We start from the raw sequence: 228422 nt of genomic DNA, 5'->3' as shown, positions 1-228422 counted from the left end.
TGTCCCACGCGGCGGGCGTCCAGACGAGGATCGCGTCCTGCATCGCCGGATCGAGGCTGTCCCAGAGCACGCGCGGAAGGTCGCCGCCGCCGAAGAGATACGGTGCGGGGAACATCGCCGCGAACGGCCACAACGCCGATAGCCCGATGACATACGCGCCGTGCCGCTCGAACCACGTGAAGCGGATGCGCCTCAAAAGGCCGCGATCGAGCAGCGCGCTGGTCGCGGGCGCGATCAGCACGCCGCCGACGAGCGCACCGAGCGCATTCGCGCCGAGATCGAGGTTCGACGACACGCGCGTCGGCAGATAGGTCTGGATGGACTCCATCACGCCCGACAACAGCCCCCCGCCGACGAATGCGGCGCACACCGCCGCCGATCCCCGCCAGCGCGGATACAGCGCGAGCACGATCAGCGCGCCGAGCGGCATATAGCCGAGCACGTTCGTGACGACGTCGAATGCCGTCAGATATTGCGGAAGCGGATCGGTGAGAAACGCGAAAGGCCCGATGCCGAGCGATCGCCAGCCGGAAAACGGATAGAGCGAGCCGTACACGACGAGCGCCGCATACGCGATGAGCGCCTGCCGCGAAAACGCCGACGGGCGGCGCTGCCATTGCTTGATCGTCATGAGCCGCCCGAGCGCCTCCGTTCGAGCGAGGGTGGTCGAAGTGTCGATGTCATCGTGACGCGGCGAGCGGCTGCGCGTCGAGCCACGCGCTCAGTTGTGCGATCAGATCGTCGGATGCTGCCGCGAGCGCGCGCGCGCCGCCGGCTGCATCGGCGCTCGGCGCGGGGGCGCTGGCGGCGAACACGCGCTGTGCGACGACGCGGCCTTGCTGCGTCAGCGTCGCGCGCACCGACACGGAGCCGTGGCTCCGCTCGGGCGCATCGAAGACCTGCTCGAAGCCGGTCAGTTCGAGTTCGAGCAGCGGCGCGCGTACCGGATCGGCGCCCGTCAGCACCGGGCCGCGCGCCGACAGCGCCGCGCGCAGGCGCTGGGTCAGCAGTTGCGCGGGCGGCATCGTCCAGTGGCTGTTCGCGTAGGCGCCGGTGCGCTGCGCGTCGGTGTAGCTCATCCGGTAGACGAACGCGTCGGTTTCCAGGCTGCGCGGCGCGCCGACGGCCAACACCTTCACGGGCGGCATCGCTTTGGTTTCGCCCGATGCAGGCGGCGCGCCGAGGTCATAGCGCGCGTCGGGCGCGACGCTGCCGTTCGATGCGCAGCCGCCGAGCATCGTCATCCCGATGAATACGAGCGCGAGCGCCGTGCGGTTCAACTCTGTGTATGCCATGAGATTCCTTTTCAACGCGCGGGATTCGCCGGCCAGACGAAACCCGGCTCGCCCGGCCCCGGCGGCATCGACGGCGCACCGAACAAGACGCTGCGCGGGCTCGCGCTGAACGTATCGGCGGCGCGGTCGACGGAACGCGCGGCGCCGGCCAGATCGTCGGTGAACGAGTAGAGACGCGGCAACGCCTCGAAGCCGACGCGCGCCGTCATCTCGCGCAGCGATTCGTTCATGTCCGCGAGCGACGTGGCCGCCTGTTCCGCCGCGTTGCCCGCCTTGTTCAGGTTCGTGAGGAGCGGCCCGTTCTCGCGGTTCAGATTCTGGATGAACGCATTCGTCGATGCCAGCGTGCGGTCGAGCTGCTGCAGCGTCTGCGGCAGGCGCGACGTCGCGGGCCCTGCCTGACTGGCCAGCGATGCGATGCCGTCGGCCGCGCCCTGCAGGCTCTTTGCGGTGTGCATGAGCTGATTGCGCACGTCGTCGGAGAGGAATTTATCCGCATCGTCGGATAGCCGCTCGAACCGGCGCAGGATCACTTCGCCGCGCTCCTGCAACTGCTCGAAGAGGCCCGGACGCATCGGCACTTCGGCGACGTGTTGCGGCGACGAAGCGAGCGCGGCCGTGTCCTTGCCGGTGTCGTCGAGCTGCACGAACGCGATGCCCGTCACGCCCTGAAAGCCGAGCGTCGCGAACGTGGAGCGCGTCATCGGCGCGTTCTTGTCGACGAGGATGCGGATGCGAATCTGCCCCGGATGCGACTTGTCGAAGCGGATCGACTCGACCTTGCCGACGCCGAGACCGCGGTAACGCACGGCGGCATCGGTGAACAGGCCGGTCACGTTGGTGCGCGCGATCAGGTCGTAGGGCACGCGCACCGTGCGATCGACGTTGAAGAAGAACGCCGCGAACGCGATCGCCAGCACGAGCACGATGGTGAACAGCCCGGTCCAGAACGCGTGTGATTTGTTTTCCATCGGCGGGTTCCTTCTCTCTCTTGGGCGTGGCGTCGGCTATCTGATGGTGGACGAGGCGTCGTCGAGCGCGACGGCGGGCAGCTTCGCGCGTCGCTCGGGCGGCAGCGCGGCGAGCGCACGCCGTCCGCGCCGCCCCAGAAAATACTCGCGGATGAACGGATGATCCACCGCCACCGCCTCTTCCACGGGCGCGGCAACCAGCACGCGCCGGTCCGCGAGCACGGCGACGCGCGTGGACAGCGCGACCATCGTATCGAGATCGTGCGTGACCATCACGACCGTCAGGCCGAGCGCGCGATGCAGCGTTGCGATCAGATCGACGAATTCGTCCGATGCCTTCGGATCGAGACCGGCGGTCGGCTCGTCCAGGAACAGCAGTTCGGGTTCGAGCGCGATCGCCCGCGCGATGCCGACGCGCTTCACCATGCCGCCCGACAGTGCCGACGGCATCTTGCTCGCGTGCTTGCACGACAGCCCGACCATTTCGAGCTTGAGCATCACGAACTCGCGGATCAGATCCTCGGGAATCTTTCCGAGTTCTCGAAACGGCTGTGCGATGTTGTCATACACCGTCAGCGACGAGAACAGCGCGCCTTGCTGAAACATCATGCCGGAGCGCGTGCGCAGCATCTTGGCGGTTTCGTCGTCCATGCGCGCCCATTCTTCGCCGAGCACGCGGATCGTGCCGGATGTCGGCGATTCGAGTCCCAGAATCTGCCGAACGAGCGTGGTCTTGCCCGAGCCCGAGCCGCCGAGCAGCGCGACGATTTCGCCGCGCCGCACGTCGAGGTTCAGGTGCTCGTGGATCACCGTTCTGCCGTAGCGCTTGGTGACGTCGCGCACTTCGATGACCGGCTCCGCGATGACGGGCGGCGGCTGATGGCGTACGGCGGTGGCGAGCGTCGTCGACATGTGCGTTATAGGCCCACGTTCTGGAAGAGGATCGCGAAGACGGCGTCGGCGAGGATGACGATGGTGATCGACGTGACGACGGAAGTCGTCGTGCCTTCGCCGAGACTTTGCGAATTTGCCTTGATGCGAAAGCCGAAGTGACAGGCGGCGAGCGCGATCAGCATGCCGAACACGACGCCCTTGCCGAGCCCGATCCACAGATTGGCGATCGGCACGACGGATGGCAGGGAGCGGATGAAAAACGAAATGTCGATGGACAGCACGAGCTTCGCCGCGAGCGCGCCGCCCACGAGCGCGATGATGTTCGTCCACATGACGAGCAGCGGCATGGCGATGCCGAGCGCGATCACGCGCGGCAGGACGAGCCGCAGACCGTGCGGGATGCCCATGACCTGCATCGCGTCGAGTTCTTCGGTGACGCGCATCACCCCGATCTGCGCGGTGATCGCGGAGCCGGAGCGCCCGGCGACGAGAATGGCGGACAGCACGGGCCCGAGCTCGCGTATGACGGACAGCCCGAGAATGTTCACGATGTACTGGTTCGCGCCGAACATGCGCAACTGCTGCGCGGACAGATAGCTGAGCACGATGCCGATCAGGAACGCGACGAGCGCGGTAATGGCGAGCGCCTGCGCGCCGGCGCTGTAGATGTTCGCGGAGATTTCGGTCCACGGCGTGCGATTCGGACGCCGCACGATCGAAGCGAGATCCATGAGAAAGCCGCCGAACATCGAGAGGCCGCCGTGCAGATGATCGAGGAACGCGAAGATCAGTTGTCCGAGCCGTGTGACGGGATCGGTGCGATCGACGGGTTCGGGTTCTTCGCGCTCGGCGTCGAGCAGCGCGACGCGCTCGAAGATTTCGCGCTGCGTGTCCGATAGCGCGATGGTCGCGGGCATCTTGCGGCCCCAGATGCGCCAGAGCGCCTGTCCGCCGACGTGATCGAGCCGCTCGACGGAGAGCAGGTCCCACTGGCTGATGGCTTCGCGCCCGATGGCGCGCAGCCGCCGCGTGACGCCGCTTTTGGCGCGATCACGCGCGAGCGCGAGCGCGGTCCATTGGCCCGAAAGCCGGACCACCTTGCCTTGCTGACCGGCTTCCACTCGCAGGCGGGGCGGCGTGTCGAAGTTCAAGGGTGTTGGGGCGGGGGTGGGAGGGAGAGGACATTGTAGCGAAGGTTGTGCGGGGGGCTTGAGTCCGTGAGGTTCGGGGCAATGTCATCCCGCTATCGCGAGCGGACGAATTCCCGGAGGCAACGCGACACAACACTCGTCGCAGGTCAACGCGAGCCGCTATACGAACGGTGACACCGCCCGCCTGCTTTCGAACCCGGAAGTGAAGGCCGCTTACGACGCGCTGGAACCCCGGTACGCCGCCGTGGAAGCCCTCTTGCTGGCGCGCAAGCAAGCCGATCTTACTTAAGCTCAGATTGCCGCCCGCATGGGCGCCACTGCATCCGCCGTCGCACGCCTCGAAGCATCGCTGATCAGCGAAAGCCCCCGCCCTCCATCGCCACCCTGCGCAAATACGCGGCGGCCTGCGGCAAGACGCTTCACATCGCCTTCATATGACCGCAGCGGAGACAAGCACGCCGATACCGCCCCGCTACAATATCCCGCATGAACCCCTCCGCCTCCTTCGCCCCCGACGCCCCGTGGCGCATCGATCGCAATCGGCTCGCGACGCTCGCCGCGCGTCCCGCGCATGACTGGGACATCGAAATCGTCGATGAAACGGGCTCCACCAACGCCGATCTCATCGAGCGGCTGCGCGCCCTCCCGCGCGACAACACGCCGGGCGATCCGCCCGCGCCCATCGTCCGGGTCGCGTACTCGCAGACGGCGGGCCGCGGCCGGCGTGGCCGCGCATGGCTCGGGGAGCCGGGCAACGCGCTGCTGATGTCGGTCGGCTATGTGCTGCGGCGTCCTATCGAAGCGCTGTCGGGATTGAGCCTCGCCACCGGCGTCGCCGTGCTCGACGCACTCGCGCGCCTGCCGCTCTCGCCCTCCGCGCGCCCCGCACTCAAATGGCCGAACGACGTCCTGCTCGACGACGGCAAGCTCGCCGGCATCCTCATCGAAACCGCATGGAGCGCGCCCGGTGCGACAGCCGTGGTGATCGGCATCGGCATCAATCTGCACGGCGCGGAACAACTGTCCGCTCAGGTCGATGACGCCAATCGCCAGGCCGCGTCCGCCGTTCCCGGCGCGACGCCCGCCACGCTCGCCCGCGCATGGCCCGACGCGAACCTCACCGACACGCTCGCCGCGCTCCTCAACGCCCTCGACGCCGCCCTCCCGCGCTTCGAGACCGAAGGCTTCAAGCCGTTCCGCCAGCGCTGGACGGACGCCCACGCCTACGCCGGCCGCGAAGTCGTGCTGATCGATCAGGGACAGGAAATCACGCGAGGCGTCGCTTCCGGCGTCGACGATAGCGGCCAGCTGATGATCGACGCGCCCGAAGGACCGCGCACCGTCGCCACCGGCGAGCCGAGCTTGCGCCTCGCGAAGGAACGTCCGTGAGGCACACGCCGAACCTGCTGATCGATGCGGGCAACAGCCGCATCAAGTGGTCGCTCGTCGATGAAACCGGCGCGGCTATCGCGAGCGGCGCGTTAGAGCACGAGCGCGAGACATCGCAACACGACGACCCGGCGCTCGGCGCATGGTCATCGCTGCCGCATCCTGCCGACGCGTGGATGTCGAACGTGGCGGGCGCATCGGTACAGGAGCGGATCGAGCGTCTGATCGACGCGCACTGGCCTGCGTTGCCCCGCACCGTCGTGCGGGCGAAGCCGCGTCAATGCGGCGTGATCAACGGCTACTCGGAACCCGGGCAGCTCGGCAGCGATCGCTGGGCCGGCCTGATCGCCGCGCGCGCCGCGTATCCGGGCGAGAACGTGCTGATCGCCACTTTCGGCACCGCAACGACGCTCGAAGCCTTGCGCGCGAACGGCGTCTTCACGGGCGGCCTGATCGCGCCGGGCTGGTCGCTGATGATGCAATCGCTCGGCAGCCGCACCGCGCAACTGCCGACGCTCGACGCCACCGCCGCCAAACGCGCGCTCAATGCCGCCGCCGAAAAGCCGCACGGCGTCTTCGCGATCGATACCGCCGCCGCATTATCGTCCGGTTGCCTGCTTGCGCAAGCGAGCCTCATCGAACGAGCCTGGCGCGACCTGCGCGACGACTGGAAGGCGGATGTGCGCCTCGTGCTGAGCGGCGGCGCAGCCGATGAAATCGCGGGCGCGCTCGACGCGCCTTACACTCGCCACGATTCACTGGTGCTGTCGGGACTCGCGCTCATCGCGCGCGACGCGGCGGCGCTTCACTCTTTATGATTCTGATCGACTGACGGAGCCCAAGAATGCTGCGCTGGCTCATCGCCATTTTGACCCTGGCCAACCTTTTGATGTTCGCGCTGGTGCACGGCACGTTCGGCCCGCTGCCGGCTGCCGGCGCGCGCGAGCCGCAACACCTGATGCAGCAGGTGCGGCCCGAAACGCTGAGCATGCGCCCGCTACATCCCGAGGAAGCCGCCGATCAGCCGCAGGTCGGCGGTCCCGCGCCCGCCGCCAAGGTTCAGACGTCGCCGCTAGGCCAGTAAGGCCGGATCACGACTGCGCGCGCACTTTCCTGAGCAGCGCGGTCGTTGAGCGGTCATGTTCGAAGGCGATCGCCAGCGCCTTGCCGCCCCAACCCCGCACCAGCGCCGATTCCGCGAGCTTGTCCATGTCGTAATCGCCGCCTTTCACGAGCACATCGGGATGCACGGCGTCGATCAACTGCAGCGGCGTCGACTCCTCGAACTTCACGACGAAGTCCACGCTCTCGAGCGCGGCGAGCAGCGCCATGCGATCGTCTTCGTGATTGATCGGGCGATCGTCGCCCTTGCCGAGCATGCGAACGGAGGCATCGCTGTTGACGCCGACAATCAGCGTCGCGCCGAGCGCCTTCGCATCGGCGAGATAGGTCACGTGTCCGCGATGCAGGATATCGAACACGCCGTTGGTGAATACGACCGGCCCGGCGAGCGTCGGACGGAGCGCGGCGAGCGCGTCGCGCGTGGTGATCTTGCGTTCGAAAATGGCGGGCATGGCGACGCTCGGTGCAGTGGTCCAGGAGCGCGCATTGTGCCACGGCGACCCGCGCCTTCCGCGCGCTGCTCTGGACGTCCGGGTGCGAAAAAAAACGGCCCGTCAGTTCACTGACGGGCCGCTTCCTTCAAAAGGGGCTTTCGACGATCAGGCCGGCTGCTGCCCGGCCGCGCTGCCCGCCGCTTGCAGACGCTGCACCACTTCCTTGCGATAGCGGTTGAGCTCCTGCGCGGTGACGAACGAGCGCTCGAAGAGAATGGACAGGTTATGCAGAATGCGTTCGACGACCTTCTTCTCCCAGCTGTCGTCGAAGCGGATCTGGTCGTCGAGCCAGCGCTCGAGCCACTCCGGATCGGGCAGACGGGACTGCACGGTATCGCGCGGGAAAAGCGCCTGGTTCACGTGCAGATTCGTGGGATGCAGCGGCTTTTCCGTGCGACGCGCCGACGCCATCAGCACGCCGATCTTCGCAAACGCGGCGCGCGCGGAATCGCCCGCATTCGCGAGCGCCTTCTTCATGTAGCGCAGGTACGCGCCGCCATGACGGGCTTCGTCGCGCGAAATGGTTTCGTAGATGTGCTTGATGACCGGCTCGGTATGCCATTCCGCCGCCCGGCGATACCAGTGGTTCAAGCGGATTTCGCCGCAGAAATGCAGCATCAGGGTTTCGAGCGGCGGCGCCGGATCGAATTCGAAGCGCACCGCGTGCAGCTCTTCTTCCGTCGGCACGAGTTCGGGCTTGAAGCGGCGCAGGTATTCCATCAACACCAGCGAATGCTTCTGCTCCTCGAAAAACCACACGCTCATGAAAGCGGAGAAGTCGCTGTCGTGATGATTGTCACGCAAGAACATTTCCGTTGCGGGAAGAGCGGACCATTCGGTGATCGCGTTCATCTTGATGGTCTTCGCCTGCTCGTCGGAGAGCAGCGACGCATCGAACTTGTCCCACGGGATGTCCTTCTCCATATCCCAGCGAACGGATTCCAGCGATTTATAAAGTTCCGGATAAAGCATGGTGTTCATAGTCCACCCCTGATGCCACTTATGCGACGTTATATCTATAAGACTCTCGGCCCGAGCGTGCGCATAACGCTGCGCGCGAGCAACCAAGCTTTCAATTTTACGCGGGATTCGAGCGGTTACAGACGAAAACCGACAACAAAGCGCCATATTCAGCGCCGCGGCAACGCATTTCAGCCGCGCCTGACAGCCGTGCGATGTGCGGATGCACGCAGTGTGCGTCTTGTCTACCGTGGGTGAGGAGCGAAACGTGTGCCTGAGGTAGGGCCGGCTTTTCGCGCGGCGTGCTGCGCGGCTTACAGCGTGGCCTGCGCTTGTGACAGCGCGATGTTGCACTGGTTCGCGCACGCTGCGGCCCGAAGCGCGGCGAATGCCGTTCAGCCCGCGGGCCCGCTTCAGCTCGCCGTCTGAGACTGCTCCGGCAAGCCGGCCGATGATAGCACGGAGGCCGAACGCCAGGCCGCGACGGATTCTTCGATCGCGGTCAGGCCGGGCAGCTGATCGACGCCCTCGTGAATTTTCCGGCGCAGCGCGGGACTACTGCCTCCGACCCACATTCGCACGTGCGCCGGCAGCATGCTGCGCAGCTCCGTCAGCACATTGGCGATGACTTGCGCCGGCAGCACCGACGTGAACGACAGCGCGACGACATCGATTTCGTGCGCCCTCACCGCACTGGCGATATCGTGCAGCGGCGTCTGCAGCCCGAGCTGGATGCACGTGCATTCCGATAGCGTGAACATCGCTTCGGCCATCAGGATGCCGAGACCGTGGCCTTCGCCGGACAGCGTCGTGAGCAGCAGGCGCGGACGTCCGCCGCGTGCGCGCACCGCATCGGAGAGCGGGCGCATCAGGCTGCGCAGCGTGACCTGCAGCGCCTCGCTGAAGAGATGCTCGTGATAGACCTGCAGCGTGCCCGACGCCCACGCGTTGCCGACTCGCGCCGACAGCGGCGCGGCCACGTCGAGAACGAAGCGTTCGAGGCCTTCACGCGTCGCGCGCTTGAGCAGCCCGAAACGGAAGTCTTCGTAAGCGCCATTGCGCAGCAACGCGACCATCTGGTCGAGTTCGACATCCGGCGCGTCCTGGCCGATACCGGACGACTGCGCGAGTTGCTGCAATTGCTCGACCGGCTGCGCGAGCACCTTGCTCGGCCGATGCCCCGCGTCGAGCAGGCGCTTGACGAGCCGCAGCTTCGACACCTGTTCCTGCGGATACAGCCGTTCGCCGCCGGGCGAGCGCAGCGGTTGGGGAAAGCCGTAGCGGCGCTCCCATACGCGCAGCGTGTCCTTCGTCAGCCCGATTTCCTGGGCGATGGCGCCGATACCGATGCCCGTCAGCCCGCTCTCGAAGCCGTGCGATCGCGCCGGCTCGGCGGCAGCGTCGCCCTGGGCTGTGTCGCCGGCATCCTCGTCCGGGACCGGGCTTTCGTTCGATGAGTTTGTCATGGACAGAGTGAAAATGAATCACACTCATCGACGGTGCACGGAGCGTGCCTGATAAGCCGGGTGGACAAAGCGCGGGTAAGCGGGTGCTTAACGATGGACAGAACCAGGCCGGAGGCACTCTGCGCCTGGCGCAGAAGCCAGGGAAAACGCCCGGCGGCTTTTCAGCCGGCGGGCGTCGCGCAAAGCGGATTGCGTCGAACCGACGCTCACTCGCCTTTCTTTCGCGGCGGCGATTTTTTTACAGCCGCCTTTCGGGCTGCGGCGGCATCGGGCTTGGATTCGGCGCCGCCAGCGGGATCGCCAGGGGCAGGTGTCTGCGCCGCCGTTTCCGCCGAAGCGTCCTGCTGCCCGGGCGCGCCGGTCATGCCGGGCTGGATCATCGCGAGATGGGCGAGCTGGTTGAACTGCGATTGCAGCACGTTCCACCAGCCGCTCGGATCGAAGCCCGGTGGCAAGTTCGCGGACTGCGCCGCGTCGTCCGTGGCCGACGGTTGCGGTCCGGTTTCCTGCTTCGGGCCGTCAGGTGTGGCCGCGCCGCCCATCGGCCAGCGGCCGGCCGCCTTTTGCGTATCCGCCGCCGCGTTCTTCGCGCCTTCCATCGACGTCTGCGCGAACGCGCCGAACGAGCGCAACGTCGCGAGCGTGGCGCGCTGCACCTCGAGCGCCTGGATGGCCGATTGCAGCATGTTGAGATTCAGCTTGAGCCATTGCTCGACGGCGCGCATGTCGGTGACGCGCTTGTCGAGTTCCTCGATGTTCGTGAGCGGCGCGAGCATGTCGGACATCATCGACAGCGACGGTCCCACGCCCTGCGCGCCGCCCGGCATCGCAGCGGCGAAGGGGTTGAGCCGCATCATTTCCCACATCTTGCCCATCATGTCGGCCTGGCCGAATCCGGGGAAACCGGGAATCGAAAACGGCGGGGTGCCGCCAGTGTTATCGGTCATTCGACGCTCTCCATGATTGGTTGATCCACGCGTTTTTGTCGCGAGGTCGTTCAGAACGGCGCGCCGCCCGGGAAATCCGGCGCGCGGCGCTCGCGCAGCGAACGCATGCCTTCATGCACGTCCGGCCCGGCGAAGCCCATGAATTCGAGCGCGAGCGATGTATCGAACGTGGGCCCCGCCATGCGCAGCCAGTTGTTCAGCGCGTACTTCGTCCAGCGAATCGCGGTCTGCGATCCCTGCGCGAGCCGGTTCGCGACTTCGATCGCCCGCGGCATCAGTTCGCTCTCTTCCACCGCGAGCGATACCAGCCCGATGCGCTCCGCCTCCTCCCCGCTCACCGGCTCGCATAGAAGGAGATAGTACTTGGCCTTCGCCATCCCGCACAGCAGCGGCCACACGATCGCCGCGTGATCGCCCGCCGCGACGCCGAGCCGCGTATGTCCGTCGATGATGCGCGCCGTCTTCGATGCGATCGAGATATCCGCGAGCAGTCCGGCGACGAGCCCTGCGCCGACGGCGGGACCGTGCATCGCGGAGACGATCGGCTTGCTGCAGTTGATGACGTTGTAGACGAGATCGCGCGCCTCGCGCCACACGCGCGCGCGCACATCGAAGTCGTTCGCCATCTCTTCGACGAGCGCCAGATCGCCGCCCGCCGAGAAGCCCTTGCCCTCGCCGCGAATCAGCGCGACGCGCGTCTCGGGATCGCGATCGATGTCGCGCCAGATATCCGCCAGTTCGCGGTGCATGTTGGCGTCGGCGGTGGAGAGGCCGCTCTTGTTCGCGCCCGCGCCGGGCATCACCACTTCGAGCACGCCGTGCGCGTGACGGCGCAGTTGCAGCGACGTGTAGCCGGAATAAAGAGAAAGGTCGCTCATGTCGATCGCGTGTGATTTAGCGCGGCTGATACACCCACTTGCCGTCGCGTATCTCGACCATCACGCGGGCGCGCTGATCGAGGCCGATGTGATCGTTCGCCGTCATGTTGACGACGCCATTCGTATCCGCGAAGTTCTTCGTGCCTTCGAGCGCATCGCGCAATGCGTTGCGGAACGCCGGCGTGCCGGGCGCGGCGGCCTTCAGCGCGATGGGCGCGGCGCGTTCCAGCAGCATCCCCGCATCCCATGTGTACGAGCCGAACGCCGACACCGTCCCCGTGCCCTGCTTCGCTTCGTACAGTTTGATGTAGTTGAGCGCGAGCCGTTTCGCCGGATGATCGTCGGGCAATTGCGCGGCGACCAGCACCGGGCTCGTCGGCAGAAACGTGCCGTTGCAATCCGCGCCGCACACGCGCAGGAAGTCGCGGTTGCCCACGCCGTGGTTGTGATAGACGAGGCCCTTGTAGCCGCGCTGCGCGAGCGTTTTCGGCGGCAGCGCAGCGGGCGTGCCGGCCGCGCCTACTACGACCGCATCCGGCTTCGCGGCGAGAATCTTGAGGATCTGCCCGGTCACGCTCGGGTCCGTGCGGTTGAAGCGCTCGTTCGCCACCACGTTGATCTTGTGAAGCTGTGCGAACTTCGCGACTTCCGCGTAAAAGGTCTCGCCGAGGGCATCGGCCTGGCCGATGTACGCGAGCGTCTTCACGCCGTGATTGCTCGCGTGCTCGGCGATGGCGGAGGCCATCATCGCGTCGGTTTGCGGCGTCTTGAACACCCAGCGGCGCTTGTCGTCCACCGGTTCGATGATCTTCGACGATGACGCGAGCGAGATCATCGGCGTCTGTCCTTGCGCGACGACATCGATCATCGCGAGCGAGTTAGGCGTGATGGACGAACCGATGATCGCATCGACCTGATCTTCGGTGATGAGCTTCTTCGTGGTCTGGACGGCTTGCGTGGTGTCGGAGGCGTCGTCGAGCACGATGTAATCGACCGGCCGGCCGCCCATTTCCTTCGGCAGCAGCGCGACGGTATCGCGCGCGGGAATGCCGAGCGATGCGGCGGGCCCTGTCAGCGACAGCACGAGGCCGATCTTCACATGCGGCGTCTCTGCGAACGATGCTGTCGCCAGCATCAACGATACTGCCGCCGCCATCCACTTTCCGCCGCGCATCGACATCTCCTTGTACGTGTTGTTGTCGTCGTGCGGCGTGGGCGCCGCAACGCCCGGCAAGTGTACGGTGGCATGCGCCCTCGACGCATCGGGCGAAACCCGTTGCGTCTTCGGTGCGTCTTCAATGCTCCAGTTGCACGACGGCCTGATCGATCGCGCCGAAAATCGACTTGCCGGCTTCGTCGAAGATTTCGATGCGCACGCTGTCGCCGAACTGCATGAAGCCGGTTTGCGCCGCGCCATGTTCGATGGTTTCGAGGCACCGCTTCTCGGCGATGCAGCAGTAGCCGCGCGTCGCGTCCTTGTTCGAGATGGTGCCCGAGCCAACGATCGACCCCGCGCGCAGATTGCGCGTCTTCGCCGCGTGCGCGATCAACTGGCCGAAGTGGAAGACCATGTCGACGCCGCACTGCGGCTGACCGACCTTCTTGCCGTTCCAGTGCACGATCATCGGGCGATGCACGCGGCCTTCGCGCCATGCGTCGCCGAGCTCGTCGGGAGTCACGGCCACCGGCGAGAACGCGGTCGCGGGCTTGCTCTGAAAGAAACCGAAGCCCTTCGCGAGTTCCGCGGGAATCAGGTTGCGCAGCGATACATCGTTGACCAGCATCAGCAGGCGCACGCTTTTCAACGCTTCGTCCGGCGTGGGGGCCATCTCCACATCCGACGTGATGACGGCCACTTCCGCCTCGAAGTCGATTCCATACGATTCCGACGCGCACACGATATCGTCGGCCGGTCCGAGAAAGTCGTCGCTGCCGCCCTGATACATCAGCGGATCGGTCCAGAATTCGGGCGGCATTTCCACGCCGCGCGCGCGCCGCACGAGCTCGACGTGATTCACGTACGACGAGCCATCGGCCCACTGGAAGGCGCGCGGCAGCGGCGCCATGCACGCTTTCGGATCGAACGAAAACGAATGGCGGGCGCGGCCCTGATTCAGCGCGTCGTACAGCTCGATCAGCTGCGGCGCATAGAAGGTCCAGTCGTCGAGGGCGCGTTGCAGCGTCGTGACGATCCCGTCGGGGATGACTGCCGTGCGCAAATCGCGCGAAACGACGACGAGCTGGCCGTCGCGCGTGCCGTCCTTCAGCGTGGCGAGTTTCATAAGGCGGAGGCGGTGCTGAGATGACGTTAAAGGAAATCTATTTTACGATGGTGAATCGCCTGCCATCCGGCTAATTCCGACGCTTTCCATGCCCTCGCCCCTTCCCGCCACCGCCGACGACGATATCGACGCTTCCGAAGAGAAAGCGCGCTCGGGCATCCAGTCGATCGAAGTCGGCTTTCGCCTGCTCGACGTGCTGACGCACGAGCCGCGCGCGATGATGCTGCGCGACCTCGCGCACCGCGCCGGCATGAGCCCGGCGAAGGCGCATCGGTATCTGGTGAGCTTCGTGCGGCTGGGCGTGGTATCGCAGGACCCGCTTTCCGGCCGTTACGAACTCGGCGGCTTCGCGCTGCAAATGGGACTGGCGCGGCTCGCGCGCGTGGACGGCGTGAGGCTCGCGCGCATCGCGCTCGCCGGCTTGCGCGACCGGCTGGACCAGACCGTGGGCATCGCCGTGTGGGGCAATCAGGGGCCGACCGTCGTGCACTGGATGGAGTCGAGCTATCCGGCGAAGGCATCGCTGAAACTGGGCGATGTGATGCCGCTGCTGTCGTCCGCGACGGGCCTGCTGTTCGCCGCCTATCTGCCGCGCAGCAAGACGCAGCCGATGCTCGACCGGGAACTCGCTGCCAACAAGCAGACAATCGCCGATATTGAGCCGCTGCTCGCCGATGTCCGCGAACACGGTGCGGCGCGTGTCGAAGGCATGCTGCTGCCGACGATCCACGCGTTCTGCACGCCGGTCTTCGATTCCACCGGCGATCTGGCGCTCGGGTTGATCGCGCTCGGTCACGAAGGCGCGTTCGATACGCGCTGGGGTGGCGAAATCGACGCCGCGCTTCGCGAGTGCGCGCGCGGCCTGTCGTACGAACTGGGGTATCGCGCCAGCGATGCCCCGGCGCACTGAGGAACATCGAATCGGCGCCGCCTGTCTTAACCGTTTGTCCCGTTCGCCGCACGCGCTCGCCTTTTGCTTCCCTGTTTCGATGCCCTTGTCTGACTTCCGCCGTCCTCGCCCCATGTCGGGCGAGCCGTTCTCCGCCGCGTCCTCAAACGCCCCGCCTCGCCGCTGGACGCGATGGGGGCTGGCCGCGCTCGTCGTCGCCGGCTTGCATTTCGGCGCGATGCGCTGGATCGAGTTCGCGAAGCAGCCGGTCAATCCCCCGCCGATGGAAAAGCCGCCGGTGCAAGTGGAGTTGCTCACGCCGAAGCCCGTCGCGCCGCCGACGCCAGCGCCTGCAAAGCCCGCGACGCTCAGGCCCGCGCATCCTGCGCCGAGAGCGCAACCGGCGCCCGCGCCGGTGCTGAGCGCCGCTACGCCGCAACCCGCTGCGCCCGCGACGGAATCGACGGAAGTGGCGAGTTCGGCCCCCGTGGAGGCGTCCGCGCCGCCGCCCGCAGCCGAGCCGCCTGCACCCGCCGCCGCATCGGGCGACAAAATCGACGTCCCGCCGACCGGCGAGTTGCGCTACGACACCCTCGTGAACGGCGTGATGAACCAGACCGGCACGATCCACTGGACCAACGACGGCCAGCGCTACGAGATGGTGGTCTCGATACCCCTGCCGTTCGTCGGGCCTTTCGTGTATTCGAGCAAGGGACATATCGATGCGTTCGGTATCGCCCCGGAACAGTATTCGGAGAAACGCGGCCGCCGCGCCGCCGATATCGCCATCTTCAATCGCGATACGAAGCAGATCGTCTATACGCGCACGCCGAACAGCCAGCCGCTCGCCGACGGCGCGCAGGACCGATTCAGCGTCGTGATGCAGTTGACGAGTCTCGTGCGCGGCGCACCGGACCGGTACAAGCCCGGCGTCACGCGCCAGTTCAGCGTCGCGGACAACGACAGCAGCGAAATCTGGCCGATGGAAACCGTCGGCGATGAAACGGTGGAAGCGCGCGGCGGATACGTCACCGCGCGGCATTTCACACGCCTGCCGCGCCGCGAAGGGGACCGGCGCAGGCTCGATGTGTGGCTTGCTCCGGCACTCGGATGGCTGCCGGTTCGCATTCTGCAAACCGAGCCGAACGGCATGCAGGTTGAAATGCTGTGGGCGGGCAACATTCAGTCGCCGTCCGCTGCGGCGCAGCCCGAGGCTCCGGGCACGCGGGATGCATCTGAAGAAACCGCGCCCGCCCCGAGTCCTCAGATCAGGCCCTGATGGCGGCGCGTCGAAGCGCGCATCCACACGCGGACAAGCTTTTCTCACGGAGCCGATATGCAGTTGAACATCAATGGCATCGACACGCGGTACGTACTCGACAACGAAGGCGGCGGTCCCTGGCTCACGTTCATCCACCAGTTGGCGGGCGATCTGTCGGTCTGGGACCAGATGGCCGGTTATTTCCGCAACAGTTACACCGTGTTGCGTTACGACTTGCGCGGCCACGGACACACGGCGGTGTCGCCGGATGCCTTCACCATCGACGATCTTGCCGATGACCTCTCGGAACTGCTCGACCGCCTCGGCGCGCCGTGGACGCATGTCGTCGGGTTGTCCATCGGCGGAATGGTCGCGCAGAAGTTCGCGATCAGGCATGCGGACAAGGTCGATTCACTGACGGTTGCCGGCGCGCCCGCCTTCATCCGCGAGGAAGCGCGTCCGACGTTTGCGCAACGCGCCGCGTCCGTGCGCGAAAGCGGAATGGCAAGTATCGTGGAACCGACGCTTGCGCGCTGGCTCACTGCGGATTTCCGCAAGGCGCATCCGGAGGTCGTCGAGCAGATTGCCGAAACCATCGCCCATACGCCTGCCGAAGGTTTTGCGCGTGCAGCCGAGGCATTGAGCCGCTTCGATGCGCGCGCCGGGCTGGCGTCGATTGCGAAACGCACGCTGGTCGTGGCTGGTGAACTGGACAATGGCACGCCGCATGCTGAATCCAAAGTGATCGCGGACACGGTGCCGGGCGCGCAGTTCGAGTTACTGAATGCGGCACATCTGTCTCCGGTCGAGGTGTCACAGCGTTTTTGCGCATTGCTGGATGCGTTCTTGCGCGGGCCCGCCTGAGCTTGTATCACAAGAAATAGCCTCGATAAAACCGGCATCACGTCGAGGCCACCCCTTGAATTCCCACCCCGTCGCTCCACTTAGGATGCAGGTTTGCCAGGAGCAAAAGGAATAAGGAGTGTCGCCATGCAAATGATCTACAACAGCCCTAACTATTGCGTCGTCGAGTTTCCGCCGCAGGACAACCATCTCGCGATGATGTCGGGCGGTTACGAAATCGTCGACAAGAACACGCAACGGGAGATCTTCATCGACGGTGCGCTTGCCGAGAAGTTTCGGGAGCATGTGCAAAAGCTGATCGAAGAAGAACCATCGCTCGAGGATGTGGATGAATTCCTCGGCCAGTTCGACGTTTTGATGACCCAGCCGGTCGTGCTTCACTGATTTACCGCGCGGGCGCATCACGCGCCTCGCGCCGCCACTGCTTGCCGGCGCTCAGGCGAGCCATGCAGCAAGGCAAACAAGCGACACGCCAGAAAGACCCCGTCCCTTATCGGCGGGGTTCTTTTTTTGTGCGTCGGGACTTTGCGTCCGCCGTCCCGCGCGGAGCGATTGCGCTTGGCTGCGGCTACAATGACGGACTAATTCATCATCGGGTACAGGGCCTGTCCGTCATGAACCAGAACGCCTATCCGAGTCCGTCGGGCGCGAAGTCGCCCGCGCGCGAGTACACGCGCGGCGCCGCGCTGCCTGCGCTTTTGCAACGACGCATCCTGATTCTCGATGGCGCAATGGGCACCATGATCCAGCGCTACAAGCTCGACGAAGCCGCGTATCGCGGCGAGCGTTTCAGGGATTACGAGCGCGATATCAAGGGCAACAACGAGTTGTTGTCGATCACGCAACCGCAAATCATCCGCGAGATTCACGACAAGTATCTGGCTGCGGGCGCGGACATCATCGAGACGAATACGTTCGGCGCGACGCGTGTAGCGCAGGCCGACTATGGCATGGAAGAACTCGCGGCTGAAATGAACCTCGCATCGGCGAGGCTCGCGCGCGAAGCCTGCGATGCCTTCTCCACGCCCGAGAAGCCACGCTTTGTTGCCGGCGCGATCGGACCGACGCCGAAGACCGCGAGCATTTCGCCCGACGTCAACGATCCGGGCGCACGCAACGTCACCTTCGACGAGCTGCGCGACACCTATTACGAGCAGGCGAAAGCGCTGCTGGATGCGGGCTGCGACCTGTTCCTCGTAGAAACCATTTTCGACACGCTGAACGCAAAGGCTGCGCTCTTTGCGCTCGATGAGTTGTTCGAGGACACCGGTGAACTCGTGCCGATCATGATTTCGGGAACCGTCACGGATGCATCCGGGCGCATCCTGTCGGGGCAAACGGTCGAGGCGTTCTGGAACTCGCTGCGTCATGCGAAACCGCTGACGTTCGGGCTGAACTGCGCGTTGGGCGCGGCGCTGATGCGTCCGTATATCGCCGAGCTGGCGAAGCTGTGCGATACCTATGTTTCGTGTTATCCGAACGCGGGCCTGCCTAACCCGATGAGCGATACGGGCTTCGACGAAACGCCGGACGTAACGTCGGGATTGTTGAAGGAATTCGCGGAAGCCGGGTTGGTGAATCTTGCGGGCGGGTGCTGCGGGACGACGCCGGAGCATATCGCGGAGATTGCGAAGGCGCTGATGGAAGTGAAGCCGCGGAAGTTTCCGTCGCAGTATCGGGATGCCGCCTGACATCAAAGAGACAAGAATATGACCGATCACACGATGCGTCTTTCCGGCCTCGAGCCGTTCAACGTCACCGACGGCTCGCTTTTCATCAACGTCGGCGAGCGCACGAACGTGACCGGCTCGAAGGCGTTCGCCCGCATGATCCTGAACGGCCAGTTCGACGAAGCCCTGGCCGTTGCCCGCCAGCAGGTCGAGAACGGCGCGCAGGTCATCGACATCAATATGGACGAGGCCATGCTCGATTCGAAAGCCGCCATGGTGCGCTTTCTGAATCTGATCGCGTCGGAGCCGGACATCGCCCGCGTGCCGATCATGATCGACTCGTCGAAGTTCGAGGTGATCGAAGCGGGCCTGAAGTGCGTGCAGGGCAAAGCCATCGTCAATTCCATCTCGCTGAAGGAAGGCGAAGACGCGTTCCGTCATCACGCGAACCTGATCCGGCGTTACGGCGCGGCCGCCGTCGTCATGGCCTTCGACGAGCAAGGCCAGGCCGATACCTTCGAGCGCAAGACGCAAATCTGCAAGCGCTCCTACGACATCCTCGTGAACGAAGTCGGCTTCGCGCCCGAAGACATCATCTTCGACCCGAACATCTTCGCCATCGCGACGGGCATCGAAGAGCACAACAATTACGCAGTCGATTTCATCAACGCCACCCGCTGGATCAAGCAGAACCTGCCGCACGCGAAAGTGAGCGGCGGCGTCTCCAACGTGTCGTTCTCGTTCCGGGGCAACGATCCGGTGCGCGAAGCCATCCACACCGTGTTCCTGTATCACGCGATTCAGGCCGGCATGGACATGGGCATCGTCAATGCGGGGCAACTCGGCGTCTATGCCGATCTCGACGCCGAACTGCGCGAGCGCGTGGAAGATGTCGTGCTCAATCGCCGCGACGACGCGACCGACCGTCTGCTCGAAATCGCCGACAAGTTCAAGACCGGCGCAGCGAAGAAAGAAGAGAACCTCGAGTGGCGCAACCAGCCGGTGGAGCAGCGGCTTTCGCATGCGCTCGTGCACGGCATCACGAACTTCATCGTCGAAGATACCGAGGAAGTGCGCGCGAAAATCGAAGCCGCTGGCGGCCGGCCGATCAACGTGATCGAAGGTCCGTTGATGGACGGCATGAACATCGTCGGCGACCTGTTCGGCGCGGGCAAGATGTTCCTCCCGCAAGTCGTGAAGTCGGCCCGCGTGATGAAGCAGGCGGTGGCGCACCTCATTCCGTTCATCGAAGAAGAGAAGAAGCGCATGGCGGATGCCGGCGCGGACGTGCGCTCGAAAGGCAAGATCGTCATCGCGACCGTCAAGGGCGATGTGCACGACATCGGCAAGAACATCGTGTCGGTGGTGCTCCAGTGCAACAACTTCGAAGTCGTCAACATGGGCGTGATGGTGCCCTGCGCGACCATCCTCCAGAAGGCGAAGGAAGAAGGCGCGGATATCATCGGTCTGTCGGGGCTCATCACGCCGAGCCTCGAAGAGATGGCTTACGTCGCGTCCGAAATGCAGCGCGACGAATATTTCCGCAGCAAGCAAACGCCGCTTCTGATCGGCGGCGCGACGACCTCGCGCGTGCATACCGCCGTGAAAATCGCGCCAAACTACGAAGGGCCGGTGGTCTATGTGCCGGATGCGTCGCGTTCGGTGTCGGTGGCGTCGAGCCTGTTGTCGGACCAAGGCGCGGCCCGCTATCTCGACGAACTCAAGAGCGATTACGAGCGCATCCGCAATCAGCACGCGAACAAGAAAGCGCAGCCGATGGTCACTTACGCCGAAGCGCGCGCGAACAAGACGAAGATCGACTGGAACGCGTACACGCCGAAGAAGCCGAGCTTCATCGGTCGGCGCGTGTTCAAGAACTATGACCTCGCGGAACTGGCGAACTATATCGACTGGGCGCCATTCTTCCAGACCTGGGACCTCGCCGGCCCGTATCCCGCCATTCTGAACGACGAGATCGTCGGCGAATCGGCGCGGCGCGTGTTCTCGGACGGCAAGTCGATGCTTTCGCGCATCATCCAGGGCCGATGGCTGACGGCGAACGGCGTCGTCATGCTGCTGCCGGCCAACACGGTCAATGACGACGACATCGAGATCTACACGGACGAATCCCGCTCGCAAGTGGCGATGACATGGCGCAACCTGCGTCAGCAGAGCGTGCGTCCCGTCGTCGACGGCGTGATGCGCCCGAACCGCTCGCTGGCGGATTTCATCGCGCCGAAGGAATCGGGCGTGAAAGACTACATCGGTCTGTTCGCGGTGACGGCCGGACTCGGTGTCGACAAGAAGGAGAAACAGTTCGAAGCCGACCACGACGACTACAGCGCGATCATGCTGAAGGCGCTCGCGGATCGTTTCGCGGAAGCATTCGCCGAAGCCCTGCATGCGCGCGTGCGCCGCGAACTGTGGGGTTACGCAGCGAACGAAACGCTCGACAACGACGCGATGATCGCGGAACAGTACGTGGGCATTCGTCCGGCGCCCGGCTATCCGGCGTGTCCGGATCACCTCGTCAAGCGCGACATGTTCGAAGTGCTCCAGGCGGACGAACTCGGCATGAGCCTCACGGAATCGCTCGCAATGTTGCCGGCCGCGAGCGTGTCGGGCTTTTATCTGGCGCATCCGGACAGCACGTACTTCTCGGTCGGCAAGATCGGTGACGACCAGGTGCAGAGTTTCGCTGAACGCATGGCGATATCGTCGTCGGATGCGCAACGGGCGCTCGCTCCGCTTCGCTGATTGCGCACACGCAACATATCCCGCGCCTGATAGCCGGAAACAGGCAGGCTTTCGGCGGGAATATTTTGATTTCCGTAGACTTGTAGCCGCGATAGGCCGTCACGATGACGGCCACGCATTCTTTTCGTCACGGAGAAAGTCGCATGAAGAAGATGACGTCCGCCATAGCCGTTTCGATCGCCGCGGCTGTGTTCGCAGCGTCCGGTTCGGCTGCCTTCGCACAGGCCAGCAGCACGGAGGCTTCGTCCTACTCGCCGCCACAAACGGAGCACAAGAAGAAGCCGAAGAAGGCAAAGAAGCCGACGACGGCCAAACCGGCGCCCGCGGAAGGCGGCCAGTCGCAGTAAGCGCCCGCTTCACAGCAGAAAAAAAGAAAACCCGCATCGCCGTTGCCGATGCGGGTTTTTTCGAACGTCAGGCGCTTCTCAACGAGGCTTACACACCCCAGAGAATGTCCTTGTTCTCTTTCTGCGCGAGCCGCAGCATGTCGAGAAACGGGTAGGCGCGCTGCGCGAGTCCGATGGGGATCTCATGCGGGTCGTGACCGGCCTCGCCTTCGTGGAAATGTCCGTCGTGCTCGGCACGTTCTCGCTTGTCGGTCACGATGGCCGCTTCGAGCTTCTGAATGGCGGCGGGCAGTTCTTCCTGCGTAATGACGCCACGTTCCGTCAGCGGCTTGCCGATGATGCCGAGCAGATACTCCGCGAGGTTATCGAGCATCATGACATCGGGTGCAGCCATGGTCTTGAATGTAATCAGCATGGGAAGGTCCTTTTCCTTTTGTTGGATGACAGCCGGTCTTCGATGCAAACCTTGTTGCAAGCGCGCCGACGAGCCTGTTCTTCGCTGACAGCCACCCTCTTTAGACAGTTTAGCATTTGCTAAACTCCCGGTTTAGCAATGTCTCACGCCCGAATCGCGCGTGCTTTCGCGTCGTTTCGCGCGGCTTTTCACTCGCGGTAGGCCTTGACGCCGCGTCGCACGGCGTGTCGCTTCGCCTTCATCCATCGCATCCGCATCCGCTTCACTGGATCACATTCAGCATGCTGCCCGCACACAAAGAAATCCTGGAAACGCTCCTCTCCGACGCGGTCAAGCAGGTCGCGCAATCCACGCAAGGCGCCACCGAAGCCGCCTTCGTCGCGCCCGCGATCGTCCTCGAACGGCCGAAGGTCGCGGCTCACGGCGACGTGGCGTCCAATGTCGCGATGCAGCTCGCGAAGCCGCTGCGCGCGAATCCGCGCCAGCTCGCCCAGCAGATCGTCGATGCCGTCCTCGCGCATCCGCTGGCGAAGGGTCTGGTCGAGAGCGCCGAGGTCGCCGGTCCAGGCTTCATCAATCTGCGTCTCGCCGCGAAGGCCAAGCAAGACGTGATCCCGGCGGTACTGAAGGAAGCCGCCGCGTTCGGCCGCTCGACGCGTGACGCGGGCAGGCACGTGCTCGTCGAATTCGTATCGGCGAATCCGACGGGACCGTTGCACGTCGGCCACGGCCGTCAGGCCGCCCTCGGCGACGCGCTTTCGAACCTGCTCGCGACGCAGGGCTACGATGTGCATCGCGAGTTCTATTACAACGACGCGGGCGTGCAAATCGGCAATCTCGCGATTTCGACGCAGGCGCGCGCCCGCGGCTTCAAGCCCGGCGACGCCGAGTGGCCGGAAGCGGCGTACAACGGCGAATACATCGCGGATATCGCGCGCGACTACATGGCGGGCGCGACCGTCGCGGCGAAGGACGGCGAGCCGGTCAAGGGCCGCGGCGACGTCGAAGATCTCGAAGCCATCCGCACGTTCGCGGTCGCTTATCTGCGTCACGAACAGGACATGGACCTGACCGCGTTCGGCGTGAAGTTCGATCAGTTCTATCTCGAGTCGTCGCTGTACAAGGAAGGGCGCGTCGAAGAGACGGTGCAGGCGCTGATCGATGCCGGCAGGACCTACGAGCAGGACGGCGCGCTCTGGCTGCGCACCACCGACGACGGCGACGACAAGGACCGCGTGATGCGCAAGTCCGACGGCACCTACACCTACTTCGTGCCGGATGTCGCCTATCACGTCACCAAGTGGCGGCGCGGCTTCACGAAGGTCATCAACATTCAGGGCTCCGACCATCACGGCACGATCGCGCGCGTGCGCGCCGGCTTGCAAGGGCTCGGCATCGGCATTCCGAAGGGCTATCCCGATTACGTGCTGCACAAGATGGTGACCGTCATGCGCGACGGCCAGGAAGTGAAAATTTCGAAGCGGGCGGGCAGCTACGTCACCGTGCGCGATCTGATCGAATGGTCGGGCGGCATGACGCCGGGCAGCGAAGCCGCGCCCGATCAACTGGATGCCGACATGATCCGCCGCGGCCGCGACGCCGTGCGCTTCTTCCTGATCTCGCGCAAGGCGGACACCGAGTTCGTGTTCGACATCGACCTCGCGCTCAAGCAGAACGACGAGAATCCGGTGTACTACGTGCAATACGCGCACGCACGCATCTGCACGATCCTGAGCGACTGGAAGGACCGCTACGCAGGCGACATCGCGCAGGCCGCGAATGCCGATCTCTCGCCGCTCGCCAGCGATCGCGCGATGGCGCTGCTCAACAAGCTCGCCGAGTTTCCGGAGATGCTCGCGCACGCCGCCGACGAACTCGCGCCGCACGCCGTCGCGTTCTATCTGCGCGACCTCGCTGGCGAATTTCACTCGTTCTACAATGCCGAGCGCGTGCTGGTGGACGACGAAAAAGAGCGCACCGCGCGCATCGCACTGCTCGCGGCCACGCGTCAGGTGCTCGAGAACGGTCTGGCCACCATCGGCGTGTCCGCGCCGCAGAAGATGTAGGCGCATTTCCGAGCCTCCGCGCGCGCCTGTAACTTTGTGACTCTTCGGCGTGCGCGGACGCCAGCATGGCGCGGGCTCGCATGACGCGACCGCTATAATCGTCGGCCAACTCGAAGACTTTTTGCAGGTGATTCATACGATGGCAAAACCACGCCGCACGTCGAAGCAGTCGCAATCGAAGCAAACGGGGGGAACCTTTCTCGGCATCGTGCTGGGTCTGATCGTCGGACTCGCGATCGCCGTGATCGTCGCGCTGTACATCACCCGCGCCCCGACGCCGTTCGTGGCGAAGGTCGCGCCGCCGGCATCGGATACCTCCTCCGCGCCCGCTGCGCAGCCGTACGACCCGAACCGTCCGCTGCAAGGCAAGACGCCCGGTCAGCCGGTGCCGCAAGCCGCGCAACCCACGCCTCCGAACACCGCTCCCGGCCAGAGCAACAACCAGACGCAGTCGTCGGGCGTGCTCGACGAACCGCAGATCGTCGAAGTGCCGCCCACTATTGGCCCGACGGCGTCCGCGCCGAAAAGCGGCAGCGCGGCCATCGTGAAGAAGCCCGAGCCGGCTCCCGGCACGAACGGCACCACGCCGCCGACCGCCGCCACGCCGCCGAAGGCCGGCAGCGCCCCGCCCGCCACCGCGAAGACCACGCCGCCCGCTCCGGGCGATGTGAACACCGGCTATTTCCTGCAAGTCGGCGCATACAAGACCCAGTCCGATGCGGAGCAGCAGCGTGCGCGTCTCGGCTTCCAGGGCTTCGAATCGAAGGTCACGCAGCGTGACGCCGGCGGCGTGACGTACTATCGCGTGCGTATCGGACCGTTCGCGAAGTTCGAGGACATGAACACGGCGCGCCAGCGCCTGTCCGATGCGGGCGTCAACACCGCCGTGATCCGCTTCTCGAAGCAATAAGCCGTACAGGCATGACCTCGCCCGCGCCGCCGCACGACGGCGCGGGGAGACGAAGCGCGGCGCGCAGCCTTAAGCCTGGTTTAAGCGTCGTATGTCCCACTTATGGCCTTTTACGCGGCTGCTACGTTGCCCTCACTTGCTCCTTCGCTCTCTTTCCGATCATGAAAAAACTGTTTAGCGCCTTCGCCCTTTCCCTCGGCATCGCCGCCGCGTCGTTGAGCATCGCGGACGTGGCGTCCGCCGCTCCCGCCGCAGGCAAGGACTACACGGTGCTGCAGGCCCCGCAGCCGGCGGGCGCCGAGGCAGGCAAGATCGAAGTCATCGAATTCTTCTGGTACGGCTGCCCGCACTGCAACGAATTCGAGCCGTATATCGAGGCGTGGGAGAAGAAGCAGGGCCCGGACGTCGTATTCAAGCGCGTGCCGGTGGCGTTCCGCGACGACTTCATCCCGCATTCGAAGATGTATCACGCGCTCGTCGCGCTCGGCGTCGCGGAGAAGGTCACGCCGGCCGTCTTCAACGAAATACACGTGAAGAAAAACTATCTGATGACGCCCGAAGCGCAGGCGACCTTCCTCGCGACGCAAGGTGTCGACAAGAAGAAGTATCTGGACGCGTACAACTCGTTCTCGACGCAAAGCGACGTCAAGCGCGACGCCAAGCTGCAGCAGGACTACAAGATCGACGGCGTGCCGACGGTCGTCGTGCAGGGCAAGTACGTCACGGGTCCGGCGCAGACGAACAGCCTGCAAGGCACGACGCAGGTGATGGACTACCTTGTTCAGCAAGTGCGCGCCAAGAAAATGTAACTACGCAAGGCCGGTATGAATGCAGTCCCGTTGAAGGTTTTCATTACCGGCGCGTCGAGTGGAATCGGTCAGGCACTGGCCGAGGAATACGTGAAGCGCGGGGCCGTGGTCGGCCTCGTCGCCCGACGCGCCGAGTCTCTCGCAGCATTGGCCGCGCGCCATCCCGAAGCATCCCTCTTCCTTTATCCCGCCGATGTCCGCGATCCCGAAGCAATCGCCGATGCCGCGCGCCGCTTCATCGCCGAGCACGGCACGCCGGACATCGTGATCGCGAATGCGGGCATCAGCCAGGGCGCGCTCACCGGCCACGGCGAGCTCGAGACGTTTCGCGCGGTGATGGACGTCAATTATTTCGGCATGGTCGCGACGTTCGAGCCGTTCGTCGCGTCGATGACGGCGGCGCGGCGCGGCACGCTCGTCGGCATTGCGAGCGTCGCCGGCGTGCGCGGGTTGCCGGGATCGGGCGCATATAGCGCGTCGAAATCCGCCGCGGCGAAGTATCTCGAGTCGTTGCGCGTGGAAATGAGACCGCAGGGCGTCGCGGTCGTCACCATTGCGCCGGGCTACGTGCGTACCGAGATGACGGCGCACAATCCGTATCGCATGCCGTTCCTGATGGACGCCGACCGCTTCGCCGCAAAAACCGCCGATGCGATCGCCCGCAAAGTGCGCTACGCGACGTTCCCGTGGCAGATGCGCATCGTCGGCATGTTGCTGCATGTGCTGCCGCGCTGGCTCTACGACGCGGCCTTCGAGCGCGCGCCGCGCAAACCGCGCGCGGGCAATTGAACGGCGCGTAAAAAAATCCGGCCAGAATGGCCGGATTTTTTTTGTCCGCTGCGGGCTGGCCGGCTCGATCGGAAGCCGCCCAGTCCGCGGGATCAGAACGCCACGTACGGCCCGCTGTTCGGCAAGTCGTATCCGACGTACACGTGCCGTCCGAAGAAGAACGGCAAGCCGAAATCGAAATAGCCGCTCATTCCGAGCTGACCCGCGAGGCTGTTGAACGCGTACTTGCCGCCGCCCGACGTCAGCGTGCGCGCGCTGACGACGCTGAACGGCACCGTCGCCGTATTGCCTTCGCTGCCCTTCACCGTCGCTGAAAGCGACTGCTCCGAGCTCGGGCAATAAAACACGCTCGAACTGGAACACAGCGGGAAGTTGTCCTGGAAGAAGAGGCCGTTCGATCCCGAATCGAAGAACGTCTGAAGCGTCGCGCCCTTGTACGTCCCGGTGAGGTCGCCGTAGGTATCGGTGCCGAGCTTCGTCACGCCGGTAAGCGCGTTGTTGCTCTGCGTGCCGATGCCGAACACCAGCGTGCCGCTCGCGCTGGCCGCGCCGGTATCGGGAACCGGCGGCAACTGCAGGATCACGCCGTTGTTGTTCACCGAGAACTTCCTGACCGGATTGGTGACTTGCTGCGCCACCGGCACGACCGTCCCCGTGCAGTTCGTGCCGTTCGCGCACGAGAAGTACATGCTGTTGAGCGCGGTCGTTGCGCAGTTGGTGCCGCAATCGTAAGTCGCCGGTCCGATACCGAGAATGCCGTTCGCGCCGATATCGGCGGTGGAGTTCTCGTCGTTGCCGGACGGACAGCCGTTCATGCCCGTTGGCGCCGCCGATGCATCGAGATCGCCGATGATCTGCACCGGCACCGCGCTCGCCACTTCCGAGCCCATGCGGACGTCCGCCTGCCGGATCGTGCCCCACGTATAGCCGTCCGCGAAACCGGCGCATTCGGCAAGCTGCCCGCCGTTCGCCGCCTGCACCGTCGGCAGGCTGCCGAGGACCGACTGCGCCGCCGAATTCAGGATGCGCAGCCCGAAGGAGGCGGTATCGAGCTGAATGTGATCGATGGTCTGACAGACGTTGGTGCCGGGCGCGCACACCGTCACGGAGACGTTGGGGATGTTGACGAAATTGGCGACGCCCGCGTCAACGGTGATCGGCACGGCGTTCGTGCCGTTCGGGGCGATGGGCTGTGCGCTCGCCGCGCTGGACGAGCCGCCGCCCGAGCCTGAACCGCCCGAGGAGCCGCCGTTCGAGCTGGAATGATCGTCGCCGCCGCCGCATGCGGCAAGCGTCAGCGCGAGAAACAGTGCGCTGAACCAGCGGACTGTATTGCCGGCGCGCGATGAGGAAGCCGCACCGGGGCCGAGTGTCGTTCTACGCATGTCGGATTCTCCGGTCGCTTACTGAATGTCGCTGGCGGACACGCCGGCGGGCAAAGACTGCGGCAGGTACGCGCTTCCCGCGAACGAGCCCATATGGCCGCCGGAATTCACGACGAGGCCGGGGTCCTGGACGCTTACCGGGCCGCGCCCGCCGCGGGCGGTGCGCTGCGCGAGCAGGCCTTGCTGATACTGCGGGAAGTAGCTGCCGAGCAGCGTCGCGAGGTCCGGCATGCGCGGCCCGCGCCATGCGATGCCGAACACCGTGCCAGCCGACGATACGTATTCGTTGACGACCGTTCCGCTCGCGAGCGTGGTCGTGCGGACGGTGTAGTCGGATGCAGCCGATGCCGATGCGCCCGATGCGGCGGCATGCACGACCGCCTTCGCGGTGGTCGCACCTTGCGGCGCGCTCAGCGGATCGCCGCCGAGTCCGGCGTGCGCGGGCACGACGGCGCATACGCCGACCACGCCCGCAATCAAGGCCAACGACGCCTTGAGATGCCCATGACGAGCTTGCTTCAGTGCCTTCACTGGGCCTCCTGTCTGTCCTGTGAATGTGTGCCTTGCGCAGCCTTCGAAGGCCGCGCGGGCGTCTCATTGTCGCGGCGCTTTCGCCGCTTTCGCGCGCACCGGTATGGACGCTCTAGCCATCAGTATGCCAAACCCGCGAAAACGAGTGCCGGCAGGCATCAGAGATGCGGCGGATGAGAGTGGAATCGTAAGACAGGGAAAAGTTCCGTGTCGATCGATGCTTTGCGAAACGCAAGCATCCACGGAACGGACAGGCGCGACGAAGCGGAACGCATCGAACGATGCGCTCCGCTTAGCGTCGTTGCGGCCGGCAGGACGTCTCAGAATCCGAGGCTGGCGAGCAGATCGTCAACCTGCGACTGATCCTGCACGACGTCGCTGCGTCCTTGCGGGTTGATCTGCGGGCCGTTGAGCAGCGATTCCGGGCTGCCGCTCGCCGACACCAGCGCCGCCGCCGATGCGGCGAACTGCTCGCGGCGCTCCGGCGCGATGTTTTCCAGGAGAACGCCCAGCAATTGCTGCTCGATCAGATGCACGACGTCCGTGATCTTCTTGATGACCTGCCCCGTCAAGTCCTGGAAGTCCTGCGCGAGCATGATCTCCAGCAGTTGCGCGTTGGTCGCCTGCGTCTTCTCCGGCACGCCTTGCAGAAAACTGCGCGTCTGCGCGAGCAGTTCCGCCGCTTCGCCCTGCGCGAGCGGCGCGCCGTACCATTGCGCCCAGCGCGCGTCGAGCGCCTGCGCTTCGGCCTGCATCGCTTCCTGCATCGGCTTTGCGAGTTCGATCGCATTGAGCGCGCGATCCGCCGCCTGCTCGGTCATCGTCGCGACATACTTCAGGCGATCGCGGGCGTCGGGCACGGCTTCCGCCGCCGCTTCGAGCTGCTTGTCGAGCCCGAGCTCGCGCATCGAGTCGCGCAGCGTCCGCGTCAACTGGCCGATGCGCGCGAGAATGCGGTCGCTCGACTGATCGCCGTCACTCTCGACACTTGCCGCAGCGAATTCAGTGGTCAGATCGTTCACGATCAGCTCCCGGTTTTGGCCATCTTCTCGAGAATCTTGGTGAGCTTCTCGTCGAGCGTGGCAGCCGTGAACGGCTTCACCACATAACCATTCGCGCCCGCCTGCGCCGCCGCGATGATGTTCTCCTTCTTCGATTCCGCCGTCACCATCAGCACCGGCAGATGCGACAGCGCCGCGTCCGCGCGAATCTGCTGCAGCATCGAGAGGCCGTCGAGGTTCGGCATGTTCCAGTCGGAAATCACGAAGTCGAAGCCGCCGCCACGCAGACGCGCAAGACCCGCCGCGCCGTCTTCCGCTTCGTCGACGTTCGAATAGCCGAGTTCCTTCAGCAGATTGCGCACGATACGACGCATCGTCGGAAAATCGTTGACGACGAGGATCTTCATGTTCTTGTCCATCACTACTCCCTTGTGTTCTTCAACGCGGCGACGCCGCACATTCAATCGAAAAAATCAGACGCGCTGTACGCGGTCGCCCATCGACGCCAGCCGCGCCATCACGCGGCGGCTCATTTCAGACAGCGGCGCGATTTCGCTCGCGCCGCCCATTGCAATCGCTTCGCGCGGCATGCCGAACACCACGCAACTCGCTTCGTCCTGTGCGAGCGTGTACGCGCCCGCCTGCTGCATCTCGAGCAGGCCCGCCGCCCCGTCGCGGCCCATGCCGGTCAGGATCACGCCGATCGCGTTCTTGCCCGCGTGCTGCGCCGCCGAACGGAACAGCACATCCACCGACGGCCGATGCCGGTTCACCGGCGCCGCATCGGAAAGATGCGCGACGTAGTTCGCCCCGCTCCGCGCGAGCACGAGGTGCGCGTGGCCCGGCGCAATATACGCATGGCCCGGCAAGACGCGCTCGCCGTGCTCCGCTTCCTTCACCGCGATGCGGCACAGCCCGTTCAGGCGCTGCGCGAACGACTTCGTGAAGCCCGGCGGCATGTGCTGCGCGATCATCACGGCAGGCGCATCGGGCGGCAGCGGCACGAGCACTTCGCGGATCGCTTCCGTTCCGCCCGTCGATGCGCCGACGATTACGAGCTTCTCGGTCGAGACGAGCGGATTGTTCAGATGCGGCGATGCCTTCGGCGCGGCATGCGCCGATGCGGCGGCCACGTGCGTCGTTTGCCGCACGCGCGCCCGCGACGCCGCCCGCACCTTGTCGGCGAGTTTCTCGGCGTAGTCGAGCATGCCGTCGCGAATGCCCACCTTCGGCTTCGTCACGAAATCCACCGCGCCGAGTTCCAGCGCGCGCAGCGTGATTTCGTTGCCGCGCTCGGTCAGCGACGACACCATGACGACCGGCATCGGCCGCAGGCGCATCAGCTTCTCCAGGAAGTCGAGGCCGTCCATGCGCGGCATTTCGACATCGAGCGTCAGCACATCCGGGTTGTGCAGCTTGATCAGTTCACGCGCGACGAGCGGATCGGGCGCGGTCGCGCACACGTGCATGTCGGGCTGCGAGTTGATGATTTCCGTCATCAGACTGCGCACGAGCGCCGAGTCGTCGACGCACAGCACCTTGATCTTCGGGGTGTTCGGCGTGCCGTTCATGCTTCCTCCGTCGTCTTGATGCCGCGCAGAACGCTCGATGCGCCGAACAGTTCGACACGCGGCTTGCGCACCGTCGGGCTCGCAGCGCTTGCTGCATTCGCGCCGAAAAGCTCGACACGCGGCTTGCCCTTCGTGCGATCGACATTGAACAGTTCGACGCGCGCACGCGCTTTCGCGAGCCGGTCGGCGCGCTCTTCCGGCGTGCGCCTGACGAGCGCCTGCTCGCGTTCGACGACGACCGGATCGTGCTGCGTCTTCAGCTTCTTGACCATCACCTGGCCCGTGCGCGGCATGAACGCGACCTTGCGCGGATACATGCCCTGCAAGTCCTCGGCGACGATGCGAATCTTCTCCAGCGCGAGATAGCGGCGCACGAATTCCGAGTTGCGATCGCCGATGTTGATCGTCGTCATGCCCGCGAGCACCGCGCCGCCGCCGAATACCTTGGCTTCGAAACGCTCGCGCCGCCCGCCGCGCTTGATGAGTTCGTTGATGAGCACTTCCATCGCGTAGGCGCCGTAGCGCATCGAATCGGACGATGCGTGCGACGGATCGGAGCCGTCGTCGGGCAGCATGAAGTGATTCATTCCGCCGATGCCCGCCGTGCGGTCGTTGATGCACGCCGCCACGCACGAGCCGAGCACGGTCACGAGCACCATGTCCTCGCTCGTCATGTAGAACTCGTTCGGCAGGAGCTTCACGCCCGGCTTCTTGAAGTGGTTGTCGAAATACAGATTCGACGCGATCGGCAGCCCGCTCATGCCGGCTCTCCGGCGAGCACGCGCGCCGGCTTCGCCACCCCGGCCGGCTTCGTGTCGCGCGTCAGTTCGTAGACGGTCTGTCCGCGCAGCCTGAACGCCTGCGACACATACGTGAAGTTCTCCGAATGGCCCGCGAACAGCAGGCCGCCCGGCTTCATCAGCGGCTCGAAGCGCGAAAGCACCTGGCCTTGCGTCGGCTTGTCGAAGTAGATCATCACGTTGCGGCAGAAGATCGCGTCGAACGGACCTTTGACGTCGTAGCGCGCGTCGGTCAGGTTGACGCGGCCGAAGTTCACCATCGCGCGCAACTCCGGGCGCACTTTCACGAGCCCCGCTTGCGCGCCCTTGCCCTTCAGAAAAAAGCGCTTGAGACGCTCCACGGGCATCGCCTTCACCTGATCGAGCGAATACACGCCCGCATCGGCCCTGGCGAGCACCTGGCTGTCGATATCGCTCGCGTACACCGTGCAGTGACGCGCGGCCTGTTCGCCGAGTGCTTCGACGAGCGTCATCGCGATCGAATACGGCTCCTCGCCCGTCGATGCCGCCGAGCACCACACCGACACCGGCTGCTGCCGGCGCTTCGCGAAGTCCGCGAGGATCGGAAAGTGATGCGACTCGCGGAAGAACGCGGTGAGGTTGGTCGTCAGCGCGTTGACGAAGGCTTCCCACTCGGCGCTGTCGTCGTTGGATTCGAGACGGTCCAGATACTCCTTGAAGGTATCGAGACCGCATGCGCGCAGGCGGCGGGCGAGCCGGCTGTAGGCCATGTCGCGCTTGTGGTCCGACAGCGAGATGCCCGCGCGGCGATGAATCAGCTCGCGGATGCGGGCGAAGTCGGTCACGGTGAATTCGAAGTCGCGCTCGACTTCCGGACCGCGTATGCCCCCGGCGAGTTCGACGCGTGCCTTGTTTGCGTTCGGCGTTGCCATGATGATGTCTCGTGCTTTACTGGCGTCGTCATCGACGCTTGCCTGAGGCTTGCTCGACGCTCGCCTCTTTACCGCGCGCCGGGGTCGTTCGCTTGCTTGCCTTGCTGCAGCGGTGATGCCTCAGAAGGTTTCCCAGTCGCCGTCGTCGGCGGTGGCGGCCTTCGCGCGCGGCGCGTTTGCAGCCGGTGCGCTTGCTCGCGGCGCGGGTTTCGCGACGCTCGCGGGCTTGCTTGCATCGCGGCTCTTATCCTTGATAACGGCCGTATCCGCCGCGACGTTAGGCTCTTGCGAAACTTTTGCGGCGACCGGCGCTTTCACCGGCTTTGCGGCCGCGGCCGGCGCAGCAGCAGCCGACACCGGCTCCACGCGCGCCGGCTTCGTCGCAGGCGATGCCAGCCGCGACGCCGCCACGGATGCGCTCGGCCGCGCCGGCACCGCCGCGCCGTCGATGCGCCATTGCCCGACGACGCCCTTCAGCTGCCGCGTCTGCTCTTCGAGCGATGCGGCAGCCGCCGCCGCCTCTTCGACGAGCGCCGCGTTCTGCTGCGTCACGCTGTCCATCTGCGTGACGGCGCGATTGACCTGCTCGATGCCGTCGGACTGCTCTTCCGATGCCGCGCTGATCTCGCCCATGATGTCGGTCACGCGGCGCACCGCCTGGACGATCTCGCCCATGGTTTCGCCAGCGCGCGTGACGAGTTCCGAGCCGCTTTGCACCTTGTCGGCGGAATCGCCAATCAGCGCCTTGATTTCTTTCGCCGCCGCCGCGCTGCGTTGCGCGAGCGATCGCACTTCGCCCGCGACAACCGCGAAGCCGCGTCCTTCCTCGCCTGCGCGCGCCGCTTCGACCGCGGCGTTCAACGCGAGAATGTTGGTCTGGAACGCGATGCCTTCGATCACGCCGATGATGTCCACGACCTTGCTCGAACTCGACGCGATGGCGTTCATCGTATCGACGACCTGCTCGACGACCTGGCCGCCGCGCGACGCGATATCCGATGCGTTCACCGCGAGCTGGCTCGCCTGACGCGCGTTGTCCGCGTTCTGCTTCACCGTGCTCGTGAGTTCTTCCATGCTCGACGCCGTTTCCTGCAGCGACGCCGCCTGCTCTTCCGTGCGCTGCGACAGATCCGTGTTGCCGCTCGCGATTTCGTGCGCGCCGACATCGATCGATTCCGCGCCGCGATGCACCGCGCCGACCATCGTCGTGAGATTGGCGCGCATCTGTTCGATGCCCGCGAACAGACGCCCGATTTCGTTGTGGCTGTCCGAATGCGCGGCTCTCGTCAGGTCGCCGCGCGACATGCGCTCGAAGTGCTCGACGGCTTCGTTGATCGGCTTGACAATGAGCCCGCCGAGCGCGAAGCGCGTGCCGATCAGGATCAGCACGGACAAGCCGAGCAGCCCGCCGATGACGACGATCAGCGTCGCGTTTTCCGCCGATGCGCTCGCGCGGGATTGCTCCGCATGTTTCTGCTGGAACGCGACTGCGGCGGTCATGGCCTGATCGAACGCGACGAACATCGGGCTGATCTTCGTGTCGGCGATCGCGTGGTACGCGGCCATGTCGTTCGCGCGGATCGCGGCGAATTCCGGTTCGACGCCGGTTTTCATCAGCGCATCGTGCTGCGTGACGAGCGCATCGAGCGTCTCTTTCGGCAGCATCGGCTTGTTCGTGCCCAGGTACAGCTTCCAGTTCTCATCGCTCTTGTCGAGCAGATACTGGCCGCGGTCCAGGGCCTTCTTCGCTTCCGCCTCGTTGCCCGCTTCGGCGAGCGAGCGCACGCGATCCAGCGTGATGCGCGCGCGCAGCAGGTACGACGACGTTTCCGACAACGCGCGCATGGCGACCATGTCTTCCTGCGCGAGCGACGCAAGCGAGGCGCTCGCGGAACTCAGGCCGACGAGCGACAGCGCGCCGATGATGGCCGAACAACCGACGAACAACAGACCGACGAGCGTGAGCGTCGTGCGGATCGACAACTTCTTGAGCATGGCTTCTTTCCTTGGCCCGCGACGCGTGCGAGTGCTTTACTTACGCGGCGACGGAGTCGATCAACTCCATCTCGCGGCTGGTCATGAGCTTTTCGATATCCATCAGGATCAGCATGCGGCCATCCACCGTGCCGAGCCCGGTGAGATATTCCGACGTGAGCGTCGCGCCGAATTCCGGGGCGGGCATCACCTGCTCCTGCGTGAGCGTGAGCACGTCGGACACGCCGTCGACCACCATGCCGACCACGCGATGCGCGACGTTCAGGATGATGACGACCGTCTGGTTGTCGTACTCGACGCGGCCGAGATTGAACTTGATACGCATGTCCACGATCGGCACGATGATGCCGCGCAGATTGATCACGCCCTTGATGAACGCCGGCGCATTCGCAATGCGCGTGACGCTGTCGTAGCCGCGAATCTCCTGCACCTTCAGGATGTCGATGCCGTATTCCTCGGCGCCCAGCGTGAACACGAGGAATTCCTGTCCCGCTGCTTCGGCGTGCTGCGCATCGCGGCGCGAAAGAGCGGCTTGAGTCGATTGGATGTCTGCCATGAGAATCCCCAGAGTCGGTCGTATGTTTAGTGGGTATGCGAGTGCTGCGCCCGCGATTCGCGATTGAGCGCGGCGACGTCAACGATCAGCGCGACGCTGCCATCGCCCAGAATGGTCGCGGCGGAAATGCCGTGCACTTTGCGGTAATTCGTTTCGAGGTTCTTCACGACAACTTGCTGCTGGCCGACGAGTTCGTCGATCAGCATGGCCATGCGCCGTCCTTCGGTCTGCAGGATCGTGACGATGCCCTGCGTCGGCTCCGTGCGCGCGCCTTCGACATCGAACACCGAATGCAGCGCGACGAGCGGCAGGTATTCACCGCGCACGCGCACCACGCGCTCGCCGTTGGCTACCGTGTAGATGTCCTCGGCGACGGGCTGCAGCGACTCCATCACGAAGTTGAGCGGCAGAATGAAGATTTCGTTGCCGACCTTCACCGACATGCCGTCGAGAATCGCGAGCGTGAGCGGCAGCACGATCTTCGTGGTCGTGCCCGCGCCCTGACGCGACATGATTTCGACGTGGCCGCCCATCGACTGGATGTTGCGCTTCACCACGTCCATGCCGACGCCGCGCCCGGAGATATCGGTGACCTGCTCGGCGGTCGAAAAGCCCGGCATGAAGATGAGCTGCCACACTTCTTCGTCGCTCATCGATTCGCTGACCTGCATGCCCTGCTTCTGCGCCTTCGCGAGAATCTTGTCGCGGCGCAGGCCCGCGCCGTCGTCGCTCACTTCAATGACGATGTTGCCGCCGTGATGCGCCGCCGACAGCACGAGCTGCCCGGTCGCGGGCTTGCCCGCCGAGCGGCGCGCTTCCACGGTCTCGATGCCGTGATCGAGCGAATTGCGCACGAGGTGCGTGAGCGGATCGATGATGCGCTCGATCAGGCTCTTGTCGAGCTCGGTCGCCTGACCGAACGTGACGAGTTCCACATCCTTGCCGAGCTTGCCGGCAATATCGCGCACGAGGCGCGGGAAGCGGCTGAATACGTAGTCCATCGGCATCATGCGGATGGACATGACGGCCTCTTGCAGATCGCGCGCGTTGCGTTCGAGCTGCGCCATGCCGTTGAAAAGACGGTCGTGCAGGGCGGGGTCGAACGCGCTCGTGGTTTCCGCCAGCATCGCCTGCGTGATGACGAGTTCGCCCACGAGGTTGATGAGCTGGTCGACCTTCTCCACGCCGACGCGAATCGAGCTGCCTTCCGCCGATGCCGCCGCGGCCGGGCGCGCCTTCTTCTCGGCGTCGCCCGATGCGGTCTTCTGTTTTTCGCTCGATGACGGGATGGCGGCGGCCACGTTCACCGCCGCCTTCGCCGTTTCCTCGTCCTTCTGCTCTGCCGCGGATGCGGGCGCGTCCTGCGCCTGCGATACGACCGGCTGAGCCCGTGGCGTCTGCTGCTCCGCGGCCGGAGGCGCGCTTTCGTGCGCGTCGCCCCGGCCGATCGTGATCTGCGATTCATCGATCACGAAGCAGCACACAGCCACGATGTCGTCGGCGGAGACGTCTGACTCGAGCCATAGCACGAGTTCGGCGTCCGTCTTTTTCTCTCCGACGATGCTGCCCAGGTTCCCCAGCTCCTCGGTCAAAGTCGCCAGGTCCTTCTCGCCCACCCCCCGTAGCGTAATTTTCAGGTGGGGTCCTGCTGCCGCAGCCGATGCATCCGCTGCGGTTCCTTCATTCGTCGATCCCGTCGCGCCGTCGGCGAGTTCGAATGCGCCATCCCAGTTGCCGTCGTCTTCGATCGCTTCGGCGGCCTGTGCCAGCACGTGCGCAGGCGGTGCGTTCGGGCCTTCGTAAGCCGGCGCCGGTTCTGTTTGCGAAAGCGCTGCCAGCGCTTGCGGTTCCGCGACCGCGCCGCCTTGCTGCCCGGCGTCTTCGTTCTTGAGCCGTTCGAGCTTCGCGCAGATCGCGGCGGCGGCGGCCGCATCCGGGTCCTCGCTCGCGCGATACGCGGCGAGCTGATCGGAGAGCACGTCCTTCGTCGCGAGGAAGGTGTCGATCATGTCGCGGCGCAGAACGAGCTCGTTGTTGCGTGCGCGATCGAGCAGCGATTCGAGGATGTGCGTCGTTTCGGTGAGCGCCGTGAAGCCGAAGGTCGCCGCGCCGCCCTTGATGGAATGCGCCGCGCGGAAGATCGCCGCGAGATCCTCGGGATCGGGATTCGCGATATCCAGAACGAGCAGCAGTTGCTCCATCTGCGCGAGCAGTTCATCGGCTTCGTCGAAGAAGGTTTGATAGAACTGGGTAATGTCGAGTGTCATGCTTGTGTCACCATCGGCGCGTGCGTGCGCGGGTTGTCTTCTGCTTTCGCTTTAGTGCTGCGTGTTCTGCGAGATCGCCGCGACCACTTCGGTCAGCAGGTCCGGATCGAGCGGCTTCTCGATCCAGCCCGTCGCGCCCGCGGCCCGCGCCGCGTCCTTGAACGGCTCGCCGTCTTCCGTCGTGAGCACGAGGATCGGCGTCGCCGTGTAAGCGGGATTCGCCCGCAATTCGACGATCAGATCGAGCCCGCTCTTCTTCGGCATGTGGTGGTCCGTGAGCACGAGATCGAAGCGCTCGGCGAGCGCCCATTCGAGTCCTTCGTTGCCGTCCGACGCCACGGTCACCTCGTAGCCCGCTGTCGTCAGCGTGGCGGAGAGGATTTGCCGCATGGCGGCGGAATCGTCGATTGCCAGAATGTTCTTGATCATGTGTGTGTCTCGCGGTCTTGCCCTGATGACGGCCAAAACGTGTGGAGTCTTGAGCGTTTTTTTGACGCGATAGCGCTTAATTCGCGAGCTTGCCGACAAGCGGCGCGGCGCCCGGTTTCGCCGGGGCGTTGTCGAATACCGCGCCGGGCGCGCCGTCGTCGCGCAGCATCGCGGCTTCGGACCGGTGATTGAGCACGATCACGCTGATGCGCCGGTTTTCGGGATCGAGCGGATTCTGCCTGTTGAGGTTCTGCGTCGATGCGAGGCCGAGCACGCGCAGCACTTTGGCTTCGTCCATGCCGCCCGCGATCAGCTCGCGCCGCGACGCGTTCGCGCGATCCGCCGACAATTCCCAGTTGCTGTAGCCCTTTTCGCCGCCCGCGTACTTCACGGCGTCGGTATGTCCCTGCACGACGATGCGGTTCGGCACGTCGTTCAGCGTGCGGCCGATTTCGCGCAGGATGTCGCGCATGTAGGGCTGCACCGTATCGCTGGAGAGTGCGAACATCGGGCGCTTCTGGGTATCGACGATTTCGATGCGCAAGCCCTGCTGCGTCGATTCGATGCGTATCTGCTGCTTGAACTGCTGCAGCGTCGGGTTCGCTTCGATCGCCGCCATCAGCTTCACCTGCAGATCGTGCAGGCGCACCTGTTCGCGCCGCTCGAGCTCGGTCGTCGCCTGCCTGAGCGCTTCGTCGTCCGGTTCGGCGCGCGGCGTGCGGCTGTCGGTCGTGCGCATGGTGCCCGCCTCCTGGCTGGACAGATCGCGCCCGCCGCCCTCGATGATGCTGTTGTCCATGCCGACAGTCTTGCCGCCGACCATCGCCGCCTTCAGCGGCATGTTGAAGTACTCGGCGATTCCTCGACGCTGCACCGGCGACGTGGACGACAGCAGCCACATCAGCAGGAAAAACGCCATCATCGCGGTCATGAAGTCGGCATAGGCGAGCTTCCACGCGCCGCCGTGATGCCCCTTCGCGCCACGGCCGACGACACGCTTGATGAAGATCGGGCGATCCTTTTCGCTGCTCATGATGTCGTCACTTCGCCTTCACGCGGCGCACGTGTTCTTCGAGTTCGGAGAACGACGGGCGCTCCGTCGAGAACAGCACCTTGCGGCCGAACTCGACTGCGATCGCGGGCGCGTAGCCGTTGAGGCTCGCGAGGATCGTCACCTTGATGCACTGGAACATCTTCGTCTGCTCGGCGACGCGCTGCTCCGCGATGTTCGCGAGCGGCGCGATGAAGCCGTACGACAGCAGGATGCCGAGGAACGTGCCGACGAGCGCCTGCGCGATCATCTCGCCGAGAATCGCGGGCGGCTGATCGGCGGACGCCATCGTGTGCACGACGCCCATCACGGCCGCGACGATGCCGAACGCGGGCATCGCATCGCCCACTTTCGAGAGCGCCTGCGCGGGTGCTTCGCCTTCGACGTGATGCGTTTCGATCTCCTCGTCCATCAGGCTCTCGATTTCGAACGCATTCATGTTGCCGCCGACCATCAGGCGCAGATAGTCCGTCATGAATTCGACGATGTGATGGTCCGCGAGAATCTTCGGGTACTGGCTGAAGATGGGGCTCTTGCCGGGATCGTCGATGTCGGCTTCGAGCGTGAGCGTGCCTTCCTTGCGCGCCTTGGCGAGCAGCACGTACAGCAGGCCCATCAGCTCCATGTACACGTCCTTGTTGTACTTGGAGCCCTTGAACAGCGTAGGAATGACGAGCAGCGTCGCCTTGATCGTCTTCATTCCGTTGCCGAGGATGAACGCGCCGACGCCGGCGCCCGCGATCATCAGGATTTCGACCGGCTGCACGAGCGCGCCGAGGTGGCCGCCTTCGAGCGCGTAACCGCCGAAAACGGACAGCAAGGTCACGAGCGTTCCAACAAAGATCAGCACGGGCAAGTCCTCGGGTTCTGATGCGGATGACCGGCGTGAGTGCGCGGTTAAGGATGTTTACGGCATGAGGGAAGAAAACTTTGAGGCGGGGGCGCCGCGAGGCGTGCGGCGCGATGGCGCGGCGGTGCGCGCGCCGTCTTGCTGTCGGCGCGGCGGTGCGTTCAGGCGATGTGCGCGACGGGAGCGTCGGCGGGTTGAGAAACGGCCGCCGCCTTTCCCTTGTCCGCGAGCGAAGAGAGCACCACGTGATCGTCGAACCGGAAGCGGCACAGCAGATGGCTCCACGACGCTACCTTCAGCGCCTGCGCCGGCGTCAGCGCCGACAGGACTTCGGCGACGCGCTCCGACAAGCCGAGGCGAAACATCGCCGCGACGCGATCTTCCTGCAGCAGCCGCTGCGCGAGCAGCAAGTACGACAGATTCACCTCGCGGATCTCCGCGAGCACGCCCGTATTGGTGGCCGTCATCCTCTTCCCCGAGTCGATTCGTGGCTGGTCAGGCCGGCGGGAAACGTTTGCTCGAATGCGTCAAAAAAACGGCGCATCCGGCCCCGCAATAATGTGTCGGCCGATTGTCGCCCGGCGCGGCTCACTCGCATATCGGACATACATACCGACCGGCTGACGGAATATCGCTCGCGATCGTGTAGGAAAAATTCGTACAGAAGCGTGATGCTTGCTGGTCGGCAGAGGGTTTATCGGCGGAAAACTAAGCGAACTTGAGGGCGTTATCCGGGAACAGAACGTGCTATGGAACGCCTCGCCGCGCTCCTTGCGTGTCGTCTGCATCCCGACCGCTTCGGGCCGGTGCAATTTCTCACTTCGTAACAGCCGTTGTTTCGCGCTGTAACAACGTTAAGCGATTGAAAAATGACGTGAAATGCCGCTCTCGATCCCGATAATGAACGTAAGGGATAACCCGGTCGAGAGCCGGAACCGATTTCGGGTGGTCTGAGCGGCGAACTTGCCGCAGCCGCGCCGCCCGTCCGAAAGGCATGCGTCCATCGTTCGACCGGCTTCATCGCATGTTCATACGAATGCTTTGCACAGGGCCGGAGTCACGCCGGAAACGCCACTCCGCCGCTGCCTTGCAAGGACCGCCGAGGCGTCGAACCGCCAGCCGCGGACCACACTGGAGAACCACGATATGCGAATCGCACAAATTGCACCGTTGCACGAAGCAGTCCCCCCGAAGTTCTACGGCGGCACTGAGCGCGTGGTGTCCTATCTGACGGATGCGCTCGTCAACCTCGGCCACGATGTAACCTTGTTTGCAAGCGGCGATTCGCAAACCCGTGCGACCCTCGAAGCGGCCTGGCCGCGTGCGCTGCGACTCGATCCGACCATCCGCGATCCGCTCGCGCCGCATATGCTGCTGCTGGAAACGGTCCGCCGCCGCGCGCATGAGTTCGACGTGCTGCACTTCCACCTCGACTACATGCCGTTCCCGCTGTTCTCGCAGATGGATACGCCGTTCGTCACGACGCTGCACGGCCGCCTCGATCTGCCCGAACTTCAGCCGATCTTCAACACGTTCACGAACGCGAACGTCATTTCCATCTCGGATAATCAGCGTGGCCCGCTGCCGCAGGCCAACTGGCTGAACACGGTTTACCACGGTCTGCCGGACGACCTGCTCACCCCGCAGCCGCACAAGAAGCCGGAATATCTCGCGTTCCTGGGCCGCATTTGCCCCGAAAAGCGCGCCGACCTCGCCATCAAGATCGCGGCGCAAAGCGGCCTGCCGCTGAAGATCGCGGCGAAGGTGGACAAGGTCGACCAGGACTATTTCAAGTCGACCATCGAGCCGCTGCTGTCGCAGGCGCACGTCGAGTTCATCGGCGAGATCAACGAGGCGCAGAAACCGGAGTTTCTGTCGGGCGCAAAGGCGCTGCTGTTCCCGATCGACTGGAACGAGCCGTTCGGCCTCGTGATGATCGAATCGATGGCTTGCGGCACGCCGGTGATCGCTTTCAATCGCGGGTCGGTGCCGGAAGTGATCGATCATGGCGTGACCGGCTTCATCTGCGAAGACGTGCAAGGCGCGGTGGGCGCGCTGCACCGGATCGACGAACTGTCGCGCACCGAGATTCGCGCGCAATTCGAACGCCGTTTCAGCGCGAAGACGATGGCGCAGAACTACGTCGACACCTACACGTCGATGCTGCAGGCCGCGAAGCGCCCGGTGTTGCGCCAGGTCGTGGGCTAAAGCCTTTCCGCTTTCGGCATCACTCTGGAATGCCGCCCGATTCGGGCGGCATTTTCTTTTTGTACCGACAAACCGCGCGCCCTGTGATCCGCGCAACGATCGACCATTTTTGACAGTTGGAGAAAAGAGCCGCGCTTAAACTGCGCTCCGCAGAAGCAGTCGGCTTTCTTGCGTTAAATCAACGATCTTCATCTTTCACAGGGCTGGATCATGCAATTGTCGAAGCGTCTCGGCGCTGAAGTTTTCGGTACTTTCTGGCTCGTGCTGGGCGGTTGCGGCAGCGCCGTTCTGGCTGCGGCCTTTCCTCATGTCGGCATCGGGCTGGCTGGCGTGTCGCTCGCCTTCGGCCTCACCGTGCTGACCATGGCCTACGCCATCGGCCACGTTTCCGGCTGTCACCTGAACCCGGCGGTCAGCATCGGCCTCACGGTCGCGGGCCGGTTTCCGGTGCGCGATCTCGCGCCGTACATCGTCGCGCAAGTCGTCGGCGCGACGCTCGGCGCGTTCGTGCTGAAGCTCATCGCGACGGGCGCGCCGGGCTTCGATCTGTTTGCAAGCGGCTTTGCGGCAAACGGCTTCGGCGAGCACTCGCCGGGTCATTACACGATGTTCGCGGCGCTCGTCTGCGAAGTCGTGATGACGTTCTTCTTCCTCTTCGTAATCCTCGGCGCCACCGACGACCGCGCCCCGAAAGGCTTTGCGCCGATCGCCATCGGCCTGTGCCTGACGCTCATCCACCTGATTTCGATTCCGGTCACGAATACGTCGGTGAACCCGGCGCGCTCGACGGGCCAGGCGTTCTTCGTCGGCGGCTGGGCATTGGATCAGCTCTGGCTGTTCTGGATTGCGCCGATCGTGGGCGCGGTTATCGCCGGCATTGTTTATCCGCTGCTGACTTCTGAATCCGAAGCGCGCAAGGTCGGTGCAGTCGCGCAGTAAGCTGCTTTAGCCATTCGACGAAACGGGCGCTTATGCGCCCGTTTCCTTTTGCGCGTGACTGTCGCGCACTTCGCATTAAAAGCGCGCGACAGATGTAATGGCGCATTACGCAATTCGCTTAATAACTTCACCGCAGACATTGCGCTTCATCGCCGAAGGCCCGCCAGACAAGGCGCTCGCGGCTTCACGATCGGCATCTGCGCCCTTACGCGCGGCTTGCACACGGTAACAAGTCGTCGAAGCGTGTAAGACAGCGGGCGCTTACATTGGACTCGTGCGACACACGTCGCCTTCCAGGAGAAACACCATGAAGCGCATCGTCATTCAAACGCTCGTTGCAACCGGCCTTGTCGCAGGCGCCATCGGGGCCGCTCAGGCGCATACGGATCTTCACGTCGGCGTGTCGCTCGGATCGCCGGTCTATGCGGCGCCCGCGCCGGTGTATGTGCGTCCCGCTGCGCCGGTGTATCGCTCGCCGGTGTGGCGACATGAGGAGCCGCGCTGGCGTGGCGACTACGGTCGCCACGGCCATGACAACGGGCGCTGGAACCGCGCGCGCTGGGATCATGGCCGGCCGGGCAACTGGGACCGCCGCGGCTGATCGCGCGAAGGTCCGGGCGAAGCGGCCGATTGCCGGCCGCTTCGCGAAGCATCACCGCGGCGAAGCGATTGCGTCGCGGATATCGAACAGCTTGCGCAGCTGATGCGCGACGCCCGCTTCGAAGTTGTTGCCGATGCGCGGCACCTTCGGCAAGCGCGCGATCAGGTCCGGATTCGCGTTGTTCATCATGAACGGATGCCCGGCTGTTTCGAGCAAGTCGATGTCGTTCATGTTGTCGCCGAACGCGACGCACTGCGCGGGATCGATATCCAGCCGCTCGAGCACGTAACGCAGTGCGCGGCCTTTGGATACATCCGACGTCATCACTTCGAGGCAGTCCGGCAGCGAGTACGTGACGTACAGGGAATCGCCGAACTCGCGCTTCAGATTCGCGGCGGTGTACGCGAGATCCGCCGGCTCGCCGATGTAGAGCACCTTCGCGATGTTCTCGCCGTCGTGCTCGCGCAGGTTCATCACCTCGTACTTGAAGCCGGAATCCTGATGGAAGACGAGCAGCTCCGGCGCGTGGCGGTCGATGAGCCAGGCGTCGTCGGCGAACAGGTTGACGATCACGCGTCCGTGCTCGCCCACGACATCCGGCTGCACCAGACGACGCACGAAAGCCGGCGCGAGATCGCGCGAGTAGATGTTTTCGTCGCCGGGTGCGTGCACGCGCGCGCCATTCGACGTGATCAGGTACGCGTCGACGCCGAGCAGGTCGCGTATACCGGCGACATCGCGATAATGCCGTCCCGTCGCGATGATGACCGGCACGCCGCGCGACGCGAGTGTGCGCAGCGTTTGTGCGGTGAAAGGATCGAGCTGGTGGTCGCTGTTGAGAAGCGTACCGTCGAGATCAGTTGCGATGACCGAATACATGGCTGCCCTGTTTGAGCGCGAAGCTGGCTATTTTATCGCGGCGCGGCCGCCTGTCCGCGCGACCGTGCCCGGCGACAACGATGCGCGCCGCGCCAGTTCCAGCGCGCCCGCGACGGAATCGGCGCGGGGCTTGCGCAGCCGTTCACGAACGAGCGCCGGCACGAAAGGTTCGTATGGCGCGGCCAGTCCGCCGCACAGCGCAACCGGCAGCGTGCCGGCCGGATCGAGCGCGGCGACGAGGAGTTCAATTTCGCGCCCCGCCTGTTCGAGCAATCGGGCAGCTGCCGGATGATGCCTGTACTCGAAGACGCTCGGCGCGAGCGTTGCATACGCCGTCTGATTCGACGCGCACAGCCAGACGACGAGACTGTCGCGATCCGTCGCGCCGGTCAGCGCGAGCAGCGCGCGGGACCAGTCGTCTGCGGGGGCGCGGCCGTCGAGCACCTGCTGCAGGTGGACGACCGCGCGCAGGCCGAGCCACGCGCCGCTGGCTTCGTCGCCGCTCGGAAAGCCGTAGCCTCCGGCGATATGGCAGACGCCGCCCTCGTCCAGCGACGCCGCGATGCTGCCCGTCCCGAGCGCCACGACAACGCCCGGCTCGCCCGCGTGCGCGCCGATGACGGTCGTGTACGCGTCGCTTTCCACGCTCAGCGCGTGCAACGGCGGCGCGATGTCGAGAAACGCCGCGAGCCATTGCGCGTTGTTGACGCCCGCGAGCCCGCAGCCCATCGAGCAGGCGCGCCAGTCGAAAGGCAGCGCGGCGGCTTCGAACGCGCGCTCGCAGGCATCGCCGATGGCGTGCCACGCCCGTTCGACGCCCAACCCGAGCCCCGACGGGCCGCCGCTCGCACGGGCCAGTTCGACGCCGTTTGCATCGGCGAGGATCACGCGCGTGCCGCTTCCGCCGCCGTCGATGCCGAGCAGAAATCCATTGAATTGCGAAGTCAGTGTGTTCATGGGCGCAAGCATAACGGCGCGAATGCGGCGCGCCAATTAGCCGAATGGCAAAGGGCATGCGGCAACGGCGTTCGGCTATGCTGGCGCAGTCAAAAAACGAGGATTCCCAAATGACCGACACCGAACCGATCCGCTGCGCCTGGGCCATGACGCCGGCCATGGCGCACTACCACGACACCGAATGGGGCGTGCCTTCGCGCGACGACCGCCACCTCTTCGAAATGCTCGTGCTGGAGGGCGCTCAGGCCGGCCTTTCTTGGTCGACCATTCTTAATAAGCGCGACGGCTATCGCGCGCTGTTCGCGGATTTCGACATCGACACGGTCGCGCGCTTCACCGATGCCGACGTCGAGCGGATCGTCGGCGACGCGCGGATCGTTCGGAATCGCGCGAAGATCCAGTCCGCCGTGCTCAATGCTCGCGCGGTGCAGCGTATCCAGGCCGAACACGGCTCATTCGCGGCGTTCGTGTGGTCGTTCGTCGATGGCGAAACGATCGATACCCCGCGCGACGCCAGCAACCCGACGCCCGCATCGACGCCGGAATCCGACGCCATGAGCCGCGCGCTGAAGCAATACGGCTGCAAGTTCGTCGGCACGACCATTTGCTACGCCTTCATGCAGGCAACCGGCATGGTCAACGACCACGCCGCCGACTGCGTGTCGCGTGCGAAAGCTAGGACAAAGCGCAAAGCGGCCGCCGGGGCGGGACATTAGGCCGCGTCCGATCCTACAAATTTTTGCTTTTTGGCAACATGCGAGACGCTAAAACGCGTCGTGAGGGAAAGTCCTGATAGCACGTGTTTTATTGCACTGAAGCAAGGCGAGACCCGCGCGCAGTCAGGCGCCTCGTCTGCTTCTGCGGCGCTGCACGATCGTGCGCGTCGTGTAAAAATGGCGTCCTCGCGTGCGTTGCCGCACCTTTTTACCGAGCCGAACCGTTATAACTGACGGTGTGCGGATCGTTCACTGAGTGGAGAGATCCGCCGCGAGTACAGGACGCTCGAAGTGGTCGTTAGTGTCCAAGGCCGGGAAAACCATCGTGCTCGAAGCAGTAGCCGGACGGCAATGTCGCCGCCCGGACACCGCAGGTGCAGGTTGCTCGAAACTCAACGCATGGCCGCTGCGCAGGGGCGCAGGGGAGAAAGATCATGAAAAGCCTGAACTTCCTGACGCATCAGGAGATTTTCAACAACGCGGTACAGCATCTTTTCGCGCAGGGGCAGGCCGCTTTGCTGCCTCGCGGCGGCGGCGCTTATCGCGGATACTGCGGCGGCTGCCCGATAGGCACGTACATCAAGCCGCGCGATTACGTCACGGCGATGGAAGGCGTGCCCATCCGCTACCTTGCAAAACCGCCCGAAGCGGTGCCGGCCTACATGGATGCCGGCGTCGCGGCGCTCAAGCGTGCGCTGCTGCGCGCGCGCATCAACGTCTTCGATCCCAATACCGTCGAACTGCTTTCTTGCCTGCAGAACGTGCACGACGTTTTCGGCAAATGGGAATGGCGCGAGCGCCTCACGTCGATCGCGCGGCAATTCGGTCTGTCGGCCGAGCTCCTGAAAACGGCTGCATAAGCGCACGGGTGCCGTATGTTGAGCCCTATCCGGATGCTGAGCCCGCAAGACATCTACGAACGCGTCACTGCTCATCTGCTCGCGCAACGCGCGGTCTCGGAAGATGACAACGGCTCCTGCCGTCTGCGCAGTCCGCACGGCCACAAGTGTGCGATCGGCTCGCTAGTCCGCGACGACGTCTATGAGGCCGAACTCGAAGGCGTCGGCATTTCGTACTATCGGCATGCGCGGGACGGCAAGCTGCTGCGCGCGCTCTATGCGTCGAATGTGAATGCGTACGATCCCAACGTCATCGATCTGCTGATCGAACTGGAGCAGGTCCACGACGACGCGAGCGTCGAGGAATGGCCGCATCTGCTGGCGGCGCTGGGCAGGCGGCACGCGTTCGTCTGACGCGCTGCCGGCAGCGAATAACGCCGCAAAAACGAAACGGCGGTGCGCCCTCTCGGGTCGCACCGCCGTTTTGCCGTTCCGGTCAGGGTTTCAGCCCGGCCCCGGCGATGACGCTTTAGTGCATCTTCTTCGGCAGCATCTGGCTACGCAGGCGCTTGCGCAGACGCGAAACAGCCGCGGCCTTCTTGCGCTTGCGTGCGGTGGTCGGCTTTTCGTAGGACTGGCGCTCGCGCAGTTCCGCGATCAGGCCGTTCTTTTCGATCGTACGGCGAAAGCGACGAATCGCGACATCGAACGGCTCGTTTTCTTTGAGGACGATAGTGGTCATGTGAATCCTGTTTGCTAAACGTATTTTCAAGTGCGCAACGGAAAAACCGCCGCGCGCCGGCACTCCGATCGTCCGCCGGACATGACGCACCTCGAAGGCGCGACGGGCGGACACGAGCAAAGCGGCCACGGAGGCCGGAAAAGAGAGAGTTGAGATTCAGCCGCGAGAGCGGCATGCGTGTTCGCGGAAGCTACCTGAACGCGCATTTCTGAGCCGTTCGCCGCCAGCTTTTGACGTTGTCATATTCAGCGGCGAAGGCAAAAATCGGGCACATTTCTCGATTCGGGCGCGATGTTACCAGAACACCGCGCCCCTGCCAACTCTTCGAAGCACGCCAAGCCTTTGATGCAACAGATTTATTTCTGCCAGGCGCTGGCTTCGTCAAGGGTTTTAAGGTCTTCCGCCGAGAGCAGCAGCTGCGTCGCGGCGGCGAGACTCTCCAGTTGGGTGACCGACGTCGCGCTGGCAATCGGCGCGGTCACGCTCGGCCGCGCGATGATCCACGCAAGCGCGACAGTCGCGGGCGTCGTGCTGTTGCGCGTGGCCACTTCGACGAGCGCATCGACGATATTCAGCCCACGATCGTTCAAATACTTCTCGACGCGCGAGCCGCGCGCCGCCTGTGTCGTATCTTCCTTCGACCGGTATTTGCCCGACAGGAAGCCGCTCGCCAGGCTGAAATACGTGACGACCGCAATCTTGTGTTTTTCCGCGACCGGTTCGAGATCGGTTTCATAGCCTTCGCGGTCGTACAGGTTGTACTCCGGCTGAAGAATCTGATAGGCGGGCAATCCTGATTCCTTCGAGACCCGCAACGCCTCTTCCAGCCGCTCGCCCGTGTAGTTCGACGCGCCGATCACGCGCACCTTCCCCGCCTTGACGAGCTTCTGATACGCGTCGAGCGTCTCGTCGAGCGGCGTCTTGTCGTCGTCGAGATGGGAGAAGTAGACGTCGATGTAATCGGTCTTGAGGCGGCGCAGCGAATCGTCGACGGCCGCCGCGATGTTCGCCGCCGAGAGCCCCGCACGCGTGCCGAGCATGCCGACCTTGGTGGCGAGCACGATCTTGTGGCGCTTGCCGCTTTCCCTGAACCACTTGCCGATGATCGCTTCGGACTCGCCGCCCTGATGCCCGTCAACCCATGCGGAATAGACGTCCGCCGTATCGACGAAGTTGAGGCCGTGATCGACGAAGGCATCGAGGATGGAGAACGACGTGCGCTCGTCGGCCGTCCAGCCGAAGACGTTGCCGCCGAATACGAGCGGCGCGACTTTGATATCCGATGTGCCGATGCTGCGCGTTTGCATGGGTCCTCTCTCCGTTGGAAAAGTGCGTCAGCCGATGATACATGCGGCCCTCGCCGCCTGCAGGCATGCGCCGTCAGCCGGCAAACGTAAAACTAAAACGAAAACTGAGGGGAAAAGCGGCCCCTTTTCGAGACTTTCGTTTGCGGGGCTTCACCTAACATCGCTTCAGTCCAGAAAAGTCTTCCGAAGCCCGAACGCCCTTGCACATGAGCAATTTGCTGATTTATTCGATGGCCGAGTTCGCGCCGATCACCGTTCCACTCCTCGATATCTGCGCGCCTCGCAAGATCGCGGAAATCGGGCTCGAATTCGGCGGCAACACCCGCATTCTGTCCGACTGGGCCGAAGCCCACGACGCCACGCTCACCTGCATCGATCCGACGCCGCGCCCGGAAGCGACCGCGTGGATCGAAAGCACGAGGCATATCGAGTTGCAGCGCGCGACGAGCCATGACGCGATCCCGCGCATCGCCGATGTCGACGCATGGTTCATCGACGGCGATCACAACTGGTACACGGTCTTCAACGAATTGCGGCTGATCGAAGAACGCTCGCACGCCGACGGCAAGCCGGTGCTCGCTTTCATGCACGACGTCTGCTGGCCCGCCGGCCGTCGCGATCAGTACTACAACCCCGCCGCGATCCCCGCCGAGTTCCGCCAGCCGTATAGCTATGGCAACGGCGTGACGCTCGGCAATCCGGGCAAGGTGCGTGGCGGCTTCGGCTCGCCGGAAGGATCGTTCGCTTATGCCGACCACGAAGGCGGCCCGCGCAATGGCGTCTTGACCGCGCTCGAAGATTTCATCGCGCAGTCGGATACCGACTATGTGTATGCGGTGATTCCGCTCGTGTTCGGCCTCGCCGTGCTGATCGAGCGCACGCATCCGTGCATCGAGGCAATCGCGCAGATTCTCGCGCCGTATCACAACAACCCGCTGCTGGCGCGCGTCGAAGAGAACCGCCTCGCGAACTATCTCACCGTGATCGCCGCGCACGCGCGCTGATCCGTCCACCATTCCAACGCCCGCACGCGTCAGAGGAGCATCCTGAACATGACCGACCGCAACATACCGGCCGCAGACCTGATGGCGGCCTGGTCCGCCAAACTCGACGGCCGCAAGGTCGCCACTTTCGACTGTTTCGACACCATCTTCTGGCGCGGCGTGGCCGAGCCGATCGATGTGTACTACGCGCTCGCCGAAGACCCGCTGTTCGTCGCGCATCGCATCGGCGCTCGTGTGCGCACGCAGGCCGAAGCCACTGCGCGCACGAACCGCTCGTTCAGGAACGGCACGTTCGAAGCATCGCTCGAAGAAATCTATGCGGTGTGCGCGCCGCACGCGGACGAGTCCACCGTTCGCGAACTGGCCGAGCGCGAAGTTCAGAAGGAGATCGAAATCGGCTTCGCTTTCGAGCCGGTGCTCGCGCTGATGCGCGAAGCGAAGGCGCGCGGTCTTGCCGTCGCGATCGTCAGCGATACTTACTATAGCGAGGCGCAACTGCGCCGCATCCTGTTCGCGACCGCGCCTGAACTCGAAACGCTGCTCGACCACGTCTTCTGCTCTTCCGAATTCGGCTTCGGCAAGTCGAACGGGCTGTGGCCGAAGATCATGGCGAAGCTGGGCGTGAGCGCCGCGGACATCCTGCATACGGGCGACAACCCGGTCGCCGACTATGCCGCGCCGATGTCGCTCGGCATCGGCTGCGTGCATCTCTTACAACGCGACGAAGATACGTCGAAGGCCGAGCGTCAGCGCCTCATCGCAGCGCGCCTGCTGTTTCCGGCCATCCGCTCGACGCAGGCGGCCCCGAGCCTCTATCACGGCCTGAAGGCGCAGCAACTCACGCGCAGGCAGGACCCGAACGAGCGCGTCGGCTACTGGGCGCTGGGCCCGATCGTCTACAGCTTCGCGCGCTTCATCCTCGACGAGCGCCGCACGCTGAACGCGACCGGCAAGCCGCACAAGTTCGCATTCCTCATGCGCGACGGCCATTTGCTGCGGCTTGCGTGCGAGGTCATGTCGAACGAAGCCATGAGCGATCCGGTCTATCTGAGCCGCTTCACCGCCGTGGCCGTCTCGTTCGATAGCGGCGAGAGCATCCAGCGCTACGCAGGCAAGCACGCGGCATCGCATCCGCTCTATGTCATCTGCGATCAGATGCTGATGCCGCCCGAGCTCAAGAAGAAAGTGCTCGCACGCGCAATGAAGGCGAAGGACCCGGCGCACGAGTTCCGCAGGCTGCTTGCCGAGCGCGCGACGCAAAAGACCATCGTGAGCCAGTCCAACGCGCTGCGCGCACGGCTTTTCCGCCACCTGCAGCGCACCGTCGGCCTGGAACGCGGTGACACGCTGGTGCTCGCGGACCTCGGCTATTACGGGACGATTCAGCACGCCATCCGCGATGTCTTCAAGCGCCATTACGACGTGGATGTCATCGGCCGATACTTCGCCTCGCTCGATTCGCCGGGATCCCATCTCGACCGCCGTGCGCTGATCGATGCAAGCTGGACCGAGGAGAACGTCGTTGAAACGCTTATCGCGCATATTGGCGATTTCGAGCAGATGTGCGCGATCAGTTGCGGCAGCGTGATCGCCTACGAACAGGACGGCACGCCGATTCTCGCCGACGTCAAGAAAGGCAGCATGCAGCTCGAAACGACGCACGCGATCCAGCAAGCGTGTCTGCAGTTCATTCGCGATGTCGAGGCGACGCCCGCCATTCATTTGCCGGCGCTCACGCCCGAACGGCTGCGCGTGGTCGCGGCTATCGAACTGGCGCGGCTCGTCTATCTGCCCGAGCACGAGGAAATCGAGCGCAGCGCGAGATCGCTCTTCGAGCTGAACGTCGGCACCGATATCGCGTTCGATGTAGCCAACGTCGACGCGGGCATCAAGGGCCTGCGCCAGCGCGGCCCGTTCTATATGCGCAGCATCGGCAAGGGCTTCCGGACCGGGTATCCGTCGGAGATGCGTTACGCGGGCATCGACCAGGCGATCTTCCTGATGTCGATTCGCCGTCACCGCCTCGACTTCACGGTTGACGATACCTCGTACCGGCGCATCGATGTCCCCGCGCTGTTCGTGCGCGGCAACGAAAGCGCGACGCAGAGCGTCTCGGCGCGCGCGACTTACGACGGCTTCTATTCGGTCGTCCTGCCGCGTTCGCAATTCGACACCGCGTTGATGATCGGCCGCGAGCTGAGCTGGATGCAGCTCGAATCGGCGACGACATTCTCCGCCGAGTATCTGGATTCGAGTTCCGAATTCGATCGCCAGCGCGCTTTGGAAGCCGGCACCGAGATCATTCTCGACGGCATGGAAGAACGTGAACCGGGCATTTATCAGGTTTCACCGAACGGACTTATTTATCTGCCGGCGGCAAAGGAACAATCTCAGCAAGTGGTACGGCTGATTTTCCGTCCGCTTGCTAAAGCCGCCGCCACGCAAATGGCTCACGCTTCGTAGTTTTTATTCGTCGACCGCAGTCGGGAAAGCCGTCGCAAGAAGGCCAAAAGCCTTGTCGCGCAAGCCTTCCCGGCCGATCGAAAAGACCCGGTGCATAAGCCCTAAAGTTTTTTTCGGGCAGCCCGATAACCTAAGGTAAGGCGGTCAGCGTAAGTTCCAAAACAGCGCGACGCCGTAACTGATGTAGGCGTTAAAGACGCCATACTTTAAAGAGGGAAAACAAGCCATGTTGAACATCAATACCAACACGCTGTCGCAAGCTACGCAAAAGAACCTGGCTGGTTCGCAAAGCGCCCTGTCGTCGGCAATCAACCGCCTTTCGTCGGGCAAGCGCATCAACAGCGCGGCTGACGATGCAGCAGGTCTCGCGATTTCGACGAACATGACGTCGTACGTCAACGCGCTGAACCAGGGCGTGTCGAACGCAAACAACGCAATCTCGATGATCCAGACGGCATCGGGCGGCCTCAGCTCCACGACGGACAACCTGCAACGTATCCGCCAGCTCGCCGTTCAGGCTGCTGACGGCTCGCTGTCCGACACGCAGCGCGGCTACCTCCAGACGGAAGTGAGCCAGCGTCTCGGCGAACTGGATCGCGTCGCGAACCAGACCACGTTCAACGGCCAGGCCATGCTGTCGGGTTCGGTTTCGTCGGTGTCGTTCCAGATCGGCGCAGTGGCGAACCAGACGCTGAGCGTCGACTTCGGCAGCGTTTCGATGGGCTCGACCGGCCTGTTCGGTTCGGTGAGCGTGGACATCTCGACGGCAAGCGGCGCGCAAAACGTGATCGGCTATGTCGACACCGCGCTCGACACGGTCAACACGCTGCAATCGACGCTCGGCGCTGAGCAGAACCGCTTCACGTCGGCTGTCTCCAGCCTGCAATCGCAGTCGACCAACCTGAGCTCGGCACAATCGGCGATCACCGACGCAGACTTCGCACAAGAAACCGCGAACCTGTCGAAGGCGCAAGTGCTGCAGCAAGCCGGTATCTCGGTTCTGGCGCAAGCGAACTCGATGCCGCAGCAAGTGCTGAAGCTCCTCGGCTAAAGCACCTTCACTCACCCCGCTGCGTTCTGGCGGGGTTCAGTGCGCGACTGGGAGGCTTGCCTCCCAGCTTTCGTTAGCGGCGCGCAAAGACGTACCCCGCGCCGCTCACGAAAGCTCGCAACATATAGGCAGTCCGTCCGGAGCATCCGATGACCACCACCACCTCGACCACGAGTTCGACCGACATCAGCGCCACGCTGGCCGCTGCCGCGCAGTCCATCATCAGCGGCGCGACCAATTCCTCGCTCGACGTCTCCACGCTCGTCTCCTCGATCGTCACCGCCAAGACGACGGGCCAGGCCACGCAGATCGCGAAGAAGACGGCGAGCGACAACACGCTGTTGTCCGCCGTGTCGCAGATCAAGTCCGCGCTCTCCTCGCTGCAATCGTCCCTTTCCAGCCTGTCCGACGGCACGGGGCTCGCAGCGTACACGGCGACGGCCAGCGGCAGCGGACTGACCGCCACCGCCGGCACGAGCGCGGTCGCCGGTTCGTATGAGATCAAGGTCAACAACGTGGCGAGCGCGCAGAAGATTTCATCGACGGCGCACGCGGCCACCGACACCTTCGGCGCCGGCACGCTCACGCTGAGTCTCGGATCCAGTTCGATGAACGTCACGCTCGACGGCACCAACACGCTCGCGAGCATCGCATCGTCGATCAACTCGGCGAACGACAACCCCGGCATCAGCGCGACCATCGTGACCGGCACGGACGGCCAGCACCTCGTGCTCGCCTCGAAGACCACGGGCGCGGCGAACACGATCTCGGTGACTGCGGGCGCGGGCGTCGATTCATCGCTTTCGTACAGCGCGGGCAGCAGCAATTTCACGGAAACGTCGAAGGCGCAGGATGCGTCGCTGACGGTTGACGGCACCGCGGTCACGAGCTCGACGAACACACTCACGACGGCCATCGGCGGCGTGACGCTCAATCTCGCGTCGGCTGCGGCGGGCAGCACGCAAACGCTGACCGTGGCGTCCGACACGACCACGGAAAAGAGCACGATCAAGGCGTTCGTCGATTCCTACAACTCCTTCGTGAGCCAGGCTGCGGCGCTGTCCACTTTCGACTCGACGAAAGCCGCCGGCTCGCAAGGCGGCGCACTGCTCGGCGATTCGATGCTGCAGACGATCAGAAGCACGCTCGCGAACATCGTCACGAGCGGTGTGACGTCCGGCTCCGGATCGACGTCGACGACCACGAACCTGGCTTCGATCGGCATCGACCTTCAGGACGACGGCACGCTGTCGATCGACGACTCCAAGCTCTCGACCGCGCTCTCGAACAGCCCGACGCGCGTGCAGCAGTTGTTCAGCCAGACGAACGGCATCGGCAAGCAGCTCAGCTCGAAGATCACGACGTTCCTGCAGACGGGCGGCGTCATCGACACGCGCACGACGGCGCTCAACGCCGACCTCAAGAGCCTGACCGATCAGACGGCCAAGCTGCAGACCTACGCCGACAGCCTGACCTCGCAATACAACGCGCAATTCACGGCGCTCAACACGCTGATGGCGACGATGCAGAACAACACCGCGTATCTGACGCAGCTCTTCGGCGGCACGAACAGCGCGGGCGCGCTGGCGACGAACAAGTAACCCGCGACGCACGGAGACGGATGTGAGCCAACACGAATTGCTGACGAACGCAGTGACGCTGACCCGCGCGATGGCCGCGGCGGCCGCCGCTGGCGACTGGATCGAAGCCGCGCGCGTGGCCGAACTGCGCTCGCCGGTCATCATGCAGTTGCAGAACGACCGCGATTCCGCGACGCTGCAGGCGGCTCGCGACATTCAGGCGCTCGATGCCTCGCTGATGCAGACGGCGGAAGCGGCGCGCATGTCGCTCGGCGAGGGCTTTCGTGAAGCCACCGCTCGCATCGACGCGGCGAGCCGCTATCAACAGGCCGCGCGCCTCTAAAGTTTTCCGGATCGGGGCCGATAAACAAACAACAACAAGAACAACGCGTCGATGTCCGACGCGCCGCCTGAACATCGATGCCCGCCTCGCGCGGGCATTTTCTTTTGCGGGCTCAGTGCGCGCCTAGCGGCCGAGGGTCAGCGTCAGATAGGCGGCGTACAGCACGCCATTGCCCAGCAGCGCCCAGAGCGCGACGCCATTGCCGCGTGCATGAAAACGCAGCCACGCCGCCGCCGCAAGCGTGATCAGCACGCCGGTCAGCACTTCGATTCGCGGCTCCCACGGCGTCAGCATGATGCCGATAGCGGGCAAGAGCGTCCCCTGAAACACCATCGCGCCGGTGATGTTGCCGAACGCGAGCGTGTCCTTGCCGCGCCGCGCCCACAGGATGCTGTTCACCTTCTCGGGCAGCTCCGTAGCGATCGGAATGATGATGAGCGACAGCAGCAGCGCCGATACCCCGAGCGCCTGCGACACGCCTTCGACCCCGTGAATGAAGCCCTTCGCCCCGCCGACGAGCAGCACGATGCCGGCGAGGAACTGCAGCATGATGGACCCGAGGCTGGTCTTCAGGCCGAGACGCGAGATAAAGAGCGTTTCGGGTGCTTCCGTGCCGTGCCCGCTTTCGACGAGATTCGCGGAAGCGCGGAACGTCGCGACGACATAGATGATGTACAGCACGACGAGCCCGCCCGCGAACAGCGCGCGCACTTGCCACGCATGATGCGGCACGAACATCGCGCCTGCCGCGATCAAAAACGCCACGAGGAAGAAGTTGAGGTCACGCGTGAAGCCGCTGCGCTCGGGCGTGATGACGCCGCGCAAGCCGCGCGACTTCACGATGGCGAGCGTCATCAGGCAGGTGGAGAGTGTCGCGAGCATCAGCGGTGCGCCGAGAATCGCGCCGACGCCGATTTCTTCGTTGACCGCGCGGCTCGCGGTGCCGCCCAGGAGCGCGATGATCGGCACGGTGGTCTCCGGCAATGCCGTGCCGACCGCCGCGAACAGCGAACCGGTGACGCCTTCCGAGATGCCGAGCCGTTCGCCCAGATGTTCGAGCGCGTTGGTGAAGAGTTCGGATGCGATCAGGATGATCGCGAGCATGAATGCGAGTTCGAGGAAGAGCATCGTCATGCGGCACCCCGCATCGAACGATGGAAAGCGGACGCGGCGCCAGTGCGAATGCCAGCGCGGGTGAACAATGAATATTGTGATTGTGGGGACACGACGATGATTCCACGGCCGGACGTCAGCGAACCATGATGCGCCACGCCCGTCCGACCAGGAACGACATAGCGCATCAATGGTCTCGCCAAACCGGACCGGTCGAACGCGCCACGGCAGAGAAAGCCGAGGATGTTGACGCGTTCTCCTTCGCAAGACGAAGGAAGGCTACTCCCCAAAGACGGGGGCCAGTGTAGCGTGACGCGCACGGTTCGGCAAGCCGCGCGCCCGCGCGAGGCATAACGGTATGCGCAATGCTTCGTTGTGACGGCTCGCGCCGTTGGATAAGCTGTCGCGCGGGCGCGGCGCTTGCACGCGTCGCCGTGCCCGGTAGATCCCGAGCAACAAGAAAACCGATGTGTGACCGAGAGTCACGGGAGAATCCATGCGCCTCAACCGCTCCAAAGTCCGCGCCACCGCCGCGCTCGCAGCCGCCCTCGTGGCCGCGCCGATCCTCGCGATGTCGAAGCCGCTCACCGTATGCACGGAATCGAGTCCGGATGGCTTCGATGTCGTCCAGTTCAATTCCCTCGTGACGACGAACGCATCGGCGGACGTCGTCTTCAATACGCTCGTCTCGTACGACGAGGCCGCGAAGAAGGTCGCGCCATCGCTTGCGCAGAAGTGGGACGTATCGAGCGATGGGCTCACGTACACGTTCCATCTGCGCCCGAACGTGCAATTCCAGACCACCGACTACTTCAAGCCCACGCGCCCGCTCAACGCGGATGACGTCGTTTTCACGTTCGAGCGCATGCTGTCGGACAGCAATCCGTGGCACAAGGTGGCGGGCGCAAGCGGCTTTCCACATGCGCAGTCGATGGGCCTCGTGAAGCTCATCAAGGCTGTAACGAAGGTCGACGACCAGACGGTGAAATTCCAACTGAACGAGCCGAACGCGACCTTCGTGCCGATCCTCACGATGGGCTTCGCATCGATCTATTCGGCCGAGTACGCGGACCGGTTGCTGAAGGAGAACAGGCAGCTCGACATCAACAGCAAGCCCATCGGCACGGGCCCGTTCGTGCTCAGGAGCTACACGAAGGATGCGGTCATCCGCTACGACGTGAACCCGTCGTACTGGGGACCGAAGCCGAAGGTCGATCGCCTGATCTATGCGATCACGCCCGATGCCTCGGTGCGCGCGCAGAAGATCAAGGCGGGCGAATGTCAGATTGCGCTGTCGCCGAAGCCGCAGGACGTGCTCGATGCGAAGAGGGACAAGTCGCTCGAGGTGAGCGAGACGCCGGCGTTCATGACGGCCTTCGTCGCGCTGAACACGCAGAAGAAGCCGCTCGACAATCCGAAGGTGCGCCAGGCGCTGAACATGGCGTTCGATCGCACGACGTACATGAAGACCGTGTTCGACAACACCGCATCGCCGGCGGTGAATCCGTATCCGCCGAATACGTGGAGCTACGACAAGAGCGTGCAGGCTTATCCCTATTCGACGGATCGCGCGAAGAAGCTGCTTGCCGATGCGGGCCTGCCGAACGGCTTTGAGACGACGATCTGGGTGCGTCCGAATGGCAGCGTACTGAATCCGAATCCGAAGGCAGGCGCGGAGTTGCTTCAGGCCGATCTGGCGAAGATCGGCGTGAAGGCGCAGGTGAAGGTGATCGAATGGGGCGAGCTGATCAAGGAAGCGAAGCAGGGCCAGCACGACATGCTGTTCATGGGCTGGGCCGGCGACAACGGCGATCCGGATAACTATCTTTCGCCGCTATTCAGTTGCAATGCGGTGAAGTCCGGCATCAACTTCGCGCGCTTCTGCGATGCGCAGCTCGACAAGCTGATCGCGGATGGCAAGGCGACGCCCGATGTCGCGAAGCGCACGAAATCGTATGTCGACGCGCAGAAGATCATCCACGATCAGGCGCTGTGGATTCCGCTCGTGTATCCGACGGCCGCGGCGCTGACACGCGCGAATGTCAGCGGGTATAACGTGAGTCCGTTCGGGCGGCAGAATTTCGGGGCGGTTTCGGTGCAGTAAACGGAGACGTCACGCCGGCGCGAACCGCATCACCCCATCCGCGCCGGTCCGACGCTTCAACGCGCCCTCGAGCCAGAGCAGATTCAAATGCGCGAGCGCCTCCCCGAGCGCGAACGTCATCTGGTGAATATCGAGCTGGCGCTTGAACATGATGGGCACGATATCGGCGGCGCTGCAGGGCTTCGTGGCGCACGCCTCCCGCACTTCCGCCAGCCGCGCGCGATGATGCTCCCTCAGTTGCCCGATGCGCGTCTGCACGCCGCGAAACGGCTTGCCGTGCGACGGAAGCGCGAGGACATCGGCGGGCATGGCTTCATAGCGGCCGAGCGATTCCAGATACAGCGCAAGCGGATTGCCTTCCGGCTCGATCGCGAACACCGACACGTTCGTCGAGATGCGCGGCAACACCATGTCGCCGGAAATCAGCAGCGTGTCCGATGCGCAATACAACGCGCTATGTTCGGGCGAATGGCCATAGCCCGTCACCACTTCCCATTCTCGCTCGCCGATGCGCAAGCGATCGCCATCGCGGATACGGCGAAACTCACGCGGCACGGAAGGCACGAGCGTCGGGTAATAGCTGTCGCGCTTCTTGAGCGCTTCGAGCGATGCTTCATCGGTCAGGCCGTGCGTCGCGAAATGCCGCGCCGCGCGTTCGCCGCCAGCGTTGGAACCGTCGCCTGCGGCCATCACGCGGCCCATCGCGTATTCGCCGAGCGAGATCCAGAGCCGCACGTTCCAGCGTTGCCGGTCGCCGCCATTGCAGAGCCAGTCGGCAAGACCGAGGTGGTCGGGATGACAATGCGTGACGATCACGCGCAACACGGGCAGGCCGTCGAGCACGGTATCGAAGACACGCTCCCAGCTCGCGCGGATGCCGTCGTTTGCAATGCCGCAATCGATGACCGTCCAGCCTCGCACGCCGTCGATCTCATCGCGCAAAAGCCAGAGATTGATGTGATCGAGCGCGAACGGCAGCGGCATGCGCAGCCAGTGGACGCCAGGCGCCACTTCCTTCACGCCGCCCGGCTCGGGCAATTCGTCGGCGAATACATAATCGAGCTGGTGTTCGAGTGCGTTCATCGTTGTGCCTTAGGGATTTTCGCCGCATTGCAATCCGGCGAGGTTGACGATAACGTAAACGTCATTCTATCGTTGGACGCCTGTCCGCGCGTCGCGCTTTCCAGATGACTCAGCCCACGCATTACACGATCACCGAACTGGCGCGCGAGTTCGACGTCACGCCGCGCGCCATCCGCTTCTACGAAGATCAGGGCCTTCTCGCACCGCGACGCGAAGGCGCGAACGGCCTGCGCCGCGTGTATTCGCCGCGCGACCGCACGCGGCTGAAGCTCACATTGCGCGGCAAGCGGCTCGGCTTCACGCTGTCGGAAATTCGCACGCTGCTCGATCTCTACGATTCCCCGACCGGCTCGGCGACGCAACTGCGCGCGTTCATCGACACCATCGCCGCGCATCGGGAAGTGCTGCAGCGTCAGCTCGAAGACCTCAACACCACGCTCACCGAACTGGCCGCTTACGAAGAGCAAGGCCGCGCGCTGCTCGCGGCCGGCATCGACAAGCGGACGCGCCGGTCGAAAGCCGCCTGATGCGAGCCGACATGAACCACTTCCCCAAGCTGCTCTCGTCGCAAATCGGCTTCGATGTGGCGCAGACGCTGCTCGAAGGGTTCGACCGGCACTACCGCGTGTTCCGCGAAGCCGCGGTCAAGGCGAAGACGCTGTTCGAGCAAGGCGACTGGCACGCGCTCTCGCAGCTTGCGCGCGAGCGCATCACGTCGTACGACGAGCGCGTCGACGAATGCGTGGCGCGGCTCGAAGACGAGTACGACGCCGAGAACATCGACGACGACGTGTGGCAGCAAATCAAGCTGCATTACATCGGCCTGTTGACGACGCACCGCCAGCCGGAGTGCGCCGAAACCTTCTTCAACTCGGTGTGCTGCAAGATCCTGCATCGCTCGTACTTCAACAACGACTTCATCTTCGTGCGGCCGGCCATCTCGACCGAGTACATCGAGAACGACGAGCCCGCCGCGAAGCCGACATACCGCGCGTATTACCCGGACAAGGACGGCCTGGCCGCCACCCTCGAACGCATCGTCACCAACTTCCAGTTGCAGCCGCCGTTCGAAGACCTGACGCGCGACGTGCAATGCGTGATGCAATCGCTGAGAGACACCTTCGGCGACTTCGCGCCCGCGCCGAATTTCCAGATTCACGTGCTGTCGTCGCTGTTCTTTCGCAACAAGGCGGCGTATATCGTCGGGCGCATCATTCACGGCGATTCGCTGCTGCCTTTCGCCATCGCCGTCCGTCACACCCGCCCCGGCCTGCTCGCGCTCGATACGGTGCTGCTCGAGCGCCAGCAACTGCTCATCATCTTCAGCTTTTCGCATTCGTATTTTCTCGTCGACATGGAAGTGCCGTCGGCCTACGTGCAGTTTCTGGGCAGCATCATGCCGGCGAAGCCGAACGCGGAAATCTATACGTCGCTGGGGCTTCAGAAGCAGGGCAAGAACCTCTTCTATCGCGACCTGCTGCATCACCTGAAGCATTCGAGCGATCAGTTCATCATCGCGCCGGGCATCAAGGGTCTCGTGATGATCGTGTTCACGCTGCCGTCGTTTCCTTATGTGTTCAAGCTCATCAAGGATGCGTTTCCGCCGCCGAAAGACACCACGCGCGCGAAGATCGAGGACAAGTACCTGCTCGTGAAACGCCACGACCGGCTGGGCCGCATGGCCGATACGCTCGAATATTCCAGCGTCGCGCTGCCGCTCGCGCGGCTCGATCATTCGCTGATCCGCGAACTGGAGAAGGAAGCGCCATCCATGATCGAATACGAAGGCGACAAGCTGGTCATTCGACATGTGTATATCGAGCGGCGCATGGTGCCGCTCAACCTTTTCCTGCAGAACGGCAACGCCGATGACATCGATCACGGCATCAAGGAATTCGGCGATGCGATCAAGCAGTTGATCCAGGCCAACATCTTTCCCGGCGATATGCTGTACAAGAACTTCGGCGTGACGCGTCATGGCCGCGTGGTGTTCTACGATTACGACGAGATCGAGTACCTGACCGATTGCAACGTGCGCCGCGTGCCGCCGCCGCGCAACGAGGAAGACGAACTGTCGGGCGAGCCGTGGTATACCGTCGGGCCGCACGATATCTTTCCCGAAACGTACGGCACGTTCCTGCTCGGCGATCCGCGCGTGCGCGAAGCATTTATGCGTCATCACGCGGATTTCTTCGACCCTGCGCTATGGCAGCGTCACAAGGAGCAATTGCTGCGAGGCGAACTCGCCGATTTTTTCCCCTACGACGGAGCCATCCGTTTCTGCGTCCGTTACCCGGACCGATTCGACAAGGCATCCGCACGCGCCGCGTGAGTCGCGGCGCATCCTCGAAACATGCAACACGCAACACAGCAAACGAACATGACTGACCGAAACAACGACGCCGCTCATCCCCTCGCCCATCTCTTGGACAACAACCAGAGCTGGGTCACGCGCAAGCTCGCCGAGGACGCGGAATTCTTCGAGCGGCTCGCGCATCAGCAGGCGCCGGAATACCTGTGGATCGGCTGCTCCGATTCGCGCGTGCCGGCCAACCAGATCATCGGCTTGCCGCCGGGCGAAGTGTTCGTGCATCGGAATATCGCGAACGTGGTCGTGCACTCGGACCTCAACGCGCTGTCGGTGATTCAATTCGCCGTCGATCTGCTGAAGGTGAAGCACATCATGGTCGTCGGCCATTACGGCTGCTCGGGCGTGGGCGCGGCGCTCGTCGGACGGCGCGTGGGTCTCGCGGACAACTGGCTGCGTCACGTGGAAGACGTGCGCGAGAAGCACGCCGCGCTGCTCGACGAATGGCCGATGGGCGAAGCGCGGCATCGCCGGCTCGTGGAATTGAACACCATCGAGCAGACGCTGAACGTATGCCGCACGACCGTCGTCAACGACGCCTGGGCGCGCGGACAGGACCTCACGATTCACGGCTGGACCTACGGCGTCCACGATGGCCGTCTGCGCAACATGGGCATGATGATCAGTTCGCATGAAGCGGTGGACCCGACATATCAATCGTGCCTCGCCGCGTTGACGCGCGACGGCGCACACGCAGCGGAGAACGACGTGATCGCGTCGGATGCGGCGCGGCTCGGCGATGTTCCCGCCGTCATTCAGGGCGTCATCAAGGAGCTAAAACATGAGTGAGACAGGTAACGATGCAGTCGTCATCGTCGCGGCTGCGCGCACGCCGATGGCCGCGTTCCAGGGCGACTTCGCTGCAATGACCGCGCCGCAGCTCGGCGCAGCGGCGATCGGCGCGGCAGTCGAACGCGCGGGCCTCGCACCGGAGGAGATCGACGAAGCGATCATGGGCTGCGTGCTGCCCGCGGGCCAGGGCCAGGCGCCCGCCCGCCAGGCGGCGCTCGGCGCGGGCTTGCCGCTGTCCACCGGCTGCACGACGATCAACAAGATGTGCGGCTCCGGCATGCGCGCCGCGATGTTCGCGCACGACATGCTGCTCGCGGGCTCGGCAAACGTGATCGTCGCGGGCGGCATGGAAAGCATGACGAACGCGCCGTATCTGCTGCCGAAGGCGCGCGGCGGGATGCGCATGGGACACGGCCAGGTGATGGATCACATGTTCCTCGACGGCCTCGAAGACGCCTACGAAAAAGGCCGGCTGATGGGCACGTTCGCGGAGCAGTGCGCGTCGTCTTATGCGTTCTCGCGTGAATCGCAGGATGCGTTCGCGGTCGAATCCCTGCGGCGCGCGCAACGCGCGAACGAGGACGGATCGTTCGAATGGGAAATTGCGCCGGTCACGGTGCAGGGCAGGAAGGGCGAGACACGCATCGCGCGCGACGAGCAGCCGTTCAAGGCGAACATCGAAAAGATTCCGTCGCTCAAGCCCGCGTTCGCGAAGGACGGCACGGTGACGGCGGCGAATTCATCGTCGATATCGGATGGCGCGGCGGCGCTCGTGATGATGCGCGAATCGACCGCGAAGCGCCTCGGCGCGACGCCGATTGCGCGTGTCGCCGGGCACAGCACGTTCGCGCAGCAGCCCGCGTTGTTCACGACGGCGCCCGTCGGCGCAATCGCGAAACTCTTCGAAAAGAACGGCTGGCGCGCGAGCGATGTCGATCTCTACGAGATCAACGAGGCATTCGCCGTCGTGACGATGGCCGCCATGCGCGAACACGATCTCCCGCACGACAAGGTCAACGTGAACGGCGGCGCTTGCGCGCTCGGGCATCCGATCGGCGCGTCGGGCGCGCGGATTCTCGTCACGCTGATCGGCGCGTTGCGCACGCGCGGGCTGAAGCGCGGCGTGGCAACGTTGTGCATCGGCGGCGGCGAGGCGACGGCGATGGGTATCGAACTGATCTGAGGCCACCCACTGACCACCACCATGAAGACCGCTCTCATCATCGGCGCATCGCGCGGCATCGGCCATGAGTTCGCGCGCGAGTATTGCCGCGACGGCTGGCGCGTGCTGGCCACCGCGCGCGACAAATCCGCGCTTTCAGCGCTGGACGCGCTCGGCGCGCAAACCTTCTCGCTCGATGTCACGCAGCCTGAGCAGATCGCCGCGCTCGCGTGGCAACTCGACGAAGAGCGGCTCGATGTCGCGATCATCGTGTCGGGCGTGTACGGCCCGCGCACCGAAGGCGTCGAAACCCCGAGCAACGACGATTTCGACGATGTGATGCACACCAACGTGCGCGGCCCGATGCAACTCATCCCCGTGTTGCTGCCACTCACCGATGCCGCGCATGGCGTGCTCGCCGTCGTGTCGAGCAAGATGGGCAGCATCAGCGAGGCGAGCGGCACGACCGGCTGGCTGTATCGCGCGAGCAAGGCGGCGCTCAATTCCGCGATCAAGGTGGCGTCGCTGGAGTCGCGGCACTCCGCGTGCATTGCGCTGCATCCCGGCTGGGTGCGAACGGAGATGGGCGGGCCGTCGGCCGCAATCGACGTGGCGCGCAGCGTCACCGGCATGCGCGCGGTGATCGCCGAAGCGCGCGCACTGCGCGACGACTTCAACGGCCGCTTCATTCAGTACGACGGCACGAAGCTCGACTGGTAACTTCACTCAATCGGAACTCATCGAATGACCTATCACGTGCACGGCGTCTCGGCATCCGGCAACTGCTACAAGGTGCGGCTCGCCCTCGAACAACTGAACTTGCCGTACGCCTGGCATGAAGTGGACATGATGCACGGCGCCACGCGCACCGATGAGTTCAAGAAGCTGAATCCGAACGGCAAGGTGCCGGTGTTGTGCATCGACGAGACGACGACGCTTTCCGAGTCCGACGCCATTCTCTGCTATCTCGCCGATGGCACGCCGCTCATGCCCGACGATCGCCTGCAACGCGCGCAAGTGCTGCAGTGGATGTTCTTCGAGCAGTACAGCCATGAGCCGTATGTGGCTGTCGCGCGCTTCATCCTCCAGTTCCTGAAGCAGTCCGACGATCCGCGCCTGCCCGACAAAACCGCCGGTTCGTATCGCGCGCTCGACGTGATGGAACAGCATCTCGCGACGCGCACGTTCCTCGTCGCCGAACGCTATACGGTCGCGGACATCGCGTTGTTCGCTTACACGCATGTCGCCGATGAAGCCGGTCTCGACCTGTCGCGCTATCCGTCGATTCGCGCGTGGCTCGATCGCGTGCGCAGCCAGCCGCGCCACGTCGCCATGCCGGGAGTCGATGCATGAAGCCGGTCGAGTGTCCGTGCGGCGGGGCGTCGCCGGCGGCGGGACCGAACGCGCGCGCGCCGCGCTATGCGGACTGCTGTGGCCGTTTCATCGACGGTCACGCCGCGCCCGCAAACGCGATGGAACTGATGCGCTCGCGCTATACCGCCTACGTGCTCGGCAACACGGCGTATTTGCGCGCAACGTGGGACGACTCAACCTGCCCGCCCGGTCTCGATGCCTCCGATACCGCCACCCGCTGGCTCGGCCTGCAGATCAAACGCCACACGCCGATCGACGCGGATCACGAGGAAGTCGAGTTCGTCGCGCGGTACAAGGTGGACGGACGCGCGCACCGGCTGCACGAGGCGAGCCGATTCCGGCGGGCAGAAAACGGCCGATGGATTTACATCGACGGCGAAATAAAAGAAAAGTAAATGCTTTCTTAATACAAGCAACGAATTAGACGGTATTAATTTCCTTAAAATCCCCTTCCAGATTAAGCTGTTACGGGGTTTCCTTTATTGTGCAGTGCATTTTTGAACGGGTAATCTCTCTTAACGCCAGCGCAATGTCATGTTCGCGCCGGGCAAAGAGCGGCGCTCCGTTTCAAAGCCTGTTCGAAGCCATTCGTCGTGCCTTCTCGAGGCGCGACTCCCGAAACCAGCATTCGATACTGCTCCCCGCGAGCAGCGACAGGTTTGTGACTTCGATCAGCGCAGGGTTCGGACCGCGCCGCGTCAACATCGATGGGATGCAGTCGGAGTACACGGATGGCGATCACTAACTGGTTGGTCGGATGCAGCATGGTGTGCTCGCTCGCGACGGCGTTCGTCGCGTCCGCCGCGCGCGCCGAACCGATCGGCGGCGTGCGTCAGTCCGAAGGGCTTTCTGCCCCGGTCTTCGGCAAGATTCCCGATGCGCTCGATCCGAACCTGCCGGTTGTCGCCAACGGTCTGAACGAGACCGTCATCGGCGTGCCGGAAGACGACATCGCGCTCGAAACCACGGTGTTCAAACCGGACGGCGCGGGTCCGTTCCCGATGATCGTCTTCAATCACGGCAAGCTTCCCGGCAACGCGCACGCGCAGCCGCGCAATCGGCCGATCGCGCTGGCGCGTGAGTTCGTGCGTCACGGCTATGTGGTGGTCGTGCCCAATCGTCGAGGCTTTGCGAGTTCGGGCGGCGACTACACGGGACACGGCTGCAACGTCGAAGCCAATGGCTTTGCGCAGGCACGCGACGTGGCGGCGACCGTCGCTTACATGAGCGAGCAGCCGTATGTTGACAAGACGCACATCGTCGTCGCGGGCACGTCGCACGGCGGCCTGACGACGATCGCCTACGGGGCGCGGGATGCCGTCGCGGCGCCCGGCGTGCGCGGCCTCATCAATTTCTCGGGCGGGCTGCGTCAGGACGAATGCGCGGGCTGGCAGAAGAATCTCGTCAATGCGTTCGGCGCCTACGGCGAGCACGTCCGCCTGCCGTCGCTCTGGCTCTATGGCGACAACGACTCGGTCTGGCAAGGCGATCTCTCCGCGCAGATGTACGGCGCGTTCGTCGCGCACGGCGCGCGCGCGGACATGATGGATTTCGGCACGTACAAGAGCGACGCGCACCGGCTCGTCGGCGATCGCGACGGCGTGCAGGTCTGGTGGCCGCGCGTGAAGACGTTCCTCGCGCAGATCGGCATGCCGACCTCGGTGCAGTATCAGGTCGCCGAGCCGCGCGCGCCGCAGGCATCGGGTTACGCGAGTCTCGATTCGGTGCAGTCGGTGCCGTATGTCGACGAAAGCGGGCGCGCCGGGTATCGCAATTTCCTGAGCCAGTATTCGAGCCGCGCGTTCGCCGTGTCCGATTCGGGCGCGTGGTCATGGGCCGAAGGCGGCGACGATCCGATGTCCGTCGCCATCGCGGGCTGTCAGAAGCAGAGCAGCGATCCGTGCCGCCTCTACGCGGTGGACGACGCCGTCGTGTGGAAGGGTGCCGGTGGGCAAACGCAGACGGCATCGCGCTGAACGCCTTTACGATCGCATCGGGAACGCCGGCCACGTGCCGGCGTTTTTGCATCTTGCGCCGCGATCTTTTCTGTACGCGGCGCGATCGGCGAAGATGCACGCGATAACGCGTTGCCGCCTATCCGATGCGCGCGTCCGCCCGGCGCAAATGTCCGTCGAAAAGGGAAGCCCGCGCGCATTTTCGGGATAATTGGAGCGCGCGATGTCTCGCGCGTTTTCCTCGAAATGCGCAGGCCCTGCGGCCTGCCCGATGTACCGGCTCGCGTCACGCGCGGGCCTGGGAGCCGTTTTTGAATACAGAAGCGAATCAAGACTGGGTTGCGCGCTCGCTCGCCGCCGTATGGCATCCGTGCACCCAGATGAAACACCACGAGCGCGTGCCGCTCGTGCCGATCGCGCGCGGCAAGGGCGCGTGGCTCTACGATCACGAAGGCAATCGCTATCTCGACGCGATCAGTTCGTGGTGGGTCAATCTCTTCGGCCACGCGAACGACGACATTAACCGCGCGCTGAAAGATCAACTCGACACGCTGGAACACGCGATGCTCGCGGGCTGCACCCACGCGCCCGCCGTCGAATTGTCCGAACGTCTTTCCGCGCTCACGCAGCACACGCTCGGCCATGCGTTCTTCGCGTCGGATGGCGCGTCGGCGGTCGAGATCGCGCTGAAGATGAGCTTTCACTACTGGCGCAATCGCGGTCAGAACGAGAAGCGCGAGTTCGCGTGCCTCGCGAACAGCTATCACGGCGAGACCATCGGCGCGCTCGGCGTGACGGATGTCGCGCTTTTCAAGGACGCTTACGATCCGTTGATTCGTCACGCGCACGTGGTCGCATCGCCGGCGGCGGCGGGCGTGGACGAGGCCATCGCCGCGATGCGATCGCTGTTCGAAGCACGCGCCACGCAGCTTGCCGCCGTGATCGTCGAGCCGCTCGTGCAATGCGCGGCGGGCATGGCGATGTACGACGCGTCGTATCTCACGCGTCTGCGCGCGCTTTGCGACGAGTTCGGCGTCCACCTGATCGCCGATGAAATCGCGGTCGGCTGCGGCCGCACGGGCACGTTCTTCGCCTGCGAGCAGGCGGGCGTGTGGCCCGACTTCGTGTGCCTGTCGAAGGGCATCAGCGGCGGCTACCTGCCGCTATCCATCGTCCTCACGCGCGACGAGATTTACGCCGCCTTTTACGACGACGACGTAACGCGCGGCTTCCTGCATTCGCATTCGTACACGGGCAATCCGCTCGCGTGCCGCGCGGCGCTGGCGACGCTCGATCTGTTCGACAGCGCGAACGTGCTTGCCGCGAACAGGCGCAAGTCGGCGTTGCTGCGCGAAGCCTTGCAGCCGCTTATCCGGCATGATCGCGTGCGCAATCTGCGCGAGCGCGGGACCATCTTCGCGTTCGATGTCGATATCGACGACAAGACGTTCTCCCGCCGCTTCTTCGCCAATGCGCTGAAGCGCGAGCTGCTGATGCGGCCCATCGGCAATACGGTGTACATGATGCCGCCGTACATCCTCACCGACGACGAACTGCTCCTGCTCGCGCAACGCACGCGCGACACGCTCGACGCCACGCTTATGGAGCATGCCGCATGAGCAACACGTCGCAAGCGCTCTTCGACGCGCTGAAACAGGGTCTCGCCGATATCGACGCACGCGGTTTGCGCCGCCGCCGCCGCACCATCGACGGCGCGAACTCCGCGCACATGACCGTCGATGGCCGCGCGATGATCGGCTTCGCCAGCAACGACTATCTCGGCCTCGCCGCGCACGGTGCAATCCGCGCGGCGCTCGCGGAAGGCGCGTCGCGGTACGGCGCGGGCAGCGGCGGTTCGCATCTGCTCGGCGGCCACTCACGCGCCCACGCGCAACTGGAAGACGATCTCGCCGCGTTCTCGGGCGGTTTCGTTGACGATCCGCGCGCGCTCTACTTCAGCACCGGCTACATGGCGAACCTCGCCGTGCTGACGACGCTTGCCGGCCGCGGCACGCTCGTGTTCTCGGATGCGCTGAATCACGCGTCGCTGATCGACGGCGTGCGGCTTTCCCGCGCGCAGACGCAGATTTATCCCCATGCGGACATCGACGCGCTCGACGCCATGCTGGACGCCTCGCGCGATGAAACCGCGACGAAGCTGATCGTCACCGATTCGGTGTTCAGCATGGACGGCGACATCGCGCCGCTCGCGCGCCTCGTCGACGTGGCGCAGAAGTACGGCGCGTGGCTCGTCGTCGATGACGCGCACGGCTTCGGCGTGCTCGGTCCCGAAGGACGGGGCGCGCTCGCGCACTTTGCGCTGCGCTCGCCGCATCTCGTCTATGTCGGCACGCTCGGCAAGGCGGCGGGCGTCGCAGGCGCGTTCGTCTGCGCGGATGCGACCGTCATCGAATGGCTCGTGCAGCGCGCGCGGCCGTATATCTTCACGACGGCGTCGCCGCCTGCGGTCGCGCATGCGGTATCGGCGAGTATCGGGATCATTGCAAGCGATGAGGGCGATGCGCGACGGGCGCATCTTGCATCGCTCGTCGATACGACGCGCGCGATGCTGAAACGCACGCGCTGGCTGCCGGTCGAATCGCAGACGGCGGTGCAGCCGCTCGTCATCGGCGGCAACGATGAAACCGTCGCGCTCGCCGCCGCCCTCGATGCGCAAGGGCTATGGGTGCCGGCGATTCGTCCGCCGACGGTGCCCTCGGGCACGTCGCGTCTGCGCATTTCGCTTTCGGCCGCGCATACCGACGATGACCTTGCGCGCCTCGATCACGCTTTGAGTACGCTATGACCGCTTTATCCTTATTCGTCGCCGGAACCGATACGGAGATCGGCAAGACGTTCGTTTCGTCGGCGCTGCTGCACGGCTTGGCGCGCGCGGGCCTGCGCGCCGCCGCGATGAAGCCGATCGCCTCGGGCGCAGCCATGCGCGACGGCGTCCTTCACAACGAGGACGCCGATCAACTCGACGCCGCCGCCAACGTCGCGTTGCCGCCTCACATTCGCACGCCGTTCATGATGCGCGAGCCGATTGCGCCGCATATCGCCGCGGCGCGTGAAGGCATCGCGCTGGATATCGGGCGTATCGTGGAGGCGCATCGCTTCGCGGTGACGCAGGCGGATATCGTCGTGGTGGAAGGCGTCGGCGGCTTTCGCGTGCCGCTCGACGATAAGCACGACACCGCCGATCTCGCCGTCGCGCTGAACGTGCCGGTGGTGCTCGTCGTCGGCATGCGGCTCGGGTGCATCAGCCATGCGCTGCTGACGGTGGAAGCGATCACGTCGCGCGGGCTGACGCTCGCGGGGTGGGTCGCGAATCGCGTCGATCCCGACATGCTGTATCCGGACGAGAACGTTCGGACGCTTGAACAACTCATCGATGCGCCGCTCATCGGCGTCATCCCTCATATCGCACCGGCCGATGCGTCGCGCGCCGCCGATCATCTCGACGCGCGCCTTCTGCTCGACCGGCTTCAACCCAAGGACTGAACTCATATGACGCAGACCATGACTGCTGAAATCGCAAAGCCTATCGAAGTGCAGACGCAGACGCCCGCGCGCTGGCGCGTCGCCGATGTCGTCGCGCTCTACGAGCTGCCGTTCAACGATTTGCTGTATCGCGCGCAGACGGTGCATCGCGAGCATTTCGATCCGAACGCGGTGCAATTGTCCACGCTGTTGTCGATCAAGACTGGCGGCTGCGAGGAAGACTGCGCGTACTGTCCGCAGTCGGTGCATCACGAAACGGGCGTGAAGGCCGACAAGCTGATGGAAGTCGATGCCGTGCTGAAGGCCGCCGAGACCGCGAAGGCGAATGGCGCGACGCGGTTTTGCATGGGCGCGGCGTGGCGCAATCCGAAGGATCGACATCTGGAGCCGATCAAGCAGATGATTCGCGGCGTGAAGGCGATGGGCATGGAAACGTGCGTGACGCTCGGTATGCTGGAGGCGCATCAGGCGCAAAGCCTGCGCGATGCGGGCCTCGATTACTACAACCACAATCTCGATACGTCGCCGGAGTTCTACGGCCAGATCATCTCGACGCGCACGTATCAGGATCGGCTCGATACGCTCGAGCATGTGCGCGATGCGGGCATCAACGTGTGCTGCGGGGGGATCGTCGGGATGGGCGAATCGCGTCGCGAGCGCGCGGGACTGATATCGCAGCTGGCGAATATGGAGCCGTATCCGGAGTCGGTGCCGATCAACAATCTCGTGCAGGTCGCGGGCACGCCGCTGACGGGCACGGAGGCGCTCGATCCGTTCGAATTCGTGCGGACGATCGCGGTGGCGCGCATCACGATGCCGAAGGCGATGGTGCGGCTGTCGGCCGGGCGCGAGCAGATGGACGAGGCGCTGCAGGCGCTTTGTTTCGCGGCGGGCGCGAATTCGATCTTTTATGGCGACCAGTTGCTGACGACGAGTAACCCGCAAGCCGAGGCGGACAGGAAGCTGATCGGGCGGTTGGGGATGCGGGCGGAAGCGGCGGGGGATGTGAGCGCGAGGTAGGGAATGCGCCGGGCTCGCTACCTCGTCGCGAGCCCCGATGCGCGGCGCCATTCCAAAGCTGTTGCCTGGCCGCGCGCGAACGCAGTGCATGACCGGAAGGCGCTAATTCCGCGCGTTCCGCTTCGCTTCTCATGCCATCAGGGCAAGATGGATGCTCGTCGACCGATGCAGTCTTACGCAGCGGATTCAGTGGAGGCTTGGGCAATTAACACCGCGCCACACGTCGTTTTGTGGCCTTCGAGTGGGATAGGTTCGCCGAAGTCCAGGCTATCTTCACAGCCTTCAGCTATCGTGAAGACATGCGGATCGCACTGAGGACACGTAACCTTGTCGCCCTTGCGCGCGATAGGAATCTCGGCGCGGCTCCAGGTTGACGATGGGCTGCCTGAAACAACCTTGCCGCCGTGACTCGTCGTGTCGCCAACGACGATTTGGGCTCTGCCGTTCATCGTTGCTCGTTCCATTCAGCTTCCTCGTTGCGTGTCGCTGGCAGGAGACTGGAGGGATTTGATCGGCGGGTCCTGGTAGGTTGTGTCAATCGTGTATCCGGTTGCGCGAAGTTTCGCTTCGGTCGCAAGGCGATCCTTGTGATAGCGGGCGAGTTCCGGAGCAATGAGATCCTTCCAGTGCATGATCTTCTCCCTTTTGCCAGAAAAGAATCCAATTCCATAATTGGAGAATTCACTCTGCGCCTTGACACTAATCAGATAGGTACTCTTGCCAACGAAGCCGCCCATATTGCTTCGTGAAACGACAACCTCAAGGTACACGCCGTCTGCCTGAAATTTCCATCTGGGACCGTACCGTGTTGCAGCAGTCCATTCGTCAAGTGTAGGTGTGTAGGAAGAGTCGAGTGAGTAAAGGCCCAAGCCATCGGGGTCTGTGCCGTACGTCCACGCTTGTCTTCCGAGTAAGCGCGGGTCCAGTACATCGATGTAACGCTTCCATCCAGCAGCACGCAGCATGGCGAGGAAGCTCATCACCCGGGCGCGAGCCGCTTCATCGGTGTCGGCCTGCTGCGGGCTGACACCGAAATTGACGTTCCACTTGAAGATTCCTTCCGGAACGTCTTGATCTGCGGTACCGAGTATGGACAGAACATTTTCTACCGTAAAGCTGTGCGGTCCATGCGAGAACTCCACGTTTCCAAGTTCGCCTCCTACCCAACTGCGTTGATAAAAGGCCATGCCCGTAGGATGATTGTCAACGCTTGCGCCCGGTGCATCGATGTCTGAAAGCTGCGGGTTGCCCAGTCGAATAATGGTGAGAGGCTGAGGCATGCTGTTATCTCGTTTTGCCAATGCTGTATGAAAGTTCGAGAACGTTGCGGCCAGACCGCACACAAATATTGTTGCAAGGAGGACAGCGAAGAGCGGTGTCCGTTTCATGGTGCCATCTCCTCATCGCCCCAACTCTTGATTTCTTTCAGAAATCCGAACATCTTGTCGGTGTGTTTGCGCATAAGGTCGTCATACTTGGTCGCGGCGTCTGTGATCCACGCCATGCGTTGCTGATAGTCTTCGAGCACGAATCGATCTGGGGTATCCAACCTGAACTCGATGTCCTTCGCGTACGACACCATTCGGATACCGAGCTTGTCGGCGAAGAAGCGGATCGCCTTGCGCGCCGATGCGAAGATGTTGCCACCCGCACTGGTCGCGACGTGCCCGCCCGTGCTTTGCCATTCATCGTTGCTCGTTCCATTCAGCTTCCTCGTTGCGTGTCGCTGGCAGGAGACTGGAGGGATTTGATCGGCGGGTCCTGGTAGGTTGTGTCAATCGTGTATCCGGTTGCGCGAAGTTTCGCTTCGGTCGCAAGGCGATCCTTGTGATAGCGGGCGAGTTCCGGAGCAATGAGATCCTTCCAGTGCATGATCTTCTCCCTTTTGCCAGAAAAGAATCCAATTCCATAATTGGTGAATTCACTCTGCGCCTTGACACTAATCAGATAGGTACTCTTGCCAACGAAGCCGCCCATATTGCTTCGTGACACGACAACCTCAAGGTACACGCCGTCTGCCTGAAATTTCCATCTGGGACCGTACCGTGCTGCAGCCGTCCATTCGTCAAGTGTAGGTGTGTAGGAAGAGTCGAGGGAGTAAAGGCCCAAGCCATCGGGGTCTGTGCCGTACGTCCACGCCTGTCTTCCGAGTAAGCGCGGGTCCAGTACATCGATGTAACGCTTCCAACCAGCAGCCCGCAGCATGGCGAGGAAGCTCATCACCCGGGCGCGAGCCGCTTCATCGGTGTCGGCCTGCTGCGGGCTGACACCGAAATTGACGTTCCACTTGAAGATTCCTTCCGGAACGTCTTGATCTGCGGTACCGAGTATGGACAGAACATTTTCTACCGTAAAGCTGTGCGGTCCATGCGAGAACTCCACGTTTCCAAGTTCGCCTCCTACCCAACTGCGTTGATAAAAGGCCATGCCCGTAGGATGATTGTCGACGCTTGCGCCCGGTGCATCGATGTCTGAAAGCTGCGGGTTGCCCAGTCGAATAATGGTGAGAGGCTGAGGCATGCTGTTATCTCGTTTTGCCAATGCTGTATGAAAGTTCGAGAACGTTGCGGCCAGACCGCACACAAATATTGTTGCAAGGAGGACAGCGAAGAGCGGTGTCCGTCTCATGGTGCCATCTCCTCATCGCCCCAACTCTTGATTTCTTTCAGAAATCCGAACATCTTGTCGGTGTGATTGCGCATAAGGTCGTCATACTTGGTCGCGGCGTCTGTGATCCACGCCATGCGTTGCCGATAGTCTTCGAGCACCAATCGATCTGGGGCATCCGACCTGAACTCGATGTTCTCGGTTTTGTAGTCCGAAGTTAAGACCAACTGAAGGCCGGGAACCAACGCTCGGATAACGGGTGAAAGCGCGATATCGGAGCCGTTGGACAGACCATATTGCATGCGGTCGATCGATTGATTGATGGCCGTGTCGTCCGAAGTCCCCAAAACGGCCCGCTGTAATCCGAGCCAGCGTGCGAAGCTTGGATCATCATAGATAAGGCCCTGAAGCACCTCACCCTGTTCGTGCTGTGCGATCAGAAGCAGGTGCTTTAGAGCAATAGCGGGTCTCCTGATGTCAGTGGCAGCCTCCCATTCGCTGACCGCCCGGAAACCGTCCCTAACAATAGGCGTGCACATCAAATAACCAAGCTCAACTTTCTTAACCCCCGTCGCACCATCAACCTCATAAGGCACCTTGTTAATCGATTCCGCATACCCCTTTTGCCGCTGAAAATTAGCCTTCACTTGGGAAACGAAGTTCTCGCTGTTGCGCGATGCTGCGCATTTCTGGAATGTATCCGCGCCTGCGGCGTAAGCATAGAACCATGCGAGTACATCATTGAAGAGCCAGAGGTTCCCACGGCCCAAGCCTTCATGCAAAGCCGACCACGGCACCGCTTTCACCTGCCATTGGTGAAACGTAGCCGCCACTTGTTTGGAAGCAAATGCCCCCAGACCCAGCCAGTAGAACCGGCCGATCTTGTCGGGCTGTCCCAAATGAAAGTCTTCCAGAAACACGCGCGCATAAGCTGCCGCAATGCGTCGCGCCCGGACTTCGTAATTGCTGACGAACTCCGGCGTTTTGCTTTCCATCTGCCGATTGGAAACGTGAGGTTCACCCTCTCGATAATCCGCCATATGATTGTGCGACGGCGCACGCGTCACGAGTTGGCGCATAGCAAATTGCTGCGCGAGAGACCAAATGATGTCGCAGCTGCACCGCGCATCGACGCAAGTGTCCGATTCGGGATTAGTCGTACCGCTTACCGCGAGATTTGCTGTCACGAGAGTTCCGTTTATCGTTGTTGTTGTGTGGCCGAGTTTGCCGCCGGGCCGGAAGCACTGGCGAAATCGTCCCAATGCAGGCTGAAGTCCACGTTGTCTTGCTGCGGGGTGTTCACGCGAGGGGAGCGTCCGACGGCGTCGGTGCGGAACACATGTCCGCCCGAGGCTCCCTGAATTACATAGTCCACTCCGGGCAGCGGTTGACCCGTTGGAGAAAGCACGCGGAAAACCTGGTCGTTCGCCTGCACATCCGGCGAACCCTGCGGATTCACCCCGATGGGTTTGGGCGGCATGTTCTTAGCCTGTGCGTTAACCTCATACACGGAACCGCCCACGGTGATCTTGCCGCTCTTCAAGCTGATGTAGCTATCACCGCCCTGGATCGTCACTTCTTCGCGAGCCTTGATCGTGATGCGATTGGCCGTCTGCGTGATATCGAGCTTCGCCAGCAGATTGATGCTTTTCTTGAGCGCCTGGACGTCAATGTCCTCCGCGTACGACACCATTCGGATGCCGAGCTTGTAGGCGAAGAAGCGGATCGCCTTGCGCGCCGATGCGAAGATGTTGCCACCCGCGCTGGTCGCGACGTGCCCGCCCGCAGTCATCGTGGTATCTGCACCGCTATGCACATTCACATGACTCGCAGCGGTCTGTGCGATGTCGGCGGCTGAAGCCACGAGCACATGTGGCTTGCTCGAGCCTGCGACCGGATTAGATCCCCGAGAAGCCGCATGTTGCATCTCGGCGATCTGCGTCTTCAAGGTCTGCGTGATGTAAAGCCGATCTTGCATGTCTTGTGCATATGCCTGCACTGCAGCCTGTGCCAGCACGTCTTGTTGCTCGTTGGCTTGCGTTAAACGCTGGATTGTCTCGCCCATGTCGGCTGCAGGCGAACTCGCGCCACTACGCGCCTCCGTCGTGATCAGCATGCCTTGATTGGCCCGCAGCACGCCCCACGCATCGGTGGCCAACTCCCAGCCCAGCCCGCGCGCCTCCTGGCGCCCTTTCTGATAGACGATTCGCGTGTTGTAGCCGAGCACGAGCCGCGAGTTCGCCTGATCGCTTGCTACCTGCACCTGCTGCTTGCCGGGCGTGTCATCGGTGACGACGTAGTTGTGCCCCTGCCCTTCCAGCGCCTTGCTAACCAAGCCCGTCAGCGCCATGTTCCGCGGCAACTCGAACGGCGGCGGATTGAACTGATTGACCTTGCTCGCCATCACGAACGGCTTGTCCGGATCGCCTTCGTGATAGCCGATGGTCACTTCATCCCCGATGCGCGGCACCGAAATAAAGCTATGCGGCCCGCCATGCCACGGCAGCGACACCCGCACCCAGCAGCTCGAATTCTGGTCCATCTGACCGAGCCGGTCCCACTTGAACTGGATACGCACGCGCGCGTAGCCATCGAGCCACAGCGGCTGCTTCTCCGGCCCGACGACCACCGCGGTCTCCGGGTGCGCGCGCGGCTTCTCCATCGGCATCAGCTTGAAGAACACATCGGCCGGCTGCAGCACCATCTCTGTCACGCAGTGATACTGTGCATCGCTGCCGGGGGTGGCGGTGAGTTCATCCGGATTCTGGATGTCGATGGACGTCGACACCACCAGATACCTGTTGTTCAGCGTGCGCTCGGGATGGCCCTCGATCCTCAGCGTCCGCCCCATCGCGATGCCGCGCGCGTTCGCCGTCGCGTGAAGCCTGAAGCCCTCGCTGCGCAAGGCCTCGACTCGCACACGCGCCAGATAATCGCCTTCGTTACGATGATCGTTCGGCTGGCCGTCCAGCCCCATCGCGCCCGCGAGCGGCTGCGTGTAGTCGCCCCAGTGATACTGCGCGATGTTGTCAAACGAGGACTCGCTATGGCGCTGCTGATTCAGATCGAACGAGCCGTTCGACAGCGTGTAGTCGTAGTCGTTGACCGTCACATCACCCGGCGTGATCTGCCGCAGCACCTTCAGACTATGGATGTGCTCTTCGTCAATGCGTTTGCCCTCGGGCGAGTGATACAGTACCGAGTCGTACGCATTGCCGTGCTTCTTGTGCGAGCCGGGCGAATCGCACAGCATGAGTTTCATGCCATCGAAGTAGTAATACAGCCCCCACTCGCTCCACAGTTGCTTTAGAAATTCGTAGTCGCTTTGCCAGAACTGTCTGATGAAGTCGCGCTTCGGAAAGACATTGTTGTTCAGCGCGACGGCGGCCAGGCGCTTGTCCCACGGGAACGTGTAGCTCTTCAGCACCGCCTCCGTGACGTCCAAGACGCTCACGTCCTGGAACACCCGATTATCTCGATTTTGCGATGCCAGCCAGAGCCAAGGTCTGACCGTGAACCGGTAATAGACGCGCCGCTCATCGCTGCCGGTCTGCTGCACTTCAGTGATGAGGCCGTTGATCCTGCGCACGCCTGCGCCGACGTTGCCTGCACCCAGATTGCCGGGCAAGCCCGGAACGAAGGTTCCCTTGCCCTCAAATTCGACCTGTATTTCGATCGGTTTGCCGACCAGTTCATCGGGTTTGACGAGGTCGCGCGCATTCCAGATGCGAAACGTCGGGCTGTCGACCGAGGCCAGATCGACCTCATAGTGAAAGAGCTCCCCGAGCGCCTCGACACCTTTAACGCGCTGAGGGATGAGGATGTCGGCGCCGCCCCAGGTGGGCAGCGCCTGGCACTCGATCTTCAGCGTGCGGCTTTGCAGCGGATTGAACATCTGTTACTGCTCCCTGATTATTTTGATTAGGTCACGGTGCTTGCCGTGCAGGAATGATTTGGACGGGTTTGCTAGCGCGTTAGCCACACAACGGATCTACGCCCTGCTTTTCCAAGCGCAGTTCAAGTTCGCAAGTTCGGAGACCGGCATGCAAACGCGCGTGGGGCGACTCGCCTCGAAACCGCGCCTCAACACAGGCAGTCACGGCGGATCCGCATGCCCGGGATGCGCCGTGGCGACGGATGACTGTAATAGGGAACGAACATAGACAGGTGCCCAACTTAGCAGTGCACCCCGTAATCAGATAGAAGAATTTTCTTAAAGTGGCCGGCTTTGTGCGACGCTTCGTTAAACCAACGAATGTCAACTGTCAGTCATCTCGCGGCGCGTCGACGCCCGGGCATCGATGCAGATGACTGCTTGATAGCAACATGACGGGACTCGATCGTTTTCAGCGCGTGCGACACGACCAAACATAGAAAGGGTGATCGCCCCGCTGCTGCGCGAGCTACTCTTCCAACAGGCGTACACGGCGGCCTGCGCTTCACCCTGCGCATCGGGAAGTTTCAAGCTAGTGTGATCACTCCGCCGCCACCGTGCGACACCTTCTTGCTCGATGGTTTCTCACGCCGCATCATCGCGGCTTCAATAGGCCTTGCTCGCGAGCGAAAGAAAAATCGTAAGCAGCGGTGTGACTGTCCATGAACTCGACAGACAGGACACTCGTTGCAATTTATCAATGGCCAATTGTCTACCCGGAACGAATGGACAATGCGTCGCACTGCTTGAGGTGACGAAATGAAGTCTCTACTGCTGTCGCTACTGACACTACTAGCGCTTCGGCTCTGCCTAGTATCGATTCCAGCCAACGCCGTCCAGCCCAAGGAGCCGCCACTCATGTGCGGCGATTTGCTCAGTGAGATGAAACTGCAACGCAGCGATATCGAATTCGTACGTTGCGAGTACCAGTCCGGGGACGGCGCCGATGGCCTCAAAGCGACCTACCGCGTAGCAGGCAAGGACATCCTCAACGTCGAGAACTGGTTGATCCGCTCGGCAGGCGTCATGAGATTGCGCTTCGCCTGCTGCGGATGGGAAACAAGCGATGGCGTCATCAAAGACCGCAAAGGATCGACTTACTACATCGGAATGGGCGGCGAAGCGTATTTCGATGGCCACATGTACGACACCCGAAAAGAACTAACCAGGATGCCCTACATCAATCTATACGTGACTCACTATTTTTATTGACTCACCGTGCCGCCCACTGCGGGTGCCTAGCCGACTTCGCCGCACCCGCGAGCCGTTTCACAGACTCACTTCCTGTCCACCACCACCTGATCGAACGTCCCGCCATCGGCGAAATGCGTTTGCTGCGCCTTCTGCCAGTTCCCGAACATCTCATCCACGGTAAAGGTCTTCAGCGGCTTGAACTCGCTCGCATGTTTCGCGAGCACTTCCGCATTACGCGGCCGCAAGTGATGCCGCGCGATGATCTCCTGCGCCTGCGGCGTATAGAGGAACTCGAGATAAGCCTGCGCTTCCTTGCGCGTGCCGCGCTTGTCCACCACCTTGTCGACGATCGATACGGGCGGCTCCGCCAGCAAGCTCGCCGACGGATACACCGCATCGAAATCCTTCGCGCCCGCGCCGCTTTCGATCAGCCCGACTTCGTTCTCGAACGTCACGAGCACATCGCCGATACCGCGCTGCGTGAATGTCGTCGTCGCGCCGCGTCCGCCCGTGTCGAGCACCGGCACGTTGCGGAAAATCGCTTTCTCGAAGTCCTGCGCCTGCGCATCGGTGGCGCCCTGCTGCTTCTTGTATCCCCATGCCGCGAGATACGTATAACGCCCGTTGCCCGATGTCTTCGGATTCGCGATGATCGCCTGCACGCCGGGCCGCGCCAGATCGCTCCAGTCCTTGATGTTCTTCGGGTTGCCGTGGCGCACGAGGAAGACCATCGTCGTCGTGTACGGCGCGCTGCCGTTCGGAAGACGCGTGCGCCAGTTCGCCGGCACGAGCTGGCCGCGCTCGGCGAGCAGGTCGATATCGTTCGGCTGGTTCATCGTGACGACATCCGCCTGTAGCCCCTGCATCACCGATAAAGCCTGCGCGCTCGATGCCCCATGCGACTGCCGCACGGACACCGTCTCGCCCGTGCGCTTCTTGTAATCGGCAACGAAGGCCGCATCGATATCCTTGTACAGCTCGCGCGTCACGTCGTAAGACACGTTGAGCAAGGTCGTCTCCGCCTGAGCGGCGCCCGCCGCCATGCACCACGCCGCGCCCGCCGCGAGCGCGAGCTTCCTGAATGCCGCCATGTGGTTCCCCGAAAAAGCCGTTGCGTTAAAGAAGCGAAAGGCCGCGCGAAGGCGGCCATCGAGTGTATCGGACCGCGGGCGGCGCGCGTCATCCATACGCGTGCTCGCGCAGGAACAGGTCCTCCGCGCCGCGCTCCGCAGGCGGCGCCCAGTGCGCGAGGGTATCGACGAGATACTTCGCATGCGGCCACGGCCCATAGCCCGCCGACGTGTTGATGTGCCCGGCGTCGCCGAGATTCACAAACGCGCTGCCCAACTGCTGCGCGAGATCGCGCGCGTCGCCGAGCGGCATCCACGGATCGGTTTCGCTGCCGACGAGTATCGACGGCGCCGCAAGCCGCATCGGCTCGAAGCGGCCGGCGAGGCGAAACTTGGCCGGGCTCGCGGGCGCGACGAACAGCACGCCGACGACGTTCGCCCGCACGCGCCCGCGCAAGAGCGCATGCGCCGTCGAGAGACAGCCGAAACTGTGCGCGGCCAGCACGACAGGCCGCCGCAAATCGTCGAGCCGCGTTTCGACCGCGCTCGCCCAGGTGTCGAGCTGCGGCGCATCCCAGTCCGCCTGCTCGACGCGCGACGCCTCCACGTATTGCCGCTCCAGCCAGCTTTGCCAGTGCGCGCCCTCGCTGCCGTGCAGTCCCGGCACGGTGACGAGCATGGGCCGCCCGGATGAATCGTCGATGTTGTGCATGCCTGCCTCGCGCACCGTTTCGGTCATTCGTCATTCTCCCGTGACGCATCGCGCGCGCGAACGATTCAATCGTCATTTCCATATGCGCGATGTGAACGCTGCGTGTATCCGCACGTAGAATGTCCCGAACCATCACACGGAGGCCGTATGTCCGATCTGCCCGACGAATCCGCCGACCGCTTCGAGCACGCGGATCATTCGCGAACGCAGCGCACGCTGCAACCGTTCCACCTCGCCTTCCCCGTCACGAGCCTGGACAACGCCCGCGCGTTCTACGGCGAACTGCTCGGCTGCCCGGAAGGCCGCAGTTCGCCCGACTGGGTCGATTTCGATTTCTTCAGTCATCAACTGGTCGCGCATCTTTCGCCGGACGAGGCGCGGCCCGCCGCGAAGAACGCCGTCGACGGCGACGACGTCCCCGTGCGCCACTTCGGCGTCGTCCTGTCGATGAGCGACTGGCGCGCGCTCGCCGAACGCCTCGAGGGCGTGGGGACGAAGTTCATCATCGAGCCGCATGTCCGGTTCAAGGGCGAAGTCGGCGAACAGGCGACGATGTTCTTTCTCGACCCGTGCGGCAACGCGCTCGAATTCAAGGCGTTCAACGACATCGGCCAGCTCTTCGCCAAATGAGCCGCATGAAGATCATCTTCTACGAACAGAACACCGACACCGGCGCCTGGCTGCGCGGTTTCGCCCGCGAGCTGCCCGGCGCGGATGTTCGCGTATGGGAACCCGGCGATACCGCGCCCGCCGACTACGCGATCGTCTGGCGCGCGCCGCGCGCATTGTTCGCCAACCGGCCCGACCTGAAGGCCGTGTTCAACCTCGGCGCGGGCGTCGATGCGATTCTCGATGTCGAGCGCAAGGAGCCGGGCCTGCTGCCGCCCAACGCGATGCTCGTGCGCCTCGAAGACACCGGCATGGCGCAACAGATGGCCGAGTACGCGACTTATGCGGTGCTGCGCTTCATGCGCCGCTTCGACGAGTACGAAGCGCTGCAGCGCGCAGGCCGCTGGGAAAAGCTGACGCAACATGCGCGCAAGGACTTCACGGTCGGCGTGCTGGGCCTCGGCGTGCTCGGCGGCGAAGTGGCGCGGAGTCTCGTGAATCTTGGCGTGCCGGTGCGCGGTTATAGCCGCACGGCGAAGGAGATCGAAGGCGTCGCGGTGTACGCGGGCCCCGGTCGGTTCGACGCCTTTCTCGACGGCGCGCACGTCCTCATCAATCTGCTGCCGCATACGCCGGATACCGAAGGCATCCTGAATGCGCGCGCGTTCGGCAGGCTCGCGCGCGGCGCCTATCTGGTGAACGTCGCACGCGGCCCGCATCTCGTCGACGCCGACCTCATCGATGCACTCGACAGCGGCCAGCTCGCCGGCGCGTTGCTCGATGTCTTCCACACCGAGCCGTTGCCGCAGGAGCATCCGTTCTGGCGGCATCCGCGCATTGGCGTGACGCCGCATATATCGGCGGAGACCTTGCGCGAAGAAAGCATCGTGCAGATCGCCGCGAAGATCAAAGCGCTCGCGCGCGGCGAGACCATCAGCGGTGTGGTGGACGTCGAGCGCGGATACTGAACGCGACCAGCACATTCGAAGGAGACAAGCATGATCCCATCCAGAGTCAAGATCGTCGAAGTCGGGCCGCGCGATGGCCTGCAGAACGAAAAGACCTTCGTGCCCACGGAAACCAAGATCGAGCTCGTGAACCGGCTCGCGCGCGCGGGCATCGTCAATGTCGAGTCAACGTCGTTCGTCTCGCCGAAATGGGTGCCGCAAATGGCCGACGCCGCCGCGCTGCTCGCCGGCATCGAGCGCAGGGCGGGCACGATCTACTCCGTGCTGACGCCGAACATGCGCGGCTTCGAAGGCGCGCTCGAAGCGAAGGCCGACGAAATCGTGATCTTCGGCGCGGCGAGCGAAGCGTTCTCGCAAAAGAACATCAACTGCAGCATCGCGGAGAGCATCGCGCGATTCGAGCCGGTCGCGAAAGCGGCGAAGGACGCGGGCATGCGCTTGCGCGCCAGCATTTCCTGCGCGCTCGGCTGCCCGTATCAGGGCGAAGTGAGCGTCGCATCCGTGGTCGATGTCGTCGAGCGCATGAAGGCGCTCGGCTGCGACGAAATCGATATCGCCGATACCATCGGCGTCGCCACGCCCGGGCGCACGCGCGAAGTCGTCGCGGCGGCATCGAAGGTGTTTCCGCGCGAGCGCCTCTCGGGACATTTTCACGATACGTACGGCCAGGCCATCGGCAATATCTATGCGGCGCTTCTCGAAGGCATCGAGATTTTTCATGCGTCGGTGGCGGGACTCGGCGGCTGTCCGTATGCGAAAGGAGCGACCGGCAACGTCGCGACCGAGGACGTCGTGTATCTGATGAACGGACTCGGCATCGAGACCGGCGTAAATCTCGACGAACTCGTTGAAATCGGCGACTTCATTTCCAGCGCGATCGGCAAGCCCAGCGCATCGCGCGCGGGCAAGGCGCTGCTCGCGAAGAAACGCGGCGAGCAAGCGTGCGCATGAAAGGACAACGACGATGATCGAACCCACTGAACTCGACGCCCTCCCCGATTCCGCGCGCCGCGTCGCGCTGCTGCTCAGGGAGCGCGGCCATCCGCATCCGGTCGTGATGCTGCCGGAGACGGGCAAGACATCGGCGGAAGCGGCGGCCGGCCTCGGCTGCTCGATTGCGCAGATCGCCAAGTCGATTCTTTTCCGACGCCGCGCAGACGACGCGCCCGTGCTCGTGATCGCAAGCGGCGCGAATCGCGTCGATGAAGCGAAGGTCGCGGCTCGCGTGGGCGCACTGGCCCGCGCGGACGCCCGGTTCGTGCGCGAGAAGACCGGCTATGCGATAGGCGGCGTCTGCCCGATCGGTCATGCGGTCGAGCCCCTCACGCTGATCGACGAAGACCTCCTCGCGCTCGAAAGTCTATGGGCCGCGGCCGGGCATCCGCATGCGGTGTTCAACCTGTCGCCGCGCGAGCTTGTCGAGCTGACGCGCGCGCCGGTCATCGACGTCGCGTTGCGCGAGACAGCGTGATGAACGGCGTGTCGTCGCCTTGCGTCAACGTGTGCCGCATGAACGCGGAAACCGGCTTCTGCGATGGCTGCCTTCGGACCATCGATGAAATCGCCGCATGGTCCGCATATGACGACGACGCGAGGCGCGCCGTGCTCGATCGCGTCGAAAGCCGCCGGCATGGCGCGCGCGTCGTGAGAATCGGCGAAGCGTTCGAAGGGACGCTTTCGCTGCCGCCCGATTCCATTCGCCAATTCGCGACGCTCGTCGATGACCGTAATCCGCTGCATCACGACGACGCCTACGCGCGCGCGAGCCGCTTCGGCGCGCTGATCGCATCCGGCACGCAGCCGACCGCGCATCTGATGGCGATGATCGCCACGCATTTCTCGCAGTACGCGCAGCCGCTGGGGCTGGAATTCGGCATCAAGCTGACGCGGGCGGTGAAAGCGAACGACGTCATCACGATGCGCTGGCGGGTCGTCGAAGCGAAGTGGAAAGCGAGCTTGGGCGGCGATCTCGTGAAGCTCGAAGGCGGCGCGGTGAATCAGGCGGGCGAAACGGTGATGAAGGCGACGGCAACCATTGTCGTGATGCCATTATGAAGACGCTCCCCGGCTCGATGACCGTCTTCGAGCGCGGCTGGCTCTCGTCGAACAACGTACTCTTCACGAGCGATGAAGGTACGGCGCTCGTCGATACGGGTTACGTGTCGCACGCGCCGCAAACGCTCGCGCTCGTGCAGCGGAAGCTCGGCGCGCGCCCGCTCGATCTCATCGTGAATACGCATCTGCATTCGGACCATTGCGGCGGCAATGCGCTGCTCCAGGCGACCTACGGCTGCGAGACGCTGATTCCGTCGGGCGAAGCGGAAGCCGTTCGCAACTGGCGCCACGACGCGCTGACCTTCGACGCAACCGGCCAGCGCTGCGACCGCTTCGGTTTTACCGGCGTCATGGAAAACGGTGCGGCGCTCAGGCTCGGCGGCGCGTCGTGGTCGGTCCTCGGCGCGCCCGGCCACGATCCGCATTCGCTGATGCTTTATTGCGCCGACGCGCGCGTGCTCATCAGCGCCGATGCGTTGTGGGAAAACGGCTTCGGCGTGATCTTTCCGGAGCTCGAGGGCGAGAGCGGCTTCGCGGAAGAACGCGCGGTGCTCGAACTGATCGCGCGGCTCGATATCGACATCGTGATTCCCGGCCACGGCGCGCCTTTCAGCGATGTCGCGCGTGCGCTCGATGTCGCATCGTCGCGGCTCGATTACTTGCAGGCCGATCCCGCGCGCAACGCGAAGAACGCGCTCAAGGTGCTGATGGTCTTCAAGCTAATGGAAGTGCGCGCGATGACCTTCGACGCGCTCGTCGCGATGACCACGCGCGCACGCGTCATGCGCGCCGCCGCCGATGCGCTCGCCCCGCCGAACGAGCGGCGCGCGTTGATCGAAAAAGTCGTGGGGGAACTGGCGAAGGCGGGTGCGGTGACGGTCAGCGCCGGTGTCGTATCGGCCAAATGACGTGAACGCGAAGCACAAAAAAGAAAGCCGCTTGTCAGCTACGGCAAGCGGCGAACATAGACGTGATCAACGTCGGGAATCATCCTAACCCGGCGCTATCGGGCGTGCATCGGTGCTTTCCCTACAGAAGTTTAACGGTCCGTTAAAGACCGAATGACGCTCCGTCTTCTTTACCGATTTCACCTCATGACGCCTCCGCTTTGAAGAACGCGAGCATCTCTTCGACGAGCATCGCGGGCTCCTCCTCGGGGATGTAATGACCGCACGGCAGGGCCCTGCCGCTCACATCGCGGGCGACGCGCCGCCATTCTTCGAGCGCGTCGAAACATCGCTCGATCACGCCTTGATTGCCCCACAGCGCGCGCAAGGGACACGCGATTCGCGCACCGCGTTCGATGTCCGCGCGATCGTGCGCGAGGTCGATGCCCGCCGACGCGCGGTAGTCCTCGCACATCGCGAAGACGGCGCCGGGCTGCGCGAGCGCATCGCGATACGCCTGCAACGCATGCGGCGCAAACGGCGCGAGGCCGGCGTGACGATTGCCCATCACGCGATCGATGTACGCATCCGGATTGCCGCCGATCAGCAGTTCCGGCAGCGGCGACGGCTGGATCAGCAGGAACCAGTGGAAGTAGGCAGTGGCGAATTCGCGGTCCGTCGCTTCGTACATCGCGAGCGTCGGCGCGATGTCGAGCAGCATCAGCCGATCGACGGCGTCGGGGAAATCCATCGCCATGCGATGCGCGACCCGCGCGCCGCGATCGTGCGCGCAGACGAGGAACCGCTCGAAGCCGAAGTGCCGCATCACCGCGATCTGGTCGGCGGCCATCGCGCGCTTCGAATACGGCGTGTGATCTTCGTCGCTCGCCGGCTTCGACGATGCGCCATACCCGCGCAGATCCGTCGCGATGACGGTGAAGTGGCGCGCCAGCACGTCGGCGCACTTGTGCCAGATCTCGTGCGTTTGCGGATGGCCGTGCAGCAGCAGAAGCGGCGGACCGTCGCCGCCCTTCGTCCCGGCGATGGCGACGCCGGCATCGCCAGCATGGATTCGAAACGGCTCGTAATCGGCGAAAGACATGATGTGTTCTTGTTGTTGCGCTGGGCTCATTGTAGGCGTGGCGTTCCGACTGCTTCTCTTCGATGGCGGCGTTCGCCCCGAAACCGAAGAAGTCCTCGGGATTTGCCGGATCGCACCGAGACGCGCCATGCCTATAATCGAACGATCGTTCTGAAGCGGCGGTCCGGTGCATGCTTATAGACGCCGCTTCGGGGGCCGCAAGAACATATGTCTGGAGACTCGCGCATGGCACTCCCCGCCGTCCTGCAGAACCTCGCGTTGCCGGTCATCGGCTCGCCGATGTTCATCGTCAGTTATCCCGATCTCGTGCTCGCGCAATGCAAGGCGGGCATCGTCGGATCGTTTCCCGCGTTGAACGCGCGGCCCGCCGAGTTGCTCGACGAATGGCTCACGCAAATTCAGGCGTCGCTCGCGGCGCATCGGGCGGCGAATCCCGATGCGGTCATCGGGCCGATCGCGGTGAACCAGATCGTGCATCAGTCAAACGCGCGGCTCGAACACGACGTGCGCGTGTGCGTCAAGCATAAGGTGCCGATCTTCATCACGAGCCTGCGCGCGCCGGTCAGGGAGATGATCGACGCGGTGCATTCGTACGGCGGGATCGTGCTGCACGATGTCATCAATCTGCGTCACGCGCAAAAGGCGCTGGAAGCCGGCGTCGATGGACTGATTCTCGTCGCGGCGGGCGCGGGCGGACACGCGGGCACCACGTCGCCGTTCGCGCTCGTCGGCGAAGTGCGGCGCATCTTCGACGGGCCGATCGTGCTTTCGGGGTCCATCGCGAATGGCGGATCGATTCTCGCCGCTCAGGCGATGGGCGCGGACCTGGCCTACATGGGCACGCGCTTCATCGCGACACGCGAGGCGCACGCGCTCGAAAGCTACAAACAGGCGATCGTCGATGCCAACGCGGCCGATATCGTCTATACGAACCTGTTCACGGGCGTGCACGGCAATTACATCCGCCAGAGCATCGTGAACGCGGGGCTGGACCCGGAGGCACTGCCCGCATCCGATAAAACCGCGATGAATTTCGGCGACGGTTCCAGCAAGGCAAAAGCGTGGAAGGACATCTGGGGTGCGGGCCAGGGCGTCGGCCTGATGAACGACGTGCCGAGCGTCGCCGAACTGGTCGCGCGGCTGAGGCGCGAATACGACGACACCAAGGCGCGGCTTGCCATTCGGTGACGCGTCCTTCGTCGTCCGCATGAAAGAAAACACCGCGTACTCGACGCGGTGTTTTCGTTTGGAGCCTGCGTGAGTTAGAACTTCGCGCGGACGCCGACGCCGAAGGTATCGCCCGTCGAGATGCCCGAGTACTTGTCGTTGAGGTAGGCCGCGTAGACGTCGGTGCGCTTCGAGAGCGGATAGTCGTAACCGACAGCCCAGCTCTTGTGCGTCTGGTCGAAGCCGCCGTTGCTGCGCGAGTACGCGTAGGACGCCATCACCGTGCCCGGCCCGACCGGCACCGTCACGCCGCCCTGCCCCGTGTTGACGTGGAACGAAGTCGGCTCGATGTCGTTCTTCGTGTACATGTACTGCGCGAAGAACTTGACGTACTTCATGTCGTACGACGCGCCCAGTTGCGCGACGCTCTGGCTCTTGAAGCCCGGCGTCACGAACGCGTTCGATGTGGGCAGGTCGCCCGGCGTCGCGTTGAAGTTGACGTACTGGTACACGCCGGTCGCCGCGAACGGGCCGTGGAAGTACAGGAACTGCGCGCTCCACTTCTTCGAGCGGCCATCGCCCGCGTTATTGCCGAACGCGTACATCGCGCTGCCCGACAGGCCGTTGAAGTCCGGCGTCGTGTACTGGACCGCGTTGTTCCAGCCGGAATCGCCCGTCACGCCCTGATCGGTCCTGTACGTCGGGAACGTGCCCTGGCCGAGGAACACGTGGGAGACCATCGGCGAGAATACGTACGAGTCGACGAACGGGTTGAAGAGAATCGTCGAGACGAAGAGTTGCGTGGTCAGACGGCCAGCGGTGAACGTGCCGATGGGACCTTGAATGCCGACATACGAGTTACGGGCGAAGAACGTGTCGCCGTCGAAGCGGCCGTAACGGCCGTTCTGCGCGCGAAAGAAGCTCTCGAGGGTGAAGATCGCCTTGTAGCCGCCGCCCAGGTCTTCTGCGCCCTTCATGCCCCAGTACGACGTCAACATGCCGCCGCCGCTCACGTTCCAGGCGCGTTCGTTGCCCGGAAACTTCGTTGCGCCGACCCATTCGTCGACCTGACCATAGAGCGAAACGCTCGACTGCGCATGAGCGGCGCCTGCCGCGAGAAAGCCGATCATCGCTGCGACGACGGTCGCCTTGACCGTTGCTTTTGCCGCTTTCTGCGTCGCACGGTTGACGGTTGGCTTCATGGACTCTCCTGTCTTTGTCAAAAATTAAAAGCGTGGCGGGCGAGGGACGTTAATCGCCATCGTCTGACCGGCGTGATGGGCTTCTGGCCGAGGGCGTCGCGTGGGGAGCGGCACCATCTTTACGGACCATTTATCCGGTCAAAAATATTTCTGGTTATCGCGGGTATAGCGGTTTCAGTACTCCCTCGCGCAATCGTCGGTGACGTCGCGGCTTCGCACTCCGATTCGCGCGATGCAACGACGTGTTTTGCCGCACCGGAGCATTGAACCGGCGGGCCTGAGGACGCGATGAAAGGAGTTTGGAAACTACTGGATACACGCAATCAGCCGAAGGCCGCATTGTCCTTGCGCGCAAAAAGGAGGGGAATGTCTGGCAGGAAATGTGACGCGTCACTGTGGCGTGATTACGTCACCGTGACGCGCGCGCTGGACGCGGCTTTTATTTTTAGATAACTGCTTGCCGCCAGTTATTGCCGCTGCTTTCAGTTCCGAAAGTTGGCATTGGCCGGCGCGCGGCCATCGTCGGACGGGCGGCCCTGCGAACGCGGGATGCTCCGCTCCTGGTTGTAGCGCGTGATGTCGGCGCGGATGGAGCCTGCGCCACGGAACGGCGCGGCCTGCTCGACTTGCGGAACCGGGCGCACTTCGGCGCTGACCGGCGTGAGCCCGTCTTTCGCGGCCACCGGGGTGTAGTGAAGCGACTGACGGCTGGCCGGCGAATCGGCATATACGGCGGGCGATACCCACTCGACGCGCGGACCCGCGAGCGCAAACGATCCCGCGACCGCCAGCGCAGCGAGCGCGGAAGATGCCAGAAGCCGAGTGGTTTTGCGAATGCCAGTGAGCGCCATGTCGAAACTGCCTGCATCCAACACGAGTCTTCGACCGCGCATCGAACGTGAACACGATTCGATGACGCGCGACACCGGCCGCCGTTGGAGCACGCAAGACACGGCATCGACCGATGCACCGTCTCGCCGACCGGAGTATCCACAATTTATTTCGGCGGGCCGCAGCCGTCGAGCCAAAAAGTGTTAGGCCGCCTCAATGGTTGTAACACCATGTTACGTCAGAGTTTTTTCGCTTCGCGGTCCTGAACGCGCTTGACTTTCCTAGGACGAAACGTCGTACCGGCGGCGGCATTCCTGCACGGTCTGAATGTTGCTCCACACCGCTTGGCTCCGCGACATGCCGAGATTCATGCCGAAACGGAATCAATCGAGCGAAGAAATGAATTTGCCAATTCAATCGAGTGCGAGCCAAAATCATGGTTTTCCCTGACGCGACGCAGGTTCTGGCTGCATGTGCCGCCCGGCGATCGCCCGAGTGCGAGAATTTCTGATGGCCCGGCCAAAATATCTCCCAGACAATTTCACGCTGGCGCTCGTCGGCACTGTCATCATCGCGAGCTTCCTGCCGTGTCGCGGCAGCGCGGCGGTCGCCTTCAACTGGATCACCAACGTCGCCATCGGGCTGCTGTTCTTCCTGCACGGCGCAAAGCTATCGCGGGAGGCCATTGTCGCCGGCGCGATGCATTGGCGGCTTCACCTGGTCGTGCTGCTCAGCACTTTCGTGATGTTCCCGCTGCTCGGTCTTGCACTGAAGCCCGTGCTGAGCCCGCTTGTCACGCCCGCGCTGTACGGCGGCATCCTGTTCCTTTGCACCTTGCCTTCGACGGTTCAGTCGTCCATTGCTTTCACGTCGATGGCCAAGGGCAACGTGCCCGCCGCCGTTTGCAGCGCATCGGCGTCGAGCCTGCTCGGGATCTTCATCACGCCCGCGCTCGTCGGTCTGCTGGTGAGCGATCACGGCGCGGCGAGCGGATCGCCGTGGCATACCGTCGGGAACATCGTGCTGCAATTGCTCGTGCCGTTCGTTGCCGGCCAGTTGCTGCGACCGGCCATCGGCAAATGGGTGGACCGCCACAAGGCGATGCTCAAGTTCGTCGATCAGGGCTCGATTCTGCTCGTCGTCTATGTCGCGTTCAGCGAAGCGGTCAACGAAGGCATCTGGCATTCGATCCCGCTGTCGGCGCTGGGCGGCCTCGTTGCGGTGAACATCGTCCTGCTCGCGGTTGCGCTCCTCATCAACGCGTTCGCCGCGAAAAAGCTGGGCTTCAGCCGTGCGGACCAGATCACCATCATCTTCTGCGGCTCGAAGAAAAGCCTCGCGTCGGGCATTCCGATGGCGAAGGTCATCTTCGCCACGCACGCGGTCGGCGCAGTGGTGTTGCCGCTCATGTTGTTCCACCAGATCCAGTTGATGGTCTGCGCCGTGCTCGCACAGCGCTGGGGCTCTCGCAAGACCATGGCCGAGCCGGTGCGCGACAGCAAGACCGTCGGCGCTCCGGCGCGCCGCTGATACACGCAGCATCGTTGCGCTCCCCCGCTTCAGCAAAGGCCGCCTCGTGCGGCCTTTTGCCATTTGAGCGCATCCGTATTGCGCCGTCGATTCAGCCGGACGTCATAGGCCAAACAAGCTGCTCATCGGCAGTGTTACGGCGCCGGGAAACTTCGTTCGACGCTTTCGCCTATGTCCTTCGGCCGAATGGCGCTCGGGAACGGCCCTTGCCACACTTGGTTCCATGCACGCGGACACCGCGACCCACACGAACCAGCCTGGAGGACGCCTCGCATCATGCCGATTGCCTCGTCGACCGAACATCGCGCGATTTCATCCGCGCGGCGCGTCTTTGCCTGTGATCGTTCCGATCGGCATGGTCTCGGCAGGGGTGCAGGCGAGCGATCGTCCTCGCGGCTCCATGCGGCATCGCGCTTCCATGCGCCCGCGGCCGCGCGTTCCGCCACCGCAGTGTGGAGCGCGCCATGGCACGCGTGACGACGCGCAGTCCTTCCACGCGACGCGCCGAAGGCGGCGTGGCCCATCGCGTCATGCCAGGAAACGGCACGCTCGAGTCAACATGGCAAGGCTGGCCGCGCCTCGCCGCGCTGCCCGAGGTCACGCCCGGGGAACTGGTGCCGTCCGGAGGCCGCGCGGTAGTCATCGCACCGCACCCGGACTATGAAGTGCTCGGCACTGGCGGGCTGCTCGCACTGCTTTCCGAATTGAACCGAAGCGTGCTGATCGTCGCGGTCACGGACGGCACCGCGAGTCACCCGCATTCCACCGAATGGTCGCCCGAACGGCTCGCCGCGGCGCGGCCGCTCGAAACTCGCGAGGCATTGCAGCGGCTCAACCTTCGGCAGGTTCAGGTCGCGCGGCTCGGCTTGCAGGACGGCGCCGCCGAACGCATCGAGCCGGGCCTGTTAGGCGGTCTCTCGAAGTGGCTTCGGTCCGATGACATCGTGTTCGCACCCTGGCGTTACGACGGACATCCCGATCACGAAGCCGTCGGGCGGGCGGCCTGCCTCGCAGCGGATGCGCTCGGCCTGCCGTTCGTCGAAGTGCCGCTCTGCGCGTGGCACTGGGCGTCGCCCGACGACGCACGCGTGCCCTGGAGCCGCGCCCGCCGTATCGTGCTGGACGATGCAACGCACGCCCGCAAGCTGCTCGCAGTGCAGGCGTTCAGGAGCCAGCTGGAGCCCGATAAAACGGCGGGGCGAGCGCCGGTGCTCGAAGAACACGCGCTGGCACGGCTGACCCGAGCTTTCGAAGTCGTGCTCATCTAAGCCACGGAGCAGCGTCTGTTCTGCGGCTTTTACTAAACACAGACCATCCACTCGAGCCTTTTCGAGACAAGGCTTTACTGGTTTCCTCTAGTCCTGCCGGACGTGTTTTCGCGATTCTTTACTATACAATCCGCGAATCAAGCGAACCCCGCGCGTGCGATAAACAACGCGCCCCGGCTTCAGGACAGAAAACATCACGATGGCCACTACCATCCGCGACGTCGCCCGTGCGGCAAGCGTTTCGATCGGGACGGTTTCGCGCGCGCTCAAGAATCAGCCGGGCTTGTCGGAAGCCACGCGCGTGCGCGTCGTCGAAGTGGCGCAGCGGCTCGGTTACGACTCCGCGCAACTGCGCACCCGCATTCGGCGCGTCATGTTCCTGCTGCATCGTCAGCACAACAACTTCGCGGTCAGCCCGTTTTTTTCGCAAGTGCTGCACGGCTTCGAGGAGGCGTGCAGCGAGCGCCGGCTCGTGCCGTCCGTGCTCACGGCTGGTCCGACGCAGGATCTCGCGCAGCCAATGCGCCTGCACGCGCCCGACGCCATCGCGGTGGCGGGCTTCGTCGAGCCGGAACTGCTCGTGCATCTGCAATCGCTGGCGCGGCCCATCGTGCTGATCGACCTGTGCGCGCCGGGCTTCCGCTCGGTGAACATCGACAACGCGAAAGGCGCGTCGCTCGCGATGGCGCATCTCTTCGCGACGGGCCGGCGGCGCATCGCGTTCATCGGCGGATCGCTTGCGCATCACAGCATCGCGCAACGGGCGCTCGGCTATCGCAAGGCGTATTTCGATGCCGGCCTGCTGTTCGATCCGACGCTCGAGATCAACGCACAAGCCGGTCTTCCTGCGGATCTCGCCGCCGCCGACGCGATGGAGCGCCTCATCGCCGATGCCCGCGTGCGATCGAATCCGCTGCCCGACGCGGTTTTCGCCTATAACGATGCAGCGGCCCTCGCCGCGATGCGCGTCTGTCTCGCGCACGGCCTGCGCGTGCCGGAGGACATCGCGTTCGTCGGTTTCGACGACATCCCCGCCGCCGCGCACAGCATGCCGCCGCTCTCGACCGTGGCCGTCGACAAGGAAGCGCTCGGCCGACGGGGCGTGGAACTGCTGCTCGAAGATCATTCGAACCCGCTGGCCCAGACCGATTCGCTGATGAGCGTCGAATTCATCGCTCGCGCGAGTTCGCGCAAGAAAGAGGACATCCGCACGCCATGAACCTGACCGCCTCCCCCGCCATCGCCGCTGCAAGCGAGCAGGCAGTGGATCAGAACATCGACTTCCGCAGCCGCGAGTTCCTGCTCTCGCACGTGCGCGACACGCTCGCGTTCTATGCGCCCGTCGCCCGCGATCCGTCCGGCGGCTTCTTTCATTTCTTCAAGGACGACGGCACGGTCTACGACCGCACGACGCGTCACCTCGTGAGCAGCACGCGGTTCGTCTTCAACTACGCGATGGCGTACCGGCATTTCGGCGACGCAGCGTATCTGGACGACGCGCGCCACGCCTTCCGCTTCCTGCGCGACGCGCACTGGGACGCCGTGCACGAAGGCTACGACTGGGAGATCGAGTGGCGCGACGGCCAGAAGCGCACGCTCGACGGCACGCGCCATTGCTATGGCCTGGCCTTCGTGCTGCTCGCGTGCGCGCATGCCGCGATGGCGGGCATCGACGAAGCCCGGCCGATGATCGACGACACCTTCGCGCTGATGGAGCGCCGCTTCTGGGACGCCGGCGCCGGCCTCTACGCCGACGAAGCCACGCCCGACTGGCGGCTTTCCGACTATCGCGGGCAGAACGCAAACATGCACGCGACCGAAGCGCTGCTCGCCGCATACGAGGCCACCGGTCACGTGCTCTATCTGGATCGCGCCGAGAAGATCGCGGGCAACATCACGCTGCGGCAGGCGGGGCTGTCGAACGGGCTCGTGTGGGAACACTTTCACCGCGACTGGTCCGTGGACTGGCATTACAACGAATCGGACAGTTCGAATATCTTTCGTCCGTGGGGATTCCAGCCCGGCCATCAGACCGAATGGGCGAAGCTGCTGCTGATTCTCGAACGTCATCGCGCGCTGCCCTGGCTTGCCTCCCGCGCCATCGAACTGTTCGACGCGGGCTTTTGCCGCGCGTGGGACAACCGTCATGGCGGTCTCTACTACGGCTTCGGGCCGGACGACAGCATCTGCGATCACGACAAATACTTCTGGGTGCAGGCCGAGAGCTTCGCGGCCGCCGCGCTGCTCGGCGCGCGCACCGGCAGCGAGCGCTTCTGGGACTGCTACGACGAACTCTGGCGTTATAGCTGGGCGCACTTCGTCGATCATCGGTACGGCGCGTGGTATCGCATCCTCACGTGCGACAACCGCAAGTACAGCGACGAGAAAAGTCCCGCCGGCAAGACCGACTACCACACGATGGGCGCGTGCTACGAAGTGCTGAACGCGCTCGGCTCCCCGAACAACGCACGGTGAACACGATGCCGACCGATCAAATTCCTTTCCCGCAGTTCGTCTCCGCCGGCGACATCCTCACGGACATGATCCGCACGGGCGAATCCAGCTGGCTGTCGCGTCCGGGCGGCGCGGGCTGGAACGTCGCGCGCGCGGTCGCACGGCTCGGCCTGCCGACCGCGTGCGCCGGATCGATGGGCGTCGACAACTTCTCCGACGATCTGTGGGAAGCGAGCGCCGCCGCCGGTCTCGACATGCGCTTCATGCAGCGCGTGGAACGGCCGCCGCTGCTCGCCATCGTCCACAAGACGCAGCCGCCGACCTACTACTTCATGGGCGAAAACGGCGCGGACCTCGCGTTCGATCCGTCGAAGCTGCCGCAAGGGTGGATGGAACGCGTGAAATGGGCGCACTTCGGCTGCATCAGTCTCGTGCGCCAGCCGCTCGGCCGCACGCTCGCCGCGCTCGCCGCCCAACTGCGCGAGCACGGCGTCAAGATCAGTTTCGATCCGAACTACCGCAACCTGATGGAGCACGGCTACGAGCCGATCCTGCGCCAGATGGCGGGCCTCGCCGATCTCATCAAGGTTTCCGACGAGGACCTGCACATGCTGTTTCGCGGCATCCCGGAAGAGGAGGCGCTCGCCCGCATCCGCGCGATGAACCCGCAAGCCACCGTGCTCGTGACACGCGGCTCCTCGGAAGCGACGCTTTTCTCGGGCGATCAAAGCTATAGCGCCCGCCCGCCCGCCGTGGAAGTCGCCGATACCGTCGGCGCGGGCGACGCCTCCATCGGCGGTCTGCTCTACAGCCTGATGTCGCGCCACGGCGGCTGGCCGGATCATCTGAAATTCGCGCTCGCGGCGGGCGCGGCGGCATGCCGTCACTCGGGCGCGCATTCGCCGACGCTTTCCGAAGTCGAGGAACTGCTGCGAGGCTAAGGACGAAACGAAACGCGCCGACACACGCATCGCATGACTGCGTGCTAGCATGAATTCGATGGTTACGTTCCGGCCTCGAGGCGAATCGATCATGGAAGACACGACGTACACGAAAGGCATCTACACGGCGACGATCGGCGTGCGCGCCATCGATGACGGCAAGTTCCAGGGCCTCGTCTCGCTTGCCCGCGACGACGGCGAAGCGGCCGACGCGACGCTCTACGAAGTCGAGGCCGCATCGGAAAACGAGCACGAAGCGCTCGACGAAGCGCGCGCGCTCGCGCATCGCATCCTCGGGGAAATCGAACTGTAGGGCTGGCGCGGCCGGACTGCAGGCCGAACGCATCGGAGGAACATCATGGCGGAACAGGTCTTCCTTTACGGCGTCTATTCGATCCACGTGAGACCCATCGAGCTGCAAGGCTCGCGATGGGACGCTGAGTACGAGATTCGCCATCTGGATCACGCGGTGAAGACGTGGACGACCGTCGGCGGCGACGATGGCCTGGTTAATCCCGCCGATGCCGTCAAGCTGGCGCACGAACGCGCGGTAGCCGACATCGAAGCCGGCGCGGGCATTCCGAAGCCGCGCGCGTTTCCCTAATCCACCGCTTTCGCGTGCGGTCTGAGGCCGAGCCGCTCCGCTTCCAGACGATCGATCGTCGCGGCGCGCTCGTAGCCGTCACGGGCGATCGCCCGCTCGACGTAATCGAACAGCACGCCTTGCGGTTCGATGATGCGCGCGAGAAATCCGATCTGCAGCGTGCTCGCGAGCAGCAGGTCCGCCGCCGTGAACTGCTCGCCGAGCAGCCACTGGCCTTCTTCGAGCGCGCTCTCGATCGCATGCTCGACGCGCGCGAGATCGCCCCATCCGAAGCTCACCGTATTGCCCTCTGCGCCTGTCATTCGCTCGGCCATCGCGGGTTCGAGGCATGAGCCGGTGAAGAACATCCATTGCAGAAAGCGGCCGCGCGCCGGATCGCCAAGCGGCATGCCGAGCCGCGCCTGTGGATAGCGGTCCGCGAGATACAGCAGCACCGCGCCGGATTCGGCGACGCGCACGAGGCCATCTTCGAGCGCGGGCAGCTTCGCCATCGGGTTGACGCGGCAGAACGCGCTGTCGTTCTGCGCGCCGGCGCGGATGTTGACGCGCACGAGTTCATAGGGCACGCGCATTTCTTCGAGCATCCACAGCGCGCGAAAGGCGCGCGTCTTCGGCCAGTAGAAGAGCTTCATCGCCGTCCTTTTCCAGTCGTCGCTCCAGCCGATCAGGTTAGTCCCAAATCGGCCGGCGACACATGCGGGCCGGCTCCGGGTTTACGTGAAGCGCGCCCGAATCGAGAAGATTTCGCTCGCTTGTCCCGGAAATCATCCGCTTGCGTTTCGATGCGGCCGGAATTGAAGCAAGTGCGCAAAAACATTCCGATATCGTCGGCGAAGAATGGCGTATCGCTCTCATCTCAAAAGAGACACGCCCATGAACGCACGCGTCCCTGCTTCGACTTTTGCCCCTGCGCTTTCGGACTACCAGTTGAGCGACAATCTCGCCGCCACCAGCGGGCGCATCTTTCTGACGGGCACGCAGGCGCTCGTGCGCCTCGTACTGATGCAGCGCGCGCTCGACCGCGCCGCAAATCTGAACACGGCCGGCTTCATCAGCGGTTATCGCGGCTCGCCGCTCGGCATGGTCGACCAGCAACTGTGGAAGGCGAAGAAACTGCTCGCATCGCACGACGTGCGCTTTCTGCCCGCGATCAACGAGGAACTCGGCGGCACCGCCGTGCTCGGCACGCAGCGCGTGGAAAGCGATCCGGAGCGCACCGTCGATGGCGTCTTCGCGATGTGGTACGGCAAGGGGCCGGGCGTCAACCGCGCCGGCGACGCCCTGAAGCACGGCAACGCGTACGGTTCGTCGCCGCATGGCGGCGTGCTCGTCGTCGCGGGCGATGACCACGGCTGCGTGTCGTCGTCGATGCCGCATCAGAGCGATCAGGCGATGATCGCGTGGCACATGCCGGTGGTGAATCCGTCGAACATCGCGGACATGCTCGAATTCGGCCTTTACGGCTGGGCCCTCTCGCGCTTTTCCGGCGCGTGGGTCGGCTTCAAGGCGATTTCGGAAACGGTCGAATCCGGCTTGACGGTCAACCTCGACGCGTTGCAGACGATCTGGAAAGCACCCGACGATTTCATCGCGCCGGCCGGCGGCCTGCACAACCGCTGGCCCGACCTGCCGAGCCTCACGATCGAAGCGCGGCTGCACGCCAAGCTCGACGCGGTGCGTCACTTCGCGCGCAAGAACAGCATCGACAAGTGGATCGCGCCGAGTCCGCGCGCGAACGTCGGCATCGTGACGTGCGGCAAGGCGCATCTCGATCTGATGGAAGCGCTGCGCCGCCTGGAACTCACCGTCGACGATCTCGATGCCGCGGGCGTGCGCATTTACAAGGTCGGGCTGTCGTTTCCGCTCGAAACGACGCGGCTCGACGCCTTCGTCAACGGGCTTTCGGAAGTGCTCGTGATCGAAGAGAAAGGGCCGGTCATCGAGCAGCAGATCAAGGACCATCTCTACAACCGCACGTCGGGCGCGCGGCCTGTCGTCATCGGCAAGGCGACGCAAGACGGTACGCCGCTGCTGCCCGCGCTCGGCGAACTGCGGCCGTCCCGCGTGCTGCCGGTCTTCGCGCAATGGCTCGCGCGCCACAAGCCCGCGCTCGATCGCCGCGAGAAAGTGGTCGATCTCGTCGCGCCGCAAATCCTCTCGAATATCGCCGATGCCGTGAAGCGCACGCCCTATTTCTGCTCGGGCTGCCCGCACAATACGTCAACGAAAGTGCCGGAAGGATCGGTCGCGCAGGCGGGCATCGGCTGCCACTTCATGGCGTCGTGGATGGAGCGCGATACCACCGGCCTTATTCAGATGGGCGGCGAGGGCGTCAACTGGGCGTCGCACGCGATGTTCACGAAGACGCCGCACGTCTTCCAGAATCTCGGCGACGGCACCTACTTCCATTCCGGCATTCTCGCGATCCGCCAGGCCGTCGCCGCGAAAGCGAACATCACGTACAAGATTCTCTATAACGATGCCGTCGCGATGACGGGCGGCCAGCCGGTCAACGGCAGCATCTCCGTGCCGCAGATCGCGCGGCAAGTCGAAGCGGAAGGCATTGCGCTGCTCGTCGTGGTCAGCGACGAACCCGAGAAGTACGACGGCCATCACGACCGGTTTCCGAACGGCACGACGTTCCATCATCGCGGCGAACTCGATGCCGTCCAGCGCCGCCTGCGCGAGACGCCCGGCGTGACCGTGCTCATCTACGACCAGACGTGCGCCGCCGAAAAGCGCCGCCGCCGCAAGAAAGGCGAGTTCCCCGATCCGGACAAGCGGCTCTTCATTAATGAGGCGGTGTGCGAAGGCTGCGGCGACTGCGGCGTGCAGTCGAATTGTCTTTCGGTCGAACCGGTCGAGACGGAGCTTGGAAGAAAGCGCCGCATCGATCAGTCCTCGTGCAACAAGGACTATTCGTGCGTGAACGGCTTTTGCCCGAGCTTCGTCACGCTCGAAGGCGCGAAGCTGAAGAAGGCCGAAGGCCATGCGTTCGATTCGGCCGAACTCGCGCGCCGCGTCGATGCGCTGCCGATGCCGCACGCGCATCTCGATCACGCGCCGTACGACATTCTGGTGACGGGCGTGGGCGGCACGGGCGTCGTGACCGTCGGCGCGCTGATCAGCATGGCGGCGCATCTGGAAGGCAAGAGCGCATCCGTGCTCGATTTCATGGGCTTCGCGCAGAAAGGCGGATCGGTGCTGTCGTTCGTGCGCTTCGCCGCCACCGATGCGCTTCTGAACCAGGTCCGCATCGACACGCAGCAGGCCGACCTGCTGCTCGCCTGCGATATGGTCGTCGGCGCGAGCCCGGAAGCGTTGCAGACGGTGCGGCACGATCGCACGAAGATCGTGGTGAATACGCACGCGATTCCGAACGCGACGTTCGTGCAGAACCCCGACGCGAATCTCCATGCCGATGCGCTCATCGACAAGATGCGCCACGCCGCCGGTCCGAACGCCGCCGACGCGCTTCGCACCTGCGATGCGCAATCGCTCGCGGCGCGCTTTCTCGGCGATACCATCGGCGCGAACATTCTGATGCTCGGCTTCGCGTGGCAGCTCGGGCTCGTGCCCGTGTCGCACGGCGCGTTGATGCGCGCGCTCGAGCTGAACAACGTTGCGGTGCCGGCGAACAAGCTGGCGTTCGCAATTGGCCGGCTCGCGGCGGCGGACATGAGCGCGCTCGATGCGCTGGCGGCATCCGCGCAGCCGAAGCGCGTCGCGATGGAGCAGATGCCGCTTGCGGACCTCGTTCGCGATCGCGAGGAACGGCTGCTGGCATATGGCGGCGAGAAGTACGTGAAGCGTTATCGTTCGCTGCTCGACAAGGCAGCCGCGAATGACGAGGTGAAGCGCGCCATCGCCATCACGTTCTACAAGCTGCTCGCGGTGAAGGACGAGTACGAAGTCGCGCGCCTGCACGCGGACCCGGCGTTTCGGGCCGCGCTCGCGGCGCAGTTCGAAGGCACGGCGGGCGACGACTACACGGTGAAGTTCAACCTCGCGCCGCCGGTTCTGTCGCACGGCGGCGTGCCGAAGAAGAAGACCTTCGGCCAGTGGATGTGGCCGGTGTTCCGCGGGCTGTCGAAAGTGCGTGCGCTGCGCGGCACGGCCCTCGATCCGTTCGGCAAGACGCTGGAACGCCGCATGGAACGGCAGTTGGCGAACGACTACGAAATCACGATGCAACGCGCGCTCGCCCGACTCGACGCCCGCAACGCGAAGGACGTGCAAGCGCTCGCCGCGCTGTTCGAACGCGTGCGCGGCTACGGTCACGTGAAGCTCGCCAATCTCGCGATGATCAAGCGCAGCGAGCGCGATATCGCCGCGCGTCTCGGCATCGAAGCGGCGACGGGCGATGCGGTGCGCGCCGCCATCGACACGATGAAGGGCGCATCGTCGCTAAAGGGGATCCCGGTGGTCGTGGCGAAGTGATCAGTCGTCGTCGGGCAGCCAGTCGATATCGCCGCACAGGACGCAGCGCTTGCCGCCCGAACGCGTTTCGACCGACAGCGTGACGCACGGCATCGCTTCGTTGATCGACAGATACGGCTTCGTCACGTGCACGCGCTCGGGATCGCCGAGCGCCGCGCGAAAGTACGGACGGCGCAGCCAGTTGGCGCCTTGCGCGTCGACGAGCGGAAGGAAGCGCGCTTCATGGGCGGCGCGATCGGCGCGCAGCACGACATTGCGGCCCGACTGCCGCCCGTTCTGATCGAGCAGGAAACAGCGCGCGGCGTGATCGAGCGCGAGGAAATTCCAGCACACCTCGTCGAGCGGTTCGCCCGCCGCGAGCCGCTCGGCGGCGCGTTCGAACGCGCGAACGTAGGGCTGAAGCCGCGTCGCCACGCGCCGCTCGCGCGCTTCGGTCTGGAATCGATAACGCTCGGTGAGATCGCTGATGATGGTTTCTGCGTGCGCGCCATCGGCCAGCCCCGGATGCGGCCGCGCGAAGAAGAAGCCCTGCACGAAGTCCGCGCCGCTCGCGAGCGCAAGCTGCGCCTCGTGCTCCGTCTCGACGCCTTCGATCAGCACGAGCTTGCCCGCTTCGTGCAGCAGCGAGACGATGCCCGACAGCACCGCCTCCATGTTGCGCCGCTGCTTCACCGTGCGCGCGGACAGCGGCGCATGGACGTTGTGTCCCGCGTGCGCGAGCATCACGCGATCGAGCTTGACGATATCCGGATCGAGCTGCCAGATGCGTTCGATGTTCGTATGCCCCGCGCCGAAATCGTCGAGCGCGATGAGAAAGCCGTGATCGCGGAACTGCTGCACCGCCTGCGCGAGACCTTCGATATCCTCGGCGCTCTGCTCCAGCACTTCGAGCACGACGCGTCGCGGCTCGATATGCAGCCGCTTCAGGTTCGCGAGCAACGCCGCCGCGTGATACGGCTCGGTCAGCGCACCGGGATGCACGTTGAGAAAGAGCCATTCGGTCTGGGCGCCCAGCATCTTGAAGTTCTCCAGATGCAGCGCCTGCGCGAGCCTGTCGATCTGCAGCGCTTCCCCGACGCGCGCCGCCTGCCCGAAGACATCGACGGGCGATACCGGGCGATCGAGCGCATCATGCGCGCGCAACAGCCCTTCGTAACCGACCGCCCGCATATGCGACAGGCTGAACACCGGCTGGAACACGCTCGACAGCGTCCACTCGCCGTGCTCGACGGAATAGCGGTCGAGTCCCGACATCACGCCAAGCTCGAAACTGCGCGGGGAAATCGTCGTCTTTTCGGGGTTGGCGATCACCATGTCGATGCCCTCCCACATGCCGTATGCTCCGGTCGCGCGCCGGTCCCGCCTGATACCGTTGTCATAAGAACAGCCCTCGGTGGTAACGCCGGGAGTCTCGTGTCCCGTGGCTGTCGATAAAGCAATGTCCATGCGCGCGATGCCCTCGTATTTGTCGGCGTTTAGCGCGTCCGATGCACCGTCGGCAGGCGATTCCCGCACTTCGACGCACCGCATCGGTGCGCCTCGCAAAATGTCATCGCAGGCGCGACCGGCTAAACTTTTGCGTCAACCCTGTCTCCCGAAACGAACGGACATCGCGCGGACGCCGCGCGCGTCCCGCATTCTCATTGCCTGCATGGAAATCGTCTTCACCGTTCTCATCCTGCTGATGATCGTCGCGCTGTCGGGCGTCGGCCTGTCGCTGCTGCCCATCAAGCTGCCGCTTCCGCTGATTCAGATCGCCATCGGCGCGATGCTCGCGTGGCCCGGCTTCGGCCTGCACGTGACGTTCGATCCCGAACTGTTCATGCTGCTGTTCATTCCGCCGCTGCTGTTCGCGGACGGCTGGCGCATTCCGAAGCGCGAGCTGTACATGCAGCGCCGCGCGATTCTCATGCTGGCGCTGGGGCTGGTGTTCATCACCGTCGGCGCGCTGGGCTATTTCCTTCACTGGATGATTCCGGAGATGCCGCTGCCCGTCGCGTTCGCGCTCGCCGCCGTGCTCTCGCCGACCGATGCCGTCGCGCTGACGGGCATCGCCGGGCGCAATCGCATTCCGGCAAACCTGATGCATGTCCTCGAAGGCGAAGCGCTGATGAACGACGCGTCCGGTCTCGTCGCGCTGAAGTTCGCCATCGCGGCCGCGCTCACCGGCATGTTCTCGCTGCGCGAGGCGGCGGTGAGCTTCGTGGTGATCGCAGTGGGCGGGCTCGTGATCGGCGCGGCGATCAGCTATGCCGTCACCGAAATCCCGGCGCGCATCCTCAAGTTTTCCGACGAAGACGATCCCGCCGCCGGCGTCATCCTCACCGTGCTGATCCCGTTCGCCGCGTACGTCATCGCCGAGCGCGCGGGTTGTTCGGGCATTCTGGCGGCGGTATCGGCGGGGATGATGATGAACATCCAGAGCCTGCGCGACAGCATTCCGAGCGCCGTGCGCGTGCGCATGACGAGCACCTGGACGATGATCGAGTTCGTCTTCAACGGCATGGTGTTCCTGCTGCTCGGGCTGCAATTGCCGCACATCATCGGGCAGGCGCTGGTGGAGGCGCATCACGACGGCAACGCGCGAGTCGGCATGCTGATCGGCTATGTGCTTGCAACGGTGATCGCGCTGTACGCGCTGCGCTTCGTGTGGGTCTATTGCCTGCGCTGGTTCGCGAGCCGCAGCGCGGCGAAGTCGGGCCTCGAAAGCGCCGCGCCCGGCATCCGCACGCTCGCGATGACGACCATCGGCGGCGTGCGTGGCGCGGTGACGCTCGCGGGCGTGCTGTCCTTGCCCGTCACGCTCGATAACGGCGCGCCGCTCGCCGGACGCGACCTCGCGATCTTCATCGCGTCGTCGGTGATTCTGGCGTCGTTGACGGTGGCGGTCGTCGGCTTGCCGGTGATGTTGCGCGGGGCGAAGCGCGAGCGCAATCCGCACGCCGCCGAAGAGCGCATGGCGCGCCTGCGCGCGGCGCAAGCGGCGATCCGCGCCATCGACGATACGCATGACGTGTTGATCGAAGAAATGGACGAAGCGGCGTCCGCCCGTTGCGCCGATACGACCGCGCGCGTGATGAGCGTGTACCGGCGCCGGCTGGCATCGCTCGGCGACGATGAAGCGCCGCGCGCGGCAGCGAAGAAAAGTGAAATCGTGGAGACGCGGCTGAAGATGGCGGCGCTGCGAGCCGAGCGCGCAGAATTGCTGCGGCTGCGAACCGATCAGGCAATCAACGACGAGACGCTGAACAAGCTGATGCGGGAGATCGATCTTTCGGAGACGGCGATCGTGAACCGGAAGCGCGGCATGGCGGGGTGATTCGCCGAAAGCCCGCGCGATGCGGGCTTTCGGCAGGGCGACGACTCAGACGACGCCGGAGCCGCGCCGGCGCAGGAGCGCATAGAAAATGATCGCGCCGAACGTTGCGGTCCCGATGCCGCCGAGCGCAAAGCCGCCGAGCCTGAGCGTGAAGTCGCCTGCGCCGAGCACGAGCGTGACAGCCGCCACGATCAGATTGCGGTTATCCGAGAAATCCACCTTGTTGACGACCCAGATGCGCGCGCCCGTCACCGCAATCAGCCCGAAGACGACGATCGACACGCCGCCGAGCACCGGCCCTGGAATGGTCTGGATGACCGCGCCGAACTTCGGCGAGAAGCCGAGCACGATGGCGAACAGCGCCGCGATGACAAAAACGAGCGTCGAGTAGATCTTCGTGACCGCCATCACGCCGATGTTTTCCGCGTACGTCGTCACGCCCGTGCCGCCCGCGAAGCCCGACACGATGGTCGCGAGGCCGTCGCCGATGAACGCCCGGCCGATGTACTTGTCGAGGCTGCGTCCGGTCATCGCGCCGACCGCCTTGATGTGGCCGAGATTCTCCGCAACGAGAATGATCGCGATGGGCGCGAGCAGGGTCATCGCCTGTGCGTTGAAGACGGGCGCGGTGAAATGCGGCAGGCCGAACCACGCGGCGTTGGAGACGATCGAGAAGTCGATCGGCTTGCCCATGCTCATGCCGTTGGTCAGCACCGCATAGATGACGTACGCGATTGCAAGGCCGATCAGGATCAGCAGCCGCTGCGCCATGCCTCGCGCGAACACCGCGACGCCGCCGACGCACAGCACGGTGACGAGCGCCATCCACGAATCGAAGTTGCTGCCGCTCACGCCCTTGACCGCGATGGGCGCGAGATTCAGCCCGATCACGCAGACGATCGAACCGGTGACGACCGGCGGCATCAGCGTTTCGATCCATTTCGTGCCGATTGCTGCGACGATCAGCCCGATGATCGCGTAAGCCACGCCGCACGCGATGATCCCGCCGAGCGCGACCGGGATATTCATGTTCGGCCCGTGTCCGCCGTAGCCGGTGATCGCGATTACCAGCCCGATGAACGCGAAGCTCGAGCCCAGATAGCTCGGCACCCGTCCGCCGACGAGCACGAAAAACAGCAGCGTGCCGATGCCCGACATGAAGATGCACAGATTCGGATCGAAGCCCATGAGCAGCGGCGCGAGCACGGTCGAGCCGAACATGGCGACGACGTGCTGCACGCCCATGGCGATCATTTGCGGCCAGTGCAGCCGTTCGTCGGGCGCGACGACGCGGCCGCCTTGCGCATCCGGCTGGACCGGCCAGCGCGGGAAGTATGAATCGGACATGGCAACGCTCCTTCTCGGCGATCTTTGAACAGGCGCGAGTGTACGGAGTGGGTCGGGCAGTGGCAAGCGAAGCGAAATTACGTGTGGCTTACGGGATGATCGGGGATTTTGCGGGCCGATTCGGTGTGGTAAGCGCAGCCCGCGTCCATATCGCGACCTGCGACCCGCGGCCCGCTGCGCCGTTGCGCTGCCGGGCGCGTTCGACAAGCGCGCGCGCCAAGGCTGAATTGGTCGATGCCCGCGGCAGGTAATATCCACGCCGCTAGCGACGCGCGCCCTTGACGCTTCGGCGCGCTTCTTGGCCGCGTCCGCCGACATGGGGCTACGCCGGGCGAGGGAACGGCCATCGCCCGCAACGGACGCGAGGCGGCACTAGTCCGCGCCCGCTACGACGTCCGCATGCTGCGCTAGCAGCTGAAAGGCGATGCCCTTCTTTTGCGCAATGTTCTCGGTCAAGCTGCACGCCCCGCGAGGCGGCATTCGCATGGACCAGATGACGCCAATTTTGAGCGCGGGATGTGGGATGTGGGGAACGAAGCGCACGGCTCTCGAACGAATTGCCGCCGCCGTTTGATTGACTAGAAGCAATCAATTAGGAAGCGTCCTAGTTTTAGGAAAAGTCGTATGTAACGGGTGACGCGCGCCACGTATGCTGTCCGTGTGCGTATCCCCATGTATATGCACGAAGTCGTTGCAACTCTCCGATTACCGCCCTCGTTCCCCGGCTTGGGCGGTTCTTTTTTTTCTGCCTCGTTTAGTTTCTCCTTCCCGGCCGCGTCCGCGCGATCATCGCCTCCATCACGGCCGCAGGTCGCGCAAGACGCCCCTCTTCCTTCAAGGCTTTACTGTCGCACCGGCTTCTTCGCCAGCTTCCGCTGCAAGGTGCGCCGATGCATGTTGAGCGCGCGCGCCGTCGCCGAGATGTTGCCGTTGTTTTCCGCGAGCGCGCGCTGGATGTGCTCCCATTCCAGCCGCGCGACGGACAGCAGCGTCGGGTTCTCGATTGCTTCCTCCGCCGTCTGCTCGCTCGCCTCTTCGTGCAGCGCCGCGAGAATCGATTCGACATTCGCCGGCTTCGCAAGGTAATTGTCCGCGCCGTCCTTCACCGCCTGAACCGCCGTCGCGATGCTCGCGTATCCCGTCAGCACGAGAATGCGCGCGTCCGGTTGCAGGTCGCGCAGCGGCGCGACGAGGCGCAGGCCGGAATCGTTGCCGAGATGAAGGTCAACGGTGATCTGGCCGAACTTGTGCTGATTGGCGAGCTTCACCGCTTCGTCGGCATTGTGCGCCTGATGCGGGGTGTAGCCGCGCCGTGCGAGACCGCGCGCCAGGATGCCTGAGAAAACCTCGTCGTCATCGATGATCAAAAAGTTCGTATCGCTCATTTTCGTTTCTCCTTGTTGACCGCCACCGGCATATCCGCGCCCGCGCGGTCCCTTTCACTATTTCGATTCCTGCATGCGGCTCAAACTGCGCCGCTCGATTCCGTCCGCGCGGCCTGGCCCGCCGCCGTCACCGCCCCGCGATCCGGCAATCGCAAGACGGCGCGGGTGCCGCGCGGCTCGCCCGGCAACAGTTCGATCGCCCCGTCGAGCCGCGCCGCGGCCTCGAACGCCAGATAGAGTCCGACGCCATGACCGCCCTGCGTGCTGTCAACCGGCCCCGCGCCCAGCGATGCGCGCAGCGCGGGCGGAATTCCCGCGCCGTGATCGCAGACTTCGAAACGCACGTACGGCGCGCGATCTACCTTTTCGGTCACCGTCTGCAGCGAGACGAACTCGCTGCTCGCGCGCGCGGCGTTGTCGAGAAGGATCGTGAGAATCTGACCGACGGCGACGGCATCGTCGATGGATGCGCCCGCCGGGGTATCGCCGACCTGCCTGAACTTCACCTGCGGATGACGCAGCCGCCACTGCTCGACGAAGCTCTTCAGCCATTCGTCGAGCGCCTGCCGGCTCGACGGCCCGCTTGCCCGGCTGCGCAGGCGCGCGAGCGCCGACGTGCACAGCCCCATCTGCTGCTCGAGCAGTTCGAAATCGGCGGAATACGGCGCGAGGTTACGGTCGTGCGCGGCGGCATCGCGGAGCTCTTCGGAGAGCATCGCGATAGTGGAAAGCGGCGTGCCCATCTCATGCGCGACGGTCGCCGCCTGCACGCCGAGCGCTACCGCCCGTTCATCGCGCAGATGGCGTTGCTGGGCATCGGCGAGCGCGGCGTCGCGCAGGCGCAGTCCGCGCGACATGCGCGCGACGAACCAGCCGATCAGCCCCACGCTCACCATGAAATTGACCCACAGGCCGGTGCGGAAATAATCGAAGAGATTCGCCGGATTCTCGATATTGAGCGGCACGTAGTTGTAGCTGAGCAGCGCATAACAGGCGACGGCGAAGAGCGCGAGGCAGGTCATCATCGCCCAGGGAAGAATGGCTGCGGCGATTGCGAGCGAGGGCAGATAAAGCGTCACGAACGGATTCGTCGCGCCGCCGGAGAGAAAGAGCAGCGCGGAAAGCGCGCCGAGGTCCACGCACATCTGGCCGAAAAGCTCGAGATTCGTCTCGGGCCGCGCCCGCGCGACGCGCAGCCACGTCAGCCCGTTGAAGATCATCTCGAGCATGATGACGAGGAGCATCGCCGGCAGCGGGAGCTTCGCGCCGTAGAAGATCTGCACGACGGCGATGGTCGACAACTGGCCGATGATCGCGAGCGAGCGAAGCCAGAAAAGATGGCCCAGGTTGACGCGTCCGGTATTGGTTATGCGGTGCATGTTCCGTCGATTGCGTGCCGGGCCGCGCAAGCGCCGCCGGGCGTTTCGTGTTCCATGCGGCATTATCCCGCTTGCGCGCACCCCGGAACCGCCGATGGCGCGATTTGTCGCACCTTGCGCGGCACACGCTCTGCTATTCGATGTCGGCGGCGCGCGTCTTTTCGATCAGCGCAACGAGGCACGCGCGGCACAGGCAAGGCTCGTCTGGCTGCAGGAGATCCGCCGGCAGCGCGGGAAGCGCGGCGCACCAGCAGGTCGAGTCGCCCGCGAGCGAACCGCATCGGAACGGCGCGCCGCAACGTGCGCAGACGGGTGCGCCGTCCGTGCGCTGCCCGCGTGTGGATTCGATGTTCATCGTGGTGACGTGTTGATGACAACAAGGAATATCGCCGATGATCGCACGCCGGCCGCCGAGCCGGAAAACGCGGCGGCGTCGCGGGAAAACCATCCTGTTGCGCTGCCTCAGTCCTGTACAATCCGGCGTGTTTAAACGCTCTTTGCCTCAACTGCCGCCATGTCCGACCTTCCCGACCTCACGCAGATCGCGCCTACCCTGAAGGCTGAAATTCTGGCCGAGGCGCTGCCTTATATTCGTCAGTATCACGGCAAGACGGTCGTGATTAAATACGGCGGCAATGCAATGACCGAGGAGCGCCTGAAGCAGGGCTTCGCGCGCGACGTCATCCTGCTGAAACTGGTCGGCATCAATCCGGTGATCGTCCACGGCGGCGGCCCGCAGATCGATCAGGCGCTGAAGAAAATCGGCAAGCAGGGCACCTTCATTCAGGGCATGCGCGTCACCGACGAAGAGACGATGGAAGTCGTCGAATGGGTGCTCGGCGGCGAAGTGCAGCAGGACATCGTCACGCTCATCAATCACTTCGGCGGTCAGGCGGTCGGGCTGACGGGCAAGGACGGCGGCCTTATCCACGCGCGCAAGCTGATGATGCCGGACCGCGACAACCCCGGCCAGTTCATCGACATCGGGCAAGTGGGCGAAGTCGAGTCGATCAATCCGGCCGTCGTGAAGGCGCTGCAGGACGACGCGTTCATTCCCGTCATTTCGCCTATCGGCTTCGGCGAAGACGGCCTGTCGTACAACATCAATGCGGATCTGGTCGCGGGCAAGCTGGCCGTCGTGCTGAACGCGGAAAAGCTCGTCATGATGACGAACATCCCCGGCGTGATGGACAAGGAAGGCAACCTGCTGACGGACCTTTCCGCGCGCGAAATCGACGCCCTCTTCGCCGATGGCACCATCTCCGGCGGCATGCTGCCGAAGATTTCGTCGGCGCTCGATGCCGCGAAGAGCGGCGTGCGCTCGGTGCACATCATCGACGGGCGCATCGAACATTCGGTGCTGCTCGAGATCCTGACCGAGCAGCCGTTCGGCACCATGATCCGCTCGCACTGAGCTTCTTCCCGTCACAACGCCCGCCACCGCGCGGGCGTTTCTTCGAGCGCCATGAATTCGCAACGCCCTTTGCGCCGCCGTCGCGTCGAACCGCGCGGCCCCGTCTGGCTCTTCGACCTCGACAACACGCTGCATCACGCGTCGCATCAGGTTTTCCCGGCCATCAATCGCGCGATGACGCAGTACATCATCGACCGCGTCGGGGTGGATATCGACGAGGCGAACCGGCTGCGCGTCGGCTATACGGTGCGTTACGGCGCGGCGCTGCTCGGGCTCGTCAAGCATCACGGCGTCGATCCCGCCGACTTCCTGCATGTGGTCCATACGTTCTCCGATCTTCCGTCGATGCTGCGCGCCGAACGCGGCATCAAGCGCATGCTGCACGCGTTGCCCGGACGAAAGATCGTGCTGACCAACGGGCCGTCCGTGTACGCGCGGGCAGTGCTCGCGGAACTGGGCATCGACAGGCTGTTCGAGCGCGTGATCGCGATCGAGGACATGCGCGCAGGCGACCGATGGCGCGCCAAGCCGGATGCGCCGATGCTTCGCCAGGCGATGCGCCGCGCGCACGTGCGGCTCTCCGATGCGATCCTCGTGGAAGATACGCGCGGGCATCTCAAGCGCTATCGTCGGCTCGGCATCCGGACGGTGTGGATCGTCGGGCATCTGCCGGTGGCGCGCACGTCGAGCGGCTCGGTGTCGGTGCGGCTGCCGGGCGCGGGGCGGCCGCACTATGTGGATCGCACGGTAAAGTCCGTTCGCGCGCTTTCGCTCGGACTTCGCGGTCGTGCGTTCGGGCGGCCCGATCCGAAGGTGTAAGCGGGCGCAAGTCCTTCGCCGTCCGAAGGGGCATCGCGCATACCGGCGACTTGTCCGCTTTTATTACGTTTTCCGCTATACTTCACCGCTAATCTGAATTGAACACGCGCCGATTTGCTGACTCGATTGCGGGCGCGCGAACCCAGGGCCGAAGCCCGGTTCACTATAAATGCGGCTAAAGAGGTCGTCAGCCGCGCCCATGCTCCGCGCACAGCCGACACCGTTTAGCCGCTTCGTCAAAGGCGGAATGAATGGAATCGATCGGCATCGTCAGTCCCCAAACCCTGCACTTCAAAGAGCCGCTCGTCCTGCAGAGCGGCAGTTCGCTCGGCGACTATGAACTCGTCGTGGAAACGTATGGCGAGCTCAACGCCGCACGCTCGAACGCGGTGCTCGTGTGCCACGCGCTCAATGCATCGCATCATGTCGCGGGCGTCTATGCGGACGACCCGAAGAACGTCGGCTGGTGGGACAACATGGTCGGTCCCGGCAAGCCGCTCGATACCAATCGCTTCTTCGTGATCGGCGTGAACAATTTCGGCTCGTGCTTCGGCTCGACGGGTCCGATGAGCATCGATCGCACGACGGCCAAGCCCTACGGCGCGAGCTTTCCCGTCGTGACCGTCGAAGACTGGGTGCATGCGCAGGCGCGCGTGGCGGACCGCTTCGGCATCGAACGATTCGCCGCCGTCATGGGCGGCAGCCTCGGCGGGATGCAGGCGCTCGCGTGGAGCATCATGTATCCGGAGCGGCTCGGGCACTGCATCGTGATTGCGTCGACGCCGAAGCTGTCCGCGCAGAACATCGCGTTCAACGAAACGGCGCGCTCGGCGATCCTCTCCGATCCCGACTTCCACGGCGGCGATTACTACGCGCATGGCGTGAAGCCGCGCCGCGGCTTGCGCGTCGCGCGGATGATCGGCCACATCACTTATCTGTCGGACGACGACATGGCCGTCAAGTTCGGCCGCGCGCTGCGCCGTGCCGAAGGCGCGCTCGATGCGTACAACTTCAACTTCGACGTGGAGTTCGAAGTGGAGTCGTATCTGCGCTATCAGGCCGACAAGTTCGCCGAATACTTCGATGCCAACACGTATCTGCTCATTACCCGCGCACTCGATTACTTCGATCCCGCGAAGTCCCACGACGGCGATCTGACCAGAACGCTCGCCAGCACCAAGGCGAAGTATCTGATCGCGAGCTTCACCACCGACTGGCGTTTCGCGCCCGCGCGCTCGCGCGAAATCGTGAAGGCGCTGCTCGACAACAAGCGCACGGTGAGTTACGCGGAGATCGACGCGCCGCACGGCCACGACGCCTTCCTGCTCGACGACGCGCGCTATCACAACCTGATGCGCGCCTACTACGAACGTATCGCCACGGAGGTCGGCGCATGAACCAGAACACTCTCGATTCCCTTGCGCTGCGCTCGGACTTTCGCGCGATCGCGCGCTGGGTGGAGCCGCGCGCGACGGTGCTCGATCTCGGCTGCGGCGACGGCTCGCTGCTCTCGCTGCTCGGCGAAGAGCTCGAAGTGAACGGCTACGGCATCGAAATCAACGACGCCGGCGTGCTTGCATGTGCGCAGAAAGGCGTGAACGTGATTCAGCAGAATCTCGAGGACGGCCTGCGTCTCTTCGAAGACGACAGCTTCGACTTCGCGATCCTCTCGCAGACGCTGCAGACGATCCACCAGACCGCCGCGATCCTGCGCGAAACGGTGCGCGTCGGGCGTGAGTGCATCGTTTCGTTTCCGAACTTCGGCTACTGGCCGCATCGGCTGGCGGTCATTCAGGGGCGCATGCCGGTGTCGAAATCGCTGCCTTATCAATGGCATAACACGCCCAACGTGCGCGTGCTGACCATCAAGGATTTCGAGGCGCTCGCGCCCGAAGTAGGCATCGAGATCCTGGACCGGGTGGTGCTGCATGGCGGGCAAACCGTCCGTTGGGGCGCGAACTGGCGTGGTAGTCTTGCGGTCTATCGCGTGAAGCGCCGGTGATTCGTCCCGGCTTCATCGCATCGACAACGCTTTTTCATCATCGACATGCCCGACACGCCACACGAGGCGCCCGCTCTTACTGCTCACGAAGATGATCCCGATTGGCACGCGTTCCTGAACAAGCGCATTCTGATCTGCATCGTTCTCGGTTTCACCTCCGGTCTGCCGCTTTTCACGCTCGTCAATCTGATTCAGGCGTGGCTCACGACCGAGCACATCAACGTCAAGCAGATCGGCCTGTTCGCGCTGATCGGGCTTCCCTATACGTGGAAGTTCGTGTGGGCGCCGCTGATGGACCGCTACGTTCCGCACCTGCCGTTCTGGCAGCCGGGCCGGCGGCGCGGCTGGATGCTGCTCACGCAAGTGCTCGTGGCGCTCGCCATCGGCGCGTTCGGCTTCTTTTCGCCTGCGCAGAATCTCTGGACCGTCGCGGGCATCGCCCTGTTGCTGGCGATCTTCAGCGCGAGTCAGGATATCGTCATCGACGCATACCGGCGCGAATTGCTCGCCGATACCGAGCAAGGTCTCGGCAACGCGGTTCACGTCAACGCGTACAAGGTGGCGGGCCTGGTGCCGGGATCGCTCGCGCTGATTCTCGCCGGTTTCCTGCCGTGGAAAACCGTTTTCGTCGTGACCGCGCTGTTCATGCTGCCCGGCATCGTCATGACGCTTTGCATCAGGGAACCGGAAATCCACGGCGCGCCGCCGAAGAACCTGCGCGACGCGATCATCGAGCCGTTCCATGAATTCGTGACGCGCGACGGCTGGCGCACCGCGCTGCTCGTGCTCGGCTTCATCTTCCTCTACAAGCTCGGCGACACGATGGCGACGGCGCTCGCCACGAAGTTCTTCCTCGATATCGGTTTCACGATGCCGCAGATCGGCGTGATTGCGAAGACAGTCGCGTTCTGGACGAGCATCGCGGGTGGAATCATCGGCGGCGTGTTTCTCGTGAAGATCGGCATCGCGCGCGGACTGTGGATTTTCGGCGTGCTGCAGATCGTCGCGACCATCGGATTCGCCTGGCTCGCGAAGATCGGGCCGTCGCCGCTCGCGCTCGGCGTGCTGTACGGCTTCGAGACGTTCGCGACGGGCCTGACGCTCGCGACGTTCACCGCGTACATCGCGAGCACAACGGACCCGCGCTACACCGCGACACAGTTCGCGCTCTTCACGAGCCTTGCCGCGGTGCCGCGCACGGTGGCGGCGTCGGCGAGCGGGTTCATCGTCGCGCAGACGGGCTGGTTCGAGTACTTCCTCGTGTGCGTCGTGCTGTCGATTCCGGGCATGTTACTGTTGCCGTTGATCGCGCCCTGGAGAACGAAACGATGACGGTGCGGAACTTCGCCAATCGTGCGCTGGCCGGCGTGCTGGCTGCGGCGTCGCTTGTGTCGGTCGCCTCGCTGACACCGCTCGCCGCCCGCGCGCAGGACGAGGATCGCGCGCCGCCCGCCTACACCGCGCCGAACAGCCAGGTCCGCTTCGGCAATACGGCGCTCTTTCGGAATCTGATTCCCCCCGCGACGCTCGAACAGCAGTCCGCCGACGAATATGCGCAGATCGTTCGCGAGGCGGAGCGCAACAAGCTGCTGCTCGCGAGCGACAATCCGCTCGTCAAGCGCGTGCGCGATATCGTGAATCACGAGGTTCCGTTCGCGCTGAAGTGGAACGACCGCTCGAAGGCGTGGAAGTGGGAAACGAGCGTCGTCAGGTCGAACGAGATCCGGATGTACTGTCTGCCGGGCGGCAAGATCGTCGTGTATAGCGGACTGATCGAGAAGATGCGGCTGAACGACAACGAGATCGGCATGATGGTCGGCCACGAGATCGCTCACGCGCTGCGGGAACATGCGCGCGAGCGGCTCGGACGGCAGCAGGCCGCACAACTGACCGCGGGCACGATGCCGCAGCTTTTCGGCTTCGCGGACGTCGGCTCGACGCCGCTCGGCATCGGCGATCAGTTGCTCGCGATGCGCTACTCCCCCGCGGACGAAACCGAAGCCGATGTGATCGGCAGCGAGATCGCCTCGCGCGCAGGTTACGATCCGCGCGCCGCCGTCACGCTGTGGAACAAGGTCGATACGGCCACGCGTCGCGCCGACAACGGCTTCATCTGGATGCATCCGTACGGCCCCGATCGCCGGCAGGACTTGCTCAAACGCATGCCCGACATGATGCCGCTCTATGCGAAGGCGATCGGCAAGAACATCGATCAGCTGCCGGCTTATGCCGGCATGGGGCGGTTCAAGAAAACGGGGCGCTGACCGCGCTTACTTCTTCGCGAGCTTCCAGTCGTAATCGACCGTCAGCGGCGCGTGATCGCTGAACTTGATATCGCGGTACACGGAAGTGCGCTTCGCGGTCGCGGCGACTTCCTTCGTCGCGATCTGATAATCGATGCGCCACCCGACGTTCTTCGCATACGCCTGGCCGCGATTGCTCCACCACGTGTACTGTTCGGGGCGCGTGTCGAGCGTGCGGAAAACATCGACGTACCCGACTTCGTCGAACAGTTTCGTGAGCCATTCGCGCTCTTCGGGCAGGCAACCGGAGTTCTTCTGGTTGCTCTTCCAGTTCTTGATATCGATTTCCTTGTGCACGATGTTCACGTCGCCGCACACGATCACTTCGCGTTGCTTCGACAGTTCCGCGAGATGCGGCATGAACTCGTCCATGAAACGATACTTCGCCTGCTGACGTTCTTCACCGCTCGAACCCGACGGCACGTACACCGAAATAACCGACAGCTTGCCGAAGCGCGCTTCCACGTAGCGTCCTTCGGGATCGAACTCGTCGCTGCCGAAGCCGATGATCACATCGTCAGGCTCATGGCGCGTGTAGACGCCCGCGCCGCTATAGCCCTTCTTGACCGCGTGCTGAAAGTAGCCTTGAAAGCCGTGCGGCGCGAGAAACTCGGGCGTCAGATCGTCCTGCGAGCACTTGATTTCCTGCACGCAGACGACATCGGATTGTTGTTCGCCGAACCAGTCGAAGAAGCCTTTCTTGGCGGCCGAACGAATGCCGTTCAGATTGGCGGTGATGACGCGAAACATATGCTTCCTTTTATTGGTGTCCTGATTATTCGACCTTGATGCCCTTGAGCGATTCCTTCGCCGGCGGGAATTCCAGCTTCATGCCCTGCATGATGCGCAGAAGCAGTTCGGCGACCATCAAGTTTCGATGCGTCTTCGAATTGCCGGGGATGATGTACCACGGCGCGTATTCCGTCGATGTCGACCCGAGCGCCACTTCATACGCATGCCGGTAATCGTCCCAGAGCTTGCGGGCCTCGAGATCGGAGACATCGAACTTCCAGTGCTTGGTCGGATCGTCGATGCGCGCCTGCAGACGCTCGCGCTGTTCGTCCTTCGAGATGTGCAGGAAACATTTGACGATGGTCGTGCCGGTATCTGCGAGCAGCGCTTCGAAATCGCGGATATGTCGATAGCGTCGCTCGCACTCGTCGTCGTCGATCTGCTTGAGCACGCGCGGCACCAGCACGTCTTCGTAGTGGCTGCGATTGAAGATCGCGAATTCGCCGGCCATCGGTGCTTGCGCGTGAACGCGCCACAAGAAGTCGTGCGCGGCCTCGCGTTCGGAGGGCGCGCGAAACGGCACGATGCGCAGGCCGAGCGGATCGACGTCGTGAAAGACCGCGCGGACGGTGCCGTCCTTGCCGCTCGTGTCCATGCCTTGCAGCACGAGCAGCACCCGCCGATGCCGCTGCGCATGCAGGCGTTCCTGCAGGTCGTCGAGCAGCGTGCCGATTTCCGCGAGGCGCGCGCGGTCATCGTCTTTTGCGCCGGTGGAAAACGGCTTCGCAGAGGGATCGACGGAGCTTAGATCGAATGGCTTGAGCTTCTTGCCGCCGTCGAAGAATGGGACGCGAAAATCGTCGAGCTCGGGGGTTTTTGCCATGTCTCTTTTCGCCTTATCAAATAAAAACGGGCTGCTGCCAGGCTTTGCCGGCAACAGCCCGTAAATGTCCGTTCAGACGCTCAGGATAATTTCTTTTTCAAAAGCTCGTTGACCTGCTGCGGATTCGCCTTCCCCTTGGTCGCCTTCATCGCCTGGCCGATCAGCGCGTTGAACGCCTTCTCCTTGCCCGCGCGGAATTCGTCCACGGACTTCTGATTGGCGGCGAGCACTTGGTCGATGATCGCTTCGAGCGCGCCGGTATCCGAAATCTGCTTCAGCCCCTTCGCTTCGATGGTGCGGTCCGCCGCGCCCTCGTCCGTTGCCTTCTCTTCCCAGATCGACTGAAAAATGTCCTTCGCGATCTTGTTCGAGATGGTGCCGTCCGCAATGCGCTGCAGAATCAACGCGAGCTGCGCCGCCGAAACCGGCGATTCGCCAATCTCCAGCGACTCACGGTTTAGTTGGGCGGAGACATCGCCCATCAGCCAGTTCGCCGCGATCTTCGCCTGCGCCGCGCCCGCCTTCGCGACGACGGCCTCGAAGTACGCTGCCATCGCCTTCGACGAAGTCAGGACGCCCGCGTCGTACGGCGTCAGACCATAGTTCTCGGCGAAACGCTTCTGCATGCCCGCGGGCAGCTCGGGCATATCGCCCTTCACGCTTTCGACCCACGCCGAATCGATCACGAGCGGCATCAGATCGGGATCGGGAAAATAGCGGTAATCGTGCGCGTCTTCCTTGCTGCGCATCGAGCGCGTTTCGCGCTTGTCCGGATCGTACAGACGCGTTTCCTGCACCACAGTGCCGCCGTCTTCGATCAACTCGATCTGACGACGCACTTCGTACTGAATCGCCTCTTCCAGAAAGCGGAACGAGTTCAGGTTCTTGATCTCCGCACGCGTGCCGAACTCTTGCTGGCCGACCGGGCGCACCGACACGTTCGCATCGCAGCGGAACGAGCCTTCCTGCATGTTGCCGTCGCAGATGCCGAGCCACACGACCAGCCCGTGGAGCGCCTTCGCATAGGCGACCGCTTCCGCCGCGCTGCGCATTTCCGGCTCCGTGACGATCTCGAGCAGCGGCGTGCCCGCGCGATTCAGGTCGATGCCCGTCATGCCCGCGAAGTCTTCGTGCAGCGACTTGCCGGCATCCTCTTCGAGGTGCGCGCGCGTCAGGTTGACGGTCTTCTCGTACGCATCCTTGCCGGCCTTTTCGTTCGCCGGCACCTGAATGGTAATCTGACCGCCCTGCACGACAGGAATCTCGTACTGGCTGATCTGATAGCCCTTCGGCAGATCAGGATAGAAGTAGTTCTTGCGCGCGAAGATGCTGCGCGGCGCGATGTGCGCGCCGATCGCCAGCCCGAAGCGGATCGCACGCTCGACCGCGCCGCGATTCATCACGGGCAGGACGCCCGGCAACGCGAGATCGACGGGACAAGCCTGCGTATTCGGCGCAGCGCCGAATTGCGTCGGCGCGCCGGAAAAAATCTTGGAGACGGTGGACAACTGCGCGTGCGTTTCCAGACCGATGACGACTTCCCACTGCATGTTCACACTCCCGATGCCGATGGTGCCTTCTGGTGCCAGTCGGTCGCGCGCTGGAACGCATCGGCGACCTGGAGCATCCGGGCTTCGTTGAAATAGTTGCCGACGATCTGCAAGCCGACCGGGCGATTCGCGTTCGCGCCCGCGCCGAAACCGCACGGCACGCTCATGCCGGGCAGGCCCGCGAGGCTGACCGACAGCGTGTAGATATCGGCGAGATACATCTGAACGGGATCGTCGGTCTTCTCGCCGAGATTCCAGGCCACCGACGGCGCGACCGGCCCCATGATGACATCGCACTGCTTGAACGCTTCCTGAAAGTCGCGCGCGATGATGCGGCGAATCTTCTGCGCCTGCAGATAGTACGCATCGTAATAGCCATGCGAGAGCACGTAAGTGCCGACGAGAATCCGGCGCTTCACTTCCGGCCCGAAGCCTTCGGCGCGCGACTTCTTGTACATGTCGAGCAGATCGGTGTAGTGCGCGGCGCGATGACCGTAGCGCACGCCGTCGAAGCGCGACAAATTCGACGATGCTTCAGCAGGCGCAATGATGTAGTACACCGGAATCGAAAGCTCGGTCTTTGGCAGCGATACATCCACGAGCGTCGCGCCGAGCGTTTCGTAGGCTTTCAGCGCGGCTTCGATGGAGGCGCGCACGTCGTCGGCGAGGCCCGCGCCGAAGTACTCCTTCGGCAGGCCGATGCGCAGGCCGGCGAGCGGCTTCGCAGCGTCGTCGCCACTCCACGTTGCGCCGAGATGGCGCGTGTAATCCTCGTTCTCGCGCTGCAGGCTCGTGGAGTCGCGCTCGTCGAAGCCGGCCATCGCGTTGAGAAGCAGCGCGCAGTCGGCTGCGGTTTGCGCCATCGGGCCGCCCTGATCCAGCGACGATGCAAACGCGATCATCCCGTAGCGCGACACGCGGCCATACGTCGGCTTGATGCCGGTGATGCCGGTGAACGACGCCGGCTGGCGAATGGAGCCGCCCGTGTCCGTGCCTGTCGCGGCCGGCGCGAGACGCGCGGCCACCGCCGCCGCCGAGCCGCCCGATGAACCGCCAGGCACCGCGCTGGCATCCCACGGGTTCTTGACCGGGCCGAAGTATGAGTTCTCATTGGACGAGCCCATTGCGAACTCGTCCATGTTCGTCTTGCCGAGGCACACCATGCCGGCGCGCTTCAGGCGCTCGACGACGGTCGCATCGAACGGGCTCGCGTAGTTCTCCAGCATGTGGGAGCCCGCCGTCGACGACCAGCCGCGCGTGACGAACACGTCCTTGTGCGCGATGGGCAGGCCGGTCAGCGCGCCCGCGCCTCCTTGCGCGATGAGCGCGTCGGCGGCGCGCGCCTGCTCGAACGTCAGCTCGCGATCGACGCCGATGAACGCGTTGAGGTCCTTCGCGGCCTCGATGCGTTGCAGATACGACTGGGCCAGCTCGACGGCGGAGATTTCCTTCGAGTCGAGCGCGGCGCGCAGTTCGGTCAAGCTTTTCTGATGCATTGCAGTTCCCTGATGTACGCGGCGGCGTCACGCCGCGCGCAATATCGATGTTTCGACGCGCGTCCGAGCGATGCTTATTCGATCACCTTCGGCACCAGATACAGGCCGTCCTGCACGGCGGGCGCCGAACGCTGGAACTCTTCGCGTTCGACCGGCTCTGAGACTGCGTCGTCACGCAGTCGCAGCGCGACGTCCTCGATCGCGTCGATGGGATGCGCGAGCGGCTCGATGCCGGCGGTATCCACAGCCTGCATCTGTTCGACCAGTCCGAAGAAATCGTTGAGCCGAGCAAGCGTCGGTTCGGCCTCGTCGTCGGGCAATTCGAGCCGCGCCAGATGGGCGATGCGTTTTACGTCGGTCAGGGTCAAAGACATGGGATCACCGGAGAAAAACATGAACAACTCACACGCCAAAAACGTTCGCTGCAACAGACAGTTACGATCTGGGCGGAAAGCCGTCGAAGCGGGGCCGAGGATGGCAAAAAGTGCCGTCCTTTTCCTATAGAAACCCCCAAATTATAAGGTATCATTACACGTTCGACTCACATCCGGATCGACCTGTCAGCGGCTTTCTCCTTGCTTCGATGCTTTGCGAGAAACGTTTGCGTGGCACGTTCAACTCCGCGGTAGATTTCTGCTCGGATTTGCATTCACGGCGGGCCTTATCGCCGTCCCCGCAAACCGTTATTTTTTCCGCTGCCGTCCCCGGCGCTCTTAACGAGGCACGGCTACCCAGCGAGACAGGATTTTTGAATGTTCGGCTTTTTGCGCAGCTATTTTTCCAACGACCTGGCGATTGACCTCGGAACCGCCAACACGCTGATCTACATGCGCGGCAAAGGAATCGTCCTCGACGAGCCGTCAGTCGTCTCCATCCGCCAGGAAGGCGGCCCGAACGGCAAGAAGACCATTCAGGCTGTCGGCAAGGAAGCAAAGCAGATGCTCGGCAAGGTGCCGGGCAACATCGAAGCCATCCGCCCGATGAAAGACGGCGTCATCGCCGACTTCACCGTCACCGAGCAGATGATCAAGCAGTTCATCAAGACTGCACACGAATCCCGCATGTTCTCGCCGTCACCGCGCATCATCATCTGCGTGCCGTGCGGCTCCACGCAAGTCGAGCGCCGCGCCATCAAGGAAGCGGCACACGGCGCGGGCGCATCGCAGGTGTATCTGATCGAAGAACCGATGGCCGCTGCGATCGGCGCAGGCCTGCCGGTTTCGGAAGCAACCGGCTCGATGGTCGTCGACATCGGCGGCGGCACGACGGAAGTCGGCGTCATCTCGCTGGGCGGCATCGTGTACAAGGGTTCGGTGCGCGTCGGCGGCGACAAGTTCGACGAAGCCATCGTCAATTACATCCGCCGCAATTACGGCATGCTGATTGGCGAGCAAACGGCTGAAGCCATCAAGAAGGAAATCGGCTCGGCGTTCCCCGGCTCCGAAGTGAAGGAAATGGAAGTCAAGGGCCGTAATCTGTCCGAAGGCATTCCGCGCAGCTTCACTATTTCGAGCAACGAAATCCTCGAAGCACTGACTGACCCGCTGAATCAAATCGTGTCGTCGGTGAAGATCGCGCTGGAACAGACGCCGCCGGAACTCGGTGCGGACATCGCGGAACGCGGCATGATGCTGACTGGCGGCGGCGCACTCCTGCGCGACCTCGACCGCCTGCTCGCGGAAGAAACCGGCCTGCCGGTGCTCGTCGCCGAAGACCCGCTGACGTGCGTCGTGCGCGGCTCGGGCATGGCCCTCGAACGCATGGACAAGCTGGGCAGCATCTTCTCCTACGAGTGATGTCGGCCTTCAGCGTCCTTGAATCCACGCGACGCTGAGACGACACTCACAACATCCGCGTAACGCAACGCGCGCACGGCCCGGCAATCGCCCGGGCCGTTGTCGAAAATTAGCGCAGGGCAGGTCCCGCCTCTAGCGGCAAAGCCTGCAGCATCGATCCACCCGCTCACGCCCTCGGCGCCGACCATGGAATACAGTCCGCCGCCACTTTTCAAGCAAGGCCCTTCCGCGCTCGCGCGCCTGATCTTCTTCGTGGTGCTGGCCATTGCGCTGCTCGTCTCCGACGCGCGCTTCAGTACGCTCGAGATCGTGCGCGGGATGCTCGGCGCCGGGCTTTATCCGCTGCAGCGAGCGGCGCTCGTGCCACGCGACATCTTCATGGGCGCGGCCGATCTCGCCGTGACCAGCGCTAACCTGCGCAGCGAGAACCGCAAGCTCGCGGACAAGAATCTCGAACTGTCCGTCAAAGCCGGCGACGCCGCGCAACTGACGATCGAGAACGCGCATCTTCGGGCGCTGCTGAATCTGCAGAACCGCGCGACGACGCAAACCACCCCCGCCGAAATCCAGTACGACACACGCGATCCTTTCACGCAGAAGGTCGTGATCGGCAAAGGCTCGCAGCATGGCATCCAGGATGGCGCACCGGTCGTCGATGAAGAAGGCGTCATCGGCCAGGTCACGCGCGTCTTTCCGCTGCAATCGGAAGTCTCGCTTCTTACCGACAAGGACCAGGCCGTTCCCGTGCAGATCGCGCGCACGGGGTTGCGCAGCGTCATCTACGGCACGCCGAAGGGCGACACGCTCGATCTTCGTTTCGTGCCGATCAGCGCGGACGTGCAAGTCGGCGATCAACTCGTGACGAGCGGACTCGACGGCGTTTATCCGCCGGGGCTCGCGGTGGCCAAGGTCTTGCGCGTCGACAAGCAGGCGGATACCGCATTCGCACGCGTGGTTTGCGTGCCGGTCGCGGCGGTGCGCGGCGCGCGCCAGTTGCTCGTGCTGCATTACAACCTGAACGTGCCGCCGAATCCGGTGGAAGTCGAAGCCGCGGCGGCTGCCAAAGAAGCGAAGGAAAACAAGGGCAAGAAGAAGTTGACATCGAAGGCGGCTGCGGCAGCGGGAGCCAGCGGTGCATCGGCGGCGGCTTCCGCCGCGCCGGCGGCTGCGGCAAGCGGGTCGTCGGCCGCAGCAGCGGCCGCAGCGCCCGCCACGCCCAAGCCGGCATCCAGTGCGGCAGCGCCGAAACACAGCGGAAGGGCGCACGCGCCGAAGCCCGCTTCATCGGGAGCCGCGCGATGAATCGCCCGCAATACATCCTTCAGCCGGTCAATCCGTACTTCATCACGTTCAGCCTCGCGGCCGCGTTCCTGCTGAACCTCGTGCCCTGGGGCCGTCTCGTCGGCGTTCCTGACTTCGTCGCGCTGGTGCTGCTGTTCTGGAACGTCCAGCAGCCGCGCAAGGTCGGCATGGGCATCGCGTTCCTGCTCGGCATCCTGATGGACGTCCACAGCGCCAATCTCCTCGGCGAGCATGCGCTGGCGTACACGCTGCTGTCCTACGGTGCGATCACCATTCACCGGCGCGTCTTGTGGATGTCGCTGCCCGTGCAGATGCTCGTCGTCGCGCCGCTGCTCGTCGGCGCGCATCTCGTGCCATTCGTGATCCGCCTGATGACGGGCGCCGCGTTTCCCGGCTGGAGCTATCTCATCAACGGATTCGTCGAAGCGCTGCTTTGGCCGATCGCGAGTTTCCTGCTGCTGATGCCGCAACGGCGCGCAGCCGATCCCGACGACACGCGCCCTATCTGAGCGCTGCCGCGCGTCGAGCGTCGCCTGAACGCTCGCGCGCGGACTACACTTGAATCGCGATACATCGCGAAAACCTCGCGAAACCTGCATGACCGAAATCAAGAACACCGAGCAACAGTTGTCGAAGTTCCGCCTGCGCGTCGCGGCGGCGGGACTGTTCGTGTTCGTCTGCTTCGGGCTGATCGGCCTGCGCTTCCTCTATCTGCAGGTCTGGCACTTCAGCAAGTACTCGCTGCAGGCAAACGAAAACCGCATCTCCGTTGCGCCGATCGTGCCGAACCGCGGCATCATTACCGATCGCAACGGCATCGTGCTCGCGAAGAACTATTCCGCGTACACGCTCGAAATCACGCCGTCGAAGATCAACGGCACGCTCGACGAAGTCATCGACAACATCTCGCAAGTCATTGCCGTCGATGCGCGCGACCGCCGGCGTTTCAAGAAGCTGCTGGAAGACTCGAAGAATTTCGAAAGCCTGCCGATCCGCACGCGCCTGACCGACGAGGAAGTCGCCAGGTTCACCGCGCAACGCTTCCGCTTTCCGGGCGTCGAAGTCCGCGCGCGTTTGTTCCGCCAATATCCGCTCGGGACGACCGCGGCGCATGTGATCGGCTACATCGGCCGCATTTCCCAGCGCGATCAGGAGCGCATCGACGATGCGAGCGACGCCAACGACGCCGCCTCTGATCATTACGATCCGCGTCTCAACGCGGACAACTACAAGGGCACGGATTACGTCGGCAAGATCGGCGTCGAGCAGAGTTACGAGACGGAGCTGCACGGCCTGACCGGTTTCGAGGAAGTCGAAGTCACGGCGGGCGGGCGTCCCGTGCGCACCATGTCGCGCACGCAGGCGACACCCGGCAACAACCTCGTGCTGTCGCTCGATATCGGCTTGCAGCAGGTGGCGGAGCAGGCGTTCGCGGGCAAGCGCGGCGCGCTCGTCGCGATCGAGCCGTTGACGGGCGACGTGCTCGCGTTCGTGTCCGCGCCGAGCTTCGATCCGAATTCTTTCGTCAACGGCATCGATCAGCAGACCTGGGACGCGCTCAACAATTCGCCGGATCATCCGCTGTTGAATCGTCCGTTGCACGGCACGTATCCGCCCGGCTCGACCTATAAGCCGTTCATGGCGCTCGCGGCACTGACGCTTCACAAGCGGACGCCGGGCTGGGGCTTCCAGGATCCGGGCTACTTCACGTTCGGCGGCCACACGTTCCGCAACGACGTGCGTTCGGGCCAGGGCTGGGTGGACATGAACCGCGCGATCGTCGTGTCGAACGACACGTACTTCTACATGCTCGCGCGCGATCTCGGCGTGAACGCAATGGCCGGCTTCATGAAACCGTGGGGCTTCGGGCAGATCACCGGCATCGATATCGCGGGCGAGGCGCGCGGCATCCTGCCGTCGACGGAATGGAAGCGCAAGGCGTATCGGAAGCCGGAGCAGCAGCGCTGGTACGAAGGCGAAACGATCAGTCTCGGCATCGGCCAGGGCTACAACTCGTTCACCATCCTGCAACTCGCGCACGCCACGGCGACGCTCGCGAATAACGGCGTCGTGATGAAACCGCACCTGGTGCGCGATATCGAGAACCCCATCACCAAGGCGGAACGCACGGTGGTGCGCGATCCCAGCGACAAGATTCCGGTGCGCCAGCAGGATGTTGACTTCATCAAGCGCGCAATGGAAGGCGTGATCACCAACGGCACGGCAGCGAAGGTGTTCGCCGGCGCGCCTTATCTGGCGGCGGGCAAGACCGGCACCGCACAGGTCTATTCGCTGCAGGGCGCGAACTACAAGGGACACGCCACCGCCGAACACCTGCGCGACCACGCGCTCTTCATCGCGTTCGCACCGGCCGAGCAGCCGAAGATCGCGGTCGCGCTGATCGTCGAAAACGGCGGCTGGGGCGCGGAATCCGCCGGTCCCATCGCGCGAAAAGTTCTCGACTATTACCTGATCGACCGCATGAAGCCCGGCGCCGAAGCGGCCGCCGTGGCCGCCGCGGCATCCGCGACGGAAGACGCGGGCGTGCCCGTGATCGGCGGCGTGCAATCGCCGGCTGCGGCGGCGTTGCCGGCATCGGTTGCGAATCGTTCGCCGGCGTTTTCGCCGTCGGCGGCTTCCGATCCGGCCGTCGCGAAGGCGGCGTCGGCGCCGCCCGTTCCGGCGTCATCGCCGTCCGCGGCGAAGCCGAAAGCGGCCTCGGCGCCGTCGGCTGCGCTGCCCGCGTCGTCACCGACGCCGGCCCCCGCCCGCAAGCGCGGACAAAAGAACGCACCGGCCGAGCCGGCTCCGACGATGACGCGCGGTCCCGGAAACGACGGCGTTCGCACTTTCGTGCCGACCGGCGGCATCGACGAATAAAGGAAACCGGCATGCAAATGCATATGCAATTCGACAAGCACGCGTGGATCGAGCGCGCGAAGCGCATGTTCGCGGGCTTCGATCGTCCGCTCGCGCTGATCGTTTTTCTGCTGCTGTGCGTCGGTATCGTCACGCTGTACAGCGCGAGTCTCGACATGCCGGGGCGCGTGGAAGACCAACTGCGCAACATCATGCTGACCTTCGGCCTGATGTGGGTGCTCGCGAATATCCCGCCGCCCACGCTGATGCGCTTCGCCGTGCCGCTCTATACCGTGGGCGTCGCGCTGCTGGTGGCGGTCGCGGCGTTCGGGCTGACGCGCAAGGGCGCGAAACGCTGGCTGAACGTCGGCGTCGTGATCCAGCCGTCCGAAATCATGAAGATCGCGATGCCGCTGATGCTCGCGTGGTACTACCAGCGGCGCGAGGGCAACATCCGCTGGTGGGATTTCATCGTCGGGTTCTTGATTCTGATGCTGCCGGTCGGCCTGATCGCCAAGCAGCCGGACCTCGGCACGGCGGTGCTCGTATTCGCGGCGGGCGTGTTCGTCATCTACTTCGCCGGTCTGAGTTTCAAGCTGATCGTGCCCGTGCTGGCGGCGGCGGTGATCGTGGTGGCGAGCATCGCGGTGTTCCAGGACCGCATCTGCCAGCCGGCAGTCAACTGGCCGATGATGCACGATTACCAGAAGCATCGCGTCTGCACGCTGCTCGATCCGACGTCCGATCCGCTCGGCAAAGGCTTCCACACCATTCAGGCGGTCATCGCCATCGGCTCGGGCGGCACGCTCGGCAAAGGCTGGCTGAAGGGCACACAGGCGCACCTCGAATTCATCCCGGAGAAGCACACGGACTTCATCTTCGCAGTGTTTTCGGAAGAATTCGGGCTCGCGGGCGGGCTGGTGCTGCTCTTCCTTTATATGGCGCTGATCGCGCGCGGGCTGTTCATCGCGGCGAACGGCGCAACCTTCTTCGGGCGATTACTGGCCGGATCGCTCACGCTCGCGTTCTTTACCTACGCGTTCGTCAACATCGGCATGGTGAGCGGAATTCTGCCGGTCGTGGGCGTGCCGCTGCCATTCATGAGCTACGGCGGCACCGCGCTGACGACGCTCGGCGTCGCGGTCGGACTCATCATGAGCGTCGCGCGGCAGAAGCGGTTGATGCAGGGCTGAGCGCATCCGCCAGAGAGCCGCTTATTGAGGCTTCTGCCGCTCGAGTTCCGCGCTCAATTGCTGATACTTCAGCTTCGCCGCCGGATCGCCCTGAGCGGCCGCCGCCGCGTAGTACGCACGGGCGACGTTGAGATTGCGTTCGACGCCGTCGCCTCCGCGCTCGTAAAACGATCCCGCGACGTACTGCGCGGTCATGTCGCCGCCCTGCGCGGCCTTCTTGTACCAGGCGAACGCCTGCGTGTTGTCGCGCGCGGTGCCGCGTCCATCGAGAAACTGATTCGCCAGCGCGAGTTCCGCCTGAACGTGGCCCTGACTGGCCGCGCGAAGAAACCACCGATGCGCCTCCGCCGGGTCTTTCTCGACGAACTCGCCGTCGTCATACATCTTGCCGTACACGTACTGCGCGTGCGTCATGTTGGCGTCCGCCGCGCGACGCAGCCACTTCTTGCCTTCGTCGACATCGGCGGGGCCGCCTTCGCCGTTCAGCAGCATCATCGCGTAATTGAATTCCGCGAGGCGGCTGCCCTTCTCCGCCGCGCGGCGAAACTCCGAGCGCGCCGCGACGAAATTCCCCGCGTTGTAATCGGCGACGGCGTTCTGCGTCGCCAGGTCGGGCGTCTTCGGCGCGCCTTGTGCGTGCGCGCCGCCGCAAACTAGACACAGCGCAGCCGATGCCGCCGCCACGCCGCCACGCCATGCGCGTTTCATGCTCTTGCCTCCTGCAACGCCTGCCGCGTCGCCTTCAGCAGCCACATGACATCGGCTGCGATCGACACGAGCTTGATCCCCGCCTGCGCGTATTGCCGCGCGCTCGCGACATCCAGCGCAAAGATGCCGCTGGCGATACCCGCGCGCTTCGCCGCATCCGCGATTCTTTCGATGGCCGCGTGCACGTCCGGATGTTTGGCGTCGCCGAGATGCCCGAGACTCGCGGCCAGATCCGCCGGGCCGATGAACAGGCAATCGACGCCCGGCGTTGCGGCGATTTCATCGACGGCTTCCAGCGCCGCCACCGATTCGATCTGCACGATCGTCGCCACCTGCGCGTTCGCGCCCGCCACGTAGTCGCGCCGCATACCGTATGCCGCCGCACGGACCGCGCCCGCGACGCCGCGCAGTCCATCGAGTTGCGCTTCGGTCGGGTATTGCGTGAGCCGCACGACACGCGCGGCATCGTCGGCCGATTGGACGTTCGGGAACATCAGCGTGCGCGCGCCTGCATCCAGCACGCGCTTGACGAGCCAGCCCTCGGCGAACGGCACGCGCACGATCGGTTCGGTCGGCAGGTGCGCCGCCGCGATCGCGCGGAGTTGCTCGACGACATCGCGGCTATCGTTCGGGGAATGCTCCATGTCGATGCACAGCCAGTCGTAGCCCGCGTGCGCGAGCGCTTCGGCGGCATCGGCGCTGCATAGCGACAGCCACAGTCCGAACAAGGGACCGGGTTCGCTCAGGCGCTGCTTGAGGGGATTGGTGAAGGTGCTCATCGCGCGGCTCCGTGTGAGGCGCGTGCGCGCGATGCGAGGGACGACTGAAGAGATGACGGCATGCTCGCGCTCCATTTCTTGTCGACCGGCGTGGGCCGGATGCAGGAGGATGCGGTCGCCTGCGAGGGCGACTCACCGGGCGATCATACCGTGTTCGCGTGCTTACTCGCGTTCGACGTCCGCCCAGCAATTCGGCGTCTCGTAGAGGCGCAGGCGCTTGAGCTTGAGATTGACGCCGTAATGCGCGTCGTACACGTCGGCAAGAATGCGGAACGCGACGGCCGCCATGTTTTCGACGGTCGGGATGCGGTCGAAGACGACGGTCTTGTGATCGGCAAGCGACTGCAGGAATTCGCGCACCTTCGCGTCGCCTTCATAGACGATGAACGCGTGATCCCACTTGTTGACGAGATGCTCCATCGCCAGGGATTTGACGTCGGCGAAGTCCATCACCATGCCGCGATCCGGCGCGCCTTCCACATCGACGAGGTCGCCTTGCAGGGTAATCTCGAGCACGTAACGATGCCCGTGCAGGTTGCGGCACTGGCTGCGGTGATCAGGGATGCGGTGGCCCGCATCGAATTCGAGTTTTCGGGTAATCGTCTGCACGTCGGCTCGATCGTCTTTCAGGGGATATTCAGATATTTGTGCGTCTGCATCGACAGGCGCCACTTCGGATGCCGCTTGCACCAGTCGACCGCGAGCTTCGTGTTGATATCGCGGGACGGGCCGTCCATCGGCTGCACGAGAAAATATTCGAAGTCGAGCTTCTCGTAGTCGGCCAAGCGCTGGTTGTCCTGCGGCACGACCACTTTCAGTTCGTTGCCCTTCGTGACGACCAGCGGCGCGTCCGCCTTCGGGCTCACGCAGATCCAGTCGATGCTGTCGAGCACCGGCATCGAACCGTTGGTTTCGATCGCCATTTCGAAGCCGGCCTCGTGCAGCGCGTCCACGAACGGCTGATCGATCTGCAGCATCGGCTCGCCGCCCGTACAGACGACGAACTTGTGCGCCTGCCCTTCCGGCCAGAGCGATGCGATCTTCGCGACGAGTTCCGCCGGCGTCCGATACTTGCCGCCGTTCTCGCCATCGGTGCCGACGAAATCGGTATCGCAGAAGCGGCAGGCCGCGTCCGCGCGATCCTCTTCGCGTCCGGACCAGAGGTTGCAGCCGGCAAAGCGGCAAAAGACTGCCGGGCGGCCCGCATTCGCGCCTTCGCCCTGCAGCGTGTAGAAGATTTCCTTTACCGCGTACGTCATGACTGCTTAAACCGGTTCGGTGATGACTTGCTCGCCCGCGCGATACGCCTCGTATCCACGCTTGCGCAGTTTGCATGCCGGGCACTGGCCGCAGCCGTAGCCCCATTCGTGCAGTTCGGCGCGCTCGCCGACATAGCAGGTATGCGTCTCGACGCGAATCAGTTCGACGAGCGCCTCGCCGCCCAGCGTTTCCGCGAGACGCCATGTATCGGCCTTATCGAGCCACATAAGCGGCGTTTCGAGCGCATAGCGCGTTTCCATGCCGAGATTCAGCGCGACTTGCAGCGCTTTCATCGTGTCGTCGCGGCAATCCGGATAGCCGGAGAAATCCGTCTCGCACATGCCGCCGACAAGCACCTTCAACCCGCGCCGATACGCCACGGCCGCCGCGATCGTCATGAACAGCAGATTGCGGCCCGGCACGAACGTGTTCGGCAGGCCGTTCGCCGTCGACTGGATTTCGATTTCGCGGGTCATCGCGGTGTCGCTGATCGCGCCGAGCACGGACAGGTCGATCATGTGATCGTCGCCGAGCCGCGACGCCCATTGCGGAAACTGGCGCGCGACTTCGGTTCGGAAGCCGCTGCGGCATTCCAGTTCGACGCGATGACGCTGGCCGTAATCGAAGCCCAGCGTCTCGACGGTCTGATAGCGTTCGAGCGCCCATGCGAGGCACGTGGCCGAGTCCTGGCCGCCGGAAAACAGCACGAGGGCGCTGTCCTTCGCGTCTATCCGAGTCACCGTGAAAACTCCGTGTATGAGATGGGCGTCACGCGCCGCGCGAGCGCAACGACCGGCGTTGGCGATGTGAAAGTCCAGTATAGGCCGGCCGGCTTTTTTCGAACGCGCGCGCCCTTTATGACTCCGATAGCGGATCGGCGGAAGATTGGCCGCCCGTTTGCGCGTTGTTCGGGCGCGATTCGGAGCATCGAAAAGAAAAGGACTTGCGGTCCGAGGACGAGGCAAGTCCTTAATTCGGCGCGAATTTTAGCATGTCGGCACGTTGTTCGCCGAGCTGCGGACGGGCCATGCAGACGCCCGTGCGCCCAGCCAACGAACACGGATGCACGCCCGCAAATGAAAAAGCCCGAGAGCGATTAACTCTCGGGCTTCTTGCATTCTGGTGGCCTGGGACGGAATCGAACCATCGACACGCGGATTTTCAATCCGCTGCTCTACCAACTGAGCTACCGGGCCAACGAAGAGGTGAAACTATATCAGACGGATGCCTGACGCTCAAGCCTTTTTCCGCAATTTTCTCGCTTTCGTCGAAACTGGCGTCCACGCACGCCTTAAACCTCGTTCTTGTTCTTCCCGAGGTCGACACCCAACTGCTTGAGCTTGCGATACAGGTGCGTGCGTTCCAGCCCCGTCTTCTCCGCGACGCGCGTCATGCTGCCGTTCTCGCGCGCAAGGTGATACTCGAAGTACGCGCGCTCGAAGGCATCGCGGGCATCGCGCAGCGGGATGTCGAACGAAATCGATGCCGTCTGTCCCGCGTGGCCCGACGCCGCGCCGCCCGCGCCCGCATCGCCGGCCGATGCGTTCAGCGCGGAAGCGGTCGGCAGCGCAGCCGCGATCGGCACGCCCGACGCGCCCGCGTTCATCGCCGGCTTGAGCGTAGCGGTCACGGCCGGCGCGGCGGTGCCATGCGCGAGCCCTTGCTCGACCGCCTTCAGCAGCTTCTGCAGCGCGATGGGCTTTTCCAGGAAATTGAGCGCGCCGATCTTCGTCGCCTCGACCGCCGTGTCGATGGTCGCGTGACCCGACATCATGATGACCGGCATCGTGAGCTTGCCCTGCGCGGCCCACTCCTTGAGAAGCGTGACGCCGTCGGTGTCGGGCATCCAGATGTCGAGCAGGACGAGATCCGGCGTCTGCTGCAGGCGGTACTCGCGCGCATGCTGCGCGTTCTCCGCCACATCCACCACGTGGCCCTCGTCGCTCAGGATCTCGGAGAGCAGTTCCCGGATCCCCATTTCATCGTCTACCACCAGGATGGTTGCCATTTAAGCTGCCCTTGTCTGCACTGTTGCTTTTGTCGTTCCGTGTTTCGCGGCGGTCGCGGATGAAGGCGTCGCGCCGTCGGCGGCGGTTTCATCCGCGAGCTGAAGGAACAAGATCGAGATTTGCGCGCCTTCCACGACGTCGCCCGTCCTGGACCGGTTTCGAATGTCGATGCGCGCGCCGTGCTCGTCGACGATCTTCTTCACCGTTGCAAGTCCCAGACCCGTGCCCTTCGCCTTCGTCGTCACATAAGGCTCGAATGCGCGCGACAGAATGCGCGCCGGAAAGCCCGCGCCGTTATCCGATACCGTGAGCCGAACCGCGACGCGCGCATGCCCCGACGCATCCGGTTCGCCATATTCTACTGTCCTCGTTTCGAGCAGCACGCGCGGCTCGGGTACATCGGCGACGGCGTCCTGCGCGTTCTGCAACAGGTTATGGATGACCTGACGGATCTGCGTGGCATCGCCGCGAATGACCGGCAGCTTCGCGAGGTTGACCTTGATCGGACTCTTGCCTTCCTCGATGCCGTAGAGGGTCAGCACTTCGCCGACCAGATCGTTCAACTGCAGGTTCGCGAGCACCGCGGGCGGCGTGCGCGCGTATTCGCGGAAGTCGTCGACCATGCGCTTCATCGCCTGAACCTGATTCACGATGGTCGTCGATGCGCGCTTGAGCACGTCCGCGTCCTGCGGCGCGAGCTTGTCCGCGAGCTTCATTTGCAGGCGCTCGGCGGAAAGCTGAATGGGCGTGAGCGGATTCTTGATCTCGTGCGCGAGACGCCGCGCCACTTCGCCCCAGGCGACGGAGCGCTGCGCGGAAATGACGTCGGAGATGTCGTCGAAAACGACGACATAGCCGGTTGTTTCGGTGTCTTCAGTATCGCTTTCGGTGCTCGCGAGCAGTTGCGTGCCGCGCACGAGCAAGGTCAGCGGATCGTTCTCGCCCGGCACCGTCACCGCGACCTGCTGCTGCCAATGCCCGCGATCGCCTGCCGGATGGCCGCTGCCGATCGCCGCCGCGTCGCGCTCGGCGAATGCCTTCTTCACCATGGCGCCGAAATCGGCGAGCACGTCGATGCTGTCGAGCGGCTGATTGATGAGCGCGCCGAACGGCTGACGGAAGATGCGCGCCGCGCCGCGATTCGCGGTCGTCAGCCGGAACTGCCGGTCGAACACGAATACGCCCGCCGTCAGATTCGCGAGGATGCTTTCGAGATACGCCTTCGAGTGCTCCAGCGCGATGCGGTTGTTTTCCACCGCCGCGCGCGCCTCCGATAACTGCCGCGTCATCGCGTTGAAAGACTGCGTGAGAAAGCCCAGTTCGTCGCGCGAATTGATCTCGCGTTTGGGCGTGTAATCGCCCTCGGCCACTTCCTTGGTGCCCTGCGCGAGCAGGAACAACGGGCGCGCGAGCTGGTTGCCGAGCGCGAGCGCGAGCATCATCGCGATGAACGTCGCCAGAAAGAGCGCGAGCGTCAGCGTGCCGATATACATCTTCCGCAAGCCGGTGCGCCCGAGCCGCTTTTCCTGATACTCGCGATACGCCCGCTGCACCGCATCCGCATTGCGCGCCAGTTCCTGACTCACGGGCTGCTCGATCTGCAGGAAGCGATCGACGTGCTGGAATTCCGTGGTCGTCGTCGGGTCGGGGATCTTCGTGATGACGCGCAGCCGCAGCGCGCCCTTCGGCCCGTTCGATGACGGATCGCCGTCTATTTCCCCTTCTATCGCGCCGAACGGACGATCCTGCGCCGCTTTCAGCATCGCGCCGCTCGGCTCGTTGGTCGGCAGCAACGCATAAATGTTGCCCGATGCCTGCGCGACGGTCCGCAAGCCGGGCACGCGCAGTGTTCCACCGCCCGCGCTCAGGTCCTCGCGATTGTATTGATCGCGCGGACGCTCGAACACGACGGCGTCCTGCACGCCGTATTGATCGCGCAGGCGCAGAAGCGACAATGTGAGGCTCGACGGATCGGCGCTCGCCAGTTGATCGCTCATCTGGCGGCCGCGGTTCTTGAAATCCGCAAGCGATGTTTCGAGCATGCCGCGGCCGAGCGTGAGGCCGGAAGTCAGCGCGGTCTCGACGTTCACGTCGAACCATGATTCGATGCTTCGCGAAACAAACTGATACGACACGACGTAGATGATCGCGCCCGGCAGCACGCCGACGAGCGCAAAGATCAGCGCGAGCTTGGCGAGGAGCCGGGTGCCGAAGCGCCCTTGCCTCACCCTCGACACGATGATGAGCGTGAGCCCGATCACGATCAGCATGAACACGCACGCCACCGCTACGTTCGCGGCATAAAGCCAGCCGTAATAGCGGTCGAAGAACTCCGTGTTCGCGCTCGCGAGCGCGAGCATCACGAGCAGCAGAACCGCCGTGAGCGCAACTGTCGAGACCAGCAGCCGGACGACAAGACTCTTCATGTCCGTGCGGCCGCGTCGAAATCTATTTCGCACGTTCTGCCGCCGTAAAAGTGAATCGCTTCCAGTCCGAGGACAGGTTCCAGTCGCGGTTGTTGACCGCGTCGATCTGGAACGGCTTGGGCATCAGCGCGATGTCGAGTTGCATGCGCACCGATGCGTTATACGTTTCTCCGCCATGCACCTGATTCCGGTCGATGACATGCCACGACGCGACGTGCTTGATGACCGCCAACGCTTCGTTCAGCGATGCAAAGCGCAACTGCAGCCCGCCCGTCGATACACGGTATTCGTTCGTCAAAGGTTGATACGAAAGGCGGATGCTTTGCGACACGTTGACGGGCTCTTCGTCGAACCAGTACCAGCGCGGCCGCGACAGCGCGAAGTCGATGGTGAAGTAGAGCGGCACGCTGCGATTCACGGCTTCTTCGAGACTGCTGTTGAGATCGAAGTCGAAATGCGCATCGAGACTCCAGCCGTTATTGTCCGCCTGCAACGACGCGCGCTGCACGGAGATCGTCTCGGCGAGCGCGGGTTCCGCTGCGGCGAAGCTCAGCCAGAGCGCCAGCGCAGTCCAGATGACGGCCGCGAGCCGAAGCGGAAGAATGCGTTTTATCGTCACCGTTTCTGAAAGCGCGCGTAGAAGAATCCGTCGTGGTCCGCGATGATGTCCGCGTTCCGGTTCGATGGCGTGCTTGCGCCCTCTGCATCGCCCGGACCGTGGCGTTCGACAGCTGTACCGTCCGGTGACTCCTGCACCGCACTCGCGCTCGCGCGCGCCGCCGTCGGCAGCAGTTGCCCCGGCGCGTCCAATCGTACCGCATCTTCATGGGTCGCTTCAAACCAGCGGGCCTGCTCTTCGCCCTCCTCCGGGAAGATGGAACACGTCACATACAGCAGTTGGCCGCCCTTCGCGACGAGCGGCCACAGCGCCGAGAGAATGCGTCGTTGCTCGTCGACGAGCGCCGCGATATCCGATGGCCGGCGCAGCCAGCGAATGTCCGGATGACGCCGCACGATGCCCGACGCCGAGCACGGCACGTCCGCGAGAATGCGATCGAAGGGCACGCCGTCGAACCAGGGCGAAGGCTCTCCGGCATCGCCGACGCGCACATCGGCCGAGAGTTTCAGGCGCTCGAGATTCTGCCCGATGCGGCTTGCGCGGTCCGCGTCGCTTTCGAGCGCGACGAGGTTGACATTCGCGAGTTCGAGAATGTGGCCCGTCTTGCCGCCGGGCGCGGCGCAGGCGTCGAGCACGCGCATGCCGTCACGGGCATCGAGCCATTGAGCCGCGAGCTGCGCGCCCGCATCCTGAACGGACACTTCGCCTTGCGCGAAGCCGGGAATGCGATCGACGGGCATCGGCGTTTCCAGGCGCACCGCGTGCAGACCGACCGCTTGCGCGTCGATGCCCTCGGCCTTCAGGCGATGGACGTAATCATCGACATTCGTGTGCCGCGCATTGACCCGCAGCGTGAGCGGGCCTTGTGCGTTGCCCGCGTCGAGAATGCGTTCCCACGCTTGCGGCTGTGCGCGCCGAACGGCGTCGATCCACCATTGCGGATAGTTCCACCGCGCAACGGGGTTCGTCCTCGCATCGTCGATGAGCGTGTCGCGTTCGCGCAGGAAGTTGCGCAGCACCGCGTTCACGAGTCCCTTCGCGAACGCGAATTCGCGGCGCGCGGCGATTGCGCTCACGGCCTGATCGACGACCGTGAACGGCGCGTAGGCGGCGTGGGCTTCGTTGTCGGTGAGGAGCGCGAAGGCGCACGCCAGAATGTTGCCGACGTGCGGGGGCGGTGCTTTGCGGACGAGCTTGTGCAGGAGCGCATCGGCGAGTGCGAGGCGGCGCATCGTGCGATACGCGATGTCCTGGATCGCGCCGCGCGCCGCCGCATGCTTGCCCGACGCAACCACCGTCTGGATCGCGGCGGGCAACGCCGAACCCGCGCGCACCGCGCCGACGGCGTGCGCCGCGCCATCGAGCGCGAACGCGAGCGAATCGGGCGCGAGATGCAGCGCGCTCATGCGGGACGGTCCGCGCGTCGGCTGGTGCGCGGCGTCGAGCCGCCGGGAAGGCTTGTCGGTCATGTCGGGAGGGATCGGCTTCGCACAAACGGGAATTGTAACGTGCGATGAAACGCGGTCCGAACGCGCGGGCGAGCGCGCCGGGAACCGCGGGAGAACGCCATACGAAAAAGGCCGCCCCGATGACTCGGGACGGCCTTTCGAACCGACGCTCGGCGGATTACATCCGGCCTGTGCGCGCCATCTCCATCAAGCGCGCGACGCGCTCTTCGGTTGCCGGGTGCGTCGAGAACCAGTTTGCGATGCTCCCGCCGGATAGCGGATTCATGATCATCATCTGCGCCGTCGCCGGATGGGCCTCCGCTGCCGGGAACGGCACGCCCGACGCATACGCGTGAATCTTCTCCAGCGCGCTCGCGAGCGCTTGGGGATCGCCCGAAATCTGCGCGCCGCCGCGGTCCGCCTCGAACTCGCGGGCGCGGGAAATCGCCATCTGGATCATCGCACCGGCGATGGGCGCGAGAATCGCCACCGCGATGCTCGCGATGGGGTTCGAGGGACGGCCTTCTTCATCGCGTCCGCCGAAGAACATTGCGAAGTTGGCGAGCGCGGAAATTGCGCCGGCCATTGTCGCCGAGATGGTGGAGATGAGGATGTCGCGATGCTTCACGTGCGCCAGTTCGTGCGCCATCACGCCGCGCATCTCGCGCTCGGACAGCACGCGCAGAATGCCCGTGGTCGCCGCGACTGCCGCGTGCTCGGGATTGCGGCCCGTGGCGAACGCGTTGGGCGCGTCCTCGTTGATCAGATAGACGCGCGGCATCGGCAACTGGGCGCGCGTCGCGAGCTCGCGCACCATGCGATAAAACTGCGGCGCAGTGGTTTCGTTCAACTTCCTGCGCGTTGTACATGCGCAGAACCATCTTGTCCGAGAACCAGTACGAGAAGAAATTCATGCCGAGCGCGACGAGCAGCGCGAGCATCATGCCCTTCGATCCGCCGATCATGCCGCCGATCACGACGAAGAGGGCCGTGATCGCTGCCATCAGCATCGCGGTTTTGACCCAGTTGAACATATGCGGAGCTCCTTCTCCCTAATACGATGCGCAATTCGCGCGGTGGTCCCGACCTAGGCGGCCGGGACAGCCATTGTAAGCAAAATGTTAGATAGGGTCATCCGCGAATAATTCAACTATCTGTGCGACGTCGCCAATTTGATGCCGAGGCCGACGAACGCACCGCCCACGCCGCGATCGAGCCACTTCTTTACGCCGGGCTTGCCGGAGAACCGCTCGGTGACGCTGCCCGCGATCCACGCGACGAAACTGTTCCAGACCGTGCTCATCGCGATGAACACGAGGCCGAGCGCGAGAAACGCGAGGGTTTTGTGCTGGCTGTCGGCGGCGACGAATTGCGGGAAGAACGAGACGAAGAACAGCACTACCTTCGGATTCAGCACGTTGGTGACGAAGCCCTGCGTGAAAAGCTGGCGGAGCGACTTCGGCGCGGACTTCGCGCTGGGCTGTGCACTGGCGGCGTCGGTGATGTCCTCGTGCTTCGCGAAAATCAGCCGTACGCCGAGATAGATGAGATAAATCGCGCCCGCGATCTTCACGACAGTGAACGCCGTCGCGGATGCCGCGAGAATTGCCGTCAGCCCGAATGCGCAAGCAAGCGTGTGCACGATGCAGCCCGCCGAAATGCCGAGTGCGGAAACGATGCCCGCGCCTCGTCCCTGCGCGACGCTGCGCCCGACGATGTAAGCGGTGTCCGGCCCCGGCGTGACGTTGAGCAAGAAAACCGCGACCAGGAAGAAGGCAAAACCGGTGATGCCAAGCATGAGAAGCCTCCAGGCGGGCTTGTGAGCGATCTCTTTATTCTAAGCCGCGCTCATCGCCCTGAACGGCAAACCGCTGTCCTTTCGACAAAGCTGCGCCGGCAAGGAACTCGCGCACCGGCAGACGCTTGCCGCCAGGCTTTTGCAACTGCGTGAGCCTGAGTGCACCGCTGCCGCACGCGACGACCACCCCTTCCGGCGATACATCCACGATCGCGCCCGGCTCGCCGCTCACGCCGCTCAGAGGCTGGGCGGCCCAAATCTTGATGGCCGCATCGCCGAGCATTCCCGCCGCGCCCGGAAACGGGTCGAAGGCCCGCACCTGCCGCACGAGTTCCTCAGCCGGCCGGCGCCAGTCGAGCGCCGCTTCGTGCTTGGCAATTTTTTCGGCGTAAGTCGTGCCGTCGTCGGGCTGGGGTATCGACGGGAGCGAGCCGTCGCGTTCGAGATCGCGCAAAGCCGCGACGATCAGGTTCGCGCCCATTTCCGCAAGACGGTCGTGCAGCGTGGCAGTGGTGTCGTCGGGACCGATGACGGTGCGCGCTTCGCGGATCATCGCGCCGGTGTCGAGGCCGGCGTCCATCTGCATGAGCGTGATGCCGGTTTCGGTGTCGCCCGCTTCGATCGCACGATGGATCGGCGCGGCTCCGCGCCAGCGCGGCAGCAGCGACGCGTGGATGTTGATCGCGCCACGCGGCGGAATATCGAGCACTTCCTGCGGAAGAATCAGCCCGTAAGCCGCGACGACCATGACATCGTGCGGCGTGGCGCGCAGCAGGTCGATGGCGTCGGCTGCTTCCTGCGGATACTTGCCCGCGCGCCTCAGCGATGTCGGCTGCGCGACCGTCAGCCCATGTTCGAGCGCGAAGCGTTTGACCGGGCTCGCGGTCAGCTTCATGCCGCGTCCGGCGGGCCGGTCGGGCTGAGTCAGCACGAGCGGAACCGTAAATCCGGCCGCATGGATGGCCGCAAGCGCGGCGGCGGCGAATTCAGGTGTACCGGCGAAAACGACGCGCAGCGATTGAGTCATCGATGAAAACTACCTTCAGGCTTACCAGCAAAAAACGTGAATCCAGTGCGTCTTAAAGCGCTTTTTCGAGCTTTTTCATTTTGCCGCGAATGCGCGTCTGCTTCAGCGTCGACAGATATTCGACGAACACGTGCCCCGCCAGATGATCCATCTCGTGCTGGATGCAGACTGCGAGCAGGCCCTCGCAATCCAGTTCGAACGTCTCGCCCTTCTCGTTCAGCGCCTTGACGCGAACCTTGTCGGGACGCTCGACGAAATCGTAAATGCCCGGCACCGAAAGGCAGCCCTCTTCCCACTCCTTCTTGACTTCGCTCGCCCAGACGATCTCCGGGTTGATGAACACCATCAACTGATCGTGGGTGTCCGACACGTCGATGACGATCACGCGCTCGTGCACGTCCACCTGCGTCGCCGCGAGGCCGACGCCGGGCGCGGCATACATGGTCTCGGCCATGTCCGCGACGAGCTTGCGGATGCGGTCGTCCACCACGGCGACGGGCTTCGCCACCTTGTTCAGCCGCTTGTCCGGGTAGTTGAGTATGTTGAGCAGAGCCATGATTCGGATTATCTACGCGCGCTGCGACGCGTGTGAAGTCGGCCATTCGGCCAGGTTGCGGGTAGTTGGCGGCATGCCGAAGATATGCGGGCGAATCCGACGGATTCAACGCCGCCGGCAAGCGGCCGGACAGCGTCGCTACGGTCCGGAAAGCGCGGCCGGGCGACGATTTTTTATATGTACGGGATTAAAAATCTTAACATGACGACCGCCACCCTGCCGACCGATACCGCCGCTCCCGAAACCGTCGCCCCGCCGTCCGGCGCCGATGCCGACGAACTGCGCGCGTGGTTGCGTCTCGCGCATGCGAAAGGGCTGCGGCCGCTGGCGTTGCGCACGCTCCTCGGCGCGTTCGGCGGGCCACTGGAAGTGTTGTCGGAGAGTTTCGCGTCGCTCGCGCAGGTTGCCGGCGAGAACGCGGCGAACGCCGTCGTCGCGCCGCCCGGCGATATCGAAGGCGTGTCTTTCGATGACTATATGGAACAGGTCTGCGAATGGCTGTCGGAGCCGGGCAACCGGATACTGACGCTCGCCGACGCGGACTATCCGCAAGCGCTGCTGACGATGCCCGACCCGCCGCCGCTGCTTTACGCGAAAGGACGGCTGGACGTGCTTCAGACCCGCGCCGTGGCGATCGTCGGCAGCCGGCACGCTTCGCCGCAAGGCGCCGAGGACGCGCGCCGTTTCGCGCGGTCGCTGTCCGACGCGGGGCTGGCGGTCGTGTCGGGGATGGCGCTCGGCATCGACGCGGCTGCGCATCGCGGGGCGCTCGACGGTCGCGTGGGGACCATCGCCGTCATCGGCACGGGCGCGGATCTCGTCTACCCGGCGCAGAATCACACCCTCGCGCATGAGATCGTCCGCGGCGGCGCCATCGTGTCGGAATGGCCGCTCGGCACGCCCGCGCGGTCGGCGAACTTCCCGCAGCGCAACCGGCTGATCGCGGGATTGTCGGGCGGCGTGCTGATCGTGGAAGCAGCGATGCGCTCCGGATCGCTCATCACCGCGCGGCTCGCCAACGAAATGGGGCGCGACGTCTTCGCCATTCCGGGGTCGATTCACGCGCCGCTGTCGCAGGGTTGTCATCGGCTCATCAAGCAAGGCGCGAAGCTCGTCGAAACGCCCGAAGACGTGCTCGAAGAGTTCGGTTTTCCGGCTGCGCGCAGACGCAGAAGCGGCCGCACGGCAGACCTGAAACCCCGACCGGCGAGCGCGTCGTGGGCATCGGCGCGGCTGCCCGGGGCTCAGCCGCCCGCCGACGCCGAACGCGTGCTCGCCGCGCTCGGTCACGCGCCCGCGACGCTTGAAATTCTCGCCGCGCGGACCGGTCTCGACGGAGCCGCGATCCAGGCCGCGCTACTGCAACTCGAACTGGCGGGCGTGGCGACAGCGCTGCCGGGCGGTCGATACGCCGCCCTCGAACGCTCGTGAACTCGCCTCGTGCTACATTCGCGGAAAATCAGCCTGTCACGCCCCCGCTCCACGAAGGATTCGTCAAACGCCATGTCCGCGCTCAATCTCGATACCGATGCCGATCAAATCGCCGAGCGCATCGCCGAGTCCGGCACGCTGTTCGTCGCATGCCTGTGCGCGGAGTGGTGCGGCACGTGCCGTGAGTATCGCGAAGGCTTCGACAGGCTCGCCGCCGCGCATCCGGACATCTGTTTCGCGTGGATCGACATCGAGAATCATGCAGACCGTTTCGACGACCTCGATGTCGAGAATTTTCCGACCATTCTGATCGAGGATTCGGTCACGACCCGCTTCTTTGGCACGGTGCTGCCGCAAGTGTCGATCGTCGAGCGGATGCTCACCGACCTGACCGCGCTGCCGAACATGGCAGGCGCACCGAAGCTGCGTCCGGCGCTTGCTGCCGCGTAGACAAAACCGGGGCATTGCGGGACCCGAAACGGTCGGAAACCGCCGGTTCGGTAAGCGTCCTTATCGACGCCTCGGCGCGCATCGCGCAAAGCCTGTGCTATAAAGCGGTCGTTATGCGGTCCAAACGGGGCCGCTGCCAGACCACAACCCTATTGAGTCATGTCCAAAGCCCTGATCATCGCTGAGAAGCCCTCCGTCGCGAACGACATCGCGCGCGCGCTGGGCGGCTTCACGAAGCATGACGAGTACTACGAGAGCGACGACTACGTCCTCTCGTCCGCGGTCGGCCACCTGCTCGAAATCGCCGCGCCGGAGGAATACGACGTCAAGCGCGGTAAATGGAGCTTCGCGAACCTGCCCGTCATCCCCCCGCATTTCGACCTGAACCCGATCGCGAAAAGCGAATCGCGGCTGAAGGTCTTGACGAAGCTGCTGAAACGCAAGGACATCGACCGGCTCATCAACGCCTGCGACGCGGGGCGCGAGGGTGAGCTGATTTTCCGCCTCATCGCGCAGCACGCGAAGGCGAAGCAGCCGGTCCAGCGCCTCTGGCTCCAGTCGATGACGCCCGCCGCCATCCGTGAAGGCTTCGCGCATCTGCGCAGCGACGCCGACATGCAACCGCTCGCCGACGCCGCCCGTTGCCGTTCCGAAGCCGACTGGCTGGTCGGCATCAACGGCACGCGTGCGATGACCGCGTTCAACAGCAAGGGCGGCGGTTTCTTCCTGACGACAGTTGGCCGCGTTCAGACGCCAACGTTGTCCATCGTCGTCGAACGCGAAGAGAAGATTCGCCGCTTCGTGCCGCGCGACTATTGGGAAGTGCGCGCCGAATTCATCGCGGCGAAGGGTATCTATGAGGGCCGCTGGTTCGATCCGAAGTTCAAGCGCGTCGAGAACGATCCCGAGCAGCGCGACTCGCGCCTCTGGAGCCTCGCGGCGGCGGAATCGGTGGTCGCGGCGTGTCGCGGCAAGACCGGCATCGTCACCGAAGAGTCGAAGCCGTCGACGCAAATGTCGCCGCTGCTCTTCGACCTGACGAGCCTGCAGCGCGAAGCGAACAGCCGCTTCGGCTTCTCGGCGAAGAACACGCTCGGCCTCGCGCAGGCGCTGTATGAAAAGCACAAGGTCCTGACCTACCCGCGTACGGATTCCCGCGCGCTGCCGGAGGACTACCTCGGCACGGTCAAGGAAACGCTGACCATGCTGAAGGAGAGCAACAACTACCTGCCGTTTGCCAAGCAGGTGCTCGATAAGGGCTGGGTCAAGCCGAACAAGCGCATCTTCGACAACTCGAAGATCAGCGATCACTTCGCCATCATCCCCACGCTGCAGGCGCCGAAAGCGCTGTCGGAGCCGGAACAGAAACTGTATGACCTTGTCGTCAAGCGCTTCCTGTCGGTGTTCTTCCCGGCGGCGGAGTACCTGGTGACGACGCGCATCACCGAAGTCGCGGGGCATCACTTCAAGACGGAAGGCAAGGTGCTCGTCGAGCCGGGCTGGCTGCAGGTCTACGGCCGCGAAGCTGCGGGCGAAGACGGCAATCTCGTGCCGGTGCAGAAGGACGAAAAGGTCGATGTCGAGAAGGTCGCCGCGCAAGCGCTCGTGACCAAGCCGCCCGCGCGCTACAACGAAGCGTCGCTGCTCTCGGCGATGGAAGGCGCGGGCAAGCTCGTCGAAGACGAAGAACTGCGGGATGCGATGGCCGCGAAGGGTCTCGGCACGCCGGCGACGCGCGCCGCGATCATCGAAGGGCTGCTCGGCGAGAAGTACATGGTGCGCGAAGGCCGCGAGCTGATTCCGACGGCCAAGGCGTTCCAGTTGATGACGCTTCTTCGCGGCCTGGGCGTTGAAGAGCTCACCGCGCCGGAACTGACCGGCCAGTGGGAGCACAAGCTGTCGCAGATGGAGCGCGGGAATCTGCATCGCGATGCGTTCATGCAGGAAATTGCGCGCATGACGCAGACCATCGTGAAGCGTGCGAAGGAGTACGACTCCGACACCATCCCCGGCGATTACGCGACGCTGGAAACGCCGTGCCCTCATTGCGGCGCGCAGGTGAAGGAGAACTATCGCCGGTTCGCCTGTACGAAGTGCGAATTTTCGATTTCGAAGATTCCGGGCGGGCGTCAGTTCGAGATTCCGGAAGTCGAGGAATTGCTGCGCGAGAAAACCATCGGGCCGCTTTCCGGCTTCCGCAGCAAGATGGGGCGTCCGTTCTCGGCCATCCTGAAGCTTTCGTTCGACGACGAAATCAAGAACTTCAAGCTGGAATTCGACTTCGGTCAGGACACCGGCGGCGAAGACGGCGAACCGCCCGATTTCTCGGAGCAGACGCCGGTCGGCGCGTGCCCGAAGTGTCAGTCGCGCGTATTCGAGCACGGCATGAGCTACGTCTGCGAGAACTCCGTCGCGAATCCGAAGACCTGCGATTTCCGCTCCGGCAAGGTCATTCTGCAACAGGAAATCGGACGCGAGCAGATGGAAAAGCTGCTGAACGGCGGCCGCACGGATCTGCTGACGAATTTCAAATCGTCGCGGACCGGGCGCAACTTCAAGGCGTTTCTGGTCAAGCAGCCTGACGGAAAGATCGGCTTCGAGTTCGAGAAGAAGGAAGCCAAGCCGGGCGCGAAAACGGCGGCGAAGCGCGGGGCCGCTGCGGAGCCGCAGACCGATACCGCCGACGATGGCGATAGCGATGTCGCCGTAGCCGCGAAGACGACGCGCGCGAAGGCCGCGACGAAGACCGTAGCCGCGAAGAAAGCGCCGGCAAAAAAGGCGGCTGCGAAGAAGGCTGCGACGCGGAAGGCAAGTTGATAGCGCGCCGCCGCGCTAAACGTCCCTGATCGAAAGCACGAAGCCCGCGAAGCGATTCGCGGGCTTTTTTTCTGCTGCCGCCAGCCAGGAAGCACATAGCCCGCGAAAGCAAATCTTGCGGGCCTGTCTCAGCTGAAAAAACTAAAACGGCGACGCCGCCGGCACCCGCCCTCGCGTCCGCGACGGCTTCGACAATTTCGGTCCCAGTTCGCCGTCCATCGAACGCGAGCGCGGCGCGGGGGGCGGCGCTTGCGGTTCATCGGCAGGCTCGTACTGCGCGCTGCCGGCAGCCGGCTTGCCCATGCCGTCGCGAATCCATTGCTCGCCAAGCTGATGATTCGGCGTCTGGCTGAAATGCTCGACGAGGTGATCGATGAACGTCCGCACCTTCGCCGGCAGATGCCGCCGGCTCGGATACGCGACGTTGATCTCGACCTGCGGCAACTGATAGTCGCTCAGCAGGCGCACCAGCTGGCCGCGTTTCATGTCGTTGCCGATCAGGTAGCTCGGCAAAATTGCGATCCCCATGCCGAGCAGCGCAAACTGCCGCAGCATCTCGGTATTGTTGGCGATGATCACGTTCGACGGCCGTACGCGCACCTCGCCTTCCGGGCCGGTGAACACGCGTTCGTCGCCCCAGTATTCGGACGGCAGGCTCAGGCACGGATGTTCCAGCAGATGTTCCGGCCGCGTCGGCGTGCCGTGCTTTTCCAGGTACGCCGGCGTGGCGCAGACGGTCATGCAGCCGGTCGTCAGCCGCCGCGTGACGACGCTCGCACTCTTCACCTGCCGCGCAATGACGATGCCGACATCGAAACCTTCCTCCACCAGATCGACCTGGCGGTCCACGAGCGTCACATCGGGGATGACTTTCGGATAGCGCTGCGCGTACGTCTGCAGGACGGGCGCGAGATTGTGAAGACCGAACACGACCGGCGCGACGATGCGCAGTGAGCCGAGCGGCTCATGATTGCGCGCGACGACCATCTGTTCGACGTCCTCGAGTTCATCGAGAATCTGGCGCGCTCGCTCGAGATAGACCTGACCGGATTCGGTAAGCGAAAGGCTGCGCGTGGTGCGATTGAGCAGGCGCGTGCCGAGGCGGCTTTCGAGATCCGCGACGTGCCGCGTCGCGACCGCGTTCGAGATGTCCATCGCGCTCGCGGCCCTGGCAAAACTGCCGAGATCGGCCACGCGGACGAACACTCTCATCGACTGCAAATGATCCATGGGACAACTCCTGCCGCCAGGCGGCTCACAATTCTGCTGCAAGGCAATTCAGAATTATCCTAGGACTGGCGAAATCGTGCAGAAGTTGCGGTTGGCGATTGCCTTTTCGAAAAAAATCGTGGACGAAGCGCGCTCGGCGGGGAAGATACCTTTCCCGCCGACCGCCTTTCAGAACGTTGCATCGACGAGCGATGCACAAGGTTGAAGCATCACGCGGCCAGTCGCTTCTCCATGCCGGCCTTCGCTTCGGGCAGCGCGTCCGGCAGCCCTCGCTGCAGGCGGCTGAACAGTTCGTCGTGCAGCGCGAGTTCATCGCGCCAGGCGGCGTCGTTTACCGAGATGACCTGCTCGAACTGGTCGCGCGTGAAGTCGAGCCCGCCCCAGTCGATGTCCTCGTAACGCGGCGAAATGCCGAACGCGTGCTCTTCACCGCTCGCGGTGCCTTCGATACGGCCGACCATCCAGTTCAGCACGCGCATGTTTTCGCCGAAGCCCGGCCAGACGAACTTGCCGTCGTCGCCCTTGCGGAACCAGTTGACGCAGAAGAACTTCGGCGCCTTCGCGTTCAGCGCTTCGAGGCGTTCGCCGATCTTCAGCCAGTGACCGAAATAGTCGGTCATGTTGTAGCCGCAGAACGGCAGCATGGCGAACGGATCGCGGCGCACGACGCCCTGTTGCCCGGCGGCGGCGGCGGTGGTTTCGGAGCCCATCGTCGCGGCCATGTAGACGCCTTCTTTCCAGTCGCGCGCCTCGGTGACGAGCGGCACGGTCGTCGAGCGGCGTCCGCCGAAGATGAACGCGTCGATCGGCACGCCTGCCGGGTTTTCCCAGTCCGGATCGATCGACGGACATTGCGACGCCGGCGCCGTGAAGCGCGCGTTCGGATGCGCGGCCTTCGCACCGGTTTCCTTGGCGAGCTCGGGCGTCCAGTCGCGGCCCTGCCAGTCGATCAGATGCGCGGGCGGCGAGTCGGTCATGCCTTCCCACCAGACGTCGCCGTCATCGGTCAGCGCGACGTTCGTGAAGATCACGTTCTCCTTGAGCGTCGCCATCGCGTTGAAGTTCGTCTTTTCGCTCGTGCCCGGCGCAACGCCGAAGTAGCCGGCTTCGGGGTTGATCGCGTAGAGGCGGCCGTCTTTACCGGGCTTGATCCACGCGATGTCGTCGCCGATGGTCGTCACCTTCCAGCCGTTCAGGTCTTGCGGCGGGATCAGCATCGCGAAGTTGGTCTTGCCGCACGCCGACGGAAACGCCGCCGCGACGTGATGCTTGCGGCCCTCGGGCGACGTGACGCCGAGAATGAGCATGTGCTCGGCGAGCCAGCCTTCGTCGCGGCCCATCGTCGATGCGATGCGCAGCGCGAAGCACTTCTTGCCCAGCAGCGCGTTGCCGCCGTAGCCGGAGCCGAAGCTCCAGATTTCTCGCGATTCCGGGAAATGCACGATGTACTTCGTGTCGTTGCACGGCCAGGGCACGTCCTTGCGGCCATCGACGAGCGGTGCGCCGACCGAATGCACGCAAGGCACGAATTCGCCTTCCTCACCGAGCACGTCGTAAACCTCGCGGCCCATGCGCGTCATGATGCGCATGTTCGTGACGACGTACGGGCTGTCCGACAACTCGACGCCGATATGCGCGATCGGCGAGCCGAGCGGGCCCATCGAGAACGGCACGACGTACATCGTGCGGCCGCGCATCGCGCCTTCGAACAGGCCGTCGAGCGTCGAGCGCATTTGCTGCGGGTCGATCCAGTTGTTCGTGGGGCCTGCGTCTTCGGCGCGCTCCGAGCAGATAAACGTTCTGTCTTCGACGCGCGCGACGTCCGAGGGATCGGAGCAGGCCAGAAAGGAATTGGGGCGTTTCGCGGGATTGAGCTTCTTCATCGTGCCGGCGGCGACCATCTGTTCGCAGAGGCGGTCGTATTCGGCTTGCGTGCCGTCGCACCAGACGACGCGATCGGGTTTAGTCAGCGCGGCGACGCGTTGAACCCATTCGATCAATCGTCGGTGCCGGACATGGGCCGGCGCGCCTACATCGACGACGTTGTTTTTATTTTCTTCGGCTACTGCGGGCTGGTTCATCGAGCTGTCTCCGTTTCTGCAATGAAAACCGTGAGCCCGGACGCTGCATGCGAGAGGCGTTGGGGCCGGAACCGCCGTGCATTTCGGGAGTAATTCGTCGCACAAAAGACGGTTCCGTTGCCGATTGCGGCGTCATCGGGCCTGATCCCTGCGACGCTGGGCCGTGGCGGCTTGCGTCGCTAAGGAACAAACTGTTAAAAAGAGATACTAAGCGGCCTGTCCCCTTGCGGATTACCGTGTTTTCCGCAATGGCGCCGCGCTTTCTCGTTTTCCAAGCAATCGTCTGCCCGGAAACCGGGAAATCAGCATAACACCGTCATGCCGCGCCGCCTTGATGTCGGGCAGCGAAGATCCATTTCGTGAGATTTAGAGCGGTTTTCTCGGTAATTACCCGAAGTTAATCCGCTCCATTTACGCGAGTCGAACAGATAATGCAGCACGTTTGATGCCTACAAAAAGCCAATCAATGCCCATGAAAATCGCCATTCTCGACGACTACCAGGACGCCGTAAGGAAGCTCGACTGCTTTCATCTTCTCGATGATCACGAAGTGAAAGTCTTTAATAACACGGTGCGTGGACTCGGACAGTTGGCTAGCAGACTGTCGGAAGTGGATGCGCTGGTGCTGATCCGCGAACGCACGCGCATCAGTTCGCAGCTCCTCGATAAATGCCCGAAATTGCGCATGATCAGCCAGACGGGCCGCGCGGGCGGCGGGCATATCGATATCGACGCATGTACGGAACGCGGCATCGCCGTGCTCGAAGGGACCGGATCGCCGGTCGCGCCGGCCGAACTGACGTGGGCGCTGATCATGGCCGCGCAGCGGCGCATTCCGCAATACGTCGCGAATCTGAAGCAGGGCGCGTGGCAGCAGTCGGGGCTGAAGACGTCGGCGCTGCCGCCGAACTTCGGCCTCGGGCAAATGCTGCGCGGGCAGACGCTCGGCATCTGGGGCTACGGAAAGATCGGCCAGCTTGTGGCGGGTTATGGCAAGGCGTTCGGCATGAACGTGCTCGTGCATGGCCGCGAGCATTCGCTGGCGGCGGCGCGCGAGGATGGCTTCGCTGTCGTTGAGAGCCGAGATGCGCTCTTCGAACAAAGCGACGTGCTGACCGTGCATCTGCGCCTGACCGACGAAACGCGCGGCATCGTCCGGACGGATGATCTGATGCGAATGAAGCCGACCGCCCTCTTCGTCAATACGAGCCGCGCCGAACTGCTCGAAGAGAACGCGCTCCTGAACTCGCTGCATCACAACCGGCCGGGGATGGTCGCGGTCGACGTGTACGAAAGCGAGCCGATTCTTCAGGGTTACGGCCTCTTGCGCATGGAGAACGTGATCTGCACGCCGCACATCGGCTACGTGGAGCGCGAGAGCTATGAGCTTTACTTCAGCGCGGCGTTCGGCAACATTCTCGCGTTCGATGCCGGCGATACGTCGAGCGTGTCGAATCCGGAAGCGCTGCAACACGCGCGCCGCCGATAAGCGCAGGCTGCGTCAGGCCGTCGACACGTCGATCGACGGTTCGCAGCGCACCGGAAAATTCACCGAGTTCGCGATGAAGCAGAAGCGGTGCGCCTCTTCGTGCAGGCGCGCCGCGAGGGCCGTATCGCCGCCCGCGCCGATGGTCACGCGCGGGCGCAGCATGACATCGGCGAAGCGGCCGCTTCGGTTGGCGTCTTCCTGCATGATGCCGACGGCGTCATCGACATAGCCGGTCACGACGATCTTGTTGACCGCGCACAGGTGCAGATACCACAGCATGTGGCACGACGACAGCGACGCTACGAACAACTCTTCCGGATTGTGGCGCGCGGCATCGCCGCGAAACGCGGGATCGCTCGATGCCTCGATCGCGGCCTTGTTCGCGACGCGCACGACATGATCGCGCGAGTAGGCATCGTAGGCGGACGTGCCGGAACCGCGATTGCCCGTCCATGCGATGGTGAGTTCGTAGGTGTGCTGCTTCGACACGGCGCGCTCCTTTGTTCCGCTAAGCAACGTGCGATGCGGTCTGCATCAGTCGCGGAAGGCGTTCGAGGAAGTCTTCGCCATCCGCGCGGCCCAGGTCGTAAGCATGCTGCATCTGCGACGGGCTCGTATAGTCCCAGCTCGATATCGGCACCTTGCGCGACGGCTGCACGTAGATGCGCCGCTGCTCGCCATGCGGCACGACGAAGGTGCGCTCGCGCGGATACAGCCGCGTGACCATGACGAGCACCATCCCCGGTGATGCGTCGAGCGCGGAGACCGGGACGTTGTCGACCATGCCGCCATCGAGAACCGGGCGGCCGTTGCGTCGGAGGATCGGCGTGAAAGGCGGCGTGCTCGACGATTGCAGGATCAGATCGGCGAGGTCTTCTATCGTCGCGCATTCCTGCGCCCGCACGAATTCAGGATGGAAGCCGAGCGCCTGACCGAGCGTCGGATGCAGCGTCTTGCGCACGTACTTTTCGATGTTGTACGCGATTAGCCCCGCCGCGACCGCGCTGCGCGCGCCGAGCCAGCGAGGCAAATGCGATACGCCGATGCGGATCTCCGGCGCGGAAGCCAGCTCGTGAAAACGATCGGCGAAGATGTCGAGCAGCGCCTGCCGATAGATGCGGTAATGCGGGAAGACGGACTGCCCGCGCAGCAGGTTGCCCCAGTACGCGTTTTTCGTGTTGCCGCGCAGGGCTTGCGCGTAGTAGTCCATGACCCGGCGCGCGTCGTTCGTGTAGAGCATGCACGCGGTGGCCGCGCCCGCCGAGATGCCCGCGATGATGCGCGGCCTGAGCTTCAATTCCGGCTGGATGACGTCCCAGAAACCGGCTTGCCACCAGCAGCGATTGCCGCCGCCGGCGAATACGACCTGATCGAACATTTATTTGCTAAGGAGCGCGTAGGTTGTCGTGGCGTGGGCGGCGAGGTCGCCGCTGGCGTCGTGCATGTCGATTTCGCCGAACACGAGGTTGCGACCGCGACGCATGACGCGCGCGGTGACGAGCACGTCGCCGGATTTCACCGGGCGCATGAATGTGGTGTTGAGCGAGACGGTGGTCATCGGCGAGAAGCCGCCCATCGTGTGTGAGATGGCGACGACCATCGCGGTATCGGCGGCGGCCATAAAGACCTGGCCGCAGATCACGCCGCCTGCGTGCCGCAGGTGCGCCGAATATGGCAGACGCAGGGTGACGCAGTCATCGCCGATGGATTCGGGGGCAAGCGACAACTCGCGAACCCAGGGCGCCAGGATCTCGTCGAGCAACGCTCGGATGGCGGCTTCGTCCATTTGTTTGGCTCGTGCGGTGAGTGGAGGCGTCATGATACCGGCTCGGGCCTGCGTGCCTTGCGGTCCGCGCGTCATCGCGAGCGCAAAATTTTTCGCGATAGACGCTTGCGCTTTTCGAAATACTCCCGCTATAATTTCGCTTCTGTTGGGGCGTTAGCTCAGTTGGTAGAGCAGCGGACTCTTAATCCGTAGGTCGAGTGTTCGAGTCACTCACGCCCCACCAAAGAATTCGAAAGGCCGGTTAGCGAAAGCTGACCGGCCTTTTTCATTTCCGGCATGTCTTCTTACCCTCGGCCCCTGCCTTAGCGAAACTGTCTCGGTCGACGGCTCTCCATCCCTCCGCTCCCTTCTTTACCGACGCACCCGCCCGCGCCGGGTTTTTCAGACCCGTCCGAACCCCTCGCCTCCTCGAATCGCCTGACAATCGCCTCCCTTCGCCGTCTTGAGTCAGACAAGCGAGCCGATCAACTGCTCATCAACAGTTTTCCATCGGCCAGCAACGCTGCACCACATCGAACCGACGGCGTCTTTCCAGAGGCCAATCCATGAAGTCAATCAAAGCGCGCACAGCGCTCATCACCGCTTCTGTCATTGCAGTCCTGAGCGGTTGCGCGACAGAAGCATCGCGTTCGTTGCCGGTTCCCGAAGTGAGCAGCGCGCGCACGCCGTACGCCGGCAAGCCCGTTGCCGTCTCCATCGGCAAATTCGATAACCGCTCGAGCTACATGCGCGGCGTCTTTTCGGATGGCGTCGATCGCGTCGGCAGCCAGGCAAAGACCATCCTGCAAACGACGTTGCAGCAGAGCCGCCGCTTCACCGTGCTCGACCGCGACAACCTCGGCGAGATCAAGCAGGAAGCCGCCATCGGCAACAAGAGTCAGGCGCTGAAAGGCGCCAACTACGTCATTACCGGCGACGTGACGGAATTCGGCCGCAAGGACGTCGGCGATCATCAACTGTTCGGTGTCCTCGGCAGCGGCAAGACCCAAGTCGCCTACGCGAAGGTCAGTCTCAATATCGTCGATACGACCACCTCCGAAGTCGTCGCATCCAGTCAGGGCGCGGGCGAATACAGCTTGTCGAACCGCGAAGTCATCGGCTTCGGCGGCACCGCGAGCTACGACTCGACGCTCAACGGCAAGGTCCTCGATCTGGCGGTCCAGGAAGCAGTCAATCACCTCGTCGAAAAAGTCGACGCCGGCGCGCTTGAAGCCGCCAAGTAACCGCATCACTCACCAGTCCATTCAAACATGCTTCACAAGAATCACTTTCTGACCGGCCTCGCGCTGCCGGTCGCGGCGGCGTGCGCGCTGCTGACCGGTTGCGCCACGCAGGGCGCTGCGCCGCTGTATCAATGGGACGGCTATCAGCCGCAGGTCTACGAATACTTCAAGGCTCAGAAGAGCCCGACCGAGCAGATCGACGCGCTCGAGAAGGCACGCCAGCAGATCCTCGCGAAGGGCAAGGCGCTGCCGCCGGGCTTCCACGCGCATCTCGGCACGCTGTACGCAAGCATCGGCCAAACCGATTCAGCGCGCCAGGAACTGACCGCCGAGAAAGAACAGTTCCCCGAGTCGTCCGTGTATATGGACTTTTTGTTGAGCCATCTCAAGTAAGCGCCGACCAACCATGACCATGAATTTCTCACGCCGGCTTTTCGCCATGCTCGCCGCATTGCTGATGCTGAGCGCATGCGCCTCGCGCGCACCGCAACAAGCCGACTACACGGCATTCCGCAACAGCAAGCCGCACTCGATTCTCGTGCTGCCGCCCGTCAACCAGACATCCGATATCAACGCGACGCACGGCATGCTGGCGCAAATGACGATGCCGCTCGCCGAAGGCGGCTATTACGTCGTGCCCGTAGCCGAGATGGAGGAAACCTTCAAGCACAACGGCCTGACCACGCCGACCGACATCCAGAACACCGCGCCCGCGAAGCTCCGCGAAATCTTCGGCGCGGATGCCGCCCTGTACACGACCGTCACCAGCTACGGCTCGAAGTTCGTCGTTATCGACAGCAAGACGGTCGTCGCTGCAAATGCGAAGCTGGTCGACCTGCGCTCCGGCGACGAACTCTGGAAGGGAACGGCGACGGCGAACGGCAGTGAAACGGGCTTCAACGTCGGCATGGGCAACGGCAGCCTCGTCGGCATACTCGTTCAGGGCGTCGCGAAGCAGATCACGAATTCGCTGACCGACAAGTCCTTCGATGTCGCCGGCCTCACGAGCCAGCGACTGCTCGCGACAGGTGGCAAGACCGGGCTGCTTTACGGCCCGCGCTCGCCGAAGTTCGGCACCGACTAAAGCGCTGGCGATGGACGCCGTTCATGCGTCCATCGCCCGCCTTCGTCACAGCACTTCCGCTCCCCTCTTCGCCAGCAGTTCCCGCAGCACGGACCGATGGCATCGCGCCTCGTCCTCGCAGTAACACCCCACCGACAGATTCGCCGTATGCGAAAGCGCCGCCAGCAGATCCAGCGATTTGCTCGCGTCCGGCTCCGCCATCTGCGACTTGAACTTCCTCACGAAGTCGCGCCACGCCTTGTCGCTTTCCGCGTGCAACGCCTCCGCCACCAGTTCGGCCGACGGCGACAGGTTCGGATACCACACGTCATAGAAATCGCGGCTCGCGAACTCGGATTTCGGCACGCCGCGCGGCGGACGGCGAACCGTGCCGATACGCAAGCCCTCGTTGTCCGCGCGCGGTGAGCCGAGCCGCACGATTCGAATCGCCATTCGTTGTCTCCTTCCGATCTCGTCGGCACAGCATAACCGCCGCCGATATGCCGATGAAAGCATCGTCGAGCGCGATGCTTCGGCTTCCCGTATCGTGTCGCATTATTCTCCTTCCGCTTAACTACGGAACCGAACGTGTCCGCCGATACCGCTTCCCCGACGCCCCGCGACCCCGACGCGCCGATGACCCCGCTCGAGCGCCGCGGCATGGCCGCGCTTCTGCTCGCCGTCGCGATGGCGACGCTCGACACCGCCATCGCCAATACCGCGCTGCCGGCCATCGCCGCCGATCTTCACGCGACGCCCGCCGCGTCGGTCTGGATCATCAACGCATATCAGCTTGCAATGGTCGCCACGCTGTTGCCGCTTGCCGCGCTGGGCGGAATCGTCGGACATCGGCGGGTTTATCTCGGTGGACTGATTCTGTTCACGATCGCGTCCGCCGTTTGCGCGTTCTCGTGGTCGCTGCCGACGCTCGTCGCGGCGCGCCTTCTGCAAGGGCTCGGCGCCAGCGCGATCATGAGCGTCAACACGGCGCTCATCAGCGCGATTTTTCCGCTGCATCGGCTGGGACGCGGTGTCGGGCTGAATGCGCTGATCGTCGGCACCGCGTTCGCTGTCGGGCCGACCGTCGCGTCGATCGTGCTCTCGCTCGGAACGTGGCCGTGGCTCTTCGCCGTCAATCTGCCGGTCGGCGCGCTCGCACTCTTCATCGCGTGGCCCGCGCTTCCGCAGACGAAGCGCAGCGCGCATGGTTTCGACCGCGTCGCTGCCGCGCTCAACGTGGTCACGTTCGCGGCGCTGATTTTCGCGTTGGGCGAAGCGGCGCAGCGCGCGCCGTCGCGAACCGTGCTGGCGTCGCTCGGCGTGGCGCTCGTCGCGGGCGCGTTGATGCTGCGTCGGGAGCGCGGACACCCCGCGCCGATGCTGCCCGTCGATCTCTTTCGACGCCCGATGTTCGCGCTATCGACGATGACCGCCGTTTGCTCGTTCGCCGCGCAGGGTCTCGCGTTCGTATCGCTGCCGTTCTACTTCGAGGGCGTGCTCGGCCGGACGCAGGTCGAAACCGGCTTCCTGATGACGCCCTGGTCCGTGCTCGTCGCGCTGATGGCGCCGATCGCCGGCCGCCTCTCGGATCGCTATCCGCCCGGTCTGCTCGGCGGGATCGGCCTGGCCATTCTCTGCGCGGGAATGGTGTCGCTCGCGGCGCTGCCGGCGGACCCACATGCGCTCGATATCTGCATTCGCATGTCGATTTGCGGCGCGGGCTTCGGCTTCTTCCAGTCGCCGAACCTGAAAGCGTTCATGGCGAGCGCGCCACGCGAACGCAGCGGAGGCGCGAGCGGCGTCGTTGCCACTGCACGGCTGATTGGTCAGGCGCTCGGCGCGGCGCTGGTGGCGTTGTGTTTCGGGATCGCGGGCAAGCACGGGCCGGGGCTGGCGCTTTCGCTCGGCGCGGGCTTCGCGGGGGCGGCGAGTGTGGCGAGCGGCTTGCGGCTCGTCACGCGTGATCGGAGCGAGGCGCCGGTGAAGATGGCGCGGGAGTGAATGAAAGCGCTGGCGGGTTACACGCGCTTGCGCCGGGTGTCAGTGGCGGGGAGCGCTGGATCAGCCGCGCGAGCTTGCGTGCCGTGCGCGCGACACCGTTCGCGACTTGCGCCGCGTGTCGCCGGCGGAAAGCGCCGGATCGGTCGCGCGACGTGCGCCGTGTCGTCGAGCGAACTTGCAAGCGACTGAGCAGATGACGCTGGAGTGAACAGAAGCGCTCGCGTGTTGTACGCGCTTGCGCCGGGTGTCAATGGCGGAGAGCGCTGGATCAGCCGCGCGAGCTTGCAAGTCGATCCAGCAGATGACGCTGAAGTGAATGAACGCCCTCGCGTGCCGTGCGCGTGACGGTTAGCGGCGCGCGTCTGCGCCGTATCGTCGAGCGGGCTTTCATCGTTAGCGAAGGCTCTATCTTTCGCGGATACCGCCGCTGTCCACGCACGAGCATGCGCCGCCGCGCGACTCACATCCGCCGGACCTTGACCTTGCGTCCCTTGAGCTTCCCGGCGCCCAGCTTGCGCACCGCGTCCTCAGCGACGCCTCGCTCGACTGCGACGTAGGTCACCATATCCATCACGTTGATCTTGCCGATTTGCTCGCCCTTGAAGCCGGCCTCGCCGGTGAGCGCGCCGAGCACGTCGCCGGGGCGGATCTTGTCTTTGCGGCCGCCGAGAATCTGCAGCGTCGCCATCGGCGGCTTCAGGTGCCCCGGTTCCGCCGACGTGAGTTCCGAGAGCGGATGCCACTCCACTTCTGCCCGCTGCGCTTCCTCGATTGCACCGACGCGCCCCATCTCGTCCATGCTCGCCAGCGACAGCGCCCAGCCTTCCTCGCCCGCGCGCCCTGTCCGGCCGATGCGATGCACGTGCACCTCGGGATCGGGCGTCACATCGACGTTGATGACGGCCTCCAGTTGCGCGATGTCGAGCCCGCGGGCGGCGACATCCGTTGCGACGAGCACCGAGCAGCTGCGATTGGCGAACTGCACGAGGACCTGATCGCGCTCGCGCTGATCGAGTTCGCCGTGCAGGGTCAGCGCTTCGAAGCCTTGTGCGCGCAGCACATCGAGCAGATCGCGGCATTGCTGCTTCGTGTTGCAGAACGCCAGCGTGCTGACGGGGCGATAGTGGTCGAGCAGCAGGCCGACCGCGTGCAACCGTTCGTGATCCTCGACCTGATAGAAACGCTGCTTGATTTTCGCGTTGCTGTGCTGCTCGGTGAGCTTGACCTCGCGCTGATTGCGCAGGAACTGCTGACTCAGTTTGACGATGCCTTCGGGATATGTCGCCGAGAACAGCAAGGTCTGCCGATCCTTCGGACATTGCCGCGCCACCGATGCGATATCGTCGAAGAAGCCCATGTCGAGCATGCGATCGGCTTCATCGAGGACGAGCGTGCGGACGGCATCGAGCGAGAGCGTCTCCCGCTGCAGATGGTCCATGATGCGCCCCGGCGTCCCCACGACGATATGCGCGCCGTGTTCGAGGCTCGCGATTTGCGGACGCATTGGCGTGCCGCCGCATAGCGTCAGCACCTTGATGTTGTCTTCCGCGCGCGCGAGGCGGCGGATTTCCTGCGTGACCTGATCGGCGAGTTCGCGCGTGGGGCAAAGCACGAGCGCTTGCACCGCGAACTGGGCGGCGTCGAGCCGGGCGAGCAGCGGCAGCGTGAAGGCGGCGGTTTTGCCGCTGCCGGTTTTGGCCTGCGCGATGAGATCGTGTCCCGCGAGCGCGTGCGGCAGGCTGGCGGCCTGGATCGGCGTCATCGACGTGTAGCCGAGTTGTTGCAGGTTGGCCTGCATCGCTGGCGTGAGCGGCAGGCTGGCAAAGGATGATTCGGTCGTCATGGTGTTAGCGCTTGCCGTAGGGCGGGATTTCGGTGACTTGCTCGTACGTGGTTTCGCCTTCCTTTGTCTGGTGGCGTGTCACGTAGTTGCGTGCGCCGCACATCGGGCAGCGGAATAGCAGGCCCTGGCCTTCGTTGTGAATGTCAACGTCGGAGAGCTTCCAGTCTGCGCCGCAGGACTGGTTTCGGCAGGTGAACATGGTGGGGGCGCGTGGCGCGATGAAGTGGGGTAAAGCGAGAGTGTACGCGGGTCGGACGATGGTGCGGTCCCGGCTGGGGGCAAGCCGACTGCGTGATGGTGCGTCCGTGGTCAGCCTTGGCGCGCGGGCGCGACGATAGCCGCGCGCCCGCGCACCGGCCCGAACGATGTCAGATGCTCATCGGTCAACTTGGTCGGTCACTGGAGACAACGACTCAGCGAGCTTCGTCAGTCTCACGAACTCGGCACGATAGCCAAATTCATCGCTTGCCTTGGCCGCGTTCGCCCACTTGGCGATGGAAGACCACGGCGTCGATGTCAACGCCGGATTACCGCGCAGCTTTTGACCATATGCGGCCACCGCGGCGAGAAAGCGCGTCTCGCTGGAAGCGCTGTCGAACGATGCGCGAAGCGCCGTCTCGTCGAGCGGCAGTGAAACCAGGTTACTGCGGCTGCCAGCCGGACTCTTCCAGCGCAGTTTGAGATAGGCGAGTTCCGAGCCGTGACTGCCCGAATCGCGCTTGTCCGCTTGATAGCGCGATGGATCGATGCTCGGCTGTTGCCCCTTCAACGTTAGTTCGTACAGCACAGTGACGCGTTTGCCTGCGCCGATATCGCCGGCATCGACCTTGTCGTCGTTGAACGCTTCGTTGGTCAACTGACGCTTCTCGTAGCCGATCTGGCGATACTCGATCACCTGAGCGGGATTGAACTCGATCTGCGCTTTCACGTCCTTCGCGACGGTCACGAGCGTCAACTGCATCTCGTCGTGCAGCACCTTGTTCGCTTCCGACAGCGAATCGATGTAACTGTAGTTGCCGTTTCCTGCGTCCGCGACCTGCACCATCATCGCGTCGTTGAAGTTCGAATCGCCGACGCCCAGCGTCAACAGAGTGACGCCCGACTCTCGTTCGTGTTTGATCATGTCGGTCAGCGCCTCGGTGCTCGTGACGCCGACATTGAAGTCGCCATCCGTCGCGAGCAGCACGCGATTGACGCCGCGCTTGATGAACCCTCGTCGCGCCATCTGATAGGCCAACTGCAGGCCGGACGCGCCCGCCGTTCCTCCGCCAGCCTCCAATCGATCGATCGCGGCTTCGATCTTGTCGATTTCCGTGCCCGACGTCGGCTCGAGCACGACCTGCGTGCCGTCCGCGTACGTGACCAGCGAGACGGTGTCCTTAGCGCGCAATTGCCTCGTCAGCAACTTGAGTGCGGACTTGATCAAAGGCAGACGTTCGGCGGAATTCATGGAGCCGGACACGTTGACGAGAAAGACGAGGTTCGATGCCGGCACGGACTGTTTGCCGTCGTTCAACGCTTGCACGTTGACGCGGAGCAAGGTCTTGCCACTGTTCCATGGGCTAGGCGCGAGTTCGTAGTCAACGGCGAAAGGAGAATCGCCCAGCCGCTTGCCGGCGCCGCCTTCCGACGGGAAGTAGTTGACGAGTTCCTCGACGCGGACGGCGTCTGCGGGAGGCATTTGGCCTTGATTCAGGAAGCGCCGGACGTTGGCATAGCTGCCAGTATCCATGTCGAGGCTGAACGTGGTCAGGGGATGCTCGGCGACCTGCCTGATGCCGTTGTCGTCGTAGCGTTTGTATTGTGCGGTGTCTTGCACGGCGGGGCTGACGTACGCGGGCGGCGACACAAGCTTCATCGCCATGATGACAGGCGGCTGAGGCGGAGCGGGGCTTACTGCTTGCACCGCTGATGGAGCGGGAAGTGGCACTTGAGCCTGGGGTAGAGCGCTTCGCTGCTGCGCGACCTGCCTGTCTGCCGGCTGCGTGCCGCAACCGCTCAGCCATGTGACGATCGCACAAACGAGCCAACCGTATCGAGTTATTTTTCTCACGATGCTTCCTAGAATGATGCCCGGCATTGCACGGACGGAATTCCCGCTTGCGACGCCTTTTCGAAGGACAGCAAGCGAAACGACCCGGGATTAAACGGGGCAGCATCAGAATGGGAAAGCGGAATCGTCTGAAAAACGAAGACGTGGTTACGGATAGCGGCGGGTCGTGTCCGGGGACGTTAGCGCCGCGTGGGGCTTGCGACGCCGCAGGGAGCGGTGGCTTGGAAGGCTGATGCGGTTGGGAGCGCGAGGTGGCAAGTCATCGCTCCACTGAGGCAAGTCCATTCGATGCGATTACTTGTCGTCCTGCTGGCGAGGATAGCTCAGAGAACTCGTGTACGAATTTTGATGCAACGGCCGCGCCTTGCTATGGCGCGGCCCCGGGGAAAGTGATCTATCGATTCATTACCGACTGATCGTCGATCTTCGCTTACCCCTCAAACATCAATATTCCCCGCCCGCAACGCATTGCTCTCGATAAACGCCCGGCGCGGCTCCACGTCATCGCCCATGAGCGTCGTAAAGATGCCATCCGCGGCAATTGCATCTTCGATCTGCACGCGCAGCAGCCGCCGCACATTGGGGTCCATCGTCGTTTCCCAGAGTTGCTCGGGATTCATCTCGCCCAAGCCCTTATAACGCTGCTTGGAAACGTTGCGCTCGGCATCCGCGATCAGCCACTTCATCGCGTTCTTGAAGTCGGACACCGCCATCGACCGTTCGCCGCGCTTGATCAGCGCACCTTCGCCGATCAAACCCTTGAACGTATCCGCCGTCGAAACGAGCTGCTTATAGTCCGCGGTCAACTGAAGGTCTTCATCGAAAACAGAAACCTTCACATTGCCGTGATGACGCCGCTTGATATGCAGCGAGCGCACTTCGCGCACCTGATCGTAAGCCGACTCGACGCTGACCTCCGGCTTGAGCGGATCAGCACGCAGCCGCTCCTCCAGCCGCTTCGCCGATGCCTCCGCCAGTTCCTGCGACGAAAGATCGATCACCACGCCATCCATCACCGCTTCGAGCGCGGCGGCATCGTAGATACGGCTCAGTCGATCCACCACCGCCTGCGCCAGCAAATACGCGCGCGCAAGTTCGCCGAGCGCATCGCCGCTGATGCCTTCCGCGCCTTCACTCGGAATCAATTCCGAGCCGTTCAGCGCCAGCTTCAACATGTGCTGATTGAGCTCGTGCGCGTCCTTCATATACCGCTCGTCCTTGCCCGCCTTGATCTTGTACAGCGGCGGCTGCGCGATGTAGATGTACCCGCGCTCGACGATCTCGGGCATCTGCCGATAAAAGAACGTCAGCAGCAGCGTGCGGATGTGCGCGCCGTCCACGTCCGCATCCGTCATGATGATGATGCGGTGATAACGCAGCTTGTCCAAGTTGTAGTCGTCCTTACCGATGCCACAGCCCAGCGCCGTCACCAGCGTCACGATCTGCTCGGACGAAATCAGCTTGTCGAAGCGCGCCTTCTCCACGTTCAGCACCTTGCCGCGCAACGGCAAGATTGCCTGGAACTTGCGGTCGCGTCCCTGCTTCGCCGACCCGCCCGCCGAGTCGCCCTCGACGATATAAATCTCCGACTTCGCCGGATCCTTCTCCTGGCAATCCGCGAGCTTGCCCGGCAAGCCGATGCCGTCGAGCACGCCCTTGCGTCGCGTCATTTCGCGGGCCTTGCGCGCGGCATCGCGCGCACGCGCGGCATCGACGATCTTGCCGGTGATGATCTTCGCGTCGTTCGGCGTTTCCTGCAGATAGTCTTCCAGCGCCTTCGCGACGACCTCCTCCACCGGCGCGCGCACTTCCGACGACACCAGCTTGTCCTTCGTCTGCGAGCTGAACTTCGGCTCGGGCACCTTCACCGACAACACGCACGACAAGCCCTCGCGCATGTCGTCGCCGGTCGTCTCGACCTTCGCCTTCTTCGCAATCTCGTTGTCCGTGATGTACTTGTTGATGACGCGCGTCATCGCCGCGCGCAGGCCGGTCAGGTGGGTGCCGCCATCGCGCTGCGGAATGTTGTTCGTGAAGCAGAGCACGCTTTCGTTGAAGCTGTCGTTCCACTGCATCGCCACTTCCACGGTCACGTTCTCGCGCTCGCCGGTCGCGTGGAATACGGTCGGATGCAGCACTTGCTTCTGCTTGTTGATGTATTCGACGAAGCCCTTCACGCCCCCCGCGAACGCGAAGTCATCTTCCTTGCCCGTGCGCAAGTCCGTCAGGCGGATACGCACGCCGTTATTCAGGAAGGACAGCTCGCGCATGCGCTTGGCAAGAATGTCGTAGTGAAATTCGACATTGCCGAAGATGGTCGCATCCGCCAGAAAGTGCACCTCGGTGCCGCGGTTTTCCGTATCGCCGACGACGGGCATCGGCGAATACTGCACGCCGTCTTCCTCGACGATCTCGCGGTTCTGCACGACGCCGCGCGCAAATTCCATGAAATGCTTCTTGCCGTCGCGGCGCACCGTGAGGCGCAGCCATTCGGACAGCGCGTTCACACACGACACGCCCACGCCGTGCAGGCCGCCCGACACCTTGTAGCTGTTCTGATCGAACTTGCCGCCTGCGTGCAGCTCCGTCATCACGATCTCAGCGGCGCTGCGCTTCGGATCGTGCTTGTCGTCGCGCTTCAGGCCCGTGGGCACGCCGCGGCCGTTGTCCGTCACCGAGATGGAGTTGTCCGCGTGAATGGTCACGTGGATGTCGTCGCAATAGCCGGCGAGCGCTTCGTCGATGGAGTTGTCCAGCACTTCGAAGACGAGGTGATGCAGACCGGTGCCATCCGACGTATCGCCGATATACATGCCAGGGCGCTTGCGCACCGCTTCCAGACCTTCGAGGATCTGAATGGACGATGCGCCGTAGCTGTTGTCGGGCTGCGAATTTGTGTTTTCAGTCATGGATTTCTTCCGGTTCTGCGTCACTGCTTCGGTTACTGCTCGAACTTTTCAAAACACCTTAAAAACGCCAAAGGGGCGCGCCGCCCCTTGGAGTGTCATCGGTATCGGCGCGCGTCAGATGCGCATCGGCATCACCACGTACTTGAATTCCTCGTTCTCGGGAATCGTAATGAGCGCGCTGGAATTGGCGTCGCCAAGCGCGACTTGCAGCGTGTCGACCTTCAGATTCGCGAGCACGTCGAGCAGGTACGTGACGTTGAATCCGATGTCAACGGTATCGCCCTGATATGCGATCTCGAGTTCTTCCTGCGCCTCTTCCTGATCCGCGTTAGTCGACATGATTTTGAGCTGGCCCGGCTCGATCAGGCAGCGCACGCCCTTGAACTTGTCGGAGGTCAGAATGGCCGCGCGCTGCAGCGAGCGCTGCAACTCCTCACGGCCGATTTCGAACGTGTTCTTGTGCGACTTCGGAATGACGCGCTGAAAGTCCGGGAACTTGCCTTCGACCAGCTTCGACACCAGTTCGACCTGGCCGAAGGTGAACTTCACCTGCGTCGCGGCGATATCGATCTTGAGCGTGTCGTCGATGTCCTCCAGCAAACGCTGCAGTTCCAGAATGGTCTTTCGCGGAATGATGACTTCCTGACGCGGGAACGCGCCGCCGTCGATTTTCATCGACGAGAACGCGAGGCGGTGGCCATCCGTTGCGACGGCCATGAGCTGGTCGCCATCCACCACGAGCAGCATGCCGTTCAGGTAGTAGCGAATGTCCTGCTGGGCCATCGCGAAGTACACCATGCCGAGCAGCTGGCGGAACGTCTTCTGCGGAACCGACAGGCTCGCGCCGAAGTCAGTAGCCTGGTTGACCGTGGGAAATTCGTCTGCGGCGAGCGTCTGCAGCGCGAAACGGCTCTTGCCCGAGCGCACCGTGAGGCGCTTGTCGGAGAGGTCGAGCGCGACTTCGCCGGAGGGCATCGCGCGCAGAATGTCGAGCAGCTTGCGCGCAGCGACGGTGGTCGCAACCTGATCGCCGCCGACGCCGAAATCCGCGCGCGTGGTGATCTGAAGTTCGAGGTCCGTCGAGAGGAACGACACGTCGGCGCCGTTCTTGGTGATGAGCAGATTCGCGAGGATAGGCAACGTGTGGCGGCGTTCCACGATACCGCTCACGGTTTGCAGCGGCCTTAGAAGATTATCTCGTTCGGTCTTGACCAGTTGCATAGAGTTCCTTCATTGATGTGACGGCCTGTCCAGCGGTTTGCCACCGCTGCTTCGTCCTGCACCGCCGGACAACCTCGTAACACGCGTTGCCGGCCCCCCGCCGGTCACTCGCGAAAGCTTGCGCTCGAGAACCGCCCAGGCCAACGGACGGCAAACCTGTATTGTGCCTGAAAACGGAACCACTCCCTAAAAATAGGGGCGTTTTCGCCAATAAACAGGCCCGCGGCACGCGCTTTTCGAGGCGTGCGTTCCTGATCCGCGCAGCGCGCGGCTCAACCCTTGAGCGTCTGCTCGAGCACGTGCAGTTCGTGATTCAACTGGGCATCGTTCGCACGCTCGGCGGCGATCTTGCGCACCGCATGCAGCACGGTCGTGTGATCGCGCCCGCCGAACAGCTCGCCGATTTCCGGCAGGCTCTTCTGCGTGAGTTCCTTCGCCAGATACATCGCGATCTGGCGCGGTCGCGCGATATTGGCCGGCCGCTTCTTCGAGTACATGTCGGCGACCTTGATGTTGTAGAAATCGGCGACGGTCTTCTGGATGTTCTCCACCGAAATCTGCCGGTTCTGCACCGTCAGCAGGTCTTTCAGCGCCTCGCGCGTCAGTTCGATGGTGATTTCGCGGCCGTGGAACTTCGAATACGCGAGGATCTTGCGCAGCGCGCCTTCGAGTTCGCGCACGTTCGAGCGCAGATGCTTCGCGACGAAAAACGCCACGTCTTCCGACAGGCTCACGCCTTCGGAGAACGCCTTGCGCATCAGAATCGCCACGCGCATTTCGAGTTCGGGCGGCTCGATCGCGACCGTCAACCCGGAGTCGAAGCGCGAGATCAGGCGATCGTCGATGCCGGAGATTTCCTTCGGATACGTATCGCTCGTGATGATGACCTGCGCCTTGTTCGCGACGAGCGCCTCGAACGCGTAGAAGAACTCTTCCTGCGTGCGGGACTTGCCCGAGAAGAATTGAATATCGTCGATGAGCAGCAGATCGAGCGAGTGGTAGTAGCGCTTGAAGTCGTCGAACGCCTTGCGCTGGTACGCCTTCACCACATCGGAGACATATTGCTCCGCGTGGATGTAGCGGATGCGCGCGCCGGCCTTGTCCATCAACAGCTGATTGCCGATGGCGTGGATCAGGTGCGTCTTGCCGAGGCCCACGCCGCCGTACAGAAAGAGCGGGTTGTACGAGATGCCCGGATTGTCGGCGACCTGAATGGCCGCCGCGCGCGCCAGCTGGTTCGCCTTACCGGTCACGAAGTTGTCGAACGTGAGGACCGGATTGAGCTTCGAGCGCTCGAACGCGGAATCGTTTTCACCGCCCGCCGACGGCGCGCCGCCCGGCCGCCACGTGCGCCGGCCAGCGGCGGCTTCGTTGGCGTCGAGGCTCGGGAGGTCCAGATCGGCCTGGTCTTCGTGCATCGCCTGCGCCTGCTGCGCGGCCTCGGCTGCGAGCGCGTTCACGTGCGCGGCGGCGTTCGCATGTGCGACGACGGTCGGCGCCTGCTGCGCGGGCAATGGCGCCGACGGCGCCGGCGGACGGGGCGCGCTCACGCTCGGACGCGGCGCCGCATTCGGGCCGCCGCCGATCGCGCTGCGCGCGGTGGCTTTCGGATCGAGAACGAACTGTACGTCGATGGGCGCGCTGAAGAACTCGCGCGCCACATCGGCGATGCGGCCGGAGAACTGGCTCTTCACCCAGTCGAGCTTGAAGCGATTGGGAGCGGCGATGCGCAGGGTGCTCGCGTCGGCATCGAAGTCGACCGGGGTTAGCGGCTTGATCCACGTGACGTACTGCTGGGGCGTGAGCTCGCGCTCCAGCAATGCGGAACAGTGTTCCCAGAAATCGTTCATCGAATGCGGTCGTTATGGTTGCTGCGCGCACCTGCGGCCATGCTTGCCAAAAATTGCGGCAAGTCCCGGCACGGCCAAGCAGGCATGCTCCGGAGGCTTACGCCGCAAGGGTTTGCGGGCGAACGGCGGGCCGAAGCAGCGGGCGGATATTTGGGAGTAAGGCGAGATTCTAACGCCAAACCCGCAGAGCGCGCGAGTTATCCACAGGGTCAAATCAGCGCGACGATGGGTGGCCGGCGACGGCCGATGCCTCGCGTATCGGCGCTAAAGTATTGACGGTCAATAGGAAAACGGTTTAAATAGCGGGTTCCGCGAAATCAGAATTCCTGGAACCTCCGGCCATCGCGCTTGCAGTGACCACACTGGAGCCAAGCCCGCGCGGTCAATCAACTCAAGTGAGAGCACCATGAAACGTACTTACCAACCTTCCGTGACGCGCCGCAAGCGCACCCATGGCTTCCGCGTTCGCATGAAGACCGCTGGCGGCCGCAAGGTCATCAACGCTCGCCGCGCGAAGGGCCGCAAGCGCCTGGCAGTCTAAGCTGCCAAGTGTACGCTCGCGGTTGGGCATTGCACTCGACGGCGAGCCGGTCACGCGCCGCACAGAAGTCTTGAGACAGGACATCGTTCAGTTGCCGGCGCACGCCGCGTTCCCCAAGGCCGCAAGGCTGCTGAAAACGGATGAGTTCTCATCCGTTTTTCGTTTGCGCCCCTGGCGACGCTCGCCGCACTTCGTCCTGTACGGCAAGCCCACGGGCGGCGAGGCGCGGCTGGGGCTCGTCATCGGCAAGAAACAGGCGCCGCGCGCGGTCACGCGTAACCTGATCAAACGGCTCGCGCGCGAGGCGTTTCGTCTGCGACGGGAACAGTTGCGCGGATTCGACATTCTCGTGCGGCTGCACGCGAAAATCGACCGCAAGGCGATGCCCAGCGCCAGTTCCCCGCCGCTTCATGCGTTATGCCGCGGCGAACTGGAAGCATTGTTCGACCGTGCCGTGCGCGAAGCCGCGCGCCGCGCAGCCGAATCCGTGACGCGGCCGCCGAGCGCGCCCGCTGTCGACGACTCATCCGGCCCTTCAGGGTCATGAAGCGCAGGCTTCGTCAGGTTTGGCCCTCACGGCGGACATGACGCGCGGCGCGAAGCTTATGCAAACGGCACTCATCGCGTTGTTGCGCTTCTACAAGGTTGCTGTGAGCCCTCTGCTCGGCAACCGGTGCCGCTTTTACCCTTCCTGTTCCGACTACGCGCGCGAGGCAATCCAGTATCATGGCGCCGCGCGTGGCACATATCTGGCCGCGAGAAGGCTTTGCCGCTGTCATCCGTTCTCGGCAGGCGGCATCGATCTCGTGCCGCCGCCCGCCGGGCGCACCGACTTTCCCGACCCGCACGACCCGCCATCGGCTGGCTCCATGGCTCGGGAACCGGCAGCGGAAGCCGCTCATAAAAAGCATTCACCACTAAACGGCGCGTAAGGCGCTTTTCGATCGACACTGAGACAACGCATGGATATCAAACGCACCGTCCTATGGGTCATCTTCTTCGTGTCAGTTGTCATGCTGTTCGACAACTGGCAGCGCGACCACGGGCGCCCGTCGATGTTCTTCCCGAGCGCGACGCAGCCGGCCAAGACCGCCAGCAATCCGGCACCGGGCTCGGCCACGCCGGGCGCGCAGCCGTCCGAACTGCCCAGCGCGCCGGCCGGCGCCGCTCCCGGCACGGCCACGCCGCCCGCCACGGCGGCATCGCAACTGGTCAAGTTCACGACCGACGTGTACTCGGGTGAGATCGACACGCGCGGCGGCACCCTGTCGAAGCTGTCGCTTCTGAAGGAAGGTGACGGCAAGCAGCCCGACCTTTACATCACGCTGTTCGATCACACGGCGAACCACACGTATCTCGCACGCACGGGCCTGCTCGGCGGCGACTTCCCGAATCACAACGACGTCTTCACGCCGGTGCCCGGCCAGACATCGCTGTCGGGCGATGCAAAGACGCTGACGCTCGCGTTCGAATCGCCGGTGAAGGGCGGCGTGAAGGTCGTGAAGACGTACACGTTCACGCGCGGAAGCTACGTGATCAACGTCGATACGAAGATCGAGAACGTCGGCAGCGCGCCGGTCACGCCGAAGCTCTATATGGAACTCGTGCGCGACAACACGCCGGTGGAAACGCCGCGCTTCTCGCACACGTTCATCGGGCCGGCTGTCTATACGGAAGCGAAGCACTTCCAGAAGATCGATTTTTCGGACATCGACAAGAACAAGGCCGACTTCGTGCCGTCCGCGAACAATGGCTGGATCGCGATGGTGCAACATTACTTCGCGTCCGCCTGGATTCCGAAGGAAGGCGTGCAGCGTGACATCTACGTGCAGAAGATCGATCCGGTGCTGTATCGCGTCGGCGTGCAGCAGCCGGTGCAGACGATCGCGCCGGGACAGAGCGTGAACGTCGATGCTCGCCTCTTCGCCGGTCCGGAAGAAGAGCGCATGCTGGAAGGCATCGCGCCGGGCCTGGAACTGGTGAAGGACTACGGCATGGTGACGATCATCGCCAAGCCGCTCTTCTGGCTGCTGGAGAAGATTCACGGCTACGTCGGCAACTGGGGCTGGGCGATCGTGCTGCTCACGCTGCTCATCAAGGCCGTGTTCTTCCCGCTGTCGGCGGCGAGCTACAAGTCGATGGCGCGCATGAAGGAAATCACGCCGCGCATGCAGCAGATTCGCGAGCGCTTCAAGAGCGATCCGCAGAAGATGAATGCGCAGCTGATGGAGCTGTACAAGACGGAGAAGGTGAATCCGTTTGGCGGCTGCCTGCCGGTGGTCGTGCAGATTCCGGTGTTCATTTCGCTGTACTGGGTGCTGCTGTCGTCGGTGGAGATGCGCGGCGCGCCGTGGATCGGCTGGATTCACGATCTGTCGCAGCAGGACCCGTATTTCATCCTGCCGGTGCTGATGGCCGTCTCGATGTTCCTGCAGACGAAGCTGAACCCCACGCCGCCGGACCCCGTGCAGGCCAAGATGATGATGTTCATGCCGATCGCGTTTTCGGTCATGTTCTTCTTCTTCCCGGCGGGTCTCGTGCTGTACTACGTGGTGAACAACGTGCTGTCGATCGCGCAGCAGTACTACATCACCCGAATGATGGGACAGAGCAGGAAGAAGGCGGCTTGAGTTTCGGCTGATCAGGTTTGAATGTGAAAACGCCCGGCTTTGCCGGGCGTTTTTGTTTTCAGGGCTATCGCTTCATCGCGCCATAAAACTGATCGATAAGCTCCTCGAGCAAATATCGATGATGCGGCGATAGCGCCTCGATCTTCGACGCCAGTTCCAGCGTCTCCTCCGATGCCGGATATTTCTCGTCGCGCGCCAGCGGTTTCGGCGTGGTCTGGGCGCTGCCGCTCGGTGGCGGGCCATAGTGCAGCCAATGCAGGTCGACCTTCAGCCACTCGGCGAGCGTCTGCAGTTTGTCGACTGTCGGAATGGAGCGCCCCGTGAGCCACTTGTGGGCGGTTTGCGGCGAGACCGGTTCGCCGCGGAAGCGCAGGTTGAATTTGTTCGCGAGATCGGTAGCGCCTCGCATTCTTTCGGGCGAACGGGCCATCGAGAACTTGAGTCGTTCCGAGAAATCGGCTTTTTCTTGTGGTGTAGGCATGCTTTCGATTGTGCAAGGCAATCGCTGCCATGTAGTCAACCATGCGGGCGATATATCGCGGAAGTCGGACGTTTTTTATCCTGCGCGCGCGTTTGAAATTGCTGCTCAAAAGCAAGCAAAATGGCGCGCGAAACGCTTGCCCCACAAGCCATCCATCTTTTTCACAGCCGCCCAGCCAAACCGAGTCAGAACCAGAGGCGTATCTTGTTTAAGATAATGCAAGAATAATCCTAATGAGAGGCGGACGATCCCGCGCGATACAATGCCGGCACTCCCATCACCTCCGACGAGCCGCCATGCTGAGCAACGACACCGATCCGATCGTCGCAATCGCCACCGCGCCGGGGCGCGGGGGGATCGGCGTCGTGCGGTTGTCGTTCGGGCGTGCGGGAGAAGCGGCCGCGCAGCAGGCGATGCTCGCGTTATGCGGACAGGCACTTGCGCCGCGTCACGCCAGCTACGTGCCGTTCATCGACGGCAACGGAGAAGCGCTCGATCGCGGCATCGCGCTGTACTTTCCCGCGCCGCACTCGTACACGGGCGAGCATGTGCTGGAGCTGCAGGGCCACGGCGGCCCGATCGTGTTGCAACTCGTGCTGCAACGAGCGATTCAAGCGGGCCGCGGCTTCGGCCTTCGGCTCGCCGAGCCGGGAGAATTCACGCGCCGCGCATTCCTCAATGACAAACTGGATCTGGCGCAGGCGGAGGCCGTCGCGGATCTGATCGAAGCAAGCACGGAAGCCGCCGCGCGGTCGGCCGGCCGCTCGCTCGAAGGCGCGTTCTCGCGCGAGATTCACGCGCTCGTGGAAGACGTCATCACGCTGCGGATGCTGGTCGAAGCCACGCTCGACTTCCCCGAAGAGGAGATCGACTTCCTCGAAGCTGCCGACGCGCGCGGCAAGCTCGCCCACATCCGGCAGCGGCTGGACGTCGTGTTGAGCGAAGCGCGTCAGGGGGCGCTGTTACGCGAAGGGATGTCGGTCGTGCTTGCGGGAAAACCGAACGTCGGCAAATCGTCGCTCTTGAATGCGCTGGCGGGTGCGGAACTGGCCATCGTCACGCCGATCGCCGGCACGACGCGCGACAAGGTCGCGCAAACTATCCAGGTCGAGGGTATTCCGCTGCATATCATCGACACGGCAGGACTGCGCGAAACCGAGGACGAAGTCGAGCGTATCGGTATCGAGCGGACGTGGGGGGAAATCGAACGCGCCGACGTCGTGCTTCATCTGCTCGATGCGCGCGCCTCGCTCACGCCTGAAGACGAGGCAATCGCCGCGCGGTTCCCGCAAGACGTGCCGGTCGTGCGCGTGCTGAACAAGACCGATCTGGCAGGTGCGCCCGCAGAGGTACGCCACAGCGACGCGCACGCTCGCGAAGTGAACTTGTCGGCGAAGACTGGCGACGGCATTGCGCTATTGCGCGGCGAGTTGCTGAAGATTGCCGGTTGGCAAGCAGGCGCGGAAAGCGTCTATCTCGCGCGCGAACGGCATCTGATCGCGCTGCGCGAGGCACGCGATCACCTCGCGCTCGCAGCCGACCACGCGACTCAGCAGTCGCAGGTGCTGGACCTTTTCGCCGAAGAACTGCGTCTCGCGCAAGACAGCCTCAACGCGATCACCGGCGAATTCACATCCGACGATCTGTTGGGCGTCATCTTCAGCCGGTTCTGCATCGGCAAATAATTACGCGCCTTCGGGCTTTCCGAGCGCGCGCAATTCCGCGGTGAGTTTCTCTGCCTCCTCCGGCCGTCCGTGAAAAGCGGCCGGCGTGTTCTGGAACATCTCGATGCGATACGTGCCGTCGCAAAGCGATAGTACGAGCGTCTGCATCGCGTTCAGCCGGTCGTCGAGCGCGGCTGCATTTCGCGGCCACATTCCGGCGACCGCGCGCAGCAGCAGCGTCTGCCCTGCAGCCAGCCGCCTCACCTCACGCACTTTCGCGACGAAAAGCGGCGTCGGATGCTGCGCGAAGATCGGCGCGAGATGTGCCTCGATGCATGTGCGCCCGTCGATCGCGCTGCCGTCGAAGCCGATCAGACTGCCGCGCTCCGTGAACCGCGCGGCCATGCCGACGGCGTTCTGGCGATTCCAGTCGTCGAGCAGCGCGAAGTACTGTTGCCGGGCGCTCGTGGCCCAGTCGTCGAGTTCGCTCATGCCGCTTTCTTCCAGGCCGCCGCGAACACGCCCGCGCCCATCAGCAGCGCGCCGCCCGTCCGGTTCACCACGCGTTGCACCGACGGCTTCCGGATTGCGCGACGCGCGCCCGATGCGAGCAGCGCGTAAGCCAGTGCGTTCGCTGCGGCAAGACCGACGAACGTCCCCTCGAAGATCGCGATTTGCGAGACGCTGGCCGCGTGCGGATCGATGAATTGCGGCACGAATGCGACGAAGAAAATGATGCTCTTGGGATTGAGCGTGGTGACGGCGTAGGCATGCGCCAGGATGCGCCCCGTGCGCAGGTCGTCGCTGGCCGTGATGGCGTCTGGATCGATGACCGGCGCGCGCCACAGCTTCACGCCCAGATACACGAGGTACGCCGCGCCGATCCACTTGACGACCGTGAACAGCTCGGCCGATGCCGCGAGCACCACACCGAGGCCGAGCATGGATGCGGTCATCGCGGTGAGATCGCCGAGCGCAACGCCGATTGTCGTCGCGAGCGCGTACTTTCGGCCGTGACCGAGCGCGTAGGACACGACGAGCAACACGGTCGGCCCGGGAATCGCGACAAGAATGGCGGATGCGATGGCAAACGGCAGCCATTGAGCGAAGGTCATGTTTTCTCCTGAGGTCTCCTGATAGGAAAGTCGATTTATCCACGAACGGCGGGTTATGGCAATAGGCCGTTCGGCCAGCTATCAGGAAGACGTTCGGCCTCCTAGAGTGAAGTTTCATGCGCTGCACAAAACGGCGCAAAGGATAATCCACTGTGCAGGCGCCTCCTGAAAGCACCATATATTTCCGCGAAGCGCAAATGCCCGCATTAGCCGTTCTTTTCATTCATGCGGCGCATCCGGGTCGGAGGATGCGACATTCTGACGTGTTGCGCTCGCACACAACATGTGCTTGCAAGTTTCCTGCGCTCATCTAGCATCAGTCTTGCGGTCGCACCGCTTTTAAATACATAGCTAATGTCGAATCGTTTTGTTTGGAGGCCGAGTATATGAAGAAATGCGCCACTGCTCTCTTCGTCGCGATGGGCTTTTTTGCCGTCGTCTCCTCCGCGCAAGCTCAGGATAGTGTGATTCAGCCTCAGCAGACATTCAAGTTCAGGCCGGATTCATACGGCTGCTTGTCCAAAGATAAATTCGATTCAGCCGATAAACACGCGAGAGCCGGCGAGCATCAGCAAATGCAGCAGTTTTTCGAAGGCTATGAATGCATATCGACGCCGGTCGATTCGCATTTCAGGGTATTGCGAGTTGTCGGGCATGACGTCGAATTCGTGAATGCCGCCAATAACGATACGCAGGGCATGTGGACCACGGATCGGTTCATCGATCAATAAACGAATGAGTTCTAGTCGTCGATAAGCGGCGCGATTCCCGATCGCGCCGCTTCGCGTCACGCCCGATGTTTCGCCTTCGGGCTTCCATTTCCGCATCGATTCGCCGCACAATATCGGACTTGCTTGCGTCCGCCGTGCGGTGCTCCGCTCCGCCGTGCCGCTCCCCTCCAACTCATTCGCCGGGCGAAAGCATCGGCGCCATTGCTGCATGGCTCTCAAATCCACGATTTATAAGGCCGACCTCCAGATTGCCGACATGGATCGCCACTACTACGGCGATCATTCTCTGACCATCGCGCGGCATCCGTCCGAGACCGACGAACGCATGATGGTGCGTGTCGCGGCGTTCGGCCTGTTCGCCGGCGAGCGACTCGAATTTTGCAAAGGCCTCTCGGATACCGACGAGCCCGATCTCTGGCAAAAGGATCTGACCGGGCAGATCCAGTTGTGGATCGAAGCCGGCCAACCGGACGAAAGGCGCATCGCGAAGGCGAGCGGGCGCTCGGAGCGCGTGGTGATCATCGCGTATGCGGGCAGGACGGCGGATATCTGGTGGCAGGGCGTGAAGGGCAAGGTCGATCGCCTCCGCAATGTGACGGTGTGGTCGCTCGAGGATGGCGTCGCGGACGCGCTCGGCAAGCTGGCCGAACGGACGATGCGGCTTCAACTCATGGTGCAGGACGGCGAGGCATCGCTGGGAAACGCGACGGTCGATCCGGTCGCGATCCGCTGGAACGTGCTTAAAGCGTCGGGAGCGTGAGCGAGCTTAGGCTTCGGGCGGTCCTTTCAGTTCGATCATGTTGTTCTCCGGATCGAATATGTAAAGCGACGTGCCGAAGCCTTCGGCGCCATAGCGCCGCGCCTCTTCGCCGATGCGTGCGCCGTGCTGTTCGAAGTGAGCGCGCAGGGCGTCGGCATCGAATGGCTCGACGCGCAGGCACAGGTGATCCACGTTGCGGCCGACGCCCGGTGCGCCGTTTTCCGGACGATCGATTGATGCGCCCTCGGCCAGCAGGTCGATGAGCGACCGGCCGGCGCGCATCTGCACGAGGCCGATCTCGCGCTGCTCTTTCTCGATGGGGCAGTGAAGCGCCGATTGGTAGAAGTGGATCATGTTGTCGAGATCGATGCAGCGAATCACGACGTGATCGATTTCGCGGATGCTGAAGTGCATGTTGCCCTCGCATGAGGATGGAGGCCGCAAATGGAAAGGGCTTGGCGCGAAGCCAAGCCCTTTTGGGTCGTGGTGGAGAGGAGGAGGATCGAACTCCCGACCTTCGCATTGCGAACGCGACGCTCTCCCAGCTGAGCTACCCCCCCAACGAAACAAAATTGTACCACAGCCCTCTCAGCACCAAGCAAGCGCGCCCCGAGCCGTAGACCACGCTACTTCTGCGGCGCCCCGGCCAGCACCCACGCGACGACCGTCTTGATATCGCCGTCTTTCATCGCTGGATGCGAAGGCATCGGAATCGAACCCCAGACGCCCGCGCCGCCGTCCTTCACCTTCTTGGCCAGCTTCGCATTCGCCTGCGCATCGCCCTTGTACTTCTGCGCGACCTGCTGAAACGACGGCCCCACCAGCTTGCGATCCACCGCATGACAGCCCATGCACGCGTTGCTGCGCGCGATCGCGATCGCATTCTCCACCGACACCGGCTGCTCCGCCGCGAACGCCGGCATCGACACCACCATAGACGACAACGCCATCACGAGCGCGCCGCTCACACTCCTTGCTTCAAACATCGTCGACACCTATCACTTGCCCGTAGTAGAACCACCCGGATGCACGTCCGAGTTCTTGACCGGCGCAGGCGACTGCTGATCCAGCGGCCGCGCCGTCACCGATGAATCCGGCACCGCGCCCACCGTCGCATCCGTCGACGACGACGCTGCAGCCGGCGCACTCGCGCCCGACGCAGCCGCCGCTTCCAGCGCCTTCGCCTCGTCCGGCTTGATGTACTGGAACACCTTCACGACCTGCTCAACGCCCGGCACCCGCGCCGCGACATCCGCGCCATGCGCGCCTTCGTCCTGCGTCACGAGTCCCATCAGATAAACAATGCTTCGCTCGCACACGACCTTGTAATAGTTCGCCGACAGATCCTTCTCGCCAACCATCGCAGTCTTCACGCGACCTTCGAGATACGAATCGTTGGCCCGCGACGAATACGTGCTCGCGGGCTGCACCGCCAGTTCATTGACGATACCGCCCACGTTGTTGATATCGCGCACCACCGCTTCGGCGCGCTGCTTCGACGCGTCGTCGGGCACCTCGCCCGTCAGCAACACGCGCCGGTTGAACACGGTCACGTTGACATGCGCCTGATCCGACACGTTGTCCTTGATGCGCGAAAGCGCCTTGACCTGAATCTCGCGATCCTCGGTCTGCGCGCCGAGCGTACGGCGATCCGTGGCGATCAGCGTGCCGCCCGCCGCCGCGCCGACAACAGCGAGCGCACAGCCCTGCAGCGTCAGCGCGACGCCCGACAACAGGCTCACCATCAGCGTGGCATTCGCCAGCGCCGCCTTGACGCGTGTCTTCTTCATCAAATCCGTTCCCCTTTTGAAGTTCAGTCTTCGCCCAGCAGCATCGCGTCGATGCCGTCGCACAGGCAATGGATGGTCAGCAGATGGATTTCGTGGATGCGCGCGGTCCGCTCGGACGGCACGCAGATGTGGATGTCGGTATCGACGAGCACCTCGGACATCGCGCCGCCGCCGTTGCCAGTCAGCGCGATCACGATCATCTCGCGCTCATGCGCCTCCTGAACCGCGGCAAGCACGTTCACCGAATTGCCCGATGTGCTGATCGCGAGCAACACGTCGCCTGCCTGACCCAGCGCGCGCACCTGGTTCGAGAAGATCTGCTCGAACGCATAGTCGTTGCCGATGGCCGTCAGTATCGACGAGTCCGTCGTCAGCGCAATGGCCGGCAAGCCCGGACGCTCGCGCTCGAAGCGGCCGATCAGCGACGCCGCGAAGCGTTGTGCATCGGCAGCCGAACCGCCGTTGCCGCATACGAGAATCTTCGAACCGTTCGCGAGCGCGCTGAAGAGCGTGTCGACGGCGGCCGCGATCGGGACCGCGAGCGAATCGAGTGCTTCGAGCTTGAGCGCGGCGCTGTCGCGGAATTGCTGTTGGATTCGTTCGACTGACATCGACTCTCGGTTCATCGGCCGCGATGCGGCGTTCGTTGCATAGGACGTTGGACGCAAGGCGCGCGTGCGCGCGTCGAGTGTGCGCAGTTTACCGCATGCATCATGCGGCCGACCGTGGCTCAGGACTCGTCGGCGCGAAAGGCGTCGCGAAGCCAGCGGATACGGCCCGCATCGAACGCGACGACGTCGAACCGGCACGCGGGCAACGCACCGCGCCATGTCGTCAGGTAGTGCTGCGCGGCGCGCACGAGCCGCATGCGCTTCGTCACGCCGACGCTCGCCGCCGCATCCGCGAAGCGCCGGCTGCTGCGCGCACGCACTTCGACGAAGATCAGCGCGCCGCGTTCATCGAGCATCACGAGATCGATCTCGCCGCCGCGGCATCGCACGTTGCGCGCAACGAGCCGCATGCGTCGCCGCTGCAGAAATTCGAGCGCGCGTGCCTCGAAAGCATCGCCGAGCGTTTTGGACATGGGCTTCCCGCTAAAGTTGTCGGCCACGCGCGTGGCAGAATGTCGTCCTTTACCCTGCACGTCCGCGCACATGCTTCAGATCTCCGAATTAGCCGACGGGCAGCAGTATCCGACGGGCGCGCTCTATGTCGTCGCGACCCCCATCGGCAATGCCGCCGACATCACCGTGCGCGCGCTGCACGTGCTCGGTCTCGTCGATCGCATCGCCGCCGAAGACACGCGCAACACCGCACAACTGCTCGCGCGCTACGGCATCTCGAAGCCGTCGATCGCCGTGCACGAACACAACGAGCGCAGCGCGGCCCAACGCGTGATCGAGCATCTGCAGAGCGGCCAGCGCGTCGCGTGCGTATCGGACGCAGGCACGCCCGGCATCTCCGATCCCGGCGCGCGTCTCGTCGATGCCGTCCGCGAAGCCGGCCTGCCCGTGATTCCGCTGCCGGGCCCGAGCGCGGTCGTCACTGCATTGAGCGCAGCCGGCGCGTGGGTCGAGGGCTTCACGTTCGTCGGCTTTCTGCCGGCCAAGCCGAAGCAACGCGCGGCGCAGCTTCGAACGCTCGCGAATAATCGAATGGCGCTGGTGTTCTATGAAGCGCCGCATCGCATCGTCGAGACGACGCGCGCACTCGGCGAAGCGTTCGGCGGCGACCGGCAACTGCTGATCGCGCGAGAACTGACGAAGTTACATGAGAGCCTGCATCGCTGCACCCTGGCCGAAGGGCCAATGTGGCTCGAAGGCGATGCGAACCGTCAGCGCGGCGAGTTCGTGCTCGTCGTCGAAGGCGCGCCGGAAGCGGAAGACGCGGAAGACGCGCACGATGCCCTGCTTGCCACGTTGCTGGACGAACTATCGGTGAAGAGCGCGGCGCGCATCGCAGCGACGTTGACGGGTGCGTCGCGCAACGCGCTTTACGATCGAGCGCTTCGGCTCAGCAAGCAGAAAGAAGAAGAGTAGAAAAGCAAAGGGCCGTCGATGACGGCCCTTCGTATGTCGAACACGCGCTGAACGCTCAGTTCACGTTGTCGTCGGCGAGCGATTGCGACTGTTCGCGCGCGGCACGCGCTTCTTGCTGCGTGAGTCCTTCGATCTTCACCTTCTGCGTGCCGACGCTGCGCATGCCGAGCGCCGAAGCGGCCGCATAAGAAAGATCGATCACGCGATTACCCACGTAAGGACCGCGATCGTTGATTTTCACGACGACGGTCTTGTGATTCGACTCGTTCGTCACCCGCACCCACGACGCCAGCGGCAGCGTGCGATGCGCGGCGGTCATTGCGTTCATGTTGAACTTCTCGCCGCTCGCCGTCTTGCGGCCGTGAAAGAGGCGGCCATACCACGAGGCCTTGCCCTTCTGCTCGAAATTGCCAACGTCCGGCCCGGCCGTTATCGGCTCGGCGTCCGCGAGCGACTGCCCTTTCCCGGCATCCTGCGACGGAACCGCATTGAGCTTGGTATCGAATGCGAGCGGCGTATCGGCGGAGCGGGCATTGCTCGTGCTGGTAGAGCCTGCCGTCTGATGATACGACGATGGCGGCATCGTGGAAGCAACATCGCCCGATCCCGGTGCGGCGCAGCCGGCCAGCACCCCAACGGCTAGCAGGCTCGCGATATGTCGAATGTATCGAACATCCATAGACGTGTACCAACGGTAAAGAGGCCACCGCGTCGCGCTGATGAGCGCGCGCAAGGCAGCCAAAGGCTTTGCCGTGCAAGACAGCGCGCCGTTCCAACGAGCGAACGGCGGACTGATGCCCGGATGCGGCGTACGTGTGCCGCAAACGCCCGGTTATCGTTCACGTCTGGCGCAACCTGTCCCCGGCAGCCTGACCAGACCCCACAAGCCGCCATCGAACGTTGGCATCACGCTCGTGCGCGTCTCGGCAGGAGACGGCGCAGGAACGGCGGCGTAGGCCCCATCCAGCGTGACGGCGCGAAGACCATCGGACGGACGCGCGGCGCCCGGCTGGACAAGACGTGTGCACCTACGAGAAGGTGCGTTGAGTTGCAGTTGCGAGGCTTTTGGCCCCTAACAGCGTACTGATGGCGATTGTAAAAACGCACTGGCGTTCCAACGAATCACCCATTGACGGCATGGTGAAACCGATGCACAAGTGAGCCCATTATACAAAAAAATCGGGGTTCGGCTGGCGGGACTGCGGAAATCGCCATTGATTCTGACTATGAGCGTAAGAATTTCCGTATTTTTGAGCCATTCGCGGGTCTACACGCGCCTTCGTCGATGCAGACCCGCCCCCGGTACAATGAGCGTTTTTACACGCGCGTCAGCATCATCGACAGACCCATGAAAGTCATTCTTGTTCCCGTGACGCCATTCCAGCAGAACTGCTCCATCGTCATTTGCGAAGCGACGCAGCGCGCGGCCGTCGTCGACCCGGGCGGCGATATCGAGCGGATCATCGCGGAGGTGCAGAAGCAAGGCTTGACCGTCGAGAAGATCCTGCTGACGCACGGCCATCTCGACCATTGCGGGGGCGCGAAGGCGCTGGCGAATCACTTCGGAATACAGATAGAAGGTCCGCACAAGGAAGACGCGTTCTGGATCGATCAACTGCCCGCGCAAAGGCAGCGCTTCGGCTTTTCGAATGCGGAAGCGTTCACGCCCGACCGCTGGCTGGAAGACGGAGACACTGTTCGTTTCGGCGAGGAAGAAATGGAGGTCTACTTCTGTCCCGGCCACACGCCGGGTCACGTGGTGTTCTTCAGCCGGACGCATCGACTCGCGTTTGTCGGCGATGTGCTGTTCTCGGGCTCCATCGGCCGCACGGACTTCCCACGCGGCAATCATGCGGAACTGATCCGCTCGATTCGCGACAAGCTCTGGCCGCTCGGCGACGATGTCACCTTCGTTCCGGGTCACGGCCCGGCATCGACATTCGGTGAGGAGCGTCGCAGCAATCCGTTTGTCCGCGATGGAGTCGCAGCATGAACGCGATCCCCGAAATCTACGTCAGCACCGATGTCGAAGCCGACGGCCCGATCCCCGGCCCGCACTCGATGCTGAGCTTCGCATCGGCGGCCTACACGGCGGACAAGCAGCTCATCGGCACGTTCTCGGCGAATCTGGAAACGCTCGAAGGGGCTGCGCCGCATCCTGTGCAGGCAGCGTGGTGGAAAACGCAGCCGGAAGCGTGGGCCGCGTGCCGCATCGACTTGCAGAAGCCAGAAGTCGCGCTGGTGAAATACGTCGAATGGGTCGAGGCGCTGCCGGGCAAGCCGGTGTTCGTCGCGTACCCGGCGGGCTTCGACTTCACCTATATGTTCTGGTACATGATGCGCTTCGCCGAGCGATGCCCGTTTTCATGGTCCGCCCTGGACATCAAGACGCTTGCCTTCGCGATGACCGGCCTGCCCTATCGCAAGGCAATCAAACCGCGTCTGCCGAAGCACTGGTTCGATGAACTGCCGCACACGCACGTCGCACTCGACGACGCCATCGAGCAGGGCGCGCTGTTCTGCAATATGCTGGCGGAACTGCAGGCATCGCATGCGGCGGCGGCAAAAGCGGCTGAAAGCGCGGCTGAAAATGCCGGGTCATCGGCCGAGGATCATCTGAAAGGTAAAAACGCGCCGTCTAGCCGGTGAGTAAGGGAAACTACCTCATTGCACCGGCGTTGCATTGCCTTTCTTTTCTGACACCACTACTATGAGAGTTAAATCGCGACCGAACGGAGGCGCAGTTGACTCTCGACACGTTCTCACAAAAAATCCTGCGTCTTCTGCAACTGGACGCCCGGCGCTCCGTTCAGGAAATCTCCGATCAGGTCGGCCTCTCCAGCACGCCGTGCTGGCGGCGGATCAAGGACATGGAACAGTCCGGCGTCATTCAGCGTTATACCGCGCTGCTTGATCGAGAAAAGCTCGGCCTGCATGTCTGCGCACTCGCGCATATCCATCTCACGCGGCATACGGAAGGCGGCGTCGAGCAGTTCGAACGCGAAATCGCTACGTGCCCGGAAGTGACCGAGTGCTACAGCACGACGGGCGAATCCGATTACATCCTGAAGATCGTCGCGCCCGATATCAAGGCGTACGACGCTTTCCTGCACGACCGGATCTTCAAGATTCCGGCGGTCGCGCAGGTTCGCACGAGCGTCGTGCTTCGCGAGATCAAGTTCGATACGCAACTGCCGTTGTGAATCGACGCAGCGCGTGTCAATCGGCGGCGTGTTGCGGTGGTTGATGCGCGGCGCGCCTGATTGACTGAGCTACGCGAATCTCCCGCGCGCCGAGCGTCTGCCTGAGCGCTTCAAGATCGACTCTGGCGAGGCGGAATTCCGTATCGCCCGATTTCGCCTGCAGCACCAGAATCTCCACGTCGAAGCCGCGCTTCAGATAATGAAGATTGAGCGCATCGACGGATAAACCCTCTTCGGCCAAAGCCGCGCGCACGGCCTCCGCGACGGTCGAGCGCAGCGGGTAATTGCCGGGCAGCGGATTCGCGGCATCGCTTTCCGGATCGACGTGAATGAGCGCGTCGATCACGCGCGCGTCGGTGAGAATATGCGCCCGCGCCGATTCCGCGATGAAATGCCCTTCGGAAACCGTAATGAGCGGATCGACGAGGATATGCGCATCGACGATCGCCAGGTCGCCCATTTTGCGCGTGCGCAAATCATGCACATCGCGCACGCCGGGCGTGTCGAGCAAAATGCCGCGTAAATCGGCGGTTGTCGCTTCATCGAGCGCGCGGTCCGACAGGTCCTGCAACGCATCCCAGGCAAAGCTCCAGCCCATTTTGCCGATCATGAAACCGACGAGCGCCGCCGCAATTGGATCGAGAATACGAAAACCGGCGAGACTGCCGATGATCCCCAGCGCAACCACCAGCGAAGAGGCCGCATCCGAACGCGCGTGCCATGCATTCGCGACCAGCATTGCAGAACGCACGCGTTCCGCAGCCCGCAACATATATCGAAACAGCGCTTCCTTCGAAAGCAGCACGATAATGGCGACGGCCAGTGCGCTGGCATGTACTGGCGGAATATCGTGAAGATGCATGATGCGCGTCCCGGCGCGCCACAACATTCCCGCGCCGACAACGATCAGCAATCCGCCGAGGAAAAGCGAAGCGACGGTTTCATACCGGCTGTGACCGTAGTTGTGATCGATATCCGGAACCGCAGCGGCCTTTCGGTTAGCGATCAGTACGACAAAATCCGACACGATATCGGCCAGAGAGTGCACGCCGTCCGCTATCAACGCCTGCGAGTGCGCAATTACACCCACGACTAGCTGGCCTGCAGTCAGGCCGCTATTAAGCACGATACTCGTCCACGTCGTCCGGACAGCCACCGCCTGCTTTTCCGCCGCATCCGCCACTGAAAGTGACATGTAATTCGCCTCGTGTCGTCGAGGTATGATTTTATCAGCGCGGCGCGATGCGATCGCGCCCCGTCCGATGCCAACCTCGTTGAGAATCAGCAGGTTATATCGCGAGGCGGTCGACGGTACCGGCCAGCCTGGGGACCTGCGGCTTCAGCGGTCGCCAAAAGAAAAGCCGCGCACAAAGGCGCGGCTTTTCTGCATCTTCATATCCGGGCCGGCTTATTTGCCGATCAGGAAACTGTCACGATCCTGGCCTGCGATCCACTTCGGCGGCTTGCCACGGCCCGACCAGGTGCTGCCGCTTTCCGGGTCGCGATATTTAGGCGCGACGCCCGAACGGCCACGCGACGATGCCTTGGCGGATTTGCCGCCTCGCCCGCCCGCCAATTCCTGAAGCGTGATGCCATAATCCGCCATCTTCTGTTTGATCTCATTAAGTACTTCGGCGTATTCGCGCGACTTCGCTTCTTCGATCTGACGCTCGAGAGACTCGCGTTGTGCGAGGAGTTCCTTGTATGAAGGCATGGCAATTCCTTAAGTGGTGTGCTGTATTGCGAGTCAGGCGCCCGCTCAATCAGTTATCAGTATAGCCTCGGACTGGTCCGGAGATTAACACAAAACCGATTATCGCGGCGGGTCGCATTGACATTAACGGGTTTAGATGTATTGCCTCGTAACATTTGCCGGCATTGCGGGGCATTCACGCTGTCGCTGTTTGTTGGAATCTGACGACTTCCGCGAACTCTTCCGCTGTCATGGAATGAAAGCACCCATAGTCGCCAGTCAGGAAATTCCCATCACATGGCAACTTTCCAAGCCAGCTTCATTCCTGCGGACCGGATATCGCTCCGGTCGCATATTCTGAGCCGGTGTTCACGTCTGACGCTCGAAGCAATCGATAACTGCGGCTTTCAAATCGTCCATCGTGAGCTTGGGTTTATCGAATGTAAAACGATTGCGAGTTCCGTCACCGAGGAAATCGCAACCGTAACGATCAATCCCTAATAAATCGACATTAGTGGGCCGGCGCGCATAAGTATCGAAAAAGGCGCATAGCGACGACTCATCGGCGGCGCAGATGGGTTCCAGCGGATCGATTTCGTCGCCTCCGAGCCAGCCCATCGCGCCGAAACCGCCGATAAAGCGCATTCGTTCGGGCTTCATTACCCAGAACGCAAAATCGCCTAGCTGGAGATAGCGCTCGGCGTCCGGGTGATAACGCAAATAACGCTGCGCCAGTTCGTCGCGTTCGTGTTCGTCCGCCGGCGCGAACGTGCCGAGCAAGGTCAGCCGCTGTCCCTCGAGCACCTGGCCGTCCGTTGCGTGAGCGACCAGAAAACCGGCGCGCGCATCGGCCTGAAGATTGCGGGTGTGTTCGGCGAGACGGCTGATGAGCAGCATCGGCGCATGACGCGCGGTCGGCGCGAACGGCAACGCGGTCGGATATGGAAACCCGTGAGGATCGCGCGAATGCGTGGCGAGCGTGCCTTCCGATACGCGATGGATCAGATGCAGCGGCGCTTGTGGCGGAATATGCATGCGGGTTCTTCCGGAATGAGCATCGGAAAATGGTAATGCACCGTCAGCGAGCGTGTCTCCTGGCCGTTCGATAGAATCGTAAGCTTGCGCGCCGGACGGCATCATCTCCGGTTCACAGGCGCCCCTCGCAACCGCGGCATTCGCCCACTTTCTCCAACGGCCTTTTCGTGTCCGACTCGACTACCGCCTCCTCTGCCCGCGAGTCCAATCCGTCGCTCGCACTGCATCGCAGCCTGCCTCACGCGACGCGCCAGCGCGCCCGTTACGCGACCATGGCCGTCTTCTTCATCGCCGGCATGATGTACGCCTCGTGGGGCGTGCATGTCCCGACCGTGCGGGACAAATTCGCGCTCAGCCCCGGCATGCTGTCGCTCGCGCTCTTCGCCGTCGCGGGGGGGTCGATCTTCGCGATGCTCACCACCGCGTCGTGGATCGCCCGCGCGGGATCGCGCACGGCCTGCATGGCGGGCGGCATCACGATGAGCGTATGCGGCGCGCTGATCCTCGTCGTGCCGAGCTTCTGGCTGCTGCTGCTCGTGCTCGCGATATTCGGCTGCGGCATGGCGACCCTCGACGTCGCGATGAACGCCGAAGCAAGCGCGGTCGAAGAAGCGCTTGCGCGGCCGATCATGTCGTCGCTGCACGGCATGTTCAGCATCGGCGGGATGGCGGGCGCGGCAATCGGCGGGGCGCTGATCGCGCACGGCCTCGCGCCCGCGGCGCATCTCGCGCTCGCGTCGGGGGCCAGCGTCATCGTATTGCTCGCGTCGGTGCCGTCGGTGCTGCCGCACGTGCCGCATCACGAAGCGCACGCGAAGGCGTCGTCGTCGAACCGCTGGCGTTCGGGCGCGCTGTGGGCGCTCGGCGGCCTGGCGCTCGTCGCGTTGATCGCGGAAGGCGCGATGTACGACTGGGCCACCGTCTATATGCGCGATGTCGTGCTCGCCACGCATTCATTGTCCAGCGCCGCTTACGCCGCGTTCTCCGGCGGCATGGCGGCCGGGCGCTTCGGCGGCGATGCGGTGCGCGCGCGTTTCGGCGCGCCGCAGCTCGTGTTCAGCAGCGCGGGGCTGGCGTTCGTCGGCATGGTGATGGCGCTCGTCTTTCCGAACGCCATCGTCACGATGACCGGCTTCACGTTGATGGGCCTCGGTCTCGCGAACATGATGCCCGTGCTGTTCGCAGCGGCTGCGCGCGTCAAGGGCGTGACGGCGGCCGAAGGGCTCGCGCAGGTTGCGGGCCTCGCGTATTTCGGCTTGCTGCTGGGACCGGTGCTGATCGGCGGCGTCGCGCAGGTCAGTTCGCTGCCGGTCGGCTTGTGCATCGTCGCCGCGTGTTGCGCGGGCGTTGCGCTCATCGGTCCGCGTATCCTCAGGCGGCTGAAGATATAAAAAAACGCGCGGACCTTCGAAGTCCGCGCGTTCTTCAGGACGAATGTCCCGCAGCGATTACATCTTGACCACGTCGAGCAGCGTCTTCTTGCCCTTCTTGTAGTCGTACAGCGAGATCACGCCGTGCTTCAGGTCGCCCTTCGAGTCGAAGGTGGTCTGGCCGATCACGCCCTTGTAGTCCGTATTCGGCATCGCGGCGAGAATCTTCGCCGGATCGGCCGAGTTCGCGCGCTTCATCGCATCGACGATGATGTACACGGCGTCATACGTGAACGGCGCGTAAATCTGGATCGGCTGGCCGTAACGCTTCTGGAACTTGGCCGCGAAAGCCTGACCGCCTTCCATCTTCTCGAGCGCCATGCCTGCTTCCGAGCACACGACGTTGTCGGTTGCGTCGCCGGCCAGGTCAGCCAGCTTTTCCGTGCAGACGCCGTCACCCGCCAGCACCTTCGCGCGCAGGCCGAGCTGCTTCGCCTGCTTGGCGAACGGGCCGCCGGTCGCGTCCATGCCGCCGTACATCACGGCGTCGGGGTTTTCGCCCTTGATCTTCGTGAGAATTGCGCGGAAGTCGACGGCCTTGTCGTTCGTCGCGTCGTGCGACACGACCTTCAGGCCCAGCGACTTGGCGGTCTTCTCGAATTCGTTCGCGAGACCCTGGCCGTATGCGGTCGAATCGTCGACCACGGCGACCGTCTTCACCTTCAGGCTCTTAGCCGCGTAGTTGGCGAGCGCCGGGCCTTGCTGCGCATCGGTCGCGACGACGCGATACGTCGTCTTGAAGCCTTGCTGCGTGTAGGCCGGGTTCGTTGCCGACGGGGAAATCTGAACGATGCCCGCGTCGCTGTAAATCTTCGATGCCGGGATGGACGTACCGGAGTTCAGGTGGCCGACGACTGCGACGACCTTGTCATCGACGAGCTTCTGCGCGACTTGCGTAGCGGTACGCGGGTCGGCTGCATCGTCTTGCGGGTCCAGTTGCAGCGTGATCTTTTGACCGCCGATGGTGAGACCCTTTGCGTTGATCTCTTCGACTGCCAGCCGCGCGCCGTTTTCGTTGTCTTTGCCCAGGTGAGCGATACCGCCGGTCAGCGGTGCGACGTGACCGATCTTGACGACCTGGTCGGCTGCTGCGGACGTTGCCAACGTAGCGAACAGCACGGCTGCGGCGCTGATCGGCAACACTTTGTGAAGCTTGGTGTTCATGTAAGTCTCCAGTTTCGGTCCAAAACAACGACAACGTAATCGCCCTGTGCCCCGTCTTTCATCACGATCGCTCAGTCCCGTGGACGACCACGCCGGATGCATCGTCATGCACTTGGCAAGTCCTTCCGGCCGGCCGTTCGTGGCGGCCGCCATCCGCACTGCGCGCAAGTGTAGGGTTGTCAAATTAATTTAGGGAAGTTTTTTAAGATAGTGGTGTGACTACCGATTAACGCCCGGTTGAGAAGCCTGCGAACTTGTGCTGGCAATTCCGCTGGCAAGCAATGTTCATGGGGGTTTCCGGGGCATCGCGCGAGGCGGGCTTGTTGCGCGCTTCAAGTTCGCCGCGCGCGCGCCGATAATCCGCCGCTCATCTTCATTAGCCAGTTTTAAAAGGCCGTTTTCACGATCCGTTCAGGCACGCGCCTCTAAAAATGCGCCGGCGCGTCAAAGCGCGTGCCAGCGCGCGCTCAGGCGACTGAAAGGGAAAGCTGGCACACTCACTCGCCTGCGTTTCTCACCGAACAAACAAGGAGCTTAGACGTGACCGTTTCCGTGACTTCCCGATGGATCGACATTCCCGCCGACGGCGGCAGCTTCCAGGGCTATCTTGCGTTGCCGAAGACCGGGACCGGGCCCGCGGTCATCATCCTGCAGGAAATCTTCGGCGTGAATTCGCACATTCGCAGCGTCGCGGATCAATATGCGGCCGATGGCTATATCGCACTCGCCCCCGATGTTTTCTGGCGCACGCAGCCGCGCGTCGAACTGGGATATGAAGGCGCGGATCGCGACAAGGCGATGGAACTGCTGCAGAAGACCCATCTCAATTCAGCCGTCGCCGATGTCGGCGCGGCCGCGAAGGCGCTGCGCGCGCTGCCGGAAGTCAACGGCAAGGTCGCGGCGATCGGCTACTGCTTCGGCGGACGGCTCGCGTATCTCGCTGCGGCGGAAGGCTCGGTGGATGTGGCCGTGGCCTACTACGGCGGCGGCATCCAGAACCAGCTCGACAAGGCCGATCAGCTGAAGGCGCCGATCCAGTTCCACTACGGCGAACTCGACGCCCACATTCCCGCCGATGCCGTCGACGCCGTGCGTCAGCGCTTCGCGGGCCGCGCGGATGCCGAAGTCCATGTGTACCCCGGCGCCGATCACGGCTTCAATTGCGGCGAGCGCGCGTCGTATCACGCGAAGGCGTCCGCGTTCGCGCACGGACGCACGCTGGCGTTCCTCGGCGAACATCTGTAAGACGCGCGGACCTCGCGCCCGATGACGTCGCCGTTGCGGCGTCATCGTCATATCAGCGCGGGTAAGCCCTCCACGAGCAGGAACGCGACAAGCACGCCGACGAGCGCGCCGAACGCCCTGAGCACGTTGTTCTTGAAGTGCGAAGCGCATGGAATGGCCCCGAGAAACAGCGCGCCTGCAAGCGCCATCGGGATGACCAGAATGAAGTCGCCGATCGTGAAATACGTCATGGTGCGTCTCCCATCGTCCTGCTTTTCGTTCTCGATGCGCTCCTCGCGAGAACGCCATCGACGATTCGAGTATAGGCCGCAAGAGACGGGGCGTTGACGGGCGACAGCTGGCCGGAAGGCGACCCCAGCGTGCGGAGCCTTGCGCCGCAAGGCCCGCGCAGCCGCGCTATTAAGCGGACGCGGTAAAACCCTTAGTTTCCTCAGATTTCATTCGGCTTGCACGACGCGCTCGCGGCCATGCAGATAAGCGGCGGCCGCGAGCCCGATAAGCAGCAGTCCGCCGATCAGGCCCGCCACGCCCGGCCATCCGAACGCGGTCCAGAAATGCCCGCCATACGATCCGACGAGGCTCGACCCCAGGTAGTACGCGAGGAGATAGAGCGCGGCGGCCTGTCCTTTCGCCTGCGCCGCGAGACGTCCGACCCAGCCGCTCGCCACCGAGTGTCCGGCGAAGAAGCCGAACGTCAGACACGCAATGCCGCCGATGATCACCGGCAGAGACATCGACAGCGTCAGCGCAATGCCGATCATCATCAGCACGAGACTCGCCATCAGCACGCGGCCGCGTCCGAAAACATCCGCCATCTTGCCCGACCACGGCGAGGCGACCACGCCCGTCAGATAAACGGTGAAAATGGCGCCGATCTCGGTCTGACTGAGGCTGAACGGCGCGCCGAGCAGCCGATATCCGACGTAGTTGTACAGGGTGACGAAGCTCCCCATCAGCACGAAGCCGGTGAGGAACAGAAACGGCAACCCGCGATGTCGCAGATGCCCCGCAAGCGAGCGCCGATGATGATGAAACCCGACGCCGCGCCGCGGTTTGAACCGTCGCGACGGCGGCAGGAGCGAGCGGAACGCGAACGTTGCGAGCAGCCCCAGCAGGCCGATACCGCCGATCGCCACCCGCCAGCCGAAGAAATCCGCGAGCACGCCGCTGATGACACGTCCGGCCATGCCGCCTATCGCCGTCCCGCCGACGTAGAGGCCCATCGCGAGGCCGAGTCCTTCCGGATGCACTTCCTCCGCGAGATACGCCATGGCTACAGCCGGCACGCCACCGAGCGCGAAGCCTTCGAGCGCACGCACGATCAGCAGCGCGTGCCAGTCAGGCAGCAAGGCCGCGATCACCGTGAGCACGGACGACGCGAGCAACGATAGCGTCATCAGCCGATGCCGGCTCCAGCTCTCGGACACGAAGCCGGCAATGAAGATTGCGACGGCCAGCGCCGCCGTGCTTACCGACACGGCCAGTGCGCTCACGGCCGGACTCACGCCAAACGATCGCGTGAATTCGGGCAGCAGCGGCTGCACGCAATAAAGCAGCGAGAACGTCGCATAGCCGGCGAAAAGCAGCGCGAGCGACGCGCGCCAGTATGCGCGCGAGCCGCGTTCGAGATAGGCCGTTGCGTCGTCGGCTGAAGCATTCACGGGTAAGTCTCCGCTTAAAACATCAAACGCGTAACCATACGCCGTTCCCTAGGGTTTTGCCTGATGCAGCGGCGCATTCGACGTGCCGCAGTACGGGACTGACGCTTGCGATACCTGCGTGAGGCAACAATTCACGGCGAAGAGCATCGCATTCGCGCGCCGCCATGCGCTAAAGTAAGCGCACAATCGTTCATGAAAGCCGCGCATGTCGCGCTTCACGCAACAAAGACGCGGCGATTGTCGGTGCACGAGCCGTGGAAAGCCTGGCGGGTGCAACACTTCGCCGGCGCATCGTTTGTCGATCGCCGGCACGTAAACGGGGATTCATCATGCAAATCGGTTCGATTGTCCGCTCCGTGCATATTGCCGTGCCTCAGGGCGCGCGCGGCATCGTCATGCGCATTCTCGGCGACATGGCAATGGTCGCTTGGTACGCAGGCGAACCCGGCGTCACCAAGCTGCTCAATACCGAGCCCTTCTTTCTCGAAGACCTGATCGATACGGGCGATGTCGTGCGCCCGTCCAACACGGTCGTCCATTGAAGACGCTGCGCGGCGGCTGACAAAGCGTCGCCGTGCCGGTGACCGGAAGGCACGGCACAATGTCGGAATGAACTCATTTCATTCCGATTCTGCCGATGCGTCCGCCGCCGACGCTCCGCCCTTCGCCGGCCTCACGCCCGAGCGCGTGCTCGATGCCGTCGATGGTCTGCTGATGCCCGCAGGCGCGCGCACCGACGGCCGCCTGTTGCCCCTCAACAGCTACGAGAACCGCGTGTATCAGGTCGGCGTCGAGGACGGGCCGCCCGTGATCGCAAAGTTCTACCGCCCGCAACGCTGGTCCAACGAAGCGATTCTCGAAGAGCATGCGTTCGTTGCGAGCCTCGTCGCACATGAGATCCCGGCGGTGCCCGCTCGCGTCTTCGAAGGCACGACGCTGCACGAGTTCGACGGCTTTCGCTTCTCCGTCTTCGAGCGGCGCGGCGGGCGCGCGCCCGACCTCGACCGCCGCGACACGCTCGAATGGCTCGGGCGCTTCATCGGGCGCATTCATGCGGTGGGCGGGATGGCGCCGTATCGGGAACGGCCGACGCTCGATATCCAGACCTTCGGCTATGAGCCGCGCGAGTTTCTGCTGGCGCATCGCTTCGTCCCCGACGATGTTCGCGAGGCTTACGAGCGCGTCGTATCGCTGGCGCTGGAAGGCGTCGCGCAGTGCTTCGAGCGCGCGGGAGATATCGGCCAGTTGCGCATGCACGGCGATTGTCACCCGAGCAACGTGCTGTGGACCGATGCGGGTCCCCACTTCGTCGATTTCGACGACAGCCGCATGGGCCCCGCGATTCAGGATTTATGGCTGCTGCTGCCCGCCGGACGCGCGGAAGCGTCGCGCGCGCTCGCCGACCTGCTCGCGGGCTATGAAGACTTCCGGGAATTCGATCAGCGTGAGCTGCATCTGATCGAAGCGCTGCGCACGCTGCGCCTGATTCACTACTCCGCCTGGCTCGCGCGCCGCTGGGACGATCCGGCTTTTCCCGCCGCGTTTCCGTGGTTCAACACGCAGCGTTACTGGGAAGACCGCATCCTCGAACTGCGCGAGCAGGTCGGCGCGATGCAGGAAGGCCCGTTGTGGCCCGTTTGAAATGTTTCGTAAATAACGCCGATCGTCAGGCAATCGCAAAAGATTGTGCTGCGCATTCATGCGTGTAATGATAACAATTCTCATTTGCCCGCCTATGCTCGATCGCAGCGTGTAACCCGCGATCAGGGCGTGGCTTTGCCTACGAACCGCCCGATCCGGAGAGACGCGTGAACGCGCCTGACACACTCAATCCCCAGCCGACGAACGGCTCGGCCCAATATCGCCCGCATGGACGCCTGATCGACGACGCCGAGCAACTCGTGCGCAAGAATCGCTCGCGCCGCTCGACGTTTCTCAAGTGGCTGCGCAAGGTGCACGGCTGGGTCGGTCTGTGGGGCGCGATACTCGGCCTGCTATTCGGCGTCACCGGCTTTCTGCTGAATCACCGCGCGCCGCCGATGCGTATCTCGACCGGCGAGCCGCAGGTATCGCAGATGCAGCTAGCGTTGCCGGCAGGCGGGTTCAAGTCGCCGCGCGACATGGGCGTGTGGCTCAAGCAGGAACTGAAACTCGACGGCAACCTGGGCCGCACGCGCCGCGAGCCGGCGCATCCTGTCGGCTGGGGCGACAAGAGCACGATGCAGCCCGAGCAATGGTCGGCGATGGTCTCGACGCCGGGCAGCAGTGTCATGGCGGAATACTGGGTCGGCAACAACTTCGTCTCGGTGAAGCGGACGGAAAACACCTTCCTCGCGATGATGACGAACCTGCACAAGGGCGTCGGCCTGAGCGTCGGCTGGGTGCTCCTCATCGATACGCTCGCCGGCAGCCTGATTCTGCTTTCGCTGACCGGCGTGCTGCTATGGACCGAGTTGAACAAGCGCAAGACGGCCGGCGCGGCGATCGTCACTGTCTCGCTGATCGCGATGGTCGTCTGTGGCTTGATGTAAGTCAGCGCGCCGCCGACGCCCAGCGCTTTCGCGGGTTATGCCGCGTCAGCCAGAGATAGAGGCCGCTTCCGAGTACGACCACGGTCAGCACGTCGAACGCGGCCCAGAAAATCTTGAGCGGCATGCCGCCGAAATCGCCGAAATGCAGCGGCTGCGAGCCGAGCAGCACTTTCAGATACCACGGCAATTCGCGTGAATCGGTGAGCGCGCCGGTGGACGCATCGACGAGCACGGGCCGGAGAATGCGCGTGGTCAGAATGCCGTCGCCGCGCATCCACACTGCATAGTGATGCGGACTGCTGAAGCGCGTACCCGGAAACGCGACGAACGACGGAATCATGTCCGGCGCGAGCCGTTGCGCGGTCTTCACGGCATCGTCGATAGAAGCGCGCGCCACCGACGGCGGCTGTCCCTGATACGGGGCGATCATCCGTGCCAGCTGATCGTTGCGCCACGCTTCGAGCATGAGATCGGCGAGCGTGTTGATGGAACCCGTCGCGCCCACGAGCAGCGCCCACGCGAGCGTCAGCATGCCGATGGCGTTATGCCAGTCCAGCCACACGATGCGCCGCTTCTTCTTGAGTCGCACGCGCCCCAGTCCCACTTTGCGCCAGAACGGCAAGTACACGACGACGCCCGATACGATCGCCGCGAGAAAGACCACGCCCATCGCGCCGAGGAAGAGCTTGCCGAAGAGTCCGGCGAACATGTCGACGTGCAGCTTCAGCAACACGAATTTCAGCGATCCTTTGCCCGGCGGCATGCCGAGCGGCTGCGCGGTGCGGGCATCGACGGTTGTGCTGAGCGTGTCGTCGGGTGGCGTGTCGGCGCGCGGCGCCGTGACGACGATCGGCAGCAGCGGCTCGTCCGGCTCCCAGATCATGTATTGCGGCACATGCCCGCGATGTTCCTTCAGCGCGGCGCCGAGCACCGCGTCGTAGCTCGCGCGCGCATTCGCCTGCGATGCAGGGAGCGCCGGCGCTTCGATCGCGTCGCCCGTCAGGAGATCGAGTTCGTGGCCGAACACGAGCGGCAGGCCCGTCAGACACAGCAAGAGCATGAAGGCTGTGCAGACCAGACTCGTCCAGCGATGCACGATCGACCAGATGCGCAATGCGCGCTGGCTCATGGCGCGACGCTCGCGGGTGGCGTCGGCGTGCAACGCGGCTGCGCGTGGACCGTCGCCGGTCACGAATTTGCCGGGCATGGAAAACGATGGAAAGAACAAGCGGCTGCGCCGGCCCGACGACGATTCGCCGGGTGCGCAAATGAGAACGATTATTATAAGCGGCAGACGTCAGGCTTTTGTAATCAAACGCCGCAAGCCTCGCCGGTGCCGGCTATTTCGCGTGCCGCCTTCGCGCCCTCGACGCGCAACAACTCGGGCAGCGAAACGCCGTTCTTCGCGGCGGTGACTTCGGCGAGGATCGAGACGGCGATCTCCGGCGGCGTTCTGCTGCCGATGTAAATTCCGACCGGTCCGTGGAGCCGCGCGAGTTCGGCGTCGTTGAGATCGAATTCCTTCAGCCGCTCCCGCCGCGCCGCGTTATTGCGCCGCGACCCGAGCGCGCCCACGTAGAACGCGGGCGTTTTCAGCGCCTCCATCAGCGCAAGATCGTCCAGCTTGGGATCGTGCGTCAGCGCGATGACGGCGCACCGCTCGTCGAGCTTCATGTCCATCACGGTGTCGTCGGGCATGGTACGAACGATGGTGGTGCCGGGTACGTCCCACTCGTCCGTGTACTCGACGCGCGGATCGCATACGGTCACGTGATAGTCCAGCCCGACTGCGATGCTGCACAGATACCGCGACAACTGCCCCGCCCCGATCACCAGCATGCGGTAGCGCGGGCCGTGAATGGTCAGCAGGGTCGCGCCGTCGAACGCGACGCCATCCGTGGCCTGCGCGGGCTCGAGCCGCGCGGCGCCCGTCGCCATGTCGAGCGTGCGCGCGACGAGCCGTCCGCTTTCCACCGCCGCGCACAGTTCCGCAATGCCGCTTTCGCGCGTGAGCGGCTCCAGCACGAGCTGAATGGTGCCGCCGCACGGCAGCCCGAAGCGATGCGCTTCTTCCGCGCTAATGCCGTACTTCACCGCTTCCGGCTTCGTCTGCTCGATGCCGCCTTGCCGCACGCGTTCGATCAGATCGTCCTCGATACAGCCGCCCGACACCGAGCCGACGACATGTCCGTCGCCGCGCACCGCGAGCATCGCGCCCTCCGGCCGCGGCGACGAACCCCACGTCTTGACCACCGTGACGAGCAGCACGCGCTTGCCCTCTTCGAGCCATTGCGCGCTGTGTTTCAGGACTTCGAGATCCACGCTGTCCATGATTTCTTTCCTTTCTCTTCCTTCTCTTCACCGCCTGATTCCTCGGCGGAAGCATCCTGCTGCGCGTTCGACCCTTGCCCGTTCTGAAGCTGCGCGCCGAATCGCTTGAAAAATTCAGCTGCAATCTTACGCGCTGCGCCATCCACGAGGCGCGAGCCGATCTGCGCGAGCTTGCCGCCAACTTGCGCGTTCGCGCTGTAGGTGAGCTTCGTGGTGTCGGCTTCGTCGCCCGGCTCGAGGTTCACTTTCGCGTTGCCCTTGCTGAAACCGGCTGCACCGCCCTGCCCCTCGAAAACGATGGTGTACGTGTGCGGCGCGTCGATCTCGGTCAGTTCCATGCGTCCCTTGAAGCGTGCCTTGACCGGACCGACGGCGGCAGTCATCCCGACGGCATAGGCATTTTCACCGTCCGCCTCGATACTGTCGCAGCCGGGGATGCAGGCCTTGAGGATCGCCGTGTCGTTGAGCGCTTCCCACGCGCGCGTCTGCGGCACCGGCAACGTGTGAGTTTCGGTCAGTTCCATCGCGTGTGTTCTCCATGCGTGCGGGCGCCGCGCGCGGATAGCGCGGTGAGTTCCCGTCCGACAGCGGCGAGGCTGTCGAGGTTATGAGCCGCGAGCATCGCATCGACGTGCGGCAGGATTGCGCGCACGCCTCGCGCGCGGGGCGTGAAGCCGTCGTATCGCAGAAGCGGATTAAGCCATACCAGCCGATGCGCAAAGCGCGCGAGCCGCGCCATCTCGGCATCGAGCACGTCGATCGCTTCGTGGTCCAGTCCATCGGTGACGAGCAGGACCGTCGCCCGGCCGGCGAGCACGCGACGCGCCCATCGCCGGTTGAACTCCGCCAGCGCCGCGCCGATGCGCGTGCCGCCCGACCAGTCCGCGACCTGCTCGCCGAGCGTCGTGATCGCGACATCGGGATCGCGCTCGCGCAGCGCACGCGTCGCGTTGGTCAGGCGCGTGCCGAACAGGAACACTTGCAGACGCTCGCGCGATTGCAGCAGCGCATGGCAGAAGTACAGCACGGCGCGGGAATACGCGCTCATCGAACCGGAGATGTCGAGCAGCAGAACGAGCGGCGGCCTGCGCTCCACGACCGCGCGATACTTCCACGCGGTCCAGTCGCCGCCCGCGCGCACGGCCTGCCGCGCGCTGGCGCGCAGATCGGCGTGCGTGCCGCGCGACGCCGCCTTGAGCCGGCGCGTCGGCTCGGTTGCGAGCGGCAGGCGATGCGCGCGAATCTGATGCCGCAGCGCGCGCCACTCGTCGGCGGTGAGCGTGTCGAAATCGCGATGGCTCAGGCGTTCCTGCGCGCTGAAGCTGATGCGCGCATGCGTCTGTTCGGGCTTCGATTCCGGCGCGGGTGAAGTCTTCGGCTCCGCGCGCGCCGCGAGCGCATCGGCGAGACGGTTGTTGCGCTTCGGCGGCGGCGCACCGCTTTCGACCTTCGGCAGCAATAGCGCGCGCAGCTTGCCTTCCCAGTCCGGATCGCGCCAGAAAAGATCGAACGCGGCATCGAAGATATCGCGCTCGTCGTTGGCGTGGACCAGAAGGCAGGCGAGCGTGGCGCGCACGTCATCGCGACGGCGCAAGTCGATGAACCGCAACGCCTCGATCGCGTCGACCGCGTGCGCCGGCGACATGCCGAGCCCCGCGCCCCGCAGCAGCCGCACGAAATGAACGACGTTGCGCGCAAGCGGTTCCATCGTCACGCCTTCGCGGCCGTCGACAAACATTGCGCAATCGTCGATGCGTCCATGCGCGCAAGATCGTCCTGGTACTTGAGCAGCACGCCGAGCGTGTCCCGCACCGATTGCGGGTCCAGTTCCGAAACCGAAAGCGCGGCAAGCGCCCGGCACCAGTCGATGGTTTCCGCGACGCCCGGCGCCTTGAACAGATCCATCGTCCGCAATTCGTGGACGAACGCGACGGCCCGCGCCTGCAACGCGCGGCTGGCTTCTGGCGCGCGCGCCGCCACGATCGCCAGTTCGGCATTGCGCTCGGGATAGCCGATCCACTGATACAGGCAGCGCCGTTTCAGCGCGTCATGCACTTCGCGAGTGCGGTTGGACGTCATCACGACGAGCGGCGGCCGTGCCGCGCGCACGGTCCCGTACTCGGGAATCGACACCTGAAAGTCCGACAGCAGTTCCAGCAGAAACGCTTCGAACGGCTCGTCGGCGCGGTCGATTTCATCGATCAGGAGCACGCGGCGCGCGGCGGCGTTATCCGGATCGGGCAACAGCGCCTGCAAGAGCGGACGCTTCAGCAAGAACTCCCCGCGATACAGCGAATCGTTCGACGGCGTTTCCCCAGAAGCCTCCGCAAGCCGCAGCGCCATGATCTGCCGCGGATAGTCCCATTCGTATAACGCGCTCGCCGTATCGAGCCCTTCGTAGCATTGCAGCCGCAAGAGTGTCGTGCCGCAGATGCCCGCCGCCGCCTTGGCGAGCTCGGTCTTGCCGACGCCCGGCTCGCCTTCGAGGAACAGCGGCCGCTGCATCTTCAGCGCGAGAAACAGCGCCGTCGCAAGCTCGCGGCTCGCGAAGTACTGATGCTCGCGCAGGCGGGCGAGCGTATCGTCGATCGAATCCGGCTCGCTCGGCATCACGTTCCGAACGACATCGCGCGCTCGATCGCGCGGCCCGCCAGCACCGGGATCAAATGCGCGCGATACGCCGCGCTCGCGTGCATGTCGTCGTTGAGGCCGTCGGCGGGAATCGTCACGCCGCGCGCCGACGCCACCGAGAAGTCCTTCGACAACGCCGCCTCCAGTTCCCTCGCCCGGAATGCGGATGGCGCCGCGCCCGTCACGCCGACGCGCACGCCGTCGGCGAGCTTCGCGACGAACACGCCGACGAGCGCGAAGTGGGACGCGGGATTGCGGAACTTCTCGTAGCCCGCGCGTTCGGCGAGCGGAAACTCGACGGCGGTGATCAGCTCGTCCGGTTCAAGGGCGGTTTCGTACATGCCGATGAAGAAGTCGTCGGCGGCGACGCGGCGTCGGTCCGTCACGATGGTGGCGTTCAGCCCGAGCACGGCCGAGGGATAGCAGGCGGCGGGATCGTCGTTGGCAAGCGATCCGCCGATGGTTCCGCGCTCGCGAACCTGCCTGTCGCCGATGCGGCCCGCCAGATCGGCGAGGCCGGGCAGCGCGCGCCGGACATCCGCGTTCGATGCAACCTGCGCGTGGCACATCGCGCCGCCGATGGTCAGCTTGCCCGCATCGAGCGTGACGGTTTTCATCGACGCAATGCGCGTCACGTCAACGAGCGCCGAGGGCTGCGCGAGCCGCAGGCGCATGGTCGGCAGCAGGCTCTGGCCGCCCGCGAGAAACTTGGCGTCGCCGTCGGCGGAAATCGCGGCGACGGCGGCTTGCGCTTCGTTCGGCCGTTGATAGTCGAAGGTGTACATGGCGTCGTCCTCAGGCGTGTTGAGCGGCGTGCATCGCGGTCCAGACGCGATGCGGCGTCGCCGGCATCTGCAAGTCCTTCACGCCGAGCGGCGCGAGGGCATCGAGAATCGCGTTGATGACGGCCGGCGGCGAACCGATCGCGCCCGCTTCGCCGCAGCCCTTCACGCCGAGCGGGTTGTGCGTGCACGGCGTGCCCTTCGCGGTCTCCACATCGAAGCTCGGCAGGTCGATTGCGTGCGGCATCGCGTAGTCCATGAAGGAGCCGGAAAGCAACTGGCCGCTGTCCTTGTCGTACACGCAGCGTTCGAGCATCGCCTGTCCGATGCCCTGCCCCAGCCCGCCGTGCACTTGTCCTTCGACGATCATCGGATTGATGACGTTGCCGAAGTCGTCGACGGCGGTGAACTTCTGGATGCGCGTTTCGCCCGTATCGCGATCCACCTCGACTTCGCACACATATGCGCCGGACGGATACGTGAAGTTGGTCGGATCGTAGAACGCGTTCTCGTTGAGGCCCGGCTCCAGCGTTTCGAGCGGGAAGTTGTGCGGCACATACGCCGCGAGCGATACGTCCGCGAACGTCTTGGTCCGGTCCGTGCCCGCGACGCGGAACACGCCGTTGTTGAATTCGACGTCCTGCGGCGATGCTTCGAGCAGATGCGCGGCGATCTTCTTCGCCTTGGCTTCGATCTTGTCGAGCGCCTTCACGATGGCCGAGCCGCCGACCGCGAGCGAGCGCGATCCATACGTGCCCATGCCGAACGGGATGCGGCCGGTATCGCCATGAATGATCTCGACGTTCTCGAGCGCAATGCCGAGCCTGTCCGCGACGACTTGCGCAAACGTCGTTTCGTGCCCCTGACCGTGACTGTGCGAGCCGGTGAACACGGTGACCGAGCCGGTCGGATGCACCCGCACTTCGCCCGCTTCGAACAGGCCCGCGCGCGCGCCCAGCGCCCCCGCGACGTTCGACGGCGCGAGCCCGCACGCCTCGATGTAGCACGAATAGCCGATGCCGCGCAGCTTGCCCTTCTGCTGCGATTCCTCGCGGCGCTTATCGAAGCCCGCGACATCCGCCAGTTGCAGCGCGCGGTCGAGGATAGCGTCGTAATCGCCGGTGTCGTACGTGAGGCCGACCGGCGTCGCATACGGAAACTCGCGGATGAAGTTGCGGCGGCGCAACTCGACCGGGTCCATGTTCAGCTCGCGCGCCGCCGTTTCGACGAGCCGCTCGACGACGTAGGTCGCCTCGGGACGGCCCGCGCCGCGGTAGGCATCGACAGGCACCGTGTTCGTGAACACCGCCTTCACTTCGGCGTAGATGGCGGGCGTCGCGTACTGGCCGGCGAGCAGCGTCGCATAAAGGATGGTCGGCACCGACGACGCGAACGTCAACAGATACGCACCCATGTTCGCCGTCGTGTGAACGCGCATGCCGAGGAACTTGCCGTCCTTGTCGAGCGCCAGTTCGGCTTTGGTGACGTGATCGCGGCCGTGCGCGTCGGAGAGAAAGGCTTCGGAACGCTCGGCGGCCCACTTGATGGGACGCCCCACTTTCTTCGATGCCCACGTCAGCGCGACGTCCTCCGCATAGAGAAAGATCTTCGAGCCGAAGCCGCCGCCGACGTCCGGCGCGATCACGCGCAGCTTCGATTCCGGCAGCGACAGCACGAAGGCCGCCATCAGCAATCGCTCGACGTGCGGGTTCTGATTCGCGACGTACACCGTGTAGCTGTCGTCGTGCTTCGAATAGCTTGCGTTGACGGCGCGCGGCTCGATCGCGTTCGGGACGAGGCGCTGATTCACGATGTCGAGCGTCGTCACGTGCGCGGCCTGCGCGAACGCGGCGTCGGTGCGCGCCTTGTCGCCGTGGCCCCAGTTGTAGCAGACGTTGTCCGGCACGCCGTCGTGAACGAGCGGCTTGCCGGGATCGGCCGCGCTGGCGGTATCGACCACGGCGGGCAACTCTTCGTAGTCCACGACGATCAGTTCGACCGCGTCCTTCGCTTCCTTCAGCGATTCGGCGACGACGAGCGCGACCTGATCGCCCACATGCAGCACCTTGTCGTGCGCGATCACGGGATGCGGCGGCTCGTGCATCGGCGAGCCATCGGTGCTGTGGATCAGCCATCCGCACGGCAGGCCGCCGACGTTCTCGGCTGCGAGGTCCTTGCCGGTAAAGATGGCGATGACGCCGGGCGACGCCGTGGCGGCGTCGATGTCGATCGAGCGGATGCGCGCGTGCGCATGGGGCGATCGAAGAAATACGCCGTAGCTTTGCTGCGGCAGGACGACGTCGTCGGTGTACTGGCCGGCGCCCGTCAGGAAGCGATAGTCTTCCTTGCGCTTGACGCCGGCGCCAATCAGCTTCTGTTGCTCAGGTGCGTTCATCGCGGTCTCTCCGTTGGTAGGCGCGATTCGTCTGTCAGGGAGGGCTTCGCGTCAGGGGCGCGCCTTCATGTTCTGTGCGCCTTCCAGCACCGCTTTCACGATGTTGTGATAGCCGGTGCAGCGGCACAGATTGCCGTCGAGTTGTTCGCGCACTTCGTCTTCGGAGAGTTCGGGCGATTCAGCCGCGAGCGCGCTTGCGGTCATCACCATGCCCGGCGTGCAGAAGCCGCACTGCAGGCCGTGGCATTCCCTGAACGCCGCCTGCATCGGGTGAAGCTGCCCGTCTTTCGACATGCCTTCGATGGTTGTCACTTCAAGACCATCGGCCTGTGCGGCGAGGATGTTGCACGACTTGATCGCGCGGCCGTCGAGATGCACGGTGCACGCGCCGCACTGCGCGGTGTCGCAGCCGACGTGCGTGCCGGTGAGCCTGAGGTGTTCGCGGAGAAACTGGACGAGCAGAAGATGCGGTTCGACGTTCGCGGTCACCGGTTTCCCGTTGACCGTCAGGCTGATGCTGAGCGGCATTACTGTCTCCTTATTGGCCGGAGTCGACGCTCCTTTGCGCCTTTCCGGTCCCATGCACGATATTGCCGGGGATGGACCCGCCTCACGCCGCTCGCGCCATGCACCTCATCACGTCCTGAACCTGGCTTGGGCTAAGCGTCCAGCTGGGAATTCGTGTTGTGTGTCACGGCGAGTAAAGCACAAAACGACGGGCGTCGCTATTAGGCGCACGCCCGTGCAATCGCCGGTTCGATCGCTTTTCCGGTGCCCTTAAATGCAAAACGCCGCCCCGTGGGGCGGCGTTGTGTGCATCGAAAGTCGGCTGTTTCAGCGCGTGACGGTTTCGCGATTCGCGCTCGGCGCGCGCTCGCCCGTGCGGCCCAGCGCCGAACGATGGCGCGAGTAGACGAAGTAGATCACGAGGCCGATCAGCAGCCACACGACGAATGCGATCCACGTCGCCGCCGCCAGATTGAGCATCAGGAACAGGCACGACGCCACCGCGAGAATCGGCACCACGGGCACGCCGGGGCAGCGGAACGCGCGCGGCAGGTCCGGATGCGTGCGGCGCAGGATCAGCACGGCGATGGAGACCATCGAGAACGCGGCGAGCGTGCCGATGTTGATCAGCTCGGCCAGCACGTTGAGCGGCACCAGCGCGCCGATCAGCCCGAAGAAAATGCCGACGAGCCACGTCGTGAAGAACGGCGTCGCGTAACGCGGATGCACGCTCGACAACTTCGCGGGCAGGAGACCGTCGCGCGACATCGCGTAGATGATGCGGGTCTGACCGTAGCTCATGACGAGAATCACGGTGAGCATGCCGAGCACCGCGCCGAGATCGATGAAGCCCGCGACCCAGTTCTGTCCGGCCACTTGCAGCGCATACGACACCGGATGCGAGATGCTCGCGAACTGCGCCGCCGGCACGATGCCGGTCACGACCGCCGCCACCGCCACGTAGAGCACCGCGCAGACAGCCAGCGACGAGATGATGCCGATGGGCAGGTCGCGCTTCGGATTCTTCACTTCCTCAGCCGCCGACGACACGGAATCGAAGCCGATGAACGCGAAGAACATCACCGCGGCCGCGCCGAAGACGCCCGACCAGCCGTTCGGCATGAACGGGTGCCAGTTCGCCGGCGTGACGTGGAACACGCCGACTGCGATCACCAGCAGCACGACCGTCACCTTGATCGCGACCATGATGTTGTTGATGCGCGTCGATTCCTTCACGCCGATCGACAGCAGCCACGTGATGACCATCATCACGAGAAACGCGGGCAGATTGAACAACGTGACGTGACCCGGCAGCGCGCCCGGCGCGGCGGCCAGCGCGGTCGGCAGGCCGATGCCGAAGCCGGACAGCAGCGACTGCAGATAGCCCGACCATCCGACGGAAACCGCGGACGTCGCGAGGCCGTATTCGAGCATCAGATCCCAGCCGATGATCCAGGCGGCGAGCTCGCCGAGCGTCGCGTACGAATAGGTGTAGATGGAACCGGCGACGGGGATCGTCGATGAAAATTCGGCGTAGGCGAGGGCGGCGAAGCAGCAGGCGATCGCCGCGACGATGAACGACACCATCAGCGCCGGGCCGGCCTGAACCGCGCCCGTGCCCGTCAGCACGAAGATGCCCGTGCCGATGATCGCGCCGATGCCGAGGAAGGTCAGGTCCAGCGCACCGAGCGTTTTCTTGAGAGAGGTGCTGTGCGCGCCGGCCAGCATGTGCTCGATGTTTTTCTTACGGAACAACGACATTGCAGTAAGTCTCCTTGCGGCGCTCGCGTGCGCCTTCCTTCGGGAAAACCCGATATTTTAGCGGAGTCAAGGAGAATGCCCACGTTTGGGGCGACGCGCGCCTTTTCGACGCAACTTTTTACGGTTATATCTTGTTTAGGATAAATCCGCTCATGCAGCGATGGCCGGATTCATATCGACGAGCCGGTTGCTCATCACGTAGTAGGTGAGTTCGGCGTTGTTCGCGAGCTTCATCTTGTCGAGCAGACGGGCGCGATACACGCTGACCGTTTTAACCGACAGCGAAAGCGCGTGCGCGATGTCCGTCAGCCGTTTGCCCGATGCAAGCATGCAGAGCGTCTGGAATTCCCGGTCGGAGAGCGTTTCGTGCGGCTGACGCTCGGTATCGAGCGAAACGTATGTGGCGAGCGCCTCCGCCATTTCCGCGCTGATGTATTTGCGGCCGGCGGCGACTTGCTGAATCGCGCGGATCATCAGCGCGGGATCGGCGGTTTTCGAGAGATAACCCGAAGCGCCGGCCTTCAGCGCGCGCACGGCATACTGGTCCTCGCGATACATCGAGAACATGAGAACAGGCACGGCCTGTTTCAGGCGCTTGAGGCGTTTGAGGACGTCGAGTCCGTTGATGTCCGGCAGCGAAACGTCGAGCAGGACGATGTCGCAAGCGTCGCGCGCCGAGAGTGCTAACGCGTCCGCGCCGGTCGCCGCTTCGCGCACCTCCGATGCGATGCCGCGCTCCAGCAGCAATTGCGCGACGCCACGGCGCACGATCGCGTGGTCGTCGGCGAGCAGGACTTTGAGCGTCATCGACGTGCTCAGCCGTTGACGGCGCGCGATACCGAGCGCGGCGTGACAGTTCGCGGCAGGCGCGCCCGCACGGACGTGCCGCCCGCTTTCGATGACGCAATCCGCAACGCGCCGCCGAGCGCTTCGCAACGCTCGCGCATGCCTGTCAGGCCGAAGCGTCCGGTCTTACGGCGCGCGGCCGGCGAGATGCCGATGCCATCGTCCTCGACAAGGAGCGTCAGTGCGTGTTCGTCAACGGTGATGGTGACGGTGGCGTGCGTTGCCTGCGCGTGACGCGCGACGTTCGCGAGCGCTTCCTGCGCGATGCGATAGAGCGTGAGCGCGACGGCGTCCGGCACGGCGATTTCAACTGTGCAAGATAAATCGATTCGAAGCGACGATACCGTTCGAAGCGTGTCGATCGATCGACTAAGCGAAGCGGCGAGCCCGTCCTCGAGCTCCGGCTCATGCAACCGTTCGACCACGCGATGGTTAGCTTTTGCAGCTTCCGCCAGACATTCGCGCGCCTGGCGAAGCGCTTCGGCGCAGACGGCGGGTGCATCGGCCGGGAGGAAGTATGCCGCGCGGGAAATCGCCAGATTCGCGGCGGTGAGGATCGCGCCGGTTTCGTCGTGCAGATCGCGGGCGATGCTTCGGCGGGCGCGCTCGTCGCCGCTGGCGAGCCGCGCGCTCAGTTCGCGGACGCGATCGCTGAGCCGTTGCAACTCACGGTCGTTGCGCAACGAGGCTTCGAACAACGAAGAGAACGGCGAGGACAACGCCTCCGCCGCCGACGGCGAAGCCGCGCGCATGGCAGCGCGGGACGTGGGGCGCTCATCGTGCGCCGACGTAGCCAACCTGTTCATTGTTCCTCCCTTTGAGCGCAACTGAAGCTACGTCCTCGGTAAGCGCACGAGCCGGCGTAACCAAATTTACACTCTGTAACATCGACGGCGGACGAAGCAACGCATTTGCATCGCTCAACGGGATTGCATCATATCTCAAAATTATGACGAATCCCATGTGCGACAAGGTTTGCGGCGATGGACTTCATGCCGTTTGGCCGCATCGGTGCATGCTGTCAGTAGGGAGACGTCCTACGTGAGTTGTAACAGGCCACCGATAGGGCAAAAAAAAAACCGGAGCGCGAAGGCCCCGGCTTTTCCATTTCCACGACGCCGCCGAATCAGCCGACGAACGCCTTCTCGACAACGTAATGACCCGGATGGTTGTTGCTGCCTTCCTGGAAGCCCATTGAGTCGAGCAACTGGCGGGTGTCGCGCAGCATGTGCGGGCTGCCGCAAAGCATCACGCGGTCGTTTTCGATCGAAAACGGCTCCACGCCGATATCCGAGAACAGCTTCTTCGTCTCGATCAGATCGGTAATGCGACCGCGGTTCGCGAACTCCTCGCGGGTCACCGTCGGGTAATACACGAGCTTCTCCGACACGATTTCACCGATATGCTCGTGCGCCGGCAAATGCTCGGTGATGAAGTCCTTGTACGCGAGTTCGTCGACGAAACGGCAGGTGTGCGTCAGCACGATCTTGTCGAAACGGTCGTAGACCTCCGGGTCCTTGATGATCGACATGAACGGCGCGAGGCCTGTGCCGGTCGACAGCAGCCACAGCGTCTTGCCGGGCAGCAGGTTATCCGCGACGAGCGTGCCCGTCGGCTTCTTGCCGATCAACACGGAGTCGCCCACCTTCAAATGCTGAAGGCGCGAGGTCAGCGGGCCGTCCGGCACCTTGATGCTCAAGAATTCGAGATGCTCTTCGTAGTTCGCGCTCGCGAGGCTGTACGCGCGCAGCAGCGGCTTGCCGTCGACTTCGAGGCCCACCATCGTGAACTGGCCGTTCTCAAAGCGGAACGAGGCGTCGCGGGTGCAGGTGAAACTGAAAAGCGTGTCGGTCCAGTGGTGGACGCTCAGAACGGTTTGAGAGTTAAGGTTGCTCATGGCTTCTTGGACTAGGCGAAAACGGTGACGCTCACGGGCTGGACGTCAGAAGGGCGCTACGCTCGACGCTGCGCGAAAGGACGGATCGAATGGCTCGACGTCCGCGATTCCATGCTCTCTGCCTTCAACGGCGGCGCATGTGCCGGGGCGCAATCGGCTATTTTAACCCGATAGCCGATGCGCGTCCCGAGGCCGCTCGATGCACCGAGCGCGGCCCTTCATTGCCGACCGGCAACGGATAGCCGCGAGCACGCATGATAACAACCGACGCCGGGCCTAGCCGGAATCCCCCTTTCGGCAAAAGGCGGCGGCGTCGCCGTTCAGATGCGCTGATCCGTCAACGGCTTTTCCCACAGGTTGATGCCGCCTTCCTGCGCGTACTGGTCGATTTCCGCGAGTTCTTCCTGGCTGAAGTCGAGATTCTTCAACGCGCCGACGTTCTCGACGACCTGCTCCGCGCGGCTCGCGCCGATCAGCACGGAGGTCACGCGTCCGCCGCGCAGCGCCCATGCGAGCGCCATCTGCGCAAGGCTCTGACCGCGCCGCTCGGCCAGTTCGTTCAGCTTGCGCACGTGCGCGAGGTTATCGTCGCTCAAATGCTCCTGCTTCAGCGACCCGCCGCCCGGCTTATTGACGCGCGCATCCTGCGGTACGCCGTTCAGGTACTTGCTCGTCAGCAGGCCCTGCGCGAGCGGCGTGAACGCGATGCTGCCCGCGCCGACATCGTCGAGCGTGTCGAGCAGTTCCTCCTCGATCCAGCGATTCAGCATGTTGTACGACGGCTGATGGATCAGGAGCGGCACCTTGTGCTCGGCCAGCAGCTTCGCCATTTCGCGCGTCTTCGCCGCCGAATACGACGAAATGCCGACATACAGCGCCTTGCCCGAATGCACGGCCGTCGCCAATGCGCCCGCGGTTTCCTCGAGCGGCGTGTCGGCATCGAAACGATGCGAATAGAAAATATCGACGTAATCGAGGCCCATGCGCTTCAGGCTTTGGTCAAGGCTCGCGAGCACGTACTTGCGCGATCCGCCGCCCTGGCCGTACGGACCGGGCCACATGTCCCAGCCCGCTTTCGACGAAATCAGCAATTCGTCGCGATACGGCCGGAAGTCGTCCTTGAACAGCCGGCCGAAGTTCGTCTCCGCGCTGCCGTACGGCGGGCCGTAGTTGTTCGCCAGATCGAAGTGCGTAATGCCGAGATCGAACGCGGCGCGCAAAATTTCGCGCTGCGTCGAGAGCGGCGTCGTGTCACCGAAGTTGTGCCAGAGACCGAGCGACAACGCCGGGAGTTTGAGCCCGCTCTTGCCGCACGTGCGGTATTGCATCTGCGTGTAGCGCTCGGAGGCTGCTTCGTAAGCCATGACGGATTTCCTTTGCGGGTTGCGGAATTGAACTAACTTTGACAAGCGTGAACGGCCGATGCCCGGTTTCGCTGCGATACGCTCGCAAGTCCGGTCAGAGCCGTCAATGGTAAGCGAATCGGCGCGGGCGCGAGTGGGGCGCTTCGGCCGCCTTGCGCCGCCTGAGGACGAACGATCATCCGAACAAAGGAGAGCACCCGTGGATTCAATCGATAAACTGCGTCCCGCCTACGACTTCATGCTCACGCTCGGGCTGACTTACGGCGTGAACATTCTGATGGCGATTCTGATCGTCGCGGTCGGCTGGTGGATTTCGAATATCGTCTCGAACGCGCTGCGGCGCACGCTGTCCCGCACGAATGTCGATGCCACGCTCACGCCCGTGCTCGCGAGCCTCGCGATGTGGTCGATCCGCGTGGTCGCGATCGTCGCCGCGCTCGGGAAGTTCGGCATCGCGGCGGCGAGCATCCTGACTGTGCTCGGCGCGGCGGGACTCGCCATCGGCCTCGCGCTCCAGGGCACGCTGCAGAACATCGCGGCGGGGCTGATGCTCCTGCTGCTGCGGCCGTTTCGCGTCGGCGATTACATCGAGGGCATCGGCGTGACGGCGGGAACGGTCAACGAAATCGGCCTCTTCACGACGCGTCTCACGAAGGCCGACGGCATCGTCATGTATGTGCCGAACAGCATCATCTGGGCGAACCCTGTGACCAACTACAGTGCGAACGAGCGCCGCCGCGTGGTGCTCAACTTCCTCGTGCAACACGGGCAAAACGTCGAGCAAGTGCTGGCCGAACTGCGCCGAATGGTGGCGCAGGACCCGCGCATCGTTCAGGACGGCGCGTCCGCGCCGTGGATCGCCGTCACCGATTACACCGATACGGGCGTCAAGTTCAATGTCGGCGTCTGGACCAGCGCGGCGGATCATCCGGGCGTGCAGGCCGACTTGCTGCGTCAGATTCAACCGCTCACGCGTGTGCCGGTTGCCGCGTGACTGGACGCGCTCGGGCGCGCCTTGTAAGCTGGCGCGCCCCATCCCGAAAAGAGCGAGGACACGTATGACCCGGGCGATTTCCGTTGCATTGCTTGTCGGCGGCGTCGTGCTGCTTTACTTCGGCGGCCAGTCGTTTCATTCGCTGAGCAACGACGTATCGCGATTCTTCACCGGCTCGCCGACGAACAAGACGATCTGGCTGATCGCGGGCGGCATCGTCGCGTCGCTTGCGGGTCTGATCGGCCTTTCGCTGCCGTCGAAGCGCTGAGCGCGCTGCGTCAGATCAGCGCGACTTCCGGCTTCGACGCCGATCGCGTGCCCGGCAGCGGCGCATTGCTCGCGCCGCGATACGTGTACACGAGCGAGAACTTAACGTGCTCGGTCAGGTTCTTGCCCGCCGAATGCAGCGTATTGCAGTGAAAGAACACGACATCGCCCTTCTTCAGCGCGGGTGAGAACGCCGTGCGGATCAGGGCGGCGTTCTCCGGCACGCCCGCGCGAAAGAACTTCGCCCCGTCGAAACGATCCGACGTGAACGCCAGCCGATGTGACCTCGGCACGAACCACAGCGCGCCGTTATCGACGGTTTCGTCGCCGAGCGCCACCCACGCGGAAACCAGGTCGTCGCGCTCGAAAGCCCAGTAGCGCACATCGCGATGCCAGCCCGTCAGGCTGCCGTACGCCGGATGCTTCGTCATCACGCAGTTGTGATGCGCGCGCGACAGATACGGCGTCTCGCCGAAATACAGCTCCATCCAGCCGCGCACTTCCGGCGACATCGCGAAGTCCGCGAAGAGAGGATGGCGTGCGTAGGCGTCGAGCAGGCGTCGCACGGTTTGTCCGCCCGGCGCGTGCCTCGATTGCGGCGCGCCGGGATATTGCAGGTCGGCTTCGTATTCAACCGGTGCGGCGGCCTCGGCCAGTTGCCGCTGCGCGACTTCGCGCATCGCGTCGCAACGCGCTTCGGGCACGAGCCCGTTCACGATGACGAAGCCCGTCTCGCGCAACTCCTGCACTTGCTCTTTCTTCGATTTCAGCGACGTTTGTTCAGACATGTTCGTTGAGCCTCGGCGCGGCCTACGCATCGCCTCATGCGACCCGCGCGATACCCGAAATTGGGGCGAATACGGTCATTGTAAGTCGGACGCGGCGCAAGAGCCCGCCCGCTGGGCTTTCGAATCTGCGTATTAAGCGCCGGCTTTAATAATCGACAGGGAAAACGCGGACTTAACGCAGTAATAAAGTCCTTGTACATTGACTGCATCGATTCGGTGCAACTTCATATCCGAGCTTGAATCGAAGCCTTGAACGCTACTTTCGAGACAACTTGCCGTCGAGTCTGCGACCGATTTTCGATCGCGCAAACGGACCTTATGCCGACATGACCCAACGTATTGCTACTGGCCTTCGACGCGTCGCATCGAGCGCCGCGCGGCCCGCCCGGCGCGGCGTGATCCGCGCATTGCGCCATCATTCGGCGCGCACGCAGGCGCTCGCGGAGCAGATCAGGAATGTGCATCCCGTCGATGGCATTCGCTCCTGGTTTCGTGGATTCTTCTTCAATATTCGCGTGCGCGCGGCTTCGCGCAGCGTTTCGCTGAAGACGCTGCTGCGGCGTCCCATGCAATTGCGCGCGCCGACGCCCAAGCCGAAGAGCGCCACGCTGACGAGCCGGCGGCCGCGTCGCGTGTCGCCGAGCAGCGCTGGATGGTACGACTTCGCGGTGCGCTGAAGCCGTACGCTTCAGAATCTCCGGCCACAAAAAAACCGGCAGGCGCGAAGCCTGCCGGTTTTTTTATCTCAGCCCTACGCCGGCTTTACGCCACGCGCGCGACCGGTTCGGTGCCTGCCGCTTCGGCCAGCACGAGCGCCTTGTCCGTGGCTTCCCACGAGAATTCCGGCTCTTCGCGGCCGAAGTGGCCATACGCGGCCGACTTTTCGTAGATCGGGCGCAGCAAGTCGAGCATCTGGATGATGCCCTTGGGACGCAGATCGAAGTGCTCGAGCACGAGCTTCGTGATTTCCGCATCCGACACGCGGCCCGTGCCGAACGTGTTGACCATCACGGAAGTCGGGCGCGCGACGCCGATGGCGTACGACACCTGAATCAACGCACGCGAAGCCAGCCCCGCTGCGACGATGTTCTTCGCGACGTAACGGCCCGCGTAAGCCGCCGAGCGGTTGACCTTCGACGGATCTTTGCCCGAGAACGCGCCGCCGCCGTGCGGAGCCGCGCCGCCGTAGGTATCGACGATGATCTTGCGGCCCGTCAGGCCGCAATCGCCTTGCGGACCGCCGATCACGAACCGGCCCGTCGGGTTCACCAGGAACTTGATGTCGCCCTTGATGAGTTCTTTCGGCAGCGTCGGCTTGATGACTTCTTCGATCACCGCTTCGCGCAGTTGCGGAAGGTCGATGTCCGGCGAGTGCTGCGTGGACAGCACGACGGTATCGATGGAGTGCGCCTTGCCGTCGACATAACGCACGGTGACTTGCGACTTCGCATCCGGACGCAGCCAGGGCAAACGGCCATCGCGGCGCAGGTTCGCCTGACGCTCGACCAGACGGTGCGACAGGTGAATGGGCAGCGGCATGAGTTCGGGCGTTTCGTCGCACGCGTAGCCGAACATCAGGCCCTGGTCGCCGGCGCCCTGGTCCAGGTTGTCGTCGTGAGCCTTGTTCACGCCTTGCGCGATGTCCGGCGATTGCTTGTCGTACGCGACGAGCACCGCGCAGCCGCGATAGTCGATGCCGTAATCGGTGTTGTCGTAACCGATGCGCTTGATGGTGTCGCGCGCGATCTGGATGTAATCGACGTTGGCGTTGGTCGTGATTTCGCCCGCGAGGACGACGAGACCGGTATTGCAGAGCGTTTCCGCCGCGACGCGCGAGTATTTGTCCTGCGACAAAATGGCGTCGAGGATGGCGTCGGAGATTTGGTCGGCGACCTTGTCCGGGTGGCCTTCGGAAACGGATTCGGAAGTAAAGAGGTAATCGTTTGACACGCTTCAGACTCCAATTGAGTACGGTTGAGATTCACGTAGCCGACTTCGTTTGGAGTCTGAAGCGGCGACGCTTTAGCGGATGTCCTTTCTCCGGCTTCTACCCGATGATCAGGCTTCAGCCGGCTTCGCCCCGCAAGTTGTCCATTAACTCGGCGAAGGTCTTATTATACCGGTTTCCCGTGTTTTTACAGAGCCGAACGCTTGTTGTCATTCGTCCCGCGTCAATATTTCGCTCCTCGCCACGGCCCGTCAGTTCGCTGGGGCACGTCATGCTAGGGCGCATCGGTGTATCGCTCGCCATTGGCTTTCTCAAGTTTCTGGCCGTCATTCCTTATGGCGTCACCGCCCGTTTCGGCGATGGCCTCGGCTGGCTGCTTTATCAGATTCCGAGCCGCCGCAAGCGCATCGTGCATACGAATCTGAAACTTTGCTTCCCCGACTGGACGCCGGAGCGCCGCGAAGAAGTCGCGCAGATGCATTTTCGGCACGCGATCCGCAGCTATGTGGAGCGCAGCGTGCAATGGTTCGGCTCGGCGAAGAAGCTCGAAAAGCTCATCGAAGTCGATAGCGCCGTCGACCTGACCGATCCCGATCTTCCGCCGACGCTCTTCCTCGGCCTGCACTTCGTCGGCATCGAAGCGGGATCGATCTTTCTCAATTACTCGCTGCACCGGCAGTGCGGATCGCTTTATCAGCCGTTTTCTAATCCGCAGATCGAAGCCGTGGCGAAAGCGCAGCGAGCGCGCTTCGGCGCGGACATGGCGAGCCGCGCGGACAGCGCGCGCATCGTGCTGCGCTGGCTGCGCGACCGCAAGCCGGTGATGCTCGGCGCGGACATGGATTACGGCATGCGCAATTCGACGTTCGTGCCGTTTTTCGGCATTCCGACGTGTACGCTGACGGCGGTGGGCCGGCTCGCGAAGACGGGGAAGGCGCAAGTCGTGCCGTTCATCGGCGAGGTGTTGCCGGACTATAAGGGTTATCGGCTGAAGATATTCGAGCCGTGGGAGAACTACCCGACCGGCGACGACGATGCCGACGCGCGCCGCATGAACGAATTCCTCGAACAGCAGATTCCGCGCATTCCGGAGCAGTATTACTGGGTCCACAAGCGTTTCAAGACGCGGCCGCCCGGCGAACCCGGCTTTTATTGAGCGTTGATCGAGCGTTGAAGCGGCGCCGAACGGCGCTGCATGGCTCACATACAATAGCGGCCATGAAACTCAAGTTCACCAAGATGCAGGGCGCGGGCAACGACTTCGTCGTCCTCGACGGCTACTCGCAGGCGCTCGACCTCAGCGCCGCAGACGTGCGCGCTCTGGCGGACCGTCACTTCGGCGTGGGCGCGGATCAATTGCTGCTCGTCGAAAAGCCGACTGTCGACGGCGTCGATTTCAAGTACCGCATCTTCAATTGCGATGGCGGCGAAGTCGAGCATTGCGGCAACGGCGCGCGCTGCTTCGTGAAGTTCGTGCGCGATCGCGGGCTCACGGATGCATCGACCATCCGCGTGCAGGTGCAGAAAGGCATTATCACGCTGACGATGCAGGATGACGGCGAAGTGGTCGTCGATATGAGCACGCCCGTCTTCGATCCGCCCGACGTGCCGTTCGACGCGCACGGTCTCGAAGGCCGCCGCGAAGGCAACGACACGCTCTGGCCGCTCGACGTGGCCGGCGAAACGCGCTGGATTTCCGTCGTGTCGATGGGCAATCCGCACGCGGTGCAAGTCGTCGACGACATCGAAGCGTATCCCGTGCTGACCGAAGGGCCGCTCGTCGAACGTCACGCGCGCTTTCCGAAGCGCGTCAACGCGGGCTTCATGCAGATCCTCGATCGCCATTCGGTCAGGCTGCGCGTCTACGAGCGCGGCGCGGGCGAAACGCTCGCGTGCGGCACCGGGGCCTGCGCGGCGGTGGCGGCGGGCATCCGTCGCGGCCTGCTGGATTCGCCGGTGCGCGTCGCCACGCACGGCGGCACGCTGACGATTCGCTGGGACGGCGCGCGCGACGAATCCGCTGCGCTCTTCATGGCCGGCCCCGCGGCCACGGTGTTCGAGGGCGAGATCGAGCTTCCCGGCATCGGCTGAGCCGGACCACGCATTTATTTGTATCAGGTAAACATGAATCCACGCGAAGTCGCCGACTATCTGCTCGCCAACCCCGATTTCTTCGTCGAGCACGCTGAACTGCTCGGCACCATCCGGCTGTCGAATCCGCATGGCAAGGCCGCCGTGTCGCTGCAGGAACGGCAGATGGAAATGCTGCGCGACAAGAACAAGCAGCTCGAGAGGCGTCTCGCCGAACTGCTGCGCTACGGCCACGAAAACGACAGCATCTCCACGAAGTTCAACCGCTGGACCACGCGCGTGATCGGCCAGCGCGATCCGTACGCGTTGCCCGCCACCATCAGCCGCGGCCTGTGCGAAGTCTTCGACGTGCCGCACGCCGCGCTGCGTATATGGGATGTCGATGAAGCGTATCGGCAGGCCGACTTCGCGCGTCATGTCGGCGAGGAAGTACGCATCTTCGCGCACGGTCTCGATGCGCCTTACTGCGGCGCGAACAGTGGTTTTGCGGCGGCGCAGTGGCTCGGCGCGGCGAACTCGGCATCCGCGACGAGCGGCGCCGCGGGCGGCGCATCCGCCGACCGCGGCATTCAATCGGTTGCGCTGCTCGCGCTGCGCGATCCGCAAGCCGGCCCCGATGCACCCGCGTTCGGCCTGCTCGTGATGGGATCGCCCGATGCGCGCCGTTTCCACGACGGCATGGCCACGAATTTCCTCACGCAGATCGGCGTGCTGGCGAGCGCGGCGCTGAGCCGTCTGCTGCCCAACTGAGCCACCCATGACCGACGCTGCCGACAACGCCTCAAGCGATCCGGTCGCAGCCTATCTGGCGATGCTCGAACACGAGCGGCGTCTCTCCGAACACACGCTGCGCGGCTACACCTACGAGCTCGGCGAACTGCGCGCGCTCGCGAAAGGCCGCGCGCTCGAAACGCTGACGGCGGCGGACATGCGCGGCGCGGTCGTGCGGGCGCACGCGGCGGGCCTCTCGTCGCGATCGATTGCGCATCGGCTGTCGGCGTGGCGGGCGTTCTATCGATGGCTCGCGGAGCGCGTCCCGATGCCGGCGAATCCGGTCGCGACCGTGCGTGCGCCGAAACGCGAGAAGACGCTGCCGAAGGCGCTTTCCGTCGATGACGCGATGACGCTGATGGACGCGCCGCAAGCCGGCACGCCGGAATCGCTGCGCGATCACGCAATCCTCGAACTGTTCTACTCGTCCGGGCTGCGGCTCGCGGAACTCGTCGGACTCGATGTCCGGTTCGTCGAAAAAGACGGCTACCGGTCGGCGGGCTGGCTCGATCTCGCGCACGAGGAAGTGACCGTGCTCGGCAAGGGCGGCCGCCGGCGTTCGGTGCCGGTCGGCCGCAAGGCGATCGACGCACTGCGCGCATGGATCGAAGTCCGCGATCCGTTCGTCAAACTCGATCCGTATCCGCTGTTTCTTTCGGTGCGCGGCAATCGCATGTCGCCGGGCGTCGTGCGCGAACGCGTCAAGCGCATCGCGCTGATGGCCGGCATTCCGACGAACGTCCATCCGCACGTGCTGCGCCATTCGTTCGCCACGCACGTGCTGCAGTCGAGCGGCGACCTGCGCGCGGTGCAGGAACTCCTCGGCCATGCGAGCATCACCGCGACGCAGGTTTATACGTCGCTCGATTTCCAGCATCTCGCCCGCGTCTACGACTCGGCGCATCCGCGCGCGAAGAAGCGCGACTAACTTCGGGCGCGCCTCGCGCGCTTTCCTCTACGCAATGAATACCATCACGCTCAAACCGGCGAAGGACAAGTCGCTCGTTCGCCGCCATCCGTGGATTTACGCGAACGCCATCGCGCGCATCGACGGCAATCCCGCGCCCGGCGCGACCGTCACCGTGCGCGCCGCCGATGGCCGCTTTCTCGCGCGGGCATCGTACAGTCCGCATTCGCAGATTCGCGCCCGCGTCTGGACATTCGACGAAGCCGAGCCCGTCGACCACGCCTTCTTCAAGCGACGCGTGCAGCGCGCGGTCGCGCATCGGCAGGCGATGGTCCGCGATACCGGCGCGACACGCCTCGTCTTCGGCGAAGCGGACGGCCTGCCGGGCTTGATCGTCGATTACTACGTCGCCGATCACGACGCGCATTCGCAACTCGTCTGCCAGTTCATGGCGACGGGCGTCGAAGCGTGGAAAGAGGCGATCGTGCAGGCGCTCGTCGCCGCGACCGGTTGCCCGAATGTCTACGAACGCTCAGATGTCTCGATCCGCCAGAAAGAGGGCCTCGAGCAGACCACCGGCGTGCTCGCCGGCCAGCCGCCCGCCGAGACGCTCATCACGAACGAATGCGGCGTGCGCTATCACGTCGACGTGCGCAACGGCCACAAGACGGGCTTCTACGTCGATCAGCGCGATAACCGCGTGCTCGTGCAGCAAAACGCGCAGGGTCGCGAAGTGCTCAACTGCTTCTGTTACACCGGCGGATTCTCGCTGGCAGCGTTGAAGGGCGGAGCGACGCGCGTCGTATCCGTCGATTCATCGGGCGAAGCGCTCGCTCTCGCGCGCGAGAACGTGACGGCCAACGGCTTCGACGCGCAAAAGGCCGAGTGGCTCGACGCGGACGCGTTCAAGACGCTGCGCCGTCTCTACGAGGAAGGCCAGCGCTTCGACCTGATCGTGCTCGATCCGCCGAAGTTCGCTCCGTCGCGCGAAACCGTCGATCGCGCCGCGCGCGCTTACAAGGACATCAACCTGAGCGGTTTCAAGCTGCTGCGTCCGGGCGGCCTGCTCTTCACGTATTCGTGCTCCGGCGCGATCGATTCCGAACTGTTCCAGAAGATCGTCGCGGGCGCGGCGGCCGATGCCCGCGTCGATGCGCGCATCCTGAAGCGGCTCGGCGCGGGCGTCGATCATCCGCTGCTGACGGCGTTTCCCGAAGGCGAGTACCTGAAAGGGCTGCTGTTGCAAATTGCGTGAACGGCCGCATTTGAGCGCGATTGGCAGGCGAAGCATCGGCTCGATGAATATGTTCCAATAAGCGATTCGACGCGATTCCCGAACACTGACAAGGAAACAGGCGACACCATGATTCCCGTAACCATCCTGACCGGCTTTCTCGGCAGCGGAAAGACGACGCTGCTGAAGCGCATCCTGAACGAGAAGCACGGCATGAAGATCGCCGTGATCGAGAACGAGTTCGGCGAAGAGAACATCGACAACGAGATCCTCGTGCAGGACACGAACGAGCAGATCATCCAGATGAGCAACGGCTGCATCTGCTGCACGATCCGCGGCGATCTGGCGCGCGCCCTCGAAGACCTGGCGAACCGCAAGAAGGCAGGCACGCTCGATTTCGATCGCGTGGTGATCGAAACCACCGGTCTGGCGAATCCGGGCCCGGTCGCGCAGACGTTCTTCATGGACAACACCGTCGCGGACGAATTCCTGCTCGACGCCATCATCACGCTCGTCGATGCGAAGCACGCGAACACGCAGCTCGATCAGCAGGAAGTGGTGCAGCGCCAGGTCGGTTTCGCGGATCGCCTGTTCGTCACGAAATCCGATCTCGTCGATGCAGAGGCGCTCGAAGCGCTAAAGCATCGCCTGCTGCATATGAATCCGCGCGCCGCGATCAAGGTCGTCAATTTCGGCGAAGCGGACATCAAGGAAATCTTCGACCTGCGCGGCTTCAATCTGAATTCGAAGCTGGAGATCGATCCGGACTTCCTCGCGGAAGACGATCACGACGATGCGCATGACCACGCGCATGAGCATGACCACGACCATTCGACGTGCGGTCACGACCACAGCCACGATCACGAGCATCATCACCACAATCATCATCACGCGCATCACGACGACAAGATCAAATCGTTCGTGTATCGCAGCGACAAGCCGTTCGATCCGAACCGTCTCGAAGATTTTCTCGGCGGCATTCTGCAGATCTACGGCGAGCGGCTTCTGCGCTACAAGGGCGTGCTCTACATGAAGGGCGTGGATCGCAAGGTCGTGTTCCAGGGCGTGCATCAGATGATGGGCAGCGACCTCGCGGGCAAGTGGCTGCCGGTCGAGAAGAAGAACAGCAAGATGGTGTTCATCGGTATCGAGCTGCCGAAGGACCTCATCACGGACGGCCTCGACGCCTGTCTCGTGAAGTAATCCGCAATGCCGATGCGTCCGGCACGCATCTGGCTTGTACGTGCGATAGCGCTTCGCGGCGCTGCGTACGAAACACAAAACGCCGCCGCGAGGCTCGCAGGCGGCGTTTTTCGTGATGCTTTTCGCTCCCCATATGTAATCAGCCCCACGAACGGACATCGCTTTTTGCACGTTCAGGCGTTATATTTTTGAGATTCCGACAGTTTTTGACAGGGTTTTCCGTAGGTTCAGTCGGAAATTGCGGTTCAGTTACAATACAGCCCCACTGGAGAAGGGCAGACCCGTTCGGCGCGCGTCCGTGAGCGCTTGACCGTCGGGTGTGAGAAGAAGGGATGTCCCGAGGGACGATGTCTCGACTGGCCGGGGAGGGCCGGTCGGGCGGAGCGCCGGGCGGGCCGGAGCTGTCGGAGGCAGCGTCGGAGCAGCATCCAATATCGGTTTCCAGAGGAGTTCGGCCCCGCATCGAGTGTCGCGTGATGCCAAAACGCTGCAGGCATGCGGGTAACGCAAGTGCGGGCGTTGCGAAGACATCGCCCTACATTGAAGAAGCAAGCAGATGACAACGAAACTCTTGACCGAAGCCGAAATCCTGAAGATGAGCGAGAAGGACTACATGAACGAGGAACAACTCGCCTTCTTCAAGAACCGGCTCGAGCAGTTGCAAGCGGACATTCTCAAGAATGCCGGCCAGACGACGGAAAATCTGCGGGAAACGGTGATCGTGCCGGACCCGGCGGACCGCGCGACCATCGAGGAAGAGCATGCATTGGAGCTGCGCACGCGTGATCGTGAGCGCAAGCTGCTGAAGAAGGTGCAGCAATCGCTCGCGCGCATCGAATCCGGCGATTACGGCTGGTGCGAAGAAACCGGCGAGCCGATCGGCATTCCGCGCCTGATCGCGCGCCCGACCGCGACGCTTTCGCTCGAAGCGCAAGAACGCCGCGAACTGCGCCAGAAGCTCTTCGGCGACTGAAGCGCACGCCGCGCGCGGCGAATCGCGGGGCGACCCGCGACGGGGGAATCGCCGGCGCGAAAAATGGCTGCTCACCGCGCAGCAACCTGAAAAGGCACACGATCCACGTGTGCCTTTTTGCTTATGCGGCGCTCGAATCACGCCACGTCCGCACACTTGATAAATCGCCCCACGCCCTAAGATAAACAGGACGCGCCCGCTCCACCAAAGGCGCGCGCGCGGCGCCGTACGTCTGGCCCCAAGAGCCGGCGGAACCCCGCGCCGTGCACTCCATCGAATTCTCGACTGCGTGGCGGTTCGTCGGTCAATGCAAAGCCGCCCGCGTTCTTCTGTTTTCTTAAGGAACGCACATGGAACAATTTCACGGCACGACTATCGTCTCCGTGCGACGCGGCGGCAAAGTCGCGTTGGGCGGCGATGGTCAGGTGACGCTCGGCAACATCGTCATGAAGGGAGGCGCGAAGAAGGTGCGCCGCATCTATGGCGGCAAGGTGCTGGTCGGATTCGCCGGCGGCACCGCCGACGCGTTCTCGCTGCTCGATCGCTTCGAAGCCAAGCTCGAAAAGCATCAGGGCAATCTCACGCGCGCCGCCGTCGAACTCGCGAAGGACTGGCGCACCGACCGGATGCTGCGCCGGCTCGAAGCCATGCTCATCACCGCGGACAAGGACGCGACGCTCGTCATCACGGGCAACGGCGACGTGCTCGATCCCGAAAACGGCATCTGCGCGATCGGTTCCGGCGGCGCCTACGCACAAGCCGCCGCGCAGGCGCTCGCGGAAAACACCGAGCTCTCGCCGCGCGATATCGTCGAAAAAGCGCTGACCATCGCCGGCGACATGTGCATCTATACCAATCACAATCGCGTCATCGAGACGATCGAATAAAGGACCCCGCGATGACCACCATGACTCCCTCCGAAATCGTCTCCGAACTGGACAAACACATCATCGGCCAGGGGCGCGCGAAGAAAGCCGTCGCCGTCGCGCTGCGCAATCGCTGGCGTCGTCAGCAGGTCGCGGAGCCGCTGCGCCAGGAAATCACGCCGAAGAACATCCTGATGATCGGGCCGACGGGCGTCGGCAAAACCGAGATCGCGCGGCGCCTCGCCAAGCTCGCGGACGCGCCGTTCATCAAGATCGAAGCGACCAAGTTCACCGAAGTCGGCTACGTGGGCCGCGATGTGGACAGCATCGTGCGCGACCTGATCGAGATTTCCGTCAAGCAGACGCGTGAATCCGAGATGAAGAAGGTACGCACGAAGGCCGAGGATCGCGCCGAAGACCGCATCCTCGATATCCTGCTGCCTACCGCGCGCCCGGTCGGTTTCGGCGCGGCCGAGACCACCAGCGAAGGCGACAACACCACGCGTCAGACTTTCCGCAAGCGCCTGCGCGAAGGCGCGCTGGACGACAAGGAAATCGAGCTCGACGTGGAAATGCCGCAAGTCGGCATGGACATCATGGGGCCGCCGGGCATGGAAGACATGACCGAGCAGATTCGCTCGATGTTCGCGAACATCGGCGGCGGCAAGAAGACGCGGCGCAAGGTGAAGGTCAAGGAAGCGCTCAAGCTCCTGACCGACGAGGAAGCCGGCAAGATGCTCAACGACGAGGAGGTCAAGAGCCGCGCGGTTCAGAACGTCGAGCAGAACGGCATCGTGTTTCTCGATGAAATCGACAAGATCGCGTCCCGCAGCGAAGTCGGCGGGGCGGAGGTGTCGCGTGCGGGCGTGCAGCGCGATTTGCTGCCGCTCGTCGAAGGCACGACGATCAACACGAAGTACGGGATGATCAAGACGGATCACATTCTCTTCATCGCGAGCGGCGCGTTTCATCTTGCGAAGCCGAGCGACCTGATTCCCGAACTGCAGGGCCGCTTCCCGATCCGCGTCGAACTGGATTCGCTTTCGGTGCAGGACTTCGAATCGATTCTGAATTCGACCGATGCGAGCCTCGTCAAGCAGTACAAGGCGCTGCTCGCCACCGAAGACGTCGAGCTCGATTTCGCCGATGACGGCATCCGCCGGCTCGCCGAAATCGCGTACTCGGTCAACGAAAAGACGGAGAACATCGGCGCGCGGCGGCTCTATACAGTCATCGAGAAACTGCTGGAAGAAGTGTCGTTCGCGGCGGGCAATCACGCCGGACAGCCGGTGAAGATCGACGCGGCTTACGTCGATCGCGCGCTGGGCGAAGTCGCGCAGGACGAGGATTTGTCGCGTTACGTGCTGTAAGTCGACTCTGTGACGACAAAACCGGGCCGTGCGCCCGGTTTTTTTACGCCCGCCGAATGGCAACATGAAAGCGACAGGCGAAAAAAAACCCGCCTTGATCGGCGGGTTGAATCCATATCAGGAGGAGACATGGAGGAGACAGTTCCAATCATACACAGCGGGTTGATGCGACGCAATAGTTTTTTTAGTAAAAACCCCTATGGCGTCGATGTGTGGTATCTGTGCGTCACTTTTTGTGACGGGCGGGACCAAACCGCTCGATGACACCGCAAGAAACGGCGCGTACCCTCATGGGCGCGGCGATACAGTGGACGCATCCTGAAGCCGCCGAGGTTCTCATGCATACCGCCGACATCGATCAGTCCCATCAGTCCTATCAGTCCGAGGAAAGCCGCTGGCAAGCCGTCGCCGAGCGCGACCCACGCGCCGACGGCGCGTTCTTCTTCGCCGTGCGCACGACAGGCGTGTTCTGCCGGCCCTCGTGCGCGTCGCGTGCGCCGCGTCGCGAGAACGTGTCGTTCTTCACGACGACCGACGAAGCCGCCGCCGCCGGATATCGCCCGTGCAAGCGTTGCCAGCCGACGAGCCTGCCGCGCGAACTGGCAATCGTCGAACGAGCATGCAAGGCGCTCGACGCCGATCCGCAGCAGCGCATGACGCTCGCGCAACTGAGCGCAGCCGTGCACGTCAGCCCGTTTCACTTGCAAAGGCTGTTCACGCGCATCGTCGGCATTTCGCCGCGGCAGTATCAGGCGGCGCAGCGCGCGGGCGTCCTTCGAGACGCACTGCAGCGCGGCCGCGACGTGACGCGCGCGACGCACGACGCCGGATTCTCGCCCTCGCGGATGTACGAAGCGGCAGCGACGGAACTCGGCATGACGCCATCGGCATATCGGCGCAAGGGCGCGGGGCTTACGGTGCGCTACGTCACCGCCGAAACGCCGCTCGGCACGGCGCTGGTCGCGGCCACGGACAAGGGCGTCTGCAAGATTGCATTCGCCGATGACCGCGAGGCACTCATTGCCCAGCTGGCCGCGGATTTCGCTCGGGCCGAGCGCATCGAGGACGCCGCGCGGCTCGAGCCGTTCGTCGCGCAGATTCGCGCCTATCTGCAAGGCACGCGCGAGCGGTTCGACCTGCCGCTCGACATCGGCGCGACCGCGTTTCAGCAGCGCGTGTGGGACGCGCTGCGGCGGATTCCGTACGGGCAGACGCGCAGTTACACGGAGATCGCAGCGTCGGTCGGTTCGCCGGGCGCGGTTCGGGCCGTAGCCAACGCCTGCGCATCGAATCCGGTGGCGCTCGCGATTCCGTGCCATCGCGTGATCGGCAAGGACGGCGCGATCGCCGGGTATCGCTGGGGCATCGCGCGCAAGGAAACGCTGCTCGGCGCCGAGCGCACTCGCAAGGAGGCCGGCAAGGTCGCCTGATAAGCCGTACCGCTACGCCCGCCGTCGCAACGATGCGCGGGCGTTTCCTTGTGGAGAAGAGGCTGCGAGACGCCGTGCAAAGTGCGCGAATCCTTGCCGGTTGTGACCTCAAGCACGCGCAACATCGAAATGTTAAAGTGCCCGCTACCCGAAAATATGACCGGGCGCGAGCCGCTCGCGCTCCTCGCACACCGCTTCGATGGCAAACAAGAATTCCGCTCACTCCGCAGCCGGCGCGTATCAGCGCAGGCTCGCCGCGCTTGCGTCCGGCCCGCATGCCGATGCCCTGCGCCAAGGCTTGCGCGGCATCGAGAAAGAAAGCCTGCGCGTGACGCCCAACGGCGAGCTCGCGATGACGCCGCATCCGCGCGCGCTCGGATCGGCGCTGACGCACCCGCTCATCACCACCGACTATTCCGAAGCGCTCGTCGAACTCATCACGCCCGCCGAAGCCGATGCAGCGCATGCCATCGAACGTCTCGATGCCATTCATCGCTTCGCGTACGCGCATCTCGGCGACGAGCTGCTGTGGAACAACTCGATGCCGAACGCGCTGCCGCCGGACGACCAGATTCCGATCGGCCAGTACGGCACGTCGAACATCGGCCGGCTGAAGCATGTATACCGGCAGGGATTGTCCCTGCGCTATGGCCGCACGATGCAATGCATCGCGGGCATCCACTATAACTATTCGCTCGACGACCAGGTCTGGCGCGCCTGGCAGGCGCTCGAACCGGCGATCACGCTGACGGAGCAGGACTTCCGGTCGCAGCGCTATTTCGCGCTCATCCGCAACTTCCGGCGCACGAGCTGGCTGCTGATGTATCTTTTCGGGGCGTCGCCCGCGCTGGACAAGCGCTTCGTCGAAGGCAAGCCGCATTCGCTTGAGCAATTCGACGCCGACACGTTCTACCTGCCGCACGCCACCAGCCTGCGCATGAGCGATCTCGGCTACACGAACAATCCGGCGCAGGCGGATTTGCTGCCGAGCTACGACAACCTCGACGCCTATCTCGACGTGCTCGCCAAAGCCGTGAGCCAGCCGTATGCGCCTTACGAGGCCATCGGCACACAGCGCGACGGCGAGTGGGTGCAGATCAACACCAACGTGCTGCAGATCGAGAACGAGTTCTACTCGACGATCCGCCCGAAGCGCATCGCGCGATCCGGCGAGCGGCCGCTGCATGCGCTGGCCGAGCGCGGCGTGCAGTACATCGAAGTGCGTTGCCTCGACATCGACCCATTCGCGCCGGCCGGCATTTCGCTCGAAACGGCGCGCTTCCTGGACGCGTATCTGCTTTATTGCGCGCTGGAGGACAGCCCGCTTCTGCCGCGCGAGGCGAGCGTGGAAGCAAACGACAACTTCAGCGCGATCACGAAGGAAGGGCGCAAGCCCGGTTTGATGCTTCGCCGCGACGGCGCGCCGGTGAGCATGCAGCAATGGGCGAACGAACTGTTCGATGCGATTCGACCGGCTGCGGCGACGCTGGACAAGCTCATCGGCACGGACGATCACGTGCGGGCGCTGGAAGCGCTGCGTCCTCGCATCGCCGATGCCGCACTCACGCCGTCCGCCCGCGTCCTCCAGACGATGCGCGACAAACGACAATCCTTCGACGCGTTCGCACTCGACGTGAGCCTCCGGCACGCGGAGCACTATCGCGGCAATCCGCTGCCGGCGGACGAGGAGCGCGAGATGGCGGCGCTTGCGGCGAAGTCGCTGGAAGAACAGGCCACCATCGAACGCAGCGAAACGGAACCGTTCGACTCGTTCATCGCCGCTTATCGCGATTACAAGCTGACTCGCGTCGACATTTGAGAAGCGCAGGTTTTTCTTGCTGCGCCGGTTTTGCGTCGGCAAGAAATACTCGTTTTGAAACAGACGGCAACGCGCCGAACATCATCGTCGATGGCTAGTCAAAAATTGGCTTTTTATCGACCAACGGGGATGCGAGGGGTATGCGATGAACCACAAATTAATAAGCGCCGCTGCGTCGCTCGCCTTGCTCGCCGGCTGCGCGACCGAAACGCACGTCAGCAGCCAGACAATGGAGCAGGCCACCGCGCCGCTCACCTGCATGAGCAAGCTCGAATGCGACGCATGGTGGGCGCGCGCTCAGGTCTGGGTCACGAACCACTCCGAGTACAAGCTGCAGGCCATCACGGATTCGATCATTCAGACCGCCGGGCCGTCGAGCGGAAAGCGCGCGCTCGCGTATCAGATCACCAAGACGCCGAGCAACGAAGGCACGGCGACAATCGGCTTCGCCGCGCATTGCGATAGCCCGCTCGGCTGCGAGCCGAATCCGTGGGCGGCGGGCGCGGACTTCAAGAACTTCGTGCGCAACGGCGCGCCGCGACCCGCCAGCGCGACGCCGCAAGCGGTGCAGACGCCGCCGCCTCAGCCGCAGCCCGTACCGCTCAACCTCGACAGCCAGCCCGGCCAGTCCGTCGCGCCGCTCACGCCGCAATAAGCGCCGCAGTGAACGCGTGCAGCGTCAGTGTCCCATCGACGCTGACGCGCCTTTCTTCGGCTTGGTCAGCCAGACCATCGCGGCGAGCACGATGAACGCATAGAAGGAAATGCGGAAGAAGTCGTTCGTCGACATCATGTACGCCTGAGCCGTCACGACCCGATCCAGCTGCGCCGCCAGCGCCTGTCCCGACAAGCCGAGGCCGGAGAGCGCGCTGGTGTATTCCGTCGTCGTCGGCGAGTACGCGGTGACCGATTCCGTCAACACCGCGTGATGCCGGATCATGCCGTTTTCCCAGAACGTCGTGCTGACGGCCGTGCCGATCGCGCCCGACAAGGTCCGCAGGAAGTTGGACAGCCCCGCCGCGCCCGCGAGCCGGTCGTCGGAGACGCTCGACAGCGTGATGGTGGTCATCGGCACGAAGAAGCACGCGACGCCGATGCCCTGCACGAGCCGGGGATAGATGATGTCGTGGAACGGCGTATCCAGCGTGAAGGTGGAGTTCCAGTACGACACGAGCGCGAACACGATGAACGCGAAGCTCGCCACCACGCGCAGATTCATCCGATGCATGTTCTGGCCGATCATCGGTGAAAGCACGAGCGCGAGGATGCCGACCGGCGCGGTCGCGAGACCCGCGAGCCACGGCGTGTAACCGAGCACGGTCTGAAGCCACAGCGGCAGCACGACCACGGAGCCGAAGAACGCGAGAAAGCCGAGCGAGGTGATGAGCACGCCCATCGCGAAATTCCGATCGCGGAACAGCGACAGGTCGATGACCGGCTCCTTCTCCGTGATCTCCCATACGAACATGAACGCGAGCGACACGGCCGCGACGATCGCCAGTGCGACGATGAACCTGGAGCTGAACCAATCGCGATCCTTGCCGAGGTCGAGCATCATTTGAAGGCTCGCGACGCCGATCACGAGCAGCGTCAGCCCGACGCCGTCGATGCGCTGTTTCGTCGTCTTCGTCTCATGACCGCGCAGCAGGAAGTACGCGATGGCCGCCGAGAAGATGCCGATCGGCACGTTGATATAGAAGATCCACGGCCATGTGTAGTTATCGGTGATGTAGCCGCCCATCACCGGGCCGAAGATCGGCGCGACGATGACGGTCATCGCCCAGAGGCCGAGCGCGAGTCCGCGCTTCTCCGGCGGATAGCTGCGCATGAGGATGGTTTGCGACAGCGGGACCATCGGTCCGGAGACGAGACCTTGCAGCAGCCGGAATCCGATCAGCGACTCGAAGTTATGCGCGAAGCCGCAGAGCGCCGATGCGATCGAGAACAGCAGCACGGAAATCGTGAACAGCTTGACCTCGCCGACGCGCCGCGCGAGCCAGCCGGTCAGCGGCACGGCGATCGCCGACGCCACCGAATACGACGAGATCACCCACGTGCCCTCGCTCGTCGCGACGCCGAGGCTGCCGGAAATCGTCGGCACCGCGACGTTCGCGATAGACGTATCGAGCACTTCCATGAACGTGCCGAGCGCGAGGCCCATCGTCAGCAACGCGAGAATGCCGCCTGCAAGCGGCGTCGGGGCCGGCGGTTCGGCGTGGCCGGCGGGATCGGTCGGTGCGGTCGTAGACATTCTTTTTAGTGCTCCGGCGTTTCGTAAGTAGGTGCCGCGTCATTCTCTGCTCAGACAGTGAAACGTGCAGCATAAAACCTGGCTGTCTGCGTTAGTCGAGGCTGCAGCCGGGGCAAGCGTCCGTCGGCGAGTTGTCGATGACGCGCGCCAGCATCGCAATCAGGGAATCGAGCTCCGTGCGGCTGAAACCGCGCAACTGCTCATTGAGCACCGCTGCCCCGATGGCCGGCAGTCGCGCCGCCGCATCCTGTCCGCGCTCGCTCAGCTTCAGTTCAACGATGCGCCGGTCGGTGTCGCTGCGCGTGCGTCGCACAAAGCCCTTCTTTTCGAGCCGGTCGAGCATGCGGGTCATCGAACCGCTGTCATAGGACATTTCCCGCGACAGTTCGAGCGGCGTGCGCGCGCGTCCCGACGCCAGACACAAGATCACGCCGATCTGCTGCGATGTCAGCCCGAGCGGCTTCAGCGCCTGATCGGTGCGCGCCATCAGCACGTTGCGCGCCTTCGCAAGGTGATAGCCCAGGCTGGTCTCCAGCTGAATCGTGGCGGGATCGTAAAGCGGTTCGCTGTCCATTCCGTAATGACCTCGGCGCGGGCGTGCCGCGATACAACAGGTCTCAAAAAAGCAGACAGCAGTATCTTGAAAAGTAGTTGCTTAGTCAATATTATTTGATGCATCGCGTCACGCGCTTATTGCGCCACTCGAATCCATGTTTTGATGCCAGCCGCGTCATACCGACGACGCCCAGGACCTTCCGATGACCCGCTTCGCCCACATCGCCCGCCGACGCTTCGGCCAAGTCAGCAGCACGATCGCTCGCGCTTCCCGTCAGTTCGTCCCGTCGAAACTGAATGCGTGGAAAGTCGCGTTGTATCTGATCGTTTTTCTGCTGCCGGGCGGTTCGTTCGCGGTGCTGGCGATGGGATGGTTCGAGAATCGGCACAAGAGGAAGCGCGCGGCCGCAGCGTCCCAGGCCCGGATGCTCCCATCGTCGTCGGCGCCGTGCGCGGGAAGCTGCGGCGCGACCGGCCGCTGAAGTAACGCGCCGTAACTCATTCCTCCATCGACGTAACACCAGGCTCGCGGCGAAGCCGTTACGCTAACGTCTGCCCGACGCCCGCCGTGCTCGATCTCGCGGGCGTTCCGTTACTATCTCGGCCGACCGGGTTCGCCGCACTGACGAGCCAACGCCGACAGGATTCCCCACAAGCAGATGCCGTATCGCCTCGCCGCTTCCGCCTCGTTCTCTTCCCGCCGCGCAGCCCGCGCCGTGCGGCATCTCAGCGCCATTGCGTTCGCTGTGGCCGTCGCCGGATGCGCCGTCGGTCCCGACTATCAGCGTCCGTCCACGCCGATGCCGGCCAGCTACAAGGAAGCGCCTCAAGGCTGGAAAGTCGCGCAGCCGTCCGATCAGTTCGACCGCGGCGAATGGTGGACCATTTACAACGACACGCAACTCGACGACCTCGAAACGCGCCTGAATCAGTCGAACCAGAGCATCGCGCAATATGCGGCGGCTTATCGGCAGGCGCGGGCGCTCGTCGGCGAGGCAAGGGCTTCGTATTTCCCGACGATCGGCGCGTCGGCGTCGGGGTCGCGCTCGGGGACGGGCGCGGGCAACCGCTCGACGAGCAGTTCGAGCTTCGGCCAGCAGGGTTCGGTCAACAATCAGTTCAGTCTCGCGCTGGACGCAACGTGGGAGCCGGACCTCTGGGGCAGCATCGGGCGAACGGTGAATGCGCAGAAGGCCGGGCAGCAGGGCGCCGCCGCCGATCTCGCGAATGCGCGCCTCTCGGCACAGGCAACGCTCGCGCAGACCTACTTCCAGTTGCGCTCGCTCGACGCGCAGCAAAAGCTCCTCGACGAAACCGTCGGCGCTTATCAGCAATCGCTCAGGCTCACGCAAAACCAGTATGCGCAGGGCATCGTCGCGCGCTCGGACGTGATTCAGGCGCAGACGCAACTGCAGTCCGCACAGGCCGCCGCGATCGATAACGGCGTCGCCCGCGCGCAGTACGAACACGCCATCGCCGTGCTGGTCGGCGAGCCGGCGTCGACGTTCTCGCTTCCCGCGATGCCGCTCGACGCCACGCCGCCGACCGTGCCAGCCGAAATGCCGTCGGCGATTCTGGAGCGGCGGCCGGATATCGCGTCCGCCGAGCGCAAGGCCGCGGCGGCGAACGAGCAGATCGGCATCGAAATCGCGGCTTACTTTCCGTCGCTGACGCTGTCGGCGCAGGGCGGCTTCGAGAGTTCGGTGCTGTCGCAGTTGCTGCGCGCGCCGTCGCGCTTCTGGACGCTGGGGCCGGATATCGCCGCGACGATCTTCGACGGCGGCTTGCGCGCCGCTCGCACCGACGCGGCCCGCGCCGCTTACGACCAGAACGTGGCGACGTATCGGCAGACGGTGCTGACCGCGTTCCAGGACGTCGAAGACAATCTCGCGTCGCTGCGGATTCTGGAGAAGGAAATCGTGGTGCAACAGCAGGCGGTCGAGTCCGCGCAGCAGGCGCTCGCAATCATCAACAACCAGTACAAGGCGGGGACCGTCGCGTTCATCAACGTGCTGACCGCGCAGACGACCGCGTTCACCGCTCAGCAGAAGCTCGCGAGTATCGCGGGTCAGCGGATGGTGTCGTCGGTCGGGCTCGTGAAGGCGCTCGGCGGCGGATGGGACGCCGGGCAGATGGACCGCGAAACGGGCGGCGTCGAAGCGCCCGTCGCGGCATCGGCAGAGAAGCGCGCGCCGGGCGGCTAATACCGCGCGAAGGTCAGCGCGACGGTGTCGGGATCGGTGTGGCGCCCGAGCAGGTTCAACAGGCCGGCGAGGTTCTCGCGCTGCTCCGGCTCGGCTTTCGCGGTGCCTTCGAACGACGTCGCGCCCTGCGCGAGCATGCCGTTGCCCGTCAGCAATAGCGGTCCCTTCGTCGTCGTTAAATTGATTGCCGCCTGCGCACCCTGCGCCTGCAACGCCACGCGATACGACCCGAGCGGCCTCACACGCGATACGCGCGAGGCCATGTCGTCGAGCGTGACCACGAACTGTCCGTAGGCGTTGTTCCCGAGCACGCGGAATTCGGTCCACGAAAGCTGCACGGTTCCGTCGAAATTCAGCGTGTTGAACGGCGCGCCGAGACCGGCGAGCAGCGTCGCGGGCACGGCCATCGCGCCGGGCGAAAGCGATGCCCCGCGCGTCGTCGCGTCGACGGTGACGGCGTCGGGCATCGCTTCGGTCTGCCGCATGGTCATGTGGATGCGGCCCGTGAACAGCGGCCAGAAGGCCGTCGTCCATTCGATGCGCCCCGGCAGCAGCGTCGCGCCCGCGCCGTCGCCGCCCGCCGCGAGCATCAGCGTCGCGGAGCCGCGCCACAGCGAACCGGCCGGATCGACGAGATTCACATGGCCGCCGGTCGCGCGCGCGAACTGCGGCGTGATCCACGCGGCGGGCATCATCACGAGCAGCGTTCCGGCAATCGACAACACCATCACGACAAGCGCCGGCAGCGCGAGCCGGATTCTGCGAGTCCAATAGCTCATTTGACCCCGGCCGGTTGCAGCGATGCGGTCAGGTCCACCTGGCCGTCCGGTTTCAGCGCCGTCACATGCGCCTCCGACACCTGCACCTTGAACTGTTTGCGTGCGTCGTCGAGCCACATCGTCCAGTTCGGAAACGATGCGTTCTTCAACTGAATCTGCACCGCCGCGCCGATCACCTGAACCTGCGTCGGCTGCATGCCGCTGTCCGTGAGCGATTTGGCGAGCGCATCGCGCAGCGCGCCGCCTGTCGGCGTC

219 protein-coding genes, 3 tRNA genes, 3 pseudogenes and 1 riboswitch (2 of these 226 only partly in view) are annotated in these 228422 nt (G+C 63.8%); of the genes and pseudogenes, 109 read left to right on the top strand and 116 right to left on the bottom strand.

Annotation, left to right across the window (positions count from 1 at the left end; all coding sequences use genetic code 11):
• The 5 genes in view from P9255_RS20160 to P9255_RS20140 are tightly spaced (at most 49 nt apart) and all read right to left on the bottom strand, a layout consistent with a single transcriptional unit that may run on beyond the window.
• On the bottom strand, positions 1-631 hold the 5' portion of the coding sequence (locus tag P9255_RS20160) for a VanZ family protein (protein ID WP_309763505.1). The gene continues 551 nt to the left of window position 1, outside the view; 631 of the gene's 1182 nt are visible here — the first part of the coding sequence; its start codon is at positions 629-631; its stop codon lies beyond the left edge, outside the window.
• Between the two features lie 49 nt (positions 632-680).
• A complete protein-coding gene (locus P9255_RS20155; protein WP_404980377.1) occupies positions 681-1295 on the bottom strand; it encodes an ABC-type transport auxiliary lipoprotein family protein in 615 nt (204 codons plus the stop codon).
• A gap of 11 nt (positions 1296-1306) precedes the next feature.
• On the bottom strand, positions 1307-2266 hold the full coding sequence (locus P9255_RS20150; protein ID WP_309763506.1) for an MlaD family protein: 960 nt from the start codon (positions 2264-2266) through the stop codon (positions 1307-1309).
• Positions 2267-2302: 36 nt separating this feature from the next.
• A complete protein-coding gene (locus tag P9255_RS20145) occupies positions 2303-3178 on the bottom strand; it encodes an ATP-binding cassette domain-containing protein (protein WP_309763507.1) in 876 nt (291 codons plus the stop codon).
• A 5-nt stretch (positions 3179-3183) separates the two neighbouring features.
• Positions 3184-4311 (bottom strand): ABC transporter permease, encoded by a 1128-nt coding sequence (locus tag P9255_RS20140; RefSeq protein WP_309763508.1) that lies wholly within the window; start codon positions 4309-4311, stop codon positions 3184-3186.
• A gap of 184 nt (positions 4312-4495) precedes the next feature.
• On the opposite strand from P9255_RS20140, the pseudogene P9255_RS20135 reads away from it, so the two are divergent.
• The 4 genes and pseudogenes from P9255_RS20135 (at position 4496) to P9255_RS20120 (ending at position 6784) form a co-directional block, all read left to right on the top strand.
• A pseudogene (locus P9255_RS20135) lies at positions 4496-4749 on the top strand (helix-turn-helix domain-containing protein).
• Between the two features lie 48 nt (positions 4750-4797).
• Positions 4798-5700, top strand: coding sequence for a biotin--[acetyl-CoA-carboxylase] ligase (locus P9255_RS20130; protein WP_309763509.1), 903 nt, complete (start codon positions 4798-4800; stop codon positions 5698-5700).
• Positions 5697-6518 carry a type III pantothenate kinase gene (locus P9255_RS20125; protein WP_309763510.1) on the top strand — a complete coding sequence of 274 codons (822 nt, stop codon included), beginning with the start codon at positions 5697-5699 and terminating at the stop codon, positions 6516-6518. The genes P9255_RS20130 and P9255_RS20125 overlap by 4 nt, the downstream gene beginning before the upstream one ends.
• Positions 6519-6544: 26 nt before the next feature.
• Positions 6545-6784, top strand: a complete 240-nt coding sequence (locus P9255_RS20120) for a hypothetical protein (RefSeq protein ID WP_309763511.1) — start codon at positions 6545-6547, stop codon at positions 6782-6784.
• 7 nt (positions 6785-6791) lie between these two features.
• Here P9255_RS20120 and rfaE2 read toward each other — a convergent pair whose 3' ends face one another.
• From rfaE2 to P9255_RS20085, 7 genes are all read right to left on the bottom strand, one after another.
• Positions 6792-7274, bottom strand: a complete 483-nt coding sequence (rfaE2, locus tag P9255_RS20115; protein ID WP_309763512.1) for a D-glycero-beta-D-manno-heptose 1-phosphate adenylyltransferase — start codon at positions 7272-7274, stop codon at positions 6792-6794.
• 147 nt (positions 7275-7421) lie between these two features.
• The gene (locus tag P9255_RS20110; protein WP_309763513.1) at positions 7422-8297 is read right to left on the bottom strand and encodes a ferritin-like domain-containing protein; all 876 of its coding nucleotides are present in this window, start codon (positions 8295-8297) and stop codon (positions 7422-7424) included.
• Positions 8298-8689: 392 nt separating this feature from the next.
• Positions 8690-9742, bottom strand: coding sequence for a MerR family transcriptional regulator (locus tag P9255_RS20105; RefSeq protein WP_309763515.1), 1053 nt, complete (start codon positions 9740-9742; stop codon positions 8690-8692).
• A gap of 206 nt (positions 9743-9948) precedes the next feature.
• Positions 9949-10689, bottom strand: a complete 741-nt coding sequence (locus tag P9255_RS20100; protein WP_309763516.1) for a PhaM family polyhydroxyalkanoate granule multifunctional regulatory protein — start codon at positions 10687-10689, stop codon at positions 9949-9951.
• 50 nt (positions 10690-10739) lie between these two features.
• Positions 10740-11567 (bottom strand): enoyl-CoA hydratase/isomerase family protein, encoded by an 828-nt coding sequence (locus P9255_RS20095; protein ID WP_309763517.1) that lies wholly within the window; start codon positions 11565-11567, stop codon positions 10740-10742.
• A gap of 16 nt (positions 11568-11583) precedes the next feature.
• Positions 11584-12723 carry an ABC transporter substrate-binding protein gene (locus tag P9255_RS20090; RefSeq protein ID WP_309765363.1) on the bottom strand — a complete coding sequence of 380 codons (1140 nt, stop codon included), beginning with the start codon at positions 12721-12723 and terminating at the stop codon, positions 11584-11586.
• A 139-nt stretch (positions 12724-12862) separates the two neighbouring features.
• Positions 12863-13849 (bottom strand): fumarylacetoacetate hydrolase family protein, encoded by a 987-nt coding sequence (locus tag P9255_RS20085; RefSeq protein WP_309763518.1) that lies wholly within the window; start codon positions 13847-13849, stop codon positions 12863-12865.
• An 88-nt stretch (positions 13850-13937) separates the two neighbouring features.
• Here P9255_RS20085 and P9255_RS20080 point away from each other — a divergent pair, with 88 nt between their 5' ends.
• The 7 genes from P9255_RS20080 (at position 13938) to P9255_RS20050 (ending at position 21637) form a co-directional block, all read left to right on the top strand.
• A complete protein-coding gene (locus P9255_RS20080; RefSeq protein WP_309763519.1) occupies positions 13938-14759 on the top strand; it encodes an IclR family transcriptional regulator in 822 nt (273 codons plus the stop codon).
• Positions 14760-14838: 79 nt separating this feature from the next.
• Positions 14839-16017: a DUF3108 domain-containing protein gene (locus P9255_RS20075; RefSeq protein WP_309763520.1), complete on the top strand. Its 1179-nt coding sequence runs from the start codon at positions 14839-14841 to the stop codon at positions 16015-16017.
• 57 nt (positions 16018-16074) lie between these two features.
• Positions 16075-16863 (top strand): alpha/beta fold hydrolase, encoded by a 789-nt coding sequence (locus P9255_RS20070; RefSeq protein ID WP_309790323.1) that lies wholly within the window; start codon positions 16075-16077, stop codon positions 16861-16863.
• Between the two features lie 126 nt (positions 16864-16989).
• Positions 16990-17247 carry a DUF3567 domain-containing protein gene (locus P9255_RS20065; protein ID WP_309763522.1) on the top strand — a complete coding sequence of 86 codons (258 nt, stop codon included), beginning with the start codon at positions 16990-16992 and terminating at the stop codon, positions 17245-17247.
• A gap of 230 nt (positions 17248-17477) precedes the next feature.
• Positions 17478-18554, top strand: coding sequence for a homocysteine S-methyltransferase family protein (locus P9255_RS20060; protein ID WP_309763523.1), 1077 nt, complete (start codon positions 17478-17480; stop codon positions 18552-18554).
• 18 nt (positions 18555-18572) lie between these two features.
• The gene (metH, locus tag P9255_RS20055; protein WP_309763524.1) at positions 18573-21290 is read left to right on the top strand and encodes a methionine synthase; all 2718 of its coding nucleotides are present in this window, start codon (positions 18573-18575) and stop codon (positions 21288-21290) included.
• 143 nt (positions 21291-21433) lie between these two features.
• Positions 21434-21637: a hypothetical protein gene (locus tag P9255_RS20050; RefSeq protein WP_309763525.1), complete on the top strand. Its 204-nt coding sequence runs from the start codon at positions 21434-21436 to the stop codon at positions 21635-21637.
• An 88-nt stretch (positions 21638-21725) separates the two neighbouring features.
• On the opposite strand, the gene P9255_RS20045 is transcribed toward P9255_RS20050, so the two are convergent.
• Positions 21726-22052, bottom strand: coding sequence for a DUF1840 domain-containing protein (locus P9255_RS20045; protein WP_309763526.1), 327 nt, complete (start codon positions 22050-22052; stop codon positions 21726-21728).
• A 281-nt stretch (positions 22053-22333) separates the two neighbouring features.
• Here P9255_RS20045 and argS point away from each other — a divergent pair, with 281 nt between their 5' ends.
• From argS to P9255_RS20025, 4 genes are all read left to right on the top strand, one after another.
• Positions 22334-24118, top strand: a complete 1785-nt coding sequence (gene argS, locus P9255_RS20040) for an arginine--tRNA ligase (RefSeq protein ID WP_309763527.1) — start codon at positions 22334-22336, stop codon at positions 24116-24118.
• Between the two features lie 139 nt (positions 24119-24257).
• On the top strand, positions 24258-25028 hold the full coding sequence (locus P9255_RS20035) for an SPOR domain-containing protein (RefSeq protein ID WP_309790322.1): 771 nt from the start codon (positions 24258-24260) through the stop codon (positions 25026-25028).
• Positions 25029-25189: 161 nt separating this feature from the next.
• A complete protein-coding gene (locus tag P9255_RS20030; protein WP_309763529.1) occupies positions 25190-25837 on the top strand; it encodes a thiol:disulfide interchange protein DsbA/DsbL in 648 nt (215 codons plus the stop codon).
• Positions 25838-25852: 15 nt separating this feature from the next.
• Positions 25853-26626: an SDR family oxidoreductase gene (locus P9255_RS20025; RefSeq protein WP_309763530.1), complete on the top strand. Its 774-nt coding sequence runs from the start codon at positions 25853-25855 to the stop codon at positions 26624-26626.
• 92 nt (positions 26627-26718) lie between these two features.
• Here the strand turns inward: P9255_RS20025 and P9255_RS20020 are convergent, their stop codons facing one another.
• From P9255_RS20020 to flhD, 14 genes are all read right to left on the bottom strand, one after another.
• Positions 26719-28011 (bottom strand): DUF3443 domain-containing protein, encoded by a 1293-nt coding sequence (locus tag P9255_RS20020; RefSeq protein WP_309763531.1) that lies wholly within the window; start codon positions 28009-28011, stop codon positions 26719-26721.
• A gap of 18 nt (positions 28012-28029) precedes the next feature.
• Positions 28030-28542: a DUF2844 domain-containing protein gene (locus P9255_RS20015; RefSeq protein WP_404980376.1), complete on the bottom strand. Its 513-nt coding sequence runs from the start codon at positions 28540-28542 to the stop codon at positions 28030-28032.
• A gap of 320 nt (positions 28543-28862) precedes the next feature.
• The gene (cheZ, locus tag P9255_RS20010) at positions 28863-29564 is read right to left on the bottom strand and encodes a protein phosphatase CheZ (protein ID WP_309763532.1); all 702 of its coding nucleotides are present in this window, start codon (positions 29562-29564) and stop codon (positions 28863-28865) included.
• A gap of 2 nt (positions 29565-29566) precedes the next feature.
• A complete protein-coding gene (gene cheY / locus P9255_RS20005) occupies positions 29567-29962 on the bottom strand; it encodes a chemotaxis response regulator CheY (RefSeq protein WP_309790321.1) in 396 nt (131 codons plus the stop codon).
• 54 nt (positions 29963-30016) lie between these two features.
• Positions 30017-31114, bottom strand: coding sequence for a chemotaxis response regulator protein-glutamate methylesterase (locus P9255_RS20000; protein WP_309763533.1), 1098 nt, complete (start codon positions 31112-31114; stop codon positions 30017-30019).
• Positions 31111-31875 carry a chemoreceptor glutamine deamidase CheD gene (gene cheD / locus P9255_RS19995; protein ID WP_309763534.1) on the bottom strand — a complete coding sequence of 255 codons (765 nt, stop codon included), beginning with the start codon at positions 31873-31875 and terminating at the stop codon, positions 31111-31113. Before cheD ends, P9255_RS20000 begins: the two co-directional genes overlap by 4 nt.
• Positions 31872-32807, bottom strand: coding sequence for a CheR family methyltransferase (locus P9255_RS19990; RefSeq protein WP_309763535.1), 936 nt, complete (start codon positions 32805-32807; stop codon positions 31872-31874). The genes cheD and P9255_RS19990 overlap by 4 nt, the downstream gene beginning before the upstream one ends.
• Positions 32808-32927: 120 nt before the next feature.
• Entirely contained in the window at positions 32928-34802 is a 1875-nt protein-coding gene (locus P9255_RS19985) for a methyl-accepting chemotaxis protein (protein ID WP_309763536.1), read from the bottom strand.
• A gap of 40 nt (positions 34803-34842) precedes the next feature.
• Positions 34843-35358 (bottom strand): chemotaxis protein CheW, encoded by a 516-nt coding sequence (gene cheW, locus P9255_RS19980; protein ID WP_035967113.1) that lies wholly within the window; start codon positions 35356-35358, stop codon positions 34843-34845.
• Between the two features lie 26 nt (positions 35359-35384).
• A complete protein-coding gene (gene cheA / locus P9255_RS19975; RefSeq protein WP_309763537.1) occupies positions 35385-37625 on the bottom strand; it encodes a chemotaxis protein CheA in 2241 nt (746 codons plus the stop codon).
• A gap of 51 nt (positions 37626-37676) precedes the next feature.
• On the bottom strand, positions 37677-38054 hold the full coding sequence (locus P9255_RS19970) for a response regulator (protein ID WP_309763538.1): 378 nt from the start codon (positions 38052-38054) through the stop codon (positions 37677-37679).
• 76 nt (positions 38055-38130) lie between these two features.
• A complete protein-coding gene (gene motB / locus P9255_RS19965; RefSeq protein WP_309763539.1) occupies positions 38131-39087 on the bottom strand; it encodes a flagellar motor protein MotB in 957 nt (318 codons plus the stop codon).
• Between the two features lie 7 nt (positions 39088-39094).
• Positions 39095-39955: a flagellar motor stator protein MotA gene (motA, locus tag P9255_RS19960; RefSeq protein ID WP_309763540.1), complete on the bottom strand. Its 861-nt coding sequence runs from the start codon at positions 39953-39955 to the stop codon at positions 39095-39097.
• 161 nt (positions 39956-40116) lie between these two features.
• Positions 40117-40422 (bottom strand): flagellar transcriptional regulator FlhD, encoded by a 306-nt coding sequence (flhD, locus tag P9255_RS19955; RefSeq protein WP_309790320.1) that lies wholly within the window; start codon positions 40420-40422, stop codon positions 40117-40119.
• A 679-nt stretch (positions 40423-41101) separates the two neighbouring features.
• Between flhD and P9255_RS19950 the strand changes: the two genes are divergently transcribed.
• The 3 genes from P9255_RS19950 (at position 41102) to P9255_RS19940 (ending at position 43703) form a co-directional block, all read left to right on the top strand.
• Positions 41102-42163, top strand: a complete 1062-nt coding sequence (locus P9255_RS19950; protein WP_309790319.1) for a glycosyltransferase family 4 protein — start codon at positions 41102-41104, stop codon at positions 42161-42163.
• Between the two features lie 210 nt (positions 42164-42373).
• Positions 42374-43102, top strand: coding sequence for an aquaporin Z (gene aqpZ, locus P9255_RS19945; protein ID WP_309763543.1), 729 nt, complete (start codon positions 42374-42376; stop codon positions 43100-43102).
• Between the two features lie 307 nt (positions 43103-43409).
• Complete coding sequence (locus tag P9255_RS19940; protein ID WP_309763544.1) at positions 43410-43703, top strand: PXPV repeat protein; 294 nt, start codon at positions 43410-43412, stop codon at positions 43701-43703.
• A 51-nt stretch (positions 43704-43754) separates the two neighbouring features.
• Here P9255_RS19940 and P9255_RS19935 read toward each other — a convergent pair whose 3' ends face one another.
• Entirely contained in the window at positions 43755-44582 is an 828-nt protein-coding gene (locus P9255_RS19935; RefSeq protein WP_309763545.1) for a Cof-type HAD-IIB family hydrolase, read from the bottom strand.
• Between the two features lie 27 nt (positions 44583-44609).
• The gene (locus P9255_RS19930; protein WP_309763546.1) at positions 44610-45539 is read right to left on the bottom strand and encodes a BadF/BadG/BcrA/BcrD ATPase family protein; all 930 of its coding nucleotides are present in this window, start codon (positions 45537-45539) and stop codon (positions 44610-44612) included.
• Positions 45540-45649: 110 nt separating this feature from the next.
• Here P9255_RS19930 and P9255_RS19925 point away from each other — a divergent pair, with 110 nt between their 5' ends.
• The 3 genes from P9255_RS19925 (at position 45650) to P9255_RS19915 (ending at position 47508) form a co-directional block, all read left to right on the top strand.
• Positions 45650-46255 (top strand): DNA-3-methyladenine glycosylase I, encoded by a 606-nt coding sequence (locus tag P9255_RS19925; RefSeq protein WP_309763547.1) that lies wholly within the window; start codon positions 45650-45652, stop codon positions 46253-46255.
• Between the two features lie 434 nt (positions 46256-46689).
• Entirely contained in the window at positions 46690-47115 is a 426-nt protein-coding gene (locus P9255_RS19920) for a hypothetical protein (RefSeq protein ID WP_309763548.1), read from the top strand.
• 33 nt (positions 47116-47148) lie between these two features.
• On the top strand, positions 47149-47508 hold the full coding sequence (locus tag P9255_RS19915) for a hypothetical protein (protein WP_309790318.1): 360 nt from the start codon (positions 47149-47151) through the stop codon (positions 47506-47508).
• A 115-nt stretch (positions 47509-47623) separates the two neighbouring features.
• Here P9255_RS19915 and rpsU read toward each other — a convergent pair whose 3' ends face one another.
• Positions 47624-47836 carry a 30S ribosomal protein S21 gene (gene rpsU, locus P9255_RS19910; RefSeq protein ID WP_035942296.1) on the bottom strand — a complete coding sequence of 71 codons (213 nt, stop codon included), beginning with the start codon at positions 47834-47836 and terminating at the stop codon, positions 47624-47626.
• A gap of 356 nt (positions 47837-48192) precedes the next feature.
• On the bottom strand, positions 48193-49143 hold the full coding sequence (locus tag P9255_RS19905; RefSeq protein WP_309763550.1) for an aldo/keto reductase: 951 nt from the start codon (positions 49141-49143) through the stop codon (positions 48193-48195).
• A gap of 206 nt (positions 49144-49349) precedes the next feature.
• On the opposite strand from P9255_RS19905, the gene P9255_RS19900 reads away from it, so the two are divergent.
• From P9255_RS19900 to P9255_RS19880, 5 genes are all read left to right on the top strand, one after another.
• Entirely contained in the window at positions 49350-50147 is a 798-nt protein-coding gene (locus tag P9255_RS19900) for a class I SAM-dependent methyltransferase (protein ID WP_309763551.1), read from the top strand.
• A gap of 48 nt (positions 50148-50195) precedes the next feature.
• The gene (locus tag P9255_RS19895; RefSeq protein WP_309790317.1) at positions 50196-52610 is read left to right on the top strand and encodes an HAD family hydrolase; all 2415 of its coding nucleotides are present in this window, start codon (positions 50196-50198) and stop codon (positions 52608-52610) included.
• A gap of 226 nt (positions 52611-52836) precedes the next feature.
• The gene (locus P9255_RS19890; RefSeq protein WP_309763553.1) at positions 52837-53661 is read left to right on the top strand and encodes a flagellin domain-containing protein; all 825 of its coding nucleotides are present in this window, start codon (positions 52837-52839) and stop codon (positions 53659-53661) included.
• Positions 53662-53810: 149 nt separating this feature from the next.
• Positions 53811-55262, top strand: a complete 1452-nt coding sequence (gene fliD, locus P9255_RS19885; RefSeq protein WP_309763554.1) for a flagellar filament capping protein FliD — start codon at positions 53811-53813, stop codon at positions 55260-55262.
• Positions 55263-55284: 22 nt separating this feature from the next.
• Positions 55285-55584 (top strand): flagellar protein FliT, encoded by a 300-nt coding sequence (locus tag P9255_RS19880; protein ID WP_309763555.1) that lies wholly within the window; start codon positions 55285-55287, stop codon positions 55582-55584.
• A gap of 123 nt (positions 55585-55707) precedes the next feature.
• Here P9255_RS19880 and P9255_RS19875 read toward each other — a convergent pair whose 3' ends face one another.
• Positions 55708-56718, bottom strand: coding sequence for a sodium:calcium antiporter (locus P9255_RS19875; RefSeq protein ID WP_309763556.1), 1011 nt, complete (start codon positions 56716-56718; stop codon positions 55708-55710).
• 106 nt (positions 56719-56824) lie between these two features.
• Positions 56825-56997: riboswitch (yybP-ykoY riboswitch) on the bottom strand.
• A gap of 196 nt (positions 56998-57193) precedes the next feature.
• Between P9255_RS19875 and P9255_RS19870 the strand changes: the two genes are divergently transcribed.
• Positions 57194-58801, top strand: coding sequence for an ABC transporter substrate-binding protein (locus tag P9255_RS19870; protein ID WP_309763557.1), 1608 nt, complete (start codon positions 57194-57196; stop codon positions 58799-58801).
• Positions 58802-58810: 9 nt separating this feature from the next.
• Here P9255_RS19870 and P9255_RS19865 read toward each other — a convergent pair whose 3' ends face one another.
• A complete protein-coding gene (locus tag P9255_RS19865) occupies positions 58811-59884 on the bottom strand; it encodes an MBL fold metallo-hydrolase (protein WP_309763558.1) in 1074 nt (357 codons plus the stop codon).
• Between the two features lie 104 nt (positions 59885-59988).
• On the opposite strand from P9255_RS19865, the gene P9255_RS19860 reads away from it, so the two are divergent.
• The 12 genes from P9255_RS19860 (at position 59989) to bioB (ending at position 72059) form a co-directional block, all read left to right on the top strand.
• Positions 59989-60411, top strand: a complete 423-nt coding sequence (locus P9255_RS19860; protein WP_309763559.1) for a MerR family DNA-binding transcriptional regulator — start codon at positions 59989-59991, stop codon at positions 60409-60411.
• 11 nt (positions 60412-60422) lie between these two features.
• Positions 60423-62216 carry a bifunctional isocitrate dehydrogenase kinase/phosphatase gene (gene aceK, locus P9255_RS19855; RefSeq protein ID WP_309763560.1) on the top strand — a complete coding sequence of 598 codons (1794 nt, stop codon included), beginning with the start codon at positions 60423-60425 and terminating at the stop codon, positions 62214-62216.
• A gap of 48 nt (positions 62217-62264) precedes the next feature.
• A complete protein-coding gene (gene can / locus P9255_RS19850; RefSeq protein ID WP_309763561.1) occupies positions 62265-63041 on the top strand; it encodes a carbonate dehydratase in 777 nt (258 codons plus the stop codon).
• Positions 63034-64227 carry an acetyl-CoA C-acetyltransferase gene (locus P9255_RS19845; protein ID WP_309763562.1) on the top strand — a complete coding sequence of 398 codons (1194 nt, stop codon included), beginning with the start codon at positions 63034-63036 and terminating at the stop codon, positions 64225-64227. The genes can and P9255_RS19845 overlap by 8 nt, the downstream gene beginning before the upstream one ends.
• A 21-nt stretch (positions 64228-64248) precedes the next feature.
• Positions 64249-64926: an SDR family oxidoreductase gene (locus tag P9255_RS19840; protein WP_309763563.1), complete on the top strand. Its 678-nt coding sequence runs from the start codon at positions 64249-64251 to the stop codon at positions 64924-64926.
• Positions 64927-64950: 24 nt separating this feature from the next.
• Entirely contained in the window at positions 64951-65559 is a 609-nt protein-coding gene (locus tag P9255_RS19835) for a glutathione S-transferase family protein (RefSeq protein WP_309763564.1), read from the top strand.
• A complete protein-coding gene (locus P9255_RS19830; protein WP_309763565.1) occupies positions 65556-65975 on the top strand; it encodes a YchJ family protein in 420 nt (139 codons plus the stop codon). The genes P9255_RS19835 and P9255_RS19830 overlap by 4 nt, the downstream gene beginning before the upstream one ends.
• Before the next feature lie 336 nt (positions 65976-66311).
• On the top strand, positions 66312-67556 hold the full coding sequence (locus P9255_RS19825; protein WP_309763566.1) for a CocE/NonD family hydrolase: 1245 nt from the start codon (positions 66312-66314) through the stop codon (positions 67554-67556).
• Positions 67557-67846: 290 nt separating this feature from the next.
• Complete coding sequence (locus tag P9255_RS19820; protein ID WP_309763567.1) at positions 67847-69154, top strand: adenosylmethionine--8-amino-7-oxononanoate transaminase; 1308 nt, start codon at positions 67847-67849, stop codon at positions 69152-69154.
• Positions 69151-70341 carry an 8-amino-7-oxononanoate synthase gene (gene bioF / locus P9255_RS19815; RefSeq protein ID WP_309763568.1) on the top strand — a complete coding sequence of 397 codons (1191 nt, stop codon included), beginning with the start codon at positions 69151-69153 and terminating at the stop codon, positions 70339-70341. Before P9255_RS19820 ends, bioF begins: the two co-directional genes overlap by 4 nt.
• Positions 70338-71039 carry a dethiobiotin synthase gene (bioD, locus tag P9255_RS19810; protein WP_309763569.1) on the top strand — a complete coding sequence of 234 codons (702 nt, stop codon included), beginning with the start codon at positions 70338-70340 and terminating at the stop codon, positions 71037-71039. Before bioF ends, bioD begins: the two co-directional genes overlap by 4 nt.
• A gap of 6 nt (positions 71040-71045) precedes the next feature.
• Positions 71046-72059, top strand: a complete 1014-nt coding sequence (gene bioB, locus P9255_RS19805; protein WP_404980375.1) for a biotin synthase BioB — start codon at positions 71046-71048, stop codon at positions 72057-72059.
• A gap of 173 nt (positions 72060-72232) precedes the next feature.
• On the opposite strand, the gene P9255_RS19800 is transcribed toward bioB, so the two are convergent.
• The 6 genes from P9255_RS19800 to P9255_RS19775 form a co-directional block, all read right to left on the bottom strand.
• On the bottom strand, positions 72233-72523 hold the full coding sequence (locus P9255_RS19800) for a PAAR domain-containing protein (RefSeq protein WP_309763570.1): 291 nt from the start codon (positions 72521-72523) through the stop codon (positions 72233-72235).
• Entirely contained in the window at positions 72524-73447 is a 924-nt protein-coding gene (locus P9255_RS19795) for a hypothetical protein (protein WP_309763571.1), read from the bottom strand.
• Positions 73444-73608 (bottom strand): hypothetical protein, encoded by a 165-nt coding sequence (locus tag P9255_RS19790; protein ID WP_309763572.1) that lies wholly within the window; start codon positions 73606-73608, stop codon positions 73444-73446. Before P9255_RS19790 ends, P9255_RS19795 begins: the two co-directional genes overlap by 4 nt.
• Positions 73609-73763: 155 nt before the next feature.
• Positions 73764-74579, bottom strand: coding sequence for a hypothetical protein (locus P9255_RS19785; RefSeq protein ID WP_309763573.1), 816 nt, complete (start codon positions 74577-74579; stop codon positions 73764-73766).
• A 104-nt stretch (positions 74580-74683) separates the two neighbouring features.
• On the bottom strand, positions 74684-75853 hold the full coding sequence (locus tag P9255_RS19780) for a DUF2515 family protein (protein WP_309763574.1): 1170 nt from the start codon (positions 75851-75853) through the stop codon (positions 74684-74686).
• Between the two features lie 11 nt (positions 75854-75864).
• Entirely contained in the window at positions 75865-78561 is a 2697-nt protein-coding gene (locus P9255_RS19775; protein ID WP_309790316.1) for a type VI secretion system tip protein TssI/VgrG, read from the bottom strand.
• Positions 78562-79458: 897 nt separating this feature from the next.
• Between P9255_RS19775 and P9255_RS19770 the strand changes: the two genes are divergently transcribed.
• Positions 79459-79812 (top strand): DUF4952 domain-containing protein, encoded by a 354-nt coding sequence (locus P9255_RS19770; protein WP_309790315.1) that lies wholly within the window; start codon positions 79459-79461, stop codon positions 79810-79812.
• Between the two features lie 65 nt (positions 79813-79877).
• Here the strand turns inward: P9255_RS19770 and P9255_RS19765 are convergent, their stop codons facing one another.
• Together P9255_RS19765 and P9255_RS19760 are read right to left on the bottom strand one after the other, a co-directional pair.
• Positions 79878-80885: a sulfate ABC transporter substrate-binding protein gene (locus P9255_RS19765; protein WP_309763577.1), complete on the bottom strand. Its 1008-nt coding sequence runs from the start codon at positions 80883-80885 to the stop codon at positions 79878-79880.
• Positions 80886-80973: 88 nt separating this feature from the next.
• Entirely contained in the window at positions 80974-81576 is a 603-nt protein-coding gene (locus P9255_RS19760) for an RBBP9/YdeN family alpha/beta hydrolase (protein ID WP_404980445.1), read from the bottom strand.
• 147 nt (positions 81577-81723) lie between these two features.
• Here P9255_RS19760 and P9255_RS19755 point away from each other — a divergent pair, with 147 nt between their 5' ends.
• From P9255_RS19755 to P9255_RS19730, 6 genes are read left to right on the top strand one after another with little or no spacing between them, the layout of a single operon-like run.
• Positions 81724-82206, top strand: a complete 483-nt coding sequence (locus P9255_RS19755; protein WP_309790313.1) for a VOC family protein — start codon at positions 81724-81726, stop codon at positions 82204-82206.
• A 5-nt stretch (positions 82207-82211) separates the two neighbouring features.
• Positions 82212-83153, top strand: a complete 942-nt coding sequence (locus tag P9255_RS19750; RefSeq protein ID WP_309763580.1) for a glyoxylate/hydroxypyruvate reductase A — start codon at positions 82212-82214, stop codon at positions 83151-83153.
• Positions 83154-83183: 30 nt separating this feature from the next.
• Positions 83184-84104, top strand: coding sequence for a hydroxymethylglutaryl-CoA lyase (locus P9255_RS19745; RefSeq protein ID WP_309763581.1), 921 nt, complete (start codon positions 83184-83186; stop codon positions 84102-84104).
• 13 nt (positions 84105-84117) lie between these two features.
• Complete coding sequence (locus P9255_RS19740) at positions 84118-84624, top strand: YbaK/EbsC family protein (protein ID WP_309763582.1); 507 nt, start codon at positions 84118-84120, stop codon at positions 84622-84624.
• A gap of 38 nt (positions 84625-84662) precedes the next feature.
• Entirely contained in the window at positions 84663-85208 is a 546-nt protein-coding gene (locus P9255_RS19735) for a DUF1289 domain-containing protein (RefSeq protein ID WP_309763583.1), read from the top strand.
• Entirely contained in the window at positions 85205-86116 is a 912-nt protein-coding gene (locus P9255_RS19730; RefSeq protein ID WP_309763584.1) for an MBL fold metallo-hydrolase, read from the top strand. The genes P9255_RS19735 and P9255_RS19730 overlap by 4 nt, the downstream gene beginning before the upstream one ends.
• Before the next feature lie 184 nt (positions 86117-86300).
• Here the strand turns inward: P9255_RS19730 and P9255_RS19725 are convergent, their stop codons facing one another.
• Complete coding sequence (locus P9255_RS19725) at positions 86301-87197, bottom strand: alpha/beta hydrolase (protein WP_309763585.1); 897 nt, start codon at positions 87195-87197, stop codon at positions 86301-86303.
• 225 nt (positions 87198-87422) lie between these two features.
• On the opposite strand from P9255_RS19725, the gene P9255_RS19720 reads away from it, so the two are divergent.
• On the top strand, positions 87423-88385 hold the full coding sequence (locus tag P9255_RS19720; RefSeq protein ID WP_309763586.1) for a nitronate monooxygenase family protein: 963 nt from the start codon (positions 87423-87425) through the stop codon (positions 88383-88385).
• A 74-nt stretch (positions 88386-88459) separates the two neighbouring features.
• Here the strand turns inward: P9255_RS19720 and P9255_RS19715 are convergent, their stop codons facing one another.
• Both P9255_RS19715 and P9255_RS19710 read right to left on the bottom strand, forming a co-directional pair.
• Positions 88460-89494: a porin gene (locus P9255_RS19715; protein WP_404980444.1), complete on the bottom strand. Its 1035-nt coding sequence runs from the start codon at positions 89492-89494 to the stop codon at positions 88460-88462.
• A gap of 554 nt (positions 89495-90048) precedes the next feature.
• Entirely contained in the window at positions 90049-90417 is a 369-nt protein-coding gene (locus P9255_RS19710) for a hypothetical protein (protein ID WP_309763588.1), read from the bottom strand.
• A 490-nt stretch (positions 90418-90907) separates the two neighbouring features.
• Between P9255_RS19710 and P9255_RS19705 the strand changes: the two genes are divergently transcribed.
• From P9255_RS19705 to P9255_RS19675, 7 genes are all read left to right on the top strand, one after another.
• Complete coding sequence (locus tag P9255_RS19705) at positions 90908-91927, top strand: bile acid:sodium symporter family protein (RefSeq protein WP_309790311.1); 1020 nt, start codon at positions 90908-90910, stop codon at positions 91925-91927.
• A gap of 464 nt (positions 91928-92391) precedes the next feature.
• On the top strand, positions 92392-93195 hold the full coding sequence (locus P9255_RS19700) for a PIG-L family deacetylase (protein ID WP_309763590.1): 804 nt from the start codon (positions 92392-92394) through the stop codon (positions 93193-93195).
• 199 nt (positions 93196-93394) lie between these two features.
• On the top strand, positions 93395-94414 hold the full coding sequence (locus P9255_RS19695; RefSeq protein WP_309763591.1) for a LacI family DNA-binding transcriptional regulator: 1020 nt from the start codon (positions 93395-93397) through the stop codon (positions 94412-94414).
• Positions 94411-95670, top strand: coding sequence for an AGE family epimerase/isomerase (locus P9255_RS19690; RefSeq protein WP_309763592.1), 1260 nt, complete (start codon positions 94411-94413; stop codon positions 95668-95670). Before P9255_RS19695 ends, P9255_RS19690 begins: the two co-directional genes overlap by 4 nt.
• Before the next feature lie 5 nt (positions 95671-95675).
• On the top strand, positions 95676-96590 hold the full coding sequence (locus P9255_RS19685) for a carbohydrate kinase (RefSeq protein ID WP_309763593.1): 915 nt from the start codon (positions 95676-95678) through the stop codon (positions 96588-96590).
• Between the two features lie 91 nt (positions 96591-96681).
• Entirely contained in the window at positions 96682-96903 is a 222-nt protein-coding gene (locus P9255_RS19680; protein WP_309763594.1) for a hypothetical protein, read from the top strand.
• A gap of 45 nt (positions 96904-96948) precedes the next feature.
• Complete coding sequence (locus P9255_RS19675) at positions 96949-97194, top strand: hypothetical protein (RefSeq protein ID WP_309763595.1); 246 nt, start codon at positions 96949-96951, stop codon at positions 97192-97194.
• Here the strand turns inward: P9255_RS19675 and P9255_RS19670 are convergent.
• Positions 97191-97826: a glutathione S-transferase gene (locus P9255_RS19670; RefSeq protein ID WP_309763596.1), complete on the bottom strand. Its 636-nt coding sequence runs from the start codon at positions 97824-97826 to the stop codon at positions 97191-97193. The genes P9255_RS19675 and P9255_RS19670 overlap by 4 nt on opposite strands.
• 241 nt (positions 97827-98067) lie before the next feature.
• Between P9255_RS19670 and P9255_RS19665 the strand changes: the two genes are divergently transcribed.
• Entirely contained in the window at positions 98068-101634 is a 3567-nt protein-coding gene (locus P9255_RS19665; RefSeq protein ID WP_309790310.1) for an indolepyruvate ferredoxin oxidoreductase family protein, read from the top strand.
• Here P9255_RS19665 and P9255_RS19660 read toward each other — a convergent pair whose 3' ends face one another.
• Positions 101635-102948, bottom strand: coding sequence for an EAL domain-containing protein (locus P9255_RS19660; protein WP_309765366.1), 1314 nt, complete (start codon positions 102946-102948; stop codon positions 101635-101637).
• A 337-nt stretch (positions 102949-103285) separates the two neighbouring features.
• Here P9255_RS19660 and P9255_RS19655 point away from each other — a divergent pair, with 337 nt between their 5' ends.
• Positions 103286-104953, top strand: coding sequence for a Na+/H+ antiporter (locus tag P9255_RS19655; RefSeq protein ID WP_309763598.1), 1668 nt, complete (start codon positions 103286-103288; stop codon positions 104951-104953).
• 45 nt (positions 104954-104998) lie between these two features.
• Here the strand turns inward: P9255_RS19655 and P9255_RS19650 are convergent, their stop codons facing one another.
• The 4 genes from P9255_RS19650 to P9255_RS19635 all read right to left on the bottom strand — a co-directional run bounded on the left by P9255_RS19650 (position 104999) and on the right by P9255_RS19635 (position 109419).
• Positions 104999-106300: a solute carrier family 23 protein gene (locus P9255_RS19650; RefSeq protein WP_309763599.1), complete on the bottom strand. Its 1302-nt coding sequence runs from the start codon at positions 106298-106300 to the stop codon at positions 104999-105001.
• 842 nt (positions 106301-107142) lie between these two features.
• Complete coding sequence (locus P9255_RS19645; RefSeq protein ID WP_309763600.1) at positions 107143-107685, bottom strand: response regulator transcription factor; 543 nt, start codon at positions 107683-107685, stop codon at positions 107143-107145.
• An 80-nt stretch (positions 107686-107765) separates the two neighbouring features.
• Complete coding sequence (locus P9255_RS19640) at positions 107766-109064, bottom strand: ATP-binding protein (RefSeq protein ID WP_309763601.1); 1299 nt, start codon at positions 109062-109064, stop codon at positions 107766-107768.
• Positions 109065-109197: 133 nt separating this feature from the next.
• Positions 109198-109419 carry a cysteine-rich CWC family protein gene (locus P9255_RS19635; RefSeq protein ID WP_309763602.1) on the bottom strand — a complete coding sequence of 74 codons (222 nt, stop codon included), beginning with the start codon at positions 109417-109419 and terminating at the stop codon, positions 109198-109200.
• Between the two features lie 159 nt (positions 109420-109578).
• On the opposite strand from P9255_RS19635, the gene argB reads away from it, so the two are divergent.
• From argB to P9255_RS19605, 6 genes are all read left to right on the top strand, one after another.
• The gene (gene argB, locus P9255_RS19630) at positions 109579-110478 is read left to right on the top strand and encodes an acetylglutamate kinase (protein ID WP_035967206.1); all 900 of its coding nucleotides are present in this window, start codon (positions 109579-109581) and stop codon (positions 110476-110478) included.
• 51 nt (positions 110479-110529) lie between these two features.
• Positions 110530-111297, top strand: a complete 768-nt coding sequence (locus P9255_RS19625; RefSeq protein WP_309763603.1) for a pyrimidine 5'-nucleotidase — start codon at positions 110530-110532, stop codon at positions 111295-111297.
• A gap of 251 nt (positions 111298-111548) precedes the next feature.
• Complete coding sequence (locus P9255_RS19620; RefSeq protein ID WP_309763604.1) at positions 111549-112694, top strand: homoserine O-acetyltransferase; 1146 nt, start codon at positions 111549-111551, stop codon at positions 112692-112694.
• Complete coding sequence (gene metW / locus P9255_RS19615) at positions 112691-113299, top strand: methionine biosynthesis protein MetW (protein WP_309763605.1); 609 nt, start codon at positions 112691-112693, stop codon at positions 113297-113299. The genes P9255_RS19620 and metW overlap by 4 nt, the downstream gene beginning before the upstream one ends.
• A gap of 45 nt (positions 113300-113344) precedes the next feature.
• On the top strand, positions 113345-114631 hold the full coding sequence (locus tag P9255_RS19610) for an AmpG family muropeptide MFS transporter (RefSeq protein ID WP_309763606.1): 1287 nt from the start codon (positions 113345-113347) through the stop codon (positions 114629-114631).
• On the top strand, positions 114628-115563 hold the full coding sequence (locus P9255_RS19605) for a M48 family metallopeptidase (RefSeq protein ID WP_309763607.1): 936 nt from the start codon (positions 114628-114630) through the stop codon (positions 115561-115563). The genes P9255_RS19610 and P9255_RS19605 overlap by 4 nt, the downstream gene beginning before the upstream one ends.
• Positions 115564-115569: 6 nt before the next feature.
• Here the strand turns inward: P9255_RS19605 and P9255_RS19600 are convergent, their stop codons facing one another.
• From P9255_RS19600 to gatC, 5 genes are all read right to left on the bottom strand, one after another.
• A complete protein-coding gene (locus P9255_RS19600) occupies positions 115570-116352 on the bottom strand; it encodes an exodeoxyribonuclease III (protein ID WP_309763608.1) in 783 nt (260 codons plus the stop codon).
• Positions 116353-116377: 25 nt separating this feature from the next.
• Positions 116378-117217: a PPK2 family polyphosphate kinase gene (locus P9255_RS19595; RefSeq protein WP_309763609.1), complete on the bottom strand. Its 840-nt coding sequence runs from the start codon at positions 117215-117217 to the stop codon at positions 116378-116380.
• A gap of 80 nt (positions 117218-117297) precedes the next feature.
• Positions 117298-118767 carry an Asp-tRNA(Asn)/Glu-tRNA(Gln) amidotransferase subunit GatB gene (gene gatB, locus P9255_RS19590; protein WP_404980374.1) on the bottom strand — a complete coding sequence of 490 codons (1470 nt, stop codon included), beginning with the start codon at positions 118765-118767 and terminating at the stop codon, positions 117298-117300.
• Between the two features lie 2 nt (positions 118768-118769).
• Positions 118770-120263, bottom strand: coding sequence for an Asp-tRNA(Asn)/Glu-tRNA(Gln) amidotransferase subunit GatA (gene gatA, locus P9255_RS19585; RefSeq protein WP_309763611.1), 1494 nt, complete (start codon positions 120261-120263; stop codon positions 118770-118772).
• Positions 120264-120337: 74 nt separating this feature from the next.
• The gene (gene gatC / locus P9255_RS19580) at positions 120338-120637 is read right to left on the bottom strand and encodes an Asp-tRNA(Asn)/Glu-tRNA(Gln) amidotransferase subunit GatC (RefSeq protein ID WP_309763612.1); all 300 of its coding nucleotides are present in this window, start codon (positions 120635-120637) and stop codon (positions 120338-120340) included.
• Positions 120638-121015: 378 nt separating this feature from the next.
• Between gatC and P9255_RS19575 the strand changes: the two genes are divergently transcribed.
• The 5 genes from P9255_RS19575 to rodA all read left to right on the top strand — a co-directional run bounded on the left by P9255_RS19575 (position 121016) and on the right by rodA (position 127413).
• Complete coding sequence (locus tag P9255_RS19575; protein ID WP_004189550.1) at positions 121016-122059, top strand: rod shape-determining protein; 1044 nt, start codon at positions 121016-121018, stop codon at positions 122057-122059.
• Between the two features lie 186 nt (positions 122060-122245).
• Positions 122246-123361, top strand: coding sequence for a rod shape-determining protein MreC (gene mreC / locus P9255_RS19570; RefSeq protein WP_309790309.1), 1116 nt, complete (start codon positions 122246-122248; stop codon positions 123359-123361).
• On the top strand, positions 123358-123870 hold the full coding sequence (gene mreD / locus P9255_RS19565) for a rod shape-determining protein MreD (protein WP_035968586.1): 513 nt from the start codon (positions 123358-123360) through the stop codon (positions 123868-123870). Before mreC ends, mreD begins: the two co-directional genes overlap by 4 nt.
• An 88-nt stretch (positions 123871-123958) precedes the next feature.
• On the top strand, positions 123959-126241 hold the full coding sequence (mrdA, locus tag P9255_RS19560; protein ID WP_309790308.1) for a penicillin-binding protein 2: 2283 nt from the start codon (positions 123959-123961) through the stop codon (positions 126239-126241).
• 23 nt (positions 126242-126264) lie between these two features.
• Positions 126265-127413 (top strand): rod shape-determining protein RodA, encoded by a 1149-nt coding sequence (rodA, locus tag P9255_RS19555; RefSeq protein ID WP_309765367.1) that lies wholly within the window; start codon positions 126265-126267, stop codon positions 127411-127413.
• 21 nt (positions 127414-127434) lie between these two features.
• Here rodA and P9255_RS19550 read toward each other — a convergent pair whose 3' ends face one another.
• From P9255_RS19550 to def, 14 genes and pseudogenes are all read right to left on the bottom strand, one after another.
• A complete protein-coding gene (locus P9255_RS19550) occupies positions 127435-128121 on the bottom strand; it encodes a tetratricopeptide repeat protein (RefSeq protein WP_309763615.1) in 687 nt (228 codons plus the stop codon).
• Positions 128118-128900: an aldolase/citrate lyase family protein gene (locus tag P9255_RS19545; protein ID WP_309763616.1), complete on the bottom strand. Its 783-nt coding sequence runs from the start codon at positions 128898-128900 to the stop codon at positions 128118-128120. The genes P9255_RS19550 and P9255_RS19545 overlap by 4 nt, the downstream gene beginning before the upstream one ends.
• Positions 128901-129062: 162 nt before the next feature.
• Positions 129063-129509 (bottom strand): 6-carboxytetrahydropterin synthase QueD, encoded by a 447-nt coding sequence (gene queD / locus P9255_RS19540; RefSeq protein WP_309763617.1) that lies wholly within the window; start codon positions 129507-129509, stop codon positions 129063-129065.
• A gap of 17 nt (positions 129510-129526) precedes the next feature.
• Entirely contained in the window at positions 129527-130159 is a 633-nt protein-coding gene (queE, locus tag P9255_RS19535; RefSeq protein ID WP_309790307.1) for a 7-carboxy-7-deazaguanine synthase, read from the bottom strand.
• A 6-nt stretch (positions 130160-130165) separates the two neighbouring features.
• Complete coding sequence (queC, locus tag P9255_RS19530) at positions 130166-130900, bottom strand: 7-cyano-7-deazaguanine synthase QueC (protein WP_309763619.1); 735 nt, start codon at positions 130898-130900, stop codon at positions 130166-130168.
• Between the two features lie 380 nt (positions 130901-131280).
• Positions 131281-131356: transfer RNA gene (locus tag P9255_RS19525), tRNA-Phe, on the bottom strand.
• Positions 131357-131451: 95 nt separating this feature from the next.
• Positions 131452-132168 (bottom strand): response regulator transcription factor EsaR, encoded by a 717-nt coding sequence (gene esaR / locus P9255_RS19520; RefSeq protein WP_309763620.1) that lies wholly within the window; start codon positions 132166-132168, stop codon positions 131452-131454.
• Positions 132169-134595, bottom strand: coding sequence for a PAS domain-containing sensor histidine kinase (locus P9255_RS19515; protein ID WP_309790306.1), 2427 nt, complete (start codon positions 134593-134595; stop codon positions 132169-132171).
• A 22-nt stretch (positions 134596-134617) separates the two neighbouring features.
• The gene (locus P9255_RS19510) at positions 134618-135214 is read right to left on the bottom strand and encodes a DUF4390 domain-containing protein (protein WP_309763622.1); all 597 of its coding nucleotides are present in this window, start codon (positions 135212-135214) and stop codon (positions 134618-134620) included.
• Positions 135211-136683, bottom strand: coding sequence for a 16S rRNA (cytosine(967)-C(5))-methyltransferase RsmB (rsmB, locus tag P9255_RS19505; protein WP_309790305.1), 1473 nt, complete (start codon positions 136681-136683; stop codon positions 135211-135213). Before rsmB ends, P9255_RS19510 begins: the two co-directional genes overlap by 4 nt.
• A gap of 157 nt (positions 136684-136840) precedes the next feature.
• Positions 136841-137696: pseudogene (gene htpX / locus P9255_RS19500) on the bottom strand (zinc metalloprotease HtpX).
• 116 nt (positions 137697-137812) lie between these two features.
• On the bottom strand, positions 137813-138460 hold the full coding sequence (locus P9255_RS19495; protein ID WP_309763625.1) for a LysE family translocator: 648 nt from the start codon (positions 138458-138460) through the stop codon (positions 137813-137815).
• Positions 138461-138494: 34 nt separating this feature from the next.
• Positions 138495-139487, bottom strand: coding sequence for a methionyl-tRNA formyltransferase (gene fmt, locus P9255_RS19490; protein ID WP_309763626.1), 993 nt, complete (start codon positions 139485-139487; stop codon positions 138495-138497).
• A gap of 52 nt (positions 139488-139539) precedes the next feature.
• Positions 139540-140043: a peptide deformylase gene (def, locus tag P9255_RS19485; RefSeq protein ID WP_309763627.1), complete on the bottom strand. Its 504-nt coding sequence runs from the start codon at positions 140041-140043 to the stop codon at positions 139540-139542.
• A 201-nt stretch (positions 140044-140244) separates the two neighbouring features.
• On the opposite strand from def, the gene dprA reads away from it, so the two are divergent.
• The 3 genes from dprA to P9255_RS19470 all read left to right on the top strand — a co-directional run bounded on the left by dprA (position 140245) and on the right by P9255_RS19470 (position 144741).
• Positions 140245-141474, top strand: coding sequence for a DNA-processing protein DprA (gene dprA, locus P9255_RS19480; RefSeq protein ID WP_309763628.1), 1230 nt, complete (start codon positions 140245-140247; stop codon positions 141472-141474).
• 72 nt (positions 141475-141546) lie between these two features.
• Positions 141547-141924 (top strand): thioredoxin family protein, encoded by a 378-nt coding sequence (locus P9255_RS19475; protein WP_309763629.1) that lies wholly within the window; start codon positions 141547-141549, stop codon positions 141922-141924.
• 159 nt (positions 141925-142083) lie between these two features.
• On the top strand, positions 142084-144741 hold the full coding sequence (locus P9255_RS19470) for a DNA topoisomerase III (RefSeq protein ID WP_309790304.1): 2658 nt from the start codon (positions 142084-142086) through the stop codon (positions 144739-144741).
• 141 nt (positions 144742-144882) lie between these two features.
• Here the strand turns inward: P9255_RS19470 and P9255_RS19465 are convergent, their stop codons facing one another.
• Positions 144883-145971: a LysR family transcriptional regulator gene (locus tag P9255_RS19465; RefSeq protein WP_309763631.1), complete on the bottom strand. Its 1089-nt coding sequence runs from the start codon at positions 145969-145971 to the stop codon at positions 144883-144885.
• Positions 145972-146180: 209 nt separating this feature from the next.
• Positions 146181-148052, bottom strand: coding sequence for a phosphoenolpyruvate carboxykinase (GTP) (locus P9255_RS19460; protein ID WP_309790303.1), 1872 nt, complete (start codon positions 148050-148052; stop codon positions 146181-146183).
• A 472-nt stretch (positions 148053-148524) separates the two neighbouring features.
• On the opposite strand from P9255_RS19460, the gene P9255_RS19455 reads away from it, so the two are divergent.
• Positions 148525-149541: a D-2-hydroxyacid dehydrogenase family protein gene (locus tag P9255_RS19455; RefSeq protein ID WP_309765368.1), complete on the top strand. Its 1017-nt coding sequence runs from the start codon at positions 148525-148527 to the stop codon at positions 149539-149541.
• Positions 149542-149553: 12 nt separating this feature from the next.
• On the opposite strand, the gene P9255_RS19450 is transcribed toward P9255_RS19455, so the two are convergent.
• From P9255_RS19450 to P9255_RS19440, 3 genes are read right to left on the bottom strand one after another with little or no spacing between them, the layout of a single operon-like run.
• Positions 149554-150030 (bottom strand): OsmC family protein, encoded by a 477-nt coding sequence (locus P9255_RS19450; RefSeq protein ID WP_309763634.1) that lies wholly within the window; start codon positions 150028-150030, stop codon positions 149554-149556.
• A gap of 19 nt (positions 150031-150049) precedes the next feature.
• The gene (locus tag P9255_RS19445) at positions 150050-150919 is read right to left on the bottom strand and encodes a patatin-like phospholipase family protein (RefSeq protein ID WP_309790302.1); all 870 of its coding nucleotides are present in this window, start codon (positions 150917-150919) and stop codon (positions 150050-150052) included.
• Positions 150920-151327 (bottom strand): PaaI family thioesterase, encoded by a 408-nt coding sequence (locus P9255_RS19440; protein ID WP_309763636.1) that lies wholly within the window; start codon positions 151325-151327, stop codon positions 150920-150922. It lies immediately after the preceding gene.
• Positions 151328-151474: 147 nt separating this feature from the next.
• On the opposite strand from P9255_RS19440, the gene P9255_RS19435 reads away from it, so the two are divergent.
• From P9255_RS19435 to P9255_RS19420, 4 genes are all read left to right on the top strand, one after another.
• Positions 151475-151550: transfer RNA gene (locus P9255_RS19435), tRNA-Lys, on the top strand.
• Between the two features lie 322 nt (positions 151551-151872).
• The gene (locus tag P9255_RS19430) at positions 151873-152550 is read left to right on the top strand and encodes a CsgG/HfaB family protein (RefSeq protein WP_309763637.1); all 678 of its coding nucleotides are present in this window, start codon (positions 151873-151875) and stop codon (positions 152548-152550) included.
• A 27-nt stretch (positions 152551-152577) separates the two neighbouring features.
• Positions 152578-152943 carry a DUF4810 domain-containing protein gene (locus P9255_RS19425; RefSeq protein ID WP_309763638.1) on the top strand — a complete coding sequence of 122 codons (366 nt, stop codon included), beginning with the start codon at positions 152578-152580 and terminating at the stop codon, positions 152941-152943.
• A 13-nt stretch (positions 152944-152956) separates the two neighbouring features.
• A complete protein-coding gene (locus tag P9255_RS19420) occupies positions 152957-153634 on the top strand; it encodes a DUF799 domain-containing protein (RefSeq protein ID WP_309763639.1) in 678 nt (225 codons plus the stop codon).
• A 45-nt stretch (positions 153635-153679) separates the two neighbouring features.
• Here P9255_RS19420 and P9255_RS19415 read toward each other — a convergent pair whose 3' ends face one another.
• A complete protein-coding gene (locus P9255_RS19415) occupies positions 153680-154066 on the bottom strand; it encodes a DUF488 family protein (protein ID WP_309763640.1) in 387 nt (128 codons plus the stop codon).
• A gap of 183 nt (positions 154067-154249) precedes the next feature.
• Here P9255_RS19415 and P9255_RS19410 point away from each other — a divergent pair, with 183 nt between their 5' ends.
• Positions 154250-155614 carry an MFS transporter gene (locus P9255_RS19410; protein WP_309765369.1) on the top strand — a complete coding sequence of 455 codons (1365 nt, stop codon included), beginning with the start codon at positions 154250-154252 and terminating at the stop codon, positions 155612-155614.
• A 460-nt stretch (positions 155615-156074) separates the two neighbouring features.
• On the opposite strand, the gene dbpA is transcribed toward P9255_RS19410, so the two are convergent.
• The 6 genes from dbpA to dnaA form a co-directional block, all read right to left on the bottom strand.
• A complete protein-coding gene (gene dbpA, locus P9255_RS19405) occupies positions 156075-157457 on the bottom strand; it encodes an ATP-dependent RNA helicase DbpA (RefSeq protein ID WP_309763641.1) in 1383 nt (460 codons plus the stop codon).
• A 4-nt stretch (positions 157458-157461) separates the two neighbouring features.
• Entirely contained in the window at positions 157462-157656 is a 195-nt protein-coding gene (locus tag P9255_RS19400) for a hypothetical protein (RefSeq protein ID WP_309763642.1), read from the bottom strand.
• A gap of 177 nt (positions 157657-157833) precedes the next feature.
• Entirely contained in the window at positions 157834-159321 is a 1488-nt protein-coding gene (locus P9255_RS19395) for a VWA domain-containing protein (protein ID WP_309790301.1), read from the bottom strand.
• A gap of 626 nt (positions 159322-159947) precedes the next feature.
• Positions 159948-162419, bottom strand: a complete 2472-nt coding sequence (gene gyrB, locus P9255_RS19390; RefSeq protein ID WP_309763644.1) for a DNA topoisomerase (ATP-hydrolyzing) subunit B — start codon at positions 162417-162419, stop codon at positions 159948-159950.
• A gap of 114 nt (positions 162420-162533) precedes the next feature.
• Positions 162534-163640: a DNA polymerase III subunit beta gene (gene dnaN, locus P9255_RS19385; protein WP_040053225.1), complete on the bottom strand. Its 1107-nt coding sequence runs from the start codon at positions 163638-163640 to the stop codon at positions 162534-162536.
• 272 nt (positions 163641-163912) lie between these two features.
• Positions 163913-165490: a chromosomal replication initiator protein DnaA gene (gene dnaA, locus P9255_RS19380; protein WP_309763645.1), complete on the bottom strand. Its 1578-nt coding sequence runs from the start codon at positions 165488-165490 to the stop codon at positions 163913-163915.
• Between the two features lie 406 nt (positions 165491-165896).
• Between dnaA and rpmH the strand changes: the two genes are divergently transcribed.
• The 4 genes from rpmH (at position 165897) to yidC (ending at position 168661) form a co-directional block, all read left to right on the top strand.
• Positions 165897-166031 (top strand): 50S ribosomal protein L34, encoded by a 135-nt coding sequence (gene rpmH, locus P9255_RS19375; RefSeq protein ID WP_006998755.1) that lies wholly within the window; start codon positions 165897-165899, stop codon positions 166029-166031.
• A 70-nt stretch (positions 166032-166101) separates the two neighbouring features.
• A complete protein-coding gene (rnpA, locus tag P9255_RS19370; RefSeq protein ID WP_309765370.1) occupies positions 166102-166578 on the top strand; it encodes a ribonuclease P protein component in 477 nt (158 codons plus the stop codon).
• 58 nt (positions 166579-166636) lie between these two features.
• Entirely contained in the window at positions 166637-166963 is a 327-nt protein-coding gene (yidD, locus tag P9255_RS19365) for a membrane protein insertion efficiency factor YidD (RefSeq protein WP_309765371.1), read from the top strand.
• Positions 166964-166993: 30 nt separating this feature from the next.
• A complete protein-coding gene (gene yidC / locus P9255_RS19360) occupies positions 166994-168661 on the top strand; it encodes a membrane protein insertase YidC (protein WP_309763646.1) in 1668 nt (555 codons plus the stop codon).
• A 64-nt stretch (positions 168662-168725) separates the two neighbouring features.
• Here the strand turns inward: yidC and P9255_RS19355 are convergent, their stop codons facing one another.
• Positions 168726-169142 carry a transcriptional regulator gene (locus tag P9255_RS19355; protein WP_309763647.1) on the bottom strand — a complete coding sequence of 139 codons (417 nt, stop codon included), beginning with the start codon at positions 169140-169142 and terminating at the stop codon, positions 168726-168728.
• A gap of 296 nt (positions 169143-169438) precedes the next feature.
• Between P9255_RS19355 and mnmE the strand changes: the two genes are divergently transcribed.
• On the top strand, positions 169439-170827 hold the full coding sequence (gene mnmE, locus P9255_RS19350; RefSeq protein WP_309763648.1) for a tRNA uridine-5-carboxymethylaminomethyl(34) synthesis GTPase MnmE: 1389 nt from the start codon (positions 169439-169441) through the stop codon (positions 170825-170827).
• Here mnmE and P9255_RS19345 read toward each other — a convergent pair whose 3' ends face one another.
• Positions 170828-171298: an SgcJ/EcaC family oxidoreductase gene (locus tag P9255_RS19345; protein WP_309763649.1), complete on the bottom strand. Its 471-nt coding sequence runs from the start codon at positions 171296-171298 to the stop codon at positions 170828-170830.
• A complete protein-coding gene (locus P9255_RS19340) occupies positions 171295-171921 on the bottom strand; it encodes a LysE family translocator (protein ID WP_309763650.1) in 627 nt (208 codons plus the stop codon). Before P9255_RS19340 ends, P9255_RS19345 begins: the two co-directional genes overlap by 4 nt.
• 386 nt (positions 171922-172307) lie before the next feature.
• On the opposite strand from P9255_RS19340, the gene sap1 reads away from it, so the two are divergent.
• Together sap1 and P9255_RS19330 are read left to right on the top strand one after the other, a co-directional pair.
• Positions 172308-172652: a surface attachment protein Sap1 gene (gene sap1 / locus P9255_RS19335; RefSeq protein WP_309763651.1), complete on the top strand. Its 345-nt coding sequence runs from the start codon at positions 172308-172310 to the stop codon at positions 172650-172652.
• Between the two features lie 208 nt (positions 172653-172860).
• On the top strand, positions 172861-173412 hold the full coding sequence (locus tag P9255_RS19330) for a YaeQ family protein (RefSeq protein WP_309763652.1): 552 nt from the start codon (positions 172861-172863) through the stop codon (positions 173410-173412).
• Between the two features lie 6 nt (positions 173413-173418).
• Here P9255_RS19330 and P9255_RS19325 read toward each other — a convergent pair whose 3' ends face one another.
• The 6 genes from P9255_RS19325 to P9255_RS19300 all read right to left on the bottom strand — a co-directional run bounded on the left by P9255_RS19325 (position 173419) and on the right by P9255_RS19300 (position 176358).
• Positions 173419-173826 carry a VOC family protein gene (locus tag P9255_RS19325; RefSeq protein ID WP_309763653.1) on the bottom strand — a complete coding sequence of 136 codons (408 nt, stop codon included), beginning with the start codon at positions 173824-173826 and terminating at the stop codon, positions 173419-173421.
• A 70-nt stretch (positions 173827-173896) separates the two neighbouring features.
• Positions 173897-173972: transfer RNA gene (locus P9255_RS19320), tRNA-Ala, on the bottom strand.
• 66 nt (positions 173973-174038) lie between these two features.
• Positions 174039-174398, bottom strand: coding sequence for a c-type cytochrome (locus P9255_RS19315; protein WP_404980373.1), 360 nt, complete (start codon positions 174396-174398; stop codon positions 174039-174041).
• Between the two features lie 12 nt (positions 174399-174410).
• A complete protein-coding gene (locus tag P9255_RS19310) occupies positions 174411-175202 on the bottom strand; it encodes a BON domain-containing protein (RefSeq protein WP_309763654.1) in 792 nt (263 codons plus the stop codon).
• A gap of 23 nt (positions 175203-175225) precedes the next feature.
• Entirely contained in the window at positions 175226-175813 is a 588-nt protein-coding gene (locus tag P9255_RS19305; protein ID WP_309763655.1) for a phosphoheptose isomerase, read from the bottom strand.
• A 119-nt stretch (positions 175814-175932) separates the two neighbouring features.
• Complete coding sequence (locus tag P9255_RS19300) at positions 175933-176358, bottom strand: YraN family protein (protein ID WP_309763656.1); 426 nt, start codon at positions 176356-176358, stop codon at positions 175933-175935.
• On the opposite strand from P9255_RS19300, the gene rsmI reads away from it, so the two are divergent.
• A complete protein-coding gene (rsmI, locus tag P9255_RS19295; protein ID WP_309763657.1) occupies positions 176357-177241 on the top strand; it encodes a 16S rRNA (cytidine(1402)-2'-O)-methyltransferase in 885 nt (294 codons plus the stop codon). The two genes, P9255_RS19300 and rsmI, sit on opposite strands and share 2 nt — an antisense overlap.
• A gap of 55 nt (positions 177242-177296) precedes the next feature.
• On the opposite strand, the gene P9255_RS19290 is transcribed toward rsmI, so the two are convergent.
• Entirely contained in the window at positions 177297-177920 is a 624-nt protein-coding gene (locus P9255_RS19290) for a septal ring lytic transglycosylase RlpA family protein (RefSeq protein WP_309763658.1), read from the bottom strand.
• Positions 177921-178589: 669 nt separating this feature from the next.
• Here P9255_RS19290 and P9255_RS19285 point away from each other — a divergent pair.
• From P9255_RS19285 to P9255_RS19275, 3 genes are all read left to right on the top strand, one after another.
• On the top strand, positions 178590-179234 hold the full coding sequence (locus tag P9255_RS19285; RefSeq protein ID WP_309763659.1) for an MBL fold metallo-hydrolase: 645 nt from the start codon (positions 178590-178592) through the stop codon (positions 179232-179234).
• The gene (locus P9255_RS19280) at positions 179231-179890 is read left to right on the top strand and encodes an exonuclease (protein WP_309763660.1); all 660 of its coding nucleotides are present in this window, start codon (positions 179231-179233) and stop codon (positions 179888-179890) included. Before P9255_RS19285 ends, P9255_RS19280 begins: the two co-directional genes overlap by 4 nt.
• Before the next feature lie 95 nt (positions 179891-179985).
• Positions 179986-180444 (top strand): Lrp/AsnC family transcriptional regulator, encoded by a 459-nt coding sequence (locus P9255_RS19275; RefSeq protein ID WP_008352298.1) that lies wholly within the window; start codon positions 179986-179988, stop codon positions 180442-180444.
• 16 nt (positions 180445-180460) lie between these two features.
• Here the strand turns inward: P9255_RS19275 and P9255_RS19270 are convergent, their stop codons facing one another.
• From P9255_RS19270 to P9255_RS19260, 3 genes are all read right to left on the bottom strand, one after another.
• A complete protein-coding gene (locus P9255_RS19270; protein WP_309790300.1) occupies positions 180461-181639 on the bottom strand; it encodes a cation diffusion facilitator family transporter in 1179 nt (392 codons plus the stop codon).
• Between the two features lie 213 nt (positions 181640-181852).
• Positions 181853-182158: an H-NS family nucleoid-associated regulatory protein gene (locus tag P9255_RS19265; protein ID WP_040052759.1), complete on the bottom strand. Its 306-nt coding sequence runs from the start codon at positions 182156-182158 to the stop codon at positions 181853-181855.
• Between the two features lie 348 nt (positions 182159-182506).
• Positions 182507-183172, bottom strand: coding sequence for a pyridoxamine 5'-phosphate oxidase family protein (locus P9255_RS19260; RefSeq protein WP_309765373.1), 666 nt, complete (start codon positions 183170-183172; stop codon positions 182507-182509).
• Between the two features lie 167 nt (positions 183173-183339).
• On the opposite strand from P9255_RS19260, the gene P9255_RS19255 reads away from it, so the two are divergent.
• Entirely contained in the window at positions 183340-184563 is a 1224-nt protein-coding gene (locus P9255_RS19255; protein ID WP_309763663.1) for an MFS transporter, read from the top strand.
• 57 nt (positions 184564-184620) lie between these two features.
• On the opposite strand, the gene P9255_RS19250 is transcribed toward P9255_RS19255, so the two are convergent.
• Positions 184621-185766, bottom strand: a complete 1146-nt coding sequence (locus P9255_RS19250) for a branched-chain amino acid ABC transporter substrate-binding protein (protein ID WP_309763664.1) — start codon at positions 185764-185766, stop codon at positions 184621-184623.
• 540 nt (positions 185767-186306) lie between these two features.
• Here P9255_RS19250 and P9255_RS19245 point away from each other — a divergent pair.
• Positions 186307-187011, top strand: a complete 705-nt coding sequence (locus P9255_RS19245) for a dienelactone hydrolase family protein (RefSeq protein WP_309790299.1) — start codon at positions 186307-186309, stop codon at positions 187009-187011.
• Positions 187012-187058: 47 nt separating this feature from the next.
• Here the strand turns inward: P9255_RS19245 and P9255_RS19240 are convergent, their stop codons facing one another.
• Both P9255_RS19240 and P9255_RS19235 read right to left on the bottom strand, forming a co-directional pair.
• On the bottom strand, positions 187059-187241 hold the full coding sequence (locus P9255_RS19240; RefSeq protein WP_035968518.1) for a hypothetical protein: 183 nt from the start codon (positions 187239-187241) through the stop codon (positions 187059-187061).
• 207 nt (positions 187242-187448) lie between these two features.
• A pseudogene (locus P9255_RS19235) lies at positions 187449-188705 on the bottom strand (MFS transporter); the annotation flags it as partial.
• A 296-nt stretch (positions 188706-189001) separates the two neighbouring features.
• Between P9255_RS19235 and P9255_RS19230 the strand changes: the two are divergent.
• The 3 genes from P9255_RS19230 to P9255_RS19220 all read left to right on the top strand — a co-directional run bounded on the left by P9255_RS19230 (position 189002) and on the right by P9255_RS19220 (position 191203).
• Entirely contained in the window at positions 189002-189214 is a 213-nt protein-coding gene (locus tag P9255_RS19230; RefSeq protein ID WP_008352308.1) for a hypothetical protein, read from the top strand.
• 67 nt (positions 189215-189281) lie between these two features.
• Positions 189282-190313 carry a serine/threonine protein kinase gene (locus P9255_RS19225; protein ID WP_309763666.1) on the top strand — a complete coding sequence of 344 codons (1032 nt, stop codon included), beginning with the start codon at positions 189282-189284 and terminating at the stop codon, positions 190311-190313.
• Positions 190314-190480: 167 nt separating this feature from the next.
• On the top strand, positions 190481-191203 hold the full coding sequence (locus P9255_RS19220; protein WP_309763667.1) for a PepSY-associated TM helix domain-containing protein: 723 nt from the start codon (positions 190481-190483) through the stop codon (positions 191201-191203).
• Between the two features lies 1 nt (position 191204).
• Here P9255_RS19220 and P9255_RS19215 read toward each other — a convergent pair whose 3' ends face one another.
• The 13 genes from P9255_RS19215 to mgrA all read right to left on the bottom strand — a co-directional run bounded on the left by P9255_RS19215 (position 191205) and on the right by mgrA (position 205717).
• The gene (locus P9255_RS19215) at positions 191205-192410 is read right to left on the bottom strand and encodes a PepSY-associated TM helix domain-containing protein (RefSeq protein WP_309790298.1); all 1206 of its coding nucleotides are present in this window, start codon (positions 192408-192410) and stop codon (positions 191205-191207) included.
• Positions 192411-192514: 104 nt separating this feature from the next.
• A complete protein-coding gene (locus tag P9255_RS19210; protein WP_309763669.1) occupies positions 192515-193534 on the bottom strand; it encodes an XdhC family protein in 1020 nt (339 codons plus the stop codon).
• Positions 193507-194058, bottom strand: a complete 552-nt coding sequence (locus P9255_RS19205; protein ID WP_309763670.1) for a carbon monoxide dehydrogenase subunit G — start codon at positions 194056-194058, stop codon at positions 193507-193509. The genes P9255_RS19210 and P9255_RS19205 overlap by 28 nt, the downstream gene beginning before the upstream one ends.
• Positions 194049-195272, bottom strand: a complete 1224-nt coding sequence (locus tag P9255_RS19200; RefSeq protein ID WP_309790297.1) for a VWA domain-containing protein — start codon at positions 195270-195272, stop codon at positions 194049-194051. The genes P9255_RS19205 and P9255_RS19200 overlap by 10 nt, the downstream gene beginning before the upstream one ends.
• The gene (locus P9255_RS19195) at positions 195245-196144 is read right to left on the bottom strand and encodes a MoxR family ATPase (RefSeq protein WP_309790296.1); all 900 of its coding nucleotides are present in this window, start codon (positions 196142-196144) and stop codon (positions 195245-195247) included. Before P9255_RS19195 ends, P9255_RS19200 begins: the two co-directional genes overlap by 28 nt.
• The gene (locus P9255_RS19190) at positions 196144-196950 is read right to left on the bottom strand and encodes a xanthine dehydrogenase family protein subunit M (RefSeq protein WP_309790295.1); all 807 of its coding nucleotides are present in this window, start codon (positions 196948-196950) and stop codon (positions 196144-196146) included. Before P9255_RS19190 ends, P9255_RS19195 begins: the two co-directional genes overlap by 1 nt.
• 10 nt (positions 196951-196960) lie before the next feature.
• Complete coding sequence (locus P9255_RS19185) at positions 196961-199342, bottom strand: xanthine dehydrogenase family protein molybdopterin-binding subunit (RefSeq protein ID WP_309790294.1); 2382 nt, start codon at positions 199340-199342, stop codon at positions 196961-196963.
• A gap of 51 nt (positions 199343-199393) precedes the next feature.
• Positions 199394-199870, bottom strand: coding sequence for a 2Fe-2S iron-sulfur cluster-binding protein (locus P9255_RS19180; RefSeq protein ID WP_309763675.1), 477 nt, complete (start codon positions 199868-199870; stop codon positions 199394-199396).
• Between the two features lie 306 nt (positions 199871-200176).
• Positions 200177-201610, bottom strand: a complete 1434-nt coding sequence (locus tag P9255_RS19175) for an amino acid permease (protein WP_309790293.1) — start codon at positions 201608-201610, stop codon at positions 200177-200179.
• 150 nt (positions 201611-201760) lie between these two features.
• Positions 201761-202417 carry a response regulator transcription factor gene (locus P9255_RS19170; protein ID WP_309790292.1) on the bottom strand — a complete coding sequence of 219 codons (657 nt, stop codon included), beginning with the start codon at positions 202415-202417 and terminating at the stop codon, positions 201761-201763.
• Positions 202418-202425: 8 nt separating this feature from the next.
• Positions 202426-203262, bottom strand: coding sequence for a sensor histidine kinase (locus P9255_RS19165; RefSeq protein WP_309790291.1), 837 nt, complete (start codon positions 203260-203262; stop codon positions 202426-202428).
• A 320-nt stretch (positions 203263-203582) separates the two neighbouring features.
• Positions 203583-204353: a ferredoxin--NADP reductase gene (locus tag P9255_RS19160; protein ID WP_309763679.1), complete on the bottom strand. Its 771-nt coding sequence runs from the start codon at positions 204351-204353 to the stop codon at positions 203583-203585.
• Between the two features lie 320 nt (positions 204354-204673).
• The gene (gene mgrA / locus P9255_RS19155) at positions 204674-205717 is read right to left on the bottom strand and encodes an L-glyceraldehyde 3-phosphate reductase (RefSeq protein WP_309790290.1); all 1044 of its coding nucleotides are present in this window, start codon (positions 205715-205717) and stop codon (positions 204674-204676) included.
• 199 nt (positions 205718-205916) lie between these two features.
• Between mgrA and P9255_RS19150 the strand changes: the two genes are divergently transcribed.
• Both P9255_RS19150 and P9255_RS19145 read left to right on the top strand, forming a co-directional pair.
• The gene (locus tag P9255_RS19150) at positions 205917-206711 is read left to right on the top strand and encodes a mechanosensitive ion channel domain-containing protein (RefSeq protein ID WP_309790289.1); all 795 of its coding nucleotides are present in this window, start codon (positions 205917-205919) and stop codon (positions 206709-206711) included.
• 64 nt (positions 206712-206775) lie between these two features.
• Positions 206776-206979: a DUF3185 family protein gene (locus tag P9255_RS19145; RefSeq protein WP_309763682.1), complete on the top strand. Its 204-nt coding sequence runs from the start codon at positions 206776-206778 to the stop codon at positions 206977-206979.
• Positions 206980-206989: 10 nt separating this feature from the next.
• On the opposite strand, the gene P9255_RS19140 is transcribed toward P9255_RS19145, so the two are convergent.
• Positions 206990-207766 carry a phytanoyl-CoA dioxygenase family protein gene (locus P9255_RS19140; RefSeq protein ID WP_309790288.1) on the bottom strand — a complete coding sequence of 259 codons (777 nt, stop codon included), beginning with the start codon at positions 207764-207766 and terminating at the stop codon, positions 206990-206992.
• 326 nt (positions 207767-208092) lie between these two features.
• On the opposite strand from P9255_RS19140, the gene P9255_RS19135 reads away from it, so the two are divergent.
• Positions 208093-208443 carry a hypothetical protein gene (locus tag P9255_RS19135; RefSeq protein WP_309763684.1) on the top strand — a complete coding sequence of 117 codons (351 nt, stop codon included), beginning with the start codon at positions 208093-208095 and terminating at the stop codon, positions 208441-208443.
• An 85-nt stretch (positions 208444-208528) separates the two neighbouring features.
• On the opposite strand, the gene metK is transcribed toward P9255_RS19135, so the two are convergent.
• Positions 208529-209716 (bottom strand): methionine adenosyltransferase, encoded by a 1188-nt coding sequence (gene metK / locus P9255_RS19130; RefSeq protein WP_309790287.1) that lies wholly within the window; start codon positions 209714-209716, stop codon positions 208529-208531.
• A 269-nt stretch (positions 209717-209985) separates the two neighbouring features.
• Between metK and P9255_RS19125 the strand changes: the two genes are divergently transcribed.
• The 12 genes from P9255_RS19125 (at position 209986) to P9255_RS19070 (ending at position 223033) form a co-directional block, all read left to right on the top strand.
• Positions 209986-210870, top strand: coding sequence for a lipid A biosynthesis lauroyl acyltransferase (locus P9255_RS19125; protein ID WP_309763686.1), 885 nt, complete (start codon positions 209986-209988; stop codon positions 210868-210870).
• 62 nt (positions 210871-210932) lie between these two features.
• Positions 210933-211805: a diaminopimelate epimerase gene (gene dapF, locus P9255_RS19120; protein ID WP_309790286.1), complete on the top strand. Its 873-nt coding sequence runs from the start codon at positions 210933-210935 to the stop codon at positions 211803-211805.
• Between the two features lie 33 nt (positions 211806-211838).
• The gene (locus P9255_RS19115) at positions 211839-212555 is read left to right on the top strand and encodes a DUF484 family protein (RefSeq protein ID WP_309790285.1); all 717 of its coding nucleotides are present in this window, start codon (positions 211839-211841) and stop codon (positions 212553-212555) included.
• Positions 212556-212562: 7 nt separating this feature from the next.
• Positions 212563-213504, top strand: coding sequence for a tyrosine recombinase XerC (gene xerC, locus P9255_RS19110; RefSeq protein WP_309763689.1), 942 nt, complete (start codon positions 212563-212565; stop codon positions 213502-213504).
• A gap of 34 nt (positions 213505-213538) precedes the next feature.
• Positions 213539-214738, top strand: coding sequence for a class I SAM-dependent rRNA methyltransferase (locus P9255_RS19105; RefSeq protein WP_309790284.1), 1200 nt, complete (start codon positions 213539-213541; stop codon positions 214736-214738).
• A 108-nt stretch (positions 214739-214846) separates the two neighbouring features.
• Positions 214847-215920 (top strand): GTP-binding protein, encoded by a 1074-nt coding sequence (locus P9255_RS19100; protein ID WP_309790283.1) that lies wholly within the window; start codon positions 214847-214849, stop codon positions 215918-215920.
• Between the two features lie 556 nt (positions 215921-216476).
• Complete coding sequence (gene dksA / locus P9255_RS19095) at positions 216477-216893, top strand: RNA polymerase-binding protein DksA (RefSeq protein WP_035962045.1); 417 nt, start codon at positions 216477-216479, stop codon at positions 216891-216893.
• A 350-nt stretch (positions 216894-217243) separates the two neighbouring features.
• Entirely contained in the window at positions 217244-217780 is a 537-nt protein-coding gene (gene hslV, locus P9255_RS19090; RefSeq protein ID WP_040052787.1) for an ATP-dependent protease subunit HslV, read from the top strand.
• A gap of 11 nt (positions 217781-217791) precedes the next feature.
• The gene (hslU, locus tag P9255_RS19085; protein ID WP_309763694.1) at positions 217792-219129 is read left to right on the top strand and encodes an ATP-dependent protease ATPase subunit HslU; all 1338 of its coding nucleotides are present in this window, start codon (positions 217792-217794) and stop codon (positions 219127-219129) included.
• Positions 219130-219467: 338 nt separating this feature from the next.
• Positions 219468-220559 (top strand): bifunctional DNA-binding transcriptional regulator/O6-methylguanine-DNA methyltransferase Ada, encoded by a 1092-nt coding sequence (ada, locus tag P9255_RS19080; protein ID WP_309790282.1) that lies wholly within the window; start codon positions 219468-219470, stop codon positions 220557-220559.
• Positions 220560-220758: 199 nt separating this feature from the next.
• The gene (gene gshA / locus P9255_RS19075; RefSeq protein WP_309790281.1) at positions 220759-222378 is read left to right on the top strand and encodes a glutamate--cysteine ligase; all 1620 of its coding nucleotides are present in this window, start codon (positions 220759-220761) and stop codon (positions 222376-222378) included.
• Between the two features lie 145 nt (positions 222379-222523).
• The gene (locus P9255_RS19070) at positions 222524-223033 is read left to right on the top strand and encodes a hypothetical protein (RefSeq protein ID WP_309763696.1); all 510 of its coding nucleotides are present in this window, start codon (positions 222524-222526) and stop codon (positions 223031-223033) included.
• A 24-nt stretch (positions 223034-223057) separates the two neighbouring features.
• Here P9255_RS19070 and P9255_RS19065 read toward each other — a convergent pair whose 3' ends face one another.
• Both P9255_RS19065 and P9255_RS19060 read right to left on the bottom strand, forming a co-directional pair.
• Positions 223058-224629, bottom strand: coding sequence for a DHA2 family efflux MFS transporter permease subunit (locus tag P9255_RS19065; protein WP_309763697.1), 1572 nt, complete (start codon positions 224627-224629; stop codon positions 223058-223060).
• A 91-nt stretch (positions 224630-224720) separates the two neighbouring features.
• The gene (locus P9255_RS19060; protein ID WP_309763698.1) at positions 224721-225203 is read right to left on the bottom strand and encodes a MarR family transcriptional regulator; all 483 of its coding nucleotides are present in this window, start codon (positions 225201-225203) and stop codon (positions 224721-224723) included.
• 184 nt (positions 225204-225387) lie between these two features.
• Between P9255_RS19060 and P9255_RS19055 the strand changes: the two genes are divergently transcribed.
• Positions 225388-225666 carry a hypothetical protein gene (locus P9255_RS19055; protein WP_309790280.1) on the top strand — a complete coding sequence of 93 codons (279 nt, stop codon included), beginning with the start codon at positions 225388-225390 and terminating at the stop codon, positions 225664-225666.
• 177 nt (positions 225667-225843) lie between these two features.
• Positions 225844-227388, top strand: coding sequence for an efflux transporter outer membrane subunit (locus P9255_RS19050; protein WP_309790279.1), 1545 nt, complete (start codon positions 225844-225846; stop codon positions 227386-227388).
• On the opposite strand, the gene gspN is transcribed toward P9255_RS19050, so the two are convergent.
• Complete coding sequence (gspN, locus tag P9255_RS19045; protein ID WP_309790278.1) at positions 227385-228167, bottom strand: type II secretion system protein N; 783 nt, start codon at positions 228165-228167, stop codon at positions 227385-227387. The two genes, P9255_RS19050 and gspN, sit on opposite strands and share 4 nt — an antisense overlap.
• On the bottom strand, positions 228164-228422 hold the 3' portion of the coding sequence (locus P9255_RS19040; RefSeq protein WP_309790277.1) for a type II secretion system protein M. The gene runs 245 nt beyond the window's last position; only the last 259 of its 504 coding nucleotides appear in the window; its start codon lies off the right edge, out of view — the gene reads right to left on this strand; the stop codon is at positions 228164-228166. Before P9255_RS19040 ends, gspN begins: the two co-directional genes overlap by 4 nt.

Source organism: Caballeronia sp. LZ019 (assembly GCF_031450825.1).
Lineage (GTDB): Bacteria > Pseudomonadota > Gammaproteobacteria > Burkholderiales > Burkholderiaceae > Caballeronia.
Note: the sequence above shows the minus strand (reverse complement) of the source record. Positions and strands in the feature narration are given on the sequence as shown.

Excerpts from the sequence above, each read along its gene's own strand:
- sap1 (WP_309763651.1), top strand. The coding sequence starts at position 172,308 with ATGAAGAAATGCGCCACTGCTCTCTTCGTCGCGATGGGCTTTTTTGCC.
- P9255_RS19285 (WP_309763659.1), top strand. The coding sequence starts at position 178,590 with ATGAAAGTCATTCTTGTTCCCGTGACGCCATTCCAGCAGAACTGCTCC.
- P9255_RS19600 (WP_309763608.1), bottom strand. The coding sequence starts at position 116,352 with ATGTTTCGCGTCATCACCGCCAATCTGAACGGCATTCGTTCGGCCGCC.
- P9255_RS19575 (WP_004189550.1), top strand. The coding sequence starts at position 121,016 with ATGTTCGGCTTTTTGCGCAGCTATTTTTCCAACGACCTGGCGATTGAC.
- P9255_RS19280 (WP_309763660.1), top strand. The coding sequence starts at position 179,231 with ATGAACGCGATCCCCGAAATCTACGTCAGCACCGATGTCGAAGCCGAC.
- P9255_RS19180 (WP_309763675.1), bottom strand. The coding sequence starts at position 199,870 with ATGCCGCTCAGCATCAGCCTGACGGTCAACGGGAAACCGGTGACCGCG.
- P9255_RS19175 (WP_309790293.1), bottom strand. The coding sequence starts at position 201,610 with ATGTCGTTGTTCCGTAAGAAAAACATCGAGCACATGCTGGCCGGCGCG.
- P9255_RS19410 (WP_309765369.1), top strand. The coding sequence starts at position 154,250 with ATGACCCCGCTCGAGCGCCGCGGCATGGCCGCGCTTCTGCTCGCCGTC.
- P9255_RS19060 (WP_309763698.1), bottom strand. The coding sequence starts at position 225,203 with ATGGACAGCGAACCGCTTTACGATCCCGCCACGATTCAGCTGGAGACC.
- P9255_RS19160 (WP_309763679.1), bottom strand. The coding sequence starts at position 204,353 with ATGAGCAACCTTAACTCTCAAACCGTTCTGAGCGTCCACCACTGGACC.
- bioB (WP_404980375.1), top strand. The coding sequence starts at position 71,046 with ATGACGCAGACCATGACTGCTGAAATCGCAAAGCCTATCGAAGTGCAG.
- P9255_RS19170 (WP_309790292.1), bottom strand. The coding sequence starts at position 202,417 with ATGACGCTCAAAGTCCTGCTCGCCGACGACCACGCGATCGTGCGCCGT.
- P9255_RS19720 (WP_309763586.1), top strand. The coding sequence starts at position 87,423 with ATGGCACTCCCCGCCGTCCTGCAGAACCTCGCGTTGCCGGTCATCGGC.
- P9255_RS19055 (WP_309790280.1), top strand. The coding sequence starts at position 225,388 with ATGACCCGCTTCGCCCACATCGCCCGCCGACGCTTCGGCCAAGTCAGC.
- dprA (WP_309763628.1), top strand. The coding sequence starts at position 140,245 with ATGACGACCGCCACCCTGCCGACCGATACCGCCGCTCCCGAAACCGTC.
- P9255_RS19145 (WP_309763682.1), top strand. The coding sequence starts at position 206,776 with ATGACCCGGGCGATTTCCGTTGCATTGCTTGTCGGCGGCGTCGTGCTG.
- P9255_RS19400 (WP_309763642.1), bottom strand. The coding sequence starts at position 157,656 with ATGTTCACCTGCCGAAACCAGTCCTGCGGCGCAGACTGGAAGCTCTCC.
- P9255_RS19100 (WP_309790283.1), top strand. The coding sequence starts at position 214,847 with ATGATTCCCGTAACCATCCTGACCGGCTTTCTCGGCAGCGGAAAGACG.
- def (WP_309763627.1), bottom strand. The coding sequence starts at position 140,043 with ATGGCTCTGCTCAACATACTCAACTACCCGGACAAGCGGCTGAACAAG.
- P9255_RS19635 (WP_309763602.1), bottom strand. The coding sequence starts at position 109,419 with ATGAACATCGAATCCACACGCGGGCAGCGCACGGACGGCGCACCCGTC.
- P9255_RS19650 (WP_309763599.1), bottom strand. The coding sequence starts at position 106,300 with ATGTCCGATTCATACTTCCCGCGCTGGCCGGTCCAGCCGGATGCGCAA.
- gatB (WP_404980374.1), bottom strand. The coding sequence starts at position 118,767 with ATGCAGTGGGAAGTCGTCATCGGTCTGGAAACGCACGCGCAGTTGTCC.
- P9255_RS19625 (WP_309763603.1), top strand. The coding sequence starts at position 110,530 with ATGAATTCGCAACGCCCTTTGCGCCGCCGTCGCGTCGAACCGCGCGGC.
- rodA (WP_309765367.1), top strand. The coding sequence starts at position 126,265 with ATGCAATTCGACAAGCACGCGTGGATCGAGCGCGCGAAGCGCATGTTC.
- P9255_RS19550 (WP_309763615.1), bottom strand. The coding sequence starts at position 128,121 with ATGAAACGCGCATGGCGTGGCGGCGTGGCGGCGGCATCGGCTGCGCTG.
- cheD (WP_309763534.1), bottom strand. The coding sequence starts at position 31,875 with ATGAGCGGGCTGCCGATCGCGTCGAATCTGTATTTCGACAACCACTTC.
- flhD (WP_309790320.1), bottom strand. The coding sequence starts at position 40,422 with ATGACGGCCACCAATACGGGCGTGCTCGCGGAGATCCGCGAGGTGAAT.
- P9255_RS19890 (WP_309763553.1), top strand. The coding sequence starts at position 52,837 with ATGTTGAACATCAATACCAACACGCTGTCGCAAGCTACGCAAAAGAAC.
- P9255_RS19185 (WP_309790294.1), bottom strand. The coding sequence starts at position 199,342 with ATGAACGCACCTGAGCAACAGAAGCTGATTGGCGCCGGCGTCAAGCGC.
- P9255_RS19205 (WP_309763670.1), bottom strand. The coding sequence starts at position 194,058 with ATGGAACTGACCGAAACTCACACGTTGCCGGTGCCGCAGACGCGCGCG.
- P9255_RS20155 (WP_404980377.1), bottom strand. The coding sequence starts at position 1,295 with ATGGCATACACAGAGTTGAACCGCACGGCGCTCGCGCTCGTATTCATC.
- P9255_RS19640 (WP_309763601.1), bottom strand. The coding sequence starts at position 109,064 with ATGCACCGCATAACCAATACCGGACGCGTCAACCTGGGCCATCTTTTC.
- P9255_RS20100 (WP_309763516.1), bottom strand. The coding sequence starts at position 10,689 with ATGACCGATAACACTGGCGGCACCCCGCCGTTTTCGATTCCCGGTTTC.
- P9255_RS19225 (WP_309763666.1), top strand. The coding sequence starts at position 189,282 with ATGAACTCATTTCATTCCGATTCTGCCGATGCGTCCGCCGCCGACGCT.
- mreD (WP_035968586.1), top strand. The coding sequence starts at position 123,358 with ATGAATCGCCCGCAATACATCCTTCAGCCGGTCAATCCGTACTTCATC.
- P9255_RS19655 (WP_309763598.1), top strand. The coding sequence starts at position 103,286 with ATGGAAATCGTCTTCACCGTTCTCATCCTGCTGATGATCGTCGCGCTG.
- P9255_RS19645 (WP_309763600.1), bottom strand. The coding sequence starts at position 107,685 with ATGAGCGATACGAACTTTTTGATCATCGATGACGACGAGGTTTTCTCA.
- P9255_RS19695 (WP_309763591.1), top strand. The coding sequence starts at position 93,395 with ATGGCCACTACCATCCGCGACGTCGCCCGTGCGGCAAGCGTTTCGATC.
- esaR (WP_309763620.1), bottom strand. The coding sequence starts at position 132,168 with ATGGCAACCATCCTGGTGGTAGACGATGAAATGGGGATCCGGGAACTG.
- P9255_RS20080 (WP_309763519.1), top strand. The coding sequence starts at position 13,938 with ATGCCCTCGCCCCTTCCCGCCACCGCCGACGACGATATCGACGCTTCC.
- P9255_RS19950 (WP_309790319.1), top strand. The coding sequence starts at position 41,102 with ATGCGAATCGCACAAATTGCACCGTTGCACGAAGCAGTCCCCCCGAAG.
- P9255_RS19865 (WP_309763558.1), bottom strand. The coding sequence starts at position 59,884 with ATGAACGCACTCGAACACCAGCTCGATTATGTATTCGCCGACGAATTG.
- gatA (WP_309763611.1), bottom strand. The coding sequence starts at position 120,263 with ATGCATCAGAAAAGCTTGACCGAACTGCGCGCCGCGCTCGACTCGAAG.
- P9255_RS19920 (WP_309763548.1), top strand. The coding sequence starts at position 46,690 with ATGAAAAGCCTGAACTTCCTGACGCATCAGGAGATTTTCAACAACGCG.
- rpmH (WP_006998755.1), top strand. The coding sequence starts at position 165,897 with ATGAAACGTACTTACCAACCTTCCGTGACGCGCCGCAAGCGCACCCAT.
- P9255_RS19900 (WP_309763551.1), top strand. The coding sequence starts at position 49,350 with ATGAGCAATTTGCTGATTTATTCGATGGCCGAGTTCGCGCCGATCACC.
- P9255_RS19460 (WP_309790303.1), bottom strand. The coding sequence starts at position 148,052 with ATGAACCAGCCCGCAGTAGCCGAAGAAAATAAAAACAACGTCGTCGAT.
- P9255_RS19835 (WP_309763564.1), top strand. The coding sequence starts at position 64,951 with ATGACCTATCACGTGCACGGCGTCTCGGCATCCGGCAACTGCTACAAG.
- P9255_RS19745 (WP_309763581.1), top strand. The coding sequence starts at position 83,184 with ATGATCCCATCCAGAGTCAAGATCGTCGAAGTCGGGCCGCGCGATGGC.
- P9255_RS19895 (WP_309790317.1), top strand. The coding sequence starts at position 50,196 with ATGACCGACCGCAACATACCGGCCGCAGACCTGATGGCGGCCTGGTCC.
- P9255_RS20030 (WP_309763529.1), top strand. The coding sequence starts at position 25,190 with ATGAAAAAACTGTTTAGCGCCTTCGCCCTTTCCCTCGGCATCGCCGCC.
- P9255_RS19465 (WP_309763631.1), bottom strand. The coding sequence starts at position 145,971 with ATGGATCATTTGCAGTCGATGAGAGTGTTCGTCCGCGTGGCCGATCTC.
- P9255_RS19105 (WP_309790284.1), top strand. The coding sequence starts at position 213,539 with ATGAATACCATCACGCTCAAACCGGCGAAGGACAAGTCGCTCGTTCGC.
- P9255_RS19930 (WP_309763546.1), bottom strand. The coding sequence starts at position 45,539 with ATGAACACACTGACTTCGCAATTCAATGGATTTCTGCTCGGCATCGAC.
- P9255_RS20045 (WP_309763526.1), bottom strand. The coding sequence starts at position 22,052 with ATGCTGATTACATTCAAGACCATGGCTGCACCCGATGTCATGATGCTC.
- P9255_RS19230 (WP_008352308.1), top strand. The coding sequence starts at position 189,002 with ATGCAAATCGGTTCGATTGTCCGCTCCGTGCATATTGCCGTGCCTCAG.
- P9255_RS19215 (WP_309790298.1), bottom strand. The coding sequence starts at position 192,410 with ATGCCCGGCAAATTCGTGACCGGCGACGGTCCACGCGCAGCCGCGTTG.
- P9255_RS19470 (WP_309790304.1), top strand. The coding sequence starts at position 142,084 with ATGTCCAAAGCCCTGATCATCGCTGAGAAGCCCTCCGTCGCGAACGAC.
- P9255_RS19915 (WP_309790318.1), top strand. The coding sequence starts at position 47,149 with ATGCTGAGCCCGCAAGACATCTACGAACGCGTCACTGCTCATCTGCTC.
- rpsU (WP_035942296.1), bottom strand. The coding sequence starts at position 47,836 with ATGACCACTATCGTCCTCAAAGAAAACGAGCCGTTCGATGTCGCGATT.
- P9255_RS20000 (WP_309763533.1), bottom strand. The coding sequence starts at position 31,114 with ATGAACGGCACGCCGAACACCCCGAAGATCAAGGTGCTGTGCGTCGAC.
- P9255_RS19985 (WP_309763536.1), bottom strand. The coding sequence starts at position 34,802 with ATGCTCAAGAAGTTGTCGATCCGCACGACGCTCACGCTCGTCGGTCTG.
- bioF (WP_309763568.1), top strand. The coding sequence starts at position 69,151 with ATGAGCAACACGTCGCAAGCGCTCTTCGACGCGCTGAAACAGGGTCTC.
- P9255_RS19475 (WP_309763629.1), top strand. The coding sequence starts at position 141,547 with ATGTCCGCGCTCAATCTCGATACCGATGCCGATCAAATCGCCGAGCGC.
- mrdA (WP_309790308.1), top strand. The coding sequence starts at position 123,959 with ATGACCGAAATCAAGAACACCGAGCAACAGTTGTCGAAGTTCCGCCTG.
- P9255_RS19690 (WP_309763592.1), top strand. The coding sequence starts at position 94,411 with ATGAACCTGACCGCCTCCCCCGCCATCGCCGCTGCAAGCGAGCAGGCA.
- queE (WP_309790307.1), bottom strand. The coding sequence starts at position 130,159 with ATGACGTACGCGGTAAAGGAAATCTTCTACACGCTGCAGGGCGAAGGC.
- P9255_RS19135 (WP_309763684.1), top strand. The coding sequence starts at position 208,093 with ATGACCCAACGTATTGCTACTGGCCTTCGACGCGTCGCATCGAGCGCC.
- P9255_RS19940 (WP_309763544.1), top strand. The coding sequence starts at position 43,410 with ATGAAGCGCATCGTCATTCAAACGCTCGTTGCAACCGGCCTTGTCGCA.
- P9255_RS19125 (WP_309763686.1), top strand. The coding sequence starts at position 209,986 with ATGCTAGGGCGCATCGGTGTATCGCTCGCCATTGGCTTTCTCAAGTTT.
- P9255_RS19050 (WP_309790279.1), top strand. The coding sequence starts at position 225,844 with ATGCCGTATCGCCTCGCCGCTTCCGCCTCGTTCTCTTCCCGCCGCGCA.
- rfaE2 (WP_309763512.1), bottom strand. The coding sequence starts at position 7,274 with ATGCCCGCCATTTTCGAACGCAAGATCACCACGCGCGACGCGCTCGCC.
- P9255_RS20050 (WP_309763525.1), top strand. The coding sequence starts at position 21,434 with ATGAAGAAGATGACGTCCGCCATAGCCGTTTCGATCGCCGCGGCTGTG.
- aqpZ (WP_309763543.1), top strand. The coding sequence starts at position 42,374 with ATGCAATTGTCGAAGCGTCTCGGCGCTGAAGTTTTCGGTACTTTCTGG.
- P9255_RS19725 (WP_309763585.1), bottom strand. The coding sequence starts at position 87,197 with ATGTCTTTCGCCGATTACGAGCCGTTTCGAATCCATGCTGGCGATGCC.
- P9255_RS19425 (WP_309763638.1), top strand. The coding sequence starts at position 152,578 with ATGCTTCACAAGAATCACTTTCTGACCGGCCTCGCGCTGCCGGTCGCG.
- cheA (WP_309763537.1), bottom strand. The coding sequence starts at position 37,625 with ATGACACTCGACATTACCCAGTTCTATCAAACCTTCTTCGACGAAGCC.
- P9255_RS19195 (WP_309790296.1), bottom strand. The coding sequence starts at position 196,144 with ATGCCGAGCGAGCCGGATTCGATCGACGATACGCTCGCCCGCCTGCGC.
- xerC (WP_309763689.1), top strand. The coding sequence starts at position 212,563 with ATGACCGACGCTGCCGACAACGCCTCAAGCGATCCGGTCGCAGCCTAT.
- P9255_RS19240 (WP_035968518.1), bottom strand. The coding sequence starts at position 187,241 with ATGACGTATTTCACGATCGGCGACTTCATTCTGGTCATCCCGATGGCG.
- ada (WP_309790282.1), top strand. The coding sequence starts at position 219,468 with ATGCATACCGCCGACATCGATCAGTCCCATCAGTCCTATCAGTCCGAG.
- gshA (WP_309790281.1), top strand. The coding sequence starts at position 220,759 with ATGGCAAACAAGAATTCCGCTCACTCCGCAGCCGGCGCGTATCAGCGC.
- P9255_RS19825 (WP_309763566.1), top strand. The coding sequence starts at position 66,312 with ATGGCGATCACTAACTGGTTGGTCGGATGCAGCATGGTGTGCTCGCTC.
- can (WP_309763561.1), top strand. The coding sequence starts at position 62,265 with ATGACTGACCGAAACAACGACGCCGCTCATCCCCTCGCCCATCTCTTG.
- P9255_RS19445 (WP_309790302.1), bottom strand. The coding sequence starts at position 150,919 with ATGTTCGATCAGGTCGTATTCGCCGGCGGCGGCAATCGCTGCTGGTGG.
- P9255_RS19685 (WP_309763593.1), top strand. The coding sequence starts at position 95,676 with ATGCCGACCGATCAAATTCCTTTCCCGCAGTTCGTCTCCGCCGGCGAC.
- P9255_RS19290 (WP_309763658.1), bottom strand. The coding sequence starts at position 177,920 with ATGGATGTTCGATACATTCGACATATCGCGAGCCTGCTAGCCGTTGGG.
- P9255_RS19675 (WP_309763595.1), top strand. The coding sequence starts at position 96,949 with ATGGCGGAACAGGTCTTCCTTTACGGCGTCTATTCGATCCACGTGAGA.
- P9255_RS19610 (WP_309763606.1), top strand. The coding sequence starts at position 113,345 with ATGCCCGACACGCCACACGAGGCGCCCGCTCTTACTGCTCACGAAGAT.
- P9255_RS19990 (WP_309763535.1), bottom strand. The coding sequence starts at position 32,807 with ATGGCAACGCCGAACGCAAACAAGGCACGCGTCGAACTCGCCGGGGGC.
- P9255_RS19760 (WP_404980445.1), bottom strand. The coding sequence starts at position 81,576 with ATGCACAACATCGACGATTCATCCGGGCGGCCCATGCTCGTCACCGTG.
- rsmB (WP_309790305.1), bottom strand. The coding sequence starts at position 136,683 with ATGACCGACAAGCCTTCCCGGCGGCTCGACGCCGCGCACCAGCCGACG.
- fmt (WP_309763626.1), bottom strand. The coding sequence starts at position 139,487 with ATGACTCAATCGCTGCGCGTCGTTTTCGCCGGTACACCTGAATTCGCC.
- P9255_RS19395 (WP_309790301.1), bottom strand. The coding sequence starts at position 159,321 with ATGGCGATGAAGCTTGTGTCGCCGCCCGCGTACGTCAGCCCCGCCGTG.
- aceK (WP_309763560.1), top strand. The coding sequence starts at position 60,423 with ATGAACCACTTCCCCAAGCTGCTCTCGTCGCAAATCGGCTTCGATGTG.
- P9255_RS19310 (WP_309763654.1), bottom strand. The coding sequence starts at position 175,202 with ATGAAGAAGACACGCGTCAAGGCGGCGCTGGCGAATGCCACGCTGATG.
- P9255_RS19700 (WP_309763590.1), top strand. The coding sequence starts at position 92,392 with ATGGCACGCGTGACGACGCGCAGTCCTTCCACGCGACGCGCCGAAGGC.
- yidC (WP_309763646.1), top strand. The coding sequence starts at position 166,994 with ATGGATATCAAACGCACCGTCCTATGGGTCATCTTCTTCGTGTCAGTT.
- P9255_RS19330 (WP_309763652.1), top strand. The coding sequence starts at position 172,861 with ATGGCTCTCAAATCCACGATTTATAAGGCCGACCTCCAGATTGCCGAC.
- P9255_RS20150 (WP_309763506.1), bottom strand. The coding sequence starts at position 2,266 with ATGGAAAACAAATCACACGCGTTCTGGACCGGGCTGTTCACCATCGTG.
- P9255_RS20020 (WP_309763531.1), bottom strand. The coding sequence starts at position 28,011 with ATGCGTAGAACGACACTCGGCCCCGGTGCGGCTTCCTCATCGCGCGCC.
- P9255_RS19595 (WP_309763609.1), bottom strand. The coding sequence starts at position 117,217 with ATGGCAAAAACCCCCGAGCTCGACGATTTTCGCGTCCCATTCTTCGAC.
- gatC (WP_309763612.1), bottom strand. The coding sequence starts at position 120,637 with ATGTCTTTGACCCTGACCGACGTAAAACGCATCGCCCATCTGGCGCGG.
- P9255_RS19670 (WP_309763596.1), bottom strand. The coding sequence starts at position 97,826 with ATGAAGCTCTTCTACTGGCCGAAGACGCGCGCCTTTCGCGCGCTGTGG.
- P9255_RS19870 (WP_309763557.1), top strand. The coding sequence starts at position 57,194 with ATGCGCCTCAACCGCTCCAAAGTCCGCGCCACCGCCGCGCTCGCAGCC.
- bioD (WP_309763569.1), top strand. The coding sequence starts at position 70,338 with ATGACCGCTTTATCCTTATTCGTCGCCGGAACCGATACGGAGATCGGC.
- dnaN (WP_040053225.1), bottom strand. The coding sequence starts at position 163,640 with ATGCAACTGGTCAAGACCGAACGAGATAATCTTCTAAGGCCGCTGCAA.
- P9255_RS19845 (WP_309763562.1), top strand. The coding sequence starts at position 63,034 with ATGAGTGAGACAGGTAACGATGCAGTCGTCATCGTCGCGGCTGCGCGC.
- P9255_RS20105 (WP_309763515.1), bottom strand. The coding sequence starts at position 9,742 with ATGACAAACTCATCGAACGAAAGCCCGGTCCCGGACGAGGATGCCGGC.
- P9255_RS19200 (WP_309790297.1), bottom strand. The coding sequence starts at position 195,272 with ATGTTTGTCGACGGCCGCGAAGGCGTGACGATGGAACCGCTTGCGCGC.
- metH (WP_309763524.1), top strand. The coding sequence starts at position 18,573 with ATGACCGATCACACGATGCGTCTTTCCGGCCTCGAGCCGTTCAACGTC.
- P9255_RS19355 (WP_309763647.1), bottom strand. The coding sequence starts at position 169,142 with ATGCCTACACCACAAGAAAAAGCCGATTTCTCGGAACGACTCAAGTTC.
- P9255_RS19795 (WP_309763571.1), bottom strand. The coding sequence starts at position 73,447 with ATGAAACGGACACCGCTCTTCGCTGTCCTCCTTGCAACAATATTTGTG.
- P9255_RS19270 (WP_309790300.1), bottom strand. The coding sequence starts at position 181,639 with ATGTCACTTTCAGTGGCGGATGCGGCGGAAAAGCAGGCGGTGGCTGTC.
- P9255_RS19785 (WP_309763573.1), bottom strand. The coding sequence starts at position 74,579 with ATGCCTCAGCCTCTCACCATTATTCGACTGGGCAACCCGCAGCTTTCA.
- P9255_RS19340 (WP_309763650.1), bottom strand. The coding sequence starts at position 171,921 with ATGACCTTCGCTCAATGGCTGCCGTTTGCCATCGCATCCGCCATTCTT.
- P9255_RS19455 (WP_309765368.1), top strand. The coding sequence starts at position 148,525 with ATGAAAATCGCCATTCTCGACGACTACCAGGACGCCGTAAGGAAGCTC.
- P9255_RS19705 (WP_309790311.1), top strand. The coding sequence starts at position 90,908 with ATGGCCCGGCCAAAATATCTCCCAGACAATTTCACGCTGGCGCTCGTC.
- P9255_RS19730 (WP_309763584.1), top strand. The coding sequence starts at position 85,205 with ATGAAGACGCTCCCCGGCTCGATGACCGTCTTCGAGCGCGGCTGGCTC.
- P9255_RS19515 (WP_309790306.1), bottom strand. The coding sequence starts at position 134,595 with ATGAAGAGTCTTGTCGTCCGGCTGCTGGTCTCGACAGTTGCGCTCACG.
- P9255_RS19190 (WP_309790295.1), bottom strand. The coding sequence starts at position 196,950 with ATGTACACCTTCGACTATCAACGGCCGAACGAAGCGCAAGCCGCCGTC.
- P9255_RS19250 (WP_309763664.1), bottom strand. The coding sequence starts at position 185,766 with ATGAACACCAAGCTTCACAAAGTGTTGCCGATCAGCGCCGCAGCCGTG.
- hslV (WP_040052787.1), top strand. The coding sequence starts at position 217,244 with ATGGAACAATTTCACGGCACGACTATCGTCTCCGTGCGACGCGGCGGC.
- yidD (WP_309765371.1), top strand. The coding sequence starts at position 166,637 with ATGCAAACGGCACTCATCGCGTTGTTGCGCTTCTACAAGGTTGCTGTG.
- cheW (WP_035967113.1), bottom strand. The coding sequence starts at position 35,358 with ATGGCAGACATCCAATCGACTCAAGCCGCTCTTTCGCGCCGCGATGCG.
- P9255_RS19830 (WP_309763565.1), top strand. The coding sequence starts at position 65,556 with ATGAAGCCGGTCGAGTGTCCGTGCGGCGGGGCGTCGCCGGCGGCGGGA.
- P9255_RS19680 (WP_309763594.1), top strand. The coding sequence starts at position 96,682 with ATGGAAGACACGACGTACACGAAAGGCATCTACACGGCGACGATCGGC.
- gyrB (WP_309763644.1), bottom strand. The coding sequence starts at position 162,419 with ATGACTGAAAACACAAATTCGCAGCCCGACAACAGCTACGGCGCATCG.
- P9255_RS19430 (WP_309763637.1), top strand. The coding sequence starts at position 151,873 with ATGAAGTCAATCAAAGCGCGCACAGCGCTCATCACCGCTTCTGTCATT.
- P9255_RS20035 (WP_309790322.1), top strand. The coding sequence starts at position 24,258 with ATGGCAAAACCACGCCGCACGTCGAAGCAGTCGCAATCGAAGCAAACG.
- P9255_RS19210 (WP_309763669.1), bottom strand. The coding sequence starts at position 193,534 with ATGGACAGCGTGGATCTCGAAGTCCTGAAACACAGCGCGCAATGGCTC.
- P9255_RS19260 (WP_309765373.1), bottom strand. The coding sequence starts at position 183,172 with ATGCATATTCCGCCACAAGCGCCGCTGCATCTGATCCATCGCGTATCG.
- cheY (WP_309790321.1), bottom strand. The coding sequence starts at position 29,962 with ATGGACAAGAACATGAAGATCCTCGTCGTCAACGATTTTCCGACGATG.
- P9255_RS19755 (WP_309790313.1), top strand. The coding sequence starts at position 81,724 with ATGTCCGATCTGCCCGACGAATCCGCCGACCGCTTCGAGCACGCGGAT.
- dapF (WP_309790286.1), top strand. The coding sequence starts at position 210,933 with ATGAAACTCAAGTTCACCAAGATGCAGGGCGCGGGCAACGACTTCGTC.
- P9255_RS19775 (WP_309790316.1), bottom strand. The coding sequence starts at position 78,561 with ATGTTCAATCCGCTGCAAAGCCGCACGCTGAAGATCGAGTGCCAGGCG.
- mgrA (WP_309790290.1), bottom strand. The coding sequence starts at position 205,717 with ATGGCTTACGAAGCAGCCTCCGAGCGCTACACGCAGATGCAATACCGC.
- P9255_RS19905 (WP_309763550.1), bottom strand. The coding sequence starts at position 49,143 with ATGCAAACGCGCAGCATCGGCACATCGGATATCAAAGTCGCGCCGCTC.
- P9255_RS20065 (WP_309763522.1), top strand. The coding sequence starts at position 16,990 with ATGCAAATGATCTACAACAGCCCTAACTATTGCGTCGTCGAGTTTCCG.
- P9255_RS19315 (WP_404980373.1), bottom strand. The coding sequence starts at position 174,398 with ATGTTTGAAGCAAGGAGTGTGAGCGGCGCGCTCGTGATGGCGTTGTCG.
- P9255_RS19620 (WP_309763604.1), top strand. The coding sequence starts at position 111,549 with ATGGAATCGATCGGCATCGTCAGTCCCCAAACCCTGCACTTCAAAGAG.
- P9255_RS20060 (WP_309763523.1), top strand. The coding sequence starts at position 17,478 with ATGAACCAGAACGCCTATCCGAGTCCGTCGGGCGCGAAGTCGCCCGCG.
- P9255_RS19605 (WP_309763607.1), top strand. The coding sequence starts at position 114,628 with ATGACGGTGCGGAACTTCGCCAATCGTGCGCTGGCCGGCGTGCTGGCT.
- P9255_RS19875 (WP_309763556.1), bottom strand. The coding sequence starts at position 56,718 with ATGACGATGCTCTTCCTCGAACTCGCATTCATGCTCGCGATCATCCTG.
- P9255_RS20130 (WP_309763509.1), top strand. The coding sequence starts at position 4,798 with ATGAACCCCTCCGCCTCCTTCGCCCCCGACGCCCCGTGGCGCATCGAT.
- P9255_RS19305 (WP_309763655.1), bottom strand. The coding sequence starts at position 175,813 with ATGTCAGTCGAACGAATCCAACAGCAATTCCGCGACAGCGCCGCGCTC.
- P9255_RS19740 (WP_309763582.1), top strand. The coding sequence starts at position 84,118 with ATGATCGAACCCACTGAACTCGACGCCCTCCCCGATTCCGCGCGCCGC.
- P9255_RS19800 (WP_309763570.1), bottom strand. The coding sequence starts at position 72,523 with ATGGAACGAGCAACGATGAACGGCAGAGCCCAAATCGTCGTTGGCGAC.
- P9255_RS19140 (WP_309790288.1), bottom strand. The coding sequence starts at position 207,766 with ATGTCTGAACAAACGTCGCTGAAATCGAAGAAAGAGCAAGTGCAGGAG.
- P9255_RS19345 (WP_309763649.1), bottom strand. The coding sequence starts at position 171,298 with ATGAGCGAACTCGACGACTGGGCCACGAGCGCCCGGCAACAGTACTTC.
- fliD (WP_309763554.1), top strand. The coding sequence starts at position 53,811 with ATGACCACCACCACCTCGACCACGAGTTCGACCGACATCAGCGCCACG.
- P9255_RS19935 (WP_309763545.1), bottom strand. The coding sequence starts at position 44,582 with ATGTATTCGGTCATCGCAACTGATCTCGACGGTACGCTTCTCAACAGC.
- P9255_RS19770 (WP_309790315.1), top strand. The coding sequence starts at position 79,459 with ATGTGCGGCGATTTGCTCAGTGAGATGAAACTGCAACGCAGCGATATC.
- P9255_RS19970 (WP_309763538.1), bottom strand. The coding sequence starts at position 38,054 with ATGATCAAGAACATTCTGGCAATCGACGATTCCGCCGCCATGCGGCAA.
- dnaA (WP_309763645.1), bottom strand. The coding sequence starts at position 165,490 with ATGAACGATTTCTGGGAACACTGTTCCGCATTGCTGGAGCGCGAGCTC.
- P9255_RS20085 (WP_309763518.1), bottom strand. The coding sequence starts at position 13,849 with ATGAAACTCGCCACGCTGAAGGACGGCACGCGCGACGGCCAGCTCGTC.
- metW (WP_309763605.1), top strand. The coding sequence starts at position 112,691 with ATGAACCAGAACACTCTCGATTCCCTTGCGCTGCGCTCGGACTTTCGC.
- P9255_RS19925 (WP_309763547.1), top strand. The coding sequence starts at position 45,650 with ATGACCGACACCGAACCGATCCGCTGCGCCTGGGCCATGACGCCGGCC.
- P9255_RS19325 (WP_309763653.1), bottom strand. The coding sequence starts at position 173,826 with ATGCACTTCAGCATCCGCGAAATCGATCACGTCGTGATTCGCTGCATC.
- mnmE (WP_309763648.1), top strand. The coding sequence starts at position 169,439 with ATGCTGAGCAACGACACCGATCCGATCGTCGCAATCGCCACCGCGCCG.
- P9255_RS20075 (WP_309763520.1), top strand. The coding sequence starts at position 14,839 with ATGCCCTTGTCTGACTTCCGCCGTCCTCGCCCCATGTCGGGCGAGCCG.
- P9255_RS19070 (WP_309763696.1), top strand. The coding sequence starts at position 222,524 with ATGAACCACAAATTAATAAGCGCCGCTGCGTCGCTCGCCTTGCTCGCC.
- argB (WP_035967206.1), top strand. The coding sequence starts at position 109,579 with ATGTCCGACCTTCCCGACCTCACGCAGATCGCGCCTACCCTGAAGGCT.
- P9255_RS19495 (WP_309763625.1), bottom strand. The coding sequence starts at position 138,460 with ATGCTTGGCATCACCGGTTTTGCCTTCTTCCTGGTCGCGGTTTTCTTG.
- hslU (WP_309763694.1), top strand. The coding sequence starts at position 217,792 with ATGACCACCATGACTCCCTCCGAAATCGTCTCCGAACTGGACAAACAC.
- P9255_RS20120 (WP_309763511.1), top strand. The coding sequence starts at position 6,545 with ATGCTGCGCTGGCTCATCGCCATTTTGACCCTGGCCAACCTTTTGATG.
- P9255_RS19415 (WP_309763640.1), bottom strand. The coding sequence starts at position 154,066 with ATGGCGATTCGAATCGTGCGGCTCGGCTCACCGCGCGCGGACAACGAG.
- P9255_RS19440 (WP_309763636.1), bottom strand. The coding sequence starts at position 151,327 with ATGGACGAAGCCGCCATCCGAGCGTTGCTCGACGAGATCCTGGCGCCC.
- P9255_RS20025 (WP_309763530.1), top strand. The coding sequence starts at position 25,853 with ATGAATGCAGTCCCGTTGAAGGTTTTCATTACCGGCGCGTCGAGTGGA.
- P9255_RS19165 (WP_309790291.1), bottom strand. The coding sequence starts at position 203,262 with ATGAACAGGTTGGCTACGTCGGCGCACGATGAGCGCCCCACGTCCCGC.
- P9255_RS19115 (WP_309790285.1), top strand. The coding sequence starts at position 211,839 with ATGAATCCACGCGAAGTCGCCGACTATCTGCTCGCCAACCCCGATTTC.
- mreC (WP_309790309.1), top strand. The coding sequence starts at position 122,246 with ATGGAATACAGTCCGCCGCCACTTTTCAAGCAAGGCCCTTCCGCGCTC.
- dbpA (WP_309763641.1), bottom strand. The coding sequence starts at position 157,457 with ATGACGACCGAATCATCCTTTGCCAGCCTGCCGCTCACGCCAGCGATG.
- P9255_RS19665 (WP_309790310.1), top strand. The coding sequence starts at position 98,068 with ATGAACGCACGCGTCCCTGCTTCGACTTTTGCCCCTGCGCTTTCGGAC.
- P9255_RS19750 (WP_309763580.1), top strand. The coding sequence starts at position 82,212 with ATGAAGATCATCTTCTACGAACAGAACACCGACACCGGCGCCTGGCTG.
- dksA (WP_035962045.1), top strand. The coding sequence starts at position 216,477 with ATGACAACGAAACTCTTGACCGAAGCCGAAATCCTGAAGATGAGCGAG.
- P9255_RS19860 (WP_309763559.1), top strand. The coding sequence starts at position 59,989 with ATGACTCAGCCCACGCATTACACGATCACCGAACTGGCGCGCGAGTTC.
- motB (WP_309763539.1), bottom strand. The coding sequence starts at position 39,087 with ATGAGCAGCGAAAAGGATCGCCCGATCTTCATCAAGCGTGTCGTCGGC.
- P9255_RS19065 (WP_309763697.1), bottom strand. The coding sequence starts at position 224,629 with ATGTCTACGACCGCACCGACCGATCCCGCCGGCCACGCCGAACCGCCG.
- P9255_RS19840 (WP_309763563.1), top strand. The coding sequence starts at position 64,249 with ATGAAGACCGCTCTCATCATCGGCGCATCGCGCGGCATCGGCCATGAG.
- P9255_RS19735 (WP_309763583.1), top strand. The coding sequence starts at position 84,663 with ATGAACGCGGAAACCGGCTTCTGCGATGGCTGCCTTCGGACCATCGAT.
- P9255_RS20090 (WP_309765363.1), bottom strand. The coding sequence starts at position 12,723 with ATGGCGGCGGCAGTATCGTTGATGCTGGCGACAGCATCGTTCGCAGAG.
- P9255_RS19420 (WP_309763639.1), top strand. The coding sequence starts at position 152,957 with ATGACCATGAATTTCTCACGCCGGCTTTTCGCCATGCTCGCCGCATTG.
- P9255_RS19660 (WP_309765366.1), bottom strand. The coding sequence starts at position 102,948 with ATGGTGATCGCCAACCCCGAAAAGACGACGATTTCCCCGCGCAGTTTC.
- P9255_RS20110 (WP_309763513.1), bottom strand. The coding sequence starts at position 8,297 with ATGAACACCATGCTTTATCCGGAACTTTATAAATCGCTGGAATCCGTT.
- P9255_RS19545 (WP_309763616.1), bottom strand. The coding sequence starts at position 128,900 with ATGAGCACCTTCACCAATCCCCTCAAGCAGCGCCTGAGCGAACCCGGT.
- argS (WP_309763527.1), top strand. The coding sequence starts at position 22,334 with ATGCTGCCCGCACACAAAGAAATCCTGGAAACGCTCCTCTCCGACGCG.
- P9255_RS20095 (WP_309763517.1), bottom strand. The coding sequence starts at position 11,567 with ATGAGCGACCTTTCTCTTTATTCCGGCTACACGTCGCTGCAACTGCGC.
- gspN (WP_309790278.1), bottom strand. The coding sequence starts at position 228,167 with ATGAGCTATTGGACTCGCAGAATCCGGCTCGCGCTGCCGGCGCTTGTC.
- P9255_RS19710 (WP_309763588.1), bottom strand. The coding sequence starts at position 90,417 with ATGGCGCTCACTGGCATTCGCAAAACCACTCGGCTTCTGGCATCTTCC.
- P9255_RS20145 (WP_309763507.1), bottom strand. The coding sequence starts at position 3,178 with ATGTCGACGACGCTCGCCACCGCCGTACGCCATCAGCCGCCGCCCGTC.
- P9255_RS19765 (WP_309763577.1), bottom strand. The coding sequence starts at position 80,885 with ATGGCGGCATTCAGGAAGCTCGCGCTCGCGGCGGGCGCGGCGTGGTGC.
- P9255_RS19300 (WP_309763656.1), bottom strand. The coding sequence starts at position 176,358 with ATGTGCGCGGACGTGCAGGGTAAAGGACGACATTCTGCCACGCGCGTG.
- P9255_RS19265 (WP_040052759.1), bottom strand. The coding sequence starts at position 182,158 with ATGCCTTCATACAAGGAACTCCTCGCACAACGCGAGTCTCTCGAGCGT.
- P9255_RS19715 (WP_404980444.1), bottom strand. The coding sequence starts at position 89,494 with ATGATCGGCTTTCTCGCGGCAGGCGCCGCTCATGCGCAGTCGAGCGTT.
- P9255_RS20070 (WP_309790323.1), top strand. The coding sequence starts at position 16,075 with ATGCAGTTGAACATCAATGGCATCGACACGCGGTACGTACTCGACAAC.
- rsmI (WP_309763657.1), top strand. The coding sequence starts at position 176,357 with ATGCTTCAGATCTCCGAATTAGCCGACGGGCAGCAGTATCCGACGGGC.